The organism is Pseudomonas sp. M30-35 (genome assembly GCF_002163625.1).
Classification (GTDB): domain Bacteria; phylum Pseudomonadota; class Gammaproteobacteria; order Pseudomonadales; family Pseudomonadaceae; genus Aquipseudomonas.
Window position 1 is genome coordinate 2,753,921 of sequence record NZ_CP020892.1, and the last position, 230,686, is coordinate 2,984,606.

Genomic DNA, 230,686 nt, shown 5'->3' on the forward strand with positions numbered 1-230,686 from the left:
AACAAACCAGACCAGGCTTCGCTGCCAATGCCAGTCGGCCCAGTAAAAGACTAGATACAGCACCCGTGCAACAACGAAAGTCAGAGCCAAGGCATCAATCAAATAGCCCTGTGTTTGCGTGACGTGCGCCATCAATACACCTACCGCAAACAGTGGAAACGCCTCAAAGCTGTTCATGTGTGCCGCGAGCGCACGCGCACCAAAACCTGTGAGTTGAGCCTGCTGGCTGCGAGGATGATGATTATCGTATGTCCCGCCGCCCTGCTGCTGCATCGCTTTTGCGACTGGAATTTTGGCGACAAAAATCAACAACGCACTAATAAACACACACCAAAATGGCAGACTCATTCAGTTTTCTCCTTCCCCGGCTCAATAGTTGGAGTTTGCGTGTAAACCATGACCTCAAGCACATCAGAGTGAAACTCACGTCGATACAACACCATTACCACACCGGTTGTGACCGCGATGAAGAACCATGGATTGATAAACCAAGCCAAGGTCGCCATACCGAAATAGTATGCGCGTAAACCATAGTTAAACTGGTTAGCTGCCATAGAGATGACGCGTGCAGTACGCTCGCTGTACGCCTTCCGTTCTTGCTCAGTCACATTGCGCTCGCCAACCATGGGCGCAGAGCCCACCAGAACCGCAGCGAAATTGTATTGACGCATGCACCAACTGAAGGTGAAAAACGCATACACAAACACCACCCCCAAACCCAGCAACTTGATCTCAGACAAGCTGCGAGTGGTTTCCTGGACAAAGGGTAAATCAGCCAACAACGACAAGGCGCGGTCCGAAGAGCCCAAAACAGTCAGAATACCGGCAAGAATAATCAGCGTGCTCGATGCGAAAAATGAGGCGTTGCGCTCCAGATTACCGATAACGTTAGCGTCGGCAATGCGGTTTTCACGCAACAACATACGGCGCATCCAATCTTCACGATACAGATGCAAGACACTGGCGAGACAGGGAGTCGTCTTGGCCTTCGCGTAGGAGTAGCGGCTATAGCCGATCCAGCAAATCAAAAACCAAATGACTGCAATCACGTGAGGCAGGTGAATATCACTAATCGGCATGAGCACTCCTTGTTATTCCATGGCGATTATAGACAAGCTGCGGCACTGACCGCCTAACAAAATCGAGTGACCAGGCATCTGTTTAAGAAACTCATTGAGCGGCAGGGATAGCTACCTGGGTGAGAAAATCCATCGCAGGACCATTCAACCGACAAAGTTCGCCAAGGCCGAGCAATTAGTGTGCAGCAGACATAAAAAATCCGATACCAGAGACCTGACATCGGATTTTTACTAAGCTCGACATTTTATTCAAATGCCCAACTTTGAATGGCGCTTGCCGCGGTATAGCCCGTTAAATCCTCTAGGCTATCAGCTGTTGACGATTGCCTTTCCCGGTTTTTTCTTGGTTTGCAGCAGGTGCGAAAACACTGCGTGCAAATCATCAGAGGCACTGTCCTCATCGAGGTTGAGCTTACTGTCGATGTGATCCATGTGATGCATCATCAAATTGACCGCCCGCTCGGTATCGCGCGCCTCAATGGCATCAATCAATTGATTGTGCTCATCGTACGAACAATGCGAGCGGCTGCCGCTCTCGTACTGCGCGATTATCAGCGAAGTTTGCGATACCAGGCTTCGCTGAAAACTAACCAGCGGAGCATTCTTGGCCGCTTCAGCCAACTTCAAGTGGAACTCACCCGACAAGCGAATACCCGCACCGCGATCACCGCGAGAGAAGCTGGTCTGCTCATCTTCGACCATCTGACGCAGCTCATTAAGCTGATCAATTGTGGCGTATTGCACTGCCAGCTCAGTTATTGCTCGCTCAACCATGCGCCGCGCATAAAAAATCTGGCGGGCTTCTTCAACACTTGGACTGGCAACCACAGCACCACGGTTTGGCCGCAGTAACACAACGCCCTCATGCGCTAAACGCGATAAGGCGCGGCGGATGATCGTCCGGCTTACGCCAAAAATCTCGCCTAAGGCCTCTTCACTAAGCTTGGTGCCGGGAGCCAGACGCTGCTCCAAGATAGCATCAAAAATATGTGCATAAACGACATCGTCCTGCGTCCCACTGCGACTGCTTTTAAGGGCACGGGACTGCTTTTTTAGGGGCTGCAATTGTTCGTTCATTCGGGCTCGCGTCAGAGGGATTCAGCAATTTAAAACAGGATCAGGGCTAACCTGTAATGCAAGACATGGTAAGCCTTACACCTAACGTCATCACTGTTAGTTAGCTTTATTACGTAATAACGTGTGACTGGCAAGTCGTATGCGCAGAAAAACACAAAAAAACCTGTCCTATTGTACACAATTCACCCAAACCTCGCATATCTTGCACATATATAGTCGCTGATCATGAACCTCAATCTGACTCATCCGCGCGTTGGATTCAGCCAATTGCACTAATTTGCTTCGATCCCGCCATCACAATTCGCATTTATTGAGCATTATTCCAAACTAAAAGCCATTGAATACTCGATATAACGCCCAGCACCGCTGCCACTTGTCGCTCTGGGTTCCATTTAAAAATTTATACATCTGTCTGTTTTTAAACATTTTTATCTTTAATACCAATCACCAGCAGCCCTCAACCCGTTGATTTCAGTGGTTGATAGCTTGCTCACGAACGAAAAACAGTATTTGCATTTTTTGTATACAACAGCATAATCGCGGTGTGTGACTTCCTGACCGCTCGGTCAACAACTTAGCCAGTGAGCACACTCAAACTGCCACCTGCCTCAGAGAGTTAACGTGCGCATAGCGCCAGCTCTGGGTGGTACACAACAAGAGAAATGAGGAGTACCCGCGTGGAAAGCGTTAAATCAGAACAAGTTGCTCAGCCTGGCGCTGGGCTTGCTAAAAGCGGTTTACTAGACCGTTTTTTCAAGCTGACCGAGCACCGCACCACCATCAGAACCGAACTGCTTGCAGGCCTGACAACCTTTGTCACCATGGCCTACATCATTTTCGTTAACCCCAACATCATGGCTAACGCTGGCGTCGATCATGGCGCCGCCTTCGTTGCGACCTGTATCGGCGCGGCGCTTGGTTGCTTTCTTATGGGGCTCTACGCCAACTGGCCGGTCGGCCTGGCACCCGGCATGGGCCTCAACGCGTTCTTCACCTACACCGTTGTCGGCGAGATGGGTTACAGCTGGGAAACTGCGTTAGGCGCAGTATTCATTTCCGGCGTGCTATTTATGATCATGAGCCTTTCACGTATCCGTGAGTGGCTACTCAATAGCATTCCCATGAGCCTACGATTTGCCATGGGTGCTGGGGTCGGGTTATTCCTCGGCTTAATTGGCCTGAAGACAGCCGGCATTGTCGTCGACAGCCCGGCCACGTTAATCACCATGGGCTCCTTCGGTGAACCGACAGCTTTGCTTGCTGCTGTCTGCTTCCTGATGATCGCCGTACTCAGCCATCGCAATATATTTGGCGCCATTCTGGTCAGCATGTTGACGGTCACCGCGATTGGCTGGGGCATGGGTCTGGTTGAGTTTGGCGGCGTGGTTTCAATGCCTCCGAGCTTGGCCCCCACCTTCCTGGCGATGGACATCAAGGGCGCATTCCAGATCTCGATGGTCAGCGTCATTCTGGCCTTCTTGTTCGTCAACATGTTTGATACCGCAGGCACGCTGATGGGCGTCGCTCACCGCGCCAAGCTGGTTGATGAAAATGGTCAGATCCAGAACCTTTCCAAAGCCCTCAAGGCCGACAGTACCTCAAGCGTTATCGGTGCAATGGTTGGCTGCCCGCCTGTTACCAGTTACGTTGAAAGTGCTTCTGGCGTCGCCGCTGGCGGTCGTACTGGCCTGACAGCAGTCGCGGTTGGCGTATTGTTCCTTTGTGCGATGTTCTTCGCCCCGCTGGCCGGTATGATTCCTGCGTATGCCACAGCAGGCGCACTGATCTATGTAGCCATGCTGATGATGAGTGGTATGGCGCACATCGACTGGGAAGACTTGACGGACACCATCCCGGCCATCGTTACCGTGGTGATGATGCCGCTGACCTTCTCAATCGCCAACGGTATTGCACTGGGCTTTTTAACCTACGCAACCCTGAAAATACTGACTGGGCAACGCGACAAAGTATCGGTGTCCTTGTACGTACTGTGTATTATCTTTATCGCTAAGTTTGCCTTCCTCTAAGTCGCTACTGCCGCTTAGTCGCCCAGCCTGAACAGCTTCTGCGCTGGGTGGTAGGAACGCTCTAAACCCCGACGCTTATGCGCCGGGGTTTTTCAACATCTGGAGTAAGCAACATGAGTTTGGAAACCTGGTTATTGTTCAGCAGCGCGGCGTTGATTGTGATCCTGATTCCCGGACCACTGTCGCTGTTGATGGTCAGCAATAGCTTGAACTATGGCCTGCGCCGCTCAATACCCGCATTTATCGGCGGTGTGTCAGCCTCCATCTGCCTGCTCAGTGCTTCCGCTCTGGGACTGGGCGCTCTACTGCTGGCGTCCGAGCAACTGTTCTCCGCGCTAAAACTGATTGGTGCTTTGTATCTGTTCTATCTCGCCTGGCAAAGCTTGCAGGCCTCACGCCAAGCAGCCAAGCCTGCCACTGCCGATGAACAACCGGTAAACCCCAGTTTCAACAGCATGTTTTGGAAGGCATTTGGTTTGGGTGCGAGCAACCCGAAAGACATTCTGTTCTTCGCAGCATTTCTGCCGCAGTTTCTCTCTACCGATCATTCACTGCCCCAGCAATTGCTGGTGATGATCGCCACGTGGGCAGTTCTCGATCTCGCCTGCAAGCTGTTCTACGGCCTAAGCGCCCAAGGTGCGGCCCGTTATCTGCGCTCCGGCAAAGGCCAAGTGTGGTTCAACCGAATCAGCGCGGGCCTGTTTGGCGCCGCCGGCACAGCTTCGTTACTGAGCCGTCAATAACAGCCTAACCAATGCCCCAACCAGGTCTGGATGGGGCAATAGCCGAAACCCGGTCGGCTGGAGGGTTTAGTCAGTTGCCTGAACTTCATGCCCGCGTTCGTTGAACAGTTGCAGCCACCATACGCATTAAGCTGTTTAAATCGAATACAGGTATGTTGAAGCGCTCATAGAGTTTAGGGGCAAAATGCGACAAGTCAGTACACTCAAGGACTATCGCCCCGGTATCCGGGTTTTCCGATAGAACACGCTCCGCAACACTGAATAACTCGTCGCTAAATATTTGCATATCTAGATCATTAGAGCGCCCCCGCAAGATGACTTCTGAAAATTGTGGCTGATCCTGCATACCTGCAATAACGATCGGCTGGTCAGTGATTCCAGCACCCTGTAAGTGATCTGGAGTGAGTGCATCACTGTTCGCAACGATCACAGCTATTTTTCGGCGTGGGCTCAACATTTGAGCGACGAGTGGAATCTGAATCAGACTCGACATAAATACTGGAACGTTTACCGCTTGGGCAATTTGCCTCTGGTGCAGTGCTAAAAAACCGCAACTACCGGTAATGGCTTTCACACCATCGGCCTCAAGTTCACGTGCGGCTTGAGTAAACGGTTCTAGCAACTTGGGATCGCACTCTCTAATGAGACGCTCAACCGTCGCGCCTTTGACTATTTTGTAAATCACGGGAAAATCAAAAGTTCCAGCGTATCTAATATGCCCCTCGGGTTTTGGAAAAAACGAGTCCAACGAAATGACACCGATTGGGGCGCCGTGATTGTTATAGCCACCTTGTAAGATCATGCACACCTCATGTACGGCACACTAATAGGCCATCAATCACTGATTAAATCGTGACGGTGACAATGCAGCGAGCAATGTTTGATTAGGCTTTCCAACAATGCACTCTGCCACCAGCTGACCTGTTACTGCTGACAGCGTTAAACCCAGATGACCATGCCCATATGCCACTAATACTTTGTCATGGCCCGCGATAGGCCCGATCACAGGAAGTGAATCGGGGGTTGATGGGCGGCTGCCAACCCACGTTGACGTTACATCAGGTACTTTACCCATCATTTTAATTGCGCTATCAAGCATCCACACCTTTTTTGCCTCACCTTCAAGCGCACCTGGCTTTGCAAACTCAGCCATACCTGCAATACGCACCCCATCCTCCATTGGGCTCATAAATACTGCACGATCATGCCAACCCACTGGGCGACTGATGCCCCACTCCTGCGCATTAAGCATCAAGTGATAACCCCGCTCGCTGACCAACGGGACCTTACAACCGAGTTGCTGGGTCAAGAGCGAACCCGCAACACCTGTACATATCACCACACGATCAAACTGATAGGTATTTTGAGGACTCTGGAGGCTGCACATCTCCGAGTTATCAGTGATCGAGACAATATTTTCAGATAGTAAGCGACCACCATTTTCGCAAAAAGCACGCACATAGCAGCGGCTTAACGCAATGGGGCTGACGGTGAAACGAGTATCCGGATATAGCACGCCACCAGAATGAAATGGCGCTAGATCTGGCTCTAACTCGCTGACTTCACCAGAGGACAATGACTCCATCCGAACGCCCTGCTCCAGGCGTTCTCGTAACTCTCCGCTATACGCTGCCTGCAAAGACTCGGCGGTGCCATACAATGCCAGACACCCTTTACTCTGAACCAGATACTCTGCTCCAGTTTCGCGCAGGAGAACGTTGTCCGCTTCAGGCGCGAGTATTTGTAACGCGGTCAGGACATCGCGACCATGAGCATAACTACTGGATCTACACGCTTTAACAAAATGCCAAGCATACGGAATCAACTTCTTCGCATAGCTGGGCTGGACCGACAGCGGGCTACTCTTGTCGATCAACATTCCCGGAATTTTACAAAGCTGCTCAAAACTGGCCATGGGTAATCGGCCATAGTCTGCAAATAGCCCTGCATTGCCAAATGATGTACCTACACCGGGTTCGGACTTATCAATCAAGGTAACCTTTAGACCTGCGCGTTGAAGCCATAAGGCCGTCGACAAACCAATTATTCCCGCACCTACAACAGCAATATTTAAGGGTGAAACCATGACACTCACCTTTGTTTTTTAGCGGCAACAAATAATTGATTAATGACTTACAACTCTCAATACGCAGGCAAAAGGTATGATCGATATTAAAACCGTCTTACACCCATAGATTGATTAACGTTTAAGCATCACGCATAGAGTCTTAACTAAACAGCGCAACAAAAATTGAATATACGTGCAGAGACCTCTGTCACTTTTTCATAGCAACGGCGGTTTGCTTCATTGTTTCATAATCATCAAGAAGTTCTGTCTTCCAACTTTCGCCATGACGTAAATCTATAGCGGCACCCATATTCTTGAACGCAGAAACGACCTCAAGACTTTGCATCGCTGTTGTACTTGCAGCCACCAGTTTGTCGATGACGTCTTTAGGGGTGCCTTTAGGTGCAAAAATTCCAGACCATCCTTCAAAGCTACCTTTTATTCCATAATCAGCGAAGGTAGGTACATCAGGATACTCTGGCATTTTTTTATTAAGAACCAAGAGCCGCGCGCGTCCAGACTTGACATGTGGTGCAAACGCAGGGGGAAAAGATACAGCAGAGTCAATGTGGCCACCTATCAACGCAACCATGGACTCGGCAGTCGTATTAGCATTGACAAATTTAACCTTGTAACCCGCTTGGCCAGCAATAATATTGGCAAGAATTGTTCCAGAGGATGCAGCCCCCCAAGAGCCTTGAGTCAGAGTCCCCGCTTTCGCAGCAGCAATAAAGTCATCAAATGTTTTATACGGACTTTCCGCGTTAACCAGAACCCCTAATGGTACAGACGACAACTTAACTACAGGCTCAAAGCTATTGAAGTCGTAGGGTACTTTACTGAAATTTGGGGTGACCAATACATTGCTGAGCCCCGCATTGACTAACACATAGCCATCACTTTTAGCCCTGGCTACAAAGGCGGTACCAATGACCCCGCCTCCGCCTTGCTTATTGATCACGATAACAGGTTTATCAAATACCTTTTCCACCGCTCCCGCCCAGACGCGAGTGGTAAGGTCTGAATCTCCACCCGCCCCCCAAGGCACAATAACTTTGATCGGCTTTTCAGGGTAATCCGCAAATGCGCTAGCGGTTAAGATTGGCATAACAACTAGCGCCGTAATTATCAGCAGGCTTTTGGCTTTTATTTTCATGAGTCCATCTCCATTGCAAGTCAATAACATCAGAAACAATCAACAACATCTAACGTACAAGCAAGTTACTCCAACACCGTTTTTGATTTATCTTGTGAATGATCATCACTATTCTTCTTTGCGACGAACCCGGAGCGACCTAGCTTTCTTTTATTAAGACGAAAAGCCGAATAAAGCGAAAACAAGGTCAAGCCTGTAAACGCCCAAGCGAAAGGCGACTGATAGATGAGCGAATAATCATCACCCACGATCGCAACAGCCTGGTCCAAGTTTTGCTCAAGCAGCGGCGTCAATATAAAACCGATGATAAAAGCAGCAGCATTTAGCCCAACCAAACGCATTGCATATCCGAACACTGTAAACACAATCAATATCAGTACATTGAACATATCTTGGCTTACGCTATAAGCGCCAAAGAATGCAAACACCGTAACACATGGGAAAATGTAGCATCGACGAACGGATGACACCTTAATCCAAAACTTAAAACCGGCACGGGCAATGAATAACAGGAATAAGTCTGTAATCAAAAAACCGGCGAAGATCGCATAAATAACATCCGTATGTTCGTAAAAAATAGTGGGCCCTGGTGTTATTCCATGTATCAAGAAAGCGCCCATCAGTAAGGCCGTTACATCATCACCTGGAATGCTCAAGGTCAACATGGGAATCATACTTGAGCCACACACCGCATTATTAGCAGATTCCGCAGCAGCGATTCCTCGAATCGACCCCTTGCCAAACTCATCTGGATTCTTAGCCGTGCGCTTAGCCTCTCCATAGGCAAGAAACGCAGCAGCACTTGATCCTAAGCCGGGCAACGCGCCAATGAATGTTCCTATTGAGGAAGACTTGATAATTGTTCCAAAAACTGAACGGTACTCTTTCCATGTCACGCGGTTATCATCCGGGCTTGCCGCTTTATCGAAAGAGACGTTCTGATGTGGTTCTTTACGCCGCTTGATTGCCTCAATGACCTCAGGCATTACGAGCACACCAATCAACATTGGCAAAAACGTAAATCCACTCATTAACTCCGGAATGCCAAAAGTTAATCGCGTTGCGCCGGTTATTGTTGACATGCCCACCATGGCAAACAACATACCCAGACAGCACGACAATATTCCTCGAGGTATTGACTCCCCCGTCATTGAGCCAACAACTGTAAATGCAAATATCAAGAGAAAAACTTTTTCGATAGGGCCAGCCTGTAATGAAATTATTGAGATAGGGGCTGCGACAAAAATAAGCACCAGGGTGGCCAGCGCCTCACCTGTTACAGATGCATACAAGGCCATGGCAAGTGCCTTACCAGCCTTGCCCATCTTGGTCAATGCATACCCATCCTGAGCAGTAAGGAAAGAGGCTGCTGCGCCAGGTGTGTTAATTAAAATAGCTGAAATTGATCCACCATAAATACCTGATTTGTACACAGCAAGGAGCGTGGTGATACCAATTATGGGATCTACATAAAAGGTGAATGGCAGAATGATTGCGATTGCCATAATTGCTGATATACCAGGGATTGCACCGAAGAACATGCCGATACACACACCCACAATAATTCCAAGAATTGGCCCCACTGCCAAAACAGCGCCTAAGCCATTGACCATATTATTTAAGACTTCGAACATATCAAACCTCTTAAGTTATGGACCAAACTGGAAGCTCAAGACGCAACAAACTACTGCTGCCGTAATACACAACAAGCGGCAGTATGATGGAAAGCAATAAAATAACGACTATATTGCGGCCTTGCAGCAGCCATGAAACAGCAAACATAACAACAGAAGTAGAAATAATAAAACCTACGTATGGCATGCTGAACCAGTAAATTAACAATAGGCCCACATAACATAAGATACCCAGCATACCAGTGAAACTTATGACCTCAGCCTGAGCCAATGATGCATGAGAGATCATTTTATACAGCGACGAACAACCAATCATCAGCGCAAGCGCTATTATGAAACAGGCAACAATCCGAGGAAGAAACATAGAGCCCAAATCAGTCTCCATGCCGCCATCGACTAACCTATCACTCGTCAATATAACCAGCGAGGACAGTATTAGGATGCTGGACATCATCACATCTATTTTTCTTCTGTTCATATGCCACCTAAACTTCTGTCCTGTTTCAGGCTCACTTGCTTTTGGCATGCAGTGCTTAAATACCGTCCTAACGATCAATGCTCAAAACATCAACATGCAATTATTGCTGTTGCTTTTAATTAATTAACCGCCGGATACAGTCCGCTTTTGCTGATCATCTAAAAACCAGCAAATAATCTATGTGTGGACTGTAGTCTAAGCGTTGGACATAACGCGCCTGCTGATTCCAGCTAAGCTGCGTATAAAGTGACAGATTTGTAGAGGGCTACTTGAAGGGTCATGGCGGTCTCGCTACATATTATTTTTATTTGTGCAGCAGATCTTCAGAGGGATCAGCTGCGCTTGAAACAAGCGCTTGATGACCTGATAGTCACTATTTCACTTCATAAATACAAATCTTATTTATTTAGAATATCATCAGTTTTTCTTATGGAGCACATGATGAACCTGCGCCAGATGGAGGCTTTCCGCACGATCATGCTGACCGGTTCTGTGTCGGAGGCTGCCAAGCGGCTATTCAAAACCCAGCCAGCGGTAAGCATGATGATCGCCGGGCTAGAGAAAGAAATAGGTTTCAAGCTTTTTGAGCGCCGTAAACGCCGCCTATACCCAACGCCCGAAGCAAAATACCTCTATACCGAGGTCGAAGGCATTTTTTCACGTATTACCGATGTCTCTCAAACGATCCAGGACATCCAGAATAGCCAGCACGGATTCCTACGCATAGGTTGTATGCCGGGCCCCTCGTACTCCTTCATGCCTGATCTGATCGCAGACTTTCTCGATGAACATCCACAGGTGCAGGTCTCAATGCAGACTCGAACATCGGAAGGTGTAAGGGAGTGGACCGCATCTTCCCAGTATGATCTAGCGCTTGCAGAAATTAGCGGGCCAGCCGCTTCGATCGAAACAGAACTGTTTGATCTGGAGTGCGTGTGCGCATTACCAGCAAAACACCCGCTGGCAAAAATGGAGGTTATCACGCCCCAACTGCTCGACAATGAACACATGATTCTACTCTACGCCGACCATATAAGCGCTCACACACTCAATAGCCTATTTGTTGCGGCGAACTGCCGTTTGAACGTCCGTTTACGTACACGTTTTTTCTTCCCCGCACTGCGATTTGTCGAGCGTGGATTGGGAATCTGCGTCATAGACCCGATTACTGAGGCCGGTTATAGAGCAACCTGTGCTCAGGAAAAAATCGTGTTCCGCTCTTTCAGACCACTTGTCTCCTTTCGGGTTGGCATCATTTATCCCGAACACACGGCCAAGTCAAAAATGACCATCACCTTTGCCGAACACTTGAGGCGCCGCTTGAGTAACCTGAAACAGCCCAAAATCTGCGATTAGAAATGCCTATTCCTGACTAACCAGACACCGCTTGATTGCAAAGATATTGCCTCACATGCAGTGGGTTAATAATTGCGATGCAGCCAGTTTTGTACAGGTGTTTTGGGGCTCCAACGCACAGGCAAAAAAAAGCCCGCAGTGTGGTACGGGCAAGGACTCTTCTATTGAGTCTGAGGGTGACAAGCATTCGGGTAAATCGTGATCCATCAAACGGCGTTAGCTGCCTCGATAGGTCGAATAGCTGTAAGGCGAAATTAGCAGAGGTACGTGATAGTGCTCTTGCCCAGCATCGACACCAAAACGTAAAACAACGACATCCAGAAAAGCTTGGTCGGCCAGTTTGACTCCGCGCGCACGGTAATAATCGCCTGCATGGAAATGCAGTTGATAAACCCCAGTGCGGTAATCATCGCCCTGCAGTACAGGTGCATCACAACGGCCGTCACTATTGGTTTGCACGGTTGTCAGCAGCTCTAACTGAGCCCCCTCAACACGGAACAATTCAATTTTCAGGTCGCTACCGGGGCAGCCATGTGCAGCATCGAGTACGTGAGTTGTCAGTCTTCCCATTTGGCCAGGGCCTTCACACTGTTAATCACATAACAGGCAAAAACCGCACCTCCTCTTCTGATGTTTATAGGACGTAAGCCAAGGCGCTGAGGCCTTGAGATGAGTTGAGAATAGCATGTAAAAAATTATTTGCGACACTTTTATCACTGATTGTACACAATAAATCCTGCTATAGACCCGCCTTGCACCCCGTACAAATATTTGGCCAAAAATTCCATATTGCCCGAAAAAAGCCACTTTCAGCGATACGACTTGACCAGTTAGGCAAGTTTCTTGCTTTTGAATCAGAAGAGAAAATAGTGAAATTTTAGATTTACAAAATGCGCTACACTTTGTATACAATTACATCACCCGGCCGCATCCTTGAAAACCAGGATGTAACGACCGCAACACATTTAGAAGGAAGACTGCAGTGAGCGCTGAATACCCACGCGACCTGATCGGTTACGCCAACAACCCACCGCATCCGCAGTGGCCGAATGATGCACGCATCGCTTTGTCCTTTGTTCTCAATTATGAGGAAGGTGGCGAGCGCAACATTCTGCATGGCGACAAGGAATCTGAAGCTTTTCTGTCGGAAATGGTTTCGGCTCAACCGCTGCAAGGCGAGCGCAACATGAGCATGGAATCGCTTTATGAGTATGGCAGCCGTGCCGGTGTCTGGCGCTTGCTCAAGCTGTTCCAGAAACACGATATCCCACTGACCGTGTTTGCTGTGGCGATGGCCGCAGAGCGTCATCCCGACGTTATCAAGGCGATGGTTGGCGCTGGTCACGAAATCTGCAGCCACGGCTACCGCTGGATCGACTATCAATATATGGATGAGGCGCAGGAACGCGAGCACATGCTCGAAGCAATCCGCATCCTCACCGAGATTACCGGCGAGCGCCCGTACGGTTGGTACACCGGCCGTACAGGTCCAAATACCCGTCGCATCGTCATGCAAGAAGGTAACTTTCTCTATGACTCCGACACCTACGACGATGACCTGCCCTACTGGGACCCGGCCAGCACCGAGGCCAAGCCTCATCTGGTGATCCCGTATACGCTCGACACCAATGACATGCGCTTCACTCAGGCACAGGGCTTCAATAAGGGCGATGATTTCTTTGAATACCTTAAAGATGCATTTGATGTGCTGTATGCCGAAGGCGTAGAAGGCGCACCTAAAATGCTCTCAATCGGTATGCATTGCCGCTTATTGGGTCGCCCAGCACGCCTGGCAGCACTGGCACGCTTTATTGAATACGTTAAGAGCCACGATAAAGTCTGGATCGCCCGCCGCGTAGACATAGCGCGCCACTGGCATGCCACTCATCCATTCAAGCAGGAGCACGCTTAATGAGCCGCTTTCAGACCCTGACACCTGCGCAGCTAAGCCGCGAAGAGTTCGTCAGCACCTTCGCTGATATTTATGAACACTCGCCTTGGGTTGCCGAAAAGGCATACGACCTCGGCGCCGATGAGACACTCAATGACATTGACGGCTTGCAACAGCGCATGGCCGACATTTTGCTCAGTGCTAGCCGTGATACGCAGCTGGCACTGATCAACGCTCACCCGGACCTGGCTGGTAAAGCTGCGGTTCAGGGTGAGCTAACCGCCTCTTCTACTTCAGAGCAGGCCGGTGCGGGCATCCAAGATTGCACCGCCGAGGAATTCGCCCGTTTCACAGAGCTGAACAATGCGTATAAAGCAAAATTCGGTTTCATCTTCATCATGGCGGTGAAAGGCAGTAATCGTCACCAGATCCTTGCAGCATTCGAGGAGCGACTAAATAACACTCCGGAACAGGAATTTGCTCGTGCTCTGGCTGAAATCAACAAGATTGCGCTGTTCCGCTTGCAGCAGCTGTAGCTCCGACCGGAGAACTCTGCAAACAGCAACGCGATTATTCTCCTACGCCATCTTACAAGGCAGACATTCATGAAAGCTTATGCCGTACCTTTCGAAAAATACGTCAACCTCGCCGACGCCCGCCTGGGAACCAAGGCTATTTCGGTAACCGATGACTGGTTCGCCGACGTTAACCGCCTGTTCCAGCCGACGCCGGCTGTATGGAAGGAGGGCGTTTTCGATGACAACGGCAAGTGGATGGACGGCTGGGAGTCACGTCGCAAGCGCTTTGAAGGTTATGACAGTGCCGTCATTCGCCTTGGCGTTCCAGGCTCGATCAAAGGTGTTGATATCGACACCAGCTTCTTCACTGGCAACTTCCCGCCGTCGGCCTCGCTTGAAGCCTGCTTCGTCGCTGAAGGTGACCCGACTGACGCCACCGAGTGGTCTGAAGTCCTCGGCGCAGTTGAGCTACAAGGCAACAGCCACCATTACCACGAAATCAACAATGCTCAGGCGTTCACCCACCTGCGCTTTAACATCTACCCGGATGGCGGTGTTGCTCGCCTGCGCGTTCATGGCATTCCGTTCCGTGACTGGAGTACTGTCGGCGACAACGAAGAAGTCGATTTGGCTGCCGCATTGAATGGCGGTCGCGCACTGGCGTGTTCTGATGAACACTTCGGCCGCATGAGCAACATCCTCAACCCGGGCCGTGGCATCAACATGGGCGACGGTTGGGAAACGGCACGTCGCCGTACTCCGGGTAACGATTGGGTTATCGTTGCATTGGGCGCGCCAGGCGAGATCGAGCGTATCGTCGTCGACACTCTGCACTTCAAAGGCAACTACCCGGATAGCTGCTCGATCCAGGGCGCCTTCGTTAAAGGTGGCACCGACAGCCAGATCGAAACCCAGAGTCTTTTCTGGCGCGAGCTGTTGCCAAGCCAAAAACTGGAAATGCACGCAGAACACGAGTTCAAAGAGCAGATCAAAGCACTGGGCACCCTCACTCACGTACGCGTGAACGTGTTCCCGGATGGTGGCATCAGCCGCCTACGCCTGTTCGGCAAAGTGACTAAGTAAACAAGTAGAAGTAAGCATAAAGTTTGACGGCAGGGCCGCACGCCCTGCCTGCTCTAAAAAAATAATTAGTGAGGAATCACTGCCCGCCTGCGGTGGTTCCCAGACAAGAGAATGTCCGTCATGCGTAAACTGATCATTGAGCCCTTGAGCAAAGAAGCATTCGCCCCTTTTGGCGATGTCATCGAGACTGAAGGCAGCGAGTATTTCATGATCAATAACGGTTCAACTCGCCGCTATCACAAACTGGCCACAGTCGAGACCGCACAGCCAGACGATAAGGCGATTATCAGTATTTTCAGCGCTGAAGCGTTAGAGATGCCGCTGACCGTATGCATGTTGGAGCGCCATCCGCAGGGCAGCCAAGCGTTTATACCGCTGCTCGGCAACCCCTTTCTGATCGTGGTCGCGCCAATTGGCGATGCACCTGAATCAGAGCTTGTCCGCGCTTTCCGTAGTAACGGAAAGCAGGGCATCAATTACCATCGCGGCGTTTGGCACCATCCGGTGCTTACGATCGAAAAGCGGGATGACTTCCTGGTGGTTGATCGCAGTGGTTCTGGTAACAACTGTGATGAGTACTTCTTTACTGAGGATGCCCAGTTGCTCCTCAACCCCCACCAATAAGAGAAGCCCAGGGGACCCGATTTAGGGCACTGGGAAAGAGGTAAAGACTGTGGAAGCACATTTGATTGAATGGCTGAACCTTAGCGTGCGTTGGGTTCACATGATCGTTGGTATCGCCTGGATTGGCGCGTCTTTCTATTTCGTCTGGCTGGAAAACAACCTGAATCGCGTCAACCCTAAAGATGGCCTCGCAGGCGACTTATGGGCGATTCATGGTGGCGGTATCTACCACCTGGAAAAATACAAGCTGGCCCCGCCAAAAATGCCGGACAACCTGCATTGGTTCAAGTGGGAAGCCTACTGGACCTGGATGTCCGGCGTTACCTTGTTGATGATTGTTTACTACCTCAACCCATCGCTGTATCTGATTGCTCCAGGCAGCGATTTAACACCTGCTACAGCCATTGCCATCGGCATCGGCTCGCTGGTTGCCGGTTGGTTCATCTACGACATCCTTTGCGACTCGCCACTGGGTAAACAACCTGCCCTACTCGGCCTGGTTCTGTTCGTCTTGCTGGTTGCTGCCTCATTTGGCTTGAGCCAAGTGTTCAGCGGTCGCGGTGCCTACATCCATGTCGGCGCCATCATCGGCACCATCATGGTCGGTAACGTCTTCCGCACCATCATGCCAGCGCAGCGTGCATTGGTTAAAGCCATTGAAGAAGGCAGCACGCCAGATCCATCATTGCCAGCCAAAGGCCTGTTGCGTTCGCGTCACAATAACTACTTCACCTTGCCAGTGCTGTTCATCATGATCAGCAACCACTTCCCGAGCACTTACGGTAGTAGCTACAACTGGCTGATTCTGGCGGGTATTGCGACTGCATCGGTATTGATTCGTCACTACTTCAACACCCGCCACAACAGCAACAGGTTCGCTTGGGCGCTGCCTGCTGGCGCATTGGCGATGGTCTGCTTGGCCTATGTAACGGGTCCGGCTTCACAGCCAGCCAACGCAGTTGCAAGCAAACCAGCCGCGATCAAGTATGCGCCACTGCCGGGCACTGCCCGCCCGGGACCAGGCGCTGATAAAAACGCCAGAAATCAGCCTGAGCAAGCAGCGAGCGAACCTGCTCAAGCCAACACAGACACTGCTGGCGTTGACGGGGCGGATAGCTTCAAGCAAGTGGACGGCGTCATTCAAGAGCGTTGCACCGTTTGCCACTCCGCCACGCCAAGTAGCCCGATGTTCAGCGCCGCACCGGGAGGTGTGATGTTTGATACCCCGACGCAAATCAAGCAGATGGCCACACGCATCCAGGCGCAAGCTGTAGCGACTCACATCATGCCATTGGGCAACATCACTAAGATGACCCAGGAAGAGCGTGACCTAGTGGGTAACTGGATCGCCAAAGGTGCCCAAATCAACTAATCAAAACCAATGCCGCGCCCGCCAAGGGTGCGGCATTTTTTATTCAAGGGCCTGCACATTCAACGCCCTGCCTCCGCTCGGGAGCACCTAGCACGCCCTGCCCCCCATCCAGCACTAACCAGACTTTTAATCTGGGCACTCAGCCCAACTCTTGCCTGCCTCGCTGAAAATCCCGCTCTAGAGCCATTGAATACAAAAGTACAACAGCTGCCCGGTACCTGTGTGACCGACGGTTCATTTTTTGTGCACAATAATTAAATAAATTGTTTTTCACCTTGTAAACATATTGATATAGTCCAAACATCCTGACCGAACAGACAGCTTTTAGCAGCCGTTAACCAGTTCGTGAAACGTCCCAAGCCCATGACCGTATACAACCAATCGCAGGCCTGAATATGTCGACGACTACAGCCACGAAAATCTTTGCACGCCAGGGCTGCCCAGGCGTGCAGCCTCTGCAGCGTCCAGAAAGCAGCCAGCGAAAATCTAGCTTCGCTAAACCAACACTGAGTCGATAGTCCAAACAGCCACTGCTAAAGGCCAGCGGCGCGACCTAGGTATGCAACGCGTTATTAAGTCCAACAACAATAAGGAAAACTTGATGAACCTGAAGCACCTGCCTCACGGCCTGGCTCTGACAGCCGGTTTACTCGCTGGTCAAAACGCACTCGCTGATGACATGTTGCTGTGGCAAAGCAATAGCCTCAGTTACCTCAACGGCAGTAACTTCCAGCGCATGAACTACAACGCGGAAGAACAACGCTCACAGAGCACATTTACCTTCGAACATGCCAGCGGCTGGGTCTGGGGCGATGTCTTCTACTTCATCGACTACATCAATGCCGACAACACGCAATCGCGCGGTAGCTTCAGCAACAACACCTTCAAGCAAAAAGAACACAACACCTTCTATTACATGGAGTTCTCGCCACGGGTCAGCCTCAGTTGGCTAACCGGTCAAGACCTCTCCGCCGGCCCGCTTAAAGACGTAAAAGCGGCCTTTACCTACGAGAAAGGCGAAGGCGGCCCTGGCACCGAGAACTATCTTTACGGTTTGGGTTTTGATTGGAACGTACCGGGGTTTGCGTTTTTCCAAACCAACCTGTATCAGGTCAAAATCAACAAGCAGGTGTTCTTTGCCGATAGCAATAGCAACGGCTACACCACCCAGTTGACGGTTGCTGGCGCCTATCCATTTACAATTGGCGATCAGGACTTCTTGATTGATGGTTTCCTCGATTGGCGCGCACCATCCGACGAGGCAGGAACCCAGACCTCGGTTGGCTCATCGATTCAGATCAAGTGGGATGCTGGCAAGGCGCTGTTCAACCAAGAGCGCAAACTGTACGTCGGTACCGAGCTGAACATGTGGCACAACAAGTACGGGGTTAAACCGGTGGACGGTTCTGCTGATGGCTTTGACCAGACTGCGGTTCAGGCGCTGGTGAAATACTACTTCTAAAGATTGATGTTCGGCCAAAAGGCAATTGCGTAAACGCGCAATTGCCTTTTTTTGGCGGCATCAACCTTGGCAAAGACTGCCGTGCAGAAAAAAGATTACAATCGCACTCGTATCCAGGACAGGGATAAGCAGGTGTTTGTTGCCAGAACCACGCAACATCCTTTACCCCATGTCTGAAAAATCGGGAGTGGGTAAACCTCCCTGAAAACTGATAACAGCACAGGGAAGAAACATGCTTGATTATGTTGCACTAGGCCTCGTGTTTTTCGTGGTGATCGTGTTGTTCTACGGGATCATTGCGCTGCACGACATTCCATACGAAATCGCGGTGCGCCGTAACCACCCCCACCAAGATGCCATTCACGCTACTGGATGGGTGAGCCTCTTCACCCTCCATGCACTTTGGCCGCTGTTATGGATCTGGGCCATGCTCTATCGCGAAGACCGCGGCTGGGGCCTCTCTGATGGAGGGACTCCGAAAAATCATGTTCTACACCTGGAGAGTCAAGTCGCGGATTTACAACAGCGTCTTGCAATCCTGGAGGGAACAGCGCCTACAGAGCCTGAGCAACCTGCCCCACTAGCAAGCGAGGAGCGCCCATAATGGAAACATTAATGGTTCTGACTTATGCCGCTTTTTGCATCGCCATTTTCAAGCTATTCAAAATCCCAATGAATAAATGGACCGTACCCACGGCCGTATTGGGTGGCATTGTGCTTGTCGGCACGTTAGTTTTTGCAATGAATTACAACCACCCCTATTCCGAAGCAACTCGCTCTTACTTCGTGTCCACACCGATTAATCCCGCTGTTAGCGGAATCGTTGCTGAAGTGCCGGTCAAGCCCAATCAACAGTTGAAGAAAGGCGATATATTGTTTCGCATCGACGCAACCCCTTTCCAAGCGAAACTCGACTCACTTAAGGCCCAGTTAACGTCTGCCAAAGCAGACCAAAGCAGAGCTGCCGAGTTGGTGAAACGCAATGTGGGGAACCGCCGTAACCTTGATCTGGCCAGGGCCAATGTCCAAGACCTGACTGCACAAATAGTTGGGGCTCAGTACAACCTCGACCACACCGTTGTTCGTGCACCAGCGGATGGCTTCGTAACACAGGTTTCGCTGCGACCAGGCGTACGCGCCGCACGCTTCCCTATATCCCCGTCGATGATTTTCATTCCGCAAGAGCAGCACTATTACACTGCTTGGATGCGCCAGAATAGCCAGTTGCGCTTAAAGGCCGGAGACCAGGCTGAAATTGCCTTTGATGGTATTCCAGGCCAAGTATTTTCTGGCAAGGTCAGCTTTATATCTAAGGTGATTGGCGAAGGTCAGGTCCGACCGAGCGGCGATATGATCAGTTACTCGAAGTCTCCACCACCGGGTCGCGTACCGGTTTTCATTGAGATCACCGACCCAAAATTCGATCAGTATCGCGATCTTATGCCTGGCGGAGCCTATGCCCAGGCAGCGATTTATACTGAACATTTCCACCATCTATCAGTCATGCGCAAGATACTCCTGCGCATGTCCTCCTGGCTAAACTACATCTTTCCGTTCCATTGATGGCGAGCGGGGGTCAAATAAGGCCACTCACGTAACATTTCAGGTTTTCAAAGGTCATTGCGTATACGCGCAATGGCCTTTTTTTGTGCCAATAAAAAATATCATTGTTGCGTTTAATCAACAAATATGTGTACAACATTGCCCAGTGACTCACGCCGCACCCGCAAAATACGGAACAATAAATGCATACAATCGCCCGATAACGCCACGCTGGCGAACTAATAATTAAGGACGTTCCAATGCCCGATGAAGATCTGAAAATAAAGCACATCGAACCCTCTCTGTATAACGATGACCTTGCGCCGCTTGAACATAAAAAACGCAACTGGGGCAGTTTTGAGATATTCAATGTCTGGTCCAACGATATTCAGAGCCTGTTTGGCTACACGCTGGCTGCCACACTGTTCATCTCATACGGATTGAGTGGCTGGGCTGTGTTGTCTGGCATTGTTCTCGCCGGCTTTATTGTGATGTTTTTAGTCCAGCTAACCGGTAAGCCCAGCGTTAAATACGGCATTCCGTTTCCGGTCATGGCTCGCGCCAGCATGGGCGTTCGTGGTGCAAACTTCCCCGCAATAGTGCGCGGTGTTGTGGCAATTTTCTGGTATGGAGTGCAAACCTACTTCGCCTCAACTGCTGTGGCCTTGATGCTCAACTCGGTTTTTGGCGCGGGTTCGGGCGTTACATTTATGGGGATGACCACAATCGGCTGGTTGTCTTATGTGATTGTGTGCATTTTTCAGGTCGTATTGTTTCTGCGTGGCATCGACTGGATCACCAAGTTTCTCAACTGGGCAGGCCCGTTGGTGTATGCGGTCATGATCGCCTTGATGATCATGATTTGGTACAAGGCAGGTCCATCGTTACTCAGCGAGTTGAGTACAATTTTCCGCGGCACAGGAGAGTACGAAGCTGGCCCTATCGCCGCGTTCGCAGCCGTGGTCGGTACGATGGTTGCCTACTTCGCAGCAGTGGTTATTAACTACGGCGACTTCGCCCGGTTTGTTAAAACTCAAAAACAGATGACCATCGGCAACTTCCTCGGCTTGCCTGTGAGTCTGGCGATTTTCTCGATGATTGCCCTGGTAATCACCGCAGGCACCGTTGTTGTGTTTGGTGAAACGCTGACCAACCCGACGGACATCATTGCTCGTGTCGACAACCTGACGCTGACTATCATCGCGGCAATCACCTTCTTTGCGGCTACGGTCGGCATCAATCTGGTGGCCAACTTTATTCCACCCGCCTATGACATCGCCAATCTGGCGCCCGACCGCATCAGTGCGCGCACCGGGGGCTTTATCACTGCTGGCATTGCCTTCTTTATCGGTGCGCTGTGGGTCTCGTTTATTAGCCAAGTAGGCATTGCCGGCTTCGTTGACACTTTGGGCGCCGTGCTCGCCCCGCTCTACGGCATTATCGTCGCGGACTATTACCTGATCCGTAAACAAAACCTCAACCTGCAACACCTGTTCAGTGCGGATCAGGATGCCAGCTATTACTACGATGGCGGCTGGAACCGCAAAGCCATGGTCGCGTTCGCCATTGCCTCAATCTTTTCGGTCGCCACGGTCTGGGTACCAAGTCTCGCTATCTTCAATGGTTTCTCGTGGATTTTCGGAGCACTACTTGGCGCGCTGTTCCACTACCTGTTGATGCGTGGCCACGGCGCAAGCCTTCGCGTTGCCGCGCCTGAAGCCAGTAACTGAGCTTAATTACTGTCGCTCAGCGAGGTTGAGCGGCAGCGACCCTATCGGGCATTTAGCCACGCTGGACTAACAAGGATCTAGCCACCATGAAAATACGCGTAATAAACCCCAACACCACTGCCAGCATGACCGAGAAAATAGGTGAAGCGGCAAAACTGATTGCTGCGCCCGGCACCCAGATCATCGCCTGTAACCCAGCAAGCGGACCGGTTTCGATTGAAAGCCATTTCGATGAGGCAGTTAGCGCTGTCGGCGTTATTGAGCAGGTCATGGCGGGTGAACGTGACGCTACCGATGCCTACATTATTGCCTGCTTTGGCGACCCGGGCTTACTCGCTGCCCGCGAGCTGACCCGTGCACCAGTGATTGGTATTGCCGAAGCTGCATTCCACTTGGCCACAATGATCAGCACCCGTTTTTCGGTCGTTACTACGCTTGGGCGCACCGGCATCATTGCCGAGCACCTTTTGCAGTCTTACGGTTTTGCCCATCACTGCCGCCGTGTACGCGCCGCGGAAATTCCGGTGCTGGACCTTGAAGACGATGGCGGTCGCGCGCTGGAGTTGATCATCGACGAATGCTTGCGCGCCAAGAAGGAAGACAACATCGGCAGCATCGTGTTGGGTTGTGGCGGCATGGCCGACCTGACCGAGCAAATCAGCGATGCAGTCGGCCTGCCCGTCGTAGAAGGGGTAACCGCCGCAGTCAAACTAGCCGAAACACTCGTCAGCCTCCGTTTAGGCACTAGCAAATTCGGTGATCTCGATTTTCCTCGCCCGAAAGCATTTACCGGGCAATTTAGCGACTTCAGCTCCAAATAGGACCCGCCACGCCTAACGTCTACAAATCTAACAATAAGGAATGACAATGGACAGTCCAAGCACAGCGGCACAAGGTCAAGACCAAGTCACTGCGACCAAAGCACCGGGTGAAGAATCCTTAGCCCCGCAACAACAGCGAATTATGGGTAGGATTTCCTACCTGCTTGCCTGGTTTGGCGGTTGTGTATCAATCGGCACATTTGCCATGGGCTCGAGTATTGTTGGCACCCTTAACCTACTGCAAGCATGCGCGGCAATTGCTATTGGTTGTCTGGTGATTGGTGTAGCCCTGGCCTTCAATGGCGCGGCGGGCTACAAGTACGGCATCCCGTTTATGGTGCAAGCGCGCAGCGCGTTTGGATTTAGCGGCACGCGCTTTCCCGGTTTGGTCAGGGCAGTCCCTGCGATTGTTTGGTACGGATTTCAGAGCTGGATTGGTGCAGGCGCGTTGAATGCTGTGTCTTCGACACTGTTCGGCTTCGACAATCTGGTGCTGTTCTTTGTGATCTTCCAATTTTTGCAAATTGGCCTGTCGATGTATGGCTTCCAAGGCATTAAATGGCTGGAGAATATTGGTAGCGGCTTCATCCTGCTTTCGCTGATTTATATGTTCTACAGCGTGATCAACCGCTACGGCGCCGAAATCACCACCAACCTTGTAAACATCGAAGGTACATGGGGCCTGCCATTCTGGGGCGCGACCATGCTTTTCCTGGGCATCTACAGCACCATGATGCTCAACGTGAGTGATTACTCCCGCGAACTCAAACAAGGCACCGGCCCCGGGTTATTGACGGTGATCTACGCAATGTCAATTCTGCCGTGCACGCTGTTTATGGGCCTGATTGGCTTGATGGTTTCAGGCGCAACCGGTGTTTCTGACCCCATACAGGTGTTTTCCAGCGCAGTCGACAACACACCGTTACTGGTCGCCACCCTGCTGTTCATCGCCTTTGCCCAGGTGACCACCAACGTATTGAATAACGTGGTGCCGCCAACCTACATTCTGATGGATGTATTTAAGCTGCGCTTTCGTACCGCCACCGTGCTGGTCGGTTTACTGGCGTTCTGTACATTCCCATGGGAACTGGTCAAGGATGAGTCATCTGCGGGCCTGCAAATATTCGTCCAGACTTACTCAGCATTCCTTGGGCCGATCTTTGCCGTATTAGTGGTTGATTACTTTATTCTGCGTCGACGCACCCTAGACATCGCCAAACTATACGACGAGCAAGGCCCGTATCGCGGAGTCAACTTCGCAGCCATCATCGCATCACTGCTTGGAGCCGCTGTCGCACTGAGCCTTTCATCAGTGTCATGGTACGCCAGCCTACTTCCTGCAGGTCTGAGCTATTACCTGATGATGCGTCACTGGTCCGTATGTGCACGCTTTCGCCAATAGTGAAAATCGGCCTGTAGCAACTACGGTTGTGCAGGCCCTCACTCACTTGATCAACCGCTACAACGTCTCCCCTGCTGCGGCTTTAGCCCTTTGACGCTTTAGGAAATCGATCTTCCACTGCTCCAGACCCATGAACTCAGAGTTGAGGTTAACCTCGACTTGGTACTTGTCTTTCAGTGCCGCAACCTCAGCGCTTTGCTCGACTAGAAAGCGGTCGAAGCGCTGAATCAATTCTGGGTGCTTGAGGCTCGATAAATGAAAACTGCCACGCGTGTGCGGCAGCTTCGGATCAAACACCAATGCTCCGGGGCGCGCACGAATGTTATCGAGATAGTGCGTGGCCACTACGATATTGAAATAGGCTCCGTCGGTATCTTTCTTCAGCGCCTGCTGGATCATTTTGCGTAGGTCGGTGCTGTAACTGAGTTTGATCTGTTGATTTTCGACTTGTTGCTCATAGGCCCACGGCGTCCAGCCCTGCACAATTGATAGACGTTTTAAGCCGGATAACGGTTGTCCAACTCGCGCTGGCGCAACCAGTACGCCGTCCACATACTCGACCACTGGGTTGCTATAACTTATCGATTTCCCAGCTTTCTGCTCTTGGGCCCAAAGCTCGCTATCCGGATACTTGACATCCACTTGCCCCTCAAGCAGTGCAGGCAACAACTGATTGACCGGCATTGGCTGATAAACCAGCTCAACGCCGCTACTTTCAGCAAATAAATCCAGCAGCTCACGGCTAAAGCCCTGGTAATTACCCTGTTTATCGACGCTGTAGTGCGGGGCAAAAGACAAGGCTTCAACACCAACCACATAACGTTGGGCAGCAACTGGGGCAGAAATTAGAGCGATCGACAAACAGCAGACGTGACGGTGCTTCACAGCAACCCTCCTGGTTATTGTTTTTAGTTTGGGTAGTGCGGTAAACCTGCAATACGGCGGCTGCAGGAGTGAGCGCGATGCCTGGCACTGCACTCCGATCACGGGCTAACCGCCAGTCATACTCATAAACCTGACAACTTGGACTTGCTCATCTGTTGCAAAATGATGGCGCTCAGGTTTGAGCTTGAGCGCATCGATTAGGGTTTCTCGTAGCAGCTCGCCGTTGCCCGGGTTGTTACGCATCAGCGTTTTAAGATCGAGCGCGCCTTCGTTGCCAAGGCATAACACCAGCTGACCTTCAGCCGTTACCCTTACGCGGTTGCAGGCACTGCAGAAGTTATGACTGTGTGGTGAAATAAAACCGACTTGAGTCTGTGTTCCATCGACCTGCCAATAGCGCGACGGCCCGCCGGTTACCTTGGCGCTGCGTGTCAGGCTAAAACGCTTGGATAACCGTTGACGCACCTCATCGCTGGAACAAAAGGTCAGTTGCCGCTGATGGCTGGTGATACTGCCCAACGGCATTTCTTCAATAAAGCTGATGTCCAGGCCACGCTTCACCGCGAACTCAACCAGCGCGACCACTTCATCGTCATTACGACCGCTCTGCACCACGCTATTGAGCTTGATCTTGCTGAAACCTAACGCATTGGCGGCATCAATACCGGCGAGCACTTGCTCCAGCCGGTCACGGCGGGTGAACTCGGCAAAGCGTTCACGCTGCAACGAGTCAAGACTGACGTTAAGCCTGTTAACTCCGGCCGCACATAACTGTGGAGCCAGCTCTGCCAGTTGCGAGCCATTGGTGGTGATCGCTAAATCTTCGAGTTCTTCGCGCTGACCAAGGCGCTCAAGCAGGCTCAGTAAGTTTTTACGGACCAACGGCTCGCCACCGGTAATACGTATACGCGTGACGCCCAACTCAATAAACGCATCGGCAACCGCATACAGCTCCTCAAGACTCAGTATTTGCGAACGCGGCGCAAAAACCATGTCTTCGCTCATGCAATAGGTGCAGCGAAAATCACAGCGATCAGTGACTGATAACCGTAAGTAAGTGATGCGCCGACCAAAGGGGTCGACGAGTTGGGCATTTCGCACAGCAAGTCTCCAAAGCCCGGCAAACAGAACATACCGAATATGAATCTGAGATGACGATACAAGCAGATAATCAAAGCATTGTACATAAATACCTGACTTAAAAGTCAGAATACATTGATAAGCAGCCCAACTTGAGCCGGCTATTGGGCCGGTGCTAACATGCCCGACCGCCGCCCGAGGCCGGGCGCAACATGGACATTTAGAGGCTTATGACCAGTATCCGCGAACGAAACAAAGAGCTGATTCTGCGAGCAGCCAGTGAAGAATTCGCCGAAAAAGGCTTTGCAGCGAGCAAAACCAGCGACATCGCCGCCAAGGCAGGCCTGCCAAAGCCGAACGTTTATTACTACTTCAAATCCAAAGAGAACCTCTATCGCGAGGTGCTCGAGAGCATTATCGAGCCCTTACTGGCAGCCTCTGCGCCATTTAATCAGCCAGGCCAACCGACAGAAGTGCTGACGGGTTACATTCGCTCGAAAATTCGCATCTCACGGGATTTTGCGTTCGCTTCTAAAGTGTTTGCCAGCGAAATAATGCATGGCGCGCCGCACTTGAGCCGCGAGCAAACAGATCAGTTGAACGCCCAAGCCAAGCACAATATCTCATGCATTCAGCGCTGGATTGATCAGGGCTTGATGGCCAAGGTTGATCCCAATCACCTGTTGTTCAGCATTTGGGCCGCGACCCAGACCTATGCTGACTTTGACTGGCAAATCTCTGCGGTGACCGGCAAGGCCAAACTTGATGACGCCGATTACGACGCCGCCATCCAGACCATCACCCGCTTGGTACTCAAAGGCTGTGAGATCAAAGAACACGCAGGCGGGGCATCCGAACAAGTCAGCAGCACCTGAGACGCGGACGACAGAACAACCTGTAATCTTTGCACCCCAGGGCCGCAAGTTATCCAGCAGCGCATTTCAGGCATAAAAAAACCCGCATTTAGCGGGTTTTTTTATTAACGAGAATTAATCCTCGCGATAACGACGCAGCTTGAGCGGCTTACCACCGACGCGCGTATCTTTCAGCTTGCCGAGCAGACGGTCGAGACCTTCTTCTGGCAATTCAACCAGACTGAAGCTCTCACGAATCTGGATACGACCGATTGCCTCACGCGCCAGGCCACCCTCATTGAGGATTGCGCCAAGCAGGTTTTTTGCAGCGATACCATCACGCGCACCGAGCGCGGTACGGCAACGAGCACGGCCTTCGCCCAATGGCATTGGTGCACGACGCTCACGATCACCACGGACTGGACGCTCGCCACGATCAGGACGGTCACCACGGTCACGTGGGCCGCTGCTTGGAACCAATGGCTGCTCTTTCTCAACATCAGCCAGAGTCAGTGCTTGGCCGTTAGTCGCTTTGCGCAACAGAGCCGCTGCCAGCGCACTAGGGGTGCAACCGATGTCAGCAGTCAGACGCTCAAGCAGCTCACCGTGGCTTGCTTCAGCATCAGCCACCAGCGGAGCCAGGCTCGCGGTCAACTTCTTGATGCGAGCATCAAGTACTTGCTGAGCATTTGGCAGCTTGGCTTCGCCAACTTTCTGGCCGGTTACACGTTCAATCACTTGCAGCATACGGCGCTCACGCGGCGTTACCAGCAACAGTGCGCGGCCTTCGCGACCGGCACGGCCAGTACGGCCGATACGGTGCACGTAAGACTCTGGATCGTACGGCATGTCAACGTTGAACACGTGAGTAATACGCGGAACGTCAAGACCACGCGCTGCAACGTCAGTCGCAACAACGATATCCAGACGGCCATCTTTCAACGAGTCAATAACGCGCTCACGCTGGTTCTGCGCGATATCGCCATTCAGCGCAGCAGCCTTGTAGCCTTTGGCTTCAAGCGCGCTAGCCAAGTCCAGAGTTGCTTGCTTGGTACGCACGAAGGCGATCAAAGCATCAAACTCTTCAACTTCCAGCAAGCGCAATACTGCGTTTACTTTCTGGTCAGCGTGGATCAACAGGTGAGCTTGCTCGATACGGGCAACAGTCTGAGTCTTGGCAGCAATTTTGATGTGCTGTGGCGTCTTCAGATGCTTTTCAGCAATGGCACGGATCGAATGCGGCAATGTTGCCGAGAACAATACAGTCTGGCGGCTTTCTGGCATGGCCTGGAAGATGACTTCCAGATCATCCATGAAGCCCAGCTTGAGCATTTCATCAGCTTCGTCGAGAACCAGATGCTGAATAGTCGAAAGCACTTTTTCATCGCGACGCAGGTGGTCAACCAGGCGACCTGGAGTTGCAACGATAACCTGAGCACCCTGACGGATTGCTTTAAGCTGTGGGCCCATTGGCGCGCCACCGTAAACGGCAACGACATTGAGACCAGGCATTTGCTTGGAATAGGTTTCAAACGCGGTAGCAACCTGCAAAGCCAGCTCGCGAGTTGGCGCGAGGATCAGCGCTTGGGGCTCACGCTTGGCTGGGTCGATGAGGCTCAGTAACGGCAGCGCGAATGCTGCAGTTTTACCGGTACCGGTTTGCGCTTGGCCGATCATATCGTGGCCGGCGAGAATTACAGGGATGGCTTGCTGCTGGATCGGAGAAGGTTCTTCGTAGCCAACTGTAGTCAGGGCTGCGAGAATATTTTGGGTAAGTCCGAGCGCGGCGAAGCCGCCGATTTCCTGGGTCATGGGTCTGCCTCTAAGTGCATCCGCAAAGACCCATGCTCCAAAGCTGCGCATGCCGTGTAAGACCCTAAAGTCACCCTGGCAGCCGTGTCGGCGGGGATTTGCGAAAACGTAATGATAATTGAATCGTTAAGGATAGCCCGTTATACGGACTGGCTGCCGAGGAAAGCCCTCGAGCGAGTTGCACTACCTGAACGCGGCCATGAATTGACCGGCGCGCACTATACCGGAAAAGCTGACAAATGTGACGGTTTTCCGTTAATTAAACTCAAACACTGCCAAACGGTCATATTTTCAAGCCTTGTATAAACAGCCTCTACAAGACTTGGACAAGCCCATTCTGGGCAGCTATACCCCTGTAAACGCTGAATATCTGGAAGGACCTGTTGTTATGAGCGAAAGCAACGCCGGGAGAGTTAGTCGCGAAAAGCATGGTCACATCATGTTGATTGGCCTTGATCGAGCCGCTAAGCGTAATGCTTTTGACCTCGATATGCTCAACGCTTTATGCATGGCTTACGGGGAGTTTGAGCGCGATAATGATGCTCGCGTCGCGTTGGTATTTGCCCACGGTGATCACTTCACCGCTGGCCTCGACCTGGCCAATATCGGGCCAGAGTTCAGCGCTGGCTGGCAAGTTCCTGCGGGCGGCTGTGACCCGTGGGGCGTATTTGGCGGGCCACGGGTCAACAAACCGGTCATAGTTGCGGCAAAGGGCTACTGCTACACCATTGGTATCGAACTGATGCTCGCCTCGGATATCAGCCTATGCGCCAGCAACACCCGCTTTGCACAGATGGAGGTGCAACGCGGCATCTTCCCTTTTGGCGGGGCAACCTTGCGCATGCCTCACATAACCGGTTGGGGCAATGCCATGCGCTGGTTGCTGACCGGCGACGAATTTGATGCACACGAGGCCTACCGCTTGAGCCTGGTGCAGGAAGTTCTCGCCAGCGAAGAGCTGATGCCGCACGCCATGTGGCTGGCCGAACGTATTGCCGCACAAGCGCCACTGAGTGTTCGCGCGACATTAGCCAGCGCCCGCCTGGGGGTGCGTGAAGGTGAAGCCGTGGCCACGGCTAACCTGCATCCAACCCTGCTCAAGCTGATGAAAACCGAAGATGCCAAAGAAGGTGTCAAGGCCATGCTTGAGCGCCGCCCCGGAGACTTCAAGGGTCGCTAAACCCGGTTAGCCAACCTCCATTTGGGTAAATACCGGGATGCTGTTTGCGCTCCGGTGGACAAGCTTCGCTTGTCGCACCCTACGTGAGTAACGGCTTTCGCCAGCCTGGTTAGCTGGCGGGGCGAAGCGCAGAGATCAGTGGCTGCAGCGAATACCCCAGCGCAGGCGCTAAACGCTCAGCACGCGCTTGCAAACCCTGCATATCAAGTTGCTGCTCAAGGTCCGCCGGCACCAGCAACATGACGTTGCCCTCTTTTACCGGACATTCCCAATAATGCCGATTAAATAAGCCTCTCAGTAATGCCGCACCCAGCGGTTTACCATCATCTGAAGCCCACTGATTGATAATCAACCAGCCGCCCGGATTGAGTTTGCGTTGGCACTCATCCAGAAAGCGCCACGCCAGATGCGCAACACCGGGGCCGTGATCGGTATATAGATCAACGAATATCAAGTCTGCGGTTTCCGCGCTGGGCAGCAGATCCATGGCATCACCGATACGCACGGTTAACCGCGGATCATCATCAAGCCCTAGAAACTCCATTGCCAGTCTCGGTACATCTGCGCGTAGCTCGATGGTTTCCACGTCATCGAGCGGCAAGAACTTCAGGCAAGCCTGAGTCAGATTGCCCGCTCCCAAACCGAGAAACAACGCAGTTTCTGGCGCTTCGTGGGCCAGTGCGCCCAAGAACATCGCCCGCGTGTAATCGTATTCGAGCCAGCTTGGATCAGCCGTGAACACGCAACTCTGTTCAATCGCCTCGCCAAATTCGAGAAACCGATATTCACCGATCTCAACCACGCGAATCACGCCGAACGCATCATGTACTTCAGCCAGCAAGCGTTCGTCTTGCAGCTCATCATCCGGAGGTAATCCAGGCATCACCCGCTCTCTACCGTGACATCCCTGACCAGGAAACGTCGGGGAAAGGCGCCGATTGTCATTGAAGAAGCCCCCCGAGGTCACGCAATAATTAATCCCAGCAATAGCTGCCAAGCTTAAACAACAATAAAACGCTAGAGGTTTCGTATGTACGCCATCATCGGCGCAGGCCCAATGGGCTTGTGCACCGCACGCCAACTGAAAAAGTACGGCATCGACTTTATTGGCTTCGAGCTTAATAACGATGTGGGTGGTTTGTGGGACATTGATAACCCGCACAGCACCATGTACCAGTCTGCTCACTTAATTTCGTCGAAAGGCACGACTCAATTTACCGAGTTCCCGATGCGCGATGATGTAGCGCCCTACCCTCACCACAGTCAAATGCGCCGCTATTTCCGTGACTATGCAGAACATTTTGAGCTGCGTCCGCACTACCAGTTCAATACCCGTGTTGTGGGGATCCAGCGTTTGGACAAAGGCTGGGAGTTGATCAGCGAACACAACGGCGAGCAACGTACCTGGCAGTTCGACGGTGTATTGATCGCCAATGGCACGCTGCATAAACCCAATATGCCAAAGCTGCCTGGCGAGTTTAGCGGCGCGCTGATGCACTCCAGCGATTATTCAACGCCAGCGGTGTTTAGCGGCAAGCGCGTGCTGATTGTGGGCTGTGGCAACTCGGCGTGCGATATTGCTGTCGACGCGGTACACCATGCGGCCTCAGTTGATCTGTCGACACGCCGTGGTTATTACTTTCTACCCAAGTTCATTCTGGGCAAGCCGACCGATACCTTTGGTGGTGCGGTCAAGCTGCCGCGCCCAATGAAGCAATTTATCGATGGCCTGATGGTCCGCGCATTGGTTGGCAAACCCTCCAACTACGGCCTGCCAGACCCCGATTACAAACTGTATGAATCTCATCCGGTGATGAACTCATTGGTCTTGCATCACCTCGGTCATGGTGACATCAAGGCGCGGCGCGACATCGCTAAAATCGATGGGCAACAGGTGACCTTCAGCGACGGCGAAACTGCTGAGTACGATCTGATCCTGCAAGGCACCGGCTACAAGCTCGACTACCCGTTTATCGAGCGCGAGCATCTCAACTGGCCAGATCGGGTCGGCGCACCACAGCTGTACCTGAATGTATTTCACCCCGAGTACGATGACCTGTTCATGATGGGCATGGTTGAAGCCTCTGGCCTCGGCTGGCAAGGCCGTGATGAACAGGCTGAGCTGGTCGCCTTGTATATTCATCAGTTGCAGCAAGGCAGCGCAGCCGCCAAAGCCTTCCAAGTAATCAAGCGTGAGCGTGCAAGCATTCGCCTCGATGGCGGCTATAACTATCTTGAGCTGGAACGCATGGCCTACTACGTACACAAAGACACTTACCGGCAAAACATTGCTAAACACAGCGCCGAGCTGAAAAGTGAAATGACCAACCAGCCTGCGTCACTCTTGACCCACAGCGCACTGTAAGGACGACTTTTGGAAAGCGTGGCGATTCAATTCGACCCATCGAGTTTACTGCTGATCAACATCATCTTGTCGGTGATGATGTTCGGCGTCTCGCTGGACCTCAAAGCTGATGACTTCAAACGCATTGCGCGTGAACCCAAAGCACCGGTTATTGGCTTGGTCGCGCAGTTTATTTTGCTGCCCGCACTCACTTGCCTGGCTTGCTGGGCCTTAAAGATTGATCCAATGCTGGCAATGGGCATGGCACTCGTCGCTGCTTGTCCGGGTGGCAGTTTCTCAAACATCATGACCTGGATGGCGGGCGGTAATGTCGCGGTATCGGTGAGCATGACTGCCGTTTCCAGTGTCGCCGCCAGCGTGCTGACCCCGCTTAACTTCGGCCTGTACGCTTGGCTAAACCCTTACACGCGCCCGCTGTTAACCGAGATTTCAATTGACCCACTGAATTTACTGCTGATGGTGCTGTTGGTTCTGGGGCTGCCGCTGATACTGGGCATGTGGGTTGGTAAGCACTTTCCAACCCTGTCAAAACGCATCGAAAAGCCGCTGCGCATTTTTGCTCTGTTAGTGATGCTGGCATTTGTTGGGATCGCCTTTGGCAAGAACTTCGAGCAGTTCCTCAGTAGCTTCCATTTATTCTTCTGGTTGGTGGTTGCGCATAACGCGCTAGCCCTCTCCACTGGCTACATCTGCGCACGGCTGAGTGGCTTGCCAGCGGCGGATCGCCGTGCAATCACCCTTGAGGTCGGAATCCAAAACTCAGCCCTAGGCCTGGTGATCATTTTCACCTTCTTCCCGCACGCCAGCGGCATGCTGTTGATCGCGGCGTTCTGGGGTTGCTGGCACTTGGTAACAGGCATGAGTCTGGCTTATTTCTGGTCCCGCCGACCGCTAACTGATGCCACCACGCCACTCAATAAACTGACGCCAGTCGGAGAAAAATAGCCATGAAAGTCGTCCTCATTACCGGGGCAGCCAGCGGCCTCGGCTGGGAGCTTGCACGCGCCTGCCACGTCCGCGGATATGCTCTGTTGCTAACCGATATCAATGCTACGAGCCTGGCTGAACGGGTCGATCAACTCGGCGGCGAACAATTGCTGGGCATTGCTGGCGATATTACTGACCCCGACATTCACAGCCAGCTACTGCAAGCCTGCAACGACAAGTTTGGTCGCCTGGACCTGTTGATCAATAATGCAGGCATCACGCATCGCTCGCCAACCATCAAGACTCAGCCTGCGGTGTTCCGCAAAGTCATGGCCGTCGACTATCACGCGCCATTGGAGTTAACCCTAAGCGCTCTGCCGTTGTTACGCCAAAGCGCTGGTCAGGTCGCAGCGATTGGCTCGATGGCCGGTTGGATGCCGGTGCTGGGTCGGGCAGGTTATTGCGCGGCGAAAAGCGCACTGAGCCAAAGTTTCGAGGTATTGCGAGCAGAGATCAGCAAAGACGGTATTGGTATGCTGATGGTCTACCCAAGTTTTCTCGACACGCCGATTGATCGCAATGCGTTGGGCGCGGATGGCAAACTTGCCGGGCATGCCCGCTCAACCATCGGCCAGATTCGTGGCGCCGACTGGATGGCCGAGCAAATTTTGCTTGCAGTTGAACAACGCCGTGAACGCTTGTTTCCGGATCGAGGCAGCTGGTTTGCCAGTCTGTTGTGGCGGATTGCACCGGCGTTTTACTACAGAAAAATGAGCCAACGCTTTGCCGATGAAATGCTTTAACCCCCCCCTGCACAACCCACCCTTTAGAAAGAGAGACCCAATGGAATTGGCTTGGATTGCCCTCGGCGTATTTATATTGCTGGCCTATACGCTTGAAGCAATTACCGGCTTTGGCAGTATTGTCATTGCCTTGTCGCTTGGCGCATTACTGCTACCAATTGAGCTGCTACTGCCGATTTTGGTACCGCTGAACATCTGCATGACCGGCTATTTAAGCTGGCAATACCGCAAGCTGATCGATCGTAGGTTATTGCTCGGCATGATCCTGCCCGGCATGGCTGTCGGCACCCTGATTGGCTATGCATTGCTGCCGGTCATTGACGCTCAGCTTGCCAAACGTGCACTTGGTGTATTGATCTTATTATTTGCCGGACGCGAACTGTGGCGCCTGCGCAATACCAGCCTCAGCGTAACGCGGCCGCTTTGGCAAAGTAGAGTGATCACTGTTGCAGCGGGCATCTGCCACGGGCTGTTTGCCTCTGGCGGTCCATTGTTGGTCCATGCACTGGCTGGTAACACGCTGGATAAAAGCCGCTTTCGCGCCACCTTGGTTTGCGTCTGGTTCAGCCTTAACTCGCTGCTCACGCTGGCCTTTATACTCGACGGCAGGCTTTTCCCAACGTTACCCCAAGCCCTGCTCTACGCCCCGTTGCTACCGCTCGGTATCTGGCTCGGTGAATACCTGCACCGACGCGTTAATGAACAGTATTTTCGCATCGCCATTTACAGCCTATTGCTCATCACCGGCTGCTTGTTATTGATCCCACGCTAAGGAACCTCTGAAAAACTATTGTGCTTCAGCGACAGCAACCAACGGGCAGGTACTTGCACCTGCCCGTTGGCATAGCCACAACCACCCAACTTATTTAGTTTGGGCAACCTCTTCTTCGACCAAGTTAATCAACTGCTGAGAACCAAAGCTCGGTAGCGATTTACCGTTGACGAAAAAGGTCGGTGTCTGCCTGATACCCACCGCTTTTGCATCCGCTGAGTCCTTTTCCAAGGTTGAGGTGATATCCGCGCTCATCATCTCGGCTTTGGCTTTGTCTATATCCAAACCAGCTCCTTTTGCCGCAACCCAAGCCATTTTTGCTTGCGGATCATCGTGCCATTGCGGCTGTGAAGCCATTACAGCCTCCAACACCTGCGAATAAACGCCCTGCTTGCGGGCGGTCTCAAGGATTCGTGCAGCGGTTTCCGAAGCTTCGTGAAACAGCACATAACGCAGCACCAAACGCACGTCATCCGGGTTGTCGGCAATCAGCTTTTTAACCAGAGGGAAAAACGCACGACAGGCCTCGCAAGATGGGTCGAAGAACTCGACGATGGTGACCGGTGCATTCGCGGCCCCAATCACGGGTGAGTGAAAGCGCACCAGCGAACTTGAGGCTGTTTGTGGTGCATAAGTTTGTTCGGGTGCTTGCGCCGACTTAAACCAAATGGCCGCGGCCGCGAAAGCAATTACCAGCACGCTGGCAACTACCAGCACAGTTACTCGTCTGCTCATTGTGTAGATCTCCGGGAAATAATAAGAAGAAGCGCACTGATCAGGCTGAATATGATCAACGACAGCACAGGCAGCGCAATGCCGCCCAAAATAGTCATGTTGCTATCGGTACAAGAGCCACCAGCACCACAAGGCTCGATGCTGTCACCAAAGACGCCTAGATACAGCAGGCTGTGATAGAGCGCGATCAACCAGCCAAGGCTGGCAACGGGCAATGCATAGCGCCAGACACTGGTATCCGAGCGATAACAGGCAATACCCAGAATGATCACCAGCGGAAACATGAATACGCGCTGAAACCAGCAAAGGTTACAGGGTGCTTGCCCCATCACCTCGCCAATAAAGAGCGCACTCAAGGTTGCCACCAGCGCCAATCCCCATGCACTGAGCAGCAGGTACCAGGAGTTGATTGCATGAGCCTTGTTCGCAGTGGCGGTCATGTTCGCCACCCACGGACTGGCTCAAAGACAGTTACGTTGTCAGGCACGGCGATACGACACAGATGCGCAAACAGCGCACCCGCCCCGTGAAGAGCAAGCAATTGCATAAAGTGATTCCTAATTGCAGATATCTGGAGCCGCGATGCGGCTAATGGTCAGATCAGCAATCAGGCCCGCGGGGGGCGTTCAATCGGCTCGATAAAGCGCACGGGGTCACGATGCCAGGTGCTGTTTGTCGGCACATGACTGCGCAATGATGCAGATGCCTCATACGATGCAACGAGCGAAGGCGGCTCGTGTGCATGGTCAGCGGTAGAGGAAGATTGATTGTCAGCCGTGCAGAGCACACAGGAGGTCGATGTCGTCTGGCTTTTGTTTGCATCCGCTGTAGCCACAGCCGTTGGTGGCTGAATACCGGTCAGCAAGGCACTGGTCTGCCAAAGCCAGACCATTAAAAAGGTCAGGCTTAGCGCGCGGAGCATTTTCAGCGAGAAAGTGCAGCGTGGCATTTACAGTATTCCATGCGGATAACAGCCGAGCTAAGTGCATCTGCGTGCAGCGAAAGCCGTACAGTTGCGTAGACGCCATTCGAGCATAGCCGTTGATTCCTGGGCAAGGGCTTGGCGCAACAATTGATTACCGCGTGCTACGAAGCACTCTGCAAGCCCTCAGACGCTTCAGGCCAGCGCCCTAAATTTCACCGAAACACGATAAATCAGCAATCGATACAGGCGGTCTATCACAGCAATATTTATCAAGCGCAAAGCCAATCGGTTAACATGCATACCTGCCTAACTTATGGAATTGAGAACCGCGATGTCACAACCTTGGAGTCCCGACAGCTGGAGAGCCCGCCCAATCCAGCAACAACCACACTACCCGGACGCAGCCCACTTGGCTAAAGTCGAGCAAACCCTGGCCGGTTATCCGCCGCTGGTATTTGCAGGCGAAGCCCGAGAGTTGCGTCGCCAGTTTGGGGAAGTCACCCAAGGCCGTGCTTTTTTGCTCCAGGGCGGTGATTGCGCTGAAAGTTTTGCCGAATTTAGTGCCGGTAAGATTCGCGACACCTTCAAGGTACTGCTGCAAATGGCGATTGTCATGACCTTCGCCGCCGGTTGTCCTGTGGTCAAGGTGGGTCGCATGGCTGGCCAATTCGCCAAGCCACGCTCGGCCAATGATGAAACTATCGACGGCACCACCCTGCCCGCCTACCGCGGCGATATCGTCAATGGCATCGGCTTTGACACGGCCAGTCGCGTGCCGGACCCGGAGCGCCTGCTGCAGGCTTACCACCAGTCGACAGCATCGCTGAACTTGCTGCGCGCGTTCGCTCAGGGCGGCTTTGCCGACTTGCACCAAGTGCATCAATGGAACCTCGACTTTATTGCCAACTCGGATCTTGCCGAGAAATACAGCGCCCTTGCCGACCGCATTGATGAAACCCTGGCCTTTATGCGCGCATGCGGCATGGACGCTTCGGCGCAGGTGCGTGAGACCAGTTTTTTCACCGCCCACGAAGCTCTGCTGCTGGGTTATGAACAGGCTTTTGTGCGTAAAGATAGCCTCACCGGGCGTTTTTACGATTGTTCCGCGCATATGCTCTGGATTGGTGATCGCACTCGCCAGCTCGACGGCGCGCACGTTGAGTTCCTACGCGGCGTGGAAAACCCAATCGGGGTCAAAGTCGGACCCAGCATGGACAGCGAAGACTTGATCCGCTTGATCGACATACTCAACCCTGAGAATGATCCGGGTCGCCTCAACCTGATCGTACGCATGGGCGCCGACAAAGTTGAAGCGGGCCTGCCGCGCCTGATTCAAACCGTGCAACGCGAAGGCCGTAACGTGCTTTGGAGCTCGGACCCGATGCACGGCAACACCATCAAAGCCTCAAGCGGCTACAAGACCCGCGACTTTGCGCAGATTCTTGCCGAGGTCAAGCAGTTCTTTGCCGTACATCAGGCTGAAGGCACCTACGCTGGCGGCATCCACATCGAGATGACCGGACAGAATGTCACCGAGTGCATCGGCGGTTCTCGGCCAATCACCGAAGATGACTTATCTGATCGCTACCACACTCACTGTGACCCACGGATGAATGCTGATCAGTCCTTGGAATTGGCGTTCTTGATTGCGGAAACCCTAAAACAGGTTCGCCGCTAAACACCAATAGTGCGGATGACGCTTTTTCATCCGCCACGTGGTACCCGCCCTTCATCCCGCTTGAGCCTTGGGCTGGTTGAGTCAGGGCGGCGAGTCGCCCGCCCTTGCCTCACTATGCGCTGAGCCGTTCACGCAAACGGCCCAGCATGCCAAACAAACTACCGACTCGCTCACGCTCTGGCTCATTGGTCGGCACCTGCGCCAAACGCATCACCACTTGCTCAGGCTGGGTACGCCAGATAATCGCCTGCTCGACCGCAGCGCTGAGGCCCTTCTCAAACATTCCGCGACGTATAGGCTTGGGTAAATAGCGGAATATTTGCGCCTCGTTGATCAACTTGTGTATCGCAAAACGGCGTCACCACAAGGCTCAATAACCGCGGATGGGCTTGTGCCAGCGTTTTCAACAACGGTGCGGTCTCATCCCCTGCCAGTTTTAAATCACTGACCAATAGGTCAACCGGCTCAGAGTTGAGAATGTGCATCGCCTCGGCGATATTGCGCACACGCAACAAGCGATGAGCGCCTTGCTGGCAAAAATCATCAACCACAGACAACGTCTCAGCGTCATTATCCAGCAGCAACACATTAAGCCGAGCGCTCATGGCGCTAATCGTCGACAACTCAACATGTTCGCTAACGAGCGGCTGGCGCATGGCAATTTCAGCCGCCTGGCGCAGGGTAAACGCCATTTCCTGCTGATCCCAGGGTTTGGTCAGGTAACGGAAGATACCGCCGTTGTTTAACGCATCGACGGCTGCATCCAAGTCTGAATAGCCGGTCAACAAGATGCGCAGGGTGTTGGGTGCAAGCTCTTGGGCCTGTGCCAGTAACTCCGCGCCAGTCATTTGCGGCATACGCTGGTCGCTGACCAGGATATGCACCGACTCGCTTTCTAAACGCTGCAACGCACGGTGCGGGTCACTTTCAGTCAACACCTCATATTGGCGCCTGAACTGCACCGCCAAGCTGCGCAATATGCGTTCTTCGTCATCGACAAACATGATGCGTGGCAAATTACTCATAATCAGGCGCTCCGTTGAAGTTGGGCCGCCTGGGGTCGCGGCAAGCGAATCAAAAAGCGCGTACCGCGCCCTGGCTCTGAGGCCACACGGATCAAACCACCGTGGTCTTGGACGATCTTGTAGCAGATAGACAATCCCAGCCCCGTGCCTTGGCCCACCGGTTTGGTGGTAAAGAATGGGTCGAATATTCGCGCAATAACTTGCGCCTCCATGCCTTTGCCGTTGTCCTGCAAGGAAATAAACACCGCGCCCTCATCAGCCCAACTTTTAATGACAACCTGGCCAAAGCCTTCAATTGCTTGTGCCGCGTTATTCAACAAGTTGAGTAGCACCTGGTTGATTTGCGAGGGCGCACAGGGAATAAGCGGCAGCTCGCCGAGTTGCAGGCTGATCTCGACTTTATCCTTGGTGTTGTTGCGCGCAATCAACAAGGCGCTGCGAATACAATCGTTGATATCGACATCTTCACTCATCGCCCGGTCGAGCCGGGCAAAATCCTTGAGGCCAACCACCAGCTCGGCGATTTGCTCCAAGCCATACAAAGTATCGGTAAACAGTTGCTGCATATCAGCGCTGAGCAATTCTGGCGCCGCGGCCTCACGGGCAGAAGCAGCAGCTGTAAACGCGCTTGCAAGCTGTTCCTCGGTGGTCTCAGGATCAGCCATGCAGTCGGCCAGATCCGCTTGCGACTGGGCCAACTCAAACAATGGAGCAGCCAGTTCATGCATCAACTGCACATTGTTCTTCACATAGCCCAGCGGCGTATTCAGCTCATGAGCGACACCCGCCACCATTTGCCCGAGCGAAGCCATTTTCTCCGACTGGATCAGCTGCGCCTGCGACTCCTTGAGGTCGTAAAGCGCCTTACGCAGCACAGTGTTACGCTGGGCAATACGCGACTCCATGGCCTTGAGCAAATCGAGCACAGTGCCCAGCCCTTGATACTTGCCTGCCTCATCAACCAACACGAAGTCTTCGGTAATTGGGTATTGCAATTGCCCGGTAATCTGCTTGGCCGCATCTTCCAGGCTGGTCGCGATACAGACTACCAACGGTTGCGCATTCATCACCTCGGCAACCGGGTGACGGCCGCGCAAGTCACGGCCAAAGCGCTGCATGAAGATATCTTGCAACGTCGTGCGGCTGACCAAGCCCAATGGTTTGCCAGCACTATCGACTATCGGCAGGGATAAAAATGCTTTGTGCGCTGGGGTTAATAACCGGTCGGCAACATCAGCGATACTCATGTCCGGCGCGAGTGGATCAACGGGTTTGAGCAACTGCGTTAACGCGCTGGCGTTGGGCATCAGGCAATTCCTGGCGGGATAAGGCCTGTCATTTAAACAGCGTCAAGTTGCCATCATGTGACACCGGTCTCAGCCCGACAGACTGCAATGCCCTTGTCATCACTCGGTCAGAACCGTACATCAGCGCATGCAGGCAGCCGTATGATTCAAAAGCATTTACCGCTAACGCTGCCAAGCCAATGCTTAAACAGCACACCGAATGACAGTCCGCACATCGCAGAGTAAGCTAGCTGTTCACCCCCCGATTGGGAGCCGAGCATGCCTTGGTATATCTGGTTGTTGATTATCGTCGTCTTAGGTTCAATCGTTGGTGGTTTGATGACGTTGCGAGGTACTGCAAAACCGCTGAACCTGACCGACGAGCAACTTAAGCGCATCCACAAACGCAATGTTGAACAGGATGCTAAAGACGCGCAGGACTCTTAATTCCCTGCATGTTCGACCTACTCAGCTTCGCTCTGAGTAGGTTGCACAACTGTTGTTTCTAGACCCGCCACTGGCCGCACCTTGATCTCATAGGGTGCAAAAATCCTTTCCAACTGCCCAGACTGGCGCAGCCCCTCAAGCAACTGATGGAAGCGCTGCGCAGTGATCGGAGAGTCTGGCCGTAAAATTGCGTGGTGCTTGTAGATCTGATCGAGCCTCTGAGAAACCAAAAGACTGCTCACATGCTTTGGATGCGCCTCTAGGAAAGTCTTCAGATACGAGCGCGTGACCAAGGCAATATCAGCACGTCTATGCACCACCATCAGGATGTTACCGTCAAGCGAACGACTAACGACGGCATTATGGTTTTTGGCGAGGTAGCTCGGGTCAGTATTAAAGTCAGCAATCGCATAGTGATAGCCACTAAGCAACACCAATCGCTTGCCTAAGATCTTGTTGAAATACGCTTCGTTTCGCCCCGCGGCTCTACGCGAGACAAACACCTCAGCATCTTCAAGCCCCATATCGACAAACTGGTAGGGGCCACCTTGCCAACCCCAGTTGGGGTTCTCGAACAGGCTCACATCGACGCGACCACTGCTTAAGTCGGCGTAACGACGCGGCAAAGAGGTTGGGACAATAACGAAGTCGAACTCTGACTGCTGGCTATTCAATGCAGCAATTAACTCGGGCATTAACCCCCGCGTCGTCACTTCACTTGCACCGAATGCATAAGGCGGAAAATATACGCCACTGACATTAACGATCTGCTTCGCCAACAGCGGTGTCGAGAAGAACATCAACACCGTTAATAAGTGCTTGAACATAGGCCGGCCTTGTACCTGAACATCCATATTGGCAAAAAGCCATTAACACAGACTCTATCTTAGTTACTGAAGCGAAAAAATGGATCAAAATGACCGCTCAGCTGAAACTAACGGACTTCTGCTGCGCCTTGTCCGCTCCCACCAGCTTGGAGTCTCTGAAAATGTAGCGAGCGACGGGAGTACAAGGCGCAACGACCAACGGGAGTAACAGCCGAAAGCTGGCCCGTAGGGCGAGCGCAGCGAGTCAAAAAATGCGAAAAGCGACCGGGGTCGCGCTCGACTTTACGTGTTTGTAAATGAGCATTTGATTCGCATTGCTCACCCCTTCGAGGCCGCAGCAGGGGCTGCCCCAGTAATATCTAGCGCAGTAGTTTTCAGAGGCTCGCTTGATCCAATCAATCCTTCAATACAAGCGATAAAGCCTCTTCAGCCAGTTGATCAAGCCCCATAGGCCCTTCACAACGGAACCAGGTTGTAGTCCAGCTCAACGCTCCCGTGAGGAAGCGTCGAATGATGAATGGGTCAGCTTTGAAATAACCCTCGGCTTTAGCCTGCGACAAAACCTCCAGCCAAATCTGCTCGTAGGTTTCACGCAAGGCCAGAATGTGCGCACGGCCTTCGTCAGACAACGATCGCCACTCATAAACCAGCACCGCCATCGCCTCGCCCGTGCCACCCATGATCGATTGCAACTCACAACGAATCAACGCCAGAACCTGCTCACGCAGGGTGGTTGCCTCACTGAGTGCGGCTTGCATCAATGCGGTGTTATAGCGAACCGTCTCTTCCATCACCGAGCGCAGAATTTCATCTTTGCTTTTGAAGTGATGAAAGATACTGCCTGACTGAATGCCAACTGCGCTGGCCAGATCACGTACCGTCGTGCGCTCAAAACCTTTACTGCGAAACAAGTGAGCAGCCATCTGCAGTAATTTGCCGCGGGCGCTGTCAGGGTCAGTGACCAAACCACTGGCAACTAGATTCTGCATGACTGCCTGGGCCTTCAAATCATCCAAACTGTTACTCCCTGAAATATCTGCCAGTTACGTGCCTGTTGCCACGCTTGATTATCAAAGTTCGACAAGTGCTTGTTGGTATTAACTAAACCTATGCCTACACGGTAAACCAAGCAAGCGCTTGGCACTACTTCCGGATAGAAATTTAGAGGCAAGGGCTTTTCAACCAAGCGCTTGCTTGGTAGTGTTGATTCCATCTTATCAGCTTGTTGCGGGCCCTACTCTAATGACTAAAACCGTACGCATTGGCTGCGCCAGCGCATTCTGGGGCGACACCTCTACTGCTGCAGCCCAACTGGTCAATGGCACGCAACTCGACTACCTGGTGTTTGACTATCTCGCTGAAATCACCATGTCGATCATGGCTGGCGCGAAAATGAAGCAGCCAGATGCAGGCTATGCCACTGACTTCGTCGAGACGCTGCAACCACTGCTGAATAAAATCGCAACAGACAAGATTCGGGTTATTAGTAACGCAGGCGGGGTTAATCCTCAGGCTTGCGCGCTAGCACTTGCGACGGCCTGCGAAAAAGCCGGGGTTGAGTTGAAAATTGCCGTGGTGCATGGCGATAACCTACAAAGCAAAGCCGCAGAGTTTGCCAAAGCAGGCACAGTTGAAATGTTCAGTGGCGCAGCGATGCCGCCCTTCTGCGTGTCAGTCAACGCCTACCTGGGTGCCCCGGCGATTGTGGCGGCCCTTGAACTCGGCGCTGACATCGTAATTACCGGACGTGTCGTCGACAGCGCAGTCGTCAGCAGTGCTTTAGTGCATGAGTTTGGCTGGTCGTGGAGTGACTATGACAAGCTCGCCCAAGCGGCTCTGGCTGGGCACATCATTGAGTGCGGCGCGCAATGCACGGGAGGAAACTTCACCGACTGGCAAGAGGTTCCGGACTACGAGCACATCGGCTTTCCGGTGGTTGAGGTTAGCGCTGACTCAAGCTTTATCGTCAGCAAACCCGAGGGTAGCGGTGGTTTGGTGAGCACGCTGACGGTTGGCGAACAAATGCTTTACGAAATTGGCGACCCCCACGCCTACCTGCTGCCGGATGTGATCTGTGATTTCAGTCAAGTCGAGCTACAGCAATCTGGGCAGAACCGTGTCGCAGTCAAAGGCGCAAAGGGTATGCCGCCAACTGACCGTTATAAAGTCAGTGCAACTTACCCTGATGGCTTTCGCTGCTCCGCCAGTTGCTTGATCAGTGGTATCGATGCCGTAAAAAAAGCGCAGCGGGTCAGCCAGGCGATTATCGCCAAGACCGAGGAAATATTCGCTGAACGAGGTTGGGGCAATTATCGCGAAGTTAATATTGAACTGCTCGGCAGCGAGGCAACCTACGGCCCCCATGGGCAGCGCCAGGACACCCGCGAAGTAGTGATCAAACTTGCGGTGCGCCACGCCAAGAAAGAAGCCTTGATTGTGTTCTCACGTGAGATTGCCCAGGCCGCAACGGGCATGGCTCCGGGCCTGACGGGCATTGTCGGCGGGCGGCCAACAGTGTATCCGGTCATCCGCCTGTTCTCTTTCCTGGTCGACAAAGCCGTTTGTGAGCTTGAAGTAGACATTAATGGCCAGCGCAGCAGCGTCGCCCTTCCCGCTCTTGAGAGCAGCCAGCAACAGGCTGCGGCGATTGATCCACCGACACCATCCAGTAAAGCAGAGACGTCAGTCGCGCTGGTCAAGCTGGCGGTTGCGCGTTCGGGCGACAAAGGCAATCACAGCAATATTGGCGTGATGGCCAGAAAGCCCGAATACATGGCGTGGATCGCGGCTGCATTGACCGAGGCTGCCGTGGCTGAATGGATGGCGCATGTACTTCAGCCAGCGCAGAGCAAGGTCAGTCGCTGGTATTTACCCGGCACCCATAGCTTGAATTTTCTACTGGAGAACGCCTTGGGCGGCGGTGGTGTTGCCAGCCTGCGTATTGATCCACAAGGAAAAGCCTTCGCCCAACAACTGTTGGAGTTTCCGGTGCCCGTGCCAAACGCGCTGGCGAGCGCTCTCGTTTGATCAATGAACTGCCGGCCAGGCGCAGCGTAATCCGTCAATTAATGCTCAAGAGCCTCTGCTGAATTTGCCCTCTACAAGTTGAGAATAACAATGAGCTATAACTCGATTTTTCATCCCGACCTGTTTGCCGGCCAAACCATCATGGTCACCGGCGGCGGCAGCGGTATTGGCCGCTGCACAGCCCATGAACTCGCAGCACTTGGCGCCCACGTGGTGTTGGTTGGACGCAACCTTGAAAAGCTCGAAAAAACCGCTGCGGAAATCAGTCAGGATAACGGCAGCGTCAGTTATTACAGCTGTGATATTCGCGATGAGGCTGCGGTCAAAGCGCTGGTCGAAAGCGTGATAGCCGAACGCGGACAGGTTCATCACTTGGTCAACAATGCCGGCGGCCAATACCCTGCCCCGCTCGCCTCAATCACCCTTAAAGGTTTTGAGGCGGTGGTTAAAACCAATCTGGTTGGTGGCTTTCTAGTCGCTCGTGAAGTGTTCAACCAGTCGATGAAGAATAACGGCGGCAGTATCGTCAATATGCTGGCCGATATGTGGGGTGGCATGCCCGGCATGGGCCACTCAGGCGCAGCCCGTGCAGGCATGGAAAACTTCACCAAAACCGCCGCCGTTGAATGGGGCTTCGCAGGGGTGCGGGTTAACGCAGTTGCACCCGGTTGGGTCGCCTCCAGTGGCATGGACACCTATGAAGGCGCCTTCAAGGCGATTATTCCCGTGTTGCGCGAGCATGTACCGTTAAAACGCATCGGCACTGAGTCTGAAGTTTCTGCGGCAATTGTCTTCTTACTCAGCCCGGGCGCATCGTTTATCAGCGGCACCACGGTACGTATTGATGGCGCGTCCAGCCAAGGTAGCCGCGCCTTCCCGTTAAGCAAAGCGAAAGCTGAATCGAATCAGTCGTTCAATGGGTTTCACCGTGCCTATCTGCCAGATGTGCTTAAAGGGGAATAACCAATGCCGGTGATTCATTCCGAGCTTGATGTGCATGGCAGCGAGTTTGCCGACAATCGTGAGGCGATGCTTAAAGCCATCGCGAGCTTTCGTGACGCTGAACAAAAGGTGCTGGATAAAGCCGCAGAGGCCAAAGCCAAGTTCGACAAGCGCGGCCAACTCTTACCCCGCGAACGTTTGGGCCTGCTACTCGATCCCGGCGCGCCGTTTCTGGAGTTATCGTCACTGGCTGGCTACAAACTGCACGATGACAAAAACGGCACCCAAGCCGGTGGCGGCATCATCTCGGGCATCGGCTACATCGCGGGTGTGCGCTGCCTGATCACCGCAAGCAACAGTGCTATCAAAGGCGGCACAATCTCGCCGACCGGCCTGAAGAAAACCCTGCGCTTGCAGCAGATAGCCGTCGAAAACAAATTGCCGGTAGTTGCTCTCACCGAAAGCGGCGGTGCCAACCTCAATTATGCCGCCGATATTTTCATTGAAGGCGCACGCGGCTTTGCCAATCAAGCCCGCATGTCAGCCATGGGTTTGCCACAAATCACCGTGGTGCATGGTTCGAGCACCGCAGGTGGCGCTTACCAACCCGGGCTTTCCGATTATGTGGTGGTCGTGCGCGGCAAGGCCAAGATGTTTCTCGCCGGGCCACCCCTGCTAAAAGCGGCGACCGGTGAAGTTGCAACGGATGAAGAACTTGGCGGTGCCGAAATGCACGCCCAGATAGCAGGCACGGCGGAGTACCTGGCGGAAAATGACGCCGACGCCGTGCGCATTGCGCGGGAGATTGTCAGCGTACTGCCGTGGAACGCACAGTTGCCTGCTCGCCCAGCGCAAAATTATCGCCAGCCGCTGCATGACGCTGAAGAGTTGCTCGGTGTCGTCCCGGCAGACCCGAAAAAGCCATATGACGTACGTGAGATTATTGCCCGGATTGCCGACGGCTCGGAATTTCTCGACTTTAAAAACGAGTACGACCAACAAACGGTGTGCGGCCACTTGAGCATTGAAGGTCAGCGCTGCGGACTGATCGGCAACAATGGCCCCATCACCCCGCAAGGTGCGGCCAAGGCTGCGCAATTCATTCAGCTCTGCGAACAGAGCAATACGCCGATTTTGTTTTTCCACAACACCACAGGCTTTATGGTCGGCACCGAATCAGAACAGTTGGGCGTGATCAAACACGGCTCGAAAATGATTCAAGCAGTGGCCAATGCCACAGTGGCCAAACTGACCATCGTGGTCGGCGGTTCATACGGTGCAGGTAACTATGCAATGTGCGGACGCGGGCTTGATCCACGCTTCATCTTTGCCTGGCCCAACAGCAAAACTGCAGTCATGGGCGGCGCGCAGGCTGGCAAGGTGCTGCGCATCGTTACTGAAGCCAAACACGCCAAAGAAGGCATCGATGCCGACCCGAAAATGCTCGATATGCTTGAGCAGGTCACCGCGCAGAAACTCGACAGCCAATCGACCGCACTTTATGGCACTGCGAGCCTATGGGATGACGGCCTGATCGACCCGCGCGATACCCGCAAGCTACTTGGCTATCTGCTGGATATCTGCGCTGAAGCGGCCATTCGCCCCCTTAAGACAAACCGTTTTGGCGTGGCGCGCTTTTAGCCCCGCCCCCGTTTTAAACCATTTTGCGCTGGAGAATAACAAGATGATCTTCACTCAAGAACACCAAGAGCTGCGCCGTACGGTCAAGAACTTCGTTGATAAAGAAATCAACCCCTATGTTGATCAGTGGGAAAAGGACGGCCGTTTCCCGATCCACGAAGTGTTCAAGAAAGCCGGTGGTCTTGGCCTGCTGGGCATCTCCAAACCAGAGAAATTTGGCGGCATGGGCCTCGATTACAGCTACTCGATCGTTGCAGCCGAGGAGTTCGGCACGATCCATTGCGGTGGCGTGCCTATGTCACTGGGTGTGCAAACCGACATGTGTACACCGGCCTTGGCCCGCTTCGGTTCCGATGAACTGCGTGATGAGTTTCTGCGCCCTGCAATCAGTGGCGAAATGGTAGGTTGCATTGGAGTTTCCGAAGTGGGCGCAGGCTCGGACGTGGCAGGCTTGAAAACCACCGCCCGTAAAGATGCTGATGACTACATCATCGACGGCAGCAAAATGTGGATCACCAACTCGCCCAGCGCAGATTTCATCTGCTTGCTGGCGAACACCTCGGATGGCAAACCACACGTCAACAAGTCGCTGATCATGGTACCGATGAACACACCGGGCATCACCGTCAGCCCTCACCTCGACAAACTGGGAATGCGCAGCTCTGAAACGGCGCAGGTGTTCTTCGATAATGTACGCGTGCCGCAGCGCTATCGTATCGGTCAGGAAGGCGCTGGTTTCATGATGCAGATGCTGCAGTTTCAGGAGGAGCGTTTATTCGGTGCGGCCAACATGATCAAAGGCCTGGAGCATTGCGTCGACGCCACTATCGAATACTGCAAAGAGCGCAAAACCTTCGGCAACGCACTGATCGACAATCAGGTCATTCACTTCCGCATGGCGGAGTTGGCCTGCGAAATCGAAGCCCTGCGCGCGCTGGTTTACCAAGCAACCGAAATGTATATCGCAGGTAAAGATGTCACCAAGCTGGCCTCAATGGCCAAGCTGAAAGCCGGTCGCCTGGGCCGCGAAGTCAGTGACAGCTGCCTGCAGTATTGGGGCGGCATGGGTTTTATGTGGGACAACCCGGTGTCACGCGCCTACCGTGATGTGCGCCTGGTTTCGATTGGCGGCGGCGCCGATGAAATCATGCTCGGCATTATCTGCAAGCTGATGGGAATTCTACCGGGTAAAAAGAAAGCCTGACCCAAGCCCGCATGCCAGAGAGAAACTCATGCAATTGCCTGACCTGAAAACACTGCTTATAAACCTCGAACAGGGCGTGCTGACGGTGACGCTCAGCCGACCAGAGTCGCGCAACGCCATGAGCCTGAACATGGTTGAGGAGTTGACTCAAGTGTTCAACCAGCTCTCTCAGGAGCCCGCTGTTCGAGTCATTATTTTGCGCGGTGCTGGCGGCCACTTTTGTGCAGGTGGCGACATCAAAGACATGGCCAGCGCGCGGGCCGTCGGTGCCGATGCCTACCGTGATCTGAACCGTGCATTTGGCACCATGCTTGAGCACGCGCAGCAGTTACCGCAAGTGGTTATTGCGGTGCTGGAAGGCGCAGTCTTGGGCGGTGGTTTTGGTCTGGCCTGCATCTCCGATATCGCCATCGCTGCGGACGATGCCAAGTTTGGCTTACCCGAAACCACGCTGGGCATCTTGCCTGCACAAATCGCCCCATTCGTGGCTAAACGCATAGGCCTGACCCAAGCCCGGCGCCTCGCTCTGACCGCCGCACGCTTCAACGGTCAAGAGGCCGCACGCCTGGGTGTGGTGCACTTCAGTGAGGCCAGCGCCGATGCAGTCGAGCAGCGCCTCGACGAATGCCTGCAACAAATAAAACGTTGTGCGCCACAAGCCAATGCAGCAACCAAAGCCCTGCTTCTCAACACTGAACTGCAGCCGCTTGGACAATTACTGGATGACGCCGCACAAGCGTTTGCTGATGCAGTGGTTGGCGCTGAAGGGGTCGAGGGCACGATGGCGTTCGTACAAAAACGCACACCGGGCTGGGCAGTATGAGCCTCAATAATCATCACTCAGTGACCCGGCAGGAGTAGCCGTCATGCCCGCCTTCAACAAGATACTGATCGCCAATCGTGGCGAAATTGCCTGCCGTATCATGCATACAGCGCAAGCGCTCGGCTACCGCACTGTTGCGGTGTTCAGTGAGGCAGATGCTCAAGCTCGTCACGTGCAAATGGCAGATGAAGCCGTGTGTATTGGTCCGGCACAAGTCAATCTGTCGTATCTGCAGATCGACAATATCATCGCCGCCGCGCAGAAAACTGCTGCCGATGCGATTCACCCCGGATACGGTTTTCTCTCCGAAAACGCCGATTTTGCTCGCGCCTGCCAAGCTGCCGGAATCACTTTTATTGGCCCAAGCATTGAAGCGATTCACCTGATGGGCAGCAAGCGCCTGTCGAAAATCGCCATGCTTGAGGCGGGTGTGCCTTGCATTCCCGGCTATGAAGGCGCAGCGCAAGATGAAGCAACGCTGAACGAGCACGCGCAGCGCATCGGTTACCCACTAATGATTAAAGCCAGCGCAGGCGGTGGCGGTCGAGGCATGCGCTTAGTCCACGCGCATGCTGACCTTGGCGAACAATTGAATACCGCCCGCTCTGAAGCACTCAACGCTTTTGGTTCAGGTGAGTTGATTCTGGAGCGCGCCGTAATAAAGCCTCGTCACGTTGAAATCCAGGTGTTCGGCGACCAGCATGGCAATATGGTTTATCTCGGTGAACGCGACTGCTCAGTGCAACGGCGCCACCAGAAAGTCGTTGAGGAAGCGCCCTGCCCGGTCATGACAGAAACTCTGCGCCAAGCCATGGGCGAAGCCGCGGTTAAAGCGGCTGCATCGGTTAATTATGTTGGCGCTGGCACCGTAGAATTCCTGCTCGATGAAAGCGGCGATTTCTACTTTCTGGAGATGAACACGCGCTTGCAGGTTGAGCATCCGGTTACCGAACTGGTCACCGGGCAGGATTTGGTCGCATGGCAAATCAGCGTGGCTCAGGGTGAGCCCTTACCGCTCAAACAGGAGCAGATACGCCTCACTGGCCATGCCATGGAAGTTCGTTTGTACGCAGAAGATCCGGCCAACGGTTTTCTACCGCAAACGGGCACAGTATTGCGTTGGCGACCTGCTCTGCGGGACGGAATACGCATTGATCATGGTTTGCTAGACGGTCAACCCGTCAGCCCCTTCTATGACCCCATGCTGGCGAAGATCATCGCCTACGGCGCTACTCGCGACGAAGCCCGGCGTAAGCTCGCACGCGCAGTTGAAGACAGCATATTGCTGGGTGTCAAAACCAATCAACGCTTTCTCGCCAACCTGCTCAGACATCCCCAGTTTGCCGCGGGGAATGCAACCACAGCGTTTATCACCGAGCACTTTAACGATGACCCGAGCCTGGCAACCGCTGCAACTTCCGAAAAAGAACTCGCGCTGGCTGCAGCACTGTTTTACCAGGCTTCCGCGATGGCTCGCGCTCACCAAACTGAGCTAAGCGGTTGGAGCAACGCGGTCAGCCCAGCACTGAACTACCAGCTAGAACTGGCTGAAGGCTCTGTTCATGCAAACCTAAAAATCATCCAAGCAGGTGCGCAGCCGCGGCTACAGATCGCTATAGCTGAGAAAACCTTCGAGTTGCTCTTGCTCAACGCAGACGGACAATATTGCAGCGTTGAGATCGACGGTGTGCGCCAAGGCTACGCCTATCAATTGACCGGCACGAGTCTGCACCTGTTCGGGCACAGCGGCTCAATTGCCATCCACGACGCTACGCATAAAGCCGTTGACAGTGCTGAAGCCGCCGGCAACGGCTCAGTCAAAGCACCAATGGACGGTGCAATTGTCGACGTGCGGGTTGAGCAAGGCAGTCACGTCACTAAAGGTCAGTTACTCGTGGTACTTGAGGCGATGAAGATGGAACACCCGCTAAAAGCCAGTATTGATGGCGTGGTCAAACGCGTACAGGTAAGCCAAGGTGAGCAGGTGAAAAACCGCCAACTGCTGATCGAAATTCAAGCGCATGACGCCGATGTGTTGGCGAACTAAACCGGAGAACAACGATGTCATTGTCAGGTAAAACCTTATTTATCACGGGCGCCAGCCGTGGCATCGGTCGCGAAATTGCGCTACGGGCGGCCAGCGAAGGCGCCAACATTGTGATTGCAGCCAAGAGCGCTGAACCACACGCCAAACTGCCGGGCACTATTCACTCAGTCGCCGAAGAAGTTTCAGCTGCTGGCGGTAAGGCACTGGCACTTCAAGTTGATGTACGCGATGAAGAAGCAGTCAAACACGCCATGGAGCAAGCCGCCACACACTTTGGCGTTATTGATGTACTGATCAATAACGCCGGAGCGATCAAGCTACTTGGGGTTGAACATCTGCCGCCCAAACGCTTCGATCTGATGTACCAGATCAATACCCGAGCGGTCATGGTGTGTAGCCAGGCGGCTCTGCCCTACCTGAAAAAAAGCAGCAATGGCCACATCCTTAACTTGTCGCCGCCATTGAACCTTGACAGCAAATGGTTTGCTCAGCACGGCCCATACACTGTGACCAAGTACGGTATGAGTATGCTGACTTTGGGCATGAGTGAGGAATTCAAAAAATACTCAATTAGCGTCAACTCTTTGTGGCCACAAACGATGATCGCAACTGCAGCGATTGAGTTTGAATTAGGCAGCCGCGATGTATTCAAACGCGCCCGCACTCCATTGATCATGGCCGACGCCGCATGCGCGATTATCCGCAGCGATAAGCGCAGTATTAGCGGGCGTTTATTGATCGATGAAGAGATTCTTCGCGAACAAGGACAAACTGAGTTCGAGCACTACCGTTACGATAAGCAAGGTGGTTCGTTGATCGCCGACTTGTTTCTCGATTAACCGCACGCCTCCCAGCAAGCAAAAAACCAGTACCCTGCAATTTGCCAATCTGCCCGACTATTTCGCCTTAGGGCCATAGTCGGCTCAGGTTGCCCACGCCTAGAGTGGCTATCTGCCAAGCCACAAGTGCGAGCCAATGAGTAATTCAGATTTAATAACCCCGTTGCATTTCCTCCGTCGCCTGCCTCAACAATTGCCGGACCTGCCGCGTAGGCTGTTAGGACTTTATTACACGCGCATAAGCAACCGTGAAAAAAAGCTTTCGCTGGCTTGGGCATTGCAATGCACAGTCGACAAATACCCGCAGCGCCCAGCCCTGATCGATGAGCAACGCTCAGTCACCTACGCCGAGCTTAATGCGTGGGCGAACCGCATCGCGGCAACCTTAAAAACCGAGGGCGTACGCAGTGGTTCGGTGATCGTGGTGATGCTCGAAAATCGGATTGAGCTGCTGGCAATTCTCGCCGCGATTAGCAAGTTGGGCGCAGCCTCAGCGCTGATCAATACCACCCAACGCGGCAAGGTATTGGCGCACAGCCTGAATCTGGTCAAACCCGGTTTTATGGTGATCGGCGAAGAGTTGATACCTAGCATCGATGATGTGGAGTCACTCTTGGAGTACCCCTCCATCCCTCGCTACTGGATTGCAGACCAGGACTGTCTACAGGACACCGGCGTTGCTCCGCACGGCTGGCTCAATCTATTAGAACAAGCGCATGGCCAGCCGGGTATTAATCCTGTTGAAAGTTATCAGGTGCAGATGAAAGACCCGTGCTTTCTGATCTATACCTCCGGCACAACAGGTATGCCCAAAGCCTCGATTTTAAGTCATGGCAAGTGGATCAAAGCATACGGCGGCTTTGGTCACTCGGGCCTGACCCTCAACTGCAATGACGTCCTGTATCTGACGCTACCCTGCTATCACAACAACGCCGTGACCGTTTGTTGGAGCGCAGCTATTGCAGGCGGCGCGGCGATTGCGCTTCGCCGACGGTTCTCAGCCAGCGCGTTCTGGACTGACGTACAGCGCTATCAGGCAACATGCTTCGGCTATATCGGTGAACTATGCCGTTATTTGCTCAACCAACCTGAGTGCTCGAACGAGAAGAACAATAGCTTGCGCTGCATGATCGGCAACGGTTTACGGCCCGCTATTTGGCAGACCTTTAAAGATCGCTTCGGGATTGAGCAAGTCACCGAGTTCTATGCCTCAAGTGAGGGCAACATTGGTTTTACCAATGTCTTCAACTTTGACAATACCGTGGGGTTTTCACCGGCCACGTTCGCCATCGTCAAATACGACTTGGAGAACGACACAGTCGTGCGCAACGCCAAGGGCTTTCTGCAAAAAACCAAGAAAAACGTACCCGGCCTGTTAATCAGCGAGATCACAGATAAGTGGCCATTTGACGGCTATACCGATACTGATAAAAGTGAAAAGGTTATTTTGCGCGATGTGTTCAAAAAGGGGGATGCCTGGTTCAACAGCGGTGACTTGATGCGCGACATCGGCTGTAAGCATGCCCAGTTTGTCGACCGTCTCGGCGATACCTTTCGCTGGAAAGGTGAAAACGTTTCAACCACCGAAGTTGAAAGCTCGCTGAGTGCTTATCCCGGCGTTGAGGATGCGGTGGTCTACGGAGTCGAAATTCCTGGCACCAATGGCCGGTGCGGCATGGCCGCGTTGCGTTTCAATCCTGAGTCGAGTTTTGACGGCGTTGAACTGGCTAAATTCCTGGATGCCGAGCTTCCGAGCTACGCTGTACCGGTGTTCATTCGCGTGCTTGATCAGGTCGAAACAACAGGTACTTTCAAATACAAGAAAACCGATCTCAAGACAGCTGGCTACGACCCAGAGCGAGTCAAAGACGCGCTGTTTATCCGCTTGCCCGGCAGCAAGAGCTTTACCTCCCTCACCGCAGAGTTGTATCAAGCAATCGTTGCCGAGCAATACCGTTTCTAAAGACGCCCGTAAAGACGCCTGAAAAATAGCGCCGCGTTACTGCTTGAATTTGAACTGCAATTGCGCGCCGTCGATAGAATCGCCTGAGCCCTTTTCATGGGTTTCATCCATGATCAATTTACCACTCAATTCGAATGGTTCTGGCTGAGTACCCTCGGGTGCAAACATGGGTGGTAACGCTCGCTCAGCGTTGTACTCATTGGTATCCGCATCATTAAGCTCCTTGACCAGATCTTTGGGTAAACTCAGATCAAGCTCGACCTTTGGCAGCTTGGCCACAGGCTTAGGAGCAGGTGCTTTCTTGACCGGTTGCTCAACGGCAGGTTCAGGCTCAAGTTCGGGCTCAAAGTCAGTTTCAAGCTTGGGTGTTGGTTCCAGGTCTAAATTAAGATCCAGCTTGACCGCGCTCTTTGCCGCATCAGCTTTATCGACTTGTTCAGGTTTTGCATCAGTTTCAGCCACATCTTTAGTTTGACCACCACTTGGACCGGCTTTGGCTGCCTCATCCACTTCTACAGGCGGTGCAACAGCTTGGTCTTGCTTAATGGCTGAAGTCTCGCTGTTTGCGGGTAATTTGGCAGGCTCTTGATCAGGGCCACACGCGCTGAGCACTGCCAGCAAGACAGAGACACAGATATAACGCATCAGATTCATGATTGTTCTACACAACAATTAAACTCGTGCAGAAAAACATCTCTGCACCCCCCCTGCATCATCCTTAAACTGGCAGGCACAGCTATTACGGCGACCCTTAGGCTGTTCGCCCCCACTATTTATCCTGTGCGCTCAGTTCTTGCAACTCTTGTTCGATGTTGAGCGTCGGATATTGCCCCTGCAGTGCTGTGATTAGAGCCTGCGCTTGCGATGTCTGGCCATTTTTACGCAATTGCAATATCTGTTGCAGTTGGACTTGCATATCATCGCTATCAACAACTGGCGGTGAGGGCAAAACAGATTCAGCCATGGCCTCATCGGCCGCCGAGTTTTCTTGCATCAGTTTGCGCTGCATCGGCGCACTCTTTGCACGTGCTTGCGGTTCGACTGTTAGCGCTGGAGCGGGCGATGAGTAACTCTGCATAGCTGGAGCCGCCGCTGGCAGCGGGTTGTCATACTCAGGTTGATAACTATTGAACACTAAGCCCACCGCAAGGCCCACAACTGCGAGACTGCCTAACGCGGCCGACCAACGCCCGTTGGCCCCGGCAAATAGCCAGCTATGTAAACGCTTCCATACCGAAGGAGGTTGCGTCTTGCGCAATTGAGCATTAGCGGCCGCCAAAATGCTTGCATCTAGCGCAGCTGAAGGCTCTTGCTGTTGATTCTGGCGGTAATGCTCAAGTAATTGTGGATCGTCATGTGGCGTATTCATACAGAGACCTCTTCGGTGGCTGAATCAGACAGCAACCGACGTAACTTTTGCATCGCGTAGCGTAAGCGACTTTTGACCGTTTCAGCCGGGGTACGCGTCAGCTCTGCTATTTCGTGCAGTTCCAGTTCACCCTGCGCACGTAGCATGAACACCTCGCGTTGCTCTGCTGGCAAATCATCCAGAGCCAATTGCAGGCGCTGCTGGTCCTGGCTCAAACTGATTTGCTGCTCAGGTCCAGGTTGCGAGTCTTCCTGTGCATGCTGTTGTTCATCATACTCGTCGAGCAACGCATCGCGCTTGCCATGCTTGCGCCAGTAATCGATCAGCCGGTTACGGGCGATTTGGTACAACCAGGTTTTAAATAAAACCGCCTCGCGCTGCTCCGATTGGCTGCGCACTATACTTAGCCAGGTTTCCTGAAAAATCTCCTCGGCCAAGGTCGAGTCACCGCATAAACCGCACAGAAAACGAAACAAGCCGAGGCGATGGCGCTGGTAAAGCTGCGCAAAGGCCTCGGCATCACCTTGTCGATAACGCCGCAGCAAGCTGGCGTCATCGACTTCCTTGGATTCAGAAACAGCTAATTTCACGCTCACTCAACTCGATTAATGGCCACGTCAGGGGTTGAAGTTTGCAAGCTCTGCGCTAATTCCACCAGCTGAATAAATTCAGCGCGCAAACCAGAACGATCATCACCTTTGGCCGCACGCGCCAGTTCAGCACTGTCTTTCAGGGTAAATTGCTGGGTGTATTGACCGCCCTGCAATTGTTGGGCAAAGGCTGCGACCGCTGCCGCAAAGCGCAAATCCTCAGAGGCTTTGGTTATCGATACCACCCGATCTGGCTTGGCGATCGGCACTTCGAGTAAACGACTAGTTGTTTGCTCAGGTGCCTTGTAGCGCAGGCGTAGCATGGCTAGTTCATCGTTCACTGGCTGTTTGTCTGGCTGAGCGGTCGCTGCTTGATAGCGCAGAGGCTCTAACCAGCCACGCTTGCCACGCGGAACAATCTCATACAATGCAGTCACACTATGGCCCGCTCCGATCTCACCGGCATCAACCTTATCGTTGCTAAAATCCTCACGCTGCAATGCGCGATTTTCATAGCCCAGCAAGCGGTATTCGCTGACTTGCGCAGGATTGAACTCTACTTGGATTTTTACATCTTTGGCGACCACCGCAAGGGTTGAACTGAGCTGATCTACCAATACTTTTCGCGCCTCGCGCATATTATCGATATAGGCATAGTTGCCGTCACCGGCATCAGCCAATTGCTCCATCAAACGCTCGTTGTAATTACCAGTTCCAAAGCCCAGAGTTGTCAGTGATATACCGCTTTTGCGCTTACTGGCCGCAAGACGCTTTAGCGCATCGAAGTCGCTGATCCCGACATTGAAATCGCCATCGGTCGCCAACAAAATGCGGTTGATGCCCTGTTTGATAAAGCCCTTCTGCGCTTGCTGGTACGCCAGCTCAATCCCAGATTCACCCGCGGTTGAGCCTCCCGCCTGGAGCTTGTCGATAGCGGCACGAATGGTGGATTTATCGCTGCCGGAAGTCGGTGCCAGCACGACACTTGAACTGCCGGCATAGACCACCAGTGAAACGCGATCTTGCGGTCGTAACTGCTCAACCAAGAGCTTCAGCGTGCTCTGCACCAACGGTAGGCCTTCGCGCCGGGCCATCGAGCCGGAGACATCAACTAGGAACACCAAATTAGCAGGTGCCAACTCGGCCACTGAACGGTCCTTAGCCTTGATCGCCACACGCAGCAACAAACTCTGCGAATTCCATGGCGTTTGTGCCACCTCAGTGCTCAGCGCGAACGGTGCATCTTTATGTCTGTCAGGGTATGTGTAAGAGAAGTAATTAACCATCTCTTCCAAGCGCACCGCATCGGCCTGCGGCAACTGACCTTGATTAAGCAGTCGGCGCACGTTTGCGTAACCTCCCGTATCAACATCAATACTGAAGGTCGACACGGGCGCCTGTGCAACGGCGAACACCGGATTTTTCGGATAATGCTGGTACTGCTCACGGTCATGTTCCGCATAAGCGGTGGCTCTGGCATCAACCGGCGCTGGCAATATATAAGGCTGGTTGTTCGCTAACGGCTCAACTGAAAGCCGCTGTCTTGCTGCGTACTCAGAAACCTGCATAAGCTCATCGCTGGCCTGTTTATGCAGGGCTGGGGCAGATGCCGGGTTTACCTGTTCACGGACAACATACGCAGTGTTGCTTGAGGCCGACTTTGTAGACTCGGGCGTCTCGTAGCTGCAACCGGTCAATGCAATGAGCAGCGAGCCGGTGAAACCATAAACCAGTGATTGGGGGCAACGAATTGGAGCGAGCATGGCTGCGTTTCCTTGAATTAAAGTCCTTTCACTCAAGTAGACGCAACCGATTAACCGTCGGGGTTAACAGCCATCAATTTATTTGCTCTGGCTGAACCTCTTGACACAGTTGCGTGGCAAGCATGCCCAAGGTCATCACCGCGCGCTCGGCCTCACGATTCCATGGCACACCGCAGTTAATCCGCACGCAATGGTTAAACTGCTCAGTGTTACTGAAGATCAGTCCCGGTGCGATACTGATACCTTGCTGCAAGGCTCGGGTGTGCAAATCTTTGGTGTTAACCCGCGCCGGCAAACTCACCCATAGAATGAAGCCACCCTTGGGGCGGGTCATTTGCGTGCCCTCAGGGAAATACTGCTGCACCGCCAGTTGGAAGGCGCTGAGATTCTTGCGATATTCCTGACGGATATAACGCAAGTGTCGGTCATAGCCACCATTCTCCAAATAAGCAGCCACCGTCATCTGCGTAACGCTGCACGCCGAGTGGGTTGAGAATGTCTGTAACCGCTGAATTTCATCCTGATATTTACCGGCAATAATCCAGCCGATACGAACACCAGGCGACAAGGTTTTCGAGAAGCTTGAGCAGTACACCACCCGCCCTTCACGATCATTCGACTTCAAGGCTTTAGTCGGGCCCTGCTCGAACATCAACTCGCCATAGATATCGTCCTCGACAATCTGGATATCAAAGTTCTCGGCAAGCCTGAGCAACTGCTTCTGCCGGTCCTCAGGAATAGTCCCGCCCAGCGGGTTACTCAAGCGCGGAGTCAGCACCATCGCTTTGATTGGCCACTGGCTAGCAGCCAACTGTAGCGCTTCAAGGCTTATACCAGTGGTTGGATCACTGGGAATTTCGATCACTTTCAAACCGAGCAAATCAGCCAGTTGCAGCAAGCCGTAATAGGTCGGCGACTCTGTGGCGATCAGGTCACCGGGCTTAGTCAGCACGCGCAGTGACATTTGCAACGCATCCACGCAGCCGTGAGTGATTACAACCTCTGATGGATCAACCACCACCCCGGCGTCACGCATACGGATCGCAACCTGGCGGCGTAGCGGCTCATAACCCGGGCTGAACATGTAGTTGAAGGCCCGCGCACTCTGAAAACGGGTGACCTTGGCCAACTGTTGATGCAGTGCCCGAGCTGGTAGATAGTCGATATTCGGGACTGCCGCGCCCAGCGGAAACACACCTTCACGGCGGGACTCATCCAGCACCTGATTGATGATGCTGCTGCGGGTCACAAGGCTTGGCCGCTCTACCCTCGCTACATCAGGTGTTGGTGCAGTCAGTGCAGGCGTTTGGTGAACGTAATAACCCGACTGCGGGCGCGCACGTATAAGCCCTTGGTCCTCAAGGTTGGCATATGCCTGTAGCACCGTGGCATGACTGACACTGAGCTGAGTGCTCATCTTACGCACCGATGGCACGCGCTCTCCAGGCTGATAAACACCCCGGCGAATATCCTCAGCTAATTGCTGGGCGATACGTTGATAGAGCAACAGATTGGTCATATGTGCGTTCTCGCTATACTGAACCGTTACAGTAATCCTAACCCTGCAAACTGCACCGGTACAGATTAACTCATAGTGGACGATACAGTTGGATTTCGCCAGCGCAGTTACAGGATAAAGTGCAAGTTATTGCCAGCACTTGGGACTAGAAGTGTTCTTTCTCGGGCTTTAACCCCGAAGAGCTGTGGTCGGGCATGCAGACCCGCAAGAGATCGGTATTCGATGAAACGAGCGCACAAAAAACCCAGCACTAGGCTGGGCTTTAACATGCACTAGGCCAGTTTTTTAGCGGCTTTCGCCCAAGCGGCCCTGTTCGTCAGAAAACACAATCTCAACCCGGCGATTCTGCGCTCGCCCCTTGACCGAGGCGTTTTCGGCAACCGGAAAACTGTCGCCCAAGCCGGTAACGCTGATGCGTTCAGCGTCGATGCCCAAGTCAGTCAGCACATCCGCTACAGCCTGCGCACGAGCGCGCGACAATTCGAGATTATGCGCGTCATCACCACTGTTGTCGGTATAACCTTCAATGCGCACAATGCGTCGTGGGTTGAGCTGTAAGAACTGCACAACCTTGAGAATTGTTCGGTTGGACGACGCTTTCAAGTCAGCATGACCGGCATCGAATAGCACATCGCCCAGAGTGATGATCAAACCGCGTTCGGTTTCTGTCGTAGCCAGGCTGATCATCTGGTCGCCGAGCAAATTACTCTGCTCGTGCAGGCTTAACATTTTCGCTTCGCGCAAGGCCAACTGTACGCGCTGACGCTCAAGCTCCAGCTTGGCTTCACGCTCCTGATTAAGCATCAGTTCGCTCTTTTGCTGAGCGATCGCACTGTAGCGCTGGCTCAGATAAGCGTAATGTTCAACATCAGCTTCGCTGCCCCAGTAATTCGACAGACGATCCGCTCGTGCCAGCGATTCACTCGCACGAATCACATCCTTTGGTGCACTGCGCAGCACGTTGGAGTTTTCTTTAACCGACTGAAAGCTCGCACGGGCGGCCTCCAATGCCTGATTGCTAGCCTGCTGCGAACTGGCGCAGCCGCTCAACACAAGTGCCAATCCTGCGCTGATGACAAGCGGGCTCAGCTGGTTCATAACTGATACCCCAGTTGCTTACGCATACTGTTAATGCGCTTATTAAGTTCCAAAAGCTGTTCTGTACTTCTTGTTGCCAATACCCGCGACTCAGCCTCGCGCGCATCTAACTCGGCCTGCTCAGCCAGAACTCGCGCCTCTTTGTACTGCTCATTCAGCAGCGCAGCCTGGGCAAGTTGTTGCTTGCTCAACGCCAATTGCATCGAGGCATCTTCAGACGTGGCGCCGACAGCGGTTGCCTGCTCGATCGCCTGTTCGGTCAAACGCATTTGCTCGGTAGGTACGGGATCGTTGGCACAGCCAGCCAACAGCAACAAAGCCAACGAGGCGGGAATGAGTCGATTAATCACTGAAATATCCTAGGGTTTAGGCGCGCTGGCAGGTTCCGACTGTTGCTGCTTCCAAAGCTGCAAGTTTTTCTCTAGCAGTGACGCAGGCAACTCGGACGCGGCTAATTCTGTCATTTTTTTGGCCAACTGTCCGCGCAACCATCCGTCATTGCAGGCTGAGTTATGCGACAGCGCCCAATACATCGGTCGGCCTTCAATCGGCGGCGACAGCGGCAACAGGTCATCCTGCAGGCCCATGGTAGCTGCACGCGCCAAGCTCGGCTCGCGCTCAGCCAACACATAGTCAACTTCACCCAGCATCAACCGCTGAAAGACCTGACTGAGGTTGGCGTCCTGCTCAATATTCAGATTGGCTTTGGCGTAGTCATTGAAGGCCGGACTCAACGCATCAGTGGCCTTAGCGCCTTTGCGATCACGCAGATCAGCCCATTCGAGATACGGGAAGCTAAGAATGTTGCGCACCCAAACCACGGTGTCGTGGCTGTACACAGAGGGATAGATATAATCCAAATCCTCGAGCGAAGCAGACTTGAGCTCAACACCCGCCAGCAGATCGACCCGCCCAGTGCGGACCTCATCTTGCGCGTTCTTCCAGGAGCGGCTGTACAAAACGTCCATGCCTACACCAAGGTCTTTAGCGACTTTGCGCAGCATATCGGCTTGAGCGCCAATCAATTGCTTAGGATTTTGCGGATCGCGCCACATGAATGGCGGGTTATTCGGGTCACCCGTCGCGACGAGACGCTCGCAAGAACCTTCGGCAAAAGTCAGGCAAGAAGCACTCAAGCAAGAGATGGCCAGTACCCAGGATTTTAGCAAGTGACGATCAAGCATTCATAACTCTCAAATTAGCCTTTGATGTTGCGCTTGCAGCACCTCAACGCCCGGATTGAACTTCGTGCTAGTTTAACGCCAGCGCAGAATAACGGGTTATAAGGACATGCAATGAAAAAAATTTTACTCGCCCTGATCCTGACCATTGCTGCAGCCGGCGCAGTGCTCTACGTATTCCCGGCGACGCTTATGGCAAGTATTCAGTTGATCGGCCAGACGGTTGCTGGCCTTTCGAGCAAGCAACTTGAAGTGGCTGATCTTAGCATTCATTACTACGAGGGCGGCCCCAAGGATGGCGAAACCATTCTCATGGTCCATGGTTTTGGTGCAGACAAAAACAACTGGCTGCAATTCGCTGATTATTTCACCAAGCGCTATCACGTAATCGCGCTCGACCTTCCCGGCTTTGGCGAAAGCAGCAAGCCGCACGCCAGCTATGACGTAGGCACCCAGGCTGAGCGCATAGCGGCGTTCACTCAAGCGCTGGGTATCAAGCGGCTGCACATTATCGGCAACTCTATGGGTGGGCATATAGCCGCACTTTATGCAGCGCGCTACCCGCAGCAAGTTGCCAGCGTCGCCTTGCTGGATAACGCAGGCATCGACGCGCCGCACAAAAGCGAGCTGTATCAGCGTATCGAGCAAGGCAAGCCCAATCCGTTGGTGGTCAATAACGCTCAGCAGTTCGATGAACTCATCAACTTTGTGTTTTATAAAGCTCCCGCGCTGCCTGAACGGCTAAAGCACTACATGGCCGAGCAAGCCATTGCCAACAGTCCGCTGAATAAACAGATATTCAGCCAATTGCGTGAGCGCTATATTCCGCTTGAGCCGGAGCTGGCGAAGATCGAAGCGCCAACCCTGCTGCTCTGGGGAGATCACGACCGCGTGCTTGATGTGTCGAGCATTAAAGTTATGCAGCCCCTGCTCAAACACCCAAGCGTGGTGGTGATGAAGGATTGCGGGCATGTGCCAATGATCGAACGTCCCGGCGAAACGGCCGAGCATTACCAGGCGTTTCTCGACAAGGTTGCCCGTACCACAGCCAACGCATCACGCTGACAGTTATTCAGGCATAAAAAAACCGCTCAATGAGCGGTTTTTTTATCAAGCGTGTAAAGCCGGATTAAACCAGTTTTTCAAGCTCAGGCACCGCTTCGAACAGGTCAGCAACCAGACCGTAGTCTGCAACCTGGAAGATTGGCGCTTCTTCGTCCTTGTTGATAGCGACGATGACTTTCGAGTCTTTCATGCCAGCCAAGTGCTGGATCGCACCACTGATACCAACCGCGATGTACAGCTGTGGCGCAACGATTTTACCGGTCTGGCCGACCTGCATATCGTTCGGCACAAAGCCTGCGTCAACTGCAGCGCGCGAAGCACCTACAGCGGCGCCAAGCTTGTCGGCTACTGCGTACAGGTGCTTGAAGTTGTCACCGTTCTGCATACCGCGACCGCCAGAAATGACGATTTTAGCAGCGGTCAGCTCAGGACGATCAGACTTCGCCAGCTCTTCGCCGACAAATGCAGATTTACCCGATTCTGCACCGGCAGATACCGCTTCAACAGCAGCAGAGCCGCCTTCAGCAGCAACAGGGTCAAAACCAGTGGCACGCACGGTGATGACTTTGACCGCAGCAGACGACTGCACGGTTGCGATAGCGTTACCGGCGTAGATCGGACGCTTGAAAGTATCCGGGCTTTCTACCGAGATAATTTCAGAAATCTGATCAACGTCCAGCTGCGCAGCAACGCGTGGCAGGAAGTTTTTACCGTTGGTGGTAGCCGCCGCCAGGATGTGGCTGTAGCCAGCGCCCAGTTCAGCGATCAGCGGAGCAACGTTTTCAGGCAGCTGGTGAGCAAAGGCTGCATTATCAGCAACCAGTACTTTAGCGACACCTGCAACTTTGGCAGCGGCTTCAGCCGCTGCGCCGCAGCCAGAGCCTGCAACCAATACGTGAATATCGCCACCGATGGCTTGCGCCGCGGCAACAGTGTTCAGCGTGGCAGCAGCCAGAGCAGCGTTAGTGTGTTCTGCAACAACTAAGATAGCCATTTAGATTACCTTCGCTTCGTTCTTCAGTTTCTCGACCAATTCAGCCACCGACTTGACCTTGATGCCAGCACTGCGAGTAGCAGGTGCTTCGACTTTCACGGTTTTGACGGTAGAAGCGGTGGAAACACCCAGTGCGTCTGGCGTGATGTTTTCCAGTGGCTTCTTCTTAGCCTTCATGATGTTCGGCAGCGACGCATAGCGAGGCTCGTTAAGGCGCAGGTCGGTGGTCACGATAGCTGGCAGATTCAGTGCAACAGTCTGCAGGCCGCCATCGATTTCACGGGTTACGTTAACCTTGTCGCCAGCAACTTCTACCTTGGAGGCGAAAGTACCTTGAGCGTAACCGGTCAGAGCACCCAGCATTTGGCCAGTCTGATTGTTATCGCTGTCGATCGCCTGCTTACCAAGGATGACCAGCTGAGGCTGCTCTTTATCGACCACTGCCTTGAGCAGCTTGGCCACAGCCAGTGAACTCAATTCTTCGCTGGATTCAACCAGGATTGCACGATCAGCACCCAGAGCCAGCGCAGTACGCAGTTGCTCTTGAGCCGTTGTCGGGCCAATAGTCACGACGACGATTTCGCTCGCCACGCCTTTTTCCTTTAGGCGTACCGCTTCTTCAACAGCGATTTCGCAGAAAGGGTTCATCGACATCTTGACGTTCGCAAGATCAACGCCGCTGTTGTCCGCTTTAACGCGAACCTTGACGTTGTAGTCGACCACTCGTTTGACAGCTACAAGAACCTTCATGGATTCCCCGTTACTCTCTGGTGAATAGGAATGTCGCCAAGATGGACCTGGCTAGTGATGCCAATCGGTGTAAACCGACCTTCAGCCCAGACGGCGAGCGCAAAACCGCCCGTATCTTGACTGCACTACCTGGCGTGGTCAATACATTGAACCGGCCAGTCATCTTTCATGTAGTACTATTCTAACAGTCCTACAGAAAATTCAAACAAACGTTTGTATTGGCCCAATCCCTTAGTGTAGATATAATGCGTCAGCACGGCTTTGGGCGCGAGCCTGGCAACGTTAAATAAAATACATAAGAGAGCCTGAGTAGGAGATAACCTGTGGAACGCGAATTTATGGAGTTCGACGTCGTCATCGTCGGTGCTGGGCCTTCTGGCCTGTCCGCCGCCTGCCGACTGAAGCAAAAAGCTGCCGACGCAGGTAAAGAAATTAGCGTCTGTGTCGTCGAGAAAGGATCAGAAGTCGGCGCGCACATTCTATCCGGTGCGGTATTTGAGCCGCGCGCGCTGAACGAGCTGTTTCCTAACTGGAAAGAGCTTGAAGCCCCGCTCAACACCCCGGTAAAGCGCGACGACATCTATATGTTGAAGAGCGCTGAGAGCGCAACCAAGATCCCAGGCATGTTCGTGCCGAAGACCATGCACAACGAGGGTAACTACATTATCTCGTTGGGTAACCTCTGCCGTTGGTTGGCTCAGCAGGCTGAAAACCTGGGTGTAGAAATTTACCCAGGTTTCACCGCACAAGAAGTGCTGATCAACGAAAATAACGTAGTCACCGGTATTCTCACAGGTGATTTGGGCGTTGACCGCGAAGGCAACCCCAAAGAAGGCGTGTATACGCCGGGCATTGAACTGCGCGCCAAGTACACCCTGTTTGCCGAAGGCTGCCGTGGCCATTTGGGCAAACAACTGATCAAGAAATTCAACCTTGACACCGAAGCGGATGCCCAGCATTACGGCATCGGCCTCAAGGAAATCTGGGATATTGACCCAGCCAAACACGAACAAGGCCTGGTTGTTCACACCGCTGGCTGGCCGCTAGACGATGAGAACATGGGTGGCTCGTTCCTCTATCACCTGGAAAACAACCAAGTGGTAGTCGGCTTGATCGTTGACCTGTCCTACAGCAACCCATTTCTGTCGCCATTCGACGAATTCCAGCGCTACAAGCACCATCCGGTGATTGCTCAGTATCTGGAAGGCGGCAAGCGCGTCAGCTACGGCGCCCGTGCTATCACCAAAGGCGGCCTGAATTCGCTACCGAAAATGGTTTTCAACGGTGGCGCACTGATCGGCTGTGATTTAGGCACCCTCAACTTCGCCAAGATCAAGGGCAGTCATACCGCCATGAAATCTGGCATGTTGGCCGCAGACGCCGTCGCTGACGCGTTGTTCGCTGGCAAAGAAGGCGGCGACGAGCTGACCGGTTACGTCGACAGCTTTAAGTCGAGCTGGCTCTATGACGAATTATTCGGCAGCCGCAATTTCGGCCCAGCCATGCACAAATACGGCGCCTTGCTCGGTGGTGCATTCAACTTTATCGACCAGAATATCTTCGGCGGTAAAATTCCGTTCACCCTGCATGACACCAAGCCAGATTACGCATGCCTCAAGCTCGCGGCTGACTCCAAGCGCATCGCTTATCCGAAGCCGGATGGCAAGCTGAGCTTTGACAAACTGTCTTCGGTTTTCCTGTCCAGCACCAACCACGAAGAAGAGCAGCCCTGCCACTTGAAACTGGCGGACGCGAGCATTCCGCTGGATAAAAACTTGCCGATGTACGATGAGCCGGCACAGCGCTACTGCCCTGCCGGGGTTTATGAAATCGTCACGCAAGAGGATGGCGAGAAGAAGTTCCAGATCAATGCGCAGAACTGTGTGCATTGTAAGACTTGCGACATTAAAGACCCTGCCCAGAACATCACCTGGGTGGCGCCTGAAGGGGCTGGCGGCCCGAATTACCCGAACATGTAATTACGCCGCTAAACAAAATGCCCGCTGCGCAAACAGCGGGCATTTTTTATGCGCGATTTGAAAGTATGCAGGACGGATTGGGATCTTTTTCACCCGCTATTTTGTTGCGAGATTGAGCCTATTTATTGCCGTATATCGGCGGACAAGCTTCGCGTTATCACGCCCAACGAGCGCTTCTCACTCTGGTTGCGGGGCGATGCAGAAAAACTGACCACTGCTCCAGACACCGAGCCAGTTCTGGCCGTCGATCTCACGCGGCACTGCAAGCTCAACCAGCTGATAAAACACATTGCGGTGAATCAGCGCTTCAAGGTTGGTGCGCACCAGGATAAACGGCGCCGGTTCCTGGGTTTGCGGGTCTAGCTCGACGCGAATAGGATGCTCGGCATCAGCCACAATTTCATCATCAACGTTATTGGTGAAGCGTAATACCTGAGCCTCACCTTCGCCCTCAACCGCCAGCGTAATCGCTACAAACGGCGCAACATCGACGCGGATACCTACTTTTTCGACCGGTGTCACCAGCACGTAGTCATCACCATCGCGGCGGATAATCGTTGAAAACAGCTTGACCATCGGCTTACGCCCAATCGGCGTGCCCATGTAGAACCAGGTGCCATCTCGGGCGATACGCATGTCGATATCACCACAGAACTCTGGATTCCAAAGGTGCACTGGAGGCAGACCTTTCTTCTCGCTTTTAGGAATCTGCGCAAGCAGGTCATTTGCCTTGCCTGAATCACTCATACCATCTCCCATGTTCTCTGATCAGTATCAGCATCGAGAGCCAACACCGTACGATTAATCACTCAAGCCAATCAGACTGCGCGCATATTGCTCAAGCGGTGGGCCGATCAAGTCTTCCGGTTTTTGATCATAAAACGTCAGGAAGCCGCCGCGGCTACGAATTCGGGCAGTATCGACCAAATAGCGAGTATTGGTCTCAATCAACATTAACTGAATAACCCCGCTATCCACACCAATACGGTCCAGCGCCTCCTGGTCTTCCCACTCGGTGCCCGTGCCGATCCGGTCATCGGCCGTGGCGAAACGTCCGTACAGCAGATAATGTGCACCTTGCCCGCGAGCCTGACTCATTGCCTGATCAAGCCCAAGCGGTGTCTGCGCCCTGCGTACCAGCGGGAAGTATTCGATAAAGCCTTTAAAAGCCTCCTCGGCGACAATATTGGCCTTAGGGTTGGCATCGCCGCGCGGTGTGAAATAACCCTGGGCGATGTAAATAAACGAATCCGGCTGCAAGCGGCGCGAGTTCGCCCGCTGCGTGTTGCTATGATCGAGCACACCAGCATCACGCAGTTGATACTGGGTACCCGCCGCCATATCGCTGACGGTCATGCAGCCACTCAGCGGCAAAAGCACCAGCAAAGTGAATAATGGAAACAGCCTAGGCATCACTCTTCTCCCGTACCGGTGCCAAAATACCGGCGAATAAGCAGGCAATGCAGATTCCACGCCAAAGTACGGGTAGCCTGTAGACCGCTCGAAATCACGGGATCTTGGCAGGGCAAGGTGCATGGACCTTATCGGCCGAAGCGAAATATTTCTGCATCTGAATTGGGCCTCCCCAAATAGAGATCGGCAATAATTTGGGCCGCCACCACGCTGTAGGTAATACCGTTGCCTCCATAGCCGAGCGCAAAATAAGCATTGGGGATTTCGTCAGTCTCGCCAATATAGGCGAGCCCATCTTTCGTCTCACCGAAGGTTCCAGCCCAAGCGTACGCGACCTCGAAAGGTATTTTAGGCATAAGCTCTGCTAATTTTTTGCTCAATGCCTCGCGCTTCTCCGGCAGGACTGCGTCACGCAGATCGCTGTTTTTGAAAGCTTCATCCTCACCACCGATGATGATCCGATTATCACTGGTGGTGCGCATATAGGTATAAGGCCGCTCTGACTCCCAGAGCAAACATTGTTCATACCAGCCCTCAAAGGTTTTAACCGGCTCGGTGATGAATGCAAACGTACTGTTGAGATCAACCACTTTTTCTTCAAGCCAGGTCTGCGCTTCATAGCCGCAAGCGAAAACCACTTTTTGCGCACGAACCTGATACCCCCTTTGTGTAAGGGCGGTTATCCCCTGCTCTGCCTGGTCTATCTTACCGACCTGAGTACGATCAAAAATCGACGCACCGTTAGTCTGCGCACGCTGCAGTAATGCGTGGGTCAACAAAAAAGGATCGACCTGGGCTCCTTGCTTGGAATAAAGCCCGCAAGGCGCGCTGAAGTTAAAACGATCCTCAATATCTTTTCGCCCCCAAAATTCAATGTCGAAACCAGCCTCCTTGCGCGCTTGGTACTCTTGCTCAAGTGACTCAACGTCATCTGCTGATGAGGCAAAGTAAAAACTACTCTGGCGTGAAAAACCGCAGTCCGGCAACTGCTTTGTCATCACCGCCAGTTTGTCGATGGCATCAGCGCACAGGTGATAGGCACGCTCAGCCTGCGTTTTACCGATGCGAGCAATTAAATCGCTCAGATGCATATCGATTGGCATTGCAGTAGAGGCGCTGGTGCTCCCTCGGGCAACATCTCGACGATCCAGCACGACGATTTTATGGCCTTGCTGAGCAAGGTAATCAGCCACCAAAGCACCGGTAATACCCGCCCCGATAACGAGCACATCGCAATCCAAGCTCTGCGACAGGCTGGGATATGATCTGACCAAGCCAGACTTGATTGGCCAAAAGCAGTGCCCTGAACGCAGATCCATGTTTTATATCCTTTGGAGACTGGCTTGCAGCAATACAGCGCAATACTTAAATGACAACGAGTCTTGAGCATCGTGCGCCATCAGGCTTAACAGGGCCTGCTTTCCCCTCATCAATTTGGGGTTGCAGGTTTTTTACACCCACTGTAAACACTCGCCCCCGCAGCCTTCCTCAAAGGCTGAAGCAACCAGTACCAGCCTCGACTCATTTACCAAAGACGAACTGCCCACCGCCCAAAAAACGCTCATCCCGCCCGGTTGACCTCAATAAACTCGATCTATACCCTGTGCAACTTGAGCACCTGGTCAGCTAGCGCCGTGACATCACGGACCGTGCCGTACCTGCATTACCTAACATATAGGATGATTACGCTACGGACGGAAAAGCGTAACAGTGCTCATAAACAATCAATAGGGAGGTAGATATGTTTAAAGGCTTAAGGACACTCAATACCGCAGTCGCCTTGACTGCAGCCATCGTAGGCAGCAACCAAGCGTTGGCCAGCCATCACTTTGAATCCACCATCGTTCAAAAAACGCCCACGCTTAATCAGTTAGATAACTACGTTTTCCCTTCGGACCGCCCAGATCACACCGTATTCGTGATGGACGTAAGCGCTGTGCCGAAAGCCGGAGTTGATGGCACGTTCTCGACTAAGGGCCTGTACAACATCCACGTAGCTAATGATGACACCTATAAAGCGGGGCATACCTTTAGCTTCCGTTTCCAAGGTGCAGATAAGTTTACTGTGTATCAATCTGACGCCCCCAATGCTGCAGTTGGGACCATCGGCACCAAGCTGGGCGAAGGCAACGTTGGCAAAGCCACCGAACTGCCAAACGGCATTAAAGTCTGGACCGGCGTTGTCAAAGATCCGTTCTACGGCAACTCCACCAGCCTTGGCCTGCTGCGTGCGCAGCTTAACAATGGTACGCCTTACGACCCAGCCATTTGGGCACAAGCTAAGGGCAAAAGCATCTTCATTGGCCGTAAAGCCGCTGCAATCGTGCTGGATGTACCTAACTCAATGCTTGGCAAGACTGTACACGCCTTCATGACCACCGCTGTGGAAAAAGATGGCGCCTGGCAGCAGGTTCAGTACTCAGCAAACCCTTTGCTTTCGCACACGATGCTTTTCGAAAATGGCGCGCTCAAGGCAGTACTTAATAGCAGCCGTCCAGATACACAAAAGGCAATCAAACCGTTTGTATCTGCTCGCATCACGCGCGCAGTACTGCTGGCGAAATCGCAGAAAGACCCAATCAAGTACGCTGACAAAATAACCGATATGCTGGTGCCGGATGTACTCACCTACAAAGTCGGTACTGCAGCCAAGTATGCCGCGAACGAACGCAATGGCCGCTCGCTGGATGATGACGCAATGAGTGCCGTATTGAGCATGATGCTGGGCACCCCTACTGACCAAAAAATCAGCAATCCAAAACTGCATACTGCAGCCTTTCCTTACCTGATCCCAACGACAGTTGACTAACCTGTCATAGGCTCACATACCCGCAGCAAATTAACTTCATTGCTGCGGGTTACTTCTCTCAGAATCAAGGATGAGGCTGTGTATTCGCTAATGTATCTCTTAGCAGACGATGTCGCGCATGCGCCAAATAAGCTAACCCTCCGGCTGCGTCAAGGGGTTGCAATACTGGCCATGCTAATGCTCACACCGCTAGCCATGGCCCATGAGTTCTGGTTGGTTCCTCACGACGCACAAACTGGCCTCGAGCAAAAAGTAGTGTTCGAATTGCGGGTTGGGCCAACCTGGCCAGGCGTGCAAACACCTCGAATAGACAACCTTGTTAACTGGTTTAAGGCCAAAGACGCCCAAGGTGAATGGAAAGTAGCCGGCCGGGATCGCACACTTGCGGTCGGTAACTTCACCACCCGTTCGCCAGGCGCGACCGTAGTTGGTATGCGTACTAACAGTGCCCACCTTGAGCTATCGGCGTCCGAATTCAATCAGTATCTGATGGAGGAAGGTCTGACCGAGGTGATGAAAACCCGCGCACGTTTTGGTTTGGGTGACGCACCAGGCCGCGAGAACTTCTCTCGTTGCGCCAAGAGCATCATCCTCGTCGACGGCCAGAGCCAGGGGTATGACAATCAAATCGGCTTGCCGCTGGAGCTTATCCCGCAGACAGATCCATTGGCACTTCGCACCGATGAGCCATTTGTCGTGCAACTTCTTTTTCTTGGCAAGCCGCTACCGAACACGTTGATCAAGGCACAGCTTAAAGCCGAGCCACCGATTGAGCTAAGCGCAACCTCGGATGCTGCTGGTCGCGTCATGTTCACGCTTCCCCAAGACGGTTTATGGCTATTCAACGCCGTACACATGGAACCTAGCACTGAAGACGATAGCGACTGGGAAAGCCTCTGGGCGTCCCTGACAGTCCAGCTATCAGAAAAATCCAAAGAGTAATCACCAATGATCTTTCGTACCCAAAGTTATCTGCAGCCTGTGTTCTTGCTACTCATCATGCTCGCCAGCACTAGCGCACAAGCGCACACAGGTGTAGAGGCTGGCTGGTTGCACCCGTTATCCGGCGTCGATCACCTGCTGGCAATGATCGCCATTGGCGCTTGGAGCTGCCAGATGGGCGGCCGCGCCGTCTGGATTGTACCTAGCGCCTTCGTCAGTTTCATGATGCTCGGTGGCCTGCTGGGCTTTGAACAAGTAGATTTGCCCGGTGTAGAAATTGGTATTGTTCTTTCGGTAATACTGCTCGGACTTGCAATCGCGCTAGAGAAAACCTTTGCCGTGGCCATTGCCGCGATTGGCGTCGGTATTTTCGGTATATTCCATGGCTACGCCCACGGCTACGAAATGCCGGTAATGGACAACAAGCTGGCCTATTCAGCCGGATTCCTGAGTACCACAGCCGCCCTCCACGTGGTCGGCGCTGTTGGCGCATTTCTGGTGCTCAAACTGCCCCGCGGCCGCGTCATTCTCTGCACATTGGGCGCTATTTGTGCCCTTTGCGGTGTCTACTTGGCGACTCAGCTCTGACCGTATCCAAAACTGCTTATCCCTTGGGCGATGCATAACGCGCATTGCCCAAGGGGATTATTCAGCCCAGCGCAATCTCTACAACTTCACCAGAAAAACGCACAGGCCATGTGTGCAGGCATTGTTCCGGGTACTCCAGACAGGTGCCATCTTCGAGGCGGAAGTGCTGCTTATAAAGCGGAGCGGCGATGACTAAATCGCCTGCTAGACTTCCAATGATACCGCGTCCGATCACGTTAGCGCCTGACTTCGGATCGCGATTATCAAGCGCATACAGCTGCTTAGCATGCACCTCACTCGGCACGTAAAACAGCGCAACTTGTGCGCCATCGGCCCATGCGACCACTCCTGAATTTGCGACCAAGTCTTGCCGGCTGCACAACGATTGCCAGTTAAGGTTTTGCTGCTGCTCGATTGCGTCTGCGCGGCTCATTAAACCACCTCCTCAAATAGCGGGATCAGCGACAGCTCGGTATCGCGGACGGGGCGACGTTGCTGGCGTTCTTTGACGAAATGAATATCCGGGTCGCCGCGCTTATCGTTGACAAAGGTACGGAAGCGCTTGAGCTTCTCCGGGTCATTAAGGGCATTGGCCCATTCGCATTCGTAGCGATCAACCACGAGCTGCATCTGCGACTCCAGCTCCGCTGCAAGGCCAAGACTGTCGTCAATGATCACGGCCTTGAGGTAATCCAGGCCACCTTCCAATGATTCACGCCACACCGAGGTGCGCTGGAGGCGGTCGGCAGTTCGCACATAAAACATTAGAAAGCGGTCGATATAACGGATCAGAGTGACATCATCCAGATCAGTCGCGAACAGTTCGGCATGGCGCGGACGCATCCCGCCGTTACCACTGACGTAGAGGTTCCAACCGTTTTCCGTCGCGATTATGCCGACGTCTTTGCTTTGCGCTTCAGCGCACTCCCGAGTGCAACCGGAAACGGCAAATTTGATCTTGTGCGGGGAGCGTAGCCCCTTGTAACGGTCCTCCAGAGTCAGCGCCATGCCAACGCTGTCTTGCACACCGTAACGACACCAGTTGCTGCCTACGCAGGACTTCACCGTGCGCAGTGATTTGCCGTAGGCGTGGCCCGTCTCAAAGCCTGCCGCAATCAACTCGCTCCAGATATCCGGCAGTTCGTGAAGCTGCGCGCCGAACAAATCGATGCGCTGGCCGCCGGTGATTTTGGTGTACAGGTCGTATTTTTTCGCCACCGCGCCAATCGCGATCAAGCCATCCGGCGTCACCTCACCGCCGGGAATGCGCGGCACCACCGAGTAAGTACCGTTCTTTTGCATGTTGGCCATAAAGGTGTCATTGGTGTCTTGTAATGGCACCAGCAACGGATCAGTGATCGAACGATTCCAACAGGATGCGAGCACCGAACCCACCGCGGGCTTGCAGATGTCGCAGCCGAGGTGACCTCTACCGTGCTTGGCCAGTAACGCCTCGAAACTCTCGATGCCTTCAACGCGCACAATCGCGTACAGCTCTTGGCGGGTATAGGCAAAGTGTTCGCACAAGCTCTTGTCGACAACCACGCCACGGGCGGTCAGTTCGTGTTCGAAAACCTGTTTGAGTAAAGCCGCACACCCGCCACAACCTGTTGCAGCTTTGGTGCAGCTCTTGAGGCCGGCGAGATCACCACAACCGCCGTCAAGCGCAGCGCATATGGCGCCTTTGCTGACGTTGTGGCATGAGCAAATGGTTGCGCTATCCGGTAGCGCATCAGCGCCCAACGCAGGCGCACCCTCGCCTTGCGGCAAGATCAGAGACGATGGATCGGCTGGAAGCTTGATGCCGTTTTGCACGTACTGCAACAGCGTGTCGTAATAACTATTGTCGCCCACCAACACAGCGCCGAGGGCATGTTTGCCATCGGCTGAAACCACTAGACGACGGTAACTGGCAGTGGCCTCGTCGATAAAACGGTAACTGCGCGAACCCGCAGTTGCACCCTGTGCATCACCGATTGAGCCGACATCGACGCCAAGCAATTTAAGCTTGGTCGACATGTCTGCGCCCATAAACGGATCGCTCTGCTCGCCACATAATTGCGCGGCAACCGCGCGGGCCATTTGATAGCCGGGCGCAACCAGACCGAAGACACCACCATTCCACGCCGCGCATTCACCGATGGCAAAAATATGCGGGTCATTGGTTCGGCATTGGTTGTCGATCGCCACGCCACCACGAGGCCCAAGCTCCAGCGTGGATTGCTTGGCAAGTGCATCCTGCGGGCGTATACCGGCAGAAAATACAATTAGATCGGCTTCAAGAAACTCATCACCGACAAAATTCATGCGATAGCGATACTCATCACCCGCACTGATTGATTGCGTCGCACGGGACAAATGCACACTTACGCCTAGCGCCTCTATTTGTGCCTTGAGTGCCAAACCTCCGTGATCATCCAGCTGTACAGGCATCAGGCGTGGTGCGAACTCAACCACATGCGCCTCCAACCCTAGCGATTTGAGTGCATTGGCCGCCTCTAAACCAAGCAGTCCACCGCCGACGACTACACCGCGACGCGCGTTCTTGGCCGCAGCCTGAATAGTGTCCAAATCTTCGAGTGTGCGGTAGACCAAACGCGAATTGCCTTCAGCACCCTCAATAGGCGGAACGAATGGATACGAGCCTGTCGCAAGCACCAACTTGTCAAACGGAAAACAGCCGTCAGCCGTAATCACCTCACGGCGTTCGCGGTCAATCTCCAGCACCGGCACGCCCAAGTGCAGTGTTACACCCGGCTGCTGATAGAGCTCGGCGCTACTCAAGGCCAGAGACTCGGCATCACGACCGGTAAAATACTCGGAAAGGTGCACCCGATCGTATGCGCGCATCGGTTCTTCACTGAAAACATGCACGCTGTACTGGGCTAATGCACCGCGCTCAATCAGTTGCTCGACACAATGATGACCCACCATGCCATTGCCAATCACGATCAGGGTTTGCAGATTATTCAAGGTTGCGACAGTGGAGTTCATAGAGCACCCATCCAAGCCAATCACGTTTTTGAAGCAAAAAAAAACGCCTGAAACCCTTAGGTTCCAGGCGCCTTTGCCTGTTCATTGACGCTAAATCCCTGGCTGCAATGCCTGATTCAGCGTTTGTTGCCCATGATCTTTACAGATAACTCGATCGCCATTGATCGCCTGGGCGGCCCCCGATAAACGAGAGCATTAACCTAGTAAAAGCAAGGGTTATGCCATATCCCCGAAATCCCGACTTCACAAGCTTAGAGCCGCTTTACCTGCCTACCTAACTCAGCAAATAGGCGGTGAATAGAACCCCGATGGTGCAGTTGTCACTGCAAACGCACCAGACTAATGCCAAATTGCAGCGTTTGATCCCCAGCTCAGTACCCCCTGCTCAACAGCCAGATCACCAACCCCAGCAGAGTCGTCGAGAGTGCTTTCCAAAACAGCAACGGGTTACGCTCCAGCAACGGCGGACGGTGTTTATTGAGAATGTTTTGACTGGGCTGGCGCAGCTCGAAAATAAACTCTGAAAGTGCCGGGTAGCGCTTTAATGGATCAGGTTGCAGCGCTTTGCGTAAGACATCATCCAACCAAGCAGGAAGCTCGCGATCGTTATCACGCAACGACTGATAAACCAGACGATTTTGCGCTGCACGGCTTTTGCACTTCGCCACCTCGCAGCCATAAGGCAAGCGACCACTCAACATTTGATAGACAATAACCGCCAATGAGAACTGGTCTGAGCGCGGTGACCCACTCTCGCCAAGAAAGTATTCCGGCGCGGTATATTGCGCGGTACCGAGTAATTGATTGCACGCAAGTGGCGAGGTCATTTCCATCAGCCCGGCGACCTGCGCCGAGCCAAAGTCGATCAATTTCAGCACCCCGCTGGCGTCGATCATAATGTTGTCGGGGCGTAAATCCTGGTGGAGCATTTCCAGGCGATGAAAAGCCTGCAAACCTTTGCCGATTTGTTCAGCCATGCCACGCACCTTTTCCAACTCAGGCTGTGGATGGTCGAGCAACCACTGACGCAGCGTTTGCCCTTCAACAAATTCACTGACGCTATACAAATAGCTGCGCTTGCGCGTCTGCGCGGGTGCTTTAAGTACATGGGCGCTGTTAATACGTCGCGCCACCCACTCTTCAGTCATCAGGCGCTCTAAATGGGCCAAATCGTGCTGCAAATCCACCGAAGGCGCTTTTAGTACCACCTCGGTGTCAGCGCCAATATCGTGCGCCAGGTAAATATGGCTGCGACTGCTTGCGTAGAGTTCACGAATGATTCGATAGCCATCAAACTCCATTCGCGCCTCCAGCACTGGCGCAAAAGGTAACTCAGTCAACTGCTGCTGCAACTCGCTGGCGTCCTGCTGCGCAACACTGTCGACCCGTACAATCTGCACCGTCAGGTTGTCATCACTGCCCTGCGCGTACGCCTGCTCGACAATCGCTCGCGCGGCGCCATTCAAATCGCTTTCCTGTGCCTCAATCAATTCAACCATGTGCGCCGGACTGACAAATTCGTAGACGCCATCGGTGGCAAATACAAAACGATCGCCAACCTCAACCTGAAACGTGCGGTAGTCGAGTTCAAGATGACTATCGATGCCCATTGCCCGGCTCAAATAGCTCTTGTCCTGCGAAACCCAAAGACGGTGATCTTCAGTCAACTGCTCCAGGCTGGCATCGCGCAAGCGGTATATACGCGTGTCGCCTGCATGGAAGATGTGCGCGGTAGTTGATTTGATCACCATGGCGCTGAGCGTGCATACATAGCCACGATCGAGGTCGTAGCGGTACTGGCTTTGCCGCGTTTGCGCGTACAGCCAGGAGTTGGTCGCCATCAATACCCGTTGCGCCGACTTTTTTACCGACCAGGCATCGGAGGTACAAAAATAATCCCCGAGAAAACTGGCCACAGCAGACTCACTGGCGATATGGCTGACAGCACTGCTACTAATACCGTCAGCCAAGGCAATGGCAATACCTTTGGCGGTGAGCTGCGGCTCTTGCGGAATGTAGATACCGTGGAAATCCTGATTGGCAGCCTTACGCCCTTTGTCGGAGTGCTGCCCTACGGAAATCTTGAGCTGGGTTGCCATGCTGCTCCCAATACGATCCGGCGGCAGAGCGACGGACCGTGATTGCACAATTAGCTGAAACTGCGTTTGGGAGCAGTCTTCATGTGGGTGGTGTAAAGCGTCAGACCGGTGAAAGCCAAGCCGCCAACCAGATTACCCAGCGCGGTCGGGATTTCGTTCCAAAGCATATAGTCCATCACCGAAAAATTGCCGCCCAGAATCATCGCCGACGGGAACAGAAACATGTTCACCACCGAGTGCTCAAAACCCATGTAGAAAAACAACATGATTGGCATCCACATGGCTATGGTTTTACCACTGACCGTGGTCGAGATCATCGCCCCAACAACACCCATCGAGACCATCCAGTTGCACAGCATGCCGCGCAGGAAAATGGTCAACCAACCCGCCAGACCGTACTCGGCATAACCCAGCGTGCGGTCCTCGCCGATGTGCGAGATCTTTTCGCCGATAATCCCTGGGCTGGTAGAAAACCCGTAGGTGAAGACGAACGCCATCATGAACGCTACGGCTAGCGCGCCAGCAAAGTTGCCGGTAAATACCAGCCCCCAATTGCGCAGCACACCGTTTACGGTCACGCCCGGTCGCCGGTCAAGCAGCGCCAATGGTGTGAGCACGAAGACCCCCGTGAGCAAGTCAAAGCCCATCAGGTAAAGCATCACGAAACCAACGGGAAAGAGCATGGCGCCAACCAATGGCATGCCCGTTTGCACGGTGATGGTGATGGCAAAAACAGCCGCTAAAGCCAAGATCGCACCGGCCATGAAAGCGCGAATAAGCGTGTCGCGGGTGGACATGAAAACCTTCGATTCGCCGGCATCCACCATTTTGCTGACAAACTCAGCAGGCGCTAGATAGGACATATTATTTCCCTGAATGTGAGTTTTTAAAACGCAAAAAAAAGACGCCTAGAGCTTTTCAGCTCCAGGCGCCTTTGCCTGTTAATTTGTGGGGCTCAACCGCCCTATTTTGCGCAACAGGCAGTGGCGATTAACGCCGTCAGATCGCCATTGATCATTGGGCCGCCACCCGCGCAGTCGCGGTTGTGTTACCAAACTAACTATCAACAGAGCAAGTTACGCGCCAAACCTGCTCAGCCAGTTCCGAGGCTGCGGCGCAGAGGCTTTGCGCAAGGTTTAACCCGCGCCAGCAGCCCGTACAAGCCAAGCAAGTGGAACCAAAACGGAGCACGCGCCAATCCAAACGCCCCATTCTGTGACGGTGCAACTCAAACTCAAGCTCAAGCAACAGGCCCTGAACAACAAAACCCGCGGCCACCTTGGGAGGCGACGGCGGGTTTAGTGTTTAGTTAAGCGTTAATCAGTGGGTCTAATGCTTGATCTGCGGCGCTTCATCCTGCAGTTTTTGCACAGCACTGAGCGTTAGCTCTCCAGTTTTACCGCCCCAGCTCTGGCGAAGGTAATTAAGCAGATCCGTCAGTTGCTGCTGAGTCAGTTTGCCTGCGAAACCCGGCATAGGCTGCATACGCTCGAAGCCTGTGAATTGCTGCTCACCGATGCCATCCTCAATCACCCGCAGCAAGTTGCGCGGGTCCTCCAGGCGCAAGGTGGTATTGCCGCGCATGGCGACCGCAATGTGTGGCTTGCCCTCGCCTCCCGCAGCGTGACAACCGGCGCACACGTTCAGGTACTCCTGACGACCGTTCTGTGCACTTGGGCTGAGCTTATCGAACGGGACTTCCGTTAGCACTTTAGCCTCTGGCGGTTGATCGCCGAGCAGGAATGTCGCCATCGCCGCCAGGTCATCATCACTCAAGTGCTGCGTACTATTGTGAAACACCGGGTACATCTCGTTGAACATAGTGCCCTGAGCGCTCATGCCATGCTTAAGAAAAGAACTCAGGTCTTGATGATTCCAACCGCGAGCGGCCAGATCATCGCTCAGCAGGCTCGGTGCCAGATAACCGTTGAGCACACCGCCAGTCATTCGCTTATCCAGCTGCATGGCCCCCGTCACACCGCGGGGGGTGTGACATTCGCCGCAATGGCCGAGCACATCGATCATGTACTGGCCACGCTTCCATGCCGCACTTTTGCCTTGTGCCGATTGCAGCTGCAAATCTTCTGCGTAGAGCATGTTCCAGCCGATCAAACCGAGGCGCACGTTAAACGGAAAACTCAGGCTGGTTTCCGGTGCAGCCCGTTCAATCGGCTCGACGGTCTTCAGGTAGGCGTGAATAGCATCCGAGTCTTCGCGTGGCATCAGGTGATACGAGGTATACGGCATCGCCGGATACAAGTTGGCACCATCGCGACGTTTACCTTCGACGAGCGCGGCAAAAAACTCGTCATCGTTATACAGCCCAATGCCGTGCTCTTTGCTTGGGGTGATATTGGTGCCGTAGATCGTGCCGAATGGTGAAACGATTGGCAGTCCACCCGCATAGGGCGCGCCACCTGGTTTTGTATGGCAGGCCATGCAGTCAGCTGCACGGGCAAGGTAGGCGCCGCGCTCAACCTGGCCATCGGCGTGTGCCTGTAGCATCGGCACAACCAAGCCAGCCGCCAGGGTCATACAGGAGAGTAGATACTTCATGCTCAACCCTCCTTAACCAGACCGAGATCAGTCAACACATTACGCGTGGCGCTAAAGTAGCGAACGTAGCCGGTGCAACGGCAAATATGATGACCGAGGCTGTCTTCAATAACCTGTTCCAGCTGGCTGTTAACGATCGGCTTACGCTGAAGCTTCTCCACCAATAAGGTCGCGGCATTAACGAAACCGGGTGCGCAGTAACTGCACTGAAAGGCAAACTCATCGACGAAACGCTGCTGGATCGGATTTAGCTCGGTAACCTTGCCCTGCTCATCACGGCTCGCGTGACCTTCAATGGTCCGCACTTTTTTGCCTGCGAAGTAGTGCGCACCGGTGATGCAGGTACGCACCTCTTCGCTGGTACCGTCGGGATTATCGACGATCACCACACAGGCATGGCAAATACCCTGACCACAGCCCAAGCGTGAGCCGGTGAGGTTTTTGTATTCGTGCAGGTAATCGATCATCGGCAGGTCATCAGGGATGTCCGCCGAGTCGACGGTTTTACCGTTGAGGGTCAGTTGCAGCGGACGATTAGCCATTGAGGGCCTCCTTGATGCGCGCAGAAGTGATGGGTAAATCGCGGATGCGTTTACCGATTGCGTGGGCGACGGCATTGCCGATGGCGCCGACAATCGGGATCATCACCACTTCGGCAATACCCTTCGATGGATCGCTTGCCGACAGCGGCGGCAAAATTTCTGCGCTCTGCTTCCAGACGGCAACATGGCGCGACATCGGTAAACGGTAGCGGTTGAAGTTCCAGTCACCCTCCCCCGGCCCGCCTTCATACAACGGCATTTCCTCCATCAGCGCGTGCCCAATACCCATGGCAATCCCGCCTTCAAGCTGGCCCTTGACCAACTCTTCAACCAACACCCGACCGCACTCGACCCATGAGTGATGATTAAGCACCTGCACCTCATGGGTGCCCTTGTTCACTTTCAGCTCGACCAGCGTCGCCACCGGACTGTAGTAAGTCACCGCCGCGTTATTGAGCTGGGTGTCCGGGTAATGCACATTCTGACGGTCCAGCAGGTGGAAACCGGCGCTGTTCATCTGTGCCTTTTTCACGTCCGCAGCCCCCTCCCCATACTTCACCGCCAGCCCATCAAGCGGCAAACGCTCGCGGACACCATCAATGCTGAACTCGGCCTCAGCCCAACTCCAACGGTTAAAACCATGCACGGTCGCGCCAGTGACAAGACCGCGCTCATGCGCGTGCTTGGCCAGCTCAGCAAAGCTCAGCGGTTGCATGCCATTGGCGGTGAGCTTGCCATCAACCCAATGCGCATCTTCACGGCGCACCACGTATGGATTTGCCTGACCGCCATACGGACCTTGGCGCCAGATCTGCAGCGCCGCTGGCCATAAACCATGGTTGAACAGCACCCGCGCGGCCTCACGCGTTGCGTGGCTAAAGTAGTACGCTGAATTGGTTGCCGACGAGGCCGAAGCCAGCTTTCCAACCCAGCGTGGGTTGCGCAAGAAGTTGTCTTGCTCGGCCTGACTCATGGTGTAGGGATTACCGCCGCTGGTGAGCTGCAACTCTTTCCATTCGGTTTCACCGGTTTTCACTTCACTCGCTGGCATGCCAAGAAAATCAGCCACGACCAAGGCTTGCGAGGTCGACATACCGGTACCGATTTCGATACCAATGTGACGCAGGCTAATGTGCCCCTCGGCCGTAAACTCTACGCTGGCCATCGGTGCCTCAGAACCGGTACCGAAGTCTTTCTGGCAAATGGCGAAACCGACGCCGTGCCAGTGATCTGGATCTTGCGCCTCACGTTGTTGTTTCAACGCATCACGGTTTTTCCAGGTCTCATGAACAGCTGCTTTATCGAGAATTTCATGCAAACGCAACGCACCGGCAGGCACCGCGCCCTGGGTATTTTTCATGCCTGAAACCATGGCGTTTTTCTTGCGCAGGTCAATCGCATCAATACCCAGTCGCTCGGCAATTTCGTCAACCATCATCTCGGTAGACGCCATGCTTTGCAGCGTGCCATAACCGCGCATCGACCCAGCCTCAACTGCGCGTGAATGATAGGCCGTAACCTGCAAGTCATTCTGCGGCATGTAGTAAATTGACTGCGCTGCGGTGGCGCCAACCGCCGCCACCGAAGGGCTGTAGTTGGCTCGCCCACCACCATCAACAGTCATTTCAGCGCGGAAAATCTTGAAGCTGTAGTCGCTCTTGTCTACCGCCAGTTGGTAACGAATATCGAATGGATGGCGCTTGATTCCACTTTGGAACTGCTCATAGCGATCGTTGGCCAGACGAACCGGCACACCATCGCCATACAGCGCAGCAAGGGCTGCATAGTAGACAAAGATATTGTGGTCCTTGGAGCCGTAACCGACGGTATAACCCGGGTGCATATTCAGGTTATTCAGACCGAAACGCGATGGCGCGATCATTTTCGCGGTTTCCGTCGCTGTCTCGTGTGGACACTGCGTTGCGACTACAAAATGCAAGGTTTTGGTTGCTCGGTCGTACCAACCATTACCATTGTCCGGCTCCATCGCGGCGGGTTCGATTGACGGCGTTTTGTAGCGCTCATCAAAGACCAGCCAGTTGTCCGGCGGGCTGTCGATCTGTTGCTTCATTCGCTCGGCATAAAATAGCCCGCGCTCAGTCAAGTTGCCGTGCAGATCTGGTTGGGAGTCCCACACCGGACGACGGTTACGCAACATCGGGAAAAGGATCGAATCCTTGAGGCTGGCGAACTCGTCTTCATCCGCAGAGGTTGCACCACCAACTCGTACATAGCGAAAGCTGCCGTAGGGATCCGTCTGGTATAACGGTGCCTTGGCACCATAGCGGATCGCCTTGTCATTGAACTTGAGTTTGGCTTTAGCCTGACGAAATCGCTCAAAGTCGTTCCAGATCAGAATAGCCACTGGGTGGCCGATAAACATCGGCACTTTACCAATCGGTAGCAATGGATCTGGGGCGTGCTCTTCCGGAAAGACGATGCCATCTTTGAGCAGGTCTTCAGCGGTGACGATCCGGTCTGGCTGCAACTCGGTACCGAGCCACGACAAGTCCATACCCGCATAGATATGATCGGCTTTAATGGTTTTCAGCAACATGGCGTGACCCTGCTGCTGTGGCCAACCGGGCATGTCCTTCGCACGGATGTCACGGGCGAAGACTTTGCTGCCGCATACTTTGGACAACGCATCGTTACGCGAGCGCGCCTTGCCATTGTTGCCGAGCCACTGCTCGGAAGGTACTGTCACGCTGCTTTCCATCAAGGCTGCCATGGCCTTACTACTCAGCGGCATAAGCGTCACGCTCACGCCCGCAACCAGCCCGCCCTGAAGGAACGAGCGTCGGGAAATATCACGGTTGGACATAAATCATCCTCTAGACGGTTATCACTCCGCCTTTTTGCTTATGTATTGGAAGCCACAACTGAACCATGCGCTCTTTGGACATAGCCAAGCGCTCTGCCGACAGTATAAAGCTGACCTAGCGGTTAAGTTATTAGTTTTCTGCTCTTGCGGCAAATAACTTGTTACAAACACTGGAAGTGAATGCTGTGCCGAGCGCGTCAACAACACCGGCTGTTGTGGATCAAAGCGTAAGTACAATCTGGCCCGCAATGCCCGAGCCAGGCGTAATTTACCGGTGATCGCTGGTGCATCCAGCTGACCTTGAACAGAGACTTGCTAGAGTTCTCAGACGATCCCTAAATAAAAACGACAACTCGTTAAAAAGGATGCTGGTGTTCAATGCTCGACATTATTGCGCTATTTCTCTGCATAACAGCGGTGCTCGCCTACCTTAATCGACGGTATATAGGCCTGCCGCCCGCTATTGGCGTGATGGGTATTGCGCTGGCTCTGTCGCTATTCAACATGACATTGGACGCATTGGGCTTTCACACTCTGCACAGGCTTGAGCAGTCGATGGTCGAGTCCATCGACTTTTCTGAACTACTGATGCAGGGCATTTTGTCGTTGCTGCTGTTCGCAGGTGCGCTGCACGTTAACTTGTCACAACTGCGTGCCTATCGCTGGCAAGTCGCTTCTCTGGCAGTCGTGGGCACGACCTTATCGACGCTATTTATCGGCTTTGTGCTTTGGGCACTGCTCTCTCTGACCGATCTACAATTACCGCTTGCCTACTGCCTGGTTTTCGGCGCGCTCATCTCACCCACTGACCCTATAGCGGTAATGGGAATCCTCAAGTCCGCTGGCGCACCGAAGAGCGTTGAATTGGTGATCTCTGGCGAATCGCTGTTTAACGATGGCGTCAGCGTCGTATTGTTTTCGCTAATTGTGGCGATGATCGCCAGCGGTGAAACACCGTCCGTTTTCGGAGCAACACAACTCTTGCTCAAGGAAGCTGGCGGCGGCATCCTCTTGGGCGCAGCAGTTGGCTACATCACTTACCGCATGCTCAAGAGTATCGACAGCTACCAAGAAGAAGTGCTCATCACTCTGGCAGCAGTGCTTGGCGCCTATGCCGTTGCCACTCACTTGCACATTTCAGGTCCGCTGGCGATGGTTGTGATGGGCTTGATCGTCGGTAACCAAGGCCGCTCTTATGCGATGTCTGAGCAGACCGAGAAAAACGTCGATATGTTCTGGGAGCTGATCGATGAAATTCTCAACGCGGTGCTGTTTGTGTTGATCGGCCTCGAAGTGATTTTGATCCAGTTTTCCAATTCACTGATTGCCACAGGCCTGATGATTATCCTGCTGACCTTGCTTTCGCGGCTGCTGACAGTTGGGCTGCCGATTGCGTTGTTGGGCCAGCGCTTTCGCTTGCCCGAAGGTGCATGGAGCGTGGTTACTTGGGGCGGCTTGCGCGGCGGAATATCGGTGGCGCTGGCGCTATCGCTGCCGCCGGGTGAGGCGCGCGACGTGGTGGTGTCTCTCACCTATTTGGTGGTGGTTTTTTCAATCTTGGTGCAGGGCATGACCATTGGCAAACTGGTCAAACGCGTGATCCCTTGCGATAAAAACGCAATGCACAATAACTAAGACCTGAACTCACTCGGCGCAGAGTTGGCCAAGCCGATTGACGCTGATAATTTGCCCATTCCAGATCATCTCGTAATGGGCGGCCTGGATAATCGATGTAACCGGTCGTGGTGTCAGCAGAGCCCAGCAGACGCTGCCCGACGAGCGCACCGAGTTGTAGCGCAGGCCCAGACAGTTGTCTTGTTTGGCTGCTCGCCCCAGAAGCTGCGCTTGGCTGTAATCGTCAGGCGTATATATCGGGTCCGTCAGCGGCACCTCGGTCGCGTCTCGCATCCCCTCATCGGAGAAAGTGCACCTAAGCCCTCGGAAGACAAAACGTTCATAGCTGAGGCCATGCACGTTCGCCCAATACTTGCCCTGATGGTGGCGCACTTCAGCAATGGCCACATCCATCTTGTCGGCCAGGTACAACACACCATAACTGCCATCGCTAAAGCATGAGCCTGCCGGGTTCACATGGGTAAACGGCGCTGTTGCGTAGGAGCATCCAACGATGCCGAACGGAATCTCGCTACGCGCGATCAATTCCAACTGACCGATTTCATTCTGCAAGCGAGGGTTGGTAATCGCCTGTAGTCGATAAATCGTTTCAAAATCGGCTGCATCAGCAACGTCATCGAACAAGGCAATGGGCGGAAACTTCGAATTAACCAGACGATAAGCCTGCAAGCTCTCGCCGTCCAAAACGGCAAGGCTATTGAGCTTTACCACTGAGCACCGCGCAACGCATCGATCCGCCGGAATGTCTCATACAGCGAGATCATGTCGCCTTGCGCGATGATCTCAAGTGGTGCACGACCATTGAAGAACTCGTTGCTGTTCTCCATCGAGACAAAACCATAAACATTTTCAGGATTGTCGAACACGAGACGCAGCGCGGCATGGATATTCAACACAAAGCTGATGCGCTGCATCTGATCAGAGTCCAGGCCGACCGCCCACTCAGCGTCACGTTGTTTGGCTCGTGTGTAAGTGCTGCGCGAAATGCGCAACACTCTACAAGCCTGATCAGCCGTGGCCTGCCACTTGTCGAGAATATTCAAGGCCGCCCGCAGGCCTACCACGCACTGACTCTTGGAAAAATCCTGAGGTTGGATAACTGCGCTCATCTGTGCTGCTCCACCAACAATCTACAGACCTAAATTTAGCAAAAATTAGTCTACAGAACAACAACCCCTTCAACTATTGCGGTTTTGCCTGAGCTAGAAGAGATTCATCCATGGCTCCACATCCAAATAGGCAATGCCTAAACGCTAACGACGGGCAATAATGAAAAGCCGTGGAAATGGTAGCAACACACTGCCATCGGCGAGTGCCGGATAGGCGCGGCTAATTCGTTGTAGATAATCAGCGATAAAGGCGTCCTGCTCTGAAGCAGTCAAGGGTATTAAGAATGGGCGCAAGGCTGTGCCCTTGAACCACTCCACCACCGCCTGATGGCCGTCGGCCAAGGGGTGATAATAGGTCGTGCGCCAGACATCCACTGTGCTGCAATGTGGGCTCAGCAGCTCATAATAGAAGCTCGCCGTGTGCCGCTCATTGTGTTTAACACCGCCAATCTTGTCGGCCCATGGCCCGTTAACTGCGACTTCGCGGGCGAGTACGTGGGCTGGCTCAGCCAAGTTGTCTGGCATCTGAACCGCCAAGGTTCCAGCGGGCTGCAGTTGCTCGATTAAATGCGGATAGAGCGCGGCATGCTCCGGCAACCATTGCAGCGAAGCATTCGCCAAGATCAGGTCAAGTTTGTGGCCCGACTGCCAACCAGAAATGTCTGCCAGTTCAACGTTAACACCTGGCAGGCGCTGGCGCGCCTTATCCAGCATATCCGCGGAGCTGTCGATAGCCGTTACCGCGGCACCTGGAAAGCGCTGCATCAGCACTTCAGTAGAGTTACCGGGCCCACAACCGAGGTCAACGGCAGTGCGCACCTCGGCATTGGCAATTGCGGCGACAAGATCGCGAACCGGGCGAGTTCGTTGTTGCTCGAACATTGAATACTGCTGTGCAGACCAACTCATCACTGCTTCCTTTTTGACAGGTGCGGGGATGCACAGAGTAGTCCTTGCGCACCAGGAGAACAAAGCCTCAGATAACCGATTACCCGCTTAAAGCCCGCGCTGCCACTCTTGACGAAGATGCGCCTGTTGCGGACGTTCGATAGCTTCGCGGACCTGTGCCAGCAAGCGCTGCTTATCGGCACCCAAGTTGCCTTTGAGTACCAAATAGTTCGAAGCGTGGTCACTGCGAAAGACTGTGTTCTTGAGTTCAAGACCTTGGAGCAATCGCTCGATCTCAACAAACAACTGCGCCTGTGTCAGTTGTTCAAAGTCAGCAAAACCGCGACGTAAGCGTGCTTCGCCCTGCGGAAAACTGACCACCAAGGTCGACAGGAATTCAGGCTGCGAGGCATTCATCAGCCGGGCTGAATTATCGGCATGCTGCTCGGTCAACACGCTGCCACCCAAACCATTGAGAATCATCACTGAGCGCGTGATGCCCGCCTCGCCTAGCTTCTCCAGCGCGCTAAGGCTCGACTCATAAGTCTCACCCTTGTTGATACGCGCCAGAACCTCGTCGTCGCCTGACTCACAACCCACGTAAGCCATTCGCAACCCCGCGTCGGCTAACTCTTTTAGCTCGGCGACTGACTTCTTACGCAAGTTACGTGGCAGGCAGTAGCTTGATACTCGATTAACATCGGGCATGTGCTCGCGGATTGCACTGAGAATATTCAGCAAGCGTCGGGTTGGCAGCACCAATGCATCGCCATCCGCCAGAAATACCCGCTGCACAATCAACTGCTCGCCAGCCTTGCGAATTTCCTCAAGCACCAACGCCTCATCGCGCGCGCGAAATTTCTTTTGCGGCTGAGTGTACATTTCACAGAAGCTGCAATTGTTCCATGAACAGCCATTGGTGACCGGTAAGATCAGCGAGTGCGCCTCACTTGGTGGGCGAAATACCGGCTCGATGTAGTCGATAGGAAATGCAGCAGCCATAGGAAATCACTCAAGCTCAATCAATTAAATCGCTTTAAAGCCTGCGCGGTTCTAGCGATCGATAGGCGCGAAAGATCGCATTTATGCGCTATGGTACAAGCGAACATTGGCCAATCCGCGCAGCTATCTAGATACAGTTGGTGGCTAATTAGAAGCGCTACATACACAGAGAGTGTAAAGGCTATAGCTGGTTTCGGCACATGGGCCTAAACCAGCTGAATAACAGCTAAATGGCTTAGGGAACCGCTGAAAAACTACTGCGCTAGATATTACTGGGGCAGCCCGTGCTGCGTTAAAAAACTGCTCAAAATACTCATTTAGGCCAACTAAAGTCGAGCGCGACCCCGGCCGCTTTTTCGCACTTTTTTGCCTTGTACTATCGTCGCTCGCTACCTTTTTCAGAAGTTCCTTAGCTGCTGGGAGTATCACTGTCGCGCTTACGCTTGTTGCCCATGCGCACGCCAATGTCCATCAGGAACTGGAAGAAACCTTCCTGGTCTTCCAGAACATTGCTCCAGAATGGCGAGTGATACAGCGCAACAGCGCCGTGTACCAAAGCCCATGCGGCGCAATAGTGGAAGTACGGCGGCACGTCTTCGAGCTTACCTTCGGCAATCCGGCCCTTGATCAACAAGGTCAGGCGCTCGAAGTTGGAAGCACGAATTTTATGCAACTCTTCAACCATTTCCGGGACTTGATTGCCCTTGACCACCTTTTCCTCAAGACGGTCAAACAGACGATAACGCTGTGGGTCGCGCATGCGGAACTCAAAGTAGGCACGCGACAGGGCTTCCTGGTCACGGTCGACATCGGCCGAGTGCAGCAACTCGTTCAGATCACGCTCGTAGTCGAGCATCAGGCGCAGATAAATCTCAGCCTTGGATTTGAAGTGTTTGTAGATGGTGCCTTTACCAATCCCTACTGCGTCGGCGATCATCTCGACAGTCACACTGTCTTCGCCTTGCTCAAGGAATAGTTTTAGCGAAGTGTCGAGAATTTCTTGCTCACGGCGACGAAACTCACGGACCTTACGGGGTTCTTTCTGCATAAAGGGACTAAGTGGTCAAAAATCGAAGCCGGCTATTATGCCTCAATAGCGCCAAATTGCACGGATCATCCGACCATGAACGCAATTCGTTACGAGTTTGAGCAGCTTTCTGCGATCAATTACCTCAATCATGCAGCTATTTCGCCGTGGCCGCAGCGTGCGGTAGAGGCGGTAAATCGCTTCGCCAACCAGAACGCAATGCTCGGTGCGCGCAACTATTCTGACTGGCTGATAACCGAGCAATTACTGCGCGAACGCCTGGCCCGTATGGTTAACACGCCTTCGACCGATGATATCGCCCTGGTCAAAAATACGTCTCAAGCGCTGTCTTACGTCGCCTTTGGACTCGACTGGCAACCCGGCGATCAAGTGGTTATCAGCGATGAAGAGTTTCCTTCAAATAAAATTGTCTGGCAGGCATTAAGCTCGCAAGGAGTTGAGGTAAAACAGGTCAATTTGGCCAATAGCGACCCGGAAGCCGCCTTACTCAATGCTTGCGGCCCCCAAACGCGCCTGCTTTCAATCAGCGCGGTGCAGTTTGCCAGTGGCTTGCGCCTCAATCTGCAGCGCCTCGGTCACGGCTGCAAGCAGCGCAGCGTATTGTTCTGTGTCGATGCGATCCAGCAAATAGGCGCCCTGCCCTTTGACGTGCAGGCCAGTGAATGTGATTTCGCCATGGCTGATGGTCATAAGTGGATGCTCGGCCCAGAAGGCCTTGGCCTGTTCTACTGCCGCAGCGAACTACGCCAGAGTCTCAAGCTTCACGAATACGGCTGGCATATGCTTGAGCATGCCGGAGATTACTCGCGCACTGACTGGCAGCCAGCCAAGAGCGCAGTGCGCTTTGAATCAGGTAGCCCAAATATGCTTGGCACCATGGCGCTAGAGGCCAGCCTGTCGCTACTTGAAGAGGTGGGCATGATTGCAGTGGGTAATGCCCTGGAAGAGCGTGTGCTAGAGCTAACTACCGAGCTGGGCCGGATGACCGGCATTAACCTGCACAGCCCACTGACTCCAGAACGACGCGCGGGCATTATCAACTTCACCCTTGATGGCTGGGACCCGCAAGCGCTGTTTGAGCACCTCAAACAAAACAATGTCGTTTGCGCACGTCGTGGCAAAGGCATTCGCCTTTCGCCGCACTTTTACACGAAGCCAACGGTTATTGAGTCGACTTTACGCCTGATACGCCAAGCCAGTAGCGGTTGAGAACTGAGCAGTAGGTGCGGTATTCCAAATACGTTTAAAAACCCGCGATATAGTGCTGGACGATCGGAAAAGTTGACCAATACTCATAAGTACTGGCGCGGCATCTCCCCCCAAGTGACTCGCCAGCGAAGGTACCGTGGACCGCGTACCTTGATTACTCCTAATGGTCTTAACCCGGATTCACCCCCCAGAACCCGGGTTTTTTTTGCCCAGGATTTGTGCCGCTATCAGCCTACTCGCGCCAGCGGGAACAAGCGTTTGAAGTTGTTCGAGGTCTGCTCGGCAAGCTGCTCATAACTGACGCCACGCAACACCGCCAAATACTCAGCAACGTCACGCACGTACTCCGGCAAATTCGGTTTGCCGCGATGAGGCACCGGTGCCAGGTACGGCGAGTCAGTCTCAACCAATAAACGATCAACCGGTACCTGGCGAGCGACTTCACGCAGTGCATCGGCATTGCGGAAAGTGACGATCCCCGACAATGAGATATAAAAGCCCAGATCCAGCGCGGCCTTGGCCATGTCCCAGTCTTCAGTAAAGCAGTGCAGCACTCCGGCTTGCGGCAATGCAGCCTCACGCAACAGTTGCAAGGTATCTGCGCGGGCACCTCGGGTATGCACAATGACTGGCTTGGCGGTCGCTTGAGCCGCTTCCAGATGCAGACGAAACGACGCTTGTTGCAACTCAGCGGCTTCTGGCTCGTAGTGATAATCAAGGCCCGTCTCGCCAATGGCAACTACGCGCGGATGCTCAAGTTCACTGAGCAGCCAGTCCATTGCTGGCGTTGCGCCCGGCTCCAAGTCCAGCGGATGCACACCGACCGAGCAATCAACATCGTCATAGCGATCAGCCAGGCCTTTCACCGCAGCAGCGTTATCTGCGCTTACACCGATGCATAGGAAGTGGCCGACTCCACGCGCCCGCGCAGCATCAAGTGCGGCATCGAGCGAGCCGTTATGAGCGCCAAGATCCAGACGGTCGAGATGGCAGTGCGAGTCAATCAACATAAAAACCCAATAATCTTCAGCAAATAGAGTGAATGCAAAAGGCCGCAATCAATGCGGCCTTTTGCGTTATAGCATGTGCGGGCAATCTGCTTACATGGTGTGCGTCGGACGATCCGATTTAAGCGCACCCGCCAGGTAAGTTTCGATTTTGTTGCGCGCGGTGTTATCACCGTCATTGAACTGCACGCCAACGCCGGCTGCACGGTTTCCCTGCGCGCCCTTTGGAGTGATCCAAACGACTTTACCGGCAACTGGAATTTTTTCAGGCTCATCCATCAGATTGAGCAACATGAATACTTCATCACCCAACTTGTAGCTTTTGTTGGTCGGGATAAACAACCCACCATTTTTGATGAAAGGCATGTAAGCGGCATAGAGCACGGACTTGTCTTTGATGGTCAGAGACAAGATTCCATTACGCGGGCCCAGGTTAGGTGGCAAGCTCATGCGGCATTCCTGATTTTTTTAAGACTAGTCGGCGATTCTAGCCCGGTCCGGGCAAGCTTGCCCACTGTACCAGTAAGGCTTCGAGAAGCAGCACACGATTAAGGTTAGCTTTCGCAATAACTTTTTGCCGCTGCAGCAAGATCCAGTCCTGCATTTTTATCACATTCGCCTGCGAACTCTTGCCAGCCATGTACTGCACAACTTTATGCATATCCGCCTGACCCAGCCCCGCTTCATCTTGAGTCAGTTGATAACGCAACATCAACTGCGACCAATCATAGAACCAGTCAAACAACAGTTGCAAAGACACCGTGTTCCAACTTTCAGCCAACGGGCTCGCGGCCACCTGTTGTTTAAGCAGCTTTTTAACCCCATCAACAACCTGTGCCCGCTGCTCACGGACGCCCTGCTCTTGCATACGCACGGCCACCAATGGCGAACCGGCAGCCAAACAAAGCAACTCAGCACGTTCTTCAGCACTGTTATCGGGCAATGTTTGGGCCAGCCATTGCAAACTCATTGCCTCGCTCGGCAACGGACAAGCCTGCTGTACACAGCGGCTCTTGACTGTCGGCAGCAAACGACTTGGCTGATGACTGATCATCAAAATAACCGTGTCACCGGACGGCTCTTCAAGACTTTTGAGCAAAGCATTGGCGGCATTCAGGTTCATCGACTCAGCCGGTTCCACCAACACAACCTTGCGGCCACCGAGCTGTGCAGTCTGAACCAAAAAGTTAACCAGACTGCGTACTTGATCGACCTTGATCGGCTTATCAAACTCTTCAGGCTCAAGCACTGCCGAGTCAGGATGAGTGCCCGCCGCCAACAGGTGACACGACTTACACTCGCCACAGGCATCAAGACCTTGTGGGCGTTGACACAACAAGCGTGCGCGCAGACGTTCGGCCAGAGCGCGCTTGCCAATACCCGGCGCGCCGTGCAGCAAATAGGCATGCGCATGCTGAGTGCGCCCAGCCAACTGCTGCCACAGCTGGTCTTGCCAAGGGTAGACCTCAGCCACGGCTCAGCTCCAGAATACTTGGCAGCAATGCGTCAAGAGCGTCCTGTACCTGCTCCAGTGTTTGCGCAGCATCAACGATGCGATAACGCTCAGGTGCCGCCTGAGCACGTGCCAGATACGTCTGACGCACCGCATTGAAGAAGGTCGAGCCTTCTTGCTCGAAGCGATCCAGTCGGCCACGCGCTGCTGCACGGGACAATCCGACCTCAATCGGCAAGTCAAAAACTAAAGTGAGATCTGGGCGCAAATCGCCTTGAACAAAGTTTTCCAACTGGCTAATTCGCGCTTCAGACAACCCTCGGCCGCCGCCTTGATAGGCATAGGTCGCATCAGTAAAGCGGTCACACAAGACTACACAGCCACGCGCCAGTGCAGGCGCAATCACTTGGGCGAGATGCTGTGCTCGCGCGGCAAATACCAACAGCAATTCGGTGTCAGCAGCCATCGGCTCATCATTGGGCGTCAACAGCAACTCGCGCACCCGCTCGGCCAGCGGCGTACCGCCAGGTTCACGACTGAGTACGACCTCTAAACCTTGCTCTTCGAGCTTACGGGCCAAATAGTCGCGATTAGTGCTCTTGCCTGCACCTTCAGGGCCTTCAAGGGTAATAAACAAACCGCTCACTGGCTGTCCTTTTGATCATGGGTTGGAACCGGCGCAGGGCTGGAACGGTAATCCGCACGACGCTTGATTTGATACTCACGTACCGCCCTGTTGTGCGCCTCAAGGGAGTTGGAGAATACATGGCTACCGTCGCCACGGGCGACGAAATACAAACTTTTACCGGACGCCGGATGCAAGGCTGCATGAATGGCTTCACGGCCCACAATGGCAATCGGCGTTGGCGGCATGCCATCGATCACATAGGTGTTATACGGCGACGGCCGGCGTAAGTCGGCGCGGGTGATCCGTCCCTTGTAACGCTCGCCCATACCATAGATAACCGTAGGGTCCGTTTGCAGGCGCATGCCAATCGCCAGGCGGCGGATAAACACCCCCGCGATTTCATCACGCTCTTGCGGCACACCGGTTTCTTTTTCGATCATCGACGCCATGATCAAAGCGTCATAGGGTTCCTTGTAAGGCAGATCAGCAGCGCGAGCTTGCCACTCCTCATCGAGCACTTGTCGTAAACGCGTATTCGCCTGTTTAAGTAACTCGTAATCGGTCATGCCGCGCACATAGCGGTAAGTATCAGGAAAGAAGCGCCCTTCCGGGTTCATTCCCGACTCACCCAAGCGCTCCATCAGCTGCTCGTCAGTGACTTCACTCAAGGTTTGCTGCAACGCATCCTGACGCGCCAGAGCCTGACGAACCTGACGGAAGTTCCAGCCCTCGACCAAGGTCAGGCTGTACTGCACCACTTCTCCGCGCCGCCACAAGCCGAGCATGTCACGCACCGACTGCCCAGGGAGTAGCCGGTATTCGCCGCTGTGCAGGGGTTCTCCGCGCAGATTGAAGCGCCAATACAATCGCAACCAAAAGGCTTTATCAATAACCCCTTCGCGCTCTAACTGATTAAGCACACCACCCGGCGTAGCACCTTTGGGCACTTCGAGTAAGCGCTCTTGGCTGAGCTGCAGCGGTTGCTGCAAAGCCGTGTGTTGTTGCCAAGCAGCCACAGCGAATGTCAGGCCTGCCAGCACCACACAGACTTCAAGAAACAGCAATATTTTGCGTATCACGAATTAGCTATCCAATAAATCACGAGCAATTGCCTGCAGTTTACGGGTCATAGGCCCAGCCAGCCAGCGACTATCGAGCAGTTCTAGTACCGGCCACACGCCATAAACACTATTACAAACAAAGACCTCGTCAGCACTGCGCAGATCGTTGAGGCTGATATCTGCCACCGTGCAAGGGATCGACAACTGCGCGGCCTGTTCCAGCAACTCAGCGCGCATCACTCCGGCAACGCCGCAACGCGTCAAGTCAGGTGTGAACAGTTGTTCATTTTTGAGCATAAAAATATTGCTGTAGACCGCCTCAACCACGCGACCACTGGCATCGCACATCAAACCTTCCGCATAAGCTGGGTCATCCCACTCGGCACGTGCCAACACCTGCTCAAGGCGATTGAGGTGCTTCAGCCCGGCGAGCAACGGCTGCTCTGCCAAACGCGTAGCGCAGGCAAACAGACGCACGCCCTGCGCGGCATTTTCAGGCGGGTACTTAGGGGCTGCGGAACCTTGCAGAATACGCCGTGGCAGCGCAGCGTGTGGTGGCGCATAGCCACGCAGGCCATCACCGCGGGTGATGATCAGTTTAGCGACGCCGTCACCCAGCGCCGCACTGAACGCCAACAACTCGTCACGCAGAAGTGTTTGATCAAGCGCGATACTCAGGCGAGCGCAGCCCTGAGCCAAACGACTCAGGTGACGTTCAAGCAACACCGGAGTACCGGCGGTTACGGCGACAGTCTCAAACAAACCATCGCCGTAAGCCAAGCCGCGATCCTTGATCGACAGCAACTCATCAGGGCGACCGTCGATCCAGCTCAACATCAATCGTTGAACCGGCGGAACACCAGCGAGCCATTAGTGCCGCCAAAACCGAAGGAGTTGGACAGCACCACATCAATCGGCATTTCTTTAGCTGTGTGTGGCACCAAATCCAGATCACAACCTTCATCCGGCTGGTCGAGGTTGATGGTCGGCGGCGCAACTTGATCGCGAATAGCCAACACACTGAAGATTGCCTCTACAGCGCCCGCAGCGCCAAGCAAGTGACCGGTCATTGACTTGGTCGAGCTGACACTGAGCTTGTAGGCGTGATCACCGAAAACGGACTTGACCGCAGCAATCTCAGCCTTGTCACCAGCCATCGTCGATGTACCGTGGGCGTTAATGTACTGCACTTGATCCGGGTTCAAACCAGCATCACGCACGGCGTTCGCCATGCAGCGCGCCGCACCAACACCGTCTTCCGGTGGAGAGGTCATGTGGAAAGCGTCACCGCTCATACCGAAGCCAATCAGTTCGGCATAAATGTGAGCGCCACGCGCCTTGGCATGCTCAAGCTCTTCAAGCACTAATGTTCCGGCGCCATCAGACAAAACAAAACCATCACGATCCACATCCCATGGCCGGCTGGCCTTGGCTGGCTCATCGTTACGCGTTGACAGTGCACGCGCCGCAGCAAAGCCGCCCATGCCCAAACCGCATGCGGCCATTTCAGCGCCGCCAGCAAGCATTACGTCAGCCTCGCCATAAGCGATGTTACGCGCTGCCATACCGATGCAATGGGTACCGGTGGTACAGGCCGTAGCAATGGCGTAATTGGGTCCCTGCAGGCCTAAGTGGATCGACAGGAAACCAGAAATCATATTGATAATCGAGCCCGGCACAAAGAACGGCGAAATGCGCCGTGGGCCTTGCTCCAGCAGGACTTTGCAGCTGTTCTCGATATTGGTTAAACCACCAATACCTGAACCCAGCGCCACACCAATGCGCTCACGGTTTGCATCTGCGACTTCCAGGCCGGAGTCACGCATTGCCTGAAAACTGGCCGCTAAACCGTACTGAATGAATAAATCGAGCTTGCGCGCCTCTTTAGCAGACAAGTACTGCTCGACATCAAAGCCTTTAACCGAACCACCAAAACGGGTGGAATAAGCAGAAAGATCAATATGCTCGATCAGGCCAATACCGCTTTGTCCGGCCAAAATGCCCTGCCAACTGCTCGGCACATCGTTACCCAGCGGCGACAGCATGCCCATACCGGTAACTACGACGCGTCTACGCGACACAGCAATCTCCTTTGTTCTGTTTTACAACGCACGGTTGCAGCCTACGCGAGTGTAATAAACACTCAATCACTTTGCAGATATACAGCACAGTGAAGGCTTCGCGTATTGCAGTGCAGGTCGAGCCATGCATTTACGCGCTGCAATCCAAAATCAGGCTAACAACAGCCAGTTAAAGAAAAGCCGCACGGACATAAAGACCGTACGGCTTTTTCTAATCGGGTAACCGACGATAAACGTTAGGCGTTAGCGGTAACGTAATCGATAGCTTCCTGAACAGAGGTGATCTTCTCAGCTTGCTCGTCCGGGATCTCGGTTTCGAACTCTTCTTCGAGAGCCATCACCAGCTCAACGGTGTCAAGAGAGTCGGCACCCAGGTCTTCAACGAAGGAAGCGCTGTTGGTTACTTCTTCTTCTTTTACGCCCAGTTGCTCAGCAACGATTTTCTTGACGCGTTCTTCGATGGTGCTCATACCGTATTTTCACTCCTAGTTGGACAAATCCAGGCAGCTTGTCTGTGCGGCCAAGTGTATATAAAGGGTTTTTAGCATTTCAAGCTGAATGCAGGGATGCCCCCAAAAAACACTTCAACGATCTGTCTATAAACCTGTTGCATATTTATAACGGATTTTAGACAAAACCTATGACAGTTTTCTGAAGACCGCCGTCACATTTAGCTCATGTACATCCCGCCATTCACAGGGATAGTAGCCCCTGTGACGTATGCTGCGCCATCAGAAGCAAGGAAAGAGACAACATTAGCAATCTCTTGTGCCTGCCCCAAACGGCCCAGCGGAATCTGTGTTAGCAATGCTTCACGCTGTGCTTCCGGCAATTCACGGGTCATATCAGTATCGATAAAACCTGGCGCCACTGCGTTCACTGTAATCGAACGCGAACCTACTTCACGTGCCAGCGCGCGACCAAAACCTTCAAGTCCCGCTTTGGCGGCAGCGTAGTTTACCTGTCCACCGTTGCCCATGGCACCTACTACAGAGCCAATATTGATAATACGACCAAAACGCGCCTTGGTCATACCCCGCAAAACAGCTTTCGACAAGCGATAGAGGCTGTTGAGGTTGGTATCAATGACATCAAACCATTCGTCGTCTTTCATCCGCAACATTAAATTGTCACGGGTGATGCCGGCATTGTTGACCAGAATTAACGGCTGGCCGAACTGTTTCTGAATATTTTCCAGCACGGCGCTGACTGATTCGTCATTGCAAACATCGAGCATCATACCGATGCCTTCGATGTTGTTGGATTTTAGTGTTTCAGTGATACGACCCGCGCCCGACTCAGACGTCGCAGTACCAATCACAACAGCGCCCTGGCGACCCAATTCAAGGGCGATAGCCTGGCCGATACCACGGCTCGCGCCGGTAACCAGTGCAACTTTACCTTGCAAACTCATACTCATTTCCTCAATCAGGCCAACGCCGCACGTGCAGCAGCGAAAGCGTCTGGGGTTTCCAGATTGTGGGTATTGATACCTTTCACACAGCGCTTATTCAAACCCGAAAGCACTTTACCCGGGCCACATTCAACCAGATCAGTGACACCTTGCTCAGACAGGCAAACCATCGATTCAACCCAACGCACCGGGCTGTACAACTGCGCCAAAAGGTCAGCTTTGAGCACTTCAAGGTCAACCACAACTGCCGCACTGACGTTTTGCACCAATGCAATCTGCGGCGTCTGCCAGTCAATTGCCGAAACCGCCGCAGCGAAACGCTCAGCTGCAGGACGCATCAATGCACAGTGAGACGGAACACTGACCGGCAACGCCATGGCACGCTTGGCACCACGCGCCTTGCAGGCATCGATAGCGCGCGCTACAGCGTCAGCACTACCGGCAATAACCACCTGACCCGGAGCATTGAAGTTCACTGCACTGACCACATCACCCTGCGCAGCTTCTGCACAGGCAGCCAGTACGTCAGCGTCTTCAAGACCGAGAATCGCCGCCATACCGCCCTGACCTGCAGGTACCGCTTGCTGCATTAACTGACCGCGATGCTCAACCAACTTCACAGCATCGGCCAGCGTCAGGCTGCCTGCGGCGACTAAAGCCGAATACTCGCCCAAACTGTGCCCAGCGACAAAAGCCGGCTTAGCACCGCCCTCAGCCAACCACAGACGCCACAAGGCAATCGAAGCAGTAAGAATCGCAGGCTGGGTTTTGTCAGTTTGATTGAGTGGCTCTTCCGGGCCTTGCTGAGTCAGCGCCCAGAGATCATAACCAAGCGCCGCGGAGGCCTCGGCAAAGGTATCGATAATGACTTTTTGCTGGGCACCAAGGTCAGCCAGCATGGCCAAGGACTGTGAGCCTTGACCTGGAAAGACGAATGCGAAGGATGCAGACATTTAAACAGATCCCTAGTGTTGTTTAACGTCGGGTAAGTTGGCGCAGAACATCGTCTGTGCACAACACGCTGTCGCTTGGATGTCCGAGCATCCAGTGCAGTCACATTCTAACGCAACAGATCGTCAAGACGACCCTGTAATCGCTGCGGTAGATTTTCTTCGATCTCCGTCAAAGCTCGGCGAATTGCACTCTGAAAGCCTGCATCATCTGCCGCACCATGACTTTTAACAACAATTCCCTGCAAACCCAACAAGCTCGCACCATTATGTTTCGAAGGCGCGAGCTCGCTTTGCAAGCGCTTCAAGAGCGGCAAAACCATAAGCCCCAGCGCACGACTCAGCATGTTACGCGCGAATAAATCACTAATGCGCCCAGAGATCATGCTAGCCAATCCTTCACTGGACTTGAGCACTATATTGCCGACAAACCCATCACATACCACCACATCAGCCACGCCGCGATAGAGACCATCGCCCTCAACAAAGCCGACATAATTAAGCTCAGCATGCTGTTGCAGTAACGCTGCGGCCGCCCTCACCTGCTGATTACCCTTGATTAACTCGGTACCCACATTAAGCAAGCCTACACGCGGCATGCGAACCCCCTGGGCTTCAGCCGCAACAGAACCCATTACTGCAAACTGCAATAGGTTTTCTGCCGAGCAATCAACGTTGGCGCCCAGATCAAGCAAGTAGCAAACGCCGCGCTCGGTCGGCACCGCCGTAATCATCGCCGGACGATCGATCCCCGGTAAAGTTTTAAGCACATAGCGTGACAGAGCCATTAAAGCGCCGGTATTACCCGCACTGACACAGGCATCAGCCTGACCCGCACTGACCAGATCAAGAGCAATACGCATGGAGGCATCCGGCTTATTACGCAAAGCCTGCGCAGGCGACTCATCCATCGCAATCGTTTCACTGGCATGAACAATTTTCAGGCGCGAGCGATCGATATCAGGATGCTGATCAATCAGACGTTGAATAACAGGGGATTGGCCGACGAGGACCAGGTGCAGCGAGGGGTATTTCTGCAGGCAAGCGATACTTGCCGGAACAATGCAGTGAGGACCGAAGTCCCCACCCATTGCATCAATCGCGATGATTGGAGCGGACAAGATTACTCGTCAGCGCCCTTATCAATCACTTTGCGACCCTTGTATACGCCTTCTGGCGATACGTGGTGACGCAGGTGAACTTCACCGGTGCTCTTCTCAACGGACAGAGCGTTGCCTTCGAGGGCGTCGTGTGAACGGCGCATATCGCGGGCGGAACGGGATTTTTTGTTCTGCTGAACAGCCATACTAATTAACTCCTAAACGTTTGGGTCACGCTTTAACTGTGCTAATACACTGAACGGGTTGGACCGCTTTACCTCGTCCTCGCTCGGTTCAGGCTCATCGAGCCCTCCCGGCTGCTGGCAATCATCAGGGTCATGAGCTGGGACAATGGGCAAGGCAAGCAAAAGCTCATCCTCAACCAGCGCAAGCAGATCCAAAGGATCTTCACCCAACTCCAGCACGTCATAGCCTTGCGGCACAGACTGGGTATTCGCACCTTCTTTCACCACAGCGTAATCACATGCGCTTTGGATCGGCAGAGCGACCAGTTCCAGACAACGCTGGCAAACCATTTTGACATCAACCTCAAGCTCACTGTGGAAAACCACAGCATTGCGCTCGTCACGCTCGAAGAAAAACTTCGCGCGCACCATGCCGTCGTTAGCGGCAAGCGGGCTACAGAGCCTTTGTAAATCTGCAAGCGCAATCTCACCCTCAAGGGTGGCAGTGCGATCTGCTAACTTACGCGGATCAACGTGAGGTGGAATCGGTCCATTCGACATAGGCGCCGCATTCTAGGGACGAGACCCGTACCTGTCAAAGGAAATTAGGCCTATCTGCTCTACAAACGACCGGCAACCATCATTAATGACCCCTGCCACCCCATAAAACCAACAATTACAGCAAGTAACCAACGGCGCAAGACGCCAAGCCTGTCGATAAAACAGCAGCCTCTTCAGCCTTTATATTAGACTTTTCAGCCTCGACTACTTGATTGCCACCTCTTAAATAGCCTGAAACCCAACAGGACACCGCATGCTGCCACTGATTCTCGCCTCAAGCTCGCCCTATCGCCGCGAATTGTTGAGCCGCCTTAATATCGAGTTTAGTTGCTACTCGCCCGACATTGACGAAAGCCGCCTACCCGACGAGACACCGGTAGACCTGGTTAAGCGTCTCGCCCTGGAAAAAGCTCAGGCGCTCAGCAGCGCCCAACCACAGCACCTGATCATTGGCTCAGATCAGGTTGCTGTGCTGGACCAGCAGGTACTTGGCAAGCCACACAGCATGGATCGCGCCTTCAGCCAGCTTAGCGCCGCCAGCGGCAAAAGCGTGACCTTCCTGACGGGGCTCGCCCTGCTCAATAGCGCTACCGGTCAGCACCAGGTCGATTGCGTGCCGTTTACCGTGCATTTTCGCACCTTGAGCGCAGAACAGATCCAGCGCTACCTTGAGGTGGAACAGCCGCTCGATTGCGCCGGCAGTTTCAAAGCTGAAGGCTTGGGCGTGAGCCTGTTTCGCAGCACCGAAGGCACTGACGCCAACAGCCTGATTGGCTTGCCGCTGATTCGCCTGGTCGACATGCTTCACAACGAAGGCTGGCAAATCCCTTGAGAGCACTGCTTTATCAATCGGCCAGTTAAACGGCGGATAAAAAAGCCTTATCCACCCTCCTGCACAGGCTGAATAAAGCGCCAGAGACTAAAAAGCCCGGAAAACCGGGCTTTTTTGCTGGATATCAAGCGCCGCGACTAACGCAAAGCAGGCCCTTGAAAACCCATCCACAACGCCAGATCTTCCGCCACGCTCGCCCCAAGCTTCTTGGCGAAGCGGTCTAGCGGCGAATCCTGCACAGTGAAGTCGACCAGCTCTTTTTCGCCGATGACATCGCGCGCAACATAGCTTGCGCTGCCCAGGCCATCGATCAAACCGAGCTTAAGAGCCTGCTCGCCAGACCAGACCAAGCCGGAGAACAAGTCCGGATTCTCGGCAACCTTGAGTCGATCACCACGGCCCTTTTTCACGCTATCGATAAACTGCTGGTGAGTCGTATCAAGCACGCCCTGCCAGAACTGTGTTTCTTCAGCTTTTTGCGGCTGGAACGGATCAAGGAAGGCCTTGTGCTCACCTGAGGTGTATACGCGACGATCCACCCCGAGCTTGTCCATCAGCCCCACAAAACCAAAGCTGGTCGCCGTAACCCCGATAGAACCTACCAGACTGGCTTTGTCGGCGTAGATGTCATCCGCAGCACTGGCGATGTAATAGGCACCGGAAGCACCAATATCACTGATCACCGCATACAACTTAACGTCCGGATGCTTAGCGCGCAGACGCTTGATTTCGTCATAGATGTAGCCCGACTGCACCGGACTACCGCCCGGGCTGTTGATGCGCATAACCACACCCTTGGTGTTTTTATCCTCAAATGCGGCGCGCAGACTGCCAACAATATTGTCGGCACTGGCCGCTTCCTTGTCAGCGATCACACCGCGCACTTCGATCAAGGCAGTGTGAGCAGTACCGGAATCTACAGCACCCTTGCCGAGCTTGAAGATTGGCGAGAACAGCGCCAACGCAACGAACAGATAGATAAATGTCAGCGACTTGAAGAAAATCCCCCAACGACGCGACCGACGCTGCTCTTGCACGCCAGCCAATAAGGTTTTTTCTAACAGCTTCCAACTTTTTTCATCTTCCTTGGATTGCTTAGCGTCGCCCGTCTCAGGCAAATTCCACTCATCCGACATAACTGCCTACCTCAACTCGTTGACTACCTGCGCACGTTTGTAGCCAGCGGCGCAGTTCGATGAACTCTTCAATCGCCAGCGTCGGATTAAACCCACGCAAAACGTCTAATGGCTGGGCGCCATAGCCCACAGCCACGCAATCCATTCCTGCATTGTGCGCCATCTGCAAATCAAACGCAGAGTCGCCCACCATCAGCGCTTGACTTGCCGGCAGATCAAACTCACGCAATAACTGCTCAAGCATCAATGGCTGCGGCTTACTCGCTGTTTCATCTGCGCAGCGGGTTGCATCAAAATAATCAGTCCAACCGCGACCCTGGAGCACACGCTGTAGACCATGACGACCTTTGCCAGTTGCCACAGCCAGTAAATAGCCCTGCTGACGAAATGCCTCAAGCGATTCTTCAACCCCAGCAAACAAGGGCGACGGCTCAGCCTCAAGTTCCAGATATTGCGTACTGTATACACCGCGAAATGCCTGAATCGCAGCACCATCAAGGTGCCCATACAGCGTTGCAATAGCTTCCGGCAAACCCAAGCCGATTATGCCTTTGACCTGGGTGTCCGTGCAGCGAACCAGACCACAGGCATCAGATGCACGGTGCATGGCTTCAACGATACGGCCGATCGAATCAACCAGCGTTCCGTCCCAATCAAAAATCAGCAAGCGGTAATCAGGCACTCAAACGCTCCACGGTCCGCGCCCAGACCTCGTCAACCGGGGCAGACAGCCTCAACTCGCCACCGTCTAACAGCGGCACAACCAACTCATAAGCGTGCAAAAACAGTCGCTTGCCGCCTAATTCACGAATTTCACGACTGAAGTCGTCATCACCGTACTTAGTATCCCCGGCAATGCAGTGCCCAGCGTACTGCGCATGCACACGAATCTGGTGGGTCCGCCCCGTTACCGGCTTGGCTTCGACAATGGTGGCAAACTCGCCAAAGCGGCGCAGCACACGGAAACGCGTCAGCGCTTCTTTGCCTTCATCGTTGACCTCAACCATGCGCTCACCAGAACGCAGGTTGCTCTTTTGCAACGGTGCATTGACCGACTTCTTTGCCGCAGGCCAGTTACCACGCACCAATGCCATGTAGCGCTTATCAACACCATCGCCGCGCAGGGCTTCGTGCAGATGGCGCAACATGCTGCGCTTTTTCGCGATCATCAAAAGACCCGAGGTATCGCGGTCAAGCCGATGCACCAGCTCAAGCTCCTTGGCATCTGGACGCAGCTGGCGGAACGCCTCGATCACACCGTAATTGAGGCCACTGCCACCATGCACCGCAATGCCTGCGGGCTTGTTGATCACCAGCAGCGCTTTGTCTTCATAAACAATGGACGCCTCAAGACGCTCAAGCAGGCCTTGAGCCAAAGGTGCAGGCTCATCACGCTCAGGCAACCGCAACGGCGGTACACGGACGATATCGCCCGCCTGGATTTTATATTCAGGCTTGATCCGACCTTTATTTACCCGCACTTCGCCTTTACGCAAGATGCGGTAAATCAATGTCTTTGGCACACCCTTTAGTTGGGTGCGCAGAAAGTTATCAATGCGCTGGCCGGCAAGTTCCGGCGCAACCTCAATCAGCTGAACGCCGGAGGTTGGAGGGGAAGGATTTGTCATTGCGCAATGATAACAATTTTTATGGATTTGAAGCACTTAATCATTGCTGTTATAGTCGCGAATGCCGCCAAAAGCGGTCTGGTTCGGAGATGATCGCTAAATTGCCATCCCAACCAACGCAACCCATTTTGGACGCAAGGCCGTCCGACGGGTTCTTCAGAGCTAGATAGGCCTTTTAAGGCCCTCGAAGAATTCGGAAATAAAGCCTCAAACATAATGATGCGCAACTTTCCCCTTTGGAGAGTTGCGGTAATAGCCAACCCGCTACGGATTTTGCGAGCGGCACAGGATTTTCAGCGATACGTGTAAGGTGGAGATGTACAGCAGCTGGTTTGCGTAGCAATGAGCTTTATCAAGACGCCTTATCTCGTCCGCTACCATCTGCTGATTCCTCCTCCTGACTTAGTGCTTACTGTCACATACAGCGAGCAGGAGACGTCTGTCGCGGCCCAGCACAATTGGCTGACCGTCGCTCGACAATGAAACGCCTTACAACCGTTTCTGACGCGCCTAACACCGACTCTGAAAGTCGTGTTTGCCGAACGCCGCTTCCGATGCAACGGAAACCGACGGTACTACATGAAAAGAATGCTGATTAACGCGACTCAACCCGAAGAGTTGCGTGTTGCTCTAGTCGACGGCCAACGCCTCTATGACTTAGACATTGAATCTGGCGCTCGGGAACAGAAAAAGGCCAACATCTATAAAGGCCGTATCACCCGCGTTGAACCAAGCCTCGAAGCCGCTTTCGTCGACTTCGGCTCAGAACGTCACGGTTTTCTCCCCCTCAAAGAAATCTCCCGCGAGTATTTCAAAAAAGCTCCCGACGGCCGCGTCAACATCAAAGATGTGCTGAGCGAAGGTCAGGAAGTTATCGTTCAAGTTGAAAAAGAAGAGCGTGGCAACAAGGGCGCAGCCCTGACCACCTTCATCAGCTTAGCCGGTCGTTACCTGGTACTGATGCCGAACAACCCTCGAGCTGGCGGCATCTCACGTCGCATTGAAGGTGAAGAGCGTAACGAGTTGCGCGAAGCCCTCAACGGCTTGAACGCTCCAGTAGACATGGGCTTGATCGTTCGCACCGCCGGCCTCGGCCGCAGCAGCGAAGAAATGCAGTGGGACCTCGATTACCTGCTGCAACTGTGGAGCGCTATTAAAGAAGCCTCGCAAGACCGCGCTGCGCCATTCCTGATCTACCAGGAAAGCAATGTCATCATCCGCGCCATCCGCGACTACCTGCGCCAAGACATCGGTGAAGTTCTGGTTGATAGCGTTGAAGCGCAGGAAGAAGCCCTGAGCTTTATCCGCCAAGTGATGCCGCAGTACGCAAGCAAGATCAAGCTGTACGAAGACAGTGTTCCCCTGTTCAATCGCTTCCAGATCGAAAGCCAGATCGAAACTGCTTTCCAGCGTGAAGTGAAACTGCCTTCCGGCGGCTCGATCTTCATCGACCCAACAGAAGCACTGGTCTCGATCGACATCAACTCGGCGCGCGCCACTAAAGGCAGCGACATCGAAGAAACGGCCCTGCAGACCAACCTTGAAGCAGCTGAAGAAATCGCGCGCCAACTGCGCCTGCGTGACATCGGCGGCCTGATCGTTATCGACTTCATCGACATGACGCCGGCGAAAAACCAGCGCGCTGTTGAAGAGAAAGTCCGCGAAGCACTTGAAGCTGACCGCGCCCGCGTACAAGTGGGTCGTATCTCACGCTTCGGCCTGTTGGAAATGTCGCGTCAGCGCCTGCGTCCATCACTCGGCGAAACCAGCGGTATTGTCTGTCCGCGTTGCAACGGCCAAGGCATCATCCGTGATGTCGAGTCGCTGTCGCTGGCAATCCTGCGCCTGATCGAAGAAGAAGCCCTGAAAGACCGCACTGCTGAAGTTCGCGCTCAGGTGCCGATTCCAGTTGCCGCCTTCCTGCTTAACGAAAAACGCAACTCGATCACCAAGATCGAACTGCGCACCCGTGCGCGCATCGTCATTCTGCCGAACGATCACCTCGAGACGCCGCACTTCGAAGTACAGCGTCTGCGTGACGACAGCATGGAAGCGCAAACAACTCAGTCCAGCTATGAAATGGCCACCACTGAAGTTGAAGAAGAGAAACCAGTAAGCGGCACCCGCACTCTGGTTCGCCAGGAAGCTGCAATCAAAGCGGCCCCGCCTCGCTCGGCACCAACGCCGACCGAAACCCTTGCGCCTGTCACTGCTCCTGAGCCAAGCCTGTTCAAAGGCCTGGTCAAGTCGCTGGTGAGCTTGTTTGCGACCAAGGAAGAAGAAAAACCAGTCGTTGTCATTGAGAAGAAGTCTGAGCGCCCTGCGCGTAACGATGAACGTCGCAATGGCCGCCAGCAAAACCGCAACCGTGGTGGCCGTCGTGACGGTCGCGACGAAGAGCGTAAGCCGCGCGAAGAACGTGCCCCACGTGAAGAACGCCAACCACGCCAGCCGCGTGAAGAGCGCGCACCACGTGAAGAGCGTCAACCACGCGAAGTTGTAGAAGTTCGTGAACCGCAGGAAAACCGTCAGTCGCGCCCACCTCGCGAGCGCAAGCCGCGTGAAGAGCGTCAAGTACGTGAACTGCGCGAGCCGCTGGATGCTCCGAGCGAAAACGCCGGTGAAGCAGTTGCCAACGAGCGCCCACAACGCGAGCCGCGCCAACCGCGTCAGCCACGCGAAGAGCGTCAACCGCGCAAGGAGCAAACTGCAGCAGCGACTGAAGATGAAGAGCTGAGCAGCACTGAGAATACTCAGGATGATGATCAAGACAACAACGAGAACGAGCGCCCACGTCGCCGTTCACGCGGTCAGCGTCGTCGCAGCAATCGTCGTGAGCGTCAGCGTGATGCAAACGGCAATGTGATTGAAAATGCAGATGAAAACAGCGAAGAAACAACAGCCGTAGCTGCTACTGTAATCGCCAGTGCTGCCGTTGCTGAGGCTGTTGAAGCCGCTCAACCTGCTGCTGAATCCGCAAGCGACGAAGCTCAAGCTCAACCTGAAGTTCAAACTGAAGCACCGCAGCGTCAAAGCCGCAAGCAATATGCAGAACAAGCCCCTGCAGCCGAAACCGAAGCCACTCCGGCAGAGGTAAAAGCTGAAGAAGCAGCACCTGCAGAAGTTGCCGAGCCAGTTGTCGCTCAACCAACACCTGAAGTTGCAGCTGAGCCAGTCGCGCCTGAAACGCCAAAAGCTGAGCCTGTTGCTGAAGTCGTTGAAGTTGTTGAAGCAACTGTTGAACCAACTGTTGAACCAACTGTTGAGCCAGTCGTTGAAGCCAAAGTTGAACAGGTTAGTGAGGCAGTTGCAGAGGTTGCAGCTCCCGAGCCAATCGCTCCAGTAGCTGAACCTGCTGCTGAGCCAGTAGTAGAAACGCCTGCGCCAGCACCGGTAGTCGTCCCAAGCAATGGCCGCGCACCAAACGACCCTCGCGAAGTTCGTCGCCGCAAACGCGAAGAAGAGCGTTTGGCCCGTGAGGCTGCTCAAGCTGCCGAAGCGGCTCCGGTTGTTGTCGAAGTCCCAGCCGAGGCGCCTGCTCCTGTTGAAGCACCAGAGGTGACTGAAGCAGCTGAACCAGAAGCCAAAGAAGCTGAAAAAACTGAAGAGCAACAGACTGATGATGCGCATAAGCCGCAAGTCTGAGGCTACTCAGTAAAATGAAAAGGGACGCTTCGGCGTCCCTTTTTCATATCCGCTGATACCCTCGAACAAGATTGGTGGTTGAAAAAAGCGTCAACCACCCTACAGATTCATGCCTCCGTAGGGTGTGGCAACGCGAAGCTTGCCCACCAGAGGTCAAGCGCTCAACAACCCAAGATTGGAATACTCAGCTGGATTTTCGGAGCGGTAAATGGTGGCTGAAAAAGCATCAACCACCCTACCGGTCTAGCAAATGGCTATGCGATGCACTTTTCAAATGCAGCTTGCAGGCTCGCCGGATTGATCGCGTCATGCGTACCAATAACAATCAGCTGGCTGTAAGGCTGGGTATCACGCCAGTCTTCGGCAAGTTTGATCTCGCTTCGACTGCCAACTAAGTGCAGCACGCTGCGCTGCTGGGGTGCTTCTGCGATGTAGCAGATGCCTTTGGCCCGATAAATATTCGCAGGTAAGGCGGCTAGCGTCTGACGCAACGCTGTCAGCGAGAGAGGTTGATCTGATTGCCAGCTCCAGGTCGCAAAAACTGACCCATGATTAGATTCAGCTACAGCTCCCCCCAACACGCTAGCCGAGGTCACCGGTTTGAGCTTAGGCTCAACACTCAGGCGCCCTACTCCCAATATCAATTCGAGCGGCACATCGCAGTGCTGGGCTTGCAGCAAGCGAACATTCGGGTACAGCCAGCGCGAGCGCAAAGCTGTGACCTGCTCATCACTGACCTGATCGATCTTGTTGAGCACAATAATGTCTGCGGCATCGAGCTGATCCATGGCCAGTTGAGCCATTTCCCCCTTGAGCCCCTCGAACTGAGCTGCATCGACCACAGTGACAATACTGTCGATATTCAGAGCGTCGCGAAATTGCGGGTAACGCAAGGTATTGGCAATTTTCTGGGGGTTGGATACGCCACTGGCCTCAATCACGATGTATTCGGGACGATTCTCGCGACTGCTCAGCAGGCGGCTTAACTGTTCGATCAAATCGCTTTCCACGGTGCAGCATATGCAGCCATTGGTAAGACTTACGGTGGTCTGAGTCTGGCTGACGATAAGCTGGCTATCGATATTGATCGCACCAAAATCATTGACCATCACCGCCATGCGCAACCCATGATCACCATTGAGTATGCGATTGAGCAGCGTGGTCTTACCTGCACCCAAGAAGCCGGAAACAATAGTCACCGGGATGCTCTGTCTTCTGTTCATAAGCCTTAAGCCTCAACGCTGTTAAGCAAGGCCTTCCAGCCTTGCTGATATCCATCAAAAGTCAGGTAATTCACCCTGCCAGATCGCCGCATGATCGGTGTCATCGAACTCACCCAAGCGGTCCCACATCACTTCACCTTCGAGCACCGTCAATTGCACCTGAGTGTTATGGATGTTGCCCTTGGGGCTCTGCGCGAACAGGTCGCGATCGAGCACGATCAAATCAGCCGACTTACCCACTTCGATCGAACCGGCCTTGTCATCAATCCCCATGCACCAGGCGCCATTGATGGTCATTACCCGAATAGCCTGCTCCAGGGTGATCGGATTGCCATAGAAGCAACCGTCTACATCACCAAATGGATTCTCGCGGGTAATCATCGCCTCAAAGCCAATCCACGGATTAATGCTGGAAACCGGCCAATCAGTGCCCATCACCGCAACTCCACCGGCCTCCAAAACACCTTTGAAGTTGTAGGCGCGCTGCATGCGATCCTCACCAAAAACGGCACGGGCATTAGCAAAGGAAGATGGGAACCAGCCAACCGGAGAGAACTCAGCCGTCACCTGCAGCTCAGCAAAGCGCGGCAAGTTTGCATCGAGCAAAGTGGTGCTGTGCGCACACTGATGACGTACTCCACTGTCACCGTTGCGCCGACGCGCTTCGGCCACGGCATCAAGGAACAAGTCAGAAGCGCCATCACCGGTGCAATGGGCAATCACCCGCACCCCCTTGCGATCCATATCTACAACCATGTCGCTGATATGTTCAGGCGTCAGGTTTAGGTGGCCGCGCCAACTGCTTTCGCCGGGCCAGGCGCTCGACAGATAAGACGAACGCGATTCATGGGTGCCGTCAAAGTGAAACTTCACCGCGTTGGCATTGAGCCTGGCACTGCGATAGAAATGCCGCTCACCTGCCAGCAACTCCCAACGCCGCTTGACCGGAAAAATGTCGTCCTGCCAGCTAATTGCCGCTTCCACACGCACCGTCAGCTCACCAGCCTGATCGATCGATTTCAGCGCATTGAGACGATGCTCGCAAACATGCACATACTTGGTGCCAACCACACCATGGCCACTCTGGAACTGCACGCCTTCACGGTAAGCACGCTTCAATGCATGTTGCGGGGTTGGCGGCATGGCGGCGTGAATCAGCGCGTAGGCACCGTCAACTAATATCCCCGTGGGCTCGCCAGTAATGCTGTCACGCTCGATATAACCGTGACGCGGGTCCATGGTCTCAGCATCAATACCCGCCATTTCCAGCGCTTTGGAGTTGACCATCATGCAACCCCAGGAGCGATCAAGAATCGCCACCGGGCGATCCGGCATAAAGCTATCCAGCCACTCACGGTCCGCCACCAAGCCTGCTTGCTTGAAGGTGTAGCGCACGAAATATTGGCCATAGACCCAGCCGTCACCGGGGTTGGCTGCGGCGTAGTCAAGGACTGACTGTTTGACCTGTTCAGGCGTCGGATCATCCAGACCAATTGCCAGATCACCGGAATAACCCGGCGCCAACGCCAGATCAGGATGGGTGTGCATGTCGTACAAGCCGGGCATTACAAAGCGCCCCTTGAGATCCAGGACCCGGGTTTGCTCGCCAATAAACGGCGCCACGCTTTGGTAATCGCCCACCGCCACAAAACGGCCGTGCTTGATTGCGACCGCTTCAGCCCACGACTGCTGATTATCAACGGTATAAATGCGCCCGTTTATCAGTACCAGTTCAGCAGCACCGAGTGCGCCGGGGATGTTGGAAGAAAGGAAGTTATCGGACTTGGCCATCGAATGAACCTCGAAACAGGCGGATTATTCTCTACGAATTAAAAAGATGCTCCAGCTGCGGGACAAACGCTGGAGCATCAAAGACAGAAGTTTGAGTTACAGCACCAAGTGCGCCATAAGCGATAGAACGGGCAAGGAAATCAGCACCCGAAGGATGTAGATCACCAGCAAGTCGTGGAGCTTCAAACCGAAATTAGCGCGAATCAAAATGATCGCGGCTTCAGTGAAGAAAATGATCTGGGTGACGGCAACACCGACCAGCACAAAGCGAGTGATTTCACTTTCGATCCCGGAAGCCAGGATCGACGGCATAATGCTGTCGACAATCCCAGCCAGCAGTGCAGGGGCTGCCTCTGCGGCCTGTGGAATTTGCAGCAACTCCAGGTAAGGCACGAGCGGCATCGACAATACGTGAAACACAGTGGTGTATTTGATCAGTGCCAACCCCGCGCAACCGATCAACATCATCGCCGGATAAACCGAAATCGCGATATCAGCGCTGATGTGCACACCTTGCTTGATCAGTTCCAGCGGGCTGCTGGCTTTTTCTGCACGCTGGATTGCGCGACTCAGGCCGAGGGCAAACAAGCCTTGGCTCTTGTCGTCATCCGTCACCAACTGCTTACCGACACTTGGCTCATAGCTATTGAGCTTGCCACGCAATGGCGGCAGTTTTGGCACGATAAGGGCGCAGATAATCCCGGTAACAGCCACCGACAGATACCACTGAATAAACACGTGTTCCATGCCGATCAGCTTGAGTAGCAGATAGGAATAAGCGATGGATACGATCGAGAAGTTGGTCGAAATTACACAGGCTTCGCGGCTGGTATAGAAACCACCCCGATATTGCTGGGTTGTGAGCATAATGCCCACGCTCGACGCTGACAGCCACGATGCAGCGCAGTCAACCGCAGCACGCCCTGGCAAGCCAAACAGCTTTTCAAACACGCGACTGACCAATGTGCCGATAAATTCCATCAGGCCAAAGTCAGTCAGCAACGGCAGTAAAATGGCTGAAAGCAGGTAAATCGCCAGTACCACTGGACCAACGTCATAGAGCATGACCCCGCCAGTATCGCGGCTCCAGATCCACTCGGGACCCACCTCGAAATAGACCATGAACATCAGCACCGCGCCGATAACTCGCACAGCTGTCCAAGCCAGGCTGGGGTTGAACAGCTGAATGAAGCGATTCGGGTTGTTCCGCAGTGGGCTAAAACGTACTAACAACGTTATGAGGCTAGGAACCGTCGCCACAACAACGGTGGCCGGCACCATCATCGGTTTAAGCACATCGTTTACGTAGTCGATGATGAACGCGATCATCACGGTGAAACGCCCATCAATACTCAGCGGCGTCAGGAACAGCAACACGCCAAACAACGTTGGAATGATGAAACGCAACAGTTGCTTGGTGGTATAGGGCCCCAGGGGCGCCCCCTGTCGACTTGATGGCGTTTGTGTCTCGGTTGATTCCAGCATGTTGTCACCTTTTTTATAGTTGTGGTGCTGCTTGGCTTGCACGCAGTTCTAGTTGTTAAAGTCTCAAGATTGCGTTTGTGTTCAATCGCGAAATGAGCGGTCAAGACGATCCAGGCGGCGTAACTCTGCCTGCCAGACCAGATCGACACTCTCTTGGTGATAAGCCGGATGCTCAAATTGACGGGCCGTCAATTCGCAGTCTTCATCCGAGGGAACAATCAAGGGGCGCCCGGCTTTCATTGCTTCAAGCTGAATTTCACAAGCTTTGTTCAGGTAGAACATAAAGAAATAGGCTTCAGCGACACTGCGACCCACAGTGAGCAAGCCGTGATTTCGCATGATTGCGCAGTTCTTGTTACCCAACGCACCCACGATTCGCTCGCGCACTTCCAGGTCCAGCGGGATCCCTTCGTAATCGTAGTAAGCCACACGGTTATAGAAGGCCATGTTGGTTTGATTAAGCGGCAACAACCCCTCCTCCAGCGCCGCAACGCCCATGCCTGCAAGTGTATGGGTATGCATCACGCACACCGCATCGTGGCGCTGCATATGAACGGCACTGTGCACGGTGAAACCCGCGGGATTGACTTCAGGGCTGCTGGCATCAAGCTTCTTGCCGTTGACATCGATACCGACCAGATTGGAGGCGGTGATCTCTTCAGGAAGCAGGCCGTATTGATTGATCAGGAATGCCGGTTCAGCCGAGGGCAGACGCACAGAAACATGGGTAAACACCTGATCGGCCCATCCATTAAGTTGCAGCAATCGATACGCGGCAGCCAAGTCGGTGCGCAGGGATTGTTCGGTAGTCGAATTATTATGCATGGAAGCTCCTCAGGCGATTTGGCAGAGCTGAGAAAACCTGCGACCAGTAATTTGACCGCATGAGGTCTGCATACAGCTGCGTGCTAATGTTATGCGCCGAGAGTAAGCGGCTTGTGAGTTGACGAATATCGACTTATTCTTGCCTAAGTCATTCCATAACGTCATGAACTATTGTGCGCAGACAACTTCCCAGCATGATTTCCCTGAGCTGTTTTTCGGCCTTCGCTCGTCATATGAGCGTGACCAAGGCCGCGGAAGAGCTGAGCCTGACGCAAAGTGCAGTCAGCCGGCAGATCAAAAACCTTGAGGATATGCTCGGCTGCTCACTGGTCGAGCGAGTCAAGCAGCGCCTGCAACTTACTGACAATGGCCGGCAGTACGTGCAGGAAATCAGCCTGCTACTGGATCAGATCGAGGCAGCGACTCATCAAGTGCGCAACAGCCATGCGGGACATCTTCGCGTCGGCGCCGAGCCCTCCTTCACCACCCGTTGGCTACTGCCGAAACTCCGGGATTACGCACGCTTACACCCCGAGATCGACCTCGAAATAATGAATGACTTGCGCCGTTTGTATGATGGCCATGAAGGTTATGACGTTGGCATTCTCTACGGCGACGGCAACTGGCCGGAGTTTGATTCGCAGTTTCTGATGCGCGGTGAGATGGTTGCAGTCTGCACCCCGGAGCTGCTGGAAAAACACGGTGAGATCATCGAGCGCCGCGACATTCTGCGCTACCCGCTTCTGCACCACGCGGCTCACTCACCGCAATTCAGGTCATCCACCCAGCTTTGGCTGGATGACGCCGGGCTTAGCCAGAAAGAGATTGAAATGTTACCGGGACAACGCCTGGAGCATTTCCAATTCGTCCTCGATGGCGCGCTCCACGGCTTGGGAGCCACTGTATTGCCGCGTTTCTTTGTTACTCAGGAAGTCGATACCGGGCGCCTTAAAATCGCCTGCCAAACGCCACTCAACTGTGGGGAATATTATGTGGTTGTGCCCAAGCTCAACCGCGACCCCAAAGTCGTTCATTTCGCCCAATGGCTGCTGCAATGGCGCGAGCAAGAGTAAGGTATAAAGTCGCTACGGCGCACATCAAGCCCGTGTAAACCCCTGAGTAGAGTGTCCTTGGGCCTTAAATTGACACCTATGTTATCGATAACATAGACTCGATCATCACTCTATTCACCCCTGACGGCCAACATGCCCACGCCTAACACCAAGCCTCTTGTCGGGCTTATGCATACTTGTCTGGTTGATTTTTATAGGCCTAGCATCGGGTTCGCCAGCGTCCAACTGCTAGAACATGCAGGATGTGAGGTACAAGTACCGAGCTTGCAAACCTGCTGCGGCCAACCAGCCTTCAACAGTGGCAATTTTGCTCAGGCCCGAGCAATGGCGCGTCAGGTGATCACCGCATTTGCAGCCTTCGACTATGTAGTGGGCCCTTCCGGTTCTTGTATGAGCCAAGTCAAACTGCATTACCCGCAATTGTTTGCCGATGACCCGCATTGGTTGGCGCAGGCGCAAGAACTGGCTGATCGCAGCTTTGAGTTAATTAGCTTTCTCAGCGATGTGATGGGCAAAACCGATCTGCAAGCCAGTTATCAGAGCACTGCGACCTATCACGATAGCTGCTCTGGGTTACGCGACTTGGGCATCAAGCAGCAACCGCGAGCACAACTCAACAACGTCAAAGGCCTGAACTTGGTAGAAATGCCGGAAGCAGAAACCTGCTGCGGCTTTGGCGGCACATTCTGCGTCAAGTACCCGGAGATTTCTGCACGGATGGCCAGCCAGAAAGTCGCCAGCATCGAGGCAACTGGCGCCGATACCTTGCTCGGCGGCGACCTCGGCTGCCTATTAAACATCAGTGGCCGCCTCACCCGCTTAGGCAAAACCGTGCGGGTATTCCATGTGGCTGAAGTGCTTGCAGGCATGACCAATAGCCCGGCCATTGGTGAGGGAGAAAGCACTGATGCAACTCTCCTCCGCTAATTTCAAAGCGGCCGCACGTGCGGCGCTGCAAGATCCCGACCTACAAGCTGCCATGGCCGAGAACCGTAACTTTGCCGCCCATGTTCGCGTGCAAGTCAATTCGACGGTCAATTTTCACAGCTTACGGACTCAAGCCAAGACGATCAAAGACCATACCCTGGCCCACCTTGATCACTACTTGGAGCGTTACGAGGCCGCCGCCACCCGACAAGGCACGCAGGTGCATTGGGCGCAAACGCCTGAAGAGGCGCAGCAAATCGTGCTTGATATCTGTCGTCAGGCGAATGCACGCAGCGTGATCAAGGGTAAAACCATGATCGGCGAGGAAATGGGGATCAACGATGCCCTTGCCGGCGCGGGCATCGAGCGCTACGAAACAGATCTTGGTGAGTACATCCTGCAACTGGCTGATGAACCACCGAGCCATATCAATGGCCCTGCTATCCACAAGACCCTGGAGCAGGTGCAGACGCTGTTCCACCAGCACCATCAGGACCTGGGCCGTGAAGGCTTTCTCAGTGAGCCCGCCGATTTGCTCGCCGAAGCCCGGCGCCTGTTGCGTAAGCGTTTTCTTGAAGCAGAGGTTGGCATTACTGGGGCCAACTTCCTGATTGCCGAAGATGGCAGCCACGTGTTGGTCACCAATGAAGGCAACGGCGATCTCACCAGCATCTTGCCGAAAGTACGCATCGTCCTCGCCAGCATAGAGAAAGTCCTACCACGCCGAGCTGACGCTGGGGTTCATTTACAGCTATTGGCCCTGAGCGCCACCGGCCAGCCCCTAACCAGCTACACCACGTTGTATGGCGGTGTAAAAACTGCCGAGGAACTCGATGGTGCCGAACAATGCCACGTCGTCCTGCTGGATAACGGTCGCAGTGAAATGCTTGCCGGAGAGTTCCGGCCGATGCTGCGTTGCATCCGCTGCGCCGCCTGCATGGACAACTGCCCGGTGTACAACTGGGTGGGTGGCCACGCTTATGGCTGGATCTATCCGGGGCCCATGGGCTCAATCTGGACACCACAACTCACTAGCCTGGAGCAGACAGTCGACCTGCCCAATGCCTGCACGTTAAATGGCCGCTGCGCAGAAGTTTGTCCAATGCAAATTCCGCTACCTGACATGATGCGGGTATTGCGCAATAAGCAGTGGCAAAAGCAGCTAACAGCAACCACAACACGCTGGGGGATTAACCTTTGGGCAGCACTGGCCAGCCAGCCACGGCTTTATCGCCTGCTCACCGGATTGGCTGCGCGCAGCATGGCCTTTGCAGGTAAAAAACGCGGCCATTTGAGCCGCTTACCGCTCGCCAAAGGCTGGACTCAGCAGCGGAATATGCCTGCTCCACAAGGCGCAACATTTCAACAACTCTGGCAACAGCGCCAAGCCGAAAAGAGTGAGCAAGAACAATGAGCATGTCTCGCCAAGCTATCTTGTCCAAGGTTCGTCAGGCACTTAATCGGGAGCCACAAGCGGCTATCGCTGACCATCCCTTTAAAGATCGCATTGAGCTTAGTGAAGCCCCCAATGTTGATCCACAACACAGCTTTCTTCAACGCTTGAAGGTTACCGGTGTGACGCTGGAAGTTCTGGCTGAGCTTAGCCAAGTGCCAGCCGCTGTTGCCGGGTATTGCGCGCGTCATCAGTTACAAGGCCCGCTAGCGATTGCCCCTGCCTTAGCGCACTTGCCATGGCGCCAGACCAACCAGCAGATCGACCTCGGCACCGCTCAAAGCCACCACCGTGTTGGTGTGGCCCAGGCTTTCGCGGGTATCGCAGCGACCGGCAGCCTGGTAATGCTGGCAGACGCAGAGAACCCCGCCGGGCTTAACTTTCTGCCGGAATATCATCTGGTTGTGTTGCAAAGGTCACGCCTGCTCAGCCAGCTGGACCAGCTCTGGCCATTGCTCAACAGCCCAAGTGAGCGCATACCACAGGCAATTCACTTGATAACCGGGCCATCAAGCACGGCAGATATTGGCGGACAATTACTGTTCGGCGCGCACGGTCCAAGGGCCGTACATATATTGCTGATCGATTGAGCACAGCGACATCACGATTGGCGCCTGGTTGATTCTCTGGCGATCAACTCACAGCCGACATCAACCTGGCCAACACTCGCGCTTTCACCCTTGATCATTTGCGTGAGCAGCTCAACCGTGGCATTGGCGACCACCTCAGCAGGCACGCTGACGCTGGTCAGCGTGGGGGTTGCGACACGGGCAATCGGCAGGTCACCAAAGCCGCAGATGCCCAGTTCACCGGGCACATCAATACCTTTACGCTGGCAGCTGAACAACGCGCCAACAGCGGGCATATCGTTGGTAAAAAACGCCCCATCAAACTCAAGTTCACCGGCTGCATAACGCTCAATCACATCGACACCATCATCGATGTGTGGGATCGCCGAAGTCTTGACTCTTAATGGCTCGATAGCCAGCCCCTGCATAACCGCATGACGAAACCCCTGCCAACGCAGGTTCTCGCGAGCGTCATCAAAACCAAAGAATGCGGGATGCTGATAGCCACACTCAACCAGGTGACGACCCGCGGCAGCACCCGCTTCCCAATTGGAAAAACCAACCACCTGGCCCACTGGCTGACGCGGATTATCGCCTTCGGGCAGATCCCACAACTCAACCACCGGAATTCGCGCTGCCGCCAACAATTCATAGGTTTCTGGCGTGTGATAGCCGTAGGCCAAAATCAGCCCATCAAGCTGGCGCCCCAGAAAAGCGCGAAGCATTTTGGTTTCTTCTTCCGGTGAGAAACGGGTTTCACCGATCAACATATGCAGGCCTGCTTTGCTCAGCCCTTGCTGCAGGATTTCGATGGTGGTCGCCAAAATGGGATTGGTGATCGTCGTAATCAGCGCTCCAACCACACCGCTGCGCCGAGTCACCAAAGCACTGGCAGCCAGGTTGGGCACATAACCCAACTCTCGCACGGCCAAGTCAATCCGCTCGCGCGTGGCTTTTGAAACCTTGTCGGGCTTACTCAGCGCCCGCGACACAGTCATACCGGAGACACCGGCTAACCGCGCGACATCCTGTACGGTCGGTTTATTCTTGGTCACGCATACGGCCCCGTGGTATTTGCCTGATCCTGGCGCGGCTATTATCCATGGTGGCTACGCCGTCGACTATTGCAGATTGGCCGCGAACAACTCGCGGCCAGTTCGCCACGTTTGTTAAGCAGTCAGAAATGCAGCGCTTTCCTGAATCTCAATCACAGTTGGACGATCGGCCTGCGACGCGCTCAGCAGCAGCTCGCGCAACTGGTCAAAGCTCTCGGCGCGCTCGGCGTTGCAACCAAAGCCCTTGGCCAGCGTGAGGAAGTCCGGGGTGTAGATATCGACACCAATGGTTGGGATATTACGGTTCTGCATGTAGCGCTTGATCTCACCGTAACCGCTGTTGTTCCACAGCAATACGATAACCGGCGCATTAGCCTCAACCGCCGAGGCCAGTTCAGGCAATGTGAACTGGATACCGCCATCACCAATCAGTGACACCACCGGCCGCTGCGGCGCCGCCAGCTTGGCGCCGATTGCAGCCGGTAAACCGTAGCCCAACGTGCCGTAACCCGTTGATGAATTGAACCAAGTGCGCGGCGCATTGGCTTCAAACAGATGATTGCCGGAATAGACAATCTGCGTCGAATCGCCAGCAAAAATCATATCTGGCAAGGTTTCCTGCAATACATCCAACACCCGCTTCTGTGCATGCCAGGCATCAGGAATCAAGGCTTCAAGCTGCTTGCGCACCTTCGCGGCCAGCTGGCAACCGGGGCTATCCGCACTGAAAGCTGAACCCTCACCCAATCCCTCCAGCAATGCCTGAATAGCCAGGCGTGAGTCACTGAGAATGGCGATATCGGCAGGGTAATTGCGGTTCAACTGCTCGGCATCGATATCGATTCTGATCAACTGACTTTCGATCCGGAAATCGCCATCAAACACCGCGTCATAATCGGTTTCACCCAACTCAGTACCGATTGCCAGCACCACATCGGACTGCAGCACCAGCTCACGCACGGGCACCAACGACTGGTTCGAGCCCAACGCCAATGGATGGCCCTTGGGCAGTACGCCCTTGGCATTGATCGTGTAAGCGGTTGGCGCATCCAGCGCTTCAACTAGACTCACCGCCTCAGCGCTGGAGCTTGCAGTACCACCACCCAGCAGAACCAACGGCCGCTTAGCGGATTTAAGCATCTGTACTGCACGCGAGATCGCATCCGGGCACGGCGCCGGACGGCTTGGCACGGCCCCGAGTTTACGCTTGACATGATCGGCCGAGGCGGTAATCACGTTAATCGGAATCTCGATGTGCACTGGCCGTGGACGCGCGCTGTTGAACACTGCAAAAGCCCGTGAGAGCACTTCGGGTAATTCATCAGGACGCATCAGGGTATGGCTGAACGCAGCCACGCCCGCCACCAAATTGCTTTGTGATGGCAGCTCATGCAAACGCCCACCGCCCATCGCCAACTGCTCGGTATTGTTCACACTGGAAATCACCAGCATCGGGATCGAGTCAGCATAAGCCTGGCCCATCGCCGTGGTGATGTTGGTCATACCGGGGCCGGTGATAATGAAACACACGCCCGGCTTGCCACTGACTCGCGCGTAACCATCAGCCATAAAGCCTGCGCCTTGCTCGTGTCGAGGCGTAATGTGGTTGATCTTGGTAGACGGCAGGCCGCGATACAGTTCCACGGTATGCACGCCAGGAATACCAAAAACAGTATCCACACCGCAGTCTTCCAACATCTCAACCAACAATTCTCCACACGTCAGCATGGCCAGCACTCCAAGGCAAAAATAACAGTGAGTGCTACTCTATCAGCATAATGTTATCGATAACATAGGCAGTTTTATTTCAACTTTTCCCACACGCAGTCACGCATCGAGTGGAACGAACCCGCCGTTAATGTTGTTTGAATTCGCCAAATCCAAGCGTTCGAGAAGCCGCTCGCGCAAAATAGACAGTTGAGATTGGTTCGATTGAAATTAAACGGGCTGGGCTAGAGATGCCCGCCGCTGGTCTGATACTGAATAACAGCAAGCTGAAGCCAGCGGATTGCCCGCTGGCAGCTGATGTCTGAGCGCAGGATTTAAACCACGTTAGGCTCTATCTCAAGCTCAATGGCGAAGCGCTGCTTGATGTCCGCCTGGATACGCTTGGCCAAGCCGAGTATCTGCTGACCGCTGGCATCGCCATAGTTGACCAGGACCAGGGCCTGCAGCTTGTGTACGCCTGCGTCGCCCTCACGAAACCCCTTCCAACCCGCCCGCTCGATCAACCAGCCGGCGGCAACTTTGAACTGACCGCAAGCCTGCGGATACGCCACCAGATCAGCATGCTGCTTACGCAACTGCTCGATCAATTCAGCCGATACCATTGGATTTTTGAAGAAGCTCCCGGCATTGCCCAGCACAGCTGGGTCTGGCAGCTTTTCACTGCGAATCGCACAGATCGCGCGGCTGACATCCAACGCCGTTGGGGTATCAATGCCCTGCTCGCTCAAGCGCTGCTTAACCGGGCCGTAATCCAGATTCAAATGCGCAACACGGCTCAAGGCAAAACGTACGCGCAAAATAATCCAGCGCCCGGCTTGGCGCTTGAAAATACTGTCACGGTAACCAAACTGGCAGTCTTGCAGGCTAAATTCACGTACGTCGCCAGTTTGTCGATCAAGCGCAGTGAGACCGGCGAATACGTCTTTGATCTCAACGCCGTAAGCACCGATATTCTGCATCGGCGCGGCGCCAACTGTGCCGGGGATCAGGCTGAGGTTTTCCAACCCGGCCAAGCCCTCGGCAAGCGTCCATTGCACAAACGGATGCCAAGGCTCGCCTGCTTCTGCCTCGACCACAACGTGTCCGGCGTCATCACTTAAAATACCGATACCGCAACCACTCATACGCAACACCAGTGCTTGCACATCAGCAGTCAGCACCAGATTACTGCCGCCTCCGAGCAACATCAGCGGCAATTGTTGCGACTCGGCGTAGGCGATCGCAGCCCGTACGTCATCATCCGTGCGCGCTTGGGCAAACTGCGCAGCGGCCACATCGATGCCTAAGCTGTTATAGGGTTTGAGCGAAACACTACGCTCGACTTGCAGACTCATAGCCGTCCTTTTACTTCGATGAGCAAGGCATCACTAGCTCGCTCGATCAGGTCGAGTACATGCTCGAAGCCTTGTTCGCCGCCGTAATACGGGTCTGGCACTTCATCAACTTCCAACTGAAAACGACGCAGAAACAAATCCAGCTCTGCGGCAGCATTACTCGGACGCAGCCGCTTGAGATTGCTCAGGTTGCTGTGGTCCATGGCCAGCACCAGATCGAAACGCTGGAAATCATCCACCTCAACCTGACGCCCGCGCAAAGCAGACAAATCATAGCCACGCAGTTGCGCGGCGCATCGGGTACGCGTATCCGCCGGTTTGCCGACATGCCAGTCGCCGGTGCCAGCAGAATCAACCTGCACTTGCTCAGCGAGCCCGGCTTGCTCAAGTTTGTGGCGAAACACCGCTTCAGCCGTTGGCGAGCGACAAATATTGCCTAGGCAGACGAATAGGATGCGCATCACTGGCTCAGTAACTGACGCACGCGGTCGAGATCTTCTTGAGTATCAACCCCTGCAGGCGGTGCCTCAAGTGCATCAGCAACATGTATACGCACGCCGTACCAGAGCGCACGAAGCTGCTCCAGGCACTCAGTATTTTCCAGCCAGCACGGCCCCCACGCGACAAAATCGTGGAGGAACTGGGTGCGGTACGCGTAAATACCAATGTGGCGGCGATAAGGCACATCAGCGGGCAGTTGTTCGCGGCTCGCAGCGAATTCATCCCGCGCCCATGGCAGCGGCGCGCGACTGAAGGTCAGTGCCAGGCCGGTCACATCGGTTGCGACCTTGACCACATTGGGGTTAAACAGCGCCGCAACGTCGTCAATCGGCTCGGCAAGTGTGGCGATAGCTGCTTGCGGATTAGCCGCCAGATTAGCCGCCACTTGATTGATGATCGACGGTGGGATCATGGGTTCATCGCCCTGCACGTTGACCACGATAGCATCGGGTTCGAGGCCCAGCGCGGTAGCGACTTCAGCCAGGCGATCAGTCCCGGAGTTGTGATCCACTCGGGTCAGCACCACTTCGGCGCCAAATGCCTTGCAAGCCTCGACAATGCGCGCGTCATCGGTGGCGACAACCACTCGCTGAGCGTTGCTTTTGCACGCTTGTTCCCAGACATGCTGAACCATCGGCTTACCGCCAATATCCTGCAATGGCTTCCCCGGCAGGCGGGTCGAGGCGTAACGAGCAGGAATAACAACGCTAAATGCTTGGCTCATTTACTTGTCCAGACGCTCATCGACGTTAAGGGTGCGCGCTTCACTTTCGAGCATTACCGGGATTCCATCACGCACCGGAAAAGCCAAGGCGTCAGCCTTGCATACCAGTTCAGTTTTATCGCTCATCAGCTTCAGCGGGCCTTTGCACAACGGGCAGGCCAAGATATCGAGTAATTTCGGGTCCATGGGTGATCCTTGAGGTGAAAAGGTGGATGCGAGGCCACGCAGAGATCGCCAGTATAAAGCTAGCGAGCTGGCAATAAAGCCTTCAATTGTGCATCAAACCAGTCAACGAATGCCTGTGAGGGCTGCGCATCGACTGCCAGATACCACCAATCATCAGCGGCAAAATTACGGCACTTCACTGCATCTTTTTCGGTCATGACCAGCGGCAAGTCTGGGCTGAAGTTCAGCAACTCGCGACTGTAGGGTGCGTGATCGGCAAAAGCATGCGGTTTTACCTGCCAGTGTAGCGCCTCAAGCGTGCTGAAGAAACGCTGCGGATTGCCGATGCCAGCGACCGCATGCACTGCCTGACCAACAGGAAAATGATTGAGCGGGCGCGATTCGCCGCTGCGTAAGTTGATCAGTTGGGTCGGCTGCAAGGTAAATGCGTAAGCGTTTTCCGGGTCACTTGCGGCGCCGTTATATAGCAGTGCATCAACGCTTTGCAGGCGCTCCATTGGCTCGCGCAACGGCCCAGCAGGCAAGCAGCGCTGATTACCGAAGCCTCGCGCGGCATCCACCAGTACCAACTCCAAATCACGCGCCAGCCGATAATGCTGCAAGCCGTCATCACTGAGAATCAGGTCTAGCGGCTCAGCCTCAAGCAAGGCTTGCACCGCGCGACTGCGATCCGGGTCAATCACCAAGGGCACACCACTGCGCTGGACGATCAACAGCGGCTCATCCCCTGCAACCTGCGCACTCTGCTCAGCTTCAACCCGCCACGGCAGCGACGGCGGCGTGGCACCGTAACCACGGCTGACCACACCCACCTTGAGACCGCGCTGTTGGCACTGCTCGATCAGCCACAGAATCATCGGCGTTTTACCAGTGCCACCCACCGTGATGTTGCCCACCACAATGACGGGCACCGGGGCACGATAGATCTCACCCTCGCCCGCGACAAATCGCTGTCGCTTGCGCTGCACCACCTGACGGTACAAGGCTTCCAGCGGCGTCAGCAGAGCCAACGCCGGATGGCCGTTATACCAAGCGTTGATCAGACGATCAGACAGTGCCATCAAGCAATCTCCATCAAGGCGCTGGCTGCGCCTCGACCGTGGTCATGCGCAAGTGAGCAAAACCCAACTTACCCGCTGCATCCATTGCTGTGATAACAGACTGATGCGACGTTTTCCCGTCGGCGCTGATGATCAGCGGCTGGCTGAAATCACCAGCTGCTTCCTTTTGCAGCGCCGCGATCAAACTTTGCAAGTCGCTCTTCAACAACGCTTTACCGTTGATTGAAAAGCTGCCGTCTGCGGCAATCAAAATTTCCAGCGGTTGAGTATCGGCGTTTTCTAGCTGAGCGCCTGTCACCGCTTCAGGCAAATCGACCTTCATCTGGGTTTCACGGGTGAAGGTGGTGGTCACTACGAAGAACAACAGCAAGATAAACACCACATCAATCAGCGGTGCTAGATTGATGTCGACGTTCTCCCGCGCTTTACGCCGGAACTTCACGCCTTATCTCCACCCAGATCAACTTCGCGGTCGCCCTGCACCACCTCAACCAGTTTGATTGCTTCCTGCTCCATGCCAACCACCAACTCGTCAACCCGACGCTGCAGGTAACGATGGAAGAACAGCGCAGGAATTGCCACGATCAAACCCGCAGCAGTGGTAATCAGAGCCTTGGCAATACCGCCAGCCAGCACCGGGGCATTAGCCATTCCAGCGCCCATGAACGAACTGAAAATCTCGATCATGCCGAGCACTGTACCGAGCAAACCGAGCAGCGGTGCGATCCCGGCGATGGTGCCAAGTGCGTTGAGATAACGCTCCATGTCGTGCACGACACGAGCTGCCGCCTCTTCAATGCACTCTTTCATGATCTCGCGACCATGCTTGGAGTTAGCCAAACCCGCAGCCAAAATCTCACCGAGTGGCGAATCAGCCCGCAGCTCTTTGAGTTTTTGATTGTTAAGTTTTTTGTCTTTGATCCATTGCCAGACCTTACTCAACAGGTTTGGCGGGGTGACGCGGCTAGGTCGCAACGTCCATAAGCGCTCAGCAACAATTGCTGCCGCAACGATAGAACACAAGATAATCGGCAGCATGATCCAGCCGCCAGCTTTAACCAATTCCAACACGGTGGAGTATCCCCTCAACAGAATTGGCGTCACTCTAGCATAGGGCTGTGGCCTCGCCGACCGTCACTGTTCTCATTTTTCTCGCCAAAATCGCGGTATTTTTCGCATTCCTTGCGCTGGTACAAAAGAACCTAGCTGAATCGTCACCGCGCCCTCCTCCACACTGTCGTAGAGCGTGGCGCCAGATTGCCGATAGCGCTGCACAACAGCTGGATGCGGATGACCATAGGCGTTGTGCTTGCCCCGCCCAATCAATACCGAATCGGCGGCGACTGCATCAATAAACAGCTGTGAAGAAGAACTACGGCTGCCGTGGTGCGGCGCTAACAACCATTGCGCACGCACATCCGTCCCGCTGCGCACCAATGCACGCTCAGCCGCGGCGTCAATATCACCGGTTAGCAGTAGCCGCTCGCCCGCAGCCTCAACCATTAATACGCAGGACAGCGGGTTTGATTGGCTGGCGTCTTGCCACTGCCAAGTGCTGAATCGCACCTGATCCCACTGCCAACTGGATGGTCGGCAGGGCTGAGCCCCGAGTACAGCTGGCAACTCTGTCGGTTGACCGCTTACGACTCGCTCAATCGACATGCCTTGATAGATAGCCAATGCGCCACCGCTGTGATCATTATCTGCATGGCTAATCAGTAGCATATCCAGAGAGCTCAGCCCTAGCGTTCGCAGGGACGGTAAAACCACTCTCTCGCCAATATCAAACCCCGCAGAGCGCGCACCAGCATCGTACAACAGCGCATGCTCACGGGTTTGCACCAATATCGATGAGCCCTGCCCCACATCGAACATCACCACCAGAGCCTGCCCTTCAGGCGGCCGCGGGGGCTTGGTGAATAGCAACGGCAGCAATAATAGCCACGCTAAACTTCGTCCTGGAATACCCCGCGGCAGTATCAGTAGCAACAGCGCTATTGCCACCAGCAACCAGGCCCACAGTGGTAAACCTGACGGTAACCATGCGGGTAGCCATTGGGCTGCAAACTCCAGCCCCCTGAACAGCAGCTCAAGCAGGCCGCCAGCAATACCGAGCAGCGTTGCACCTAGCCATGGCAGCGGCAACAACAAAGTACCAAGCAATGCCAGCGGCACAATCACCAACCCAACTAGCGGTACAGCGACTAAATTGACCAACGGTCCACTCATGCTGACCGGCAACCCCAAGCCCAGCAGCAGTGGCAATAACCCCAAGGCCATCGCCCATTGCGCGCGCCCCAGAGAGCGCCACCAACTCAAGCCGCCGAGGCGCCCGCGAAATACCAGCATAAGTAAGCCCGCGGCACCAAATGACAGCCAAAAACCGGGCTGCAAGCTGGCAAGTGGTTGCCACAACAGTATCAGCAGCATCGCCAACAATAGCGGCATTAGCAGCCCTAGATGACGAAAGCGCCAGCGCCAAAGCAATACCAAACCAACCATCACACAAGCGCGCTGCACCGGCACCTCAAAGCCTGCGAGCGCGCCATAGGTAATAGCGCCAGCGAAGCCGGACAAACAGGCACAAGGCAGCCAGGGCAAAGCCGCTGGCCAGTAGCCAAACCTCGCCAGAGCTGCAACCAAACCATAGAGCAACCCTGCCAGCAGACCAATGTGCTGACCAGATATAACCATCAAGTGAACGGTGCCGGTGTGCTGCAAGATGCGCCAATCATCAGTGCTCATGCCCGAGCCATCACCCAATACCAAGGCAGTCAAAGCCCCTTCACGGCCGTACGCAGGCGTTGCCAGAATGCGTTGGCGAATTCGTTGACGCCAGGTTGCAATACCCCCGTCAACACTGATGCGCTCACCGGCTTTAATGCTACCGGTGCCACCAATACCTTGAGCGAGCAACCACAGTTCATAATCGAACGACTGCGGATTCACCAGCGCATGCGGTCTTTTTAGGCGCACCGCCAGGCGCCAGGTTTCGCCGGCTACAACTGGTGGCCCACCGTACCAGGATAAACGCAGCAGCTTGGGCAAAGCGGCGCGACGCGACACAGCACCCGCCAGATGAAAACGTCCAACCTTGCCGTCTTGTTCAGGTAGGCCAACGACCTCGCCTTGCAGCCACAGGGTTCGACCGTCTAATTGCGGGCTCAACCGGTCATCAAGCGCCCATTGTGCGCAGAGACAAGCCCAAGCGAAGCCCAGCAGGAATAAGGCTGGCGGCAACCGCTGACGCAAAACCAACAGCCATGCGCCCAGCAAACACAGGACCAAAAACCATATGGAAGGTAACTGAGGTAAAAACCTTAACGTGAGTAGACCCGCAATCAGCGCTAACATCGGTGCGAGCATCATTGCCTGCCCTCTAGATTTCATCCATGAAACCCGGCTTAATCAGTTGTGTTACAGACAGTCTCACAATCTGAGGCGGCAGCTTGTAATGAATGCGTGCATAATATTGCCGCTAAAGCCTGCCAGAGAACCTTCATGCCGCGTCGTTTATTCAAGCGCTACATGCCTAACCCAGATCGAATTAAGGGCAATAAATCCTTGCGCTTTTTGGGTACGCTAATGCACGACCCGAATCTCTGGCATCTCAACCGCCACTCGGTTTCGCGGGCAATGGCTATTGGCCTTTTCTGGGCCATGATTCCAATGCCCATGCAGATGCTGGCGGCTGCGATCACTGCGATCCCTGCCCGTGCCAACATGCCGATATCTATTGGCTTGGTGTGGCTGACCAACCCCCTGACCATGCCGCCCGTGTTTTATTGCAGCTATAAATTTGGCGCCTGGTTAACCGATACCCCCACCCTGCACATCCCGGAACACGTCACCCTCGCATGGGTTGGCCAAGTGTTGCAAAGCCACTGGCAGCCACTATTTCTGGGTTCATTCACGCTCGGCGCGATCCTTGCGATTATCGGCTATTTCGCCACCAATGCTTACTGGCACTGGTGGGTTAGACACAATTGGCGCAAGCGTCAGGAACGCCGCGCGCGCAACAAACTGAACTGAGATTAGCCACTCAAATAGTTTAATAAAACAATCTCATGTAGGGGGAGTCTGAAAACAGACTCCCCTTTTTCCGTTCTAAAGCGTGTTTATTTGAGATCAAACTGATCCGCCCGCCAGGACCTCGATAGAGTCTTGGGCGCAAAGGCAGTATCTAGCGCAGTTAGATATAGGCCCAGGGTCTATTCAGTGGCTTGCGTGTCGAGGCAGGGCTATGGAAATCAAGCTTGCAAACAACACGAATGCACTCGATATCCATAAGCACGCGCCCAGCCCATATACCTGATAAACCCAGCCGGAGAGCACCGTACCGATCAGTCGCCCCATGGCGTTCGACATATAATAAAAGCCCACGTCCAGCGACACCCCGTCTTCCTTGGCGTAGGAGACGATCAGGTAGCTGTGCAGCGAGGAATTTACCGCGAACAAAACGCCAAAAAGCATCAATCCGCCAAGCAATACCACTTGTTGCGACAACCCGGTGTTCAGCCCGAGTGCAATTGCCGCAGGCAGGCCAGCCAGTGCAAGCGCCCATAGAAATGCAGTTCGGCCATCCGGAACATGCCCATGCTTGTTGCCAGTGATCTTGGGCGCGAACGACTGCACAATGCCGTAACCGATGACCCAGCACGCCAGAAAACCGCCAACCTTCCAGAAACTCCAGCCCCAAACACTGCTCAAGTAAACCGGCAAGGCCACCACAAACCAGACGTCACGGGCACCGAACAGAAACATCCGCGCAGCGGAGAGGATATTGATTGCCCGGCTCTTGGATAAGATGTCGCGAAACTTGGGCTTGGCTTTGGCTTTGCCCAGATCCTTCTTCAACAGAACCAGGCTGCAGATCCAGATCAGCGCCAAGACACCCGCCATGGCCAGCAGGGCACCTTTGAAGCCGATCAAAGCCAGCAAGGCGCCACCCAGAAAGAAGCCGACACCCTTGAGTGCGTTCTTCGAGCCAGTAAGAATCGCCACCCATTTGTAGAGCTTGCCTTGCTGCCCGTTCGGCACCAAAAGCTTGATCGAGCTTTTGGCACTCATCTTGTTCAAGTCTTTGGCGATCCCGGACAAAGCCTGAGCGCCCATCACCCAAGGGATGGTCAGCCAGGCCACCGGAACCGTCAGCATCAACAGTGCGACGACTTGCATCCCCAACCCGATGTTCATGGTGCGATTCAAGCCCAGTTGAGCACCAAGATAACCACCCACCAAGTTGGTGATCACGCCAAAGACTTCGTAGAACAAAAACAGTGCCGCGATTTGCAGAGGGCTGTAGCCCAACGCGTGAAAGTGCAGCACCACCAACATGCGCAACGCGCCGTCGGTGAGGGTGAAGGCCCAGTAATTGCCCGTTACAAGCAGATACTGCCGCACTTGCGGTGGGAGCGCCGACAAGGCTTTCATGGTCGTTCCTTAGACTGCCAAGCCAACCATTTTGGCCAGTTCAACGGTGCGATTGGCATAGCCCCACTCGTTGTCGTACCAGGCATAGAGTTTGACTTGGGTACCATTGATAACCATGGTCGACAGCGCATCAATGATCGATGAGCGCGGATCGGTACGGTAGTCGATGGACACCAATGGACGCATCTCAAAACCAAGGATGTCTTTCAGCTCGTTCTCGGAAGCGTCCTTGAGAAGTTGATTCACTTCTTCGACACTGGTAGCTCGCTCTACCTCAAACACACAGTCTGTCAGCGACGCATTGGCCAACGGCACACGTACGGCGTGGCCATTCAAGCGTCCGCGCAGCTCCGGGAAAATTTCTGCGATAGCGGTGGCCGAGCCGGTGCTGGTCGGAATCAAACTCATCCCCGATGCACGCGCACGTCGCAGATCCTTATGGGGCTGATCGAGAATGCTTTGAGTGTTGGTCAGGTCATGGATGGTGGTAATCGAGCCGTGGCGAATGCCCAGTTTTTCGTGGATGACTTTAACCACTGGCGCCAGACAGTTGGTCGTGCATGACGCCGCCGTGACAATGCGATGCTCCTTGGCATCGAACAGCTGATGATTGACCCCCATGACGATGTTCAATGCGCCTTTTTCCTTGACCGGGGCGCTGACCACCACCCGCTTCACGCCTTGCTCCAGATAAGGCTGTAACGCCGCAACGGTCTTCATCTTGCCACTGGCTTCAATCACCAGATCACAGCCCGACCAATCGGTGTCGGCAATCGCCTTGTTGGCCGTTACCTTGATTCGTTTTCCGTCGATAAGGATGCTGTCGTCATCAGAGTCGGCCTGATAATTCCACCGACCATGCACCGAGTCGAAGTTCAACAGGTGCGCATGGGTCGCTGCATCCCCGGCCGGGTCGTTGATCTGCACGAATTCGAACTCTGGCCAGCTCCAGGCTGCTCGCAGAGCGAGGCGACCGATCCGGCCAAAACCATTGATGCCAACTTTGATAGCCATGTTGTTGTGCTCCGTATCAGTTGTCAGAGGTTGTTGCACACTGAAAGCCCTCAGATGGAGCGCTGATTGACTCGTTTCATGAGTTCCTCGGCCGACTCCTTGCGCTCGGAATAACGATCCACCAGATAATCCTGACGGTCGCGAAGCAGCAGCGTGAATTTCACCAACTCTTCCATTACATCCACTACACGGTCGTAGAACGGCGAGGGTTTCATCCGGCCGTTGTCGTCAAACTCCATATAGGCCTTCGGCACCGAGGATTGGTTGGGGATGGCGAACATGCGCATCCAACGTCCCAACACGCGCAGTTGATTGACCACGTTGAATGACTGCGAGCCACCGCACACCTGCATCACTGCGAGGGTTTTACCTTGGGTCGGGCGTACCGCGCCCATCGCCAGTGGCACCCAATCAATCTGAGCTTTGAATACCGCGCTCATGGAACCGTGACGTTCTGGAGAGCACCAGACCTGCCCTTCGGACCAGAGCACCAGCTCGCGCAACTCTTTCACCCGAGGATGATCGTCGGGAGCGTCATCTGGCAACGGCAAGCCTGACGGATTGAAAATCCGCGTCTCAGCGCCGAAATGCTCCAGCAATCGAGCGGCCTCTTCTACCAGCAGCCGACTGAAGGAGCGCTCACGGGTCGATCCGTACAGCAGCAAAATGCGCGGTTTGTGTATGGAGGTCTTTTCGATACCAAGCTTGTCTGCCGATGGGCGATCGACCAGTTCGGTATCAAGTTGGGGGATAGGGTCATCAAGCATAATCTTTGTCCTACGCAATGGCGCTCATGGGTTTATCGAACCAACGGCGTTTCAACCAAAGGGCAACACCGACCAGGGAAATCAATACTGGCACTTCAACCAACGGACCAATCACCGTAGCGAATGCAACCGGGGAAGCCAGGCCGAAAGTAGCAATGGCCACCGCAATCGCCAGCTCGAAGTTATTGCTCGCGGCGGTAAAGGCCAGCGCAGTGGTGCGTGGGTAATCCGCATCGAGCAACCTGCCCATCCAGAAGCTGATGAAAAACATCACCACGAAGTAGATCGTCAGCGGGATCGCGATACGCAACACATCGAATGGCAATTGCAGTACCACGTCACCCTTGAGGCTGAACATAGCCACGATGGTCAGGAGCAACGCCACCAGCGTCAACGGGCTGATTTTCGGAATAAAGCACTCCTGAAACCAGACTTCGCCTTTACGCGCGATAAGGATCTTGCGGGTCAGAAAACCCGCCAGAAACGGCACACCCAAGTAGATCAGGACCGACTCCGCAATACTGACAAAACTGACGTCGATCACGCTTCCTTCCAGTCCGAATAGCGGCGGTAACAAGCCAAGGAAAACCCAGGCATACAGACTGAAAAACAGAATCTGAAAGATACTGTTGAATGCCACAAGCCCGGCGACATACTGATTATTGCCGCCCGCGATCTGATTCCAAACCAGCACCATCGCGATGCAACGAGCCAAACCGATCAGGATCAAGCCGGTCATGTATTCCGGTTGGTCACGCAGGAATATGATGGCCAATGTGAACATCAGCACCGGGCCGATCACCCAATTCTGGAGCAAAGACAAAACCAGGATGCGCTTGTCCTTGAAGACTTCCGGCAGCTCTTCATAGCGAACCTTGACCAGAGGCGGATACATCATCACGATCAAGCCGATAGCAATGGGAATGTTGGTTGTACCCACAGAAAGACTATTGAGCCACTGCGGCCAGCCTTCAAACAGGCTTCCTAAACCGACACCCAAGCCCATGGCGAGGAAAATCCACAGCGTCAGGTATCGGTCAAGAAAAGAAAGGCGGCTTTTACTCATGTTCATCGCTCCTGTGATTACAGCCCGCCAATCAGATCCAGCTCTGCCTTGAGCTGTTCGGCATTCAGTTGACCATGCGGTAACGCCAGAAAGGCTTCTAGCCGTAGCTTGATGTGGTCAAGGGTTGCATCGAATGCAGCCTGAACCTGTTCTGAAGTTCCTTGCAGGTCCGACGGATCAGCAAGCCCCCAATGCCCTTTTACAGCAGGGCCAAAAAATACCGGGCACGCCTCGCCTGCCGCTTTATCACACACCGTGATGACAAAATCAGGTGCCAAATGCTCATGCGCATCACTGGATTTGCTGGACAACCCGGCTGTCGAAATACCCGCTTTCTGCAACGTCTTGAGGCTCAGCAGATGCACTTCGCCTTTGGGCTGACTGCCAGCGCTGTAGGCTTGCATGCCTGGCGGAGCAATATGATTGAATACCGCTTCACAAAGGATGCTGCGGCAGCTATTGGCAGTGCAGAGAAACAGGATTTTCATCGAGCGGCCTCGTAGCCAAATAGGGAATCAGTCGATTTTGTCTTAACAACAAGCGACGGCCCGCTCAGGACGGTCACCCATTTCATCAAGGCGCTTGGCATCAGGGCTCAACCAGTGCTTGTTGCTTTCGAGCGCGGTGGTAAGCACCTGATGAACCCAATCAGGGAGATTCGGGTGCAGCCGGTAATAAACCCATTGGCCTTGCCGACGATCCGACAGCAGGCCACATTCACGCAGTTGCGCCAGGTGCCTGGAGATTTTTGGCTGACTCTGATTCAACGCGCAGGTCAGCTCGCAAACACAAAGCTCTCCTTCACGGGTAATGAGCAGCATGGTGCGAACACGGGTGTCGTCAGCCAGGCACTTGAAAACAGTAGTCGGTGTTAGATGGTCAGCCATATGGACTCTCAGCCTTTGCTTTTCACCAAGACGAACATCTTGATGCGCTCATGTATTTCGTGAAGCGTGTGACGGAATGCGTCGGGTTTAGTGCTGGTGACTGGGTCCTCGAAACTCCAAGTCAATGTCTCACCCGCTCCAGATAACGACTGGCATTCAACTGCTGCTTTATCGCACAAGGTGATGACGAAATCGAAACGCTCACCTCGAAACTCCTCTATCGACTTGCTATGTAACCCTTCGGTACTCACCCCAAGATGGGAAAGTGCGTCAAAGGTGCGCGGGTCGACCTGAGTTGGAGCGGTTCCGGCACTGAACGCCTCGTAATGCTCCGAATCAGTGTGCCTTAGCAGCGCCTGGGCCAACTGTGAGCGGGCAGCATTAGCGGTACAAACGAACAGGACGCGAGCTTTGCTGGTCATGGTGAAATCTCAGCTAATATACGGTTAAACGAATATATGTTTTTTCGTATATCAGGTAAAATCCAGACACCATAATAATTCGAAATATCCAGCGACTGCTAAACGGCACACCCTAAAACACCTATATCTAAAGGTGTTACGATTTTTTGACCAGCAAATGCTCAAGAAACATTTGGAAAAATACATATATGAATTTTGTCATAAGAATGTCATCCATCCGGAGATAGCCTCTGCTCCGATCCAACCAACCAGGAGCCAACAAGATGAAAAAACTGACAATCACCGTCGCGTTGCTGACCAGCCTATTTACAAGCGCCAGCTTCGCAAGCCAGTACGACAAACCCGGTTTCGTTACCAAAGTAGAAGACGGCCGTCTTTGGGTTTTCCGTGAGGGTTCAGAAGAACTGAAAGACTTCGAGGCACACGGCGAACCTGCCAAGCAATTCACGGAAATCGGCAATGGCCCGGATGGCATGACAGTTAAATCAGGTGATCCGCAAGCACTTAAGGGCTATCTGAGCACGCTTAAGAAATAACACCTGAAAGCGTCGGGGCTAAATCCCTTTGCAAGATTTAGCCCCGACAACCATAGCGATTCACATCTGAAATCAGCCTGCTTACTCGTAACGCAAGGCCTCGGCAGGCTGAATGCGTGATGCGCGCCAGGATGGATACAGCGTCGCCAGAAAGCTCAGGCCAAATGCTGCCGCGCAAATCAGCAACACATCGGACAGTTGCAGTTGCGAAGGCAGATTGCTGATGAAATAAACATCAGAACTGAATACGTGCTGGCCACTGACACGCTCGATCCAGCCAACCAACTGACTGACGTTCAAGGCAGCAACAATGCCAAGCACACAACCGACCAAGGTGCCCACGGTGCCGATCACCGTACCCTGAACAATGAAGATCCCCATGATTTGCCGAGGCGTTGCACCAAGGGTCCGCAGGATGGCGATATCCCCACCTTTATCAGCAACCACCATGATCAATGTCGCAATGATGTTGAATGCCGCAACCGCCACAATCAGCAACAACAACAGGCCAATCATGGTCTTTTCCATTTTCATCGCGCTAAACAAGCTGCCCTGGGTCAATGTCCAGTCACTGGCGCGATAATCAGCCCCCAGACTAGCAGCAACCTCTGCCGAAACCTTTGGTGCGGCATACAGGTCTTTAACTTTCAAGCGCACGCTTTGCACTTGCCCCGGCTTGTAGCGCTGAATGTCTGCGGCATCGGCAACGTTGATCAACGCCAGCGAGCTGTCGAGTTCAGCGCCGACCTTGAAGATACCCACCACATTCAGGCGCTTCATGCGCGGAGTAATCCCCCCCGGCACGGAGCTGACCTCAGGCACGATCAACGCCAGCTTGTCACCGATATTCAGACGGAAACGGCGTGCGGTAATCTCACCAATAACCACCCCGTACTCACCCGGTTTCAGGTCGTCTAGCTGCCCTTTAACCATGTGATCGCCGATGATCGACACTTTAGGCTCGAGTTGCGGGTCAATTCCTTGCAACTGAATTGGCTGCATAGCCCCACGAAAGGACAACATACCTTCCAGTTCCGCAAACGGTACGGCGGCAACCACCTGCGGATTTTTTTGCGCAGCAGCAGCCACGACTTTCCAGTCATCCAGCGGCGTGACCGCTGAAATACTGGCGTGAGGAACCATGCCGAGGATCCGCGAACTCATCTCTTTCTGGAAGCCGTTCATCACTGACAACACCACAATCATAGCCAGCACGCCGAGCGCCAAGCCAATCATCGAAGTCAGTGAGATAAACGAAATAAAATGGTTGCGGCGTTTAGCCCGCGTGTAGCGGGCACCGATAAAGATACTCAGCGGGCGAAACATCAGTTAGCCACCAACTTGCCGTCCTCGAGACGCAGGATGCGGTCCATCTGTTGGGCCAACTCCAGGTCATGAGTCACCACCAAAAACGCGGTCTGCGAAGAGGAGCTGAGCTCACGCATCAATTCCTGAATGCCTTCTGCGGTGTGGTGGTCGAGGTTACCGGTTGGCTCATCGAGCAGCACCAATCCCGGTCGATTGACCAGTGCACGGGCAATCGCCACGCGCTGACGCTCCCCACCGGACAACTCGGAAGGCTTGTGCGACAGACGATGGCCGAGCCCTACCCGCTCAAGCAATTCACTTGCACGCTTGCGCGACTCACTGATCGAGGTACGGCCAATCAGCAGCGGCATGCAGACGTTCTCCAATGCGGTGAACTCTGGCAACAAATGGTGGAACTGATAAACGAAACCCAGCGAGCGATTACGCAGCAAACCGCGCTGCTTTTCATTCAGCGCCGACAGCTCTTCACCTGCCAGCCAAACACTGCCGGTGCTCGGTGTATCAAGGCCGCCAAGCATATTGAGCAAGGTACTCTTACCCGAGCCTGAACTGCCGATGATAGCTACGCGCTCACCGGGAAACAGCTCCAGCTGCAAATCATCAAGCACCACAACCGACTGCGGGCCTTCATCATAAGACTTGCTGAGGTTACGGCAACTTAGAACAGCCTGATCCTGCATCACGTGCTCACCTTTAATCTGATTACTCATAGCGCAACGCCTCGGCAGGCTGGGTGCGCGCTGCACGCCAAGCCGGGTACAAGGTGGCGAGGAAGCTCAACACCAGCGCAGCTGCGCAAACCTGTACAACATCGGCGGGCAGCAGCTGCGACGGCAAATAGTCAATGAAGTAGACATCCGCATTAAGAAACTTGATGCCCAGCAAATGCTCTAAACCAGCAATCGCCGAACTGACATTAAGCGCGGCGAAAATGCCCAATACAGCGCCAATCGCGGTGCCAAATACACCGATAACCGTGCCCTGCACCATAAATATGCGCATGATCTGCCCCGGCGTCGCGCCCAGCGTACGCAGGATTGCGATATCACCTTTTTTATCATTCACCACCATGACCAAGGTCGAGATGATGTTGAAGGCGGCGACCGCGACAATCAGCAGTAACAACAGGCCGATCATGGCTTTTTCCATGCGGATCGCCTGATACAGATTGCCGTGGGTACGCGTCCAGTCGCGAGCGTAATACTCTCCATCACCCAAACTTTGCGATATCTGCCAGGCCGTACGTGGCGCCTGGAACAAGTCAGCAAACTTCAGGCGAATACCCTGCACCTGCCCCGGCTTCCAGCGCTGCAAGCGCGCCAGATCATCGATATGGGTCATGGCAACATAGCCATCAATCTCGCCAGCACCGACATGGAAGATGCCAACCACGGTGAAGCGCTTGAGCCGCGGGAACATTCCCGCAGGCGTCACCGTCATTTCAGGCGAAACAAAGGTAATTTTCTCGCCAATACCAACACCGAGTTTTTTGGCCGCGTTATCACCGATGACGATGCCAAACTCTCCAGCAGTCAAGGCCTGCAAGCTGCCCTGCTTGAAGAAGTTGCCAATGATCGAAACCTTGGCTTCCTCTTTCGGGTCGATGGCGTTTATCAGGATTTTTTGCACCTTGCCGTCGTGAGTCAGCAGCCCTTGCATCTGGCTAAAGGGGGCAACCGCCAACACTTGCGGATTGTTCTGGGCCTTATCAGCCAGGCTGCGCCAATCATCAATTGGCGTCCGGCTTTCGATTGTGGCGTGGGGCACCATACCCAGCACGCGCGAGCGCATCTCATGATCGAAACCGTTCATGACTGACAACACCACAATCATCACCAGCACACCCAGTGCCAGCCCGATCATCGAGGTCAGGGAAATGAACGAAACAAAATGATTGCGACGCTTGGCGCGGGTGTATCGCGTACCGATAAATACGAACAGAGGTTTGAACATTTTTGAGGGCTTGTTCGAAGAAAAGAGAAACGTCCATGTGGCGAGGTCGGGTCAGCAGCCTTACACTCAGACAACCACTGCTGCTACGGGTTCGCCATGTCGACTCAAGATGATCAAGATCGCCGTGAATACTATCGTATCGAAGATACCTTAGCACTGGAATTTAGCCGTCTGTCAGACACTGAAGCACTGGCTACCGAAGCGCTGCATGACAGCTCACCGCTGTTTAACCTGTTCAGTGAGCTGCATATTCTCGACTTTGAGTCGCAGCACCTGCTGCGCCATATCAGTGAGCGGGATCGAACGCTAGCCAGCTATTTAAAGGTGATCAACAAACGTATTGATATGCTTGGGCAAGCCGTTGCCCAAAGCCTGTTGGGCGATATAGGCCCACCGAAGAAAGTCACTATTTCCGAAGGTGGCGTGAGCTTCAACAGCGCTGAAGAAGTTGAGGCCGGGACACACCTTGCAATTAAATTAGTGCTCATGCCGCAAGCTTTAGGGCTGCTGCTGCGCGCCAAAGTCATTCATTGCTATGCCTCTGAGGACAATCAGTTTGAAATCGGCACCGAGTTCGAATCGTTGACCGACGCACAGCGCCAACTACTCGCTCGGCATATCCTCCAGCGTCAAGCTCAAGAGCGCCGCCAGGCTCTTGAGCAACCAGATCCAAATTGACGCCTACCATGGAGTACTCTGCTTATGTCTCGCCTGTTATCCAACCTATTAGCGCTTAGCCTGATGCTGCCACTGAGCAGCTTCGCTGAAACCCTGTCGATTCCGATTGGTCATCAAGGTGAGACAAGCCAGGCGCAGACTTTACCCAAACGTGGTGAGTCGCGCAGAGCCGTACTCAATCGCTACGGTCTGGCCGATAAAGAACACAAGCCTGTCGGCCAGCCACCGATCACACGCTGGGACTACCGTGAGTTCAGCGTCTATTTCGAGTACGACCATGTGGTCGATAGCGTGCGCCACTTGCCCGTGCAACCTGTACAGCCCGTGCCTCCCGCGCAGTAGCACACTCGCTGCTTGACCGGTCGGGCAACTGGCTTTATCAATAGTCCAGCGCTGACGCAGTGTTCAGCCGTTAAATTCAAGGAGCAACTGTGACGCTGATCTATGGACACCGTGGCGCTAAAGGCGAAGCCCCTGAAAACACCCTAACCAGCTTTCAACACTGCTTGCAGCAAGGGGTTGACCGCTGCGAGTTAGACCTGCACTTGTCGCGTGACGGCGAGTTGATGGTCATCCATGACCCAACCCTCAAGCGCACCACTGGCCACCGGGGCAAGGTGGTTGAGCACGACGCTGATGAGCTGGTCAATTATGACGCACGCAAAGGCGGTCCGGGCTGGGTTCAGGCCTGTCCAATTCCTCGTTTAAGCGAACTATTTGCCAAATGCACCTTTGAGCATTGGCAGCTCGAAGTCAAAAGTGCGTCTAAAGTCCGTGCGGCGCGCACAGTCGAAGCCATCGCCAAGCTTGCCGAGCAGTACGGCATCAGCGACAAGGTCACCGTCACCTCAAGCTCGCGGGAAGTGCTCAGCGCACTTAAACGCCTTACCCCGCAGCTATCACGCGGCCTGGTCGCTGAGTACTCCTGGCTCGACCCGATCAAGGTCGCACAACATTATGGCTGCGAGTATTTAGTGCTCAACTGGACGATATGCACCCCGGAGCGTTTGATCAAAGCGCAAAAAGCCGGTTTGCATGTATCCGTATGGACCGTCAACGAGCCTTCACTGATACGCCGACTGGCTGATTTCGGGGTCGACAGCATCATCACCGATTTTCCCAGCATCGCCGTCAAAAGCCTTAAAGATCTAAACCCAGCGACCAGCTAAAACGCTGACATTACCAGCCTTCCGGGCAGGTCGGTCTTGCCCACACAGCGAGATCGACCAACGCTTCATCTACCTCAGCAGCCTTCCCACGCTGCAGCGCCTACACACTGCAGCGCCTACCTAAAAGTACAACCGCGCAATATTGCCTCAGCAAACGTCATTGGCTGCGCATGGTAATGCTATCTTTTAAATTGATACGTTATAACCTAATATTATGCATGTTTTCCAATCAACACACGACCGGATCACTCATGAGCAGCACTGACAATTCTGAAAATGCTTCACAGCGCTACCTGACCGAAGATCAGTTGCTCAACCAGCCAGCCGATGCCTACATGAATCAAGCTCAGCAGGCATTCTTTGCTGCATTGCTAAAAAGTCAGCGCCTGGAGTTGCAAGAGCGTATTGAGGAAGAAATGCAGGTGCTACGCGAGCAAGAATTCAATAGCGACCCACTGGATGCCGGCAGCGCCGAAGAGCAACGTCAATGGCAACTGCGCTTGTTGGAGCGCGAGAAAAAACTGCTTAACAAGATCGACCAAGCACTCAACCGTATCGCTCGTGACGAATACGGCTGGTGCACCGAAACAGGCGAACCAATCGGCCTTAAGCGACTGCTATTTCGTCCTACAGCCTCACTTAGCGTCGAGGCCAAGGAGCGTCAAGAGCAAAAAGAAAAACACCTGAGCAAGGTGTAAAATCCACGACTAAGGATCTTTCCAAAAGGCAGCAAGCGACGATAGGTAAAAGGCGAATCGATTCAAATTACCAAGCAAAATGCAATCACCCGCTTGAATGACTCGTGCCTGACAAGTTAGCTGCTACGCCAAACCTTGCTCTTTCAGTCGTCTATACAACGTACGCTCGCTAACTCCAATGTGCTTAGCCAGCTCACGGCGTGTACCTTTGAAAGTCGCGAGTGCCTGTGCCAGCGTACTTCCGTCGAAAGGGTTGGATGTCGAGGGCTGTGGATGCATCACGGCAGTTGCTTGGGGTAAATGCATCGGGCGGATCACCCCATCGTCAGCGAACAAACTGGCTCTTTCTAACACGTTGCGCAATTCCCGGATGTTGCCGGGCCAAGAGTGTCGCTGTAATTGTGTCAGCGCATCTGCATCTATCGTCAGCCGACGCTTGCCTGTGCCAACGCGTTGTAGAAATGAATTCACAAGCAAGCCAATGTCTTCAACTCGTTGGCGCAACGGTGGCAACTGAATTGGAAAGGCACTGATGCGGTAGTACAGGTCCTGACGAAACTCTCCCTGCTCCATCATTCTTTCCAATGGCTTGTGCGTCGCGACAATTAGCCTGAAGTTGGCGTGTTGTGTCTCGACACTGCCTACACGGCGATAGGTGCCCGACTCGATCAGGCGCAACAGTTTTACCTGCATGGCCAGCGGCACATCGCCAATCTCATCAAGAAACAAGGTGCCGCCCAGAGCCGTTCCGACCAAACCAGGCTTGCGCATGGTTGCACCGGTGAACGCCCCTTTTTCGTGGCCGAACAACTCGCTCTCAAATAAGGTTTCGGTCAACCCAGAGCAATCTACGACTACAAACGGTTCAGCAGCACGCTCACTGGTTTCATGTACAGCGCGGGCGAACAACTCCTTACCTGTACCGGACTCGCCTAACAGCAGCACCGGCAGCATTGATGGCGCGACCCGTTGTAACTCGGACAAGGCCAGATTAAAAGCAGGTGAAGAGCCCACCAGCCCTTTGTTGCTCGGTTGCGCAGAGGCGCTGCGAACCCGGGTGAGGCGCTCCACATAGGCAGTAATGACACCCTGCTTGTCTAAAATCGGGCGCAATTCAACGTCGACATGCTCAGGCCCCCGAGGCGTGTGGTGAATGTGCAGCACACGATCGGGGCCGCGCATCTCGCGCGCCTTTTTCATCGGACAGTGCTCGCCTGCCTGATCGCAAGGCACATCGTAATGGTGTGAGACCTGATAACACTTATGACCTACAGACGGTTTGTCGGCGCTGCCAAACTGCCGCTGATAGGCCGTGTTAGCAGCCAGGATGTTGTACTCCGGATCAAGCACGATCATCGGCTGCGATTCGTGCTCAAGAAACGAAACAAGTGACTGCACCTGATCATGGTCGGGATGTGGGGCGTCTGGTGCGGGGGGAAAGGTCGCCATGGAAGCTCCTGAGACTTCAATCATTGTGTTATGGCAGTGCCACCCCTGTCAATTGGCACTGCCAATGGCAGTCAATTCGCGTGAACCTAGATAACACCCACTCTCCGCCTCATAAATAAAACCAATAAAATCAGATAGATAAGATTAGATTTCTGCACGAATTTGGTTTGGCTGATTTATTGCTATGTCAGTCCTAGTGTGAGCGGCTTGGTAAAGCCCCTGAGGAGACAGGCAATGAGCGTAAAACTGCACGTCGAAGGATTCTTCGATTCTGCTACCAATACCGTCAGCTACTTGGTGCTGGATGAGGCGAGCAACTATTGCGCCTTGATAGACAGCGTACTTGACTACGATCCTAAATCCGGCCACACCGCCACTGCGTCTGCCGACAGATTGATTGCGCGGGTGAACGAACTCAATGCAAGGGTGGAGTGGATTCTTGAGACCCATGTCCACGCAGACCACCTGACAGCAGCGCCATACCTGAAGGAGGAGCTTGGTGGAAAAATAGCAATCGGCAGCCACATTTCCATAGTGCAGGAGGTGTTCGGCGACCTGTTCAACACAGGTCGCGATATGGCCCGCGATGGAAGCCAGTTCGATCACCTGTTTGTTAATGACGAGCTGTTTACCATTGGCACGCTGCAATGCAAGGCGCTCCATACCCCCGGCCACACACCAGCCTGTATGACATATGTCATCAACAATGGAACCGAAACGGCTGCATTCGTCGGCGATACCTTGTTTATGCCTGACTACGGCACTGCACGCTGTGATTTTCCCGGCGGCAATGCGCACACGTTGTTCCAGTCAATCAACAAGGTGTTGAGCCTGCCTGCCAATACATTGCTGTATATGTGCCACGACTACCAGCCTGGCGGCCGCGAGGTGCAGTTCGTCAGCACCGCTGCAGAGCAACGCGCACATAACATCCATGTGCACCATGGCATTAGTGAGGAAGCGTTTGTGGCGATGCGCACCCAGCGCGATGCGTCCCTGGACATGCCGACACTCATCCTGCCTTCCGTTCAGGTCAACATGCGGGCCGGGCATTTGCCTGAGGCTGAATCAAATGGAAGGCACTATCTGAAAATCCCACTCAACAGTGCCTGACACTGCCGTTCCACAAAACGCATTAAAGACATACCCATAATGGAGCCACCATGAACATTCGTTGTCTTGCGCCCGGACTGTCGGTATCAGAACAGATATTTCTCAACCAATTGGCGGATCTGAAAGACGCCGGTATTCGCGCCATCGTATGTAACCGTCCAGATGGCGAAGGGGCTGATCAACCTCTGTTTGCCGAAATAAAACGTTCGGCCCAAGCCATCGGTATTGAGGCGCACTACCTCCCTGCCGAGTCCGGCAAAGTGACCGACGAGCAAGGTATTGCCTTTGGCCAGTTACTTGAAACGCTCCCCAAACCGGTATTAGCGTATTGCCGCTCCGGCATGCGCTCTACAACGATGTGGGCACTGTCACAGGCCGGACAACAGCCCCTGCCAGATATCGTCGAAACCGCAAAAAAAGCCGGATTCGATATGAAGGGAGTCATTCGCCGGATTGCGAATCAGGGGCGTACACCTATTGAGGTGGCTGAGGCAGAGCATACCGTGGTCATCATCGGCGGCGGTGCGGCGGGTATCGCGACGGCATCCAGCTTGCTGGCACGAGAGCCTGATCTCGACATTGCCATAATCGACCCGGCCGATGTGCACTACTACCAGCCAGGCTGGACACTTGTAGGCGCGGGTGTCTTCGCTGCGCCCCAGACTGCCCGCACGATGGCAGCGACCATCCCCCGTGGCGTGCACTGGATCAAATCAGGTGTCGCCGCTTTCGAACCCGAGCGAAAAGCCGTCATCCTAGATGGGTGCAGAGTCGTCAGATACGAGCAGTTGATAGTGTGCCCTGGCCTTAAACTCAATTGGCATGCAATCGAGGGATTGTCGGACACGTTGGGCCGCAACGGCGTGACGTCCAACTACCTGTATCACCTCGCCCCCTATACTTGGGAAATGGTGCAGAAACTGCGAGGTGGACGAGCAATTTTTACGCAACCACCCCTGCCAATCAAGTGTGCCGGAGCGCCCCAAAAAGCAATGTATCTGTCTGCCGATCACTGGAAACGTAGTGGTGTATTGCACGAAGTCGAGATTGAGTTTTGCAGCGCTGGCGCGGTTCTGTTCGGCGTTAGTGACTATGTTCCTGCACTCATGGAATACATCACTGCCTATGCTATCAATCTGAATTTTGGCCACACGCTCATCAGTGTTGATGGGGCTGCACGAACTGCAACTTTCAACTGCATTAACCCGGATGGGAGCTCCCGTCTTGTGACTCGCGACTTCGATCTACTTCATGTGGTACCACCACAGATTGCGCCAGACTTTGTTCGGGTCAGCCCTCTCGCTGATGCGGCCGGCTGGATTGATGTCGACCCGGCTACTTTGTGTCATAAAACCTGGGCCAATATCCACGCACTGGGAGACGTTGCCAACTCCAGCAACGCTAAAACTGCGGCTGCAGCACGCAAGCAGGCTCCCGTTGTTGCCCATAATGTGCTGGCTGCACTGGGTAAAGCCAAAGGCAGTGCCCATTACGACGGTTATGGCTCCTGCCCGCTGACCGTTGAACGCGGTAAGATCGTGCTGGCCGAGTTCACGTATGGCGGCAAGGTAGCACCCAGTTTCCCGTCCTGGCTGATTGACGGTACCCGACCATCGAAGCTGGCATGGCTACTCAAAGAGCGGATTCTCCCGCCACTGTATTGGAATGGAATGCTCAAGGGGCGCGAATGGATGGCAAAACCCGAGTTGGCTGATACATGAGTTCATATCTGAAACGAGAAGATTGAGATGATCACCATCTTACTGCTCGGGCTTACTGTTGGCGTCATTCTGGCTCTGACCGGCGCCGGTGGCGGAATACTTGCCGTTCCATTACTGGTGTTTGGAGTGGGATTGAACATGGCTGAGGCCGGGCCGATTGGTTTGCTCGCTGTCGGTTTGGCCGCATCTCTGGGGGCCGTAATGGGTCTCAGAGCTGGCACCGTCCGCTATAAAGCTGCACTTCTAATTGCCGGAGCGGGGATCGTATGTTCTCCACTCGGTCTCTGGCTGGCGCAGCGCATACCTAATCGTCCGTTGACGATCATCTTTGCCATTGTGCTGATGTACGTTGCATTCAGGGTGTTTCAAAAAACGTTGCCTCGTTCCACAGAGTCAAAGCCACTGGTTACATCCAAACCACCACCTTGCGTATTGGATGCAACGCGAGGAAAGCTAAACTGGACGGCTCCTTGTGCATGGGCGTTAACCGCCTCAGGCATTGTCGCGGGGGGGCTTTCCGGCTTGCTCGGCGTAGGCGGTGGCTTTGTGATGATTCCAGCGCTCCAGCGGTACACTAATCTGACTGCGCAGTCGGTACTTGCAACATCTCTGGCCGTGATTGCACTCATTTCAATTTTCGGGGTTGCTGCAAGCTCAATTGCAGGGCGCTTGCCATGGGCAATCGCCATTCCGTTTTCAATTGGCGCATTGGTCGGCATGCTCTGCGGACGCTTGGTGGCTGCAAGACTATCGGGGCCAATTCTGCAAAGAGGCTTCGCTTTTGTTTCTGCGGTAGTTGCAGTTGGCTTGCTGGTAAAAGCCATGCAGTAAGTCAATCAGGCGACGGGCTCACCTCCCCCGGCTCCAGCTCGCTTGATACTTTAGCCTTGATGATGAAACCACGCGGGGCATACATGTGTCTCGCCTGCTCCTGACGTTGAAAAGCTTGTATGCGCATGACGCAGTCGCCGAAAGCCGCTGGAACTAGGGTTGGCAACTACCATCACAAATTAATATATCAACCGGTAGCGCCCCACTCAGTGTTTGGCAACCTACTGAGCACATCCGAAATATAAGTAGGCATTTTCCTAAACCATTAAACCCCAGCACTAACGCAGTAACTATCTGTCAGACTTATCGATTTATGATGTTTAGAGTCTCACTTTAAACTCTCCCTTAAATTCGACATACAGGCAGAAGCAAACCATGCCATTAATTCAAGTAAACCTATTAAGTAAATCACCTAAATTCATTCAAGATTTAGGTGACAACCTGCATCAATCACTCATGAAAACATGGGGTATTCCTGTTGATGACAGGTTTCATATTTTCCATCAAAAACAAGAACATGAGCTTAAAATAAATCCCGTAATATTTGGGGTTAACCGCTCTAAAGACGTAATTCTCCTTCACATCACTTCTACCCCGAGAAGTCGGAAGATGAAGCTGGATTTCTATCAAGACTTAACAGAACGACTTGAGCAAAACATGAATATTCGCCCTCAAGACATCTTTATTTCTATTATTGAAAACACACAAGAAGACTGGTCATTTGGTAATGGCAAAGCACAGTTACTAACGAATTAACTCACTAAAAACAAATAGCAAACATCCTAAGTGAACCCCCAGATAGGCCCTGATAAAAGCAATACCTAATGCTGTAGTTTTTCAGAGCCTTCCTTGATCAGTACCGACAAACACTCTCTCCCCCACCGCAATCATCAAAGCCCTGGAGTTAACCACTTGCAAAGCGGTAATGCTGACCACGCTTATGCCTTTGGCCTGTGGCGCGTTCACGTCCAATGATGCGGGCGGGCTGTTAAAAACCTGCCAAGCCAGCCAACTCAGCTACAACACTGCGCATCTTCTATAAGCCGCTAACCCTAAAGCGGGCGAAAGGTATCTCAACCTAAAATCGACATAGTCATCATACAACCAATGCAAATAAATAATTTAAATTCAATAAGTTAGAATTTAGAAATTTACATAACGCGCCAAAATCCATAAAGTCATCATACGTCTTGTATTCTTATCCCTGCCGCAGCGGCGGCCTAACAAAAACAAAAAGGGATACTCAATGAACGATAAACAGCCACCAGGTAGCTCTCGGCGCCAATTTCTCAAGCACTCCCTGACCTACTCGGCCGCGGCAGTCAGCATTGGCTCTTTACTGCCACAACTGGCACGTGCTGCCGAACCACTGAGCGCTCGCTACCCGGACCCCGCAGTCGAAGCTTTCGATGACAGCTTTTTGGATCTGCGCCTATTCAACGCCAGTGTTGAAAAGCTAGCCACCGGGCTGCGCTGGGCGGAAGGCCCGGTTTGGTTTGGCGCCGGCCGCTATCTACTGATGAGTGACATCCCCAACAATCGCATTGTGCGCTGGGATGAAATCAGCCAGTCACTTGGCGTATACCGCGATCAATCGAACTTCTCCAACGGCCTAACCTGCGATAACGAGGGTCGACTGATCACCTGCGAAGGCTCAACCACTCACGAGTTAGGCCGACGCGTGACCCGCACTGAACACGACGGCAGCATCACCGTGCTGGCGGACAACTTCGAAGGTAAACGCTTCAACTCGCCCAATGATATTGTGGTTAAGCGTGATGGCTCCGTTTGGTTCACCGACCCGCCTTTCCAGTCCGGCAATGAATATGAAGGCCATAAAATCCAGATTGAGTTGCCGCATGGTGTTTACCGCATCGACGGCGAAAGCCTGAAAATCACCCAAGTAATTGATGACCTAGCCGGACCTAACGGCCTGTGTTTCTCGCCGGATGAAAAGACGCTTTACATTGTCGAAGGTCGCGCCAAGCCCAATCGCCTGGTTTGGGCCTACCCGGTCAATGACGACGGCACGCTGGGCACACGCAGCAAGCACATTGAAGCCAGCGCATACGGCGCGCTCGATGGTATCAAGTGCGATGAAGCGGGCAATCTCTGGTGCGGCTGGGGCAGCAACGGCTCTCCGCAAGGCAAGCCTGAAGAGCTTGATGGTGTGCGGGTATTCAACCCACAGGGCAAAGCCATCGGCCATATATCCCTGCCGGAACGTTGCGCCAATCTGTGCTTCGGTGGAACGCAAGGCAATCGCCTGTTCATGGCCAGCAGTCACTCGATTTACTCGCTATTTGTAAACACCCGCAGCGCCACATTCGTCAAGTGAGTGATCGGCCACGACCCGCCGGTCGTGGCCTTTCTGGTCTAGATCAATACAGGCAACCAGGCGGATACCAGCAGCAAAAAAGCCAGCACCTGATTCATCCGCTGCAGTGCCTGCGGTGAACCCAATACCCGGGCGCTGCCCGAACCAAGTAATGCCCACAGCGTCATGCACGGCAATGAGATCAGCAGAAAAAACAGCGACAACAGCAGCACGCGCATGCTTTTGTCGCCACCGTCGACAAACACGCTCACCACTGCCACAGCCATCATCCAAACCTTGGGGTTGATCACTTGCAGAGCAGCAATGCCGACCACGCTTATGCCTTTGTCCCGTGGCGCATCCACGTCCAATGAGGCAGGCGGGCTATTAAAAATCTGCCAAGCCAACCAACTCAGCCACAACACTGCGGACCACGCCATGACCTGCTGTACTCGCGGAAAGCGCAGCAGTGTTTCGCCCACGCCAAGACCGACAATCAGCACGATAAGCGCCGCCGTCAGGCACGCCCCCACAATGATCGGCAACGTGGCCCCAACCCCACGTTTGGAACTGTGGCTCAGCACCAGAATATTGGTCGGTCCCGGGGTAACCGAGGCTACAAACGCAAACAGTAGAAAAGGCAGCAAAGACTCCATGACTCACACTCCCTTGAAGCGTACAGGACGAGGGAACGCGAGCAGTGGCATGGGCAACATGGGCATGGCAAGAACTCCTGATTCAATAAAGAAGTCCATAGTTGCAAGCCAAGCAAAATCAGTCTGGAAGGTTTGAGCAGCGTTTGCGGTAATCCGCGGGAGTGAGTTGGTAGGCACGACGGAACCAGCGCCCCATATGACTTTGATCGGCAAACCCGAGAGCACTGGCCACCTGCGCTGGCAACTCGCCACGGGCTAGTAATTGCCGTGCTCTGGCCAAGCGCAGTTGGATCAAATATGCATGAGGTGCCAGGCCATAGGCTGCCTTGAAGGCTCGGGTCAAACGGAAGCGGTCAACCGAGCAGGCGTACGCAAGGTCATCCAGCCCGATGTCTTCGCAGATATTGGCGTGCAGATAGTCACGCGCAACCTGAGCGACCAAGGGTAGGCGCGGATCTTGGGATTGACGTTTTCGCCAATCAAGGTGGGAAGTGAGTGAATCCAGCAAGGTGTCGATCGTGCTCTGGCGCACGATACGCAAATCCCCGGAATGAAGCGCATGAAAGGCCTGATTAATGGCAGTAGAAAGCCTCGGATCCTGGCTCAGGATGGAGGCAAAACCCAATTGACTGTCAGCGGGTACGTGCTCGAACAATGCGTGCAATTCCCTTTCCAGCCAATGCGGCTCAAGGTACAGCATCGAATAGGTAAAACCCTCCTCGGTCGGCGCATAGCCATCGTGGATTTCCCCCGGTTCCAACATGAAAACTTTGCCGGGCGTACTGAGATGGCGAACACGTCGACAATTGAACTGTTGCACCCCCTGCCCCGTCACGCCGAGCAAAAAACTGTCGTGCCAGTGCGGATCGTAGGCATGCCCCTGAAAGTGGGCACGAATCGATTCAATCCCGGTATCGGCATCCTGGGACAACTCGATCCAGTTGCGTTTATCCACGAATGACTCCAGTGCTGGTCATTGAGCTTAATCTGCGCGAAAAACTAAATTACCCTGTTAGGGAAAACCCTGTTTAGAAGATTTGTGCACATGAGGATGCATGTAGCCGCAACGTGTGGCGGAGCAGGCTTGATCAAGGCCTGCTGCGCATGACTTTATATTCCACTAAACCACTATATGCCGCTAAACCAATTGTACCCTTGGTCCTCCCAATACCCGCCCGGATTGTCATTGCTGACGAATATCTCAACGATGTGCTTGGGATTTTTAAAGCCTAACTTGGTCGGCACCCGAACGCGCAGTGGATAGCCATATTCAGGCGGTAGAGCGACTTCAGCATAATCCAGCGCCAGCAGGGTTTGCGGATGCAATGCGGTTGGCATGTCCAGGCTGGAGTAATAACGGTCGGCACACTTGAAGCCGACGAACTTGGCCGTCGTATCTGCACCGACATGTTCTAGAAAAGTTCGCAATGGCACACCACCCCACTGCCCGATAGCGCTCCAGCCTTCAACGCAGATCAAGCGTGTGATGTCGGTGCGCTGCGGCAACTTGCGTAAGCCTTCGAGCGTCCACGGCGCCTTGTCCCGCACCCGGCCGGAGACGGCTAGCGAGTAATTTGCCAGATCGACATCAGGAATATCGTCCTCACCATAGAAAGCGTTAAATGGGAATGGCGTGGTCATTTGCGCCTTGGTATAGGTTGACGCCAGTTTTTGCCCACTGAACAACCATGCCTGCACCCTATCGTTCCAGCGTGACATGGCCCATAACACCTTATCCACCTGGTCACCGTCCTGCAGGTTACAACCCGTCAGCATCGCCATCGCGCCAACGGTCAAGCCACCGCGCAGGAAATTGCGCCGCTGGATGCTCTCCAGCTGAAGCTGTTGCGCAGGTTCAAGTTTAATCCGCGCATTAGCGCGTTTTTTGGGCTCAATCATGATCTGATTTTCCGCTTTTAATCGGCCTTACACCGCCAGTAATCATTGGCAATAACGTTTTCGGCACAAGCAACACCAACGCCAGATGCACAACGATAAAGGCGCCAATCACCGTCATCGCAGCAAAATGCACGTACCGTGCAAAGTCATAACCGCCCAATAGCGCCGCCAGCTCTTGCAGCTGAACTGGCTTCCAGATGGCCAGCCCCGAGACCACCACCAACACACCTGCTGCCAGCACCAACCAATACATCAGGCGCTGCACCGCGTTATAAACGCCCTTGTCATGCACCAGCCGAAAACGCAGTGCATCACTCAGATCACGTTTGACCGCCTGCACGCCAATGGGTAAAAAATCACGTTTGAAATGGCGACTCATCACCCCGTAAATCACATAGATCAGGCCGTTGATAAACAGCAACCACATAAATGCAAAGTGCCAGGCCAGTGCGCCACCCAGCCAGCCACCAACGGTCAACTGCGCCGGGAACCTGAAAGCGAACAACGGCGATGCGTTGTAAATCGCCCACCCGCTCATGAACATACAGGCCATGCAGACCGCGTTGAGCCAATGAGTGAGACGAATGGGCCAGGGATGAATAGCTTTGTTGTTCATGCTCTTCCCTCGCTCGAATGCTGGAGCAAGGCCGGATGGCCACGTTCCAGCATCAACAAACGATTACATAGGCGGCTGAAAACCATCTTTACCAATGGCGACACCACGTGCGTTTTTGCCATCCCCAGCCGGGAAAGCGACAATTTTTGCGCCTTTGATCAACGCATCTTTTTTGCCCGGTTCTACATACGCAATTGGCACATCATCCGGGACCACCAACTGCTTCTCACCGCCCTTGTAATTAACAGTCAACGTGCGGCCATTGGCCTTGGACAGTTTGCCCACGGTGCCATTGGTCATGGTGCCGGTGCTGCCGTCCGCGTTCTGCCAGCCATAATGACCTTCGCCGCTGCCTTTGAGGCTGGACTCGAATACGGTGACCTCCAATGCCTTCAGCGAACCGTCAGCCTGTGGAATGGCTGCCGAACCGACGAAGCTGTCGGCTTTGATCGAATCAATATCTGCCTTTGACACCTCTACGAAACCGGTCTTGTCAGTCAAACCGATGGTTTGTTGCGCACCGGCACGGTTGGTAAAGGTCAAGGTGTTGTTGCTGACACTTTCGACGGTACCGCGTAGCGGTTTGACCACTGGCATCTCGGTTGCGCTGGCCATGACAGCAGCGCTGAGCATTAGCAAACCGAACGTAGTGGACAGCGTGGTCTTCAACTTCATTGTGATGATTCCTCACGGGTTGTGGTGCCACCATCTTCGGTTCCAGACCGGCACTTCAGGATGACCAGCGGATGACATTTTTGTCATTCGAAGTGGCGCCCCCGTGAATGACAAAAATGTAACCAACGGCTCCCTCGCGTAGGGTTAAACTTCGAAACTCAAGCAACAAAACTGCGGACTAAACCCCGTCACAGAGAAATCCGAGCCAGCCTGACAATGCACATCCTGCTGATCGAAGATGACACCAAAACCGGCGAGTACCTGAAAAAGGGGCTTGGCGAATCAGGCTACAACGTCGACTGGACCCAGCACGGCGCCGATGGCCTGCACCTGGCTCTGCAAACGTCTTATGACCTGATCGTGCTGGATGTAATGCTTCCCGGCATAGACGGCTTTCAGATCATCGAACTGCTACGCGCCAGACAAGACGTGCCGGTGCTGTTTCTGACGGCCCGCGATCAGTTGCATGACCGCATTCGCGGCTTGGAATTGGGCGCTGACGACTACCTGGTAAAACCGTTTTCTTTCACCGAGTTGCTGTTGCGCATTCGCACCATCTTGCGGCGCGGCGTAGTTCGAGAAGCCGATCACTTTCACCTTGCCGACCTAGAGCTGGATCTGCTGCGCCGACGCGTCACGCGCCAGCAACAGGTCATAGTGCTGACTAACAAGGAGTTCGCCCTACTGCATCTGTTTCTGCGCCGCGAAGGTGATGTTCTGTCCCGGGCGCAGATTGCCTCGGAAGTCTGGGATATGAACTTCGACAGCGATACCAACGTGGTGGACGTTGCAGTCAAGCGCCTGCGTAGCAAGATTGATCAGCCCTACCCGATCAAACTGATCCATACCGTTCGCGGCATCGGTTATGTGTGCGAGGTGAGGTCATGTGGCCCCGACAACAACCCTCACTGACTCTGCGCTCAACCCTGGCATTCTCAATGGTGGCGATGCTCACGGTCGGCGGTGCGGGGCTTTATCTGTATGAGTCGATAAAAGCTTCGGTCATGATGAACAGCGACCATGCGGTGCTCGCACGCCTGGATCACTTTCGCAAGTTGCTGCATTTTGAGCTGGGGATCGAGAAACTGCGCGACAACCCACAGATATTGAAAAACATGCTCTACAGCGAAAACGACATCTTCATCATCGGTGAAACCGACCAACCGCCCGTGATCATGGTCAATCCGCTGAACGTATCGCTGCCCGATTTGCCTGTGATCAACCACGGTACAGCGCTAAGCGTGGATGCCCTGCGCAGTGGGGTAACCGATTCGGGTGCACCCTTGCGCGCCGCAACCGTACAAACGACCTCCGGCGGCCGTGAAGTACGCCTAACTGCCGCGCACGTCATGACCCGGGAAATGGCCATGCTCAAGGCATTTCGCGAGCGTATCTATCTGGCTGTAAGCCTGGCGTTTCTACTCACGGCGTTACTCGGTTACATACTCCTGCGTCGCGGCCTACGCCCCTTGCGTACGATGGCCACGCATGCGGCGAACATAACGCCCCAGCGGCTCGACAGCAGAATGGACAGCAAAGACACGCCAATTGAACTGCAGCAACTCAGCGACGCGTACAACGCCATGCTCGATCGCCTCGCCAACGGCTATCAGCGCTTGACGCAGTTTTCCGCTGACTTGGCGCACGAAATACGCACGCCCGTAGGCTCGTTGATGGGGCACTGCCAAGTTGCCTTGCGTCAGTCACGCAGCGAGGACGAATACCAAGCATTGCTGGCCTCGAACCTTGAAGAGTTGGAACGTATTTCACGGATAGTCGAAAGCATCCTGTTCCTCGCCCGCGCTGACGACGCACAGTCAGTGATTGAGCGTGAACCGTTGTCCCTGAATAGCGAATTACAGCGTATCGCCGGTTATTTCGAAGGCTTGGCCGAAGAGCGACAGTTAACCCTGCAAACTACCGGCGATGGCATCCTTGAGGCTGACCCACTGCTGCTGCGCAGAGCATTGAGCAATCTAGTCGCCAACGCCATTCGCTATGCCAACGAAGGCAGCGAGATTCTGATGCGTGTCGTTGCGGTCGATGGTGGTTGGCAGATTGATGTCGAGAATCAGGGGCCAGTTCTGAGCGACGAGACATTGCGCAAACTGTTCGACCGCTTTTACCGTGGCGATACTTCCCGCCACCAAAGCTCTGACTCATACGGCCTGGGCCTCACCATCGTCGCGGCAATCATGCAATTGCATGGCGGTGAGGCAAGTGTGAAACAGCCTGAGCCTGGGACGATCCGTTTCTCGTTGTTTTTCCCTGCGCCCTAAACCAAACCAGCCGGATACCCGTTACCGGACCTCTACTGAAATGGAAAGGCCAAGCGCCGCACCAACAGAAGCTACGACGCCTCGCAGTGTACTTATATACGCCGTGGTAAACGCCAGCACACCCAGCCTACCAGAAGCAGCGGTAGCCCCAGACTCAGCCAGGAGAGCAAGTCGTAGACCTGGTCACCAACCAGTGCCGAGACCAGGCCGAACAGACTGAGCACGCCCAGCAGCAGCGGCCAACGGAAGATCATCCACAATCCACGTCTCATGCCTTTGCCCCCGCCACTAACCCACCAGCATCCAGTTCAGCCAAGCGCTGCTCCAGCGGTGACTTACGTCGCCCAAGCCAGAGATACAGGCCGCTGCCAAGAATGGCGATGGAGATCAAGTCCAGCAGAGTCCAGATGATTTTCAGTGGCAGGCCACCGTAGTCACCGAAATGCAGCGGCTGTGAGAGCAGCAGGGTTTTCACGTACCACGGCATGTCACGCATATCGGTCAGTTCGCTGGTCTGGGCATCCACTAGTGCAGGCTTGAGCAAACGCTCGGTCACCGGCGTAGCGCCACGCATAAACACCGCGTAGTGATGCTGGCTGCTGAACTGGGTACCCGGGAAAGCCACAATACTGACGTCCATGTCTGGCGCAGCCTTGCTCGCCGTAGCCAGCGCCGCATGCAGTGAGCCCGGCGACTTGAGCGGCGGTTGGTCCTTATACGGTGCGGTCATTTCCGCCAATTGGCCAGACTGCCACAACCCTAGAATCGGGATCGACAAGGTGTTGATCACCCCAGTCAAGCCGACCACCAACACCCAGGCCAGCGTGACAATGCCCAGCACATTGTGCAGGTCCAGCCACTTCAGGCGAGTACTGCGCTTGTTACGCACGGTGGCGAAATCCAATTTGCGCATAAACGGCGTATAGACAACCACGCCAGACACCAGCGAAGCCACCAGCAGCAACCCCATAAAACCGAGGAACAGGAAACCCAGCAGCCCCATAAACATGTCGGTATGCAGCTTGAGCATGATGTACATAAAGCCACCCGGTGGCGGCAGCGGATCAAAGAACTCGCCAGTGCGGGCGTCGAACGGCTGGACATGACCATTCTCTGGCGGCGGCACTAGCGTCGGGGCCGTGATCACACCGCCAATCGGGTCGTCCTTCTCAAAGAATACGAAGCGGGCAACCTCGCCGGGGCGAGCTGCCAAAGCGCGGGCCAACACATCGTCATAGTTGATCACCGGCGATTCAGCGGTGATTGGCTTGAGCTCCGGGTGTGGCTCGAAGTAATGCTCGATCTCTTCATGGAAGATCAACGGCAATCCAGTCAAGCACAGCATCAACAGAAAGATCGTCGAAATCAGACTGGTCCACTTATGCACCAGATACCAGCTACGCAGGGTTCGGGGAGTCATGTTTTTTCTTCTTAGGTGTCACGGTTTTTACGATTATTCAGATGCTCACACAGGCCAATAACAGCGGCTCGACCGGCGCGGAGCCAGACCTGGATCTCATTGACATCACACATACGCGGCGAAAAGCAGATACGGACGTTCTGCAAGCCGTTAACAGCGGCACAACACCCGCCCTATACGCAGATAATCACGCGCAGCACAAAATGCATATGAGAAGTATTCGCATATTAACCATTCACCCTCTTCTTCACAAGCTGAGCGCGCATGCCCCCAACCAAGCCAAGAGCAATATGAGTTGTGGACTGTTCAGATGCTTGAGGGGCTAGGAGAAAGGTTGTTCTTAGTTAATGCTGTAATCCCCCAGCGAGCCTTAGCTCACCTGTGGCTGAAGGCGTATACCGGTTTTGTTGAGGATTAGATGAGCCAGAACTGCTCGACTGCTTCGAGTTTGAAATCTGTACTGAATGATCTTTTGGTTACGTAAACACCTCATTGCGGGGCGAAGCTTAACGCCCTATCGGGGCGTCCAGAATCATTGAGCCACAACAACGTTGATCCAGCAGAGTGAGGCGCTGCCCTCGGCCGCAAATCACTCACCACAGGTATGCCGTCGCGACTCCCGCAGGGCGCGGCGGTGCACTAAGGCCAAAACCCAAGGAATATTAGGCAGTATCATGAAAATACGAACTAGATGGAACGCAGTTATCAGCGCCACATCTTCATGTAAATACTGAGCTGTCAGCGCCATTTCGGTCACACTGCCCGGAGCCGCACCCAAAACCAAAACACGCCAGTTCATGTCTGACATGGATGCAACACCTAGTGCTACTCCTGCGCAAAGCAGTATGAGCAGTGATGAGGTGAAAAAAATAGCCACGATCATCCTGCCTGCATTACGAAATAACTCCCGCCGAAAAGTTGATCCCAGCCAAGTGCCTAGCAAAACCTGAGCGAATCCTACTACTGCATGCGGAAATGGCGACACAGGCAATAGGCTTGTCGATGTGGCGATGCATGAGAATGCCAGCGCCCCAAGAAAAAATGGGCTGTTTATACGGAGTTTATAGAACAGGGAGCTGGTTAGAGCCGCCCCCACGCTTAGCACTAATATACCGACTGGATCGGCTGCCGCCGAGAGAAGTACTCGGTCTGCAACTGGGGTATGCAGCAAATAATAGAGGGCTGCAGGTATGAGAAGAACAATCGCTGATATGCGCAGCGTTTGTGCAAAAACTACCGGCCCTGGGTCACCGCCATAACGAATGGCAAGATTGCCCATTTCAACCGGCCCGCCGGGTATGCTCGATAGCAAAGCTGTAACTCGATCGGAGCCTGTTAGCTTCCTCAGTAAAAATGAGATAACGAAGCTAAATATAATAGTCAAACAAGCAACCCCGACAATCGCAACCCCGTGGCTGTATATAGCGAGTGCAGCATCTGCTGTGAAATACAGGCCCACTTGTGCAGCAACGATCATCTGCCCAATCGGACGGGTTCGTACAGGCACATCAACGGGAACAACTGCGAGATTCAACAACGCAGTAATTACTAATGGTCCAATCATCCATGGCAAAGGGAGATTTATTTGCTGCGCCAGATAACCTGCAGCAATGGCCAACAAATAGCAGCCACCAAGCTCAGCATATTGTTTAGCTGTCATCACGTTAAAGCCTGCAACAGAGCACATCTGCGGATTCGGTCGCGAATGCTTTCACCCCTGCTGCCACCACTTTGAGCTAAATCTGACCAAACAATATGCATAACTGATCCTATCTATCTCTTGAGCCAACCATGCTTGCCACATGACTAAGCCTCCCTTCCGATTTATCGCGACTGATAGTTTGGTAGGGTCGTACTTAACGGGCTGAATTTCTCAGGCTGACACTTGAGGACTTTTGATCTAATAGTGTTTCAGAGGCGTTCTAAAATAATCGCAATACCCTGCCCTACCCCGACACACATGCTGCATAGGGCATAACGTGCACCGTCCATCTGATGAAGCTGGTTTACCGCAGTTGTTACCAAGCGTGCCCCCGATGCCCCTAGCGGATGGCCGATTGCAATAGCTCCTCCATTTGGATTGACCCGTGGGTCATCATCTTTCAGCCCCAAACGACGACATACCGCTAGCGCTTGTGCGGCGAATGCTTCATTTAATTCAATGACGTCCATTAGTTCGATGCTGAGGCCAGTCATTTGCATAACTTTATCTACAGCAGGTACTGGCCCCATGCCCATTACACGCGGGGCTACACCCGCAGTGGCCATGCCAACGACACGCGCACGAGGAGTTAGACCGTAGAGCTGCACAGCCTTACCGCTGGCCATCAAGAGTGCACACGCACCATCATTAATGCCTGATGAGTTACCGGCCGAAACAGTGCCCTCTTCGGACACGACACCATGCAATTTGGCTAAGCTTTCAAGCCCAGTTTCTGGACGCGGATGTTCGTCTACATCAATCACAACATCGGGTTTACGGGGACGCGTCACGGTGACGCTCATGACTTCATTTTTAAAAAAACCAGCGTTCTGAGCCTGACTCCAGCGATGCTGACTGCGTAACGCGAAAGCATCTTGATCGGCGCGTGAAATAGACTCTTGCTCAGCAACAATTTCAGCGGTTGAGGTGAGTGCATCCACCCCATACATTGCCTTCATTATTGGGTTAACTAAGCGCCAGCCTATAGTCGTGTCTTCCAACTGCTGGTTACGTGCAAATTCCTTCTGCGCTTTCGCTAACACGTATGGAGAACGGCTCATGCTCTCAACGCCACCGGCAATGACCAGTTGCGCCTCAGCGCACTTTATTGCACGGGCGGCGGTACCAACTGCGTCAAGCCCAGAACCGCAGAGTCTGTTGAGCGTTACGCCCGGAACAGTTAAAGGTAAACCGGATAGTAATGCAGCCATGCGAGCTACATTGCGGTTATCTTCTCCTGCCTGATTGGCACAACCGTAGAACACCTCGTCTAATTCACCCCAGACGACACCTGGATTACGCCGTATGAGTTCTTGAATAGGCAGTGCCGCAAGGTCATCGGCTCGTATCGATGAAAGCGAGCCGTTGAGTCGCCCAAAGGGAGTGCGAATAGCATCGCAAATATAAGCATCTTGCATAAGTTGATATCTCCGTCTCTTAGGCTACAGATGGCTGCGCCAATGCAGCATCGCCCTTGACGTGTCCCTTGCCGCTGATTGATGCAAGGCTCTGCAAGGCATTATCTAAATCAGGCTCGGACATATGGCGTGCAATAAAGAACGGACCACCCCTCCATTTGGGGAATCCGTAGCCATTAACCAGGGCAATATCAATATCTTCAGGTCGCTGGCAGACGCCCTCATTAAGCAAGAGCAATGACTCGTTAATCAGCGCATAGACCGCACGCTGTTGAATATCTTCAGGACTGAACACTTTTGCCTCAATACCGCTGCTAGCGCGGTAATCCTGAATCAACTTTTCAGTGTAAGAGTCAGGTGTGGGTTTTCCGTTAGCGGGATAAGCGTAGTAACCACTTCCGGTTTTTCGACCAAAACGATTAGCCTCACAAAGCGCGTCAGCAATCCCCACGTATCGACTTAGATGGCGTTTTTCTGCGATTTTCTGACGCATTCTCCAAGCGATATCTAGCCCAGAAAGGTCTGCAACCTTAAAAGGCCCCATGGCAAAGCCATACTCTTCAAGTGCCTCATCGACCTGCCAAGGTGTAGCCCCTTCTTCGAGCAAAAACTCACATTGTCGGCGGTATGCGGCGTAGAGCCTGTTACCCACAAAACCCCATGAATTTGCTACAATAATAGGCTTCTTTTTCAAGCGCTTAGCGAAGCCCAATGCAGTTCGTAGGGACAGTACACTAGTACTTTCCGTCTTGACGATCTCAAGCAGCGCCATACGGTTAGCTGGGCTAAAAAAATGCAGCCCGAGCACACGCTCTCGATTGAGCACCTGAGCAGCAATCTCATTAATGTCCAAATAGGATGTATTGGTCGCGAGAAGCGTGTCAGGTCTAACCAACTCGCCAAGGTTTTTTAGCAGGCTTTGTTTGGCCGCAAGGTCCTCAATAATGGCTTCAATGACCAAGTCTGCTGCTGCAACGCAAGTTATGCTCTGCGTGGGATTAAGCTTGGCCAGTGCCGAGTCACGTTTTTCAGCGCTCAAACGTTGTCGACTTACATCATTATCCAACTCGTGTTGAATCCGACTAATCCCAGCCTCAAGCGCATCAGCGTTCAACTCGATTAGATCAACGCTGTAGCCTGCATTGATAGCACACAATGCAATTCCAATCCCCATCGTACCGGCACCGATAATCGCTACACGCTTTATGGGCAACGGTTCAAAAGCCGTTGACTTTGCTAACGCTTCACCACGTTCAGCAAAAAACACATACCGCAGCGCTTGCGCAGGCTCACTACCGCGCAGTGTGAGAAACTGGCGCCGTTCATGAGCAAGACCGTCTGCTAAGTTCAGACGAGTTGAGTCTAAAACTGTTTGCGCAGCAATCCTTGCTGAAGGCAGTCCCTTGGCACGCCTTAAGAGTTGCTCGACTTGTTCCGAGATCGAAAGCTCATCGGCCAACTCAACAGGCTCATCGCTAAGGGTTCGTTTGCTGAGCTTGTTGTCACGGGCAAACTTGAGCGCTTCTTGATGCTGAGCTTCAGGCTCGCTCTCGGTCAGTAAATGATCGACTAAACCCAACTGTTTGGCATTACGTACGTCGATCGGTTTGCCGGTAACAACCATTGAAAGTGCTTCCGACAGCCCGATCAAACGCGGTAACCGTTGTGTTCCGCCTGCGCCCGGTAGCACGCCGACGGTAACTTCTGGCAACCCAAGACTTGCCTTGGGCGCCCCTAGTCTCAGATCACACGCCATAGCCAGTTCTAGGCCACCGCCTAGGGTGTGCCCCTTGATTAATGCAATGACTGGCAACGGGAAGTCCGTCAGCGCAGCGGTGACACTGGGTAAAGTCGGCTCAGTTGGCTCATGTTCGAGCTCTGCTAGATCAGCTCCTGCCATCAGGTTGCGACCTTCACCTGTTAGCAATACTGCACGGGTAGTAGCAACATCAATACCCGCCAGCGCCGCCAAAATCCCCTTTCGAACGGCATCTGTACTGGCATTGACAGGGGGGTTATCGATAATGATAACCGCGACGTCATCTTCCATTATCAAATGCACCCGCCCTGAAATATTAGGCTTATGCATGAGTCTGATCTCCGAGCGACCCAACACCTGTGTCGCCCTCAAGAACCAGTACAGCATCGGCGGCCACTACGCCCTCGCCTTTCGGCATGACAAACAGTGGATTAATTTCGGCTGTCACTAGTTTGTCGCTTAAGCCTGCAACCAATGCAGAAAAATCAACAATAGCCTGTGCCAATGCATCAATGTCACGCGGCTGCGTTCCGCGGTAACCTTCAAGCAGCGGCCATGTTGTTAGTTCACGCATCATCTCTTTAGCCTGTTCGAGTGAAAGGCCTCCGACGGTGGGCAGAATACGTAAGGTAGTATCTTTGAATAACTCCGCAGTGACCCCACCAGCACCGAGCAGGATAGCGACGCCTAGGTGATCTTTATTGGCGCCCAAAATTAACTCATGACCGCCGGCAACCATTTTCTCGACTAAAAATGTTTTGGGTACTTGCTGCAAATGCTTAGACAATTGCTCGTTCATCAACTCAAAACGTGAGCCAATACTTGCAACCGTCTGGTTCAGTGCAACACCACCAATGTCACTTTTATGCATCAAAGCGGCATCCAGCACCTTCAGAACAACCGGTTCCCCCAGAGAGTCAGCTGCAGCAATCGCCTCTTCACGAGAAGTTACGATCTTGCTTTGCGGCACACAAATACCCGCTTTGGAAAACAACTGCTTAGCCACGAATTCGTCACATGCGCCATCTGGAAGAGAGGCAAGGCTGTTGTCACTCTCAGTTGATAGTGGTGTTTCAGACACGGCCGAGTAATGAGCAACTTTATACATCCCCTCCAGCACTGCACTGCAGCTTTCAGGAGTGCTAAAACCTGGGATCAAGGCGGCATTAAGGCGCTTCAAAGTATCAGGTGCATAAGGGCTGACATAAGCCAGAACTGGCTTGCTGCTCTTCGAGAGATTGTCCTGAATTGCATTAACAACCAAGTCGGGCATCGCCAGACCGGATGAGCCGATAATCACGACTAAAGCATCGTAGCTATCGCTGCGAAGTAGAATGTTGATTGCTTTTCTTAGCAGCTCTGGCTGCAACCCTGCAAGAGTCACGTCAATGGGGTTACGATCCAATGCTGCTGGTGTGTTGCCTTGCAATTTGCGCAGTTGCTCAGCGGTTTCAAAGTCTGGGGCAGGCGTGTCGAACTGGCTCATACCTAGGCTATCCGCAACTAGCGTGCCTGCTCCTCCAGTCGAGGTCAGTACAGCTACACGGCGGCCCACAAGTGAGCGACCTGAAACAAGCCCTGCTGGGATATCTAAAAACTCGTCAAAGGTATTCGCGCGTAAAATACCAAGCTCACGGAAGAACGCATCATAAACTCGGTCTTCGCCTGCGAGCGCTCCGGTATGGGAGCTAGCAGCTCGCTCCCCGGCTTCAGAACGACCAATTTTGAACACAACAATCGGCTTGCCGGCGTTGCGAGCACGAGTGGCAACTTCGCGAAAACGCTGAGGGTTACGAATACTTTCAAGATAGAGCGCAATAACCTGAGTAGACGGCTCGTCGATTAGGTAATCAATAAAATCGCTGACATCGAGATCGACCTCGTTACTGGTCGAAACTAAAGATGAAAGTCCAATACCACGCCCTGCTGCACGCGACAGCAGTGCACCCAATATACCGCCACTTTGCGAGACAACTGCTACGTGGCCAGCGTTCAGATCACCGACCTCCAGCGCACTGCTAGCAGATAACGGAATCCGATTGGTCAGGTTGACTAAACCGATGGTGTTTGGACCTAGCAGGCGCATATCACCTGCCGCGTCTTTCAAGGCTTGTTGAAGCTTTACACCTTCTTCACCTGATTCAGCAAAGCCACTTGCGAGAATGATAGCGGCTTTGCAGCCAATTTTGGCCAGTGAACTTACAGCCTCAATACTTCGTTGTGCGTTAAGAAGCACTAGGCCAACATCAGGCGCTTCAGGTAAAGCCTCTACATTCGCATAACAGGTCAAACCATGTAACTCGGTAGCGTTCGGATTCACAGGGAAAATTTTGCCTTGGTACCCATGTTTTTGCAGGTAGGCAATAGGACGACCTGACGTTTTGGTCGGGTCAGCAGAGGCACCAATTACTGCGACGCTTTTCGGGTTATGTAGCGCTTCCATTGCGTTCATACTGCGCCCTCCTTGCTGCGCTCAAGGAAGCCTTGTACCGACGCACGGTGCTCTGAAGATGTGTAGCAAATACCTTGGGCTTTACTGCCTTCAGCAAACACTTGGCTGTCTGACATCTCGTAGCTGTGGTTGATAATAGATTTGGTCAGTGCAATGGCTGTTCGTGAGCCGGAACTCATCTCATCAGCCATATCCACCGCACACTTTAGCAGTGAGTCGCCGGCACAGTTCTGGTCTGCGATACCAAGGGCAACGGCTTCTTCAGCCGCCACTTTGCGACCACTGAAAATCAAGGCTTTGGCACGGGCGAGCCCTACACGGCGAGGCAGGAAATACATGCCACCACCGTCAGGCACTAGGCCGCGAGCAATATATGCCCAGCTAAAGCTGGCCGTATCAGATGCGATAACGAAATCACATGACAAGGCAAGATCAGCCCCCAGACCAGCTGCAGAACCATTAACAGCCGCAATAGTTGGAATAGGCAGATTGAGCAGCAATGCTGCTGCGTAATGAACGCCTTGCTGACGCTCCCATCCGTTGAAGCCGACTGTCGCTGGGTCTGCATCCATTCGGGATTTCATGCCAGCAATATCGCCTCCCGCACAAAAGCCCTTGCCGCTTCCAGTAATAATGAGTGCACGTATGCCCGGATTCTTGCGTACTGAAATCAACATCTCCACAAGTTCAGCACGCATTGCATCACTCATCGCATTACGCTTTTCAGGGCGGTTTAACGTGAGAATTGCTATTCCATTTTCTTGCTTGTATTCGATGAGAGCGGGCTGACTCATAAATGGCCTCTTATTTTGATTGGGAATGCTTTGAACCAATCAACAACAGCGACTCATCCAAAGCGTGCTCTCATTTTTCAGTCTGCGACCACGACACACAAGAGAGTAAAACTGTCCGTTTGGCTAACTAATAGTTATGCCTAGTGGCCAACATCTGTTTTGGGAATTTTTCACGAAACTTCACTTTATTTATAGGCCTCAGGTGTTGCCTTTGGCCTGCTGAAGCACGCCGAAGACCCCGTATTAAAATATCCAAAAGGGATGACCTGACCCCATAAGATATGAGGTTATGTAATGCCGAAGTGATCAATTGGAATTTGTCGAGTTGATTTCTGTGCACGACTATCGCCAATGGAGTCCGTGCACAAGCACGCTCCGACCCGCCGCACGTTAACTGCACTAACAAAAACCAATAAACGATGCAGGATCAACAAATGTCGATAAAACAATTAACTTACGTACGTCTACTCATGGCCACAGGCATCCTAACTTTGCCCACACTTCATGCCCACGCTGAGTTTATAAATGACAGCAAAGCGACCGTACAACTGCGTAACTTTTATTTCAACAGCGATTACCGCCAAGAGGCGGCGCGTCAATCAAAACGCGAAGAATGGGCTCAAGGTTTTATTGTTAAATATGAATCAGGTTATACCGCAGGCACTGTGGGATTCGGACTCGACGCTATCGGCTTATTGGGCCTTAAACTCGACTCTGGCCCCGACCGACAAAACAGCGGTTTGCTTCCAGTCGGAAGTCATAAAGCACCTGACGAATATAGCCAGTTGGGAGCAACCGCTAAAGTACGAGTTTCAAATAGCAATCTAAAAACTGGCACATTCATCCCAAAGCTGAAAACCGTCCTGCCCAGCGATTCACGTCTACTACCACAGAGTTTCCAGGGCACTCACCTAACTATGAATGAAGTTGAGGGGCTAACATTTAATCTCGGCCGGCTAACACAAAACAGCTTACGTAACAGTAGCAGCCTAGACGACATGACTGTTGCCGGAAGTGGTATCACAGGCGGAAAAGCTACTGACCGTTTTGACTTCACTAGCCTGGAATACGCATGGTCAAAAAACTTAACAACTGAATACAACTACGGGTTTCTCGAAGGTAACTATAAACAACACATAGTCAACTCCTTGTATACCGTGCCGCTAGCTGATCAACGCTCACTCACCACCGACTTGCGATACGCGCACTCCAGCAACGACGAACAAAGTAATGTTGATAACCAAGCATTTGGCGTCCTCCTCAAATATAAGCTCAAAAGTCATGGCTTTACCGCGGCCTACCAGCAGATGGAAGGCGACACAGGGTTTCCACATATCAATGGAACTACCTCCTTTTTAGTCAACTACGTGATGATGTCTGCTGACTTTGCCAATCCGTCTGAGCGTTCATGGCAACTGCGTTACGATTACGATTTTGCAGGCGTCGGCCTGCCTGGTCTCAGTTTTATGACGCGGTACATCAGAGGAGATAACTTCGAGCGCAAAGGTGTCAATGCAGCTGAATGGGAACGCAACACCGACATTGCTTACCGAATTCAGAGCGGTACACTCAAGAATCTTGAGTTTAAATGGCGCAACGGCACCTACCGCAGTAGTGGTGGCAATGATATTGATCAAAACCGGCTAATAGCTAGCTACTCGATTTCACTGTTCTGACTCACCACCGCCGAACGCTCCAACGCTCAGCAGACAGCCTGCCTGCTGAGCGTTACATTATCAGTACCTGCCCTACGCAATGTCCGGTATAAAGCCTCGAGCATCCCTTACTGCTTCAACTCGACTACTATCACGTTGAGTCATAGCTTGACGCTCGTCACGACATCGTAACTTCGGTGCGGTTACGAATTGACTGCTTTATTCTCCAGGAATGCAACGTGAAAGAGTCCCCGGCATTCAAGTCATTACCTCCATTGAACCCGCTTAAGGTGTTTGAAACGGTTGCCCGGCTTGGCAACCTGACAAAAGCCGCGGATGAACTGCACGTTACGCAGTCGGCCGTGAGCCGGCAGCTAGGAGTACTAGAAAAATACCTAGGGGTTAAGCTCTTCACGCGTGAAGCCCGAGGCGTCTCATTGACTAAAAGCGGACAGGCTTATCATCAAAGAGTGGGGCCAGCGTTTGCTCAAATCGCCTCAGCGACTGCTGAGCTAAGAGGTATTAGAAAAGAGCCCCCATTGCGGGTACTTGCCTACACGACTTTTGCTGCCAAGTGGCTACTGCGCCACTTGTATAAATTCGAGCAAAGTCACCCAGATATCGAGGTGCTGATCACCAGCTCCGTTGAGCCCGTGGTGTTCGAAAGGGACGAAGTCGACATTGCCATCCAGTTTGGAGATGGTCGAGCCCACCACGGGCACTCTGTACTTCTATTTCGCGACATCATTGAGCCTGTGTGCAGTCCAGCGCTATTACTAGCTCCGCATCAGCTAAGTTCGCCCAGAGATCTAGAGCGATTCAAACTTCTGTACTCACGCTATCGAAGCTCTGATTGGCCGGATTGGTTGCAGCATGTTGAACTTGGCCATTTAGCAAAGTACACAAGCCCACCGCTACCAAGTTCCCTACTTGCCTACCAAGCAGCAATTGAGGGCCTTGGCGTGGCGATTGGGCAGACTCGCTTGCTTGAGGCTGAGTTTCTTTCGGGCCTGCTAACGAGGCCGTTTGATTTACCACTTACACGAGATCTAGGCTACTTTGCCGTGCTCCCACCTCGCCACGTCGCGCCTAAAGCAAAGATGTTTTTAGACTGGCTTTGTGCCGAAACAGAAGCGATCGACCGTCTATAAGAATGATCAAGTTTAAGCAGGTTTCTGCGCATGCAGAAAATAGGTTTTGGAGTAGAGCAGACCAAGGATTTTTCAATAGAAACAGGACGTTGGCACAGCGATTAGCGGAAAATAGCAGACATTTATAAAAATATAGTATCAGCACCTAACAATTATATAAGCACTGTTTACTAGCATAAGGCTCACTTATATGACACTACCTACAGCGGATCCAAACCGCTCCAAGATACTCATAACGGATGCTTTCGATCATGGCGAATTCTGGGTGTTCCTATGAAGTACCCTCTCCCGCCACTGAATCCACTGAAAGCCTTCGAGGCAGCGGCCCGCCTTAGCAGCCTGACTCATGCAGCAGATGAGCTAAATGTGTCTCAAGTGGCTGTTAGCCGCCAAGTAAGGGTACTCGAAGATTATTTAGGCATCGCACTGTTTCGGCGCCTACACCGCAGCATTGAGCTGACTCGTGAAGGCAAAGAGCTTTACGAAGGTATATCAACCGCCTTTCAAGATATTAGTAATGCCGCAGGGCGAGTATCGCGCCGCGCGCACAGGAACTTACTGTCTATCCAGTCGTATACGACTTTCTCACAGCGCTGGCTGATCCCTAGACTGGCAAACTTCCATGAGACCAACCAAAACATCGAAGTTAGGCTGTCATCCTCTACCGCTCCCGTTGATTTTGAGGCACAAAATATAGATGCCGCAATCTTGTCTGGCCACGGTGACTGGCCGCATCTTCACTCAGAAAAGCTTGTTGATATTGAGCTTATTCCGATTTGCTCCCCCGGGTTGTTAGCCGCAAGGAAGCTGCAGTCCGTCAATGACTTAGCCAAGGTTCCGCTTCTCTATTCAACGGCTCGGCCGAACGATTGGACCTCATGGCTTTCTGCTGCTGGGGCGCATTTCAAACAGACACCAGGCATCCGTGTGGATAACTCCGCGCTGGCTTATGAGGCGGCGTCAATGAATCTGGGGATGGCCATTGCGGTTAAGATTTTTGTTGAACGTCAAATCCTCAACGGTAGCTTCATTGCGCCTTTCGAAACCACCTGCAAGACAGGTGAGGCTTACTACCTGACTTGGCCCAAAAACATTCCACCATCAGAGCCTTTATTGAAGTTTCTGGCGTGGATGCATAGCAGCCTAGAAGCACCTGCGTCTTCTACCGAGGTTGGCTGATATTACAACGTTGGGGGATAACAAATAGTCAAAGCCATGCGAGCCTTACCCAACCATAGCTATACCCATGACTGATAAATGCTCAGTTCCATTGCCCCGCACCACCTATGTACCTTTGATGAAGAGTTCCGGAGCATCGCTCTGACCTAAGAACTTCAACAATAACAATTAGGAGGCCTAAGGCCATGGCACGTGAATTACGGTTTAAACAGCGGTTATTTTTCAAAACTGTCGCTGTTGCACTGAGCACCCTGCTCTCTGTTTCAATGCTAGGTACAGCGCATGCTGACGATGAGTGGCCTAAGGGCCCCGTCAACGTAATCATGCATACCAAAGCTGGCGGAACTGCTGATATATTTATTCGCACGCTGGCCAAAAATCTAGAGCCAATCATTGGCGAAAAACTGGTCATCATTAATGCACCAGGCGGTGGCGGCGCATCGCAAATGGCACGTGTTCGCGCTGCTAAGCCTGATGGGCAAACCATCGCAGTCAACACCATGACTCACTTCACCAGCATGCTGACAAACCTCAATGGCGTGTTCGCGCTCGATGATTTTTCTTGGATTGCTTCTGCTCAAGAAGATGAAATTATTTTATTTGTTCGAAAAGACTCCAAGCTTCAAAACCTAGACGATCTGGTAGCCAAAGCACGCGAGGGTACAGTCAATGTTGGCGGTTTCGGGCCTGTTGGTTCAATGCAGCAGATTGCAGTTTCCATGTTGGAGTCAAACGCGGAGGTGAAGGTCAACTGGGTTGGCTTTGAGTCAACACCTGATATCACTGCTGCTCTATTGGGTGGCCATATCGATGTAGCGGTCTCAAACCTTGGGGCTCTCGAAGCATTCTTCAAAGCTGATCGAATCAAAGGCCTTGGCGTGATGGGTACAAAACGCCTAAGCGCATTGCCTGATCTAGCAACATTCGATGAGCAGGGTTACAAAGTCGACACTAGCTGGGTTCAAGTACGCGGCTTCTTTGGCCCTGGCAATATGCCACTCAAAACCCAGCAAAAAATAGCTGATGCAATTCATCAAGCGATGAAAAGTGATGAGTATCAAACCTATGCACGAGCGGCTGGCGTAACGGACTCCTGGCTCGGCCCGGTTGAGTACACAAAGCTTGTGCACCAAGCCACAGAGACTGCTGACAAACAACTCAAGGCCGCAGGTTTGAAATAGCACTTGCCTATGGCAAGTCAATTACAGCGCTTGTGCTAGAGCAGAACACCGCTAGAACCGAGCAAGGCCAAGGGGGTTGTACTCTAGGTAGTGACCACTCTTATCTTATACCCCGTCAGCGGCCTCATCGTTCCAGCAACTCACAGGTTGGAGAGCCTATGTCCAAAGTATTTGAAGGGCTTCGTGTTATAGACACGACACACGTACTCGCTGGCCCATTCGCTAGCTATCAAATGGCTGTATTGGGTGCTGAAGTAATCAAAATCGAGTCCCCTGATGACCCCGATCAAGCCCGTATGCAGGGTTCAGACAGGGCGCTGAATGATATAGGCATGGGAACGGCGTTTATGTCGCAAGCCTCCAATAAAAAAACGGTGGCGCTCGATTTAAAGAATCCAGAAGGTTGTGAAGCACTTAAGCGCCTGATAGCCACTGCCGATGTCTTTGTAGAAAACTATAGACCTGGGGCATTTGACGAGTTAGGGCTCGGCTTCGAAGAAATGTCGAAAATTAATCCAAAGCTAATCTACTGCTCGATATCAGCCTTTGGCGCCACCGGCCCCCGCAAAGAACTAACCGCCTACGACAATGTTATTCAAGCCTTTTCTGGAATGATGGCAATGACCGGTCATGGGGATGGCAACCCACTTAAAAGTGGTGCACCTGTGGTTGATTACGCCACCGGTACAACCGCCGCATTTGCTATATCCACGGCTTTGTATCAGCGTGAACGGAGCAGCGGAAAAGGACAGTTCATTGATGTGTCAATGTTAGACGTGGCACTGATTCTATCCAGCTCTCACATCACAGGGTTTATGTGGAACGGTAAGCACCCTGAGCCGAAAGGTAATGTTTTCCCTTTCGCGACTATAGGTGCTTACGCCGCATCAGATGCTTCGTTGATGATAGCCGCATCAAACTTGGTTCAACAACGACGCCTTTGGACCGCACTCGGCCGTGAGGACATGATTAAAACCGATAACAATCAACGGCTCGACTCTCATGCTGAAGAGTCCGCAGTGCTAACCAAGATCATTGGAACAATGCCTGCAGACTATTGGGAGACTTTTTTGCAAAAACGGCATATCCCTGCTTCCAGAATCAGGCGTATGGAGGAGGCTCTAGCTGATGAGCAGGTCGCCTCGCGTAAAGTACTGCATAAACACCAAGTGCCTGGTAATCGTGTTGATGGTCTGACAGTGCCGGTTGCTGCATTTTGCATGTCGCAAAGCGGAACTGAAATAACCATGCCGCCTCAGCCACTAGGAGCACATACCGATGAAATACTCGCAGAGCTTGGTTATGACGCACTGCAGATACAAGCAATGCGCAAGAGCGGAGCTGCAGGTTGATGTGTTGATACTTAAGCGTTAGTGGATAGTGCACGCAAGCACACTACTAGTTTGATAAGCCTTTTGTATGCCAGCTAAACGACCTTAACAGGCTGTTTAGTTGGCATTATTGTTTGATGAGGTAAGAATATGGGTAACCCACTTATTGCTTTAGCTAATGCGGCTGCTCAGTGGCAGTTTGCTGATATACCGGCAGACGTGGAATGGGCAACCAGACGAGCGATACTTGATTGGTTTGCAACCACCCTGCCTGGCACTGTCTTGCCTCCCGCGACATTACTCGCTTCAACCTTAGGCTCAGGCTCTAGCCAAGGAAGAGCTGTTTGTTATGTTGATGGGACGACTGCATCAGCCCGGCATGCCGCACTTATCAATGCTACAGCGAGCCATATCGTAGAGTTCGACGATATTTTTAAAGACGGTGGCTATCACCCTGGCAGCCCGACTATTGCAGCCGCATTGGCCGTTGCACAAGACATCGGTGCCCCGCTTAATCAGTTACATCGAGCCATTATTGCTGGCTACGAGGTTGGATGCCGATTAGCTTTGGCTATCCAGCCGAGTCATTACACTTTTTGGCACACCACCGCGACTGTTGGCACCATAGGAGCGGCTGTAGCAACTGCTATGTTGAAGGGTGGTACGGAGATACAGATCGCTCACGCAATTGCCATTGCTAGTAGTTTTGCGGGTGGGCATCAGCAAAACTTACAAGGACAAGGGATGGCAAAAGCGTTGCATCCTGGCCATGCGGCGGACGCTGGTATTTTAGCGGGACTTTCGGCCGTCAGCGGTATTACCGCATCCTTGGACAGCCTGCATGCTGAAAACGGTTATGCGGCTGCCACAAGTCAGTCTGCAGGCAATTGGAATGCGGCACTAGAAGGCATTGGCCTATGGACACCTATCACTCGGATGACCGTAAAAAACCACGGTTGCTGCGGGCATATATTCCCTGCACTGGATGGCCTCAAGCACCTACTACAAGTAGGTGCAATCAAGCCCGAAGAGCTGCTATCCATTCAGGTCGAAGGTTACAACGCAACCAAACGAATGTGTGATCGCCCGGATCCGCGCACCGCACAGGAGGCACGGTTTAGTATGCAGTACTGCGTAGCCGCCCAATTGGTGCTTGGCGGTGTACGCTTAAGTGCTTTTGATGCAGACAATCTTGATAGATCCGATATTCGCGAGCTGATGAAAAAAGTCGCTGTCGATGAAGCTGTAGATTTAACGGCGGGATATCCACGCAAGCGTATGGCTAGGCTAAAAATAAAGCTCAATTCAGGCCAAGAGATAGAGCATTTCCAAGCGACCCGCAAAGGTGATCCTGAGGACCCGTTGACCGATGATGAACTAATAGCGAAATTCAACGAGCTCGCGTCGACTGTTCTCCCCTCCTCTGCCCAAGATAAGCTATTGGAACAGGTTCTGTACGGTCATTCGGTTCCCTACGCGATGGTTTTTTAACAGACCAGAAACTTCGTCGTTAAACGGCTACAAAAAAACCTGTTTGCCCAAAGCGAACAGGTTTTTTTGTAGCCGCGATATCCATGCCTGCACCTGGAGATACACGTAGGCAACGTTTAGGGCATGTTAACGCAGCCCGAACGACTGCGTTAATGCGGTTGACTCAGAGAAATTAGCTCGTTTTTTTACGCGACCAACCTATGGCCTTACGAACCCCTGGCAGGGTGAAAGACAGAAGCGCAATAGCTAGCAGTATCATGGTCAGAGAACTGGTATAGAAAATGCTGAAGTCTCCATTAGAGATCAACATTGCCCGACGGTAGTTACTTTCTAGCATCTCTCCCAACACGAGCGCCAAGATGATTGGGGCCAGAGGTATGTGTGCTTTACGCAGCACATAGCCAACAACGCCAAACGCGAGCGTTATGTACACCGGAAACAGTGAGTTCTCTGATGCATATGCGCCAATAAAGCAGATACTGGCAACAATGGCGGCAATAGCTGGACGGGAGATGTCAGCAACCTTAGCCCAAAATTTAGCACCAAAAAGCCCTATCAAAATCATCACGGGCACACCCAACCACAACCCAGCAAAAATGGTGTAAGGGATTTCTGGGTTCGTAGTAAAGAGCAATGGACCTGGCTGAATACCATGAATCATCAGTGCGCCAATCATGATTGCAGTTGTCGGAGAGCCCGGAATACCCAACGCCAAAAGTGGCGCTAAAGCACCGGATACAGCCGCATTATTTGCGGTCTCTGATGCGGCTATTCCTTCATAACTTCCCTTACCGAAGGCTTCAGGTGTTTTAGACGACTTCTTTGCAACACCATAGGACACGAATGAGGCAATGGATGCGCCGGCACCGGGAATAACGCCGATCACATAGCCTAAAATCGAGCTCCGTATGAACAGCATCTTCATATTGTTGAACGTACTCATCGGCACCACCAAAATACCATTTAATGGCTGACTCTTTTTCTTTTCTGCCGGCCCGGCTTCAATCATAAATAACACTTCAGATAGGGCAAAAAGTCCTAGCAAAACCGGCACCAACGGAAGCCCTTCAAAAAACTCAGGCGTAGCGCTAAATCGCGGTACGCCGGTCTGAGTATCAAGCCCTACTGTTGCCAGCGCCAAACCGATACCCATAGCAATAAAGCCTTTGAGCGGAGCATCGCCGGAGAAAGTTGAGACAAGACTCAAACCTACTAAGGCCAGTCCCACATAAGCGGTGGGGCCAAAATTCAATGCATATTCAGACAGCGGCACGGCAGTAACGAAAAGACAAAGTGTACTGAGCAAGATACCGATGCCGGATGAAACAATAGAGATATTTAACGCGACCCCGGCCTTGCCTTGGAGCGTCAAAGGGTATCCGTCCCAGGAGGTAGCAACCGCAGCAGCTGTACCCGGTGAATTGATTAATATCGCTGAGATAGCGCCACCGTATTCGGCCGCAGCATACAAAGATACCAAGGTCACAATGGAGACGACTGGATCTAGTGTGTAGGTAAAAGGGATTAAGAGTGCGATGCCCAGGCTAGGGCCTAGACCCGGCACGGCGCCGATCATATAACCCAACAGCGCCCCCACAATCAGACCAATAGGGACCATCGGGTCAGCGAACACGCTGAACCCAAGCATTAGATTCTCGAACATAAGGGATACCTAAGGAAACGGAACGCCAAGGGCAACAGAGAAGACCAGATAAACTCCAACGGTCAATGCCAATGGAATAAGCAGTAAAGGCATAGGTCTGCGCTCACCTGAGACCAGCATTATTAACGCAGCAAACACAGCAGTACTGACGCTAGCTCCAATGGTTTCGAGCGACATTGCGTGCCCTAGCAGCACCAGCACACCAACGCTAATTGCTAACGGCCTACTGATACTGACGACTGTGGTCTGAACGCCCTTGATTATTTTCACCAGACTGAGCGCTAGAAGAAGTAGTAAAGCTCCCAACAATCCAGTTGCGATAATGATTGGGAAATCACCCGCCCCGAGTGCATGAACGTTCAAGGGTTTGGGAAGCATAAGCGCACCATGCATGTAATAGCCGGCGGCTCCCAGCAAGATCAACCCAACCGCAAACTCTAGCCAAACTAGAGGTACGTGGAGCCCGCTGGTTTCTTCTTGTAGAGCATCGGATGCTGCACAAGTTTTAAGCATATACATTTCCTCCAATTAGCTGGGCCATAACCCAGTAACCGACGCGGCTTGCATAGCAAGCGTGCGCTGTATTGTTATTGTTATTCGAGAAAACCTCCTCGATCCATAAACAGAAAATGGTCCGTGACTCAAAAGATGAAATCCATCTAAACACGGCGTCTGTTCGTGAGGACTAACTATGCGTGAAGCTTCTTATGCAAAGAACTGAGGATTTGTTGGGCAATGGGTAGGGCTAGGCTTGGCCTCGGCGCCGGATTATGGAGTGGTCTAATGAAACCGGACACACGCTTAGGTGAGAGTGCTCACTAGATCGAGGTGTCAAATGACCACACAACGTCGTACGTTTTACCCAAAATTCAAACGCAAGGCTGCCCACCTCATGCTCAAACAACATTGCAGCTTCATCGAATCACTCGGCGTTGTCGAGCGGTCTGATATATCAAATATCCTGAGCCGGGCGTTAGTTGTCGAGGGGCCAAACCAAGTCTGGTGTGGCGATATCACCTACATCTGAGCCCAAGGCAAATGGCACTATCTTGCGGTCGCTCTGGATCTTTACGCTCGCCGAGTAACCCCTTCCCTGTCCCACGCACAAGCGCGGTTGAAGCATAGCGGTTCCATGCACATGTAACTGGTGGAGTCAGGATTGCAGGCTCGACCAAGCCGCAAATGTAGTAATAAGCGCCCTAAATAAGCGTGATGAGGTGATCGCCGTTGTAATACGGCCCTGCCTGCGGATAGACCTGTTTCAGCAGTAGGTAAACCCGGAAGTACTCACCGTTTAGGCCGTAGCGAGCCAATAGCGAGCCAATAGCGAGCGATTAGACGCAGCAATTGAACTCCTCAGAAAGCTTGGACATATTGCAAGAGACGGAAGCTTCTATCGATTTAGTGAGTCAATTCTGCTCAGAACAGGTGAACCCGAACTAAAAAATGGAGAGATTATTAAATTAAAGAACTGCCGCTATTCAGCCAACAGGTGTTTGATAGGCCGAGAAGTAGCAGTAATGGATCGTTGGGCACTTCAGGCTATTTCATCGTAATACGCTAAGAGCAATCGACCAGATGCCCTGACAAAAAAGCAATTTTTTGAATAGACAATAATGCAATATCATAACCACTCCACTGAGATGTACTCACCCAGTCCATTATTAACAGCAGGCTCGAGGCAAACAGCTTTTCAGATAATCGAAGACGGACCTATTGCCGCGACCTTAATACCCGCACCGCGACATCCCACCCAAACGACAGGCATAAACCAGTTCTACTTGACAGGGCGGTCCTGATTGGGGGTTGCGCGACGACGATAAATTGAGTGCTGTGACAATCGAATCCCCACTATCAAAAACGACAACAATTAATTGTCAACGTGGAAAGCGTGTACTAAACCCAGTGCAGTTCTTAAAAAATTACGGGACAGCCTTATGCGCACGAAACGGTTCTGTCTACAGCCTCGCCTGTTGGGTGTCGGTGCGCTTTCCCTTACAAGCTTGGCCATGCAACAAGCTCAGGCAGCTTGCATACTCGCACCCGGTCCAGGCGTCGACACTTATGTATGCGACAGTGGCAGCAGCGCCACCGGTCTAACTGATCTGGAGGGCAACAACACCCTGACCCTGCCAGCCGGCGGCACTGGCACCATCAACGGCAACATTACCACCGGGCCCGGCGCCGACTTCGTCGACATAAACTCCGGCAGCATTGTGGGAGCCGTGAATCAGGGCGACGGCAACGATCGCTTTCAGATCAGTGCCGGCACGGTCACAGGCGCGGTCTCCCAAGGCAATGGCATCGACGACTTTGTCATGAGTGGCGGGCAGATCGAGTCTCTCGCCCAGGGTGATAGCCGCGATACCTTCCTGATGACCGACGGCATCATCGTCGGTGCCTTTGACGATGGCGATGTGGCGCAACAGACGGGCGGCACTATCGGCCGGGTCAACATGAAGCTGGACAAAAATATCTACCTCATGTCCGGCGGCACGATCCTTGGCAACCTTGTCACCGGATTTGACATCGACAGGATTGAAGTGTCGGGCGGCACCATCGGCGGTAATATCAGCACCAGCGGTGGTGATGACAGCATCACCGTCAGCGGTGGCGTAATTGACGGCCAGATCCGCGCCAGCGTCGGCAATGACACCTTCAACTGGCTCAATGGCGGCCAGATCAACTCCGCCGTGCTGATGGGCGATGGCAACGACACCGCGCAGCTCAGCGGCCTGAGCGAAAGCCTGCTGAGTACTACACCGTCCATCGATGGAGGTCTAGGCAGTGATCAACTGACCTTCGATAACACCACCTCCAGCATGGCTTCCCGATATATCGGTTGGGAAACCGTCAACCTCAACAACAATTCACACTTCGGCCTAGCAGGGAATTTTTTCCTCGGCGACAACGCCAGCAATACCGGAATGCTTTCAATCGACAGCAGCAGTGTGCTGTCCGTGACCCAAGGCAACATCCGCCCCTATACCGCAGGTCAACGGGCCACACTGAACAACTCCGGTACCATCGATATGACCACCGGCAGCAACAGCGCCACCGACTCGCTGACGGTGTATGGCAACTATGTCGGCAACAACGGTCAGTTGTGGCTGCAAACTGTGCTGGGTGACGACACCTCTGCTACTGACAAACTGGTGGTCTCCGATGGCATTATCAGTGGCAATACCCAATTGGCGGTAACCAATCTCGGCGGCTTGGGTGGTCTTACGCAAAACAACGGGATTGAAGTCGTCCAAGCAGTCAACGGTGCGGTTAGCAGCACCAATGCTTTTGCCTTGAAGGGCTCGCTCTCTGCAGGGGCGTACCAGTACTACCTGTTCAAGGGTGGCGTTACCGCAGGTTCGGAAAACAACTGGTACCTGCGCTCCTCCGTGGTTGCGGTACAACCGCCTGTGGTACCGCCAACCCCTCCGGTACCACCCGTGGTGGTGCCTGTGCCACCCATTCCGCCGACGCCACCTGTGGTCGACCCCGATGAGCCGTCCGTGGAGCCACCGACCCCACAGCCTGTCGCACCGGTCGAGCCTCCTGCTCCACCACCTGGCCAGGTGCCAGCCGTAGTATCACCGGAGCCTGCCGTCACCACTCCGCCATTACCGACGGCAGTGGCGGGCGCCGATCCGATCCCGTTGTATCGTTTGGAGGTGCCGGTGTATTCAGTCGTCGTGCCAGCTGCGCAATTGATGACCTTGCAAGCGCTGGGTACCTTCCATGATCGCCAGGGTGAACAAAGCCTATTAGGTGAAACCGGCGCAGTCCCCGCCGGTTGGGGGCGCGCCTACGGCAGTGATTTCAACAAGAGTTGGTCAGGCACCGTATCACCCAGTTTCGACGGTTCTATCAAGGGCTATCAGGTCGGTCATGATCTGTACGCCGCCGAAACCAGTGGTGGACAGATCCAGCGCTTCGGCCTGTTTGTCGGTCAGACCCGCTTGCGGGGGGATGTCAAAGGCTTTGCCGAAGGCTTTCATGACCACCACTCGGGACGGGTCAAACTCGACGGCGACAACTTGGGTGCCTACTGGACCCTCACTGATCCCAAGGGCTGGTACGTGGACCTAGTGGCCATGGGCACTCGCCTAGACGGTGATAACAAATCCGACCGTGGCGTGAAAATGGACAGTGAGGGCCATGCCTTGGCTCTGTCTGCCGAAGCCGGTTACCCGATTGCAGTTTCTGAGCATTGGGTGGTAGAGCCGCAGGTGCAGGTGATCAACCAGCAGATCGATATGGACAGCCAGAACGATGGAATTTCAAAAGTCTCGTTTGATTCACAAGACTACTGGACGGGTCGCATTGGCGCACGCCTGAAGGGGCGTTATCTAGTGCAGAACACGCCTGTCGAACCTTACCTGCGAGCGAACGCCTGGCGCACCTTTGGCGGCAGTGACACAGTGACTTACGACGATGTTGACCGGATCAAAAGCGAGCACAAATCCTCCTCGCTCGATCTCGGAATGGGTATGGTTGCACGATTGTCGTCTTCGGTCAGCGTATACCTGTCTGCAGACTACAGTACCAACCTAGACACCAATACCTTGGAAGGTGTAAGTGGCAATACGGGAGTGAGGATAAGCTGGTAACCCTCCCGGGGTCTAAATACGCCTCCCGATGCGGAGCCAGCAGGCAAACGCAAGCAGGCCCATGATAGATGCTTGCTGGCTGAGGTAGAGCAAATGGCACCCTGACTGAACTATTCACCCGGCCGTTCTGACACGAAACGGAGGGACTGTCCGGAGGGTAAAAACCGGCGTCCGAGAGAACCGGCCAGACCGAAACCTGCCCACACGGACCTCCATAGAAAAACGGCAACCAAGTCTCTGTAAGCACTTAATCGCTGACCATGGCCCCATGCACCTCAAACAATTTAAGCTCTGACACCCAGCCCAGGATTGACCGCGAAGAAGTGAAGCGTAAATGTGAAACCGCGATAAAACAGGCATGCATCATCAATAAGCTCTCACGCACGACCTGTAACAAACTATTACCATTAATTGTTTCCAGACGGTGTGCCTACTAGGCACTTATGGTTTAGCAACAACAGCCCTCTCTACAAACTACGGATCAGTCAGTAGGGTCGATATACGTTCATCGGCCGCGGAGCTACTGAGACGGATTGCCTAATAGTTAAGAGTTAACGACTGCAGTATATAAAGCGACGCCGATACCTCCACACGGATATCATCTCACCCGGCGTTGGTCATATCGCAGCAAGTAATGGGACTATTCAGATGGACAATAGAATGCATATTGATTAATTGCGACTGACTCTTAACGTATCTAAAAACATTACAAATCACCCGACAAGCCCCTCAGCCATCCTTTAACATAAAGTACTCACCTCGCACGTCTGAAAATCAGGCCAGCCTCACATAATAAGTAGGACGAGACCGACATATAAATACCAGGGATTTTTTTATTCTGCTTGCCAGTTTTTTATGCAGTATAAATCGTGCCTACCCCCTATAAACCCTTCTTGCTGGCGATGCTTCTAACTTTAATGGACGATGCTTCCAGCAGGCCTATTACGCCTGAAAGACCCCAGCCATCAAATAGCGTATCCACGCCCGTTATGCTTGACATTATCGATCGAGCCCATGAGCTGATCGGCACCCCTTATCGATGGGGCGGCACATCGGCCAGAAACGGTTTCGATTGCAGCGGCCTGCTGGTTTACCTGTTTCTCAACCAGGCCGACATCAAACTACCCCGTACCACTGCCGCCATGATGAACGCGTCGTACAAAGCCGTCGCCAAAGACAAGCTCAAACCTGGAGATGCGGTGTTCTTCAGCCGTAACGGCAAAGGTCGGATCAACCACGTCGGTTTGTATATTGGCGACGGGCGTTTCATACATGCGCCGCGCACAGGTAAGAACGTAAAAATCGACACCCTGAAGAACAGCTACTGGCGTCGTAGCTACAAGACTGCACGGCGCTTTCATGAGCCGGCACGGGAACAAGCTCCCGTCAGTCGGCTTTAAAGAACCTCGATGAAGCCTGCATATTCACGTTGAAAAAGATGTCCACCGTTAAATATCTGTTTAATGGTGACATTCGGCTGAACTTTTTCTTCCTGCCCCCAGGCGCTAAGCTAGGAGTCGGCCAGAGCTTTGGCGTGTGGCGGATACGGCGTACCCGTTACCCAAGACCTGCCACTAGATAGAAGCCGCCAAAACCATGGGCATTGGCGGCGTACAAGTTTTTCACAATATCTAAACGAGCATCAACCAAGCCCAAGACGTTTTTGTTTGTAGTCAGCCGCGCATTGAGCATCCAGGGGTCGGGAGTACCAATTGCCTTGCACCATGGTACACCCCATCTTCTTCAGCGCATTGCGCTGGAACACACATTCCACACCTTCGGCAATGGTCTTCAAGCCCAGCACTTGAGCAAGGTTCAAGGTGGCATCGACGCACGCTTGGCTCTGCATCTGAGTAGTCATGCCCACGATCAAGTTGCGGGGGATTTTCAAAGTATCAACAGGCAGCTCGCACAGACGCTGAAAGTTAGATAACCCGTTGCCAAAGTCATCCAGCGAAAACCCCACCCCCAGGCTTTTAAAACGCTCCATGCCTGCCCGGGCCAGAGCAAAGTCAACATCAACCGCTCCTACTTCAGTAATTTCAATGTGCAGCCGCTTCAAGCCCTGCTCGCCAAACACCTGACAGATATCTTCGATCAACACAGGGTTACCCAACTGTACCAATTCCAGGTTGATGCTGATCGCACCCAACAGGTCGATATTGCGAGATACGTATTGGCAAATAACCAAGGTCAGGTCATCCAGCAACCCAGCCTTTCTAGCCGCCGGAATAAACACCTCGGGGGAAACCGCCCCGCCACCGTGCACCCATCGCGCCAGTGCTTCAAACGCCACCACCCGGGACGTCTCCAGCTCGATGATCGGCTGGTAAACTGGCACCACCTGGTTGAGCAACAGCTGTGAGTCGAGCCAAACCACATTGCTGTCCATCAGTAATGCCCCACGGCAGCGACGCACTCAGGTGTTAGGTAAGGCTGCAGGGCGAAGTGCAGTGCCGACTGTTTCAACGGCAAACGCAAGATGTCGTGCAGTGGTAACTCCAGCGATGTTGTCGCCCGCAGCAAAACATTTCGCAGCGCATCGTCATAAATGCCCGTCAGAAAAATATGCTCCACCCCAAGCTCTTTATGCAGCTGCCAGATGCGAATCAGATCCTGTTGCGGATCGACGCCCTGACGCAATAACGCGATGTCATATGGTTCGCCAGAACGCAACGGGTCTTGCCGCGCCTCATCGACCGTGGCGTACAGCGTAATAGAAAAGATCCCCAGCAGATTGACGCAGCGATGGGTGTCATAAGCCATGAAGGCGTTGTCTTCAATTAGTAAAAGTCTCATCGCAAGCCCTCATGACGAGAATAAAAAAAGCGCCAGCTAGCTGGCGCGAAAGGAGCGGGTACCGGTTATTGGCAGATCAAGGTCTGGCTTTGGTAGTTCTCGCCGACTTTGGCCTCGGCCAAGGAATAAGTCGCCGAACAGCTTTCTTCACCCCACTTCACCTTCAGCGAACCTTCGTTTTTTTCCAGCAGTACCAGAGCAGTTTGCCGTGGATCAACGATGGCCAGTTGTTGGCCAGCTTCGTTTTCCACCACCGCACCGAACGGGACTTTCGCGCCGTTAGCTTGGGTGAATATCGCTTCCAGGCGCCGACCAGTCTTGGCCTTGAAACTTGCCTTGGTGATTGCCCCGCGACGAGGAATGACCTGCTGACTGGTGCTTTCTAGGTCCACGTCGCCCCCCAAGTCCTGGGTGTTCAAGTTGACCCAGTTGCCCCGGTATGGCTGGGCATTGGGGATAACCGCATAGCCGTTACCAGCGGTTTTGATGCCTGCATAGTTACCGACCTTCACACCTGGAGTGTTTTCCACTTCGGCCAGGGTGAAGGTTTCGCCCACCGGCTGACCGAAGTTGATGCCGCCACCGTGGGCTACCACCGAACCCCGAGCGCTGAGGTTGACGGTCTTGTAGTCCGAACCCTGGCTGTAACCGGCGCCGACGTTAGCGTATGGGGTCTTGGCGTTGATGTTGCCCTCCCCGCTGGTTTCCCCCGAAGCGGTACGCCCCCCACCCACGGTGTAAGTCACATCGTCGCGTCCGGCTACATAACCGCTAACACTGCCGCGAGTGCTGGTGCCGTAGCTGTCATGAGTAGCGTACAGATTGGCGCGGGGTGCGCGGGCCTCACTGCCGAACGGGAAGGACACGCTCACCGACACTTGGGTATCGCTATTGCGGGTCGAACCGGTGTTGTAGCCTTGGCTAAAATTGTCGGCATAACGGCTGTGGGACACGTTCAGCGAGTAGTTCACCGTCTGCCAGTGGCCGTTGTAACCGGCCTGCAAGGTGCGGGTACGACCGTTGAGGTTCCAGTAATCCTGATCGCTGGCCGAGAGGTACAACGAACCCAGGTCACGACCAAGGCTTTGGTTGACCGTCAGATTGAACTTGGAACGGGCGCGGCCTCGGGGCTGGTCGCCCACTTCGCGGCTGTCGTCGTCCACGTGCTCGCCCAGGGTGCGATAACCCTCGGTGGAGTAACGGTAGCCGGCCAGGGTGAAGGTGGTGTTGGTGTCCGACAGGGTCTTGCTGTACAGGAAGCGCACACTCTGCCCGGTGTTGTCGCCCTGGCGGGTCTTACTGCTGGACTGGGTGGCATCCACCGACACCGCGCCAAACGGCGTGTTGATACCGGCCCCCCCGTTGGCGGCGCTGAAGCCGTCACTGAGCATCAAACCACCGAACACCGTCACGTCGTCGGTCAAGCCGTACACCAGGTTACCCGTACCGAGCAGCGGCTTGTTGCTGTCCTCCCGCAAGTCGTCGTATTGACCCACATCCAGGCTGTAGCGATACGTGCCTTTACGGGTCATGACCGGCAACGAGGCAAACGCCTGTGTGAAGGTGCGCACCTGACCGTCAGCCTCGGTAATAACGACTTCCAGGTCACCGTTGGAACCGGTGGGGTAGATGTCCGTCAGCTCGAACGGGCCAGCGGAAACGTTGGTGTTGTACAGCACGTAACCGTTCTGGCGGACTTCCACCGTAGCATTGCTGTTGGCGACGCCGCGTATCACAGGTGCATAACCGCGCTCGCTCTCGGGCAACATCGCCAGGTCCGAGCCCAGTTGCGCACCACGGAAACGCACGCTGTCGAAAATATCCGAGTTGGTATAGGTCTCACCCAGGGTCAGCTGGCTTTTCAGGCTGGTGATGTCGCGCTGGGCGTAGTTGCGGTTGCTGTTGAACTCGCCTTTACCGTAACTGCTGTCGGAATAGCTGGACTCATTGCGCAAACGCCAAGGGCCGATGTTCAAGCCGTTGCGCATATTCAGGAACATCGAGTCATTACTGCCGGTGTCGCTCTTGCGACGGCTACCGCTAAGGCTGTAATTGCTGAACGCGGCAGTGACGCCTTCATCCCACAGTGCCGGGTCGATATAACCCCGGGAAGCTCGGGACATGCTGGCCTGGGGGACGTTGATGTTCAAACGCAACAGGTTGGGCTCGTAGTCGACGTTCGCCTCGGGAATGATCGCCTTAAGGTCGATGCAGGTGGTCGGCGCAATATCGGCGTCCAGCTTACCGGCGGCGATCAAGGCCTCCATATCCAGACCCAGATTACGCAACATCTCAAAGGTCAGGCAGGGGCTGACTTCACCGTCGGCCCGTTGTTCAAACATCACATCCTGCCGACCGCTCAGTGCGCGATTGACATGAATATCCACCCTGTAAGCACCGGGCAAAACGCTGTTGCCTTCGATGAACTGCTTGAGGTCTTCCGGCTGACCCAGGCCTTGGACAAAGGCCATGTTGTACGCCAGCAACGGAAACTCTTTGGTGGTTTCACCCTCCTCCGCAAAAGCCTGCCCCGAAAGCCCCAGCGCCATGGCGAGGGTAAGTTGAGACAGCCGCCAGTGTGGAGCCTGAAAACCTTGGTTAACGACGAGGCGTTTCGTTTTTTTGCGCATGATGAAAACCTGAGTTCTGCTTATTCGAGACAAACGAAGCCCGTGGCGATAACTCGCGTTATCGCTCGACTCGGCTCGTGAAAGGGATCGTTACTGGGCGACTAACTTCGCTTGGGCGCTGATGCCCGATTGCAGGGCAGCCTTGAAGGTCTGCTGGCCGCCCCAGTCGTTGATGCTCACAAAGCTCAAGTCGGTCTTGGCGCTGGAGACGGCATGGGCCAGGGGAAAGCTCAGCTTTTCACCCGGGGCGATCATCTGGCGTTCTGTCACCATGGTTTCCTGGCCGATTAGCCCCAACTTTGTCTGCAAGGTGGAAACATGGTAGGCGCTGGGGTTATGGACGCTCAGGCTCTTACCGCCTTTATCCAACGTCCATTGCAGGCTGGACGGTGCATCTTTAACCTCACCGACCAGATTGGCTGGGCGATAGAAAACCTTGATGCGTTGACGCACGGCAATTTGCAAAGTGTTCTTGCCGACGGCTTCCGACGGAATTTCTTGAACGTTCAGCCACACCACTGACTCACGATCCTGGGGCAAGCCGCTGCCTTTGAAGAGGATTCGTAACAGTTGCTGACCTTTACCACCCATTTTGGTCAAAGGTGGGGTAACAGCAAACGGTATGTTTGTATCGCTACCTTTACCGCCGTCGAGCCAGGATTGCACCAGGATTGGGCGATCCGACTCATTACGGACGATGAGGTTTTCTTCTTTGTTCTTTGCCTCGAACACTACGCGGGTTTGGCCTAAGGTAATACCGGCCTGAGCAGTGGATATAAATAACATTGAAAGCAATGCAACTAATAAACCGACGATATTAAATCGCATAAATATGACCTCTGACGTCGTACGCCAAAAATTGTGCATACAACGCGTTAAAAAATTCAAATAATAGAAGCAAAGACTAAGTCATCATTCAACAATGGTTTCAAATACCAGTTGCGTGTCAATTTTCCCACCATCCATTGCCTCGCCGGGATTTTCTTTTATCTGGGCGTTAAAGGTATAGGTCAAACCATTAGGACCGAAAACGGGGGTATTGCTGGAAAGTCTATACGGCGCTGTCAAACTAATCGGAGTGTTATCTTTATTTTGCAATTCGATCTGAATACCTTTAGCGCAATCAGCATCTGAGCAGTTCAGCAATGCAGAACCATCCGGCTTGATGCGCTGGGAGCTAAACGCTAGCGACACAGAATTGTTATAGCCCGTCGCATCCAACTGATCGGTGCAACTGTCAAATACCACATCGAATGATTCTGTTGCCCCCACCCCGCTAATATCACCAAAAGGAACATTGATATTAGTGGTTGCTAGAGAGCATTCAGTACCGATAATTTCACCTGGAGGAATTGCCCCAAGCTGAGAAAGTTGAAATGTTGCACTATTTCCTCCTCCAACAAAAACATCTAGGCCTACCACAGAAAGCGTTGAATTCTTAAGCGATAACTGACTTGGCCCGACAGGAATCTCACCCGTCTTAACGAGCTCAAAACTTTTGCTCACGACTGAAACTCGACTGCCAATCGGGATCGGCCGCAGATCCCCCACACCGGGCCCAGTAGAATAATTTCCGGGATAGTAACTCGCACAAGACTCACCCGCACTCCTCAACCCGACACCATATACTGTGGTCTCACACATGCGTGGACTGTTGGCAAGTGGATCAACTGGCTGCGCGCCCAAACGATAAATTATAAGATCAGTTAAGCTTTGGCTGCAGCCTGTCACAGTAATATCAATATCGAACATACCAATCACATCGCCGACATTGGCCAAAGCCGGATCACCAAAATAACTATATGTACTCGCGATATCATTAAACGGACAAGGAGTTGATCCAAAGTCAGCATATGCTTGCAAACTACATAACAACAGAAACATCCCGCAAATACTACGAACCATGATATTGACTACCCAATAGCTATCTCATGCATGTATTGCACGAACGGAAATTAATCAACCAAACTGGGTAGCACCAACCTTTGCATTAGCCCAGACAATAGAGATGGTCATACCCTGGCAATAAATACCAGATACCTCTCCACTCAGATCCAAAAGGAGCCAAAGAAGAGATATCTGATACTGCGGACTAAATCACTCGTAAGTCAGCAAGAACGGCAGGCTAGCGTTGGCAGCACCACCTACCTGAGTATCACCGTTGCTAACGTAGGTCGCACGCAGCGCCATATCAGCAGTACCTACACCAGCACCATCAACGGTCAACGGAGCACGAATTTCACCGTTGGCGCCCAGATCGATAATCTGATTAGTACCGTCAACCAGTGCGATACCGGCACCTGTCGCACCACCAGCTGCCAGGGACAGCAGACGGTTGTCCATGGCGTCCAGACCGCTACCACTTTGTGGATCGAAGCTCATGACCACAGCAGTTTTACCGGTGGCGGCGGTGCACGACAGACCCAGGTCGATGTCGGTGAACGCCGCGCTGACAGTACCGTCGCCAGCTACAGTAGACAGGTCGCTGAACGAAACATCGCCCATGTCAACGTCGACAACACCAGCACCAGCACCAGCACCGGCATCGCCACCTGGAGCGACGGTGCAAGTGGAGGTGTTCAGGTTACCGGTGAAGTTCAGGGTGCCGGTTTCAGCGAAAGCACCGCTGGACATGACAGCAGCAACGGCCAGGGCGAGGAGGGAAATTTTCTTCATGAGTACGATCTCGTTCAAGTTGATTTGGCCTGCATCCAGCAGGTGAGGCAAAGATAGAGATCGAACAGAGCCCTTACTGTAGGCGCCAGACATCAACCATCAAGCCGTACACCCTCACCACATGTAGGCCTAGCCCTACAAACCAACCCGCAATTCAACAGCACTCATCGCCCTGCTCTACTGAGTAAAACAGCTTTAACCCGCTACTTCAGGCCTTTCAGACAGTGTTTGTATTAGCAGGTTTATTGCTTACCCAGGAACTTTCTGACTTTACGCTCGCCTTTTAGCGTTCAGGGCCGGGTAGCCAAGGCCCGTGGCATAGGCTTTACTACGCACCAACAATTACTGCACCGGTGGCCGTTGAACCGAGGTAACAATCATCAACCTGTTTAGACTATTTAGCCTTGCCACTTGCCTGCTCTTGAGCTTGGCTTTGCGCGCCGAGCCCGTACCGTTGCACCTGACTGTTCGCACGCCCGTGCTTGCACCAGTGCCCGAGCTGTCGGCCGCGAGCCAGGCCTGGCTCGTGCAGCACAAGACAGTGCGGGTCGCCGCTTGGGGAGAGGTGGCCTACCCGCCTTTCGACATGCTGTATCAATCCGACCACTTTGAAGGCCTGAGCGCCGATTACCTGGGCGTATTGAAGCAAAGCTTGGGCGTGCACCTAGCGATCCAGCGCTTCCCTGACCGGGCCACCGCCGAGCAAGCGCTGGTGAGCGGCGAGGTCGACATGCTTGCTTTCTATACCAGCGATGCACCCGCGCGTAGCGATATCCTGAAATCCCGCCCCTACCTGCTCAACCGCGCGGTCATCTTGAAACGCCCAAATGACCCTTTGGATGCCACTGGCGAGTTGGTCGGCCGACGACTAGGTATCGCGGGCGATACCGGCGTGATAGAGCGAGCGCGGGCACAATACCCGCAGGCCAGGCTGGTGCTGTATAACAGTCGTCAGAATGCAATCGCCGCGCTGGTCTATGGGCAAGTGGACGCGCTCTGGAGCGATGCTGCATCGGCCGACTACCTGATCAAGCGAGCCTATTTCAACCAAGCAGTGGTGGGTGGTGAAGCCCGGAACCCGGCCTTCAATCTCGGATTTGCCGTTAGTACCAACCAACCGGCCCTATTGGACGCTATCAATCAGGTTCTGGTGGCATTGCCATTGGCGGGACGCTTGCGCATCGCCACACGCTGGAGGCTGGGTGCTCAATATGCACTGAGCGAAAATCCATTGTCCTTAACATCGGATGAACAGGCCTGGCTTGCTACCCACAAGCAAATCCGGGTGGCTGTCAATGGCGCTTACGCGCCGCTGACGTTCTTCGATCAACAACAAACCCTGCAAGGGTTAACAGTCGATATCTTTCAGCAGATCCACAAGCGTACCGGTATCAACTTTACCTTCGTGCCCAGTGATTCGTTGCACGACATCAACCAAATGCTGGAGGGCAACAAAGCAGATGTCATCGGCGCTCTGAGCATCGGTGAGCAACGGCAGGCAACGTTACAGTTCACCCGGCCCTATCTGGTCAACCCGTTCGTAGTGGCCTCAAAAGCCACCGCCCCACCGCTTATGGACATTGCAGAGCTCAACGGCAAACAATTGGCAATTCCGGAGAATAACCCACTGATCCCGTGGCTGAGGGCGCAGTATCCAGAGATAACACTGCTACCTACCAAAAATGCAATCCGTGGCCTCGAATTGCTCCACGAAGGCAAGGTCGACGGCAGTGTCAATGCACAGATCAGCACCGACTACTTCATCAAACATTTTTTCCCCAACGAACTGCGCATCAGCTCCAACATCGGGCCCAAGGGCGCGCACATCGCCATGGCCACCCGACAGGATCAACCGCTACTGCGGAGCATTCTGGACAAGGCGATGCTAGACATCCCCCCCGAGGAAATGTCACGCCTGACCGACCGCTGGCGCAGCCACTTCACCCCGACCTTGGCCAGTTCATGGAGCAATTATAAAGACCTCATCTACAGTATCATCGGCGCTGCGGCGGCCTGTGTACTGCTGTTCCTTCTCTGGAACCGTTACCTGCGCCACCAAATCAAACAACGGCAAAAGGCCGAGCGAGCGCTCAAGGATCAGTTGGAGTTCACCCATACCTTGATCGACGGCTCACCTGTCGCGTTGTATGTGCGTGATAACCAAGGGCGACTCCTGCAATGCAACAAAGCCTATCTGGAGTTCCTCAAGACCGACCGCGACCAGGTGATCGGTAAACGACTGCCAGAATCCCCGGTGATGACCACCGACTTCAACCAGCAGTATCACGCCTTGTATGAACGAACCCTCCGCGATGGTTCGCCGACTTTCGCATACCTAGAGATATTGGTCGAAGGTGATCAGTTCCGGATCTATCACTGGACGCTGCCGTTCCAGAATGCCGTGGGCGAAATCATCGGCATTATTGGCGGCTGGCTCGACATCACCGAACGCGAACGGCTGATGCAGGAGCTGCGCGAAGCTAAAGAAATGGCCGACGCCGCCAACCGCTCAAAATCGATTTTCTTGGCGAGCATGAGTCACGAAATCCGCACCCCGATGAATGCCATCCTCGGACTGTTAGAGCTGTTGCAACGCCGAGGTGGCGATGCCCAACAAGTGCGTGAATCCATACGGGCAGCCCATGACTCGGCCCATTCGTTGCTGTCGCTAATTGGCGACATTCTGGATTTATCGAAGATCGAGTCCGGTGCCATGGAGCCCTCTCCACGCACCACAGCCATCGTCGAGTTGGTGGAATCGTTATTCCGATTGTTTGAGCATAGCGCCCGTCAGAAGAACCTAGAAGCGAATCTGGTGATCGAGGTGCAGGATGAGTACGTACTGATCGACTCTCTGATGCTCAAGCAAATCGTCTCGAACCTGATGAGCAATGCCATCAAGTTCACCGCTCAAGGCAGCATCGAACTGGCGCTATTCCAGGAACTGGACGCGCCGGAACCAGGCAAGGGCCGCTTCGTGATCCAGGTTTCCGATACCGGCCCCGGCATGAGCCCCAGCCAGCAACAGGCAGTGTACGAACCCTTTGTGCAGGTATGTAATGAAAGCCTGGCCAGAACCGGCAGCGGTCTGGGTCTAAGTATTTCCCGGCGCTTAGCCGAGTTAATTCCCGGCGATTTGCAGGTGGAAAGCGAACAGGGAGTAGGCTCGACGTTCAGCCTCAGTTTTGATGTGCCGTTGAGTGCTGCCATCGAGCAGGACGCTTTAAACATTGAAGATCAAGCTCTACGCTCTTCGTTGCGGATTCTGATTGCCGACGATCATGCGGCGAATCGCCTGTTGCTCTGCCAGCAACTGGAGTTTTCGGGGCACACAGTGGACGCTGCCGAGGATGGCGACATTGCGTTGGCACTATGGGAGCCGGCCCAACCACCCTATGACTTGATCATCACCGATTGCGACATGCCGAAAATGGACGGTTTTACCTTAACCCGCACGCTGCGAGAACGGGAGCAATGTCTCGGTCGCCCGAACGTACCCGTGCTGGGGCTGACAGCGAATGCCCAGATGGAAATGATCCTGCTGTGCAAAGACGCCGGCATGACCGACTGCCTGTTCAAACCCATTACCCTGGATGAGTTGAACCAGCGGGTCGTTCAGGCCTGCCGGGGTGGGTCGGAGGCGAATACTATCGCGGTTCCAGCCACGGAGGGGGAAGACCCGGTGGCACACAACGCCTTTCTGGAAGAGGTGATCAGCACGAACCGGGCCGATGCCCTGGCACTTGAAACCCTCGCCCGCCAGCAGGACAGCAAGGGGCTAGCAAGGCTGACCCATCGCATCAAAGGTGCCGCCAAATACGTGGATGCCCATGGTGTAGTGCTCGCCTGCGAGATGCTCGAAACATACGCCAGCAAGGGTGATACCACACAAGTACAAGCACAGATCATGACCTTGTTGCGTGAGCTGCAAGCGCTGGAAAGCTCGTTACTACAACGCATGCAGGACAACAACGTGGCCGTCAGGGCTGACATCGACGACGAATCAACTTCAAGGCATCTATGAACGTTTTATTGATTGACGACCACCCGGTGATCCGCTCGGCCGTGCGAGGTTTTTTGAAACCGCATGGCTTTAACGTGGTGGGTGAAGCCAGCGACGGCATGACTGCGCTCAAGATGATTGAAGAGGTTGATCCGGATATCATAATTCTGGACATCGACATTCCAAAACTCGATGGTCTGGGAGTAATGAAACGCTTGCAGGCGTTGCCCAAAGATTATCGCGTGCTGGTGCTGACTGGCGTCAAAAGCAACGAGATAGCCGTCCGCTGTGTGCATGCCGGTGCCAGCGGTTACTTGAGCAAGGCGAGTGACATGACCGAGTTGCTGGATGCATGCATGGCGCTGAAGCGCGATCACACATGGTTTTCAAAAGAGGTACTGAACTCTGTGCGCAACCAAGACTTTGCCTCCAACGAAGCCGAGATGCTCAGCCAGTTGTCGTCTCGGGAGATGAGTGTCTTGCGCAGCCTGGTGCAGGGAGAAAGCAATATGCAGATCGCGGATACGTTGCACCTTAGCCGCAAAACAGTGAGTACCTACCGCAGCAGGTTGCAACAGAAACTGCATATAAACAACCTGATTGAAATGGTGGAACTCGCTAAACGAAATGGACTTCTTTAACGCCATCCTTGGCAGCGGGTTCTCAAGCTTTACTCATGGGCGAGCACCACCACACCGCCTGGCCATAACTGCCGCACGACGGCAAAGTCATTGCTCCCCGTCGTGCCTTGTGTAGTAAAGGTTACAGTGCGTATACCATCACGACCCGCGCAGCGTTCACTCCAGCCGGACTCTAAGGTGCCGGGCCATCGAGACATTTGCTGAGGCGACAATCCACAGGTGCGCTCAACGAGACTGCCATGAAACTGTAAAACTCCCTGGATACTGGCCGGCTGGGCTACAGAGAGTTCTGCGCTTAACGAAAACAGCGTTGCCCAAATGATCGGCTGCTTGTTCATACATCACCTCGACGTGTATTAGCTACGCAGATGAGTAAAGCCCAACACGAGATTAGCCGCCAGAATGAGAAAGACCGATGCATCACACGCTCAGGTGCTCCAGCCACTCTTCAGTTTCAATACCTAGAACAAACGGCGGGGTAATTATAGATAGAGTGTCTTTGCGTTGACCTGTCGATTGGACGCTGACGTTCCCTAGCATTGCCGGAAGCGATCAAACCCTATGATCAAGAGAGTCCGCACTAAAACGCCACAAGCATTTGGTGGGGTAAAAATGAGCAAGGAGAAAAACCACCACCCACAAAAAAATCCAATCACCGCTAAGTGATTGGATTTTCTAGAGTTATATGGTCGGGACGGAGTGATTCGAACACTCGACCCCTTGCACCCCATGCAAGTGCGCTACCAGGCTGCGCTACGCCCCGACTAGGCGTGGTTACGTTTTGGCGTAACCTCGAAAACGTCGAGAATCATACAATAAGGTCCTGAATTATGGAACCTTTTGCCTTTGATTCTCTAGTGACGAAGCACATGTAAAACGTCTTCCAGCTCGGTAATAGTCTGCTTGATAAGCTGCTTATACTGAGTGGTATCGTCTTTGGCTTCATCGCCGGACAAACGCTGTCGTGCGCCGCCAATGGTAAAGCCTTGGTCGTACAGGAGCGCACGGATCTGACGGATCATCAGCACGTCTTGGCGCTGATAATACCGGCGATTGCCACGTCTTTTTACCGGGTTGAGTTGTGGAAACTCCTGCTCCCAATACCGCAATACATGCGGTTTGACTGCACAGAGTTCGCTAACCTCGCCGATCGTGAAATACCGTTTGCCTGGTATGACAGGTAATTCGTCGTTATGACTTGGTTCCAACATAAGCCTCAACCCTGGCTTTAAGTTTCTGGCCGGGACGGAAAGTCACCACACGGCGAGCCGTGATAGGAATTTCCTCCCCTGTTTTTGGATTACGACCGGGACGCTGACGCTTATCGCGCAGGTCAAAGTTACCGAATCCTGAAAGCTTGACCTGTTCGTTGAGCTCCAGCGCTTGCCGAATCTCTTCGAAAAACAGTTCAACCAACTCCTTGGCTTCCCGTTTATTCAGGCCTAGCTCTTCATACAGACGTTCGGCCATTTCAGCTTTCGTCAGAGCCCCCATACGCTACTTCCTTAACGTGGCGTTGAACCTTTGTTCTAGGGAGGTGAGGATATTCTGTGTAGTAGTACTCACCTCATCGTCATTAAGAGTGCGCGATGGATGCTGCCAGGTCAAGCCAACTGCAAGACTTTTTCTATGAGGATCAATGCCTTTACCGTGATACACGTCAAATAGCTTGAGGTCTGTTAGCCATTCCCCTGCTGTTTCACGGATTAATGCCAGCAATGAAGCCGCTGGAACCTCACGATCAACCACCAGTGCAAAGTCGCGACGTACTTCTGGGAAGCGCGACAACTCGGCAAACGCAGGCATATGACCTTGAGCAACTTCGCTCAAGACCAGTTCAAACATGAACACGCTTTGATCGATATCCAGCTTTTTAGCCAACTCAGGGTGAATAGCACCCACATAGCCAACCAAGCGTCCATCGCGTTCAATACGTGCGGTTTGACCTGGATGCAGCGCAGGATGCTCACCTGATACAAAACTGAATGCATCCGCAGCACCGGCACTCGCCAGCAGCGCTTCTACATCAGCCTTGATGTCATAGAAATCAACATCATCACGACCATGCGCCCAACCTTCAGGCAAGCGGCGGCCGGTGATAACACCCGCCAACATTGCTTCTTGCTTAAGCCCTTCCAGCTGACCAACAAAGCGTAGCCCGCTTTCGAATAAACGCACGCGCGGCTGCTGACGATTCAGGTTGTGCTCAAGCGCCTTGATCAAGCCTGGCCACAAGGACGAACGCATCGCCGCCATGTCAGTCGAGATAGGGTTAGCCAACATCAATGGCTCTACGCCCGGCGTGAACAGCTCGAACATTTTTGGATCAATGAAGCTGTAGGTAATGGCTTCTTGATAACCACGGGCAACCAGCAAACGACGCAGCGCTGGCAGCTCAACAGCAGCTTCAGCCTTGGTTTGCGGAGCCAGACGCGCCTGCGGATAACGCACAGGCAAACGGTTGTAACCGTAGAGACGCGCCAGTTCTTCGATCAAATCAACTTCAAGGCTGATATCGAAGCGGTGACTTGGCACCGACACTTGCCACTGCCCTGCACCATCAGCGCTAACGCCAAGGCCCAAACCAGTAAGCAGGCCGACCACTTCAGCGTCATCCATCTTCAAGCCGAGCATCTGCTCGATACGCTCGGAGCGCAGAGTGACAGGCGCAACATTGGGTAGATCAGCGTCGCTGGCCACCTCAATAACTGGGCCAGGCTCGCCACCGACGATGTCGAGCAGCAACGCAGTCGCGCGCTCCATTGCCTCGCGCGCTAGTTGTGAGTCAACGCCGCGCTCAAAACGGTGCGATGAGTCAGTGTGCAGACCATAAGAGCGCGCTTTACCGGCAATCGCAATGGTGTCGAAGAATGCAGCCTCAAGGAACAGATCACGCGTGGTATCAGCAACACCGCTGTGCTCGCCGCCCATCACGCCAGCGATTGCCAAAGCACGCTGATGATCAGCAATTACCAGCGTGTCACTGCGCAGAGTCACTTCCTGGCCGTCTAGCAGAACAAGCTTTTCGCCCTCTTCCGCCATGCGCACACGAATGCCGCCATTGATCTGTTCAAGGTCGAACGCGTGCATCGGCTGACCGAGTTCGATCATCACATAATTGGTGACATCGACCACCGCATCAATGCTGCGGATATCCGAACGACGCAGACGCTCTACCATCCACAGCGGCGTAGGCTTGGACAGATCAACGTTGCGCACCACGCGCCCCAGATAACGTGGGCAGGCTTGCGGGGCCAAGACGTCAACCGGACGTACTTGATCGTGCACAGCGCCCACTGCAGGAACTTGTGGACGGGTTACCGGCACGGCATACAGCGCACCGACTTCACGCGCCAGACCAGCGAGCGACAGGCAGTCGCCACGGTTTGGGGTGAGGTCGACTTCAATGCTGGCATCGTTAAGGTTCAGGTATTCACGAACATCCTGCCCCACTGGCGCATCAGCCGGTAACTCAAGCAGACCGTCATTTTCTTCGCTGATCTGCAGTTCAGCAGCCGAGCACAGCATGCCGTTGGACTCAACGCCGCGCAGCTTGGCTTTTTTGATCTTGAAATCGCCCGGCAATACCGCACCGATCATGGCGAACGGGATCTTCAGGCCTGGACGCACATTCGGTGCACCGCAGACGATCTGAAATGTCTCAGCGCCATTGCTTACCTGGCACACGCGCAGCTTGTCTGCATCCGGATGCTGCTCGGTGCTCAATACTTCACCGACAACGATACCGCTGAACTCGCCTGCTGCGGCGCTGACACTGTCGACTTCCAAGCCGGCCATCGACAGGCGAGCGACTAAATCTTCACGGCTGACCTGAGGGTTAACCCAGCTGCGCAGCCACTGTTCACTGAATTTCATCCTGCCTTCCTCATCAATTCGATTAACTACTTACAGCGGAACAACTAGCGAAATTGCGCTAGGAATCGCAGGTCGTTATCGAAGAACAGGCGCAAGTCATTAACGCCGTAACGCAGCATAGCCAGACGCTCAACACCCATGCCGAAAGCAAAGCCGGAGTATTTTTCCGGGTCGATGCCGCTCATGCGCAGAACATTCGGATGAACCATGCCGCAGCCCATCACCTCAAGCCAACCCGTTTGCTTGCACACCCGGCAACCTTTGCCGCTGCACATCACACACTGCATGTCGACTTCAGCCGATGGCTCGGTGAAGGGGAAGAATGATGGACGGAAACGCACGCCCAGCGGCTTCTCGAAGAACACGCGGAGGAACTCTTCAATAGTGCCTTTCAGGTCGGCAAAGCTAATGCCCTCATCGACCAATAACCCTTCAACCTGATGGAACATCGGTGAATGGGTGATATCCGAGTCACAGCGATACACACGACCCGGGCAAACGATGCGGATCGGCGGCTGTTGCGACTCCATGGTGCGTACCTGTACCGGTGAGGTATGGGTGCGCAACAACATATTCGCGTTGAAATAAAAGGTGTCGTGCATTGCCCGAGCCGGGTGGTGGCCGGGAATGTTGAGCGCCTCAAAGTTGTGATAGTCGTTCTCGACCTCGGGGCCTTCAGCAATGCCGTAGCCTATCCGAGTAAAGAACTGCTCTACACGCTCCAAGGTGCGCGTAACTGGGTGTAAACCGCCCGATGTCTGGCCACGGCCAGGCAAGGTTACGTCAATACGTTCCGCTGCGAGCTTGGCACTCAGCGCGGCGTTTTCCAGAACATCCTTGCGACTGCTCAGGGCTTCCTGAACACGCTCTTTGGCCGCATTGATTAGAGCACCGGCTTGCGGGCGCTCTTCTGCAGACAAACTGCCCAGGGTCTTCATCACCTGAGTCAACTCGCCCTTTTTGCCCAAATAGTGAACCCGCAGTTGTTCCAGGGCGTTCACATCATCGGTGTTGCGCACGGCCTCAAGCGCTTGCGAGACCAGCACATCCAGATTTTCCATTTACAGACTCCAGATACGAAATAGGGGAAGAGCTAAAGCTCTTCCCCTATCGGTGACGTTTCGAACGAGTTCAAGGGCTACTGCGCTTGATCATACTGCGTTGGAATCCCGCTCGGGCTGCTCATTTACAATTCGTAAACTCCGCGCCCTCATGCTCTTCCGCCTTGCCTGATCTTCGCTCGTGACGACCTTGACCCCGCTCTTGCACCGGGCGAGCCCGGTGATTGTCGGGGACTTAAGCCAGTTCGGCTTTCGCTTTCTCGACAATCGCAGCAAACGCCGCTTTTTCGTTCACTGCCAGATCAGCCAATACCTTACGGTCGATCTCGATGGACGCTTTTTTCAGGCCAGCAATGAAACGGCTGTAAGACAGACCGTTTACACGTGCGCCAGCGTTGATACGAGCGATCCAAAGGGCACGGAACTGACGCTTCCGCTGACGGCGGTCGCGGTAGGCGTATTGGCCTGCCTTGATCACAGCCTGCTTGGCAACACGGAATACGCGTGAGCGTGCGCCGTAGTAGCCTTTAGCCAGTTTCAGAATTTTTTTGTGACGCTTACGAGCAATTACGCCGCGCTTAACACGAGCCATGAGTTATTTCCTCTACCTAACCGAATTAACGAACGCGCAGCATGCGCGCCACTTTTGCCACGTCAGACGGATGCACCATGGTGCTACCGCGCAGATGACGCTTACGCTTAGTGGACATTTTGGTCAGGATGTGGCTCTTGAAAGCGTGCTTGTGCTTGAAGCCTGAAGCTGTCTTCAGAAAGCGCTTCGCTGCACCACTCTTGGTTTTCATTTTTGGCATGTTCGGATACTCCGCATTCAGTTAATAAATATAATCGCAAGGCCTGCCGTGCCCTGTTGATTACTTCTTCTTTTTGGGGGCGATGACCATAATAAGCTGGCGTCCTTCCATCTTCGGGTGCTGTTCAACGGTGCCGTATTCAAGCAAGTCACCTTCAACTCGCTTCAACAACTCCATGCCCAACTCCTGATGCGCCATCTCACGACCACGGAATCGTAATGAAACCTTGGCCCTGTCCCCCTCACTAAGGAAACGTACCAGGTTGCGTAGTTTTACCTGGTAATCCCCTTCCTCCGTCCCTGGACGAAACTTGATTTCTTTGATCTGTACTTGTTTCTGGTTCTTCTTCGCCGCTGCTACCTGCTTCTTCTTTTCGAACAGGTGCTTGCCGTAGTCCATGATGCGACATACGGGGGGCAAAGCGTCAGCAGAAATCTCAACTAGATCCAGCTTAGCTTCTTCAGCTATGCGTAGCGCTTCATCAATAGAGACGATGCCAATCTGCTCGCCTTCAGCGCCTATTAACCGAACCTCGCGTGCCGAGATATTCTCATTGATCGGCGCTTTGGGTGCAGCTCGTTTATCTTGTCTCATTTCACGCTTAATAGTGATTACTCCAAATCTTGGCGACCACGCCGGGAAACCGCCTGCGTAACGAAATCAGCGAATTGGGATACGGACATTGAGCCCAGATCAGTGCCTTCACGGGTACGCACGGCGACAGTTTGCGTTTCAACTTCTCTATCTCCAATAACCAAGAGATAGGGAACCTTGAGCAAAGTATGCTCGCGGATTTTAAAGCCTATTTTTTCATTTCTCAAGTCAGACTTGGCACGAAAGCCGCTTTGGTTGAGAGTTTTTTCTACTTCAAGGGCAAAATCGGCCTGTTTATCAGTGATATTCATCACCACAGCCTGAACTGGCGCAAGCCACGCTGGAAACGCCCCTGCATATTGTTCGATCAACATTCCGACGAAACGCTCAAACGAACCCAGAATTGCACGGTGCAACATCACTGGACGACGACGGCTGTTGTCTTCAGCGATATAGCTCGCATCCAGACGCTCAGGCAAGTTTGGATCGTACTGCAAAGTACCGCACTGCCAGTTACGACCCAGACAATCTTTAAGAGTGAACTCGATCTTCGGACCGTAGAAAGCACCCTCGCCCGGCTGATATTCCCACTCAAGACCCGACTCATTCAGAGCATCGGCCAGCGCACCTTCTGCGCGGTCCCATAACTCTTCCGCACCCACACGCTTAGCAGGACGCGTAGACAACTTCATGGCGATATCAGTGAAACCGAAGTCTGCATAAACCTGCAGCGTCAGCTTGATGAAATCAGCCGCTTCCTGCTTAACCTGCTCTTCGGTGCAGAAAATGTGTGCATCGTCCTGGGTAAAACCACGCACACGCATGATGCCATGCAACGCGCCCGACGGCTCATTACGGTGGCATGCACCAAACTCAGCCAGACGCAGCGGCAGATCACGGTAAGACTTCAACCCCTGATTGAACACCTGTACGTGGCACGGGCAGTTCATCGGCTTGATCGCGTAATCGCGGCTTTCCGATTCAGTGGTAAACATGTTTTCAGCGTAGTTGGTCCAGTGCCCGGACTTCTCCCACAGAATACGATCAACCACTTGCGGCGTCTTGATTTCCTGGTAGCCGTGCTCACGCTGCACCTGACGCATGTATTGCTCGATCACCTGATACAGGGTCCAGCCATTGGCATGCCAAAACACCATACCTGGCGCTTCTTCTTGCAGGTGGAACAGATCAAGCTGCTTACCGATACGACGGTGATCACGCTTTTCAGCTTCTTCAATGCGCTGGATATAAGCGGCCAACTGCTTTTTATCCGCCCAAGCGGTGCCGTATACGCGCTGTAGCTGCTCGTTTTTAGCATCGCCGCGCCAGTATGCGCCCGACAACTTGGTCAGCTTGAAGGCTTTAAGAAAGCGCGTGTTCGGCACGTGCGGGCCACGGCACATATCGACATATTCTTCGTGGAAGTACAGCCCCATCGATTGCTCGTCAGGCATATCCTCGACCAAACGCAGCTTGTAATCTTCGCCACGCGACTTAAACAGGTCGATGACTTCAGCGCGCGGCGTGACCTTCTTGATTACGTCGTAATCTTTTTCAATCAACTGCTGCATGCGCTTTTCGATCGCAGCTACGTCTTCCAAAGTAAAAGGACGTGGCGAGGCAATGTCGTAGTAAAAACCATCATCAATGACCGGACCGATCACCATCTTGGCTTCCGGGAACAACTGCTTGACCGCATGACCAACCAAGTGCGCGCAAGAGTGGCGGATTATCTCAACGCCCTCCTGGTCTTTTGGTGTGATGATCTGCAGCGTTGCATCGTGATCAATCAAATCACAGGCATCAACCAGCTTACCGTCAACCTTGCCAGCAACAGTGGCTTTAGCCAGACCTGCACCGATAGATTGCGCCACCTCAAGTACGGATACCGGGTGATCGAATGGACGTTGACTGCCGTCGGGAAGAGTAATGATGGGCATGGCGCCTCCTCTCCTAGTGGTGACCTCTACCAAAGGCCACATGGGTTGGGATGAGCCAGTAAGCGATTCGGCGGAATCACTGCCTTACTATGGCAGTAGCATTAAGCCGACCAGACCGAACCGCAGTCACTGGAGGTTTACGTTACGAAAAACTTGAACATGCAACACAAAAAACGGCCGCCTAGGCGACCATTTTTAGCAATTCTTTTATATAGATACTTGGCTTAAACGCCTGCAGAACACCTGCGAAGCCATCACCGAATGCACCTAACCGATTGAAATAGCTAGAAAAAACTAATCACTGATTTCAATCAAGGCAGCACTATAGCACATAAAAATCGACAACTTAGCGTCGTTTTCAGATTCATCAACACGTCTATCTGGCGGCTGCCGGGCAAAGGCACCTCTTACCCACACTCAACAGGTTTCTGTCAGGCAATAAAAAAGGCGATCTTTTCAGATCGCCTTTTTCGCTCCCGTGCAGATCGGGATATGTTTGGTAGGCACAATTGGATTCGAACCAACGACCCCCACCATGTCAAGGTGGTGCTCTAACCAACTGAGCTATGTGCCTGCAATGGGTGCGCATTCTACGTCCGAGCAGAAAAGTGTCAATACTTTTTTCGCTAACCGACTGAATAAAAGCATTTTTTAGCACATTGACGACGGCTCAAGATTTCTCAAAGAGCACTAGCCGGGCATTTTTAACTCGGGTAGCATCTGGCTATTCGTAAAAAATAAACAACAGAGGTTGCAAAATGGCGCACACGGAATATCCACAATCCTATTACGCGGCTTCCGCGAACCCCGTCCCTGCCCGCCCGGAACTTAATGGTGACGTCGAAACCGACGTGTGCATTGTCGGCGCAGGCTATACAGGCCTATCAACTGCAATCTCGCTGCTCGAAAATGGCTTTAAAGTTTGCATTGTTGAAGCCGCAAAAGTCGGTTTCGGCGCCTCTGGCCGTAACGGCGGCCAGATCGTAAACAGCTACAGCCGCGACATCGACGTGATTGAGCGCACCGTCGGCCCAAAGCAAGCGCAATTGCTTGGCCAGATGGCTTTCGAGGGCGGTCGCATCATTCGTGAGCGCGTCGCTAAGTACAACATTCAGTGCGACCTCAAAGATGGTGGCGTTTTCGCAGCCAACACCCGCAAACACATGGCTCACCTTGAGTCGCAAAAAAAGCTCTGGGAACGCTACGGCCACACTCAGCTTGAGCTGATGGATGCCAATCGTATCCGTGAGGTGGTGGCGACTGACAATTATGTTGGCGGCATGCTCGACATGAGCGGCGGCCACATTCACCCCCTTAACCTAGCACTGGGTGAAGCGGCGGCTGTTGAGTCACTGGGCGGTGTGATTTACGAACAGTCGCCAGCGACACGCATTGAGCGCGGTGCGAACCCTGTTGTGCATACGCCAAAAGGCCGGGTCAAGGCTAAGTTCGTAGTCGTCGCGGGTAATGCATACATAGGCGATTTGATGCCTGAACTCAGCGCTAAATCAATGCCATGTGGCACCCAGGTGATCACCACCGAGCCGTTGTCTGATGAAATGGCCAAGAGCATTTTGCCGCAAGACTACTGCGTGGAAGACTGCAATTACTTGCTCGACTACTACCGCCTGACTGGCGACAAGCGCTTGGTATTCGGTGGTGGTGTGGTCTACGGCGCGCGCGACCCGGCCAACATCGAGGCCATCATTCGTCCGAACATGATCAAAACCTTCCCGCAGCTTAAAGACGTGAAGATTGACTACGCATGGACCGGTAACTTCCTGCTGACCCTATCGCGCCTACCGCAAGTTGGCCGTATCGGCGACAACATTTACTACTCACAAGGCTGCAGCGGACACGGCGTGACCTACACCCACCTCGCCGGCCGAGTACTCGGCGAAGCGCTACGCGGCCAGGCGGAACGCTTTGACGCATTTGCTGGCCTGCCGCATTACCCATTCCCAGGCGGGCGCTTGTTGCGTGTACCTTTCACGGCGATGGGCGCGTGGTATTACAGCCTGCGTGACAAGTTCGGCTTCTAAACCTGGTTTTATAAGCCCAATGAAAACGGCGCCATTTGGCGCCGTTTTTTTATATCCTCAAAGCGTTACTGCACGACCGAACAGGCCTGCAATACAGAACACTGCCCGGCAGCTTGCGTGCCGACTTTCAATGGCGAACTAAACCGCTCATCTTTAGGCGCCAACTGTTTTGCGCACGCCTGCGCCTGCACAGCCTGTTGCCCACAGCCACGCTCCGCCAATACCTGCGATAAGTTGAACCAACCGGCAGCAAAGTCAGGTTTGTGTTGCACACTTTTTCGCAGATCGGCCTCGGCACCCACAGCATCCCCGCTGGCGTGGCGACTGTTGGCCATGGCAAACCACGCTAACGACTCATTCGGCCAATGCCGAGTTGCCGTGCGATAAGCACTTTGTGCAGCCTGCTTACGACCGGTTTCCTCTAGATCATTTGCCGCCTTGAGCCAGGTTTGCAGCTCAGCGTTAGCTGGCAATTTATTTGGCGGCATAGTAACCACCGCCCAGCGCTGAGCACGCGCCCAGCTTTCATCGAAACCGGCAAAGTCAGTGACCCAGCGACGTGTCGTGCCAGAGCGTAAGATCAGTGTTTTAGCGCGGGTGTCAAAGCCCACAACCACAGCGAAATGCCACTGTGGATACCAGTCAAATGCCTGATTCTGCAGCACCAGTACTGGGTTACCGGCAGCAACTTCGTTGAGTATCGACTCAAGCTTAGGTTGCAGTGGATACACCAGCATGTTGTGCGTTCGTGCAGCCGCCACCATTTCTATCTGCAAGCTGCCTTCACGACCTGGAATATAAACCTGATCTTTGAGCACACCGGGGCTAGTAGCGATGCCACGCTGAGTCAGCATGGTCGACAACGCAGCTGGGCCGCACTGGTACTTGGTCTGCGGAAAAAATGGCACATCACTAAGTTCCACTCGCTCAGGCAACTGCGCAATCTCTGGTGATAACACCGGAGATTGCGCACAAGCTGAAAGTAGAATAGTGAGTACGATTGGTACGAATAGCTTGGTTATCGATTTATACATTTCACAAAACTGAAGATGTCGGTAGCGCAGAGCATATCGGTAACGATGAAGATTACAAAGAACAACACAATGATACCGATGACGCCGCTGCCCGCCGGCGCTTGATCCAGTTGTTGGTTGAACTGGGCAAGCTCAGCATTGGTCAGGCTATTGATACGTTTTTCAACAGTGTCGCGATCAACCCCGAGGTTATGCAGTTTTTCTTGCACACCTTGCTCATCGAGCATGCCCAGCAGCTGTTGCCGGTCGACTTGCTGTTGATGTTCGGCCAGCACCTCGGAGGTGCCAATCATTGATGCATTTGCCATCGGCACTTGAACAATCATCAGCACATGGAAAACAGCAAGGCTTGCTGCAAGTCGGCGAAACACGGATGTTTTGGTCATGATGCTTATCTCTCGATTTATTTCCCTTTATGACTTTCTCAAACGCCAAGGGTTCATCGTCTCGAAGCCTCGATGCGAACTTTTTACCTGCACAGAGACAGGTTTTGCCAAGCGCACACGAGCTAACTGCAAAAGTTAAAACAGCGCTCTGGCCACGTTAAATATTCTAGTTAGATTTTCTCATTCATTAGACGGTCCGCGACTTCACCGACCTGCTTGATCAGCAATTGCTGAATCCGCGGATAGTCTTCTCCCACGCGTCGCAAGAGGTACAAGCCAACCACCAGGTTTGGCTCCAGCACACGAATCTGAGCGCCGCCCATGGCTGCAACTCTTGCGGTCAGCGGATCAACCAAAGCCATCCCCTGCCCGGCCATGACCAAGGCGCCAGCCAGTTGATAGGTTTGCACCCAGGTATTAATTTTCGGAGCGGGTTGCAGTGCCCGCAAATGCTCACCGATCAAACCGCCCAAAGCATCGCGAGTGTCCAAACCAATCAGCGGAGCCCCAGCAAGGTCCTGCAAGTAAACCGGCTCATCGCACTGTTTTTTACTCCAGCAACCGGCCGACGCGATTAACTGCATGCAACCCTGTGCGAGTAACTCGCACTGCAACCCTGGGTGCTCAACCAGTTGCAAGGTCAAGCCAATATCCGCCTCACGCAATAACAAACGCTGAATCATCTCGGCGGAATGCTGGGTCGCCAACTCACAACTGACGCCCGGGTGTTTCTTGCGCCACTGACTGAGCGCCATTGGCAAAAGCTGCTGCGCCAAAGCCGGAGTTGACACTAACCGCAGCGTATTCTCGGCCCCTTGTTTGAGATTGCTTGCCAGGCGCCGCAGGCTTTGCAAGTCAGCCGATAGGCTTTCGGTTTTGTTGCGCAAGATCCTCGCTTCAACGGTTGGCTCCAACTTGCCACGCACGCGATTGAATAACCGAAACCCCAACTGCAACTCTGCATGCTTCAATGCTTTGCTGGCTGCCGGCTGAGAGATATTCAACAAATCTGCCGCAGCAGTGACGCTACCGGTTTGCAGAATCGCCTGAAATACTTCGATATGACGCAAGTGCATGCTTTCTTCCTCCAATTACAGTCCAATAGCATAGCTTTTGGTTATGGCCTACCTGCAATCTTTCATTGGTTTCAAGCTGATGCATTTACATACCCTGAAAACCAATCTGGTATGAGGTGTGTACATGCGAGTCGCGGTGATCGGAGGAGGCGTCATTGGCTTAACGACGGCCTATGCCCTAATACGCCAAGGTCATGAAGTCGATCTCATTGAACGACGTGACGAGGTCGGGCTGGAAACCAGCTTTGCCAACGGCGGCCAGCTTAGTTACCGCTATGTTTCTCCTCTAGCCGATGCAGGCGTGCCCCTGGAAGCACTTGGCTGGATGTTACGCAGCGACGCACCTCTGCGCTTCAGACCTCAATTTAACCGGCATCAATGGAGTTGGTGCCTGCAGTTTCTGGCAGCGTGCAGAAGCTCGGTCAATCAACGCAACACAGCCCACTTGCTGCGTTTAGCCCTGCACAGCCAAAAAGTACTGCGTACCTGGCGTGAGCAAGACAGGCTCGACAACTTTGCCTGGCGCTCAAACGGCAAGCTGGTGGTTTACCGCGAAGCCGACAGCTGGGCAAAAGCGAGCAAGGCTCCTGCAGACGATAATCGCCAACTACTCAGCGCTGAGCAGTGTCTGGAGACCGAGCCCGCACTTGCAGGTATCGCAAGTGAATTGCATGGCGGTGTTTATGCACCAGGAGATGAAGTCGGCGACTGCTATCGGTTCTGCCAACAATTGCTTAAACGGCTTCAAGCCAATAGCGCATTCAAGCTGCACGCCAACTACGACGTTAAAGGCTTGCGCATCAGCAATGGCAGGGTCAAGGCACTGCAACTGAATTGCGGCGATGACCACCTGGTGGATCACCTTGTTGTCGCAGCAGGCGTGCACAGTCTGGCGCTGCTCAAGCCTCTGGGTATTGATGTGCCGCTCTATCCTCTCAAAGGCTACAGCCTCAGCCTGCAACTCGAAGCGGGTAAACGCGAGACACAAAAATCAGTGCCCGAAACCAATGTCACCGACTACGACAACAAAGTCGTGTACGCCCGCCTGGACGATCAGCTTCGGGTGGCCGCCATGGTTGACGTCGGCGGCTGGGATAGCAATTTGGATGCTCGTCGAATCAAGCAGTTACGCGATCTAGCCACACTTAGCTTTCCTGACGCGGGTAACTTTGCGGACGCAACAGCATGGGCAGGTTTACGCCCGGCCACTCCCCAAGGCACGCCATGGCTGGGTGCAAGTGGCATTAACAATCTCTGGCTAAACCTCGGCCACGGTAGCCTAGGCTTCACACTTGCCTGCGGCAGTGCCGATGTATTGGCGAACCTGATTGACACCGCGCCATCCCCCATCTGCCTGGACGGACTCACACGCACATAAGCCCGTCATCATCACTTAATAGGGAGTTTTATGAATATCCAACGCATGCAAACCAATGATCGTTTATCAGGCGCCGTCAGCTTCGGTGAACTGGTGTTTTTATCAGGCCAAGTCCCTACAAACCGCTCGCTTGATGTAGCTGGTCAAACCATTGAAGTTTTGGCAAAGATTGACAGCTTGCTGGCTGAAGCAGGTTCTGATCGCAACCGATTGCTGAGCGCACAAATATGGCTTAAAAACATCGAGCAAGATTTTGCGGCAATGAACCAGGAGTGGATCAACTGGCTACCACAAGACTGCGCGCCAGCCCGGGCGACAGTTGAAGCGCGCTTGGCGTCGGGAGATGTACTGGTTGAGATCATGGTCATTGCCGCACGCGCCAGCTAAGCCTCTCCACTTTACAAGCCTGGGTTCGTGCTCGTTAGCGGGCTCAGGAGCATCTAGATAGTTAAGACCGAGCATAAAAGAGACGCTGTTCAAACAATTAAAACTAGAGGACATACCGATGAAAAATAACAAAACCCGGTTTCTTATCAGCGCACTAGCCGGGCTATGTCTGGCCGCTCCAACCTTCGCGGCAGAACGCTATGTGACCATTGGCACTGGCGGTCAAACGGGTGTGTATTACACCGGCGGCCAATCAATTTGCCGGTTTCTCAATCGTGCAGAAGTTAATCCGCCGATCAAATGTAACGCCACCTCAACGGCGGGTAGCGTGAGCAACATTGTCGCGCTCAATGGCGGTGAATATGACTTCGGCTTTATCCAGTCAGACCACCAATACAAGGCACAAAAAGGCCTCGCACCTTTCGATAAGCTAGGCCCACAAACCAAGCTACGTGCACTCTTCTCGTTGCAGAGCGAAATTTTGACCGTCGTCGCCCGCAAAGACAGTCAGATCAACTCAATCGAAGACCTCAAAGGCAAGCGTGTAAATATCGGCGTGCCAGGCTCCGGTAGCCGAGATACAGTTGATGAAGTCATGGCGGCTGAAGGCTGGACAAACGACAGTTTCTCGCTAGCGGCTGAACTTAAGCCTGCGGAAATGGCAGCAGCACTCGGCGACAACAACCTTGACGCCATCACCTATGTGGTCGGCCATCCAAGCGGAGCAATCCAAGAAGCCCTGGTCAATGTCGATGCCAAGCTTATTCCTGTGACGGGGCCAGCGATCGACAAAATGTTGAGTCAAACGCCTTATTTCACCAAGGAAAGTATCCCTGCCGGTATTTACCCTGGCGTCGACAAACCCGTCCCTTCAATAGGCGGCAAAGCGGTGCTGGCCAGCATGTCCACCACTGATCCTGAGTTGGTCTATCAACTCGTCAAATCTGTGTTTGACAACCTTGATCGTTTCAAACGCCTACACCCGGCGTTTAAAGACTTGAAGGCACAAGACATGATCAAAGTTGGCCTTACAGCGCCTCTGCATGAAGGCGCAGTACGCTACTACAAAGAACAAGGCTGGATGTAGATTCCGAACCTGGCTGCAAACACGGGTCTAGCCCAAGCGGCTGTGTTTGAATTCATCGAGGTCTTTTCCCTAAAAGACCTCGTCATCACCGCAGCCTGGATTAAAAGCTGTCAGTCGCGGGCGGGTGAATAAGCAAAAATTTCCCGCCCCACTGACGCTTTAATCTGTGCCCGCCTTAGGTTTGCTACCCGCGGAATCTGTCGTAAGCCATTGCAGCGTAGCGTCGCACGCGGTGGACCAAGGCCGACTCACCTCATGCTTTCGAAGCAACTCGACACCCCTGTCGGTGAAAGTACCCGGCGAAGCGATAGCCCGGCCCATGGCAGCCAAGCCTGCATCCGGCTGGTGTTTAGCGCTGGCAAGGCAGTCCTGCATATTGCTCAGCACCAGCTGTTTTGCTTGGGCTTCTGGCATTCCTTGATCGACGAACCATTGCTGAAGATCTTGTAGCCAGAAATAAAACCAGCCATTCATGCACGCTGCAACAGTCGCCAGTTCAAAAGCACCCTCGTCGTCCAGCAAAATCGAGGCTCCCAGTGGCGCCATACATTGCTCAACAAGATCGTTGTGCGGGTAGATCACAACCGTGGTGCTGTTGATCTCGGCAGCATAGGAAAGCATTACTCGAACTACTTGCGCGTCGGGAAAGTGTTGCGCCAATGAAGCTAACGTCATACCTGCGACCACTGATATCAAGGTCTTACCAGGCGCCACCGTCACTTCTTCGGCAAGCTGCCCAACTACGTCGGGGCGAACGCCGAGGATAACAATATCCGAGTGATCAATTACCGATTGGTTGTCTGGCATCACCTGGCAATCAGACTCGTCAGACAATGCCTGCGCACGCTGCTGGTTACGCGGAGACAGTCTTATAGCGCCGCTGTAACCGCTCCGACGCAAGCCGCGAACGACCTTCTCAGTGAGCGCCCCTACTCCCAAAACCCCGATGCTTTGCATGTACCCCCCCAACACTGTGGTTTGTTCAAATTTCAGTGTCACACATTTGCGCAAGGGCTTGGGACTGATGCGCCGAGTGCACTTCAGTTCGGCATCATTCTTCGTGCCCCACTGGGCCCATTCTGAAGCGCAATGGCAAGTTTCTCCGCTAGCTCGATGACGCCCCAGTACTACACCTGAGGCTACACCCGGGCTTTTCTGCTTGGCATAAAACACATAACATACATACGATTCGTATATCAAACATATAAGGAATTACTGATGGGCATTGTCAATATAGAAGATGATTTACACGATCAAGTGCGCAAGGCAGTCAAGGTTTCATATCGCTCAATCAACGCACAAGCGGCCTACTGGATCCGGGTCGGCATGTTAAGTGAGATGAACCCAACGCTCAGCTTCAATCAAATCATGGCGCGCGAGCTCGAGACTGCCGGTATTGCCAGCCCAGCACTGATGGTGAGTGAAGTATGATCAAGCAGCCTCAAGAGCTGGCATTGTTAGCCGAGTCTGGGCGGCTGCTCGCGTTGGTGTTCGAAATGCTCGATCAAACGCCACTCACCGGCATGTCAACGCTTGAAATCGATGCACGGGTCGAGAGATTCATCGTCGATGAGCTTCAGGCCCGCCCTGCCAGCAAGGGTCAATATGGCTACGGGTTCGTGTTGAATTGCTCGGTGAATGATGTGGTCTGCCACGGCGTGCCATCGCCATCAAAAGTGCTTCAGGATGGCGACATTATTAACCTCGACATCACCCTCGAAAAAAACGGCTATATCGCAGACTCCAGCAAAACCTATCTGATTGGCGAGGTCAGCCCAGCCGCCAAAAAGCTGGTTGAGGTCACCTACGAAGCTATGTGGAAAGGTATTCGAGCGGTTCGCCCAGGAGCGCGGCTTGGGGATATCGGCTCAGAAATCGAGAGCCACGCCAAGCGCAACGGCTATTCTGTGGTACGTGAATACTGTGGCCATGGCATCGGCCGAGAGATGCATGAAGCGCCACAGGTGCTGCACTTCGGCACACCGGGGACTGGCCTTGTGTTGCAGGAAGGCATGGTTTTTACGATCGAGCCAATGCTCAATCAAGGCAAACGAGCGGTCAGGACTAAAGCCGACGGTTGGACTGTTGTGACCAAAGACGGCGCACTTTCCGCGCAGTTCGAGCACACCGTTGCGGTCACGGCTGACGGTGTATCAGTGCTGACCCTACGCCCGGATGAGCTCGACATGGTTAGCCGCTGAAAGTTGTCATCCGGGTGATAACAACTGGACGATGCCGTCATTGGCAATCGGCAGTTTTATCCTCAAGCAGGCGTTTAGAATAGGCAAGATAAAGGCGTTCGCTGTAAGTTACATCGATCAACCGTTATGCAGTCTGTAGCCACGAAATAAGGAAACTTGCGAGAACATGCTCAGTAAAAACCGCTTTGGAGTTGTGCTGTTAACCAGCACCTTATGGACGTTTGGTAGCGGTTATTGCCTCGCGTCGAACCCGTCGTCGAGCGCATTGAAAACGTCTGTGGACGCAATCATTCAGCCGCTCATGCAAAGCCAGGATGTTCCCGGTATGGCCGTGGCGGTGCTCGTCGATGGCAAGGCTCATTACTTTAGCTACGGCGTTGCATCCAAAGCCGATAAGCAGCCTGTGACGCCAAACACACTCTTCGAAATCGGCTCGGTCAGCAAAACGTTCACCGCAACACTCGCCGGCTACGCTGTCGCACAAGATGCATTGTCGTTGTCGAATAACGCCAACCATTACGTGCCGCAATTACACGGCAGTGCTTTTGACAATATCAGCGTGCTTAACCTGGGGACCTATACCGCAGGCGGGCTGCCATTGCAGTTTCCGAATGAAGCGGACGCCGCAGACAAGATGATGGGCTACTACCAACAGTGGCAACCAAGGTTTGCGCCCGCTGAGCAACGGCTGTATTCGAACCCAAGCCTGGGCCTGTTTGGTTACGCGGCGGCCAAGAGCCTTGGCCAGCCGTTTGACGACTTGATGGAAAAAACGTTGTTTCCCAAATTGGGGCTGAAGAGCAGCTACATTGAGGTTCCACAGGATCAAATGAGCCGCTACGCCCAAGGCTATACAAAGGATAATAACCTTGCCAGAGTCGGCCCGGGCGCAATGGCATCGCAAGCCTATGGCGTGAAAACTACCGCCGAGGACTTGCTGCATTTTGTCCGTTTGAACCTGCAACCGCAGGCGCTCGAGCCTGCACTGAAAAAGGCAATCGACCTAACGCAAACCAGCTATTACCAAGCCGGGCAGCTTACCCAAGGCCTCGGCTGGGAGCTATACACCTACCCAGTTGCGCTAAACACCTTGCTATCGGGGAACTCATCGCAGATGGCGCTTGAGCCACATAAGGCCAACTGGTTTGAAACGCCACGCCCGCCACAGGCGAATTCGTTGATTAACAAAACCGGCTCGACCAATGGCTTCGGTGCTTACGTCGTCTATATCCCGGCAAAACAAATTGGCATTGTTCTGCTGGCGAACAAGAATTACCCGATCCCAAGCAGAGTCAAAGCTGCTTATGAGCTGCTCAGCGTATTGGACACAGACAGGTAGCGGCGAGCCTCGCTTCGCCACCACTACTTCGACAGTTAGTGATGCATGGCGTAAGCGAGGCGGCCACGTAAAGGCTAATGCAGAAAGGTAGGGGGCTTACCTTCTCGGTATTGGCCCATGCGCAGCGTTTCAGCAATCGGCTTACGTTGATACGGGGGCCAAGTGCCCCAAATGAACCGATGTTTTAGGCAGTACCGGGCTGAAGGTATGACGAGTGGTTTTGTAGGGAAAAATCTCTCCGCGATTGAGCGTGTCGAAAATTTTCCGCACATCAAAACAAGCACCGGTGCGCCAGTCATGCACACAAACACGTGGGTCATCATAATCGAGCTCGATACACGGGATTGTTTCGAAACCCAGCACTTTAGCCACAGTGAACCGATGGTTTCCGTCCATCACAATACCGCTCGCGCGTTCCACAACAATGGGCTCTAACCAGCGCCCCTCTCGAACGATTGAACGAGCCAGTCGCTGGACACACTGAAGGTCTACCCGCTCGGACTGCCGAACATCGACCAAGGGCCTCAAAACGACATCATAGAACTCGCGGCTGCATGTTTTTGCCGCCAAAATACATTTCCTATGCATGCTTATTCCCCTGAAAATATTGAATAAGGCGCTATTGGCGGCGACGGTCGTGGGCCTGTGAGAAGGCTTTAATACGCTCGGCATGTTCGATCAGCGGCAGGTCGACCATCTTTCCGTCGATCTTAATCGCATGATTCTCGCAGGCAGCTGCTTGCAGAACCTTATCCGCCCAGTTGAGTTGACTGGCATCAGGAAGCAGGCAGGCATGCACGGTATTCAATTGCTGAGGATGAATACATAGCTTGGCCGCAAACCCGAGGCTTCTTGCGTATCTCGTGTCTTCCATCAACACCTGATCGTCGTGAATCTCTGGGGTCACGCCATCAATGGGCGCTGGCAATCCAGCATTGCGTGAAGCCAGAACAATCTGACTGCGCGCCAGCAGAAATGCTTGCGGAGATTGTGCGCAGTTAACGTCCAGCGAGTAATCGAGTGAGCCAAATGCCAGGCGGCTCACACCTGCAAGCAGCGCAATAGCCTGAACGTTCTGCACCCCTCTTGCCGTCTCGATGATCGCGACAATACGCAGGTTCGGGTTCCACTCCAGCAGGCGTTCAATGACCGGACGAAGCAATGTTGGGTCTTCGGCTTTGGGCAAAAAAATCCCTGTACAGCGGTCCGCATGGCGCATGTCACGCAACCACGCCATATCTTCGCGCAAATAAGGGCTGAGCATCCCGTTGATACGAATGTAACGCTCGCTGAAAGTCGACGGTGTACTTTCGTGCCAAGCCAGTACAGCGGTTCTCGCTGCGGCTTTACTCTGCGGATGCACCGCATCCTCAAGATCAAGAATGATTGCATCAGGTTTTGCTTCTACACCCTTGGCAAACCGTTCCGCCCTATTCCCAGGAATGAACAAATAAGTAAGTGGTTGCTCCATTTGAGCTAAGCATGCGTCGTTTTTCATGATTCTGATCCTTGGCGAGCTTCGATAATGGATAACTGATCAAACCCTTCTCGACCGGCATATGGCTGGTAACTGCAGCCAATCCTTGGAGCACTTCGTTTCTACCTCCCCCGGGGAAAAGCACAGGAATTGAAATACTCGAAAACTATAGTTGATTATCATTCGCATTATCAATACGATTCTCATCTAGCAAATTGGCAACTTCTAGCTCATGGCTGTTTAGCCCGGCTTTCTTAACAACAGTGATGTTGGCCAGAAATGGCGTCGCCCTATCACCTCAGTACCAACAGGATGACTGGTATGCACTTGTTCAAAATTGGTAATTCGCGTGATCGTGTTCGCCACCCCGAGGTACGCCCCAGCAGCTCCGATCTGCTAGCAAGTCAGTGGCTACTTAACGTTTCTTGCACGCTGGGGAGCTAGGAGATGCCGAGAACTCCTGAACTCTCTTCGCGAGTTGTTAATGCACATTCGCCGACGCAACTTGAGCCTTTGATAGACCCGATTATTGAGCAGTTTATTTATGAAACCCCTGACAGGCTTTTACGTCTGGTCGAAGAGCATGGCTCGCCACTTAATATCGTCTGGCCCCACGCTATGCGGGAAAATGTGGAGCACATGTGCTCAGTTCTGCGGGCTCACAATCTAGGTTTTGAAATTTTTTATGGGGCCAAGGCAAATAAATCACATGCACTGATTCGTACCGCCATCGAGGCCAAGATCGGCGTAGACGTTTCAAGCCTTTATGAATTCCAAGACGCTCTGGCGGCGGGAGGTTGCGCCACGCGGCTGTGTGCAACCGGACCGGCAAAGACCGAGGCGTTTCATCAAGCGCTTATCTTGAGAGGCGCATTGATCAGCGTCGACTCGCTGGAAGAGTTCGAGCATCTGCATGCAACCGCACTGAATCTAACCAGCGGCTTACGCGCTAAAGTTTTACTGCGCTATCGACCTCAAGACGCTCTAACAAGTCGTTTCGGCATGGGCAAAAAGGAGTTATCGGAGTGCCTGCGTCGCATCACGCAATCGCCCGTGATCGAGTTTGATGGTTTTCACTTCCATCTCAGTGGTTATCGCTGTGAAGACCGTGCTCAGGCATTCAGGGAAATCGTGCCCTTTATCGATGAGGCCCGAGTCTTAGGCCTGTCACCTCGCATGATTGATATCGGTGGGGGCCTGCCGATGCAATATGTAGATAAAGATATCTTTGAGTCATTCTTAAAAAACCAGCATCTGCCCCGCCACTACCACGGCAATCAAATACCCAACTCTTTCTATCCCTACGGTACGCAGATAAACCCCAGCCTGTGGCTGCAACAGTTACTAAACACCTGTGTTGCGCCTGAGCAATCTGTCGCCCAGTACCTTCAAGCGCAGGACATTATTCTGGCGCTAGAACCGGGTCGGAGCCTGGTCGATCAAGCCGCAATTTCGCTGTTCAGGATTACCCGAGTTAAGCACCTTGAGGACGCGAAATATGTGCTGTTTGTCGAGGGCAGTAGCTTCAGCGCGTGTGAGACCTGGTTCAACTCTGAATTCATGCTCGACCCCATTCTGATCAGCACCCAATCAGCGTCGTCTGCAAGCCCCACGCAGGCATATATCGCCGGCCATAGCTGCCTGGACGATGACGTTCTTAGCCGACGCTTCATTCCATTTCATGTCACCCCACAAACCGGCGACCTGTTGGTTTATGTCAACACCGCTGGGTATCAAATGGACTTACTGGAAAACCAATTTCATCGCCACCCGCATCCCACGCGGATAACCGCAACTTGCAATGCAGACAACCACCTTACGTTTTCACCTGACTACTAAAGGGAGCGCTTCATGATACTTAATAAAGTTTCAGGTCTGATCGGCAATACCCCAATGCTCGCCCTATCCATCCCGGACACCGCTTCCAGGTTGTTATTGAAAATAGAAAAAAATAATCCGGGTGGCAGCATGAAGGACCGGATGGCCCGAAATATGGTGCTGGCCGCTTTAAAGTCAGGTCGCCTGAAGCGTGGCGGCGTCATTATCGAATCCTCATCTGGAAATACCGGCATCGGTCTGGCCATGACGGCCGTGGAGTTCGGCTTACAGTTCATCGCCGTGGTCGACCATCACGCAGCCCAAGACAAGATTGCAGTGATGAAAGCCTTAGGCGCTGATGTGCGCTTTGTGTCCGGCACCTATCAAGAAGACGAAGTCGCCGTTGTCGAGCGGCAACGGCTGGCTGCGGAACTGGCGATGGAGATACCCGGAGCGGTGTTTATGAATCAATCCGATAACGCTGCTAATGCCGGTGGTTATTCGGATTTCGTCCGCGAAATCGTTGCACAGGTTGATGGGAAAATTGATGCCTATGTCGGCTGCGTTGGCACGGGTGGTTCAATGACAGGCATTGCTCGCGGCCTGAAGCTACACAACTCGGATGCGGTCATGGTCGCCGTCGAACCCGCAGGCTCGATTGTCTTCGGCCAGCCCGGTTACCCCTATTACCAATCCGGGACTGGCACACCAGCAGGCGACACTGTAGGCCTGGTGCTGGACTACAGCTGCATTGACTTAGGCATGCAAGTCACAGACTCCCAGGCATTCGAAACCGCACGCTACATCGCCCGTAATACAGCGCTATTGGTCGGAGGTTCAACGGGAGGCGTCATCTACAAGGCACTGGAGCTTGTGCACAAAGGCGTGATCGGCGGCAACGTCGTTGTTCCGGTAGCCGACGGTGGTGAGAAATACCTGCATACGGTGTTCAACGATAGCTGGCTTGAAGCAAGAGGTTTAACCGACCAGCACGTCTGGAGCCAGTTGGATGACTGGCTGGGCACTGCACATTTGCTCGAATACGCCTCCCCTACTCTTCAGTTGAATGTCGCGTGAGCCCTGCACAGGAGTACACCCCATTGGCTAAATTAAACGTCGTTATATGTGGCGCAGGCAGAACCGGACACCTCAACGCGATTCTGTTCAAGCAACATCAAAACATTCATGTCTCGTTGCTGACCAACAACCTTGAAGTTGTCGACAAGCACACACGTAAAATCAAGATGAATGCGATCTTGCCTGATGCAAGCAGGCTTATCGGCCAGCCGGATATCGTCACCAATGATGCACGACTCGCAGTGCAGGACGCCGACATTGTTGTCATCACCGTACCCGCCAATGCGCGCACTGAAATACTCAGAGCCATTGAGCCTCATCTGCCCTCACACAAACCCGTTTACGTCGGAGCGATACCAGGGTTCTGCGGATTTGACTGGCTGGCCCAGGCAACATTCATAAACCGACCCAATGTGGTCATCTGGGGAATGAAGGATGTGCCTCACACCGCCTTCGACCTCGTGCCCGGTGAGTCGGTGAAGATGGGTGGCGGTAAGAGCCAACTCTATATAGCCACTCATGCGCGTGAAACCGCCCACTCACGAAGCGCGCTGCTGGGTTATCTCACAACCTTATACGGGCCGTGTGTGATCTTGCTGGACAACTATCTCGAAATAACCCTGACGCCTGGAAATCCGATTATGCACAGCTCGGTTATCTACGGTTTGATCGGTCCTTACGGCCAATGGCACCAGCGAATTTTCCCCGAGCGCATGTGTTGGTGGAATGAATGTCCGGAATTAGGCGCTTACTTTCTCGAGCGCATGGATGAGGAAAGTCAGCATCTATGTAAGGCGGTAAGCGAACACTTGGGGCTCGACCTTTCTTCGGTAAAACCCCTCAAGCAGGAAATCGTCGAAGCCTACGGATCGCAGATTTTCGACTCGGGCACCATGCTCTCAATTTTACGCACCAACCAGGCCTACAACTCAATATTGGCGCCTATGGTTCCGGCAGGCGACAACCGACCTGGCTATGTGATTGAGCGTGAAAGCCGAGCATTCAACGAGGACGTGGCCTACGGCCTGGTATTACTGGTTGAAATGGCCAGACGTCTAGAGCTGAAAGTACCGCACATCGAAGAGGTACTGAACTGGAGTGTTTCGTACATGCAGGGCCTACGCGACTCGGCGCTGGATTATTTCCCGAGCACATGGCCACACAGCGCCTGACACCACTTTTTCTGCCATTACGAGAGCGGACCTAAACTATGCAAGCCTTGAACGATACGATGGAATTCTCACGCCACAATGCCCTGCGCCGACTGATCCGCTGCCTATTTGCCGAAGGTATTCTCGATCGATCCCAGCTGATCGTCAGCGAGGATGGACACTCGGCAACCTTCCCTTTGCCAGACGCGACTCTGCTTTTTGAACGCATCCAAATGGCCCCGGCGAATACCGTTTGCAACGACGGCGAAGTTGTCTTGATCGACGCGAAACACGCTACACGCGTGCCTATCCGAACCCATCAACAATTGATTGATGCTCTGCGCTCAAGCTTCGACTTTTCGCCCACAGATGAAGGCGTGGAAGGCCTAAAAGCCGACGTCGAAAACAGTGTCCAAAACGACATTCAGGCCAGACAGTATCGGCACGGTTGGAACCAACAATTGGCCGCAGCGGCACGCACCACTGGACTTGGCTTCAGCGACTATCTGCGACAACATTGCAGCACCCAAGATGCCGCGATCTTGCTGGACCAATGGGGCTCTCTTGAAGGACATCCCTACTACCCGACATGGAAGGCCCGTCCCGGCATGACGCCTGAAGAGGTCGAACAGTTTTCACCAGAGTTCAATGCCAAGGTAACCTTGCGTATTGCCGCCTTGCGCGCAGATATGCTGGCATCTGAGTCGATGCCTCACGTACGCGACTATCACAGCTGGTTCGCCAGTCAGTACCCCGCCCACTGGCAACGCTGGAAGGCCGCACTCAACGCCCGAGATCTGAACGAAAATGAGTGGTGGCCGTTGCCGATCCACTCCTGGCATTTAAACAACTATGTGCTCAGTACCTATGCAGCAGAAATCGAAGAAGGCATCTTAATAACAGAAGGCCCGGATATCGAAACGCTTCCAACCATGTCGTACCGCACCATGATGCCTGCCCAGGCGGGTGGCGCGCCGTTGATCAAGCTGCCGATAGCCGTATGGATGACCAGTGAGCAACGCAGCTTGCAGGCCAAATCAATCCACATGGGCCCCAGAATCAGTAAAGTGATCACACAAATTCTCGAAGCCGAAAACAGCTTTGATCAATCCTTGGAAATTTTCCCAGAGGAAATTGGCCTGCGCTTCAAACATGCCGTGACTCAGGACGACAACCCAGGCAAGCATCTGTCTGTGGTCTTTCGCCGCAGCCGCGAAGCGTTTGAGCGCACCGACCAAGGTCTACCGATCACGGTAGCCAGTCTGTTCACGCGCTTACCGCAGACTGAGCGACCACTGTTTACCGACCTGATCGAACGTGACGGAACACTGGCGACCCATGAGCAGGTCACAACCTGGTTCGCCCAGTACTGCAAAGTAGTGACCCACCCGGTTATCGCAATTTATATGCTGTACGGTATCGGACTCGAAGCTCACCAACAGAACACCATGATTGTGTTCTCGCCAGACGGCATCGCCCGCAGCGTGTTGATCCGCGACTTCGGCGATGGACGCACCTATGCACCGTTGCTGGAAGCACGCGGACATCGCCTGGCCCCTCATATCCAGCCGGGCATACTGCCCACTGTGTTCAGCGATGATATCGAACCGGTTCGCATGTTCGTTATCGACGCCTGCTTCCTGAGCCATCTACATGAAATGGCGTTGGCCTTGAGCCGTGAATATGCGATAGAAGACACTCGTCTATGGGACATTCTGAGCGAACAGACACAACACGCATTCGCTGCCATCAAGGACCGTGTTGACCCAAGCTTCTGGGATACCGAGCATAGAGCGTTTCTGCTCGAACCCTGGCCAACACGCTCACTGTTGAGAATGCACCTGCTCAAGTACTCTGATTACAGGCTGCAACACACCCTGACCAACCCACTCAGCACATCCGCTTTGCGAGGCTAATTCATGTTCCGTGCAGGTGCCTCTCAAGGTTCTCGTATCACTATCCTGATCTATTTGCTGTTCGTGATTCAGCTGGTGTCCATGGGAGCCATGGAAATGAGTGGGCCATTCTGGCCAGTGTACCTGCGGGGACTGACAACCTCAGATTCGCTGTTCAGTTTCGCCAGCATCGCAGTCTATGTCGGCCCAATGCTCGGCATCATGCTCACCAGCACCTTGTGGGGCCGGATTGGGGATCGTTACGGCCACAAGCTGATGATGATTCGGGCATTGGCTGGGCTTTCCCTGACGCAGCTGGGTCTCGCGTTGTCGAATGATATCGCCGTGATTTTGCTGCTGCGTTTCATCCAGGGAGCCTGTGCTGGCTACATTGCGCCAGCACAGGCCTATGGCGTGAGTATCGAAACTCCGGCACGTCGGGCTCGCCTGTTTGCAATCCTGCAAATATCAACCAATGTCGGCTCCTTACTCGGTGCAGTGGTGGGTGGTCTGATCCTCGATTACACCAACTTTTTCTGGATCAATATCAGCGCAGCAGTGATATGCGCGATCTGCACAGTGGTAGCTGCACTGACATTGCCGGATGTTGCTCCCGTGAAAAAAACGCTGCCTGCAACCGAGCAAGCTGTTGCCCCCCAAAACCTGTGGCGGAACAAGCACATGTTGTCGCTGCTCGGCGTCATGGGCATTCTTTTGCTGGCCCGCATGCTCCCGCAAACCTCTTTCTCGTTGTATGTCAGCTCTATCTTTGAGGTGAATAATTCGATTGTTGGGCTTTGCTACGGATTGCTGGCCATGGGCTTCATTTTGTCAGCAACCGCATGGTCCAGGCACTTCGAACACCTATCCAAAGCCGACACATTGAAGCGCATCAGCTATGTGGTCATCGCCTGTGCCGTGCTTACCGCTCTGGCGGGCATGACGCGTCAGCCGCTGCTGTTCATTGCCGCCTATTTTGTCTGGGGTGTTTTGTTAGGAGCAACCACTCCAGTGCTGATGGCCTTGATATCGAAAACCGCGGATAACACCCAGCAAGGTCACGTGCTGGGCATCGCCCAAAGCATTTCGCAGTTCGCCTCCATTGCCGGGATTTGCGTAGGAGGATTGCTGAGCCAGATCTATGGCCTGCAATACATCTATTACTTTGTCGCCATTGCCTATTGCATTGCGATGCTACCGATTCTCGCACTTCGGTACTGGCCCACTATGACCGCTCCAGAACAAGTATCACCGAGCAAACAGGCCCCCTAAACCTGCAATCTACCCGCACGAGGATCGCCATGCTCGACCTATTGAAGTTACGCACAGACACGCCCGGCACTCTGCAGGTCATTCACCTCAACAGTGCTGGAGCCTCGCTAACTGCCACCCCGATACTTGATGTCGTCACCCGACATTTGCACAACGAGGCTTATTTGGGCGGCTATGAAGCAGCAGCAGCTGCAGCTCCAGAACTCGAAGCTGTGTATGTTTCGATTGCCCGACTGATCAACGCCGAGACCCGTGAGATTGCCGTTATCGAGAACGCCACTCGGGCCTGGGATATGGTGTTCTATGCGATCCCCTTCAAGCCCGGTGACGTCATCCTGACTTCGACCACCGAGTATGCCGGTAACTACATTCCCTACCTGCAACTCAAGCAGCGCTACGGCATAGAGATCGAAGTGATCCCTAACGACGAAACCGGCCAGGTCTCGTTATCAGCGCTGCAAACAAGGCTGAACCGGCCCGGCGTGGTGCTGGTGTCTCTGCCTATCATCGCTACAAACGGAGGCCCGATTCAGCCGGTGGTACAGATCGGAAAACTGTGTCGCGAAGCCGATGTGTTGTTTCTGCTCGACGCCTGCCAAGGTGCCGGCCAACTGCCACTCGATGTAAAAGAGATCGGCTGTCACATGCTCACCGCAACGAGTCGTAAATACTTGCGGGGGCCGCGGGGCATGGGATTTTTATACGTTGAAAAAGATCTCTGTGAGCGTCTGGAACCGCCTTTTCTCGACCTGCACTCGGCTTCGCTGCTGACTGCCAGCAGCTTTAAAATCCGCGAGGGCGCCCGCCGTTTTGAAAACTGGGAATGCAATATCGCCGCGAAACTCGGCTTAGGAGCGGCGACTGACTATGCGCTTGATGTAGGCCTAGACCAGATATGGCAACGTATTCAGTCGCTGGCGACGTACCTGCGCCAATCCATATCGCAAACCCAAGGCTACAGCCTCCAGGATATGCCCGCGGCCTGTTCAGGCATCGTTACATTTACCTCGCAACAACATGGTTCTGCGCAATTGCAGAAGCGCCTGAGCACCGAGCCAAAACCGATCAACGTGTCGACCTCCGGCATGTACTCAACGCTGATCGACATGCAGCAACGCGGTTTACATGAAGTGACCCGCGCATCTGTTCATGCCTACAACACCGAAGAAGAAATCGATAAGTTCATCGACGCCTTGAAACGCTTGGCGCAGTAACAATTGCAGGCAACGCGATAAGCCTGCAGCGCTTGCAGACTAGGTGGCAGACAAACTACAATCGAGAATGATTATCACTAATAAAATAATCCAATGACTGATTCTTTCCCATCCACCTATGAGCATCACCTGCGCAACGTCGAGGTTCTCTACAGCGAGCATCAGGGCTGGCTGTATGCGTTTTTGCAAAAAAAAATAGGTAACACGATGGATGCGGCGGACCTGATGCAGGACACGTTCATCCGAATCCTGGCCGCCAAGTCACTGCCGATTATTGAAGAGCCGCGGGCTTATTTGAGCTGTATCGCAAAAGGTATCCTCGTCAATTGGTACCAACGCAAGGCCCTCGAACGAGCCTACCTCGCCGCCTTGGCAGAGCTTCCCGAAGAACATGTGCCTTGTGCAGAAAGCAGCTTGATCATTCTGGAAACACTCCATGAAATTGACGCCATGCTTAACGCCTTGCCGCCGCTGGTGAAGCGCACTTTTCTACTGTCACAGATTGCCGGCATGAAGTATGCGGACATAGCCCAAGAGATCGGGGTGTCGCTGATCACGGTCAAACGCTATATGAAGCAAGCATTCATTCAGTGCCTGGCGGTCATGGAATAATGTCGTCTTCTTATCTTAAAGATAACGCGCCCATTGACCCTGTGATTCTGGAGGAAGCAGCGGAATGGCTGATGCGCTTGAGTGCTGGATCCATCACCGATCAAGACCATATTCAATGGCAACATTGGCGCGCTAAAAGCACAGAACATGAGCGGGCCTGGAACCGTGCAGAGCGGCTGCTGGGTAAGCTAGGCAACATTCCGCATTCACTGGCGATGCCTGCATTGGACCGCCCTGCCAACCCTCAACGCCGTGCGGCTTTGGGCCGTCTCGCGACAATACTGACGGTCGCACCCGTGGCGTGGCTTGTTTGGCAGTTAAACGAAACTCAAGGCTGGACCGCTGATTATCGCTCCTCCATCGGTGAACGTCGCAGCCTCGCGATGGAAGATGGCACCCAACTGACACTTAATAGCGATACCGCTATTGATGTTCAATTTGACGACTTCGAGCGTCTAATTGTCTTGCGTCATGGTGAGATTCTCACCCAAACCGCACCGGATACCCACTCCCCTACACGCCCCTTCCGGATCAATACCGCGCAAGGGCAAATGGAGGCACTGGGCACCCGTTTCAACGTACGCGGAGAATCCAGTCAAACACGTTTGGCCGTGTTGGAGGGAGCCGTCAAAGTGACGACGGCCGCTAGCAACGGCGATGACAGCATCATTGTTAATGCCGGACAAAGTTTGGACTTCAGCGCTCACACCGTCGGTAAACTCAAGGTGGCCGACAGCACTCTGACCACCTGGACACAAGGCATGCTGGTGGCCGACGCAATGCGTCTGGATGCCTTCATCGATGAGCTTTCCCGCTATCACCGAGGCTTCATACGCATAGAGCCCGCGCTTGCCGGGTTGCGCATATCTGGAGCCTTCCCCGTAGACGACACCCCGCGCGTCTTGAGCATGCTGGCGTCAACCTACTCACTCAAAGTGACTACACACATGAATGGTTATTGGGTGTTGCTGGCGGCTGCTTGATAGGCAATCAGAAAAAAGTTTTTTGTAAGTGATACTTTTTCTCATCTGAGCTGGCAATAAGGACAATAAACCTCATCTTGCAGAAAGGATTGTCCCGCCATGACAGCTTTACGCAGCTTGCCCAAGCGCCACCCAGTAACCCTTGCCGTACGCAGCGCAATCATCAGCCTGGCTCTTGTCGGCAGTTGTGCAAACACTTGGGCTGCACCTATGCAATCGCTGGCCACATCCCCTGCAAAAGTGTTCAACATTCCGGCGGGCCCACTGGGGCATACGCTGTCGCGTTTTGCTGCTGAGACCGGAATTTCTCTGTCATTCGAGCCCGCGCTCACCGAAGGCCTGATGAGCCCCGGCGTATCAGGCAACTACTCGGCCGCCGATGCAGCTGCCAGGTTACTGAGTGGCAGCGGCCTGGCAATGTCTCTGCGCCCAGATGGCAGTTACACCTTGGTCAAGCAACCTGCCTCCGGGGCTGATGTTGTAACACTGGCAGCCACCACCGTGATTGCCAGCCCTGAATCCAACTCCCTGCCGACCGCCTATCCTGGCGGGCAAGTCGCCAGAGGTGGACGCGTGGGTATTCTGGGCAATAAAGACATCATGGACGTGCCTTTCAGCGTCACCAATTACACCTCCGAGCTCATACGCGACCAGCAAGCTACCACCGTAGCCGATGTACTGGAGCGCGACTCTTCAGTGCGTTCTACCGGCCAAGTCGGTGGCGTGGTCGACTCGTTTTATATACGGGGCTTTCCGATCGGCGAAGGCAATTTGGGTGAGCTAGCATTCGATGGTGTTTACGGTGTTACGCCGAATTATCGTGTTTTCACGGATTACATCGAACGCATTGAAGTGGTCAAAGGACCCGGAGCGCTGCTGTACGGCATGTCACCTAACAGCGGCGTGGGTGGCGTCATCAACATCGTTCCCAAGCGCTCGCTTGAGCAAGACCTGACCCGTTTCACTGCCACCTACGGTTCAGACACCCAGGCCGGTGGCCACATTGATGTTAGCCGGCGCTTCGGTGAGGAAAACCGTTTCGGTGTACGTATCAACGCCAGCACCCAAGGCGGCGACACCGTGCAGGACAATCAGTCGCGGGATGTCGACATTGGTGCCATTTCCCTTGACTACCGAGGCGACCGTCTACGCGCCACGCTGGATTTGATCGCCCAAGAAGAAAAGCTCGATGCACTCGCTCGCCCTTACCTGATATCAGCAGGCCTGGATGTTCCCTCCGCCCCCAACGGCACTAAAAACACAACTCAGGACTGGAGCTGGGCCAAAACCCGCGACAAGTCGGCCATGCTCGGTACTGAATACGACCTGAACGACAGGGTGACGGTTTTTGCTCACGCGGGCGGCGGCAAATCAGACGTATCACGCCTGTCAGACCAGACCCCGCGAATCCTCAACGATGCTGGCGACACCGTAGTGACTCCGGGTTACTACAAATTCGAAGTTGATCGCTATACCGTCGACGCTGGCGGTCGTGCTTATTTCGAGACCGGGCCTGTTAGCCATACGGCGACACTGCAAGCCACTCGCTACCGCGATAAGTTGTCTCGGGGAATAAACACTGGCACACCGATGACGTCCAACATCTACCACCCGACCGACCAACCCAAGCAACACATTCCGTCTCCTGATGTGATGAAAGTGTCCGAGACCGAATTGTCAGGCGTCGCACTGGCCGACACCATGGCAATCCTGGAAGACCGAGTTCAATTCACCTACGGCCTGCGCCGCCAGAATATTGAATCAACCAACTATTCCGGCGGGTCCGCTGTTGGCCCTTCATACGATGAAAGCGCAACCACACCACTGGCAGCTATTGTGGTCAAACCCTGGGAAAACGTCTCGCTGTACTACAACTACATCGAAGGCCTGACCAAAGGCGATACCGCACCCGCCACCGCATCTAACGCGGGTGAAGTTTTCGCGCCTTACCGTTCACGCCAGAACGAAGTAGGCGTGAAAGTTGACTACGGCACCTTCTCCACCACCTTGAGTGCATTCCAGATCAAGAAGCCCAGCGCCGAACTCAACGGCACCGTTTATTCGGTACAGGGCAAACAACGTAACCGCGGCATAGAGTTCAACACCTTTGGTGAGATCGCCCAAGGCACTCGGATATTGGGCGGTGTGACCTGGATAGACGCAGAACTGACCGATACCTCCACCACTGCCAACCGTGGCAACCGCCCCGTTGGCGTACCCGAAGTGCAAGCCAACCTCTGGCTGGAATGGGATACCCCGTGGGTGCAGGGTGTAACCCTGACTGGCGGCGCTATTTACACCGGCGAGCAGTATGTCGACCAGGCCAATACTCAGGAGCTGGATGCCTGGACGCGCTTTGATGTGGGTGCGCGCTACAGCACCACCATCGCCGATCGAGCGACAACGTTCAGAGCGACAGTGCAGAACGTATTTGATCGCGAATACTGGTCGGGAGTTGCGTCATACAGTGCGTTCTCGCTGGGCGCACCCCGCACTTTGCTGATGTCAGCCTCGGTAGATTTCTGAGTTATGGCGTTCTGCAATCCACGGAGTATATACATGCTATTTCGAGTTAAAGAGCGCCTGGCCGCTCTGATTTTCGCCGGGCTGCTAGTGCTCATCGCATTAGCGCCAAGGCTGGTATCGGCCAATGAGCAGGATGCTCAACGCACGACGGTTACCGACCTGCTCGGCCGTCAGGTGCAGGTCAAGCTTCCGGTACAACGAGTGATCCTCGGCGAAGGCCGTCAGCTGTATCTGGTTGCCGCACTCGACACGCAAAACCCATTGCAACGCATTGTTGGCTGGCGCAAAGACTTGATCCAGTCAGACCCGGACACCTATGCGGCGTATCTGCAGGCATTCCCCGAGATTGCCAATATTCCGACCTTTGGCGGGTTTGAAAGTGGCACGTTCGACATTGAACAAGCCATCTCGCAGAAGCCAGACGTGATCATTCTCAATATCGAAGCTCAGCATGCCACCGAAGATGCCCGCTACATTGAAAAACTCGATGCAGTGGGTATTCCAGTGGTCTATGTGGACTTTCGCAACAACCCCATCGAAAACACTGAACCGACCATGCGCCTGTTTGGCCAACTGTTCGGTAAGCAACAGCGTGCACAAGCCTTCATCGACTTCCGTGCCCAGCAAATCGCTCGCGTCACGGATGTGATCAAAGCCAAACAGCCGGCGCGGCCCAAAGTGTTCATCGAACGTATCGGCGGCTACAGCGAAGATTGCTGCTTAAGTTTCGGTAACGAAAACTTCGGGAAATTCGCAGAAATGGCGGGTGCGGATAACATAGCCAAAGACGTGATCCCGACAACATTCGGCCAGGTGAACCCCGAACAAGTCATCATCGCCAACCCCGACCAAGTGGTGATCACCAGCGCCAATTGGCAAGCCTTCGCACCCAACGGCAAATGGATCGGACTAGGCCCCGGAGCCGACCTGGAGCAGGCCCGCAAAAAACTACAGTGGTACACCCAGCGTCCGGCCTACACCGGCATCAAAGCGCAACAAACTGGCGAGTTCCATGCCATCTGGCACCAGTTTTATAACAGCCCATACCAGTTTGTAGCCATCCAGCAGATGGCCAAATGGTTCCACCCTGAATTGTTTACAGACCTGGACCCAAACGAATCGTTTCGGCAACTGCACGAACAATTTCTGCCTCTGCCTTACCAGCCGGGCTATTTCGTTAGCCTGAAACCTGAGCCGAACACCCCATGAATTCAGTCACCACAGCCGAGGTTTATCAGGCTACGCAGTACCGTCAACACACTCAGCGCAAGCGCTTGATTCTAGGAGCCCTCAGCCTGCTGTTGTTACTCAGCGTAGTTCTCGACCTCGCCTTAGGACCCGCTAACTACAGCCTGAAGGAAGTACTACAAGCGCTGTTCCTCCCCGACAGTGCTCCAACCCAAGTGCGCGTGGTGATGTGGGACATCCGCCTGCCCATCGCGCTCATGGCCGTGGTTGTAGGCGCAGCTCTGTCGCTGGCTGGCGCGCAAATGCAGACCATCCTCAACAACCCGTTGGCCAGCCCTTTCACTTTGGGTATTTCAGCCGCTGCCAGCTTCGGAGCAGCGCTTGGCCTGGCATTTGGGGTCGCCCTGTTTCCAGTGATCGCTCAATATATGGTTCCACTGAACGCATTCATCATGGCGATGCTCTCGGCCTTGTTAATCCATGCACTGAGCCTGCGCCGGGGCGTCAACGCAGAGACCATCGTGTTGCTCGGAATCGGGCTAGTGTTCACGTTCAACGCGCTGTTGGCTTTGGTGCAGTTTTTTGCAACCGAACAAGCGGTTGCCGCCGTCGTGTTCTGGACCATGGGCAGCCTGACCAAAGCCACTTGGACCAAGGTCACCATTATCAGTGTGATCCTGTTGCTGACCTTGCCCGTGTTCGCCAGGCGCGCGTGGGCATTGACCGCCTTGCGCTTGGGTGATGAAAAGGCTGCCAGCTTTGGTATCAACGTCCGCCGCTTGCGTTTCCAGACACTGATCATGGTCAGCCTGCTGGCCTCGTTTCCGGTTGCTTTCGTAGGCACTATCGGCTTCATCGGCCTGGTCGGCCCGCACATCGCGCGCATGCTGATTGGCGAAGACCAACGCTTCTTCATGCCCGCATCACTGTTAACCGGCGCGCTGATTCTGTCGCTGAGTTCGGTAATCAGCAAAACCTTGATCCCCGGTGCCATTTTCCCGATCGGCGTGGTGACATCACTGATTGGTGTGCCGTTTTTCATATCGTTGATTTTGGGTGGAAAAAACAAGTCATGGTGAAGTTAAGGCTGCAAAACCTCGGCGCTCGCTACGGCAAGAATCTAGTGATTTCTGACATCACCACGGAGCAGTTTCACGGTGGCCAGGTGGTCGCAGTGGTGGGACCTAACGCGGCCGGTAAATCCACTTTATTCAAACGCATGACCGGGCTGGTTGATGGCCCTGGCGAAGTGTTGCTTGAAGACAGCCACAAAGGCCAGCAAGGCATTTGCTACATGCCCCAGATCACCACCAGCAGCGCCCGCCTCACCGTGTATGAGTCGGTATTGTTGGCACGTAAACAGATGACACCGGGATGGATTGTCGCAGACGGAGAATTGAGTTTAATCGACGAAATCCTGCAGTCACTGGGCATCACCGACCTCGCATTGCGCAATCTCGGTGCGCTGAGCGGCGGCCAGCAACAACTGGTCTCCATCGCGCAAACGCTAATTCGCGAACCAGAAATCTTGCTGATGGATGAACCCACCAGTGCGTTAGATATGCGGCGTCAGGTCCAGGTATTGAGCCTGATGCGCAACCTCGCCCGTAAACACGGGCTGATCGTGTTCATCGCGCTACACGACCTGAATCAGGCGCTGCGTTTCGCAGATCAAGTTTTGGTAATCGCTGATGGTACAACCCAAGGCAGCGGCCCCTGCGAAGAGATCATTACCCCGCAAATGCTGCGCGATGTGTACCGCATCCAAGCCCGTGTCGAAAAATGCTCCCGAGCTGCGAGCCATGTAATCGTCGACGATATCGTCAACGAATCATAAGGCGCAGCAGCATGCCAACTGATCTGGTTTACTATAAAGCTGTGATCATTCAAAAATTACACGCCAAGTAGAAAACCATGAATCGTCGTAAAAAAATTAAACAGCTACTAGAAGCTCACGCCAAAAAAGCTAACGCTAAAAAGGCACCACGAAAAAAGTCTACCTACGTTAGCAAGGCTGACCGACTGAAACTTGCGGCTGAAGCCACGCAAGAGCCAATCACTCCCACAGAGGGCTGATCTATTCGGCCAGAGCGGCATGAAGTAATAGGGGCAATGAGACAACCGGGGGCATAGACCGCCAGCGCTTATCGGAGTGACGTCTACGATGATGCGGTTGCCCCCTGATATGCCATGGATTCTGGCCGTTGCATCGCCCTCAAGAAAAAGACGTTCCCTGATATTCAGCGCCATGCTTGCCTATATTGGCGATAGATATAGCAGCGGTGCATGACGGTTTTTCTTGAATACCACCGGTCACCCAAAGTGACTTTTCGATGGAACATGGTGCGATTTCGTGCTCTTTTGACTTATTCAAATGATAGCAATATGAGATCACCCAATGAAAAGTCTGGCTATTGGTTTTACCTTGCTGTTTGCTACCAGCTTTTCTGCATTGGCAGTCAGTTCGCCTAGCAGTGGTATGTCACGAAACGGCCCGGAGATTGTTGAGCACGGAGGCGGATGTCGCAAAAGCTCGCCACCGGGGAAGTGTTGTCATATGGATAACAAAGCCGGAAGTGTTCACTGTCATTGACGCTGTAACAATCGGGGACAAGCCACGATTATTATGCTGCTGACCGACAACTTATGGCCGACCACTGCCTGTACCTACCGGTCTGGAAACCAGCGAGTGGTTTGGCAGGGCTGGCTTTCGAGTCGAAATGAAAGCTTTCTATTGACCGGCCGAATATTTCAATCGCTCCTGATACACCACTCAAACGTTCATCTGAGACGTTAGATTTTGCTGCATGAAATCTAGAAAGCGACGCTGGAACAGCATCGTATGCTCATGCGCAGCACTTTCGGCTGCATCCGCATTATGCTCTGCGATTGCCTCAACAATTTCCTCATGATCTCGTCCTAGTCCCGAGGAACTGGCGTTGCTGATTATAAAGTCAAAGTGAAGATGCAGGAGACGCTGGCCTTCGCCCAGTAATTTTTCATAATAGCTGGTGAGATAGGGGTTTTTACCCGCTCGGGCTATCTCCATATGCAGAGCCTTGTTGAGCTCCGTCATCGCTTGAAAATCGCCCTTGGTAATCGAGGCCATATAAGCCTCTTCTGCCGCACGAATTTTGAGCAAATCCTCTTCAGTGCGCTGCAAGGCGGCTAGCCGGGTGACCGCTCGCTGAATGAGGTCCAGGGCGGCTACATAATTAGGGAATTCTTCAATTTCGAAGGGGGTCACCAACACGGTTCTGTTGGGCAGCATGGTGACCAAGCCTTCGGTTAACAGGCGGGCCAGAGCATCACGCACAGGCGAGCGAGACAGACCAAACTGAGCAGCCAGCGAAACCTCATCAAGCGGCTCACCTGGTTTTAGCTTTAGGGTGAGAATTTGCTTGCGCAGCTCTTCATAAATATATCGTCCGCCATGCCTGCGGCTGCCGCCTGAATCTACTGCACCGTTACCCATTTGCTCTTCTCTAATCACTTTGAATGGCCCAAAGGCTAGCGGCCTCAGGGTCTACAGACTAGCGCAACGCGCATTAGAAGTCTCAACCAGAAATCATGCGTCTGTGGCTGGAAATGCCACGACGGAGCAGTTTCTAGTGAACACACACGAGTCGCACGATGCTCAGATTAAGCAGCATGCCGACAACATCTTAAGCCTTGTCAGTGACGCCCCAAATAACAGATCACTAAAGCAGCGAAATCCCCTTCGTCAGGTTTTGCTTCATGAACTCCAGAAAGCGATCACGGAAAAGTATCGTGTGTTGGTGTGAAGCCTCTTCAGCCACATCGGCCAGCCTATTGGCGATAGCTTCGATGATTCGATCGTGGTCTTGATCGGCACGGGTCAGGCTGTGCGAGCTGACGATAAAGTCGAAGTGCAGATGCAACAGGCGCTGGCCCTCCCCCAGCAGCTTCTCGTAGTAACGGGTGAGATAGGGGTTGCGCCCTGCCTTGGCGATTTCCATGTGAAAGGCCTTGTTCGTCTCCGACATTTCCTGAAAATCGCCGTGCTCGATTGCCTCGATATAGCTGGCATTTGCCTGGCGAATACGTTGCAAGTCCAGCTCGGTGCGGTTGAGTGCGGCAAGCCGGGTGACAGCGCGCTGGGTCAGGTCCAATGCAGCAATATACTTGGGAAATTCCTCGATCTCGAACGGGGTCACCAACAAAGTGCGGTTGGGCAGACTGGTCACTAGCCCCTCGCTGACCAACCGGGCAAGAGCATCGCGCACTGGCGAGCGAGACACGTCGAATTGCGCCGCCAGCGACACCTCGTCCAACTGCGCGCCCGGTTTGAGTTTCAGCGTCAGGATCTGTTTGCGTAGCTCTTCGTAGATGTAGCGGCCGCCATGTCGCCGCACATTGCTTTGTGCTTCGGTTGTCACTACGTCCATGGCACGGATCTCGGTAGTTAGGACGGGCCGACTGGCCCGCCCAGGTTTGTCGGCTCACTGAGGAAAAGCAGGCCCCCAGGTGTCACTCAGCATAAAACCCGCCGCCAATGGGTCGTCTGGATCAACGCCCAACTGCTGGATACCGTAGATCCAGGCACGCCCGGTTACCCGCGGCAACACTGCTGGCCGACCCGCAACCTCGGTCCGGCCCAGCAGCTGAACCTGGAACTCGCCATTGATGGTGGAGCGCGAGACCAATTGGTCGCCGACCTCGACCAGGCCACGAGCAGCCAACGTCGCCAAATTTGCCGAACTGCCGGTGCCGCAAGGTGAGCGATCCACCCGTCCGGGCGGAAGGGTCGTGCAGGTCTGATAGGTACGCGCATCAATGCGGTTGCGGAACATCACATAGGCGACGTCGTTCAACGCCTTGAACAGTGGATGCTCAACCTGAACCTGCTGATTGATGATGTCTTTAAGCTTTACCCCGAGGGTTGCCAGCTCGCGAGCATTTTCAGGGGCAATGCTCAGCCCGACCTGGGCAACATCGATCAGGGCGTAGTAAACACCGCCGAAAGCGATATCGGCCTTGATGCTACCGAATTGCGCCGTCTCAATCGGTGCATCCAACTGCTCAACGAAAGAAGGAACCATATCCAGGGAGACACTCAAGCAACGCCCATCCTCGCACTGGGCCTTGGCGGTCACCAATCCCGCAGGCGTATCAAGCACCACCGTGGTCTCCGGCTCTTGCATCGTCAGCATGCCCAGCTCCAATAGAGCGGTTACCACGCAAATGCAGTTGCTGCCCGACATCGGGTGAGCCTTGTCGGCCTGCAGCACAATAAAACCTGCCTGCGCCTCCGGTCGGGTCGGCGGCAACAGCAGGTTCACCGACATCTGCAGGCAGCCTCTGGGTTCGAGAATCACCAAACGACGAAGGCTGTCGTCAACCTCGTTGATGTAGTTCATCTTGTCGAGCATGGTCTTGCCGGGGATATCAACGACGCCCCCGGTGATGACCTTGCCGATCTCACCTTCGCAATGAACATCCACTAATTGCAGGGTTTTCTTCCAACGCATGACGGCCTACCTCACTTGATGTACCAGCCCCAAGGCTGTTCGCTGTCGTAGCGGGTGATCTGCTTGGTTTCAAGGTAGTTGTGCAGACCCCACTCACCCAGCTCGCGGCCAATGCCGCTTTGCTTATAGCCGCCCCATGGTGCTTCGGTGAAGGTTGGCTGCGAACAGTTGATCCAGACAATACCAGCGCGCAGCTTGCGCGCGACTCGTTCACAACGTTCCATGTCTTTCGACATGACCGCAGCAGCCAGACCGAAGCGTGAATCGTTGGCCGAACGCAGAGCCTGAGCCTCATCATCGAATGGGCGAATGCACACGACCGGACCAAAAATCTCTTCGTTCCAGATCCAACTGTCCTCAGGCACGTCGGCGAAGATCGCCGGTTGTACAAAGAAGCCCTTGTCGAAGCCAGCTGGTCGCGCGCCGCCACAAAGCAGTTGTGCGCCTTCCTCGCTGCCGCGGGCAACCGCTTGCAGGACCTTGTCGTACTGGCCCTTGCTAACCAGCGGCCCCAGCAATACGCCCTCTTCCATGCCGTCACCGATACGCAGCTTCTCGGTCACCTCAACCAGCCGCTTGAGCAGCGGCTCATACAGCTCACGTTGCACCAAGACGCGGGAGGTTGCGGAACACACCTCGCCTTGATTCCAGAAAATACCGAACATGATCCACTCGACGGCCGCATCGATGTCGCTGTCGGCAAAAACAATAAACGGTGACTTGCCGCCCAACTCCAGGCTGATGTTCTTAATATCACGGGCAGCCGCCTGCATGATCCGGCTGCCGGTCGGCACGCTGCCGGTGAAGGCCAGCTTGTCGATCCCCGGGTGCTCGCTGAGCGGTGCCCCGGCATCCGGGCCGAGGCCCGGGACTACATTCAGCACGCCAGCCGGCAGCCCCGCATGATCAGCAATGCGCGCTAGTTCAAGGGCGGTCAGCGGCGTGAGCTCGGAAGGCTTGAGCACCATGCAACACCCGG

General features: G+C 53.7%; 209 protein-coding genes, 2 tRNA genes and 4 pseudogenes (2 of these 215 cut by a window edge). 88 read left to right on the top strand and 127 right to left on the bottom strand.

Going from position 1 to position 230,686, the window contains the following annotated elements:
• The 3 genes from B9K09_RS12650 to B9K09_RS12660 all read right to left on the bottom strand — a co-directional run.
• Positions 1–348, bottom strand: the 5' portion of a protein-coding gene (locus tag B9K09_RS12650) for an MAPEG family protein (RefSeq protein WP_087517141.1). 45 nt of this gene lie to the left of the window's left edge; 348 of the gene's 393 nt are visible here — the first part of the coding sequence; it begins with the start codon at positions 346–348; its stop codon lies beyond the left edge, outside the window.
• Complete coding sequence (locus B9K09_RS12655; protein WP_087517143.1) at positions 345–1,079, bottom strand: DUF599 domain-containing protein; 735 nt, start codon at positions 1,077–1,079, stop codon at positions 345–347. The genes B9K09_RS12650 and B9K09_RS12655 overlap by 4 nt, the downstream gene beginning before the upstream one ends.
• Positions 1,080–1,388: 309 nt before the next feature.
• The gene (locus B9K09_RS12660; RefSeq protein ID WP_087517145.1) at positions 1,389–2,156 is read right to left on the bottom strand and encodes a GntR family transcriptional regulator; all 768 of its coding nucleotides are present in this window, start codon (positions 2,154–2,156) and stop codon (positions 1,389–1,391) included.
• A gap of 677 nt (positions 2,157–2,833) precedes the next feature.
• Between B9K09_RS12660 and B9K09_RS12665 the strand changes: the two genes are divergently transcribed.
• Entirely contained in the window at positions 2,834–4,183 is a 1,350-nt protein-coding gene (locus B9K09_RS12665; RefSeq protein WP_087517146.1) for an NCS2 family permease, read from the top strand.
• A gap of 113 nt (positions 4,184–4,296) precedes the next feature.
• Positions 4,297–4,926 (top strand): LysE family translocator, encoded by a 630-nt coding sequence (locus tag B9K09_RS12670; protein WP_087517149.1) that lies wholly within the window; start codon positions 4,297–4,299, stop codon positions 4,924–4,926.
• 85 nt (positions 4,927–5,011) lie between these two features.
• Here the strand turns inward: B9K09_RS12670 and B9K09_RS12675 are convergent, their stop codons facing one another.
• The 5 genes from B9K09_RS12675 to B9K09_RS12695 all read right to left on the bottom strand — a co-directional run bounded on the left by B9K09_RS12675 (position 5,012) and on the right by B9K09_RS12695 (position 10,262).
• Positions 5,012–5,728, bottom strand: a complete 717-nt coding sequence (locus B9K09_RS12675) for an aspartate/glutamate racemase family protein (RefSeq protein ID WP_087517151.1) — start codon at positions 5,726–5,728, stop codon at positions 5,012–5,014.
• Between the two features lie 36 nt (positions 5,729–5,764).
• Positions 5,765–7,012, bottom strand: a complete 1,248-nt coding sequence (locus B9K09_RS12680) for an FAD-binding oxidoreductase (protein ID WP_087517153.1) — start codon at positions 7,010–7,012, stop codon at positions 5,765–5,767.
• Between the two features lie 190 nt (positions 7,013–7,202).
• On the bottom strand, positions 7,203–8,150 hold the full coding sequence (locus B9K09_RS12685) for a tripartite tricarboxylate transporter substrate binding protein (RefSeq protein WP_087517154.1): 948 nt from the start codon (positions 8,148–8,150) through the stop codon (positions 7,203–7,205).
• 65 nt (positions 8,151–8,215) lie between these two features.
• Entirely contained in the window at positions 8,216–9,784 is a 1,569-nt protein-coding gene (locus B9K09_RS12690) for a tripartite tricarboxylate transporter permease (RefSeq protein ID WP_087517156.1), read from the bottom strand.
• Positions 9,785–9,794: 10 nt separating this feature from the next.
• Positions 9,795–10,262 (bottom strand): tripartite tricarboxylate transporter TctB family protein, encoded by a 468-nt coding sequence (locus B9K09_RS12695; RefSeq protein WP_087519087.1) that lies wholly within the window; start codon positions 10,260–10,262, stop codon positions 9,795–9,797.
• A 279-nt stretch (positions 10,263–10,541) separates the two neighbouring features.
• On the opposite strand from B9K09_RS12695, the gene B9K09_RS12700 reads away from it, so the two are divergent.
• Positions 10,542–11,618, top strand: a complete 1,077-nt coding sequence (locus B9K09_RS12700; RefSeq protein WP_218191964.1) for a LysR substrate-binding domain-containing protein — start codon at positions 10,542–10,544, stop codon at positions 11,616–11,618.
• 216 nt (positions 11,619–11,834) lie between these two features.
• Here B9K09_RS12700 and uraH read toward each other — a convergent pair whose 3' ends face one another.
• Complete coding sequence (gene uraH, locus B9K09_RS12705) at positions 11,835–12,188, bottom strand: hydroxyisourate hydrolase (RefSeq protein WP_087517159.1); 354 nt, start codon at positions 12,186–12,188, stop codon at positions 11,835–11,837.
• A 412-nt stretch (positions 12,189–12,600) separates the two neighbouring features.
• Here uraH and puuE point away from each other — a divergent pair, with 412 nt between their 5' ends.
• The 11 genes from puuE (at position 12,601) to B9K09_RS12760 (ending at position 24,063) form a co-directional block, all read left to right on the top strand.
• Positions 12,601–13,530: an allantoinase PuuE gene (puuE, locus tag B9K09_RS12710; protein WP_087517162.1), complete on the top strand. Its 930-nt coding sequence runs from the start codon at positions 12,601–12,603 to the stop codon at positions 13,528–13,530.
• The gene (gene uraD, locus B9K09_RS12715; RefSeq protein ID WP_087517164.1) at positions 13,530–14,045 is read left to right on the top strand and encodes a 2-oxo-4-hydroxy-4-carboxy-5-ureidoimidazoline decarboxylase; all 516 of its coding nucleotides are present in this window, start codon (positions 13,530–13,532) and stop codon (positions 14,043–14,045) included. The genes puuE and uraD overlap by 1 nt, the downstream gene beginning before the upstream one ends.
• A 69-nt stretch (positions 14,046–14,114) precedes the next feature.
• The gene (alc, locus tag B9K09_RS12720; protein WP_087517167.1) at positions 14,115–15,110 is read left to right on the top strand and encodes an allantoicase; all 996 of its coding nucleotides are present in this window, start codon (positions 14,115–14,117) and stop codon (positions 15,108–15,110) included.
• 120 nt (positions 15,111–15,230) lie between these two features.
• Positions 15,231–15,734, top strand: a complete 504-nt coding sequence (locus tag B9K09_RS12725) for an ureidoglycolate lyase (RefSeq protein WP_087517169.1) — start codon at positions 15,231–15,233, stop codon at positions 15,732–15,734.
• 49 nt (positions 15,735–15,783) lie between these two features.
• Positions 15,784–17,106 carry a urate hydroxylase PuuD gene (locus B9K09_RS12730; RefSeq protein ID WP_087517171.1) on the top strand — a complete coding sequence of 441 codons (1,323 nt, stop codon included), beginning with the start codon at positions 15,784–15,786 and terminating at the stop codon, positions 17,104–17,106.
• A 601-nt stretch (positions 17,107–17,707) separates the two neighbouring features.
• Positions 17,708–18,568 (top strand): outer membrane protein OmpK, encoded by an 861-nt coding sequence (locus B9K09_RS12735; RefSeq protein ID WP_087519089.1) that lies wholly within the window; start codon positions 17,708–17,710, stop codon positions 18,566–18,568.
• 232 nt (positions 18,569–18,800) lie between these two features.
• Entirely contained in the window at positions 18,801–19,172 is a 372-nt protein-coding gene (locus B9K09_RS12740) for a DUF3302 domain-containing protein (protein ID WP_087517172.1), read from the top strand.
• Complete coding sequence (locus tag B9K09_RS12745; protein ID WP_087517173.1) at positions 19,172–20,131, top strand: HlyD family secretion protein; 960 nt, start codon at positions 19,172–19,174, stop codon at positions 20,129–20,131. Before B9K09_RS12740 ends, B9K09_RS12745 begins: the two co-directional genes overlap by 1 nt.
• 239 nt (positions 20,132–20,370) lie before the next feature.
• Entirely contained in the window at positions 20,371–21,840 is a 1,470-nt protein-coding gene (locus B9K09_RS12750; RefSeq protein WP_087517174.1) for an NCS1 family nucleobase:cation symporter-1, read from the top strand.
• 86 nt (positions 21,841–21,926) lie between these two features.
• A complete protein-coding gene (locus tag B9K09_RS12755) occupies positions 21,927–22,661 on the top strand; it encodes an aspartate/glutamate racemase family protein (RefSeq protein ID WP_087517175.1) in 735 nt (244 codons plus the stop codon).
• A gap of 46 nt (positions 22,662–22,707) precedes the next feature.
• The gene (locus tag B9K09_RS12760; RefSeq protein ID WP_087517176.1) at positions 22,708–24,063 is read left to right on the top strand and encodes an NCS1 family transporter; all 1,356 of its coding nucleotides are present in this window, start codon (positions 22,708–22,710) and stop codon (positions 24,061–24,063) included.
• A gap of 57 nt (positions 24,064–24,120) precedes the next feature.
• Here the strand turns inward: B9K09_RS12760 and B9K09_RS12765 are convergent, their stop codons facing one another.
• The gene (locus B9K09_RS12765) at positions 24,121–24,948 is read right to left on the bottom strand and encodes a transporter substrate-binding domain-containing protein (RefSeq protein WP_087517177.1); all 828 of its coding nucleotides are present in this window, start codon (positions 24,946–24,948) and stop codon (positions 24,121–24,123) included.
• 105 nt (positions 24,949–25,053) lie between these two features.
• Positions 25,054–26,049 (bottom strand): GTP 3',8-cyclase MoaA, encoded by a 996-nt coding sequence (gene moaA, locus B9K09_RS12770; RefSeq protein ID WP_087517178.1) that lies wholly within the window; start codon positions 26,047–26,049, stop codon positions 25,054–25,056.
• A gap of 209 nt (positions 26,050–26,258) precedes the next feature.
• Here moaA and B9K09_RS12775 point away from each other — a divergent pair, with 209 nt between their 5' ends.
• Positions 26,259–26,903, top strand: coding sequence for a TetR/AcrR family transcriptional regulator (locus B9K09_RS12775; RefSeq protein WP_087517179.1), 645 nt, complete (start codon positions 26,259–26,261; stop codon positions 26,901–26,903).
• A 114-nt stretch (positions 26,904–27,017) separates the two neighbouring features.
• Here B9K09_RS12775 and B9K09_RS12780 read toward each other — a convergent pair.
• Positions 27,018–28,728, bottom strand: a pseudogene (locus tag B9K09_RS12780) (DEAD/DEAH box helicase).
• A 354-nt stretch (positions 28,729–29,082) separates the two neighbouring features.
• Here B9K09_RS12780 and B9K09_RS12785 point away from each other — a divergent pair.
• On the top strand, positions 29,083–29,874 hold the full coding sequence (locus tag B9K09_RS12785) for a crotonase/enoyl-CoA hydratase family protein (protein ID WP_087517181.1): 792 nt from the start codon (positions 29,083–29,085) through the stop codon (positions 29,872–29,874).
• A 109-nt stretch (positions 29,875–29,983) separates the two neighbouring features.
• On the opposite strand, the gene B9K09_RS12790 is transcribed toward B9K09_RS12785, so the two are convergent.
• Positions 29,984–30,757, bottom strand: coding sequence for a spermidine synthase (locus B9K09_RS12790; RefSeq protein ID WP_087517182.1), 774 nt, complete (start codon positions 30,755–30,757; stop codon positions 29,984–29,986).
• Between the two features lie 147 nt (positions 30,758–30,904).
• Here B9K09_RS12790 and B9K09_RS12795 point away from each other — a divergent pair, with 147 nt between their 5' ends.
• Genes B9K09_RS12795 through B9K09_RS12810 form a run of 4 tightly spaced genes read left to right on the top strand, consistent with a single transcriptional unit; the run spans position 30,905 to position 34,741 of the window.
• Positions 30,905–32,239: an NAD(P)/FAD-dependent oxidoreductase gene (locus tag B9K09_RS12795; protein WP_087517183.1), complete on the top strand. Its 1,335-nt coding sequence runs from the start codon at positions 30,905–30,907 to the stop codon at positions 32,237–32,239.
• A 9-nt stretch (positions 32,240–32,248) separates the two neighbouring features.
• The gene (locus tag B9K09_RS12800) at positions 32,249–33,184 is read left to right on the top strand and encodes a bile acid:sodium symporter family protein (RefSeq protein WP_087517184.1); all 936 of its coding nucleotides are present in this window, start codon (positions 32,249–32,251) and stop codon (positions 33,182–33,184) included.
• 2 nt (positions 33,185–33,186) lie between these two features.
• Positions 33,187–33,969, top strand: coding sequence for an SDR family NAD(P)-dependent oxidoreductase (locus B9K09_RS12805; protein WP_087517185.1), 783 nt, complete (start codon positions 33,187–33,189; stop codon positions 33,967–33,969).
• Between the two features lie 40 nt (positions 33,970–34,009).
• The gene (locus B9K09_RS12810; RefSeq protein WP_087517186.1) at positions 34,010–34,741 is read left to right on the top strand and encodes a sulfite exporter TauE/SafE family protein; all 732 of its coding nucleotides are present in this window, start codon (positions 34,010–34,012) and stop codon (positions 34,739–34,741) included.
• 90 nt (positions 34,742–34,831) lie between these two features.
• Here the strand turns inward: B9K09_RS12810 and B9K09_RS12815 are convergent, their stop codons facing one another.
• The 3 genes from B9K09_RS12815 to B9K09_RS12825 form a co-directional block, all read right to left on the bottom strand.
• Complete coding sequence (locus B9K09_RS12815) at positions 34,832–35,476, bottom strand: thioredoxin domain-containing protein (protein WP_087517187.1); 645 nt, start codon at positions 35,474–35,476, stop codon at positions 34,832–34,834.
• Positions 35,473–35,916, bottom strand: coding sequence for a disulfide bond formation protein B (locus B9K09_RS12820; protein ID WP_087517188.1), 444 nt, complete (start codon positions 35,914–35,916; stop codon positions 35,473–35,475). Before B9K09_RS12820 ends, B9K09_RS12815 begins: the two co-directional genes overlap by 4 nt.
• A gap of 167 nt (positions 35,917–36,083) precedes the next feature.
• Complete coding sequence (locus tag B9K09_RS12825; protein WP_087517189.1) at positions 36,084–36,425, bottom strand: hypothetical protein; 342 nt, start codon at positions 36,423–36,425, stop codon at positions 36,084–36,086.
• A gap of 307 nt (positions 36,426–36,732) precedes the next feature.
• On the opposite strand from B9K09_RS12825, the gene B9K09_RS12830 reads away from it, so the two are divergent.
• The gene (locus B9K09_RS12830) at positions 36,733–38,079 is read left to right on the top strand and encodes a class II 3-deoxy-7-phosphoheptulonate synthase (protein ID WP_087517190.1); all 1,347 of its coding nucleotides are present in this window, start codon (positions 36,733–36,735) and stop codon (positions 38,077–38,079) included.
• 112 nt (positions 38,080–38,191) lie between these two features.
• Here the strand turns inward: B9K09_RS12830 and B9K09_RS12835 are convergent.
• Both B9K09_RS12835 and B9K09_RS12840 read right to left on the bottom strand, forming a co-directional pair.
• Positions 38,192–39,104: pseudogene (locus B9K09_RS12835) on the bottom strand (response regulator).
• Between the two features lie 2 nt (positions 39,105–39,106).
• Positions 39,107–40,411, bottom strand: coding sequence for an ATP-binding protein (locus B9K09_RS12840; protein ID WP_087517191.1), 1,305 nt, complete (start codon positions 40,409–40,411; stop codon positions 39,107–39,109).
• A 258-nt stretch (positions 40,412–40,669) separates the two neighbouring features.
• On the opposite strand from B9K09_RS12840, the gene B9K09_RS12845 reads away from it, so the two are divergent.
• Complete coding sequence (locus B9K09_RS12845) at positions 40,670–40,837, top strand: DUF2897 family protein (RefSeq protein ID WP_087517192.1); 168 nt, start codon at positions 40,670–40,672, stop codon at positions 40,835–40,837.
• A gap of 17 nt (positions 40,838–40,854) precedes the next feature.
• Here B9K09_RS12845 and B9K09_RS12850 read toward each other — a convergent pair whose 3' ends face one another.
• Both B9K09_RS12850 and B9K09_RS12855 read right to left on the bottom strand, forming a co-directional pair.
• Complete coding sequence (locus B9K09_RS12850; protein ID WP_256574316.1) at positions 40,855–41,637, bottom strand: ABC transporter substrate-binding protein; 783 nt, start codon at positions 41,635–41,637, stop codon at positions 40,855–40,857.
• A 422-nt stretch (positions 41,638–42,059) separates the two neighbouring features.
• The gene (locus B9K09_RS12855) at positions 42,060–42,680 is read right to left on the bottom strand and encodes a TetR/AcrR family transcriptional regulator (RefSeq protein WP_087517193.1); all 621 of its coding nucleotides are present in this window, start codon (positions 42,678–42,680) and stop codon (positions 42,060–42,062) included.
• Between the two features lie 226 nt (positions 42,681–42,906).
• On the opposite strand from B9K09_RS12855, the gene B9K09_RS12860 reads away from it, so the two are divergent.
• From B9K09_RS12860 to B9K09_RS12895, 9 genes and pseudogenes are all read left to right on the top strand, one after another.
• Positions 42,907–44,691, top strand: coding sequence for an acyclic terpene utilization AtuA family protein (locus B9K09_RS12860; protein WP_087517194.1), 1,785 nt, complete (start codon positions 42,907–42,909; stop codon positions 44,689–44,691).
• A gap of 90 nt (positions 44,692–44,781) precedes the next feature.
• Positions 44,782–45,654 (top strand): SDR family oxidoreductase, encoded by an 873-nt coding sequence (locus B9K09_RS12865; protein ID WP_087517195.1) that lies wholly within the window; start codon positions 44,782–44,784, stop codon positions 45,652–45,654.
• Between the two features lie 3 nt (positions 45,655–45,657).
• Positions 45,658–47,274, top strand: a complete 1,617-nt coding sequence (gene atuC, locus B9K09_RS12870; RefSeq protein ID WP_087517196.1) for a geranyl-CoA carboxylase subunit beta — start codon at positions 45,658–45,660, stop codon at positions 47,272–47,274.
• Positions 47,275–47,317: 43 nt separating this feature from the next.
• On the top strand, positions 47,318–48,478 hold the full coding sequence (gene atuD / locus B9K09_RS12875; RefSeq protein ID WP_087517197.1) for a citronellyl-CoA dehydrogenase: 1,161 nt from the start codon (positions 47,318–47,320) through the stop codon (positions 48,476–48,478).
• A 28-nt stretch (positions 48,479–48,506) separates the two neighbouring features.
• Positions 48,507–49,301: an enoyl-CoA hydratase/isomerase family protein gene (locus B9K09_RS12880; protein ID WP_087517198.1), complete on the top strand. Its 795-nt coding sequence runs from the start codon at positions 48,507–48,509 to the stop codon at positions 49,299–49,301.
• Positions 49,302–49,344: 43 nt separating this feature from the next.
• Positions 49,345–50,911: pseudogene (locus tag B9K09_RS12885) on the top strand (acetyl/propionyl/methylcrotonyl-CoA carboxylase subunit alpha); the annotation flags it as partial.
• A 218-nt stretch (positions 50,912–51,129) separates the two neighbouring features.
• Positions 51,130–51,348: a biotin/lipoyl-containing protein gene (locus B9K09_RS22960; RefSeq protein WP_371917461.1), complete on the top strand. Its 219-nt coding sequence runs from the start codon at positions 51,130–51,132 to the stop codon at positions 51,346–51,348.
• Positions 51,349–51,362: 14 nt separating this feature from the next.
• On the top strand, positions 51,363–52,187 hold the full coding sequence (locus B9K09_RS12890; RefSeq protein WP_087517200.1) for an NAD(P)-dependent oxidoreductase: 825 nt from the start codon (positions 51,363–51,365) through the stop codon (positions 52,185–52,187).
• 136 nt (positions 52,188–52,323) lie between these two features.
• Positions 52,324–54,150 (top strand): long-chain-acyl-CoA synthetase, encoded by a 1,827-nt coding sequence (locus B9K09_RS12895; RefSeq protein WP_087517201.1) that lies wholly within the window; start codon positions 52,324–52,326, stop codon positions 54,148–54,150.
• A 36-nt stretch (positions 54,151–54,186) separates the two neighbouring features.
• Here the strand turns inward: B9K09_RS12895 and B9K09_RS12900 are convergent, their stop codons facing one another.
• From B9K09_RS12900 to B9K09_RS12935, 8 genes are all read right to left on the bottom strand, one after another.
• Positions 54,187–54,804: a hypothetical protein gene (locus B9K09_RS12900; RefSeq protein ID WP_087517202.1), complete on the bottom strand. Its 618-nt coding sequence runs from the start codon at positions 54,802–54,804 to the stop codon at positions 54,187–54,189.
• 115 nt (positions 54,805–54,919) lie between these two features.
• Positions 54,920–55,519: a hypothetical protein gene (locus tag B9K09_RS12905; RefSeq protein WP_087517203.1), complete on the bottom strand. Its 600-nt coding sequence runs from the start codon at positions 55,517–55,519 to the stop codon at positions 54,920–54,922.
• Positions 55,516–56,109 carry an RNA polymerase sigma factor gene (locus tag B9K09_RS12910; protein ID WP_087517204.1) on the bottom strand — a complete coding sequence of 198 codons (594 nt, stop codon included), beginning with the start codon at positions 56,107–56,109 and terminating at the stop codon, positions 55,516–55,518. The genes B9K09_RS12905 and B9K09_RS12910 overlap by 4 nt, the downstream gene beginning before the upstream one ends.
• 2 nt (positions 56,110–56,111) lie before the next feature.
• Positions 56,112–57,872: a VWA domain-containing protein gene (locus B9K09_RS12915; protein WP_087517205.1), complete on the bottom strand. Its 1,761-nt coding sequence runs from the start codon at positions 57,870–57,872 to the stop codon at positions 56,112–56,114.
• A gap of 73 nt (positions 57,873–57,945) precedes the next feature.
• Entirely contained in the window at positions 57,946–59,391 is a 1,446-nt protein-coding gene (locus B9K09_RS12920; RefSeq protein WP_087517206.1) for a PLP-dependent aminotransferase family protein, read from the bottom strand.
• 285 nt (positions 59,392–59,676) lie between these two features.
• Complete coding sequence (locus B9K09_RS12925) at positions 59,677–60,489, bottom strand: OmpA family protein (protein ID WP_087517207.1); 813 nt, start codon at positions 60,487–60,489, stop codon at positions 59,677–59,679.
• A complete protein-coding gene (locus tag B9K09_RS12930; protein WP_087517208.1) occupies positions 60,486–60,839 on the bottom strand; it encodes a DUF4398 domain-containing protein in 354 nt (117 codons plus the stop codon). Before B9K09_RS12930 ends, B9K09_RS12925 begins: the two co-directional genes overlap by 4 nt.
• A 9-nt stretch (positions 60,840–60,848) precedes the next feature.
• The gene (locus B9K09_RS12935; protein ID WP_087517209.1) at positions 60,849–61,673 is read right to left on the bottom strand and encodes an ABC transporter substrate-binding protein; all 825 of its coding nucleotides are present in this window, start codon (positions 61,671–61,673) and stop codon (positions 60,849–60,851) included.
• 111 nt (positions 61,674–61,784) lie between these two features.
• Between B9K09_RS12935 and B9K09_RS12940 the strand changes: the two genes are divergently transcribed.
• Positions 61,785–62,735, top strand: coding sequence for an alpha/beta fold hydrolase (locus B9K09_RS12940; RefSeq protein WP_087517210.1), 951 nt, complete (start codon positions 61,785–61,787; stop codon positions 62,733–62,735).
• 64 nt (positions 62,736–62,799) lie between these two features.
• Here B9K09_RS12940 and B9K09_RS12945 read toward each other — a convergent pair whose 3' ends face one another.
• Positions 62,800–63,729 carry an electron transfer flavoprotein subunit alpha/FixB family protein gene (locus tag B9K09_RS12945; protein ID WP_087517211.1) on the bottom strand — a complete coding sequence of 310 codons (930 nt, stop codon included), beginning with the start codon at positions 63,727–63,729 and terminating at the stop codon, positions 62,800–62,802.
• The gene (locus tag B9K09_RS12950) at positions 63,730–64,479 is read right to left on the bottom strand and encodes an electron transfer flavoprotein subunit beta/FixA family protein (RefSeq protein WP_087517212.1); all 750 of its coding nucleotides are present in this window, start codon (positions 64,477–64,479) and stop codon (positions 63,730–63,732) included.
• A gap of 323 nt (positions 64,480–64,802) precedes the next feature.
• Here B9K09_RS12950 and B9K09_RS12955 point away from each other — a divergent pair, with 323 nt between their 5' ends.
• The gene (locus B9K09_RS12955) at positions 64,803–66,458 is read left to right on the top strand and encodes an electron transfer flavoprotein-ubiquinone oxidoreductase (RefSeq protein ID WP_087517213.1); all 1,656 of its coding nucleotides are present in this window, start codon (positions 64,803–64,805) and stop codon (positions 66,456–66,458) included.
• A 177-nt stretch (positions 66,459–66,635) separates the two neighbouring features.
• Here the strand turns inward: B9K09_RS12955 and B9K09_RS12960 are convergent, their stop codons facing one another.
• The 3 genes from B9K09_RS12960 to B9K09_RS12970 all read right to left on the bottom strand — a co-directional run bounded on the left by B9K09_RS12960 (position 66,636) and on the right by B9K09_RS12970 (position 69,190).
• Complete coding sequence (locus B9K09_RS12960; protein ID WP_087517214.1) at positions 66,636–67,205, bottom strand: DUF1285 domain-containing protein; 570 nt, start codon at positions 67,203–67,205, stop codon at positions 66,636–66,638.
• 54 nt (positions 67,206–67,259) lie between these two features.
• The gene (locus tag B9K09_RS12965) at positions 67,260–67,871 is read right to left on the bottom strand and encodes a DUF4823 domain-containing protein (protein ID WP_177408664.1); all 612 of its coding nucleotides are present in this window, start codon (positions 67,869–67,871) and stop codon (positions 67,260–67,262) included.
• A 128-nt stretch (positions 67,872–67,999) separates the two neighbouring features.
• Positions 68,000–69,190, bottom strand: coding sequence for an FAD-binding oxidoreductase (locus tag B9K09_RS12970; RefSeq protein ID WP_087517215.1), 1,191 nt, complete (start codon positions 69,188–69,190; stop codon positions 68,000–68,002).
• A gap of 422 nt (positions 69,191–69,612) precedes the next feature.
• Here B9K09_RS12970 and B9K09_RS12975 point away from each other — a divergent pair, with 422 nt between their 5' ends.
• The 3 genes from B9K09_RS12975 (at position 69,613) to B9K09_RS12985 (ending at position 72,210) form a co-directional block, all read left to right on the top strand.
• Entirely contained in the window at positions 69,613–70,680 is a 1,068-nt protein-coding gene (locus B9K09_RS12975; protein ID WP_087517216.1) for a DUF4331 family protein, read from the top strand.
• 177 nt (positions 70,681–70,857) lie between these two features.
• Positions 70,858–71,622, top strand: a complete 765-nt coding sequence (locus tag B9K09_RS12980; protein WP_157699355.1) for a DUF4198 domain-containing protein — start codon at positions 70,858–70,860, stop codon at positions 71,620–71,622.
• Between the two features lie 6 nt (positions 71,623–71,628).
• Complete coding sequence (locus B9K09_RS12985) at positions 71,629–72,210, top strand: HupE/UreJ family protein (RefSeq protein WP_087517218.1); 582 nt, start codon at positions 71,629–71,631, stop codon at positions 72,208–72,210.
• 61 nt (positions 72,211–72,271) lie between these two features.
• Here the strand turns inward: B9K09_RS12985 and nirD are convergent, their stop codons facing one another.
• The 7 genes from nirD to B9K09_RS13020 form a co-directional block, all read right to left on the bottom strand.
• Complete coding sequence (gene nirD / locus B9K09_RS12990; protein ID WP_087517219.1) at positions 72,272–72,643, bottom strand: nitrite reductase small subunit NirD; 372 nt, start codon at positions 72,641–72,643, stop codon at positions 72,272–72,274.
• Positions 72,643–75,204 carry a nitrite reductase large subunit NirB gene (gene nirB / locus B9K09_RS12995; protein ID WP_087517220.1) on the bottom strand — a complete coding sequence of 854 codons (2,562 nt, stop codon included), beginning with the start codon at positions 75,202–75,204 and terminating at the stop codon, positions 72,643–72,645. Before nirB ends, nirD begins: the two co-directional genes overlap by 1 nt.
• A 371-nt stretch (positions 75,205–75,575) precedes the next feature.
• Positions 75,576–77,303 carry a bifunctional protein-serine/threonine kinase/phosphatase gene (locus B9K09_RS13000; protein WP_087517221.1) on the bottom strand — a complete coding sequence of 576 codons (1,728 nt, stop codon included), beginning with the start codon at positions 77,301–77,303 and terminating at the stop codon, positions 75,576–75,578.
• 50 nt (positions 77,304–77,353) lie between these two features.
• Positions 77,354–78,166: a formate/nitrite transporter family protein gene (locus tag B9K09_RS13005; protein WP_087517222.1), complete on the bottom strand. Its 813-nt coding sequence runs from the start codon at positions 78,164–78,166 to the stop codon at positions 77,354–77,356.
• Between the two features lie 466 nt (positions 78,167–78,632).
• Entirely contained in the window at positions 78,633–79,859 is a 1,227-nt protein-coding gene (locus B9K09_RS13010; RefSeq protein WP_087517223.1) for a cytochrome c, read from the bottom strand.
• Positions 79,860–79,861: 2 nt separating this feature from the next.
• Positions 79,862–80,401: a (2Fe-2S)-binding protein gene (locus tag B9K09_RS13015; protein ID WP_087517224.1), complete on the bottom strand. Its 540-nt coding sequence runs from the start codon at positions 80,399–80,401 to the stop codon at positions 79,862–79,864.
• Positions 80,394–83,225: a xanthine dehydrogenase family protein molybdopterin-binding subunit gene (locus B9K09_RS13020; RefSeq protein ID WP_087517225.1), complete on the bottom strand. Its 2,832-nt coding sequence runs from the start codon at positions 83,223–83,225 to the stop codon at positions 80,394–80,396. The genes B9K09_RS13015 and B9K09_RS13020 overlap by 8 nt, the downstream gene beginning before the upstream one ends.
• Positions 83,226–83,603: 378 nt before the next feature.
• On the opposite strand from B9K09_RS13020, the gene B9K09_RS13025 reads away from it, so the two are divergent.
• The gene (locus B9K09_RS13025) at positions 83,604–84,860 is read left to right on the top strand and encodes a sodium:proton antiporter (RefSeq protein ID WP_087517226.1); all 1,257 of its coding nucleotides are present in this window, start codon (positions 83,604–83,606) and stop codon (positions 84,858–84,860) included.
• Positions 84,861–84,869: 9 nt separating this feature from the next.
• On the opposite strand, the gene B9K09_RS13030 is transcribed toward B9K09_RS13025, so the two are convergent.
• The 5 genes from B9K09_RS13030 to B9K09_RS13050 all read right to left on the bottom strand — a co-directional run bounded on the left by B9K09_RS13030 (position 84,870) and on the right by B9K09_RS13050 (position 88,907).
• The gene (locus tag B9K09_RS13030; protein WP_087517227.1) at positions 84,870–85,571 is read right to left on the bottom strand and encodes an RES family NAD+ phosphorylase; all 702 of its coding nucleotides are present in this window, start codon (positions 85,569–85,571) and stop codon (positions 84,870–84,872) included.
• Positions 85,565–85,969 carry an antitoxin Xre-like helix-turn-helix domain-containing protein gene (locus B9K09_RS13035; protein ID WP_087517228.1) on the bottom strand — a complete coding sequence of 135 codons (405 nt, stop codon included), beginning with the start codon at positions 85,967–85,969 and terminating at the stop codon, positions 85,565–85,567. Before B9K09_RS13035 ends, B9K09_RS13030 begins: the two co-directional genes overlap by 7 nt.
• Positions 85,970–86,113: 144 nt before the next feature.
• On the bottom strand, positions 86,114–86,878 hold the full coding sequence (gene tam / locus B9K09_RS13040) for a trans-aconitate 2-methyltransferase (RefSeq protein WP_087517229.1): 765 nt from the start codon (positions 86,876–86,878) through the stop codon (positions 86,114–86,116).
• Positions 86,879–86,965: 87 nt separating this feature from the next.
• Positions 86,966–87,859, bottom strand: coding sequence for a radical SAM protein (locus B9K09_RS13045; protein ID WP_087517230.1), 894 nt, complete (start codon positions 87,857–87,859; stop codon positions 86,966–86,968).
• A 409-nt stretch (positions 87,860–88,268) separates the two neighbouring features.
• Complete coding sequence (locus B9K09_RS13050) at positions 88,269–88,907, bottom strand: TetR/AcrR family transcriptional regulator (RefSeq protein WP_087517231.1); 639 nt, start codon at positions 88,905–88,907, stop codon at positions 88,269–88,271.
• 75 nt (positions 88,908–88,982) lie between these two features.
• Between B9K09_RS13050 and B9K09_RS13055 the strand changes: the two genes are divergently transcribed.
• Entirely contained in the window at positions 88,983–90,116 is a 1,134-nt protein-coding gene (locus tag B9K09_RS13055) for an aminotransferase class V-fold PLP-dependent enzyme (protein ID WP_087517232.1), read from the top strand.
• A 227-nt stretch (positions 90,117–90,343) separates the two neighbouring features.
• Here B9K09_RS13055 and B9K09_RS13060 read toward each other — a convergent pair whose 3' ends face one another.
• From B9K09_RS13060 to B9K09_RS13120, 13 genes are all read right to left on the bottom strand, one after another.
• Positions 90,344–91,126 (bottom strand): TatD family hydrolase, encoded by a 783-nt coding sequence (locus B9K09_RS13060; RefSeq protein WP_087517233.1) that lies wholly within the window; start codon positions 91,124–91,126, stop codon positions 90,344–90,346.
• Between the two features lie 90 nt (positions 91,127–91,216).
• On the bottom strand, positions 91,217–91,573 hold the full coding sequence (locus B9K09_RS13065; protein WP_003245164.1) for a PilZ domain-containing protein: 357 nt from the start codon (positions 91,571–91,573) through the stop codon (positions 91,217–91,219).
• Between the two features lie 37 nt (positions 91,574–91,610).
• Positions 91,611–92,597, bottom strand: a complete 987-nt coding sequence (locus B9K09_RS13070; protein WP_087517234.1) for a DNA polymerase III subunit delta' — start codon at positions 92,595–92,597, stop codon at positions 91,611–91,613.
• Entirely contained in the window at positions 92,590–93,222 is a 633-nt protein-coding gene (tmk, locus tag B9K09_RS13075) for a dTMP kinase (RefSeq protein ID WP_087517235.1), read from the bottom strand. The genes B9K09_RS13070 and tmk overlap by 8 nt, the downstream gene beginning before the upstream one ends.
• On the bottom strand, positions 93,219–94,283 hold the full coding sequence (gene mltG, locus B9K09_RS13080; protein ID WP_087517236.1) for an endolytic transglycosylase MltG: 1,065 nt from the start codon (positions 94,281–94,283) through the stop codon (positions 93,219–93,221). Before mltG ends, tmk begins: the two co-directional genes overlap by 4 nt.
• 3 nt (positions 94,284–94,286) lie before the next feature.
• Positions 94,287–95,102 carry an aminodeoxychorismate lyase gene (pabC, locus tag B9K09_RS13085; RefSeq protein WP_087517237.1) on the bottom strand — a complete coding sequence of 272 codons (816 nt, stop codon included), beginning with the start codon at positions 95,100–95,102 and terminating at the stop codon, positions 94,287–94,289.
• Positions 95,102–96,346 (bottom strand): beta-ketoacyl-ACP synthase II, encoded by a 1,245-nt coding sequence (gene fabF, locus B9K09_RS13090; RefSeq protein ID WP_087517238.1) that lies wholly within the window; start codon positions 96,344–96,346, stop codon positions 95,102–95,104. Before fabF ends, pabC begins: the two co-directional genes overlap by 1 nt.
• 236 nt (positions 96,347–96,582) lie before the next feature.
• Positions 96,583–96,816: an acyl carrier protein gene (gene acpP, locus B9K09_RS13095; RefSeq protein WP_010488922.1), complete on the bottom strand. Its 234-nt coding sequence runs from the start codon at positions 96,814–96,816 to the stop codon at positions 96,583–96,585.
• Positions 96,817–97,016: 200 nt separating this feature from the next.
• A complete protein-coding gene (gene fabG / locus B9K09_RS13100; protein ID WP_087517239.1) occupies positions 97,017–97,760 on the bottom strand; it encodes a 3-oxoacyl-ACP reductase FabG in 744 nt (247 codons plus the stop codon).
• Between the two features lie 14 nt (positions 97,761–97,774).
• Entirely contained in the window at positions 97,775–98,713 is a 939-nt protein-coding gene (gene fabD, locus B9K09_RS13105) for an ACP S-malonyltransferase (protein ID WP_087517240.1), read from the bottom strand.
• 107 nt (positions 98,714–98,820) lie between these two features.
• Complete coding sequence (plsX, locus tag B9K09_RS13110) at positions 98,821–99,831, bottom strand: phosphate acyltransferase PlsX (RefSeq protein WP_087517241.1); 1,011 nt, start codon at positions 99,829–99,831, stop codon at positions 98,821–98,823.
• Positions 99,832–99,833: 2 nt separating this feature from the next.
• Positions 99,834–100,016 carry a 50S ribosomal protein L32 gene (gene rpmF / locus B9K09_RS13115; RefSeq protein ID WP_010488930.1) on the bottom strand — a complete coding sequence of 61 codons (183 nt, stop codon included), beginning with the start codon at positions 100,014–100,016 and terminating at the stop codon, positions 99,834–99,836.
• Positions 100,017–100,028: 12 nt separating this feature from the next.
• Positions 100,029–100,556: a YceD family protein gene (locus tag B9K09_RS13120; RefSeq protein ID WP_087517242.1), complete on the bottom strand. Its 528-nt coding sequence runs from the start codon at positions 100,554–100,556 to the stop codon at positions 100,029–100,031.
• Between the two features lie 253 nt (positions 100,557–100,809).
• Here B9K09_RS13120 and B9K09_RS13125 point away from each other — a divergent pair, with 253 nt between their 5' ends.
• Positions 100,810–101,388: a nucleoside triphosphate pyrophosphatase gene (locus B9K09_RS13125; RefSeq protein WP_087517243.1), complete on the top strand. Its 579-nt coding sequence runs from the start codon at positions 100,810–100,812 to the stop codon at positions 101,386–101,388.
• Positions 101,389–101,525: 137 nt separating this feature from the next.
• Here B9K09_RS13125 and sppA read toward each other — a convergent pair whose 3' ends face one another.
• The 3 genes from sppA to rluC are packed head-to-tail and all read right to left on the bottom strand — an operon-like array spanning position 101,526 to position 104,152.
• Positions 101,526–102,524: a signal peptide peptidase SppA gene (gene sppA / locus B9K09_RS13130; protein WP_087517244.1), complete on the bottom strand. Its 999-nt coding sequence runs from the start codon at positions 102,522–102,524 to the stop codon at positions 101,526–101,528.
• Positions 102,514–103,206: an HAD-IA family hydrolase gene (locus B9K09_RS13135; RefSeq protein ID WP_087517245.1), complete on the bottom strand. Its 693-nt coding sequence runs from the start codon at positions 103,204–103,206 to the stop codon at positions 102,514–102,516. Before B9K09_RS13135 ends, sppA begins: the two co-directional genes overlap by 11 nt.
• The gene (rluC, locus tag B9K09_RS13140) at positions 103,199–104,152 is read right to left on the bottom strand and encodes a 23S rRNA pseudouridine(955/2504/2580) synthase RluC (protein ID WP_087517246.1); all 954 of its coding nucleotides are present in this window, start codon (positions 104,150–104,152) and stop codon (positions 103,199–103,201) included. Before rluC ends, B9K09_RS13135 begins: the two co-directional genes overlap by 8 nt.
• A gap of 579 nt (positions 104,153–104,731) precedes the next feature.
• Between rluC and rne the strand changes: the two genes are divergently transcribed.
• On the top strand, positions 104,732–107,797 hold the full coding sequence (rne, locus tag B9K09_RS13145; RefSeq protein ID WP_087517247.1) for a ribonuclease E: 3,066 nt from the start codon (positions 104,732–104,734) through the stop codon (positions 107,795–107,797).
• Between the two features lie 254 nt (positions 107,798–108,051).
• Here rne and B9K09_RS13150 read toward each other — a convergent pair whose 3' ends face one another.
• The 4 genes from B9K09_RS13150 to B9K09_RS13165 form a co-directional block, all read right to left on the bottom strand.
• The gene (locus B9K09_RS13150) at positions 108,052–109,020 is read right to left on the bottom strand and encodes a GTP-binding protein (RefSeq protein WP_087517248.1); all 969 of its coding nucleotides are present in this window, start codon (positions 109,018–109,020) and stop codon (positions 108,052–108,054) included.
• Positions 109,021–109,074: 54 nt separating this feature from the next.
• Positions 109,075–110,811: an amidohydrolase gene (locus B9K09_RS13155; RefSeq protein ID WP_087517249.1), complete on the bottom strand. Its 1,737-nt coding sequence runs from the start codon at positions 110,809–110,811 to the stop codon at positions 109,075–109,077.
• Between the two features lie 96 nt (positions 110,812–110,907).
• Positions 110,908–112,296: a YjiH family protein gene (locus B9K09_RS13160; RefSeq protein WP_256574017.1), complete on the bottom strand. Its 1,389-nt coding sequence runs from the start codon at positions 112,294–112,296 to the stop codon at positions 110,908–110,910.
• Between the two features lie 81 nt (positions 112,297–112,377).
• On the bottom strand, positions 112,378–113,121 hold the full coding sequence (locus B9K09_RS13165; protein ID WP_087517250.1) for a class II aldolase/adducin family protein: 744 nt from the start codon (positions 113,119–113,121) through the stop codon (positions 112,378–112,380).
• Between the two features lie 173 nt (positions 113,122–113,294).
• Here B9K09_RS13165 and B9K09_RS13170 point away from each other — a divergent pair, with 173 nt between their 5' ends.
• The 4 genes from B9K09_RS13170 to B9K09_RS13185 all read left to right on the top strand — a co-directional run bounded on the left by B9K09_RS13170 (position 113,295) and on the right by B9K09_RS13185 (position 117,164).
• Positions 113,295–114,194 (top strand): LysR substrate-binding domain-containing protein, encoded by a 900-nt coding sequence (locus B9K09_RS13170; protein ID WP_256574018.1) that lies wholly within the window; start codon positions 113,295–113,297, stop codon positions 114,192–114,194.
• Positions 114,195–114,362: 168 nt separating this feature from the next.
• Complete coding sequence (locus tag B9K09_RS13175; protein ID WP_371917462.1) at positions 114,363–115,121, top strand: (Fe-S)-binding protein; 759 nt, start codon at positions 114,363–114,365, stop codon at positions 115,119–115,121.
• The gene (locus B9K09_RS13180; RefSeq protein WP_087517253.1) at positions 115,102–116,535 is read left to right on the top strand and encodes a lactate utilization protein B; all 1,434 of its coding nucleotides are present in this window, start codon (positions 115,102–115,104) and stop codon (positions 116,533–116,535) included. The genes B9K09_RS13175 and B9K09_RS13180 overlap by 20 nt, the downstream gene beginning before the upstream one ends.
• A gap of 2 nt (positions 116,536–116,537) precedes the next feature.
• Positions 116,538–117,164 carry an LUD domain-containing protein gene (locus B9K09_RS13185; protein ID WP_256574019.1) on the top strand — a complete coding sequence of 209 codons (627 nt, stop codon included), beginning with the start codon at positions 116,538–116,540 and terminating at the stop codon, positions 117,162–117,164.
• 11 nt (positions 117,165–117,175) lie between these two features.
• On the opposite strand, the gene B9K09_RS13190 is transcribed toward B9K09_RS13185, so the two are convergent.
• The 10 genes from B9K09_RS13190 to B9K09_RS13235 all read right to left on the bottom strand — a co-directional run bounded on the left by B9K09_RS13190 (position 117,176) and on the right by B9K09_RS13235 (position 127,086).
• The gene (locus B9K09_RS13190; protein WP_256574020.1) at positions 117,176–118,198 is read right to left on the bottom strand and encodes a LacI family DNA-binding transcriptional regulator; all 1,023 of its coding nucleotides are present in this window, start codon (positions 118,196–118,198) and stop codon (positions 117,176–117,178) included.
• Positions 118,199–118,312: 114 nt separating this feature from the next.
• Entirely contained in the window at positions 118,313–119,926 is a 1,614-nt protein-coding gene (locus B9K09_RS13195; RefSeq protein ID WP_087517256.1) for a 5-guanidino-2-oxopentanoate decarboxylase, read from the bottom strand.
• 314 nt (positions 119,927–120,240) lie between these two features.
• Positions 120,241–121,260 carry a UDP-N-acetylmuramate dehydrogenase gene (gene murB, locus B9K09_RS13200; RefSeq protein WP_087517257.1) on the bottom strand — a complete coding sequence of 340 codons (1,020 nt, stop codon included), beginning with the start codon at positions 121,258–121,260 and terminating at the stop codon, positions 120,241–120,243.
• On the bottom strand, positions 121,257–121,721 hold the full coding sequence (locus B9K09_RS13205) for a low molecular weight protein-tyrosine-phosphatase (protein WP_087517258.1): 465 nt from the start codon (positions 121,719–121,721) through the stop codon (positions 121,257–121,259). The genes murB and B9K09_RS13205 overlap by 4 nt, the downstream gene beginning before the upstream one ends.
• Positions 121,721–122,485, bottom strand: coding sequence for a 3-deoxy-manno-octulosonate cytidylyltransferase (gene kdsB, locus B9K09_RS13210; RefSeq protein WP_087517259.1), 765 nt, complete (start codon positions 122,483–122,485; stop codon positions 121,721–121,723). The genes B9K09_RS13205 and kdsB overlap by 1 nt, the downstream gene beginning before the upstream one ends.
• A complete protein-coding gene (locus B9K09_RS13215) occupies positions 122,486–122,671 on the bottom strand; it encodes a Trm112 family protein (RefSeq protein ID WP_087517260.1) in 186 nt (61 codons plus the stop codon).
• A gap of 59 nt (positions 122,672–122,730) precedes the next feature.
• Positions 122,731–123,732 carry a tetraacyldisaccharide 4'-kinase gene (lpxK, locus tag B9K09_RS13220; RefSeq protein ID WP_087517261.1) on the bottom strand — a complete coding sequence of 334 codons (1,002 nt, stop codon included), beginning with the start codon at positions 123,730–123,732 and terminating at the stop codon, positions 122,731–122,733.
• A 13-nt stretch (positions 123,733–123,745) separates the two neighbouring features.
• Complete coding sequence (locus tag B9K09_RS13225) at positions 123,746–124,174, bottom strand: biopolymer transporter ExbD (RefSeq protein WP_087517262.1); 429 nt, start codon at positions 124,172–124,174, stop codon at positions 123,746–123,748.
• Complete coding sequence (locus B9K09_RS13230; RefSeq protein ID WP_087517263.1) at positions 124,171–124,803, bottom strand: MotA/TolQ/ExbB proton channel family protein; 633 nt, start codon at positions 124,801–124,803, stop codon at positions 124,171–124,173. Before B9K09_RS13230 ends, B9K09_RS13225 begins: the two co-directional genes overlap by 4 nt.
• A 72-nt stretch (positions 124,804–124,875) precedes the next feature.
• Positions 124,876–127,086, bottom strand: coding sequence for a DNA internalization-related competence protein ComEC/Rec2 (locus B9K09_RS13235; protein WP_087519093.1), 2,211 nt, complete (start codon positions 127,084–127,086; stop codon positions 124,876–124,878).
• 147 nt (positions 127,087–127,233) lie between these two features.
• Here B9K09_RS13235 and B9K09_RS13240 point away from each other — a divergent pair, with 147 nt between their 5' ends.
• On the top strand, positions 127,234–127,764 hold the full coding sequence (locus tag B9K09_RS13240) for a DUF2062 domain-containing protein (RefSeq protein ID WP_087517264.1): 531 nt from the start codon (positions 127,234–127,236) through the stop codon (positions 127,762–127,764).
• A 183-nt stretch (positions 127,765–127,947) separates the two neighbouring features.
• Here the strand turns inward: B9K09_RS13240 and arsJ are convergent, their stop codons facing one another.
• The 7 genes from arsJ to B9K09_RS13275 are packed head-to-tail and all read right to left on the bottom strand — an operon-like array spanning position 127,948 to position 133,321.
• The gene (gene arsJ / locus B9K09_RS13245) at positions 127,948–129,165 is read right to left on the bottom strand and encodes an organoarsenical effux MFS transporter ArsJ (protein WP_087517265.1); all 1,218 of its coding nucleotides are present in this window, start codon (positions 129,163–129,165) and stop codon (positions 127,948–127,950) included.
• Positions 129,166–129,174: 9 nt separating this feature from the next.
• Positions 129,175–130,179, bottom strand: a complete 1,005-nt coding sequence (locus B9K09_RS13250; protein WP_087517266.1) for an ArsJ-associated glyceraldehyde-3-phosphate dehydrogenase — start codon at positions 130,177–130,179, stop codon at positions 129,175–129,177.
• A 50-nt stretch (positions 130,180–130,229) separates the two neighbouring features.
• Complete coding sequence (gene arsH / locus B9K09_RS13255) at positions 130,230–130,946, bottom strand: arsenical resistance protein ArsH (RefSeq protein WP_087517267.1); 717 nt, start codon at positions 130,944–130,946, stop codon at positions 130,230–130,232.
• 10 nt (positions 130,947–130,956) lie between these two features.
• Positions 130,957–132,012, bottom strand: a complete 1,056-nt coding sequence (gene arsB, locus B9K09_RS13260) for an ACR3 family arsenite efflux transporter (RefSeq protein ID WP_087517268.1) — start codon at positions 132,010–132,012, stop codon at positions 130,957–130,959.
• 17 nt (positions 132,013–132,029) lie between these two features.
• Positions 132,030–132,500: an arsenate reductase ArsC gene (locus B9K09_RS13265; protein WP_087517269.1), complete on the bottom strand. Its 471-nt coding sequence runs from the start codon at positions 132,498–132,500 to the stop codon at positions 132,030–132,032.
• 42 nt (positions 132,501–132,542) lie between these two features.
• The gene (locus B9K09_RS13270; RefSeq protein ID WP_087517270.1) at positions 132,543–132,899 is read right to left on the bottom strand and encodes a metalloregulator ArsR/SmtB family transcription factor; all 357 of its coding nucleotides are present in this window, start codon (positions 132,897–132,899) and stop codon (positions 132,543–132,545) included.
• A gap of 8 nt (positions 132,900–132,907) precedes the next feature.
• Positions 132,908–133,321 carry an arsenate reductase ArsC gene (locus B9K09_RS13275; RefSeq protein WP_087517271.1) on the bottom strand — a complete coding sequence of 138 codons (414 nt, stop codon included), beginning with the start codon at positions 133,319–133,321 and terminating at the stop codon, positions 132,908–132,910.
• A 263-nt stretch (positions 133,322–133,584) separates the two neighbouring features.
• On the opposite strand from B9K09_RS13275, the gene B9K09_RS13280 reads away from it, so the two are divergent.
• Positions 133,585–133,857, top strand: coding sequence for a hypothetical protein (locus B9K09_RS13280; protein ID WP_087517272.1), 273 nt, complete (start codon positions 133,585–133,587; stop codon positions 133,855–133,857).
• Positions 133,858–133,938: 81 nt separating this feature from the next.
• Here B9K09_RS13280 and B9K09_RS13285 read toward each other — a convergent pair whose 3' ends face one another.
• The 3 genes from B9K09_RS13285 to B9K09_RS13295 are packed head-to-tail and all read right to left on the bottom strand — an operon-like array spanning position 133,939 to position 137,139.
• Positions 133,939–135,183 (bottom strand): lipoprotein-releasing ABC transporter permease subunit, encoded by a 1,245-nt coding sequence (locus B9K09_RS13285; RefSeq protein WP_087517273.1) that lies wholly within the window; start codon positions 135,181–135,183, stop codon positions 133,939–133,941.
• On the bottom strand, positions 135,183–135,866 hold the full coding sequence (gene lolD, locus B9K09_RS13290) for a lipoprotein-releasing ABC transporter ATP-binding protein LolD (RefSeq protein ID WP_087519094.1): 684 nt from the start codon (positions 135,864–135,866) through the stop codon (positions 135,183–135,185). Before lolD ends, B9K09_RS13285 begins: the two co-directional genes overlap by 1 nt.
• Before the next feature lie 22 nt (positions 135,867–135,888).
• On the bottom strand, positions 135,889–137,139 hold the full coding sequence (locus B9K09_RS13295; RefSeq protein WP_087517274.1) for a lipoprotein-releasing ABC transporter permease subunit: 1,251 nt from the start codon (positions 137,137–137,139) through the stop codon (positions 135,889–135,891).
• A 96-nt stretch (positions 137,140–137,235) separates the two neighbouring features.
• On the opposite strand from B9K09_RS13295, the gene B9K09_RS13300 reads away from it, so the two are divergent.
• From B9K09_RS13300 to dksA, 4 genes are all read left to right on the top strand, one after another.
• Positions 137,236–137,817: a PilZ domain-containing protein gene (locus B9K09_RS13300; RefSeq protein WP_087517275.1), complete on the top strand. Its 582-nt coding sequence runs from the start codon at positions 137,236–137,238 to the stop codon at positions 137,815–137,817.
• A 24-nt stretch (positions 137,818–137,841) separates the two neighbouring features.
• Entirely contained in the window at positions 137,842–138,159 is a 318-nt protein-coding gene (locus B9K09_RS13305; RefSeq protein WP_087517276.1) for a phosphodiesterase, read from the top strand.
• Positions 138,160–138,248: 89 nt separating this feature from the next.
• Positions 138,249–138,986 (top strand): glycerophosphodiester phosphodiesterase, encoded by a 738-nt coding sequence (locus B9K09_RS13310; RefSeq protein ID WP_087517277.1) that lies wholly within the window; start codon positions 138,249–138,251, stop codon positions 138,984–138,986.
• Between the two features lie 293 nt (positions 138,987–139,279).
• Positions 139,280–139,684 carry an RNA polymerase-binding protein DksA gene (gene dksA, locus B9K09_RS13315; protein ID WP_087519095.1) on the top strand — a complete coding sequence of 135 codons (405 nt, stop codon included), beginning with the start codon at positions 139,280–139,282 and terminating at the stop codon, positions 139,682–139,684.
• Positions 139,685–139,807: 123 nt separating this feature from the next.
• Here dksA and B9K09_RS13320 read toward each other — a convergent pair whose 3' ends face one another.
• Complete coding sequence (locus B9K09_RS13320) at positions 139,808–141,133, bottom strand: sigma-54-dependent Fis family transcriptional regulator (RefSeq protein ID WP_087517278.1); 1,326 nt, start codon at positions 141,131–141,133, stop codon at positions 139,808–139,810.
• A 234-nt stretch (positions 141,134–141,367) separates the two neighbouring features.
• Here B9K09_RS13320 and B9K09_RS13325 point away from each other — a divergent pair, with 234 nt between their 5' ends.
• The 5 genes from B9K09_RS13325 to B9K09_RS13345 all read left to right on the top strand — a co-directional run bounded on the left by B9K09_RS13325 (position 141,368) and on the right by B9K09_RS13345 (position 147,136).
• Positions 141,368–142,246: an MBL fold metallo-hydrolase gene (locus B9K09_RS13325; protein WP_087517279.1), complete on the top strand. Its 879-nt coding sequence runs from the start codon at positions 141,368–141,370 to the stop codon at positions 142,244–142,246.
• Between the two features lie 50 nt (positions 142,247–142,296).
• The gene (locus B9K09_RS13330; RefSeq protein ID WP_087517280.1) at positions 142,297–143,967 is read left to right on the top strand and encodes a bifunctional protein tyrosine phosphatase family protein/NAD(P)/FAD-dependent oxidoreductase; all 1,671 of its coding nucleotides are present in this window, start codon (positions 142,297–142,299) and stop codon (positions 143,965–143,967) included.
• Positions 143,968–143,994: 27 nt separating this feature from the next.
• A complete protein-coding gene (locus B9K09_RS13335; protein ID WP_087517281.1) occupies positions 143,995–144,798 on the top strand; it encodes a sulfite exporter TauE/SafE family protein in 804 nt (267 codons plus the stop codon).
• Positions 144,799–145,173: 375 nt separating this feature from the next.
• Complete coding sequence (locus B9K09_RS13340) at positions 145,174–145,554, top strand: tautomerase family protein (protein WP_087517282.1); 381 nt, start codon at positions 145,174–145,176, stop codon at positions 145,552–145,554.
• A gap of 490 nt (positions 145,555–146,044) precedes the next feature.
• Complete coding sequence (locus B9K09_RS13345) at positions 146,045–147,136, top strand: SMP-30/gluconolactonase/LRE family protein (RefSeq protein ID WP_087517283.1); 1,092 nt, start codon at positions 146,045–146,047, stop codon at positions 147,134–147,136.
• A 38-nt stretch (positions 147,137–147,174) separates the two neighbouring features.
• Here the strand turns inward: B9K09_RS13345 and B9K09_RS13350 are convergent, their stop codons facing one another.
• From B9K09_RS13350 to B9K09_RS13370, 5 genes are all read right to left on the bottom strand, one after another.
• Positions 147,175–147,771, bottom strand: a complete 597-nt coding sequence (locus tag B9K09_RS13350) for a LysE family translocator (RefSeq protein ID WP_087517284.1) — start codon at positions 147,769–147,771, stop codon at positions 147,175–147,177.
• Positions 147,772–147,889: 118 nt separating this feature from the next.
• Entirely contained in the window at positions 147,890–148,726 is an 837-nt protein-coding gene (locus tag B9K09_RS13355; protein WP_087517285.1) for an AraC family transcriptional regulator, read from the bottom strand.
• 173 nt (positions 148,727–148,899) lie between these two features.
• Positions 148,900–149,670: a molybdopterin-dependent oxidoreductase gene (locus B9K09_RS13360; RefSeq protein ID WP_087517286.1), complete on the bottom strand. Its 771-nt coding sequence runs from the start codon at positions 149,668–149,670 to the stop codon at positions 148,900–148,902.
• Positions 149,663–150,286 carry a cytochrome b/b6 domain-containing protein gene (locus B9K09_RS13365; RefSeq protein ID WP_087517287.1) on the bottom strand — a complete coding sequence of 208 codons (624 nt, stop codon included), beginning with the start codon at positions 150,284–150,286 and terminating at the stop codon, positions 149,663–149,665. The genes B9K09_RS13360 and B9K09_RS13365 overlap by 8 nt, the downstream gene beginning before the upstream one ends.
• 63 nt (positions 150,287–150,349) lie before the next feature.
• On the bottom strand, positions 150,350–150,955 hold the full coding sequence (locus B9K09_RS13370; protein ID WP_087519096.1) for a hypothetical protein: 606 nt from the start codon (positions 150,953–150,955) through the stop codon (positions 150,350–150,352).
• Positions 150,956–151,177: 222 nt separating this feature from the next.
• Here B9K09_RS13370 and B9K09_RS13375 point away from each other — a divergent pair, with 222 nt between their 5' ends.
• Positions 151,178–151,873, top strand: coding sequence for a heavy metal response regulator transcription factor (locus B9K09_RS13375; protein WP_087517288.1), 696 nt, complete (start codon positions 151,178–151,180; stop codon positions 151,871–151,873).
• Entirely contained in the window at positions 151,846–153,240 is a 1,395-nt protein-coding gene (locus B9K09_RS13380) for a heavy metal sensor histidine kinase (RefSeq protein WP_087517289.1), read from the top strand. Before B9K09_RS13375 ends, B9K09_RS13380 begins: the two co-directional genes overlap by 28 nt.
• 92 nt (positions 153,241–153,332) lie before the next feature.
• Here the strand turns inward: B9K09_RS13380 and B9K09_RS13385 are convergent, their stop codons facing one another.
• The 7 genes from B9K09_RS13385 to B9K09_RS13420 all read right to left on the bottom strand — a co-directional run bounded on the left by B9K09_RS13385 (position 153,333) and on the right by B9K09_RS13420 (position 162,785).
• Entirely contained in the window at positions 153,333–153,512 is a 180-nt protein-coding gene (locus B9K09_RS13385) for a hypothetical protein (RefSeq protein WP_087517290.1), read from the bottom strand.
• Complete coding sequence (locus tag B9K09_RS13390) at positions 153,509–154,660, bottom strand: PepSY domain-containing protein (protein ID WP_087517291.1); 1,152 nt, start codon at positions 154,658–154,660, stop codon at positions 153,509–153,511. The genes B9K09_RS13385 and B9K09_RS13390 overlap by 4 nt, the downstream gene beginning before the upstream one ends.
• Before the next feature lie 589 nt (positions 154,661–155,249).
• Positions 155,250–156,320 (bottom strand): AbrB family transcriptional regulator, encoded by a 1,071-nt coding sequence (locus B9K09_RS13400; protein WP_157699356.1) that lies wholly within the window; start codon positions 156,318–156,320, stop codon positions 155,250–155,252.
• Between the two features lie 251 nt (positions 156,321–156,571).
• A complete protein-coding gene (pcaF, locus tag B9K09_RS13405; RefSeq protein ID WP_087517294.1) occupies positions 156,572–157,780 on the bottom strand; it encodes a 3-oxoadipyl-CoA thiolase in 1,209 nt (402 codons plus the stop codon).
• Between the two features lie 19 nt (positions 157,781–157,799).
• Positions 157,800–159,869, bottom strand: a complete 2,070-nt coding sequence (locus B9K09_RS13410; protein WP_087517295.1) for a 3-hydroxyacyl-CoA dehydrogenase NAD-binding domain-containing protein — start codon at positions 159,867–159,869, stop codon at positions 157,800–157,802.
• Entirely contained in the window at positions 159,862–161,991 is a 2,130-nt protein-coding gene (locus tag B9K09_RS13415) for an acetate--CoA ligase family protein (RefSeq protein ID WP_087517296.1), read from the bottom strand. The genes B9K09_RS13410 and B9K09_RS13415 overlap by 8 nt, the downstream gene beginning before the upstream one ends.
• Positions 161,988–162,785 carry an enoyl-CoA hydratase/isomerase family protein gene (locus tag B9K09_RS13420; RefSeq protein ID WP_087517297.1) on the bottom strand — a complete coding sequence of 266 codons (798 nt, stop codon included), beginning with the start codon at positions 162,783–162,785 and terminating at the stop codon, positions 161,988–161,990. Before B9K09_RS13420 ends, B9K09_RS13415 begins: the two co-directional genes overlap by 4 nt.
• A 434-nt stretch (positions 162,786–163,219) precedes the next feature.
• Here B9K09_RS13420 and B9K09_RS13425 point away from each other — a divergent pair, with 434 nt between their 5' ends.
• From B9K09_RS13425 to B9K09_RS13450, 6 genes are all read left to right on the top strand, one after another.
• Positions 163,220–164,461 (top strand): OprD family porin, encoded by a 1,242-nt coding sequence (locus B9K09_RS13425; RefSeq protein ID WP_087517298.1) that lies wholly within the window; start codon positions 163,220–163,222, stop codon positions 164,459–164,461.
• Between the two features lie 218 nt (positions 164,462–164,679).
• A complete protein-coding gene (locus B9K09_RS13430; protein ID WP_087517299.1) occupies positions 164,680–165,591 on the top strand; it encodes a LysR family transcriptional regulator in 912 nt (303 codons plus the stop codon).
• A 273-nt stretch (positions 165,592–165,864) separates the two neighbouring features.
• Positions 165,865–166,770 (top strand): LysR substrate-binding domain-containing protein, encoded by a 906-nt coding sequence (locus B9K09_RS13435; RefSeq protein ID WP_087517300.1) that lies wholly within the window; start codon positions 165,865–165,867, stop codon positions 166,768–166,770.
• 185 nt (positions 166,771–166,955) lie between these two features.
• Complete coding sequence (locus tag B9K09_RS13440; RefSeq protein WP_177408665.1) at positions 166,956–167,951, top strand: tripartite tricarboxylate transporter substrate binding protein; 996 nt, start codon at positions 166,956–166,958, stop codon at positions 167,949–167,951.
• Positions 167,952–168,109: 158 nt separating this feature from the next.
• On the top strand, positions 168,110–169,303 hold the full coding sequence (locus B9K09_RS13445) for a CaiB/BaiF CoA-transferase family protein (protein ID WP_087517301.1): 1,194 nt from the start codon (positions 168,110–168,112) through the stop codon (positions 169,301–169,303).
• A gap of 129 nt (positions 169,304–169,432) precedes the next feature.
• On the top strand, positions 169,433–170,773 hold the full coding sequence (locus B9K09_RS13450) for an MmgE/PrpD family protein (protein WP_087517302.1): 1,341 nt from the start codon (positions 169,433–169,435) through the stop codon (positions 170,771–170,773).
• A gap of 172 nt (positions 170,774–170,945) precedes the next feature.
• On the opposite strand, the gene B9K09_RS13455 is transcribed toward B9K09_RS13450, so the two are convergent.
• Together B9K09_RS13455 and B9K09_RS13460 are read right to left on the bottom strand one after the other, a co-directional pair.
• Positions 170,946–172,436, bottom strand: coding sequence for a tripartite tricarboxylate transporter permease (locus B9K09_RS13455; RefSeq protein WP_087517303.1), 1,491 nt, complete (start codon positions 172,434–172,436; stop codon positions 170,946–170,948).
• A gap of 9 nt (positions 172,437–172,445) precedes the next feature.
• Entirely contained in the window at positions 172,446–172,949 is a 504-nt protein-coding gene (locus B9K09_RS13460) for a tripartite tricarboxylate transporter TctB family protein (RefSeq protein ID WP_157699357.1), read from the bottom strand.
• Positions 172,950–173,325: 376 nt separating this feature from the next.
• Between B9K09_RS13460 and B9K09_RS13465 the strand changes: the two are divergent.
• The 3 genes and pseudogenes from B9K09_RS13465 to B9K09_RS13475 form a co-directional block, all read left to right on the top strand.
• A pseudogene (locus B9K09_RS13465) lies at positions 173,326–173,460 on the top strand (IS3 family transposase); the annotation flags it as partial.
• Positions 173,461–174,373: 913 nt separating this feature from the next.
• Positions 174,374–177,040, top strand: coding sequence for an autotransporter outer membrane beta-barrel domain-containing protein (locus B9K09_RS13470; RefSeq protein WP_087517306.1), 2,667 nt, complete (start codon positions 174,374–174,376; stop codon positions 177,038–177,040).
• A gap of 902 nt (positions 177,041–177,942) precedes the next feature.
• A complete protein-coding gene (locus B9K09_RS13475; protein ID WP_087519098.1) occupies positions 177,943–178,440 on the top strand; it encodes a C40 family peptidase in 498 nt (165 codons plus the stop codon).
• Positions 178,441–178,682: 242 nt separating this feature from the next.
• On the opposite strand, the gene B9K09_RS13480 is transcribed toward B9K09_RS13475, so the two are convergent.
• From B9K09_RS13480 to B9K09_RS13505, 6 genes are all read right to left on the bottom strand, one after another.
• On the bottom strand, positions 178,683–179,432 hold the full coding sequence (locus B9K09_RS13480) for an EAL domain-containing protein (RefSeq protein ID WP_087517307.1): 750 nt from the start codon (positions 179,430–179,432) through the stop codon (positions 178,683–178,685).
• Positions 179,432–179,839, bottom strand: coding sequence for a hypothetical protein (locus B9K09_RS13485; RefSeq protein ID WP_087517308.1), 408 nt, complete (start codon positions 179,837–179,839; stop codon positions 179,432–179,434). Before B9K09_RS13485 ends, B9K09_RS13480 begins: the two co-directional genes overlap by 1 nt.
• Positions 179,840–179,904: 65 nt before the next feature.
• Positions 179,905–182,469 (bottom strand): fimbria/pilus outer membrane usher protein, encoded by a 2,565-nt coding sequence (locus B9K09_RS13490; RefSeq protein ID WP_087517309.1) that lies wholly within the window; start codon positions 182,467–182,469, stop codon positions 179,905–179,907.
• A gap of 90 nt (positions 182,470–182,559) precedes the next feature.
• Positions 182,560–183,297, bottom strand: a complete 738-nt coding sequence (locus B9K09_RS13495; RefSeq protein WP_087517310.1) for a molecular chaperone — start codon at positions 183,295–183,297, stop codon at positions 182,560–182,562.
• An 84-nt stretch (positions 183,298–183,381) separates the two neighbouring features.
• A complete protein-coding gene (locus B9K09_RS13500) occupies positions 183,382–184,374 on the bottom strand; it encodes a fimbrial protein (protein ID WP_087517311.1) in 993 nt (330 codons plus the stop codon).
• A gap of 192 nt (positions 184,375–184,566) precedes the next feature.
• Positions 184,567–185,145 (bottom strand): fimbrial protein, encoded by a 579-nt coding sequence (locus tag B9K09_RS13505; protein WP_157699358.1) that lies wholly within the window; start codon positions 185,143–185,145, stop codon positions 184,567–184,569.
• A gap of 433 nt (positions 185,146–185,578) precedes the next feature.
• Here B9K09_RS13505 and B9K09_RS13510 point away from each other — a divergent pair, with 433 nt between their 5' ends.
• Both B9K09_RS13510 and B9K09_RS13515 read left to right on the top strand, forming a co-directional pair.
• Complete coding sequence (locus B9K09_RS13510) at positions 185,579–189,169, top strand: transporter substrate-binding domain-containing protein (RefSeq protein ID WP_087517313.1); 3,591 nt, start codon at positions 185,579–185,581, stop codon at positions 189,167–189,169.
• On the top strand, positions 189,166–189,789 hold the full coding sequence (locus tag B9K09_RS13515) for a response regulator transcription factor (protein WP_087517314.1): 624 nt from the start codon (positions 189,166–189,168) through the stop codon (positions 189,787–189,789). The genes B9K09_RS13510 and B9K09_RS13515 overlap by 4 nt, the downstream gene beginning before the upstream one ends.
• A gap of 29 nt (positions 189,790–189,818) precedes the next feature.
• Here the strand turns inward: B9K09_RS13515 and B9K09_RS22690 are convergent, their stop codons facing one another.
• The 11 genes from B9K09_RS22690 to B9K09_RS13570 form a co-directional block, all read right to left on the bottom strand.
• Positions 189,819–190,127, bottom strand: coding sequence for a hypothetical protein (locus tag B9K09_RS22690; protein WP_087517315.1), 309 nt, complete (start codon positions 190,125–190,127; stop codon positions 189,819–189,821).
• Between the two features lie 348 nt (positions 190,128–190,475).
• Positions 190,476–190,552: transfer RNA gene (locus tag B9K09_RS13525), tRNA-Pro, on the bottom strand.
• A gap of 91 nt (positions 190,553–190,643) precedes the next feature.
• Complete coding sequence (locus B9K09_RS13530; RefSeq protein WP_087517316.1) at positions 190,644–191,000, bottom strand: MerR family transcriptional regulator; 357 nt, start codon at positions 190,998–191,000, stop codon at positions 190,644–190,646.
• Positions 190,981–191,283, bottom strand: coding sequence for an integration host factor subunit alpha (gene ihfA / locus B9K09_RS13535; RefSeq protein ID WP_087517317.1), 303 nt, complete (start codon positions 191,281–191,283; stop codon positions 190,981–190,983). The genes B9K09_RS13530 and ihfA overlap by 20 nt, the downstream gene beginning before the upstream one ends.
• A 3-nt stretch (positions 191,284–191,286) precedes the next feature.
• Positions 191,287–193,665 carry a phenylalanine--tRNA ligase subunit beta gene (gene pheT / locus B9K09_RS13540; protein WP_087517318.1) on the bottom strand — a complete coding sequence of 793 codons (2,379 nt, stop codon included), beginning with the start codon at positions 193,663–193,665 and terminating at the stop codon, positions 191,287–191,289.
• Between the two features lie 44 nt (positions 193,666–193,709).
• The gene (gene pheS / locus B9K09_RS13545; RefSeq protein ID WP_087517319.1) at positions 193,710–194,726 is read right to left on the bottom strand and encodes a phenylalanine--tRNA ligase subunit alpha; all 1,017 of its coding nucleotides are present in this window, start codon (positions 194,724–194,726) and stop codon (positions 193,710–193,712) included.
• A 235-nt stretch (positions 194,727–194,961) separates the two neighbouring features.
• Positions 194,962–195,318, bottom strand: a complete 357-nt coding sequence (gene rplT, locus B9K09_RS13550) for a 50S ribosomal protein L20 (RefSeq protein ID WP_010489095.1) — start codon at positions 195,316–195,318, stop codon at positions 194,962–194,964.
• A gap of 25 nt (positions 195,319–195,343) precedes the next feature.
• Complete coding sequence (gene rpmI, locus B9K09_RS13555) at positions 195,344–195,538, bottom strand: 50S ribosomal protein L35 (RefSeq protein WP_087517320.1); 195 nt, start codon at positions 195,536–195,538, stop codon at positions 195,344–195,346.
• A 60-nt stretch (positions 195,539–195,598) separates the two neighbouring features.
• Positions 195,599–196,150, bottom strand: coding sequence for a translation initiation factor IF-3 (gene infC / locus B9K09_RS13560; RefSeq protein WP_177408727.1), 552 nt, complete (start codon positions 196,148–196,150; stop codon positions 195,599–195,601).
• Complete coding sequence (gene thrS, locus B9K09_RS13565) at positions 196,150–198,072, bottom strand: threonine--tRNA ligase (protein WP_087517322.1); 1,923 nt, start codon at positions 198,070–198,072, stop codon at positions 196,150–196,152. Before thrS ends, infC begins: the two co-directional genes overlap by 1 nt.
• Positions 198,073–198,569: 497 nt before the next feature.
• Positions 198,570–198,646, bottom strand: a tRNA-Val gene (locus B9K09_RS13570).
• Between the two features lie 184 nt (positions 198,647–198,830).
• On the opposite strand from B9K09_RS13570, the gene B9K09_RS13575 reads away from it, so the two are divergent.
• On the top strand, positions 198,831–200,114 hold the full coding sequence (locus B9K09_RS13575; RefSeq protein WP_087517323.1) for an FAD-binding oxidoreductase: 1,284 nt from the start codon (positions 198,831–198,833) through the stop codon (positions 200,112–200,114).
• Positions 200,115–200,179: 65 nt separating this feature from the next.
• Here the strand turns inward: B9K09_RS13575 and B9K09_RS13580 are convergent, their stop codons facing one another.
• The 3 genes from B9K09_RS13580 to B9K09_RS13590 all read right to left on the bottom strand — a co-directional run bounded on the left by B9K09_RS13580 (position 200,180) and on the right by B9K09_RS13590 (position 202,610).
• Positions 200,180–201,148, bottom strand: a complete 969-nt coding sequence (locus B9K09_RS13580) for a PA2778 family cysteine peptidase (RefSeq protein WP_256574021.1) — start codon at positions 201,146–201,148, stop codon at positions 200,180–200,182.
• Positions 201,133–201,534, bottom strand: a complete 402-nt coding sequence (locus tag B9K09_RS13585; protein ID WP_087517324.1) for a PA2779 family protein — start codon at positions 201,532–201,534, stop codon at positions 201,133–201,135. The genes B9K09_RS13580 and B9K09_RS13585 overlap by 16 nt, the downstream gene beginning before the upstream one ends.
• Before the next feature lie 170 nt (positions 201,535–201,704).
• Positions 201,705–202,610 (bottom strand): LysR family transcriptional regulator, encoded by a 906-nt coding sequence (locus B9K09_RS13590; protein ID WP_087517325.1) that lies wholly within the window; start codon positions 202,608–202,610, stop codon positions 201,705–201,707.
• A gap of 124 nt (positions 202,611–202,734) precedes the next feature.
• Between B9K09_RS13590 and B9K09_RS13595 the strand changes: the two genes are divergently transcribed.
• The 3 genes from B9K09_RS13595 (at position 202,735) to B9K09_RS13605 (ending at position 205,462) form a co-directional block, all read left to right on the top strand.
• On the top strand, positions 202,735–203,988 hold the full coding sequence (locus B9K09_RS13595) for a D-amino acid dehydrogenase (protein ID WP_087517326.1): 1,254 nt from the start codon (positions 202,735–202,737) through the stop codon (positions 203,986–203,988).
• A gap of 30 nt (positions 203,989–204,018) precedes the next feature.
• The gene (locus tag B9K09_RS13600; protein ID WP_087517327.1) at positions 204,019–204,375 is read left to right on the top strand and encodes a RidA family protein; all 357 of its coding nucleotides are present in this window, start codon (positions 204,019–204,021) and stop codon (positions 204,373–204,375) included.
• 118 nt (positions 204,376–204,493) lie between these two features.
• Positions 204,494–205,462 (top strand): TAXI family TRAP transporter solute-binding subunit, encoded by a 969-nt coding sequence (locus B9K09_RS13605; RefSeq protein ID WP_157699359.1) that lies wholly within the window; start codon positions 204,494–204,496, stop codon positions 205,460–205,462.
• Between the two features lie 159 nt (positions 205,463–205,621).
• Here the strand turns inward: B9K09_RS13605 and B9K09_RS13610 are convergent, their stop codons facing one another.
• Positions 205,622–206,419 carry an NAD(P)-binding domain-containing protein gene (locus B9K09_RS13610; protein ID WP_087517328.1) on the bottom strand — a complete coding sequence of 266 codons (798 nt, stop codon included), beginning with the start codon at positions 206,417–206,419 and terminating at the stop codon, positions 205,622–205,624.
• A gap of 261 nt (positions 206,420–206,680) precedes the next feature.
• Between B9K09_RS13610 and B9K09_RS13615 the strand changes: the two genes are divergently transcribed.
• From B9K09_RS13615 to ampC, 3 genes are all read left to right on the top strand, one after another.
• Positions 206,681–206,893, top strand: coding sequence for a ParD-like family protein (locus B9K09_RS13615; protein WP_087517329.1), 213 nt, complete (start codon positions 206,681–206,683; stop codon positions 206,891–206,893).
• A complete protein-coding gene (gene map / locus B9K09_RS13620) occupies positions 206,890–207,663 on the top strand; it encodes a type I methionyl aminopeptidase (protein ID WP_087517330.1) in 774 nt (257 codons plus the stop codon). Before B9K09_RS13615 ends, map begins: the two co-directional genes overlap by 4 nt.
• Positions 207,664–207,829: 166 nt before the next feature.
• Positions 207,830–209,002: a class C beta-lactamase gene (ampC, locus tag B9K09_RS13625; RefSeq protein WP_087517331.1), complete on the top strand. Its 1,173-nt coding sequence runs from the start codon at positions 207,830–207,832 to the stop codon at positions 209,000–209,002.
• A 141-nt stretch (positions 209,003–209,143) separates the two neighbouring features.
• Here the strand turns inward: ampC and B9K09_RS13630 are convergent, their stop codons facing one another.
• Entirely contained in the window at positions 209,144–209,572 is a 429-nt protein-coding gene (locus tag B9K09_RS13630) for a ParB N-terminal domain-containing protein (protein WP_256574022.1), read from the bottom strand.
• Between the two features lie 49 nt (positions 209,573–209,621).
• Positions 209,622–210,500, bottom strand: a complete 879-nt coding sequence (locus tag B9K09_RS13635; protein WP_218191966.1) for a CoA ester lyase — start codon at positions 210,498–210,500, stop codon at positions 209,622–209,624.
• Positions 210,501–210,926: 426 nt separating this feature from the next.
• Between B9K09_RS13635 and B9K09_RS13640 the strand changes: the two genes are divergently transcribed.
• The 13 genes from B9K09_RS13640 to B9K09_RS13700 all read left to right on the top strand — a co-directional run bounded on the left by B9K09_RS13640 (position 210,927) and on the right by B9K09_RS13700 (position 226,291).
• Complete coding sequence (locus tag B9K09_RS13640; RefSeq protein ID WP_087517333.1) at positions 210,927–212,318, top strand: Y4yA family PLP-dependent enzyme; 1,392 nt, start codon at positions 210,927–210,929, stop codon at positions 212,316–212,318.
• A 12-nt stretch (positions 212,319–212,330) separates the two neighbouring features.
• Entirely contained in the window at positions 212,331–213,374 is a 1,044-nt protein-coding gene (locus B9K09_RS13645) for a PLP-dependent cysteine synthase family protein (RefSeq protein WP_087517334.1), read from the top strand.
• 23 nt (positions 213,375–213,397) lie between these two features.
• Positions 213,398–214,546: an NAD/NADP-dependent octopine/nopaline dehydrogenase family protein gene (locus tag B9K09_RS13650; RefSeq protein WP_087517335.1), complete on the top strand. Its 1,149-nt coding sequence runs from the start codon at positions 213,398–213,400 to the stop codon at positions 214,544–214,546.
• A gap of 38 nt (positions 214,547–214,584) precedes the next feature.
• On the top strand, positions 214,585–216,441 hold the full coding sequence (locus B9K09_RS13655) for an IucA/IucC family siderophore biosynthesis protein (RefSeq protein WP_087517336.1): 1,857 nt from the start codon (positions 214,585–214,587) through the stop codon (positions 216,439–216,441).
• A gap of 3 nt (positions 216,442–216,444) precedes the next feature.
• Positions 216,445–217,692, top strand: a complete 1,248-nt coding sequence (locus tag B9K09_RS13660; RefSeq protein ID WP_087517337.1) for an MFS transporter — start codon at positions 216,445–216,447, stop codon at positions 217,690–217,692.
• 29 nt (positions 217,693–217,721) lie between these two features.
• The gene (locus B9K09_RS13665; RefSeq protein WP_087517338.1) at positions 217,722–218,906 is read left to right on the top strand and encodes an aminotransferase class V-fold PLP-dependent enzyme; all 1,185 of its coding nucleotides are present in this window, start codon (positions 217,722–217,724) and stop codon (positions 218,904–218,906) included.
• A 93-nt stretch (positions 218,907–218,999) separates the two neighbouring features.
• Positions 219,000–219,518: a sigma-70 family RNA polymerase sigma factor gene (locus tag B9K09_RS13670; RefSeq protein ID WP_087517339.1), complete on the top strand. Its 519-nt coding sequence runs from the start codon at positions 219,000–219,002 to the stop codon at positions 219,516–219,518.
• The gene (locus B9K09_RS13675) at positions 219,518–220,501 is read left to right on the top strand and encodes a FecR domain-containing protein (protein WP_087517340.1); all 984 of its coding nucleotides are present in this window, start codon (positions 219,518–219,520) and stop codon (positions 220,499–220,501) included. Before B9K09_RS13670 ends, B9K09_RS13675 begins: the two co-directional genes overlap by 1 nt.
• Before the next feature lie 99 nt (positions 220,502–220,600).
• Entirely contained in the window at positions 220,601–223,027 is a 2,427-nt protein-coding gene (locus tag B9K09_RS13680; protein WP_087517341.1) for a TonB-dependent receptor, read from the top strand.
• Positions 223,028–223,060: 33 nt separating this feature from the next.
• Positions 223,061–224,236: an ABC transporter substrate-binding protein gene (locus tag B9K09_RS13685; RefSeq protein WP_087517342.1), complete on the top strand. Its 1,176-nt coding sequence runs from the start codon at positions 223,061–223,063 to the stop codon at positions 224,234–224,236.
• Positions 224,233–225,294, top strand: a complete 1,062-nt coding sequence (locus B9K09_RS13690; RefSeq protein ID WP_087517343.1) for an iron ABC transporter permease — start codon at positions 224,233–224,235, stop codon at positions 225,292–225,294. Before B9K09_RS13685 ends, B9K09_RS13690 begins: the two co-directional genes overlap by 4 nt.
• Complete coding sequence (locus tag B9K09_RS13695; RefSeq protein WP_087517344.1) at positions 225,288–226,052, top strand: ABC transporter ATP-binding protein; 765 nt, start codon at positions 225,288–225,290, stop codon at positions 226,050–226,052. The genes B9K09_RS13690 and B9K09_RS13695 overlap by 7 nt, the downstream gene beginning before the upstream one ends.
• Positions 226,053–226,129: 77 nt before the next feature.
• Positions 226,130–226,291, top strand: a complete 162-nt coding sequence (locus B9K09_RS13700; RefSeq protein ID WP_087517345.1) for a DUF2986 domain-containing protein — start codon at positions 226,130–226,132, stop codon at positions 226,289–226,291.
• 697 nt (positions 226,292–226,988) lie between these two features.
• Here B9K09_RS13700 and B9K09_RS13710 read toward each other — a convergent pair.
• The 4 genes from B9K09_RS13710 to B9K09_RS13725 form a co-directional block, all read right to left on the bottom strand.
• The gene (locus B9K09_RS13710; RefSeq protein ID WP_087517347.1) at positions 226,989–227,690 is read right to left on the bottom strand and encodes a GntR family transcriptional regulator; all 702 of its coding nucleotides are present in this window, start codon (positions 227,688–227,690) and stop codon (positions 226,989–226,991) included.
• Between the two features lie 226 nt (positions 227,691–227,916).
• Positions 227,917–228,624 (bottom strand): GntR family transcriptional regulator, encoded by a 708-nt coding sequence (locus B9K09_RS13715; protein WP_177408666.1) that lies wholly within the window; start codon positions 228,622–228,624, stop codon positions 227,917–227,919.
• Between the two features lie 54 nt (positions 228,625–228,678).
• Positions 228,679–229,707, bottom strand: coding sequence for a proline racemase family protein (locus tag B9K09_RS13720; protein ID WP_087517348.1), 1,029 nt, complete (start codon positions 229,705–229,707; stop codon positions 228,679–228,681).
• A gap of 11 nt (positions 229,708–229,718) precedes the next feature.
• On the bottom strand, positions 229,719–230,686 hold the 3' portion of the coding sequence (locus B9K09_RS13725) for an aldehyde dehydrogenase family protein (protein WP_087517349.1). 514 nt of this gene lie beyond the right edge of the window; only the last 968 of its 1,482 coding nucleotides appear in the window; its start codon lies off the right edge, out of view; its stop codon occupies positions 229,719–229,721.

Bases quoted from the DNA above. Each gene is read 5' to 3' on its own strand.
- uraD (WP_087517164.1), top strand. From the start codon at position 13,530: ATGAGCCGCTTTCAGACCCTGACACCTGCGCAGCTAAGCCGCGAAGAG.
- B9K09_RS12740 (WP_087517172.1), top strand. From the start codon at position 18,801: ATGCTTGATTATGTTGCACTAGGCCTCGTGTTTTTCGTGGTGATCGTG.
- B9K09_RS13415 (WP_087517296.1), bottom strand. From the start codon at position 161,991: ATGAACGCAATGGAAGCGCTACATAACCCGAAAAGCGTCGCAGTAATT.
- B9K09_RS13635 (WP_218191966.1), bottom strand. From the start codon at position 210,500: ATGAAAAACGACGCATGCTTAGCTCAAATGGAGCAACCACTTACTTAT.
- B9K09_RS12960 (WP_087517214.1), bottom strand. From the start codon at position 67,205: ATGAGTGATTCAGGCAAGGCAAATGACCTGCTTGCGCAGATTCCTAAA.
- B9K09_RS12675 (WP_087517151.1), bottom strand. From the start codon at position 5,728: ATGATCTTACAAGGTGGCTATAACAATCACGGCGCCCCAATCGGTGTC.
- B9K09_RS13195 (WP_087517256.1), bottom strand. From the start codon at position 119,926: ATGCTGACGTGTGGAGAATTGTTGGTTGAGATGTTGGAAGACTGCGGT.
- thrS (WP_087517322.1), bottom strand. From the start codon at position 198,072: ATGCCCATCATTACTCTTCCCGACGGCAGTCAACGTCCATTCGATCAC.
- pheS (WP_087517319.1), bottom strand. From the start codon at position 194,726: ATGGAAAATCTGGATGTGCTGGTCTCGCAAGCGCTTGAGGCCGTGCGC.
- B9K09_RS13340 (WP_087517282.1), top strand. From the start codon at position 145,174: ATGCCATTAATTCAAGTAAACCTATTAAGTAAATCACCTAAATTCATT.
- B9K09_RS12940 (WP_087517210.1), top strand. From the start codon at position 61,785: ATGAAAAAAATTTTACTCGCCCTGATCCTGACCATTGCTGCAGCCGGC.
- B9K09_RS12950 (WP_087517212.1), bottom strand. From the start codon at position 64,479: ATGAAGGTTCTTGTAGCTGTCAAACGAGTGGTCGACTACAACGTCAAG.
- B9K09_RS13175 (WP_371917462.1), top strand. From the start codon at position 114,363: ATGCATACTTGTCTGGTTGATTTTTATAGGCCTAGCATCGGGTTCGCC.
- B9K09_RS13450 (WP_087517302.1), top strand. From the start codon at position 169,433: ATGGGTAACCCACTTATTGCTTTAGCTAATGCGGCTGCTCAGTGGCAG.
- atuD (WP_087517197.1), top strand. From the start codon at position 47,318: ATGATCTTCACTCAAGAACACCAAGAGCTGCGCCGTACGGTCAAGAAC.
- B9K09_RS22690 (WP_087517315.1), bottom strand. From the start codon at position 190,127: ATGAACAAGCAGCCGATCATTTGGGCAACGCTGTTTTCGTTAAGCGCA.
- pcaF (WP_087517294.1), bottom strand. From the start codon at position 157,780: ATGCAAGATGCTTATATTTGCGATGCTATTCGCACTCCCTTTGGGCGA.
- B9K09_RS13045 (WP_087517230.1), bottom strand. From the start codon at position 87,859: ATGGCTGCTGCATTTCCTATCGACTACATCGAGCCGGTATTTCGCCCA.
- B9K09_RS13165 (WP_087517250.1), bottom strand. From the start codon at position 113,121: ATGCATAATAATTCGACTACCGAACAATCCCTGCGCACCGACTTGGCT.
- B9K09_RS12920 (WP_087517206.1), bottom strand. From the start codon at position 59,391: ATGACCAATCTGTTGCTCTATCAACGTATCGCCCAGCAATTAGCTGAG.
- B9K09_RS13185 (WP_256574019.1), top strand. From the start codon at position 116,538: ATGTCTCGCCAAGCTATCTTGTCCAAGGTTCGTCAGGCACTTAATCGG.
- B9K09_RS13720 (WP_087517348.1), bottom strand. From the start codon at position 229,707: ATGCGTTGGAAGAAAACCCTGCAATTAGTGGATGTTCATTGCGAAGGT.
- B9K09_RS13580 (WP_256574021.1), bottom strand. From the start codon at position 201,148: ATGTATAAATCGATAACCAAGCTATTCGTACCAATCGTACTCACTATT.
- B9K09_RS13055 (WP_087517232.1), top strand. From the start codon at position 88,983: ATGAACGCAATTCGTTACGAGTTTGAGCAGCTTTCTGCGATCAATTAC.
- B9K09_RS13285 (WP_087517273.1), bottom strand. From the start codon at position 135,183: ATGTTTCGCCCGCTGAGTATCTTTATCGGTGCCCGCTACACGCGGGCT.
- B9K09_RS12760 (WP_087517176.1), top strand. From the start codon at position 22,708: ATGGACAGTCCAAGCACAGCGGCACAAGGTCAAGACCAAGTCACTGCG.
- map (WP_087517330.1), top strand. From the start codon at position 206,890: ATGATCAAGCAGCCTCAAGAGCTGGCATTGTTAGCCGAGTCTGGGCGG.
- B9K09_RS12845 (WP_087517192.1), top strand. From the start codon at position 40,670: ATGCCTTGGTATATCTGGTTGTTGATTATCGTCGTCTTAGGTTCAATC.
- ampC (WP_087517331.1), top strand. From the start codon at position 207,830: ATGCTCAGTAAAAACCGCTTTGGAGTTGTGCTGTTAACCAGCACCTTA.
- B9K09_RS22960 (WP_371917461.1), top strand. From the start codon at position 51,130: ATGGACGGTGCAATTGTCGACGTGCGGGTTGAGCAAGGCAGTCACGTC.
- B9K09_RS13000 (WP_087517221.1), bottom strand. From the start codon at position 77,303: ATGGCAACCCAGCTCAAGATTTCCGTAGGGCAGCACTCCGACAAAGGG.
- B9K09_RS12790 (WP_087517182.1), bottom strand. From the start codon at position 30,757: ATGCCTGGATTACCTCCGGATGATGAGCTGCAAGACGAACGCTTGCTG.
- B9K09_RS13280 (WP_087517272.1), top strand. From the start codon at position 133,585: ATGAAAAAACTGACAATCACCGTCGCGTTGCTGACCAGCCTATTTACA.
- B9K09_RS13615 (WP_087517329.1), top strand. From the start codon at position 206,681: ATGGGCATTGTCAATATAGAAGATGATTTACACGATCAAGTGCGCAAG.
- B9K09_RS13500 (WP_087517311.1), bottom strand. From the start codon at position 184,374: ATGGTTCGTAGTATTTGCGGGATGTTTCTGTTGTTATGTAGTTTGCAA.
- rluC (WP_087517246.1), bottom strand. From the start codon at position 104,152: ATGACAAATCCTTCCCCTCCAACCTCCGGCGTTCAGCTGATTGAGGTT.
- B9K09_RS13660 (WP_087517337.1), top strand. From the start codon at position 216,445: ATGTTCCGTGCAGGTGCCTCTCAAGGTTCTCGTATCACTATCCTGATC.
- B9K09_RS13270 (WP_087517270.1), bottom strand. From the start codon at position 132,899: ATGGCTGACCATCTAACACCGACTACTGTTTTCAAGTGCCTGGCTGAC.
- B9K09_RS12750 (WP_087517174.1), top strand. From the start codon at position 20,371: ATGCCCGATGAAGATCTGAAAATAAAGCACATCGAACCCTCTCTGTAT.
- B9K09_RS12805 (WP_087517185.1), top strand. From the start codon at position 33,187: ATGAAAGTCGTCCTCATTACCGGGGCAGCCAGCGGCCTCGGCTGGGAG.
- B9K09_RS12755 (WP_087517175.1), top strand. From the start codon at position 21,927: ATGAAAATACGCGTAATAAACCCCAACACCACTGCCAGCATGACCGAG.
- B9K09_RS12975 (WP_087517216.1), top strand. From the start codon at position 69,613: ATGTTTAAAGGCTTAAGGACACTCAATACCGCAGTCGCCTTGACTGCA.
- B9K09_RS13335 (WP_087517281.1), top strand. From the start codon at position 143,995: ATGATCACCATCTTACTGCTCGGGCTTACTGTTGGCGTCATTCTGGCT.
- tam (WP_087517229.1), bottom strand. From the start codon at position 86,878: ATGAGTTGGTCTGCACAGCAGTATTCAATGTTCGAGCAACAACGAACT.
- B9K09_RS12810 (WP_087517186.1), top strand. From the start codon at position 34,010: ATGGAATTGGCTTGGATTGCCCTCGGCGTATTTATATTGCTGGCCTAT.
- B9K09_RS13065 (WP_003245164.1), bottom strand. From the start codon at position 91,573: ATGAGCTTGCCACCTAACCTGGGCCCGCGTAATGGAATCTTGTCTCTG.
- B9K09_RS13680 (WP_087517341.1), top strand. From the start codon at position 220,601: ATGACAGCTTTACGCAGCTTGCCCAAGCGCCACCCAGTAACCCTTGCC.
- uraH (WP_087517159.1), bottom strand. From the start codon at position 12,188: ATGGGAAGACTGACAACTCACGTACTCGATGCTGCACATGGCTGCCCC.
- alc (WP_087517167.1), top strand. From the start codon at position 14,115: ATGAAAGCTTATGCCGTACCTTTCGAAAAATACGTCAACCTCGCCGAC.
- B9K09_RS13715 (WP_177408666.1), bottom strand. From the start codon at position 228,624: ATGGACGTAGTGACAACCGAAGCACAAAGCAATGTGCGGCGACATGGC.
- B9K09_RS12745 (WP_087517173.1), top strand. From the start codon at position 19,172: ATGGAAACATTAATGGTTCTGACTTATGCCGCTTTTTGCATCGCCATT.
- lpxK (WP_087517261.1), bottom strand. From the start codon at position 123,732: ATGGCACTGTCTGATCGTCTGATCAACGCTTGGTATAACGGCCATCCG.
- B9K09_RS13485 (WP_087517308.1), bottom strand. From the start codon at position 179,839: ATGAGACTTTTACTAATTGAAGACAACGCCTTCATGGCTTATGACACC.
- B9K09_RS13240 (WP_087517264.1), top strand. From the start codon at position 127,234: ATGCCGCGTCGTTTATTCAAGCGCTACATGCCTAACCCAGATCGAATT.
- B9K09_RS12915 (WP_087517205.1), bottom strand. From the start codon at position 57,872: ATGCTCGCTCCAATTCGTTGCCCCCAATCACTGGTTTATGGTTTCACC.
- arsH (WP_087517267.1), bottom strand. From the start codon at position 130,946: ATGCTTGATGACCCTATCCCCCAACTTGATACCGAACTGGTCGATCGC.
- B9K09_RS13515 (WP_087517314.1), top strand. From the start codon at position 189,166: ATGAACGTTTTATTGATTGACGACCACCCGGTGATCCGCTCGGCCGTG.
- B9K09_RS13710 (WP_087517347.1), bottom strand. From the start codon at position 227,690: ATGGGTAACGGTGCAGTAGATTCAGGCGGCAGCCGCAGGCATGGCGGA.
- B9K09_RS12865 (WP_087517195.1), top strand. From the start codon at position 44,782: ATGAGCTATAACTCGATTTTTCATCCCGACCTGTTTGCCGGCCAAACC.
- B9K09_RS13675 (WP_087517340.1), top strand. From the start codon at position 219,518: ATGTCGTCTTCTTATCTTAAAGATAACGCGCCCATTGACCCTGTGATT.
- B9K09_RS13205 (WP_087517258.1), bottom strand. From the start codon at position 121,721: ATGCGCATCCTATTCGTCTGCCTAGGCAATATTTGTCGCTCGCCAACG.
- pheT (WP_087517318.1), bottom strand. From the start codon at position 193,665: ATGAAATTCAGTGAACAGTGGCTGCGCAGCTGGGTTAACCCTCAGGTC.
- B9K09_RS13605 (WP_157699359.1), top strand. From the start codon at position 204,494: ATGAAAAATAACAAAACCCGGTTTCTTATCAGCGCACTAGCCGGGCTA.
- B9K09_RS12725 (WP_087517169.1), top strand. From the start codon at position 15,231: ATGCGTAAACTGATCATTGAGCCCTTGAGCAAAGAAGCATTCGCCCCT.
- B9K09_RS13460 (WP_157699357.1), bottom strand. From the start codon at position 172,949: ATGCTTAAAACTTGTGCAGCATCCGATGCTCTACAAGAAGAAACCAGC.
- B9K09_RS13445 (WP_087517301.1), top strand. From the start codon at position 168,110: ATGTCCAAAGTATTTGAAGGGCTTCGTGTTATAGACACGACACACGTA.
- B9K09_RS12880 (WP_087517198.1), top strand. From the start codon at position 48,507: ATGCAATTGCCTGACCTGAAAACACTGCTTATAAACCTCGAACAGGGC.
- B9K09_RS13375 (WP_087517288.1), top strand. From the start codon at position 151,178: ATGCACATCCTGCTGATCGAAGATGACACCAAAACCGGCGAGTACCTG.
- B9K09_RS12895 (WP_087517201.1), top strand. From the start codon at position 52,324: ATGAGTAATTCAGATTTAATAACCCCGTTGCATTTCCTCCGTCGCCTG.
- B9K09_RS13120 (WP_087517242.1), bottom strand. From the start codon at position 100,556: ATGTCGAATGGACCGATTCCACCTCACGTTGATCCGCGTAAGTTAGCA.
- B9K09_RS13475 (WP_087519098.1), top strand. From the start codon at position 177,943: ATGCTTCTAACTTTAATGGACGATGCTTCCAGCAGGCCTATTACGCCT.
- B9K09_RS12900 (WP_087517202.1), bottom strand. From the start codon at position 54,804: ATGAATCTGATGCGTTATATCTGTGTCTCTGTCTTGCTGGCAGTGCTC.
- kdsB (WP_087517259.1), bottom strand. From the start codon at position 122,485: ATGAGCCAAGCATTTAGCGTTGTTATTCCTGCTCGTTACGCCTCGACC.
- fabG (WP_087517239.1), bottom strand. From the start codon at position 97,760: ATGAGTTTGCAAGGTAAAGTTGCACTGGTTACCGGCGCGAGCCGTGGT.
- B9K09_RS12785 (WP_087517181.1), top strand. From the start codon at position 29,083: ATGAGCGAAAGCAACGCCGGGAGAGTTAGTCGCGAAAAGCATGGTCAC.
- B9K09_RS13440 (WP_177408665.1), top strand. From the start codon at position 166,956: ATGGCACGTGAATTACGGTTTAAACAGCGGTTATTTTTCAAAACTGTC.
- B9K09_RS13585 (WP_087517324.1), bottom strand. From the start codon at position 201,534: ATGACCAAAACATCCGTGTTTCGCCGACTTGCAGCAAGCCTTGCTGTT.
- B9K09_RS13700 (WP_087517345.1), top strand. From the start codon at position 226,130: ATGAATCGTCGTAAAAAAATTAAACAGCTACTAGAAGCTCACGCCAAA.
- B9K09_RS13275 (WP_087517271.1), bottom strand. From the start codon at position 133,321: ATGACCAGCAAAGCTCGCGTCCTGTTCGTTTGTACCGCTAATGCTGCC.
- B9K09_RS13575 (WP_087517323.1), top strand. From the start codon at position 198,831: ATGGCGCACACGGAATATCCACAATCCTATTACGCGGCTTCCGCGAAC.
- B9K09_RS13685 (WP_087517342.1), top strand. From the start codon at position 223,061: ATGCTATTTCGAGTTAAAGAGCGCCTGGCCGCTCTGATTTTCGCCGGG.
- arsB (WP_087517268.1), bottom strand. From the start codon at position 132,012: ATGAGTAAAAGCCGCCTTTCTTTTCTTGACCGATACCTGACGCTGTGG.
- B9K09_RS13590 (WP_087517325.1), bottom strand. From the start codon at position 202,610: ATGCACTTGCGTCATATCGAAGTATTTCAGGCGATTCTGCAAACCGGT.
- B9K09_RS13265 (WP_087517269.1), bottom strand. From the start codon at position 132,500: ATGAAAATCCTGTTTCTCTGCACTGCCAATAGCTGCCGCAGCATCCTT.
- B9K09_RS13390 (WP_087517291.1), bottom strand. From the start codon at position 154,660: ATGACTCCCCGAACCCTGCGTAGCTGGTATCTGGTGCATAAGTGGACC.
- B9K09_RS12690 (WP_087517156.1), bottom strand. From the start codon at position 9,784: ATGTTCGAAGTCTTAAATAATATGGTCAATGGCTTAGGCGCTGTTTTG.
- B9K09_RS13470 (WP_087517306.1), top strand. From the start codon at position 174,374: ATGCGCACGAAACGGTTCTGTCTACAGCCTCGCCTGTTGGGTGTCGGT.
- ihfA (WP_087517317.1), bottom strand. From the start codon at position 191,283: ATGGGGGCTCTGACGAAAGCTGAAATGGCCGAACGTCTGTATGAAGAG.
- B9K09_RS12830 (WP_087517190.1), top strand. From the start codon at position 36,733: ATGTCACAACCTTGGAGTCCCGACAGCTGGAGAGCCCGCCCAATCCAG.
- B9K09_RS13600 (WP_087517327.1), top strand. From the start codon at position 204,019: ATGAATATCCAACGCATGCAAACCAATGATCGTTTATCAGGCGCCGTC.
- B9K09_RS12775 (WP_087517179.1), top strand. From the start codon at position 26,259: ATGACCAGTATCCGCGAACGAAACAAAGAGCTGATTCTGCGAGCAGCC.
- B9K09_RS13300 (WP_087517275.1), top strand. From the start codon at position 137,236: ATGTCGACTCAAGATGATCAAGATCGCCGTGAATACTATCGTATCGAA.
- B9K09_RS12860 (WP_087517194.1), top strand. From the start codon at position 42,907: ATGACTAAAACCGTACGCATTGGCTGCGCCAGCGCATTCTGGGGCGAC.
- B9K09_RS13325 (WP_087517279.1), top strand. From the start codon at position 141,368: ATGAGCGTAAAACTGCACGTCGAAGGATTCTTCGATTCTGCTACCAAT.
- B9K09_RS13610 (WP_087517328.1), bottom strand. From the start codon at position 206,419: ATGCAAAGCATCGGGGTTTTGGGAGTAGGGGCGCTCACTGAGAAGGTC.
- B9K09_RS13025 (WP_087517226.1), top strand. From the start codon at position 83,604: ATGCTCGACATTATTGCGCTATTTCTCTGCATAACAGCGGTGCTCGCC.
- B9K09_RS12795 (WP_087517183.1), top strand. From the start codon at position 30,905: ATGTACGCCATCATCGGCGCAGGCCCAATGGGCTTGTGCACCGCACGC.
- B9K09_RS13495 (WP_087517310.1), bottom strand. From the start codon at position 183,297: ATGCGATTTAATATCGTCGGTTTATTAGTTGCATTGCTTTCAATGTTA.
- B9K09_RS13015 (WP_087517224.1), bottom strand. From the start codon at position 80,401: ATGGCTAATCGTCCGCTGCAACTGACCCTCAACGGTAAAACCGTCGAC.
- B9K09_RS12905 (WP_087517203.1), bottom strand. From the start codon at position 55,519: ATGAATACGCCACATGACGATCCACAATTACTTGAGCATTACCGCCAG.
- B9K09_RS12965 (WP_177408664.1), bottom strand. From the start codon at position 67,871: ATGCCTAGGCTGTTTCCATTATTCACTTTGCTGGTGCTTTTGCCGCTG.
- B9K09_RS13595 (WP_087517326.1), top strand. From the start codon at position 202,735: ATGCGAGTCGCGGTGATCGGAGGAGGCGTCATTGGCTTAACGACGGCC.
- B9K09_RS13010 (WP_087517223.1), bottom strand. From the start codon at position 79,859: ATGAAGTATCTACTCTCCTGTATGACCCTGGCGGCTGGCTTGGTTGTG.
- fabD (WP_087517240.1), bottom strand. From the start codon at position 98,713: ATGTCTGCATCCTTCGCATTCGTCTTTCCAGGTCAAGGCTCACAGTCC.
- B9K09_RS13400 (WP_157699356.1), bottom strand. From the start codon at position 156,320: ATGACAGCTAAACAATATGCTGAGCTTGGTGGCTGCTATTTGTTGGCC.
- rpmF (WP_010488930.1), bottom strand. From the start codon at position 100,016: ATGGCTGTTCAGCAGAACAAAAAATCCCGTTCCGCCCGCGATATGCGC.
- B9K09_RS12970 (WP_087517215.1), bottom strand. From the start codon at position 69,190: ATGGATCTGCGTTCAGGGCACTGCTTTTGGCCAATCAAGTCTGGCTTG.
- sppA (WP_087517244.1), bottom strand. From the start codon at position 102,524: ATGTCGGATGAGTGGAATTTGCCTGAGACGGGCGACGCTAAGCAATCC.
- nirD (WP_087517219.1), bottom strand. From the start codon at position 72,643: ATGAGCCGCGCAGACGCAATCGAGCAGCAGCAAAACCTTAACTGGCAA.
- B9K09_RS13295 (WP_087517274.1), bottom strand. From the start codon at position 137,139: ATGTTCAAACCTCTGTTCGTATTTATCGGTACGCGATACACCCGCGCC.
- rne (WP_087517247.1), top strand. From the start codon at position 104,732: ATGAAAAGAATGCTGATTAACGCGACTCAACCCGAAGAGTTGCGTGTT.
- B9K09_RS13215 (WP_087517260.1), bottom strand. From the start codon at position 122,671: ATGGACCCGAAATTACTCGATATCTTGGCCTGCCCGTTGTGCAAAGGC.
- B9K09_RS13060 (WP_087517233.1), bottom strand. From the start codon at position 91,126: ATGTTGATTGACTCGCACTGCCATCTCGACCGTCTGGATCTTGGCGCT.
- B9K09_RS13425 (WP_087517298.1), top strand. From the start codon at position 163,220: ATGTCGATAAAACAATTAACTTACGTACGTCTACTCATGGCCACAGGC.
- B9K09_RS13505 (WP_157699358.1), bottom strand. From the start codon at position 185,145: ATGAAGAAAATTTCCCTCCTCGCCCTGGCCGTTGCTGCTGTCATGTCC.
- acpP (WP_010488922.1), bottom strand. From the start codon at position 96,816: ATGAGCACCATCGAAGAACGCGTCAAGAAAATCGTTGCTGAGCAACTG.
- B9K09_RS13160 (WP_256574017.1), bottom strand. From the start codon at position 112,296: ATGCTGGAATCAACCGAGACACAAACGCCATCAAGTCGACAGGGGGCG.
- B9K09_RS13410 (WP_087517295.1), bottom strand. From the start codon at position 159,869: ATGCATAAGCCTAATATTTCAGGGCGGGTGCATTTGATAATGGAAGAT.
- B9K09_RS13180 (WP_087517253.1), top strand. From the start codon at position 115,102: ATGCAACTCTCCTCCGCTAATTTCAAAGCGGCCGCACGTGCGGCGCTG.
- B9K09_RS13640 (WP_087517333.1), top strand. From the start codon at position 210,927: ATGCCGAGAACTCCTGAACTCTCTTCGCGAGTTGTTAATGCACATTCG.
- B9K09_RS12695 (WP_087519087.1), bottom strand. From the start codon at position 10,262: ATGAACAGAAGAAAAATAGATGTGATGATGTCCAGCATCCTAATACTG.
- B9K09_RS12935 (WP_087517209.1), bottom strand. From the start codon at position 61,673: ATGCTTGATCGTCACTTGCTAAAATCCTGGGTACTGGCCATCTCTTGC.
- arsJ (WP_087517265.1), bottom strand. From the start codon at position 129,165: ATGAAAGCCTTGTCGGCGCTCCCACCGCAAGTGCGGCAGTATCTGCTT.
- nirB (WP_087517220.1), bottom strand. From the start codon at position 75,204: ATGAACTCCACTGTCGCAACCTTGAATAATCTGCAAACCCTGATCGTG.
- pabC (WP_087517237.1), bottom strand. From the start codon at position 95,102: ATGTTGAGCTGGATCGACGGTCGCCCTGATGAGTTGCTGTCGATCAAG.
- B9K09_RS12945 (WP_087517211.1), bottom strand. From the start codon at position 63,729: ATGGCTATCTTAGTTGTTGCAGAACACACTAACGCTGCTCTGGCTGCT.
- B9K09_RS12660 (WP_087517145.1), bottom strand. From the start codon at position 2,156: ATGAACGAACAATTGCAGCCCCTAAAAAAGCAGTCCCGTGCCCTTAAA.
- B9K09_RS12980 (WP_157699355.1), top strand. From the start codon at position 70,858: ATGCTCACACCGCTAGCCATGGCCCATGAGTTCTGGTTGGTTCCTCAC.
- B9K09_RS13380 (WP_087517289.1), top strand. From the start codon at position 151,846: ATGTGGCCCCGACAACAACCCTCACTGACTCTGCGCTCAACCCTGGCA.
- rpmI (WP_087517320.1), bottom strand. From the start codon at position 195,538: ATGCCAAAAATGAAAACCAAGAGTGGTGCAGCGAAGCGCTTTCTGAAG.
- B9K09_RS12850 (WP_256574316.1), bottom strand. From the start codon at position 41,637: ATGTTCTTCTCGACACCGCTGTTGGCGAAGCAGATCGTTAATGTCAGT.
- B9K09_RS13365 (WP_087517287.1), bottom strand. From the start codon at position 150,286: ATGAACAACAAAGCTATTCATCCCTGGCCCATTCGTCTCACTCATTGG.
- B9K09_RS12655 (WP_087517143.1), bottom strand. From the start codon at position 1,079: ATGCCGATTAGTGATATTCACCTGCCTCACGTGATTGCAGTCATTTGG.
- B9K09_RS13250 (WP_087517266.1), bottom strand. From the start codon at position 130,179: ATGGCTATCAAAGTTGGCATCAATGGTTTTGGCCGGATCGGTCGCCTC.
- lolD (WP_087519094.1), bottom strand. From the start codon at position 135,866: ATGCAGGATCAGGCTGTTCTAAGTTGCCGTAACCTCAGCAAGTCTTAT.
- B9K09_RS13330 (WP_087517280.1), top strand. From the start codon at position 142,297: ATGAACATTCGTTGTCTTGCGCCCGGACTGTCGGTATCAGAACAGATA.
- atuC (WP_087517196.1), top strand. From the start codon at position 45,658: ATGCCGGTGATTCATTCCGAGCTTGATGTGCATGGCAGCGAGTTTGCC.
- B9K09_RS12815 (WP_087517187.1), bottom strand. From the start codon at position 35,476: ATGAGCAGACGAGTAACTGTGCTGGTAGTTGCCAGCGTGCTGGTAATT.
- B9K09_RS12820 (WP_087517188.1), bottom strand. From the start codon at position 35,916: ATGACCGCCACTGCGAACAAGGCTCATGCAATCAACTCCTGGTACCTG.
- B9K09_RS12985 (WP_087517218.1), top strand. From the start codon at position 71,629: ATGATCTTTCGTACCCAAAGTTATCTGCAGCCTGTGTTCTTGCTACTC.
- B9K09_RS13320 (WP_087517278.1), bottom strand. From the start codon at position 141,133: ATGGCGACCTTTCCCCCCGCACCAGACGCCCCACATCCCGACCATGAT.
- B9K09_RS13695 (WP_087517344.1), top strand. From the start codon at position 225,288: ATGGTGAAGTTAAGGCTGCAAAACCTCGGCGCTCGCTACGGCAAGAAT.
- B9K09_RS13235 (WP_087519093.1), bottom strand. From the start codon at position 127,086: ATGTTAGCGCTGATTGCGGGTCTACTCACGTTAAGGTTTTTACCTCAG.
- B9K09_RS13670 (WP_087517339.1), top strand. From the start codon at position 219,000: ATGACTGATTCTTTCCCATCCACCTATGAGCATCACCTGCGCAACGTC.
- B9K09_RS13155 (WP_087517249.1), bottom strand. From the start codon at position 110,811: ATGGCCAAGTCCGATAACTTCCTTTCTTCCAACATCCCCGGCGCACTC.
- B9K09_RS12925 (WP_087517207.1), bottom strand. From the start codon at position 60,489: ATGAACCAGCTGAGCCCGCTTGTCATCAGCGCAGGATTGGCACTTGTG.
- B9K09_RS13150 (WP_087517248.1), bottom strand. From the start codon at position 109,020: ATGAACAGAAGACAGAGCATCCCGGTGACTATTGTTTCCGGCTTCTTG.
- B9K09_RS13050 (WP_087517231.1), bottom strand. From the start codon at position 88,907: ATGCAGAAAGAACCCCGTAAGGTCCGTGAGTTTCGTCGCCGTGAGCAA.
- rplT (WP_010489095.1), bottom strand. From the start codon at position 195,318: ATGGCTCGTGTTAAGCGCGGCGTAATTGCTCGTAAGCGTCACAAAAAA.
- B9K09_RS13690 (WP_087517343.1), top strand. From the start codon at position 224,233: ATGAATTCAGTCACCACAGCCGAGGTTTATCAGGCTACGCAGTACCGT.
- B9K09_RS12840 (WP_087517191.1), bottom strand. From the start codon at position 40,411: ATGCCCAACGCCAGCGCGTTAACGCAGTTGCTCAAACCCGTTGATCCA.
- B9K09_RS12735 (WP_087519089.1), top strand. From the start codon at position 17,708: ATGAACCTGAAGCACCTGCCTCACGGCCTGGCTCTGACAGCCGGTTTA.
- B9K09_RS13385 (WP_087517290.1), bottom strand. From the start codon at position 153,512: ATGAGACGTGGATTGTGGATGATCTTCCGTTGGCCGCTGCTGCTGGGC.
- B9K09_RS12825 (WP_087517189.1), bottom strand. From the start codon at position 36,425: ATGCCACGCTGCACTTTCTCGCTGAAAATGCTCCGCGCGCTAAGCCTG.
- B9K09_RS13490 (WP_087517309.1), bottom strand. From the start codon at position 182,469: ATGCGCAAAAAAACGAAACGCCTCGTCGTTAACCAAGGTTTTCAGGCT.
- B9K09_RS13645 (WP_087517334.1), top strand. From the start codon at position 212,331: ATGATACTTAATAAAGTTTCAGGTCTGATCGGCAATACCCCAATGCTC.
- B9K09_RS13345 (WP_087517283.1), top strand. From the start codon at position 146,045: ATGAACGATAAACAGCCACCAGGTAGCTCTCGGCGCCAATTTCTCAAG.
- B9K09_RS13350 (WP_087517284.1), bottom strand. From the start codon at position 147,771: ATGGAGTCTTTGCTGCCTTTTCTACTGTTTGCGTTTGTAGCCTCGGTT.
- B9K09_RS13455 (WP_087517303.1), bottom strand. From the start codon at position 172,436: ATGTTCGAGAATCTAATGCTTGGGTTCAGCGTGTTCGCTGACCCGATG.
- B9K09_RS13125 (WP_087517243.1), top strand. From the start codon at position 100,810: ATGCTGCCACTGATTCTCGCCTCAAGCTCGCCCTATCGCCGCGAATTG.
- B9K09_RS12700 (WP_218191964.1), top strand. From the start codon at position 10,542: ATGGCGGTCTCGCTACATATTATTTTTATTTGTGCAGCAGATCTTCAG.
- B9K09_RS13420 (WP_087517297.1), bottom strand. From the start codon at position 162,785: ATGAGTCAGCCCGCTCTCATCGAATACAAGCAAGAAAATGGAATAGCA.
- B9K09_RS13035 (WP_087517228.1), bottom strand. From the start codon at position 85,969: ATGAGCGCAGTTATCCAACCTCAGGATTTTTCCAAGAGTCAGTGCGTG.
- B9K09_RS12670 (WP_087517149.1), top strand. From the start codon at position 4,297: ATGAGTTTGGAAACCTGGTTATTGTTCAGCAGCGCGGCGTTGATTGTG.
- B9K09_RS13530 (WP_087517316.1), bottom strand. From the start codon at position 191,000: ATGTTGGAACCAAGTCATAACGACGAATTACCTGTCATACCAGGCAAA.
- B9K09_RS13005 (WP_087517222.1), bottom strand. From the start codon at position 78,166: ATGTCCTATCTAGCGCCTGCTGAGTTTGTCAGCAAAATGGTGGATGCC.
- B9K09_RS12685 (WP_087517154.1), bottom strand. From the start codon at position 8,150: ATGAAAATAAAAGCCAAAAGCCTGCTGATAATTACGGCGCTAGTTGTT.
- B9K09_RS12680 (WP_087517153.1), bottom strand. From the start codon at position 7,012: ATGGTTTCACCCTTAAATATTGCTGTTGTAGGTGCGGGAATAATTGGT.
- B9K09_RS13435 (WP_087517300.1), top strand. From the start codon at position 165,865: ATGAAGTACCCTCTCCCGCCACTGAATCCACTGAAAGCCTTCGAGGCA.
- B9K09_RS12890 (WP_087517200.1), top strand. From the start codon at position 51,363: ATGTCATTGTCAGGTAAAACCTTATTTATCACGGGCGCCAGCCGTGGC.
- B9K09_RS13020 (WP_087517225.1), bottom strand. From the start codon at position 83,225: ATGTCCAACCGTGATATTTCCCGACGCTCGTTCCTTCAGGGCGGGCTG.
- B9K09_RS13360 (WP_087517286.1), bottom strand. From the start codon at position 149,670: ATGATTGAGCCCAAAAAACGCGCTAATGCGCGGATTAAACTTGAACCT.
- murB (WP_087517257.1), bottom strand. From the start codon at position 121,260: ATGAGTCTGCAAGTCGAGCGTAGTGTTTCGCTCAAACCCTATAACAGC.
- B9K09_RS13305 (WP_087517276.1), top strand. From the start codon at position 137,842: ATGTCTCGCCTGTTATCCAACCTATTAGCGCTTAGCCTGATGCTGCCA.
- B9K09_RS13665 (WP_087517338.1), top strand. From the start codon at position 217,722: ATGCTCGACCTATTGAAGTTACGCACAGACACGCCCGGCACTCTGCAG.
- B9K09_RS13655 (WP_087517336.1), top strand. From the start codon at position 214,585: ATGCAAGCCTTGAACGATACGATGGAATTCTCACGCCACAATGCCCTG.
- B9K09_RS13480 (WP_087517307.1), bottom strand. From the start codon at position 179,432: ATGGACAGCAATGTGGTTTGGCTCGACTCACAGCTGTTGCTCAACCAG.